The sequence below is a fragment of the Burkholderia sp. LS-044 genome (assembly GCF_004803625.1).
Lineage (GTDB): Bacteria > Pseudomonadota > Gammaproteobacteria > Burkholderiales > Burkholderiaceae > Burkholderia > Burkholderia cepacia.
In genome coordinates this window covers 113,373-344,058 of the sequence record NZ_SSWO01000005.1, presented here as the reverse complement: position 1 = coordinate 344,058, position 230,686 = coordinate 113,373, and the positions used below count along the sequence as shown (strand labels likewise).

General features: G+C 66.8%; 203 protein-coding genes and 5 pseudogenes (1 of these 208 running past the window's edge). 98 read left to right on the top strand and 110 right to left on the bottom strand.

The annotated features are described in order from the left end of the window. From E9536_RS15855 to E9536_RS15845, 3 genes are all read right to left on the bottom strand, one after another. Nucleotides 1-762, bottom strand: the 5' portion of a protein-coding gene (locus E9536_RS15855) for an ABC transporter permease subunit (RefSeq protein ID WP_027790317.1). The gene continues 177 nt to the left of window position 1, outside the view; the window shows 762 of its 939 coding nt (coding positions 1-762); its start codon is at nt 760-762; its stop codon lies beyond the left edge, outside the window. A gap of 11 nt (nt 763-773) precedes the next feature. Beyond that, nucleotides 774-2,384, bottom strand: coding sequence for a peptide ABC transporter substrate-binding protein (locus tag E9536_RS15850; RefSeq protein WP_060083840.1), 1,611 nt, complete (start codon nt 2,382-2,384; stop codon nt 774-776). 179 nt (nt 2,385-2,563) lie between these two features. Continuing rightward, a complete protein-coding gene (locus tag E9536_RS15845; RefSeq protein WP_021162455.1) occupies nt 2,564-3,145 on the bottom strand; it encodes a cupin domain-containing protein in 582 nt (193 codons plus the stop codon). Nucleotides 3,146-3,644: 499 nt separating this feature from the next. Between E9536_RS15845 and E9536_RS15835 the strand changes: the two genes are divergently transcribed. Beyond that, nucleotides 3,645-5,165: an oligopeptide:H+ symporter gene (locus tag E9536_RS15835; protein WP_027790315.1), complete on the top strand. Its 1,521-nt coding sequence runs from the start codon at nt 3,645-3,647 to the stop codon at nt 5,163-5,165. Between the two features lie 117 nt (nt 5,166-5,282). Beyond that, nucleotides 5,283-5,489 carry a hypothetical protein gene (locus E9536_RS15830; protein WP_027790314.1) on the top strand — a complete coding sequence of 69 codons (207 nt, stop codon included), beginning with the start codon at nt 5,283-5,285 and terminating at the stop codon, nt 5,487-5,489. A gap of 34 nt (nt 5,490-5,523) precedes the next feature. On the opposite strand, the gene E9536_RS15825 is transcribed toward E9536_RS15830, so the two are convergent. From E9536_RS15825 to E9536_RS15815, 3 genes are all read right to left on the bottom strand, one after another. Then, nucleotides 5,524-6,645, bottom strand: a complete 1,122-nt coding sequence (locus E9536_RS15825) for an OpgC domain-containing protein (protein WP_027790313.1) — start codon at nt 6,643-6,645, stop codon at nt 5,524-5,526. A 407-nt stretch (nt 6,646-7,052) separates the two neighbouring features. Beyond that, nucleotides 7,053-7,952 (bottom strand): EamA family transporter RarD, encoded by a 900-nt coding sequence (gene rarD, locus E9536_RS15820; protein WP_119338551.1) that lies wholly within the window; start codon nt 7,950-7,952, stop codon nt 7,053-7,055. Nucleotides 7,953-7,968: 16 nt separating this feature from the next. Further along, nucleotides 7,969-8,265 (bottom strand): acylphosphatase, encoded by a 297-nt coding sequence (locus E9536_RS15815; RefSeq protein ID WP_006480292.1) that lies wholly within the window; start codon nt 8,263-8,265, stop codon nt 7,969-7,971. Between the two features lie 164 nt (nt 8,266-8,429). Between E9536_RS15815 and hpnA the strand changes: the two genes are divergently transcribed. Beyond that, complete coding sequence (hpnA, locus tag E9536_RS15805) at nt 8,430-9,437, top strand: hopanoid-associated sugar epimerase (protein WP_011353724.1); 1,008 nt, start codon at nt 8,430-8,432, stop codon at nt 9,435-9,437. A gap of 108 nt (nt 9,438-9,545) precedes the next feature. After that, nucleotides 9,546-11,000, top strand: coding sequence for a phage tail protein (locus tag E9536_RS15800; protein WP_136470142.1), 1,455 nt, complete (start codon nt 9,546-9,548; stop codon nt 10,998-11,000). Nucleotides 11,001-11,102: 102 nt separating this feature from the next. On the opposite strand, the gene E9536_RS15795 is transcribed toward E9536_RS15800, so the two are convergent. Beyond that, complete coding sequence (locus E9536_RS15795) at nt 11,103-12,290, bottom strand: glycosyltransferase (RefSeq protein WP_059693094.1); 1,188 nt, start codon at nt 12,288-12,290, stop codon at nt 11,103-11,105. A gap of 402 nt (nt 12,291-12,692) precedes the next feature. Between E9536_RS15795 and ispH the strand changes: the two genes are divergently transcribed. Continuing rightward, complete coding sequence (gene ispH / locus E9536_RS15785) at nt 12,693-13,634, top strand: 4-hydroxy-3-methylbut-2-enyl diphosphate reductase (protein WP_027790309.1); 942 nt, start codon at nt 12,693-12,695, stop codon at nt 13,632-13,634. A 12-nt stretch (nt 13,635-13,646) separates the two neighbouring features. Continuing rightward, nucleotides 13,647-14,807 carry an adenosyl-hopene transferase HpnH gene (gene hpnH / locus E9536_RS15780; protein ID WP_021158681.1) on the top strand — a complete coding sequence of 387 codons (1,161 nt, stop codon included), beginning with the start codon at nt 13,647-13,649 and terminating at the stop codon, nt 14,805-14,807. Nucleotides 14,808-15,054: 247 nt separating this feature from the next. On the opposite strand, the gene E9536_RS15775 is transcribed toward hpnH, so the two are convergent. Together E9536_RS15775 and E9536_RS15765 are read right to left on the bottom strand one after the other, a co-directional pair. Further along, a complete protein-coding gene (locus E9536_RS15775; protein WP_136470140.1) occupies nt 15,055-15,543 on the bottom strand; it encodes a hypothetical protein in 489 nt (162 codons plus the stop codon). A gap of 223 nt (nt 15,544-15,766) precedes the next feature. Further along, on the bottom strand, nt 15,767-16,144 hold the full coding sequence (locus E9536_RS15765; RefSeq protein ID WP_027790307.1) for a hypothetical protein: 378 nt from the start codon (nt 16,142-16,144) through the stop codon (nt 15,767-15,769). 501 nt (nt 16,145-16,645) lie between these two features. Between E9536_RS15765 and E9536_RS15760 the strand changes: the two genes are divergently transcribed. The 3 genes from E9536_RS15760 to E9536_RS15750 all read left to right on the top strand — a co-directional run bounded on the left by E9536_RS15760 (nt 16,646) and on the right by E9536_RS15750 (nt 18,967). Beyond that, nucleotides 16,646-16,999 (top strand): DOPA 4,5-dioxygenase family protein, encoded by a 354-nt coding sequence (locus tag E9536_RS15760; RefSeq protein ID WP_027790306.1) that lies wholly within the window; start codon nt 16,646-16,648, stop codon nt 16,997-16,999. A 127-nt stretch (nt 17,000-17,126) separates the two neighbouring features. Beyond that, nucleotides 17,127-17,558, top strand: coding sequence for a nuclear transport factor 2 family protein (locus E9536_RS15755; RefSeq protein WP_136470138.1), 432 nt, complete (start codon nt 17,127-17,129; stop codon nt 17,556-17,558). Further along, nucleotides 17,555-18,967, top strand: a complete 1,413-nt coding sequence (locus E9536_RS15750) for an MFS transporter (protein ID WP_247873455.1) — start codon at nt 17,555-17,557, stop codon at nt 18,965-18,967. The genes E9536_RS15755 and E9536_RS15750 overlap by 4 nt, the downstream gene beginning before the upstream one ends. Nucleotides 18,968-19,159: 192 nt before the next feature. Here E9536_RS15750 and E9536_RS15745 read toward each other — a convergent pair whose 3' ends face one another. Beyond that, nucleotides 19,160-19,780 carry a hemolysin III family protein gene (locus E9536_RS15745; RefSeq protein ID WP_021158676.1) on the bottom strand — a complete coding sequence of 207 codons (621 nt, stop codon included), beginning with the start codon at nt 19,778-19,780 and terminating at the stop codon, nt 19,160-19,162. A gap of 203 nt (nt 19,781-19,983) precedes the next feature. Further along, complete coding sequence (locus tag E9536_RS15740) at nt 19,984-20,370, bottom strand: helix-turn-helix transcriptional regulator (protein WP_088611426.1); 387 nt, start codon at nt 20,368-20,370, stop codon at nt 19,984-19,986. Between the two features lie 78 nt (nt 20,371-20,448). Here E9536_RS15740 and E9536_RS15735 point away from each other — a divergent pair, with 78 nt between their 5' ends. Then, nucleotides 20,449-21,660: an MFS transporter gene (locus E9536_RS15735; RefSeq protein WP_348772155.1), complete on the top strand. Its 1,212-nt coding sequence runs from the start codon at nt 20,449-20,451 to the stop codon at nt 21,658-21,660. 117 nt (nt 21,661-21,777) lie between these two features. Here the strand turns inward: E9536_RS15735 and E9536_RS15730 are convergent, their stop codons facing one another. From E9536_RS15730 to E9536_RS15720, 3 genes are all read right to left on the bottom strand, one after another. Then, nucleotides 21,778-21,984 (bottom strand): YbdD/YjiX family protein, encoded by a 207-nt coding sequence (locus tag E9536_RS15730; RefSeq protein WP_006480280.1) that lies wholly within the window; start codon nt 21,982-21,984, stop codon nt 21,778-21,780. Nucleotides 21,985-21,996: 12 nt separating this feature from the next. Then, a complete protein-coding gene (locus E9536_RS15725) occupies nt 21,997-24,075 on the bottom strand; it encodes a carbon starvation CstA family protein (RefSeq protein WP_039349522.1) in 2,079 nt (692 codons plus the stop codon). Between the two features lie 386 nt (nt 24,076-24,461). Continuing rightward, nucleotides 24,462-26,708 carry a carbohydrate-binding protein gene (locus tag E9536_RS15720; RefSeq protein ID WP_247873454.1) on the bottom strand — a complete coding sequence of 749 codons (2,247 nt, stop codon included), beginning with the start codon at nt 26,706-26,708 and terminating at the stop codon, nt 24,462-24,464. Between the two features lie 292 nt (nt 26,709-27,000). Between E9536_RS15720 and E9536_RS15715 the strand changes: the two genes are divergently transcribed. Further along, the gene (locus E9536_RS15715) at nt 27,001-29,313 is read left to right on the top strand and encodes an ATP-binding protein (RefSeq protein WP_124918125.1); all 2,313 of its coding nucleotides are present in this window, start codon (nt 27,001-27,003) and stop codon (nt 29,311-29,313) included. Between the two features lie 139 nt (nt 29,314-29,452). Here the strand turns inward: E9536_RS15715 and E9536_RS15710 are convergent, their stop codons facing one another. Next, nucleotides 29,453-32,356 (bottom strand): glycosyl hydrolase family 18 protein, encoded by a 2,904-nt coding sequence (locus E9536_RS15710; RefSeq protein ID WP_282186914.1) that lies wholly within the window; start codon nt 32,354-32,356, stop codon nt 29,453-29,455. Nucleotides 32,357-32,660: 304 nt separating this feature from the next. On the opposite strand from E9536_RS15710, the gene gbpA reads away from it, so the two are divergent. The 16 genes from gbpA (at nt 32,661) to dapF (ending at nt 46,958) form a co-directional block, all read left to right on the top strand. Then, complete coding sequence (gene gbpA, locus E9536_RS15705; protein ID WP_136470135.1) at nt 32,661-34,121, top strand: N-acetylglucosamine-binding protein GbpA; 1,461 nt, start codon at nt 32,661-32,663, stop codon at nt 34,119-34,121. 270 nt (nt 34,122-34,391) lie between these two features. After that, on the top strand, nt 34,392-34,832 hold the full coding sequence (gene gspG, locus E9536_RS15700; protein WP_027790298.1) for a type II secretion system major pseudopilin GspG: 441 nt from the start codon (nt 34,392-34,394) through the stop codon (nt 34,830-34,832). Further along, nucleotides 34,807-35,316: a lytic transglycosylase domain-containing protein gene (locus E9536_RS15695; RefSeq protein ID WP_027790297.1), complete on the top strand. Its 510-nt coding sequence runs from the start codon at nt 34,807-34,809 to the stop codon at nt 35,314-35,316. The genes gspG and E9536_RS15695 overlap by 26 nt, the downstream gene beginning before the upstream one ends. Before the next feature lie 2 nt (nt 35,317-35,318). Continuing rightward, on the top strand, nt 35,319-36,500 hold the full coding sequence (locus tag E9536_RS15690) for a type II secretion system F family protein (RefSeq protein ID WP_136470134.1): 1,182 nt from the start codon (nt 35,319-35,321) through the stop codon (nt 36,498-36,500). 54 nt (nt 36,501-36,554) lie between these two features. After that, nucleotides 36,555-38,189, top strand: a complete 1,635-nt coding sequence (locus E9536_RS15685; protein ID WP_136470133.1) for a GspE/PulE family protein — start codon at nt 36,555-36,557, stop codon at nt 38,187-38,189. After that, on the top strand, nt 38,170-38,940 hold the full coding sequence (locus E9536_RS42075; protein ID WP_247873452.1) for a hypothetical protein: 771 nt from the start codon (nt 38,170-38,172) through the stop codon (nt 38,938-38,940). Before E9536_RS15685 ends, E9536_RS42075 begins: the two co-directional genes overlap by 20 nt. Then, a complete protein-coding gene (locus E9536_RS15675) occupies nt 38,937-39,467 on the top strand; it encodes a hypothetical protein (RefSeq protein ID WP_027790293.1) in 531 nt (176 codons plus the stop codon). Before E9536_RS42075 ends, E9536_RS15675 begins: the two co-directional genes overlap by 4 nt. Next, complete coding sequence (locus tag E9536_RS15670; RefSeq protein WP_136470132.1) at nt 39,464-40,018, top strand: hypothetical protein; 555 nt, start codon at nt 39,464-39,466, stop codon at nt 40,016-40,018. The genes E9536_RS15675 and E9536_RS15670 overlap by 4 nt, the downstream gene beginning before the upstream one ends. After that, on the top strand, nt 40,015-40,485 hold the full coding sequence (locus tag E9536_RS15665) for a hypothetical protein (RefSeq protein ID WP_060194122.1): 471 nt from the start codon (nt 40,015-40,017) through the stop codon (nt 40,483-40,485). The genes E9536_RS15670 and E9536_RS15665 overlap by 4 nt, the downstream gene beginning before the upstream one ends. Before the next feature lie 31 nt (nt 40,486-40,516). Beyond that, nucleotides 40,517-42,790, top strand: coding sequence for a secretin N-terminal domain-containing protein (locus tag E9536_RS15660; RefSeq protein WP_136470131.1), 2,274 nt, complete (start codon nt 40,517-40,519; stop codon nt 42,788-42,790). After that, nucleotides 42,787-43,275, top strand: a complete 489-nt coding sequence (locus tag E9536_RS15655; RefSeq protein WP_027790289.1) for a type II secretion system protein — start codon at nt 42,787-42,789, stop codon at nt 43,273-43,275. Before E9536_RS15660 ends, E9536_RS15655 begins: the two co-directional genes overlap by 4 nt. After that, nucleotides 43,250-43,645, top strand: a complete 396-nt coding sequence (locus E9536_RS15650; RefSeq protein ID WP_027790288.1) for a prepilin-type N-terminal cleavage/methylation domain-containing protein — start codon at nt 43,250-43,252, stop codon at nt 43,643-43,645. The genes E9536_RS15655 and E9536_RS15650 overlap by 26 nt, the downstream gene beginning before the upstream one ends. Continuing rightward, nucleotides 43,632-44,165 (top strand): type II secretion system protein, encoded by a 534-nt coding sequence (locus E9536_RS15645; RefSeq protein ID WP_027790287.1) that lies wholly within the window; start codon nt 43,632-43,634, stop codon nt 44,163-44,165. Before E9536_RS15650 ends, E9536_RS15645 begins: the two co-directional genes overlap by 14 nt. A gap of 13 nt (nt 44,166-44,178) precedes the next feature. Continuing rightward, entirely contained in the window at nt 44,179-44,862 is a 684-nt protein-coding gene (locus E9536_RS15640) for a response regulator transcription factor (protein ID WP_027790286.1), read from the top strand. Nucleotides 44,863-45,024: 162 nt separating this feature from the next. Continuing rightward, complete coding sequence (locus tag E9536_RS15635) at nt 45,025-45,576, top strand: cytochrome b/b6 domain-containing protein (RefSeq protein ID WP_053059963.1); 552 nt, start codon at nt 45,025-45,027, stop codon at nt 45,574-45,576. Between the two features lie 551 nt (nt 45,577-46,127). Continuing rightward, on the top strand, nt 46,128-46,958 hold the full coding sequence (gene dapF / locus E9536_RS15630; RefSeq protein ID WP_059693128.1) for a diaminopimelate epimerase: 831 nt from the start codon (nt 46,128-46,130) through the stop codon (nt 46,956-46,958). A gap of 219 nt (nt 46,959-47,177) precedes the next feature. Here the strand turns inward: dapF and E9536_RS15625 are convergent, their stop codons facing one another. Together E9536_RS15625 and cblR are read right to left on the bottom strand one after the other, a co-directional pair. Then, nucleotides 47,178-47,606 carry a PRC-barrel domain-containing protein gene (locus tag E9536_RS15625; RefSeq protein ID WP_059693130.1) on the bottom strand — a complete coding sequence of 143 codons (429 nt, stop codon included), beginning with the start codon at nt 47,604-47,606 and terminating at the stop codon, nt 47,178-47,180. A 291-nt stretch (nt 47,607-47,897) separates the two neighbouring features. Beyond that, entirely contained in the window at nt 47,898-48,611 is a 714-nt protein-coding gene (gene cblR / locus E9536_RS15620) for a cable pilus system response regulator transcription factor CblR (RefSeq protein ID WP_059693132.1), read from the bottom strand. A gap of 395 nt (nt 48,612-49,006) precedes the next feature. Between cblR and E9536_RS15615 the strand changes: the two genes are divergently transcribed. Continuing rightward, complete coding sequence (locus E9536_RS15615) at nt 49,007-51,541, top strand: ATP-binding protein (RefSeq protein WP_136470228.1); 2,535 nt, start codon at nt 49,007-49,009, stop codon at nt 51,539-51,541. A gap of 53 nt (nt 51,542-51,594) precedes the next feature. Here E9536_RS15615 and E9536_RS15610 read toward each other — a convergent pair whose 3' ends face one another. From E9536_RS15610 to E9536_RS15580, 7 genes are all read right to left on the bottom strand, one after another. Next, on the bottom strand, nt 51,595-53,748 hold the full coding sequence (locus E9536_RS15610) for an ATP-binding protein (RefSeq protein ID WP_136470130.1): 2,154 nt from the start codon (nt 53,746-53,748) through the stop codon (nt 51,595-51,597). Between the two features lie 55 nt (nt 53,749-53,803). Next, entirely contained in the window at nt 53,804-54,970 is a 1,167-nt protein-coding gene (locus E9536_RS15605) for a CfaE/CblD family pilus tip adhesin (RefSeq protein WP_136470129.1), read from the bottom strand. 66 nt (nt 54,971-55,036) lie between these two features. Then, entirely contained in the window at nt 55,037-57,739 is a 2,703-nt protein-coding gene (cblC, locus tag E9536_RS15600) for a cable pilus usher protein CblC (protein ID WP_119336848.1), read from the bottom strand. An 84-nt stretch (nt 57,740-57,823) separates the two neighbouring features. After that, the gene (gene cblA, locus E9536_RS15595) at nt 57,824-58,324 is read right to left on the bottom strand and encodes a cable pilus major pilin CblA (protein WP_059693141.1); all 501 of its coding nucleotides are present in this window, start codon (nt 58,322-58,324) and stop codon (nt 57,824-57,826) included. 3 nt (nt 58,325-58,327) lie between these two features. Continuing rightward, complete coding sequence (cblB, locus tag E9536_RS15590) at nt 58,328-59,149, bottom strand: cable pilus chaperone CblB (RefSeq protein ID WP_136470128.1); 822 nt, start codon at nt 59,147-59,149, stop codon at nt 58,328-58,330. 701 nt (nt 59,150-59,850) lie between these two features. Further along, complete coding sequence (locus E9536_RS15585; RefSeq protein ID WP_027790280.1) at nt 59,851-60,981, bottom strand: 3-deoxy-7-phosphoheptulonate synthase; 1,131 nt, start codon at nt 60,979-60,981, stop codon at nt 59,851-59,853. 209 nt (nt 60,982-61,190) lie between these two features. Continuing rightward, on the bottom strand, nt 61,191-62,507 hold the full coding sequence (locus tag E9536_RS15580; protein ID WP_136470127.1) for a lipase family protein: 1,317 nt from the start codon (nt 62,505-62,507) through the stop codon (nt 61,191-61,193). Between the two features lie 405 nt (nt 62,508-62,912). Here E9536_RS15580 and E9536_RS15570 point away from each other — a divergent pair, with 405 nt between their 5' ends. From E9536_RS15570 to E9536_RS15560, 3 genes are read left to right on the top strand one after another with little or no spacing between them, the layout of a single operon-like run. Further along, the gene (locus tag E9536_RS15570; protein WP_059693149.1) at nt 62,913-63,467 is read left to right on the top strand and encodes a hypothetical protein; all 555 of its coding nucleotides are present in this window, start codon (nt 62,913-62,915) and stop codon (nt 63,465-63,467) included. Further along, entirely contained in the window at nt 63,436-63,918 is a 483-nt protein-coding gene (locus E9536_RS15565) for a hypothetical protein (protein WP_247873451.1), read from the top strand. Before E9536_RS15570 ends, E9536_RS15565 begins: the two co-directional genes overlap by 32 nt. Beyond that, the gene (locus E9536_RS15560; RefSeq protein ID WP_136470226.1) at nt 63,918-65,183 is read left to right on the top strand and encodes a hypothetical protein; all 1,266 of its coding nucleotides are present in this window, start codon (nt 63,918-63,920) and stop codon (nt 65,181-65,183) included. Before E9536_RS15565 ends, E9536_RS15560 begins: the two co-directional genes overlap by 1 nt. 90 nt (nt 65,184-65,273) lie before the next feature. Here the strand turns inward: E9536_RS15560 and E9536_RS15555 are convergent, their stop codons facing one another. Continuing rightward, a complete protein-coding gene (locus E9536_RS15555; RefSeq protein ID WP_060067964.1) occupies nt 65,274-65,981 on the bottom strand; it encodes a YceH family protein in 708 nt (235 codons plus the stop codon). 413 nt (nt 65,982-66,394) lie between these two features. Here E9536_RS15555 and E9536_RS15550 point away from each other — a divergent pair, with 413 nt between their 5' ends. Continuing rightward, complete coding sequence (locus E9536_RS15550) at nt 66,395-67,159, top strand: SDR family oxidoreductase (RefSeq protein WP_060194196.1); 765 nt, start codon at nt 66,395-66,397, stop codon at nt 67,157-67,159. Nucleotides 67,160-67,172: 13 nt separating this feature from the next. Here the strand turns inward: E9536_RS15550 and E9536_RS15545 are convergent, their stop codons facing one another. Genes E9536_RS15545 through E9536_RS15535 form a run of 3 tightly spaced genes read right to left on the bottom strand, consistent with a single transcriptional unit; the run spans nt 67,173 to nt 69,606 of the window. Further along, the gene (locus E9536_RS15545) at nt 67,173-67,880 is read right to left on the bottom strand and encodes an MOSC domain-containing protein (RefSeq protein ID WP_136470125.1); all 708 of its coding nucleotides are present in this window, start codon (nt 67,878-67,880) and stop codon (nt 67,173-67,175) included. After that, on the bottom strand, nt 67,877-68,773 hold the full coding sequence (locus E9536_RS15540; protein WP_119336843.1) for a dihydrodipicolinate synthase family protein: 897 nt from the start codon (nt 68,771-68,773) through the stop codon (nt 67,877-67,879). The genes E9536_RS15545 and E9536_RS15540 overlap by 4 nt, the downstream gene beginning before the upstream one ends. 50 nt (nt 68,774-68,823) lie before the next feature. Further along, nucleotides 68,824-69,606 (bottom strand): aldolase, encoded by a 783-nt coding sequence (locus E9536_RS15535; protein WP_136470124.1) that lies wholly within the window; start codon nt 69,604-69,606, stop codon nt 68,824-68,826. Nucleotides 69,607-69,739: 133 nt separating this feature from the next. Between E9536_RS15535 and E9536_RS15530 the strand changes: the two genes are divergently transcribed. After that, nucleotides 69,740-70,282, top strand: coding sequence for an XRE family transcriptional regulator (locus E9536_RS15530; RefSeq protein WP_124544850.1), 543 nt, complete (start codon nt 69,740-69,742; stop codon nt 70,280-70,282). Between the two features lie 30 nt (nt 70,283-70,312). Continuing rightward, nucleotides 70,313-71,050 (top strand): histidine utilization repressor, encoded by a 738-nt coding sequence (gene hutC / locus E9536_RS15525; RefSeq protein ID WP_136470123.1) that lies wholly within the window; start codon nt 70,313-70,315, stop codon nt 71,048-71,050. A 104-nt stretch (nt 71,051-71,154) separates the two neighbouring features. Here the strand turns inward: hutC and E9536_RS15520 are convergent, their stop codons facing one another. The 3 genes from E9536_RS15520 to E9536_RS15510 all read right to left on the bottom strand — a co-directional run bounded on the left by E9536_RS15520 (nt 71,155) and on the right by E9536_RS15510 (nt 73,826). Further along, nucleotides 71,155-72,003, bottom strand: coding sequence for a phytanoyl-CoA dioxygenase family protein (locus E9536_RS15520; RefSeq protein ID WP_060083871.1), 849 nt, complete (start codon nt 72,001-72,003; stop codon nt 71,155-71,157). A 39-nt stretch (nt 72,004-72,042) separates the two neighbouring features. After that, entirely contained in the window at nt 72,043-72,846 is an 804-nt protein-coding gene (locus tag E9536_RS15515; RefSeq protein WP_027790268.1) for an ABC transporter substrate-binding protein, read from the bottom strand. A 320-nt stretch (nt 72,847-73,166) separates the two neighbouring features. Continuing rightward, complete coding sequence (locus tag E9536_RS15510) at nt 73,167-73,826, bottom strand: ankyrin repeat domain-containing protein (protein ID WP_136470122.1); 660 nt, start codon at nt 73,824-73,826, stop codon at nt 73,167-73,169. Nucleotides 73,827-74,011: 185 nt separating this feature from the next. Here E9536_RS15510 and E9536_RS15505 point away from each other — a divergent pair, with 185 nt between their 5' ends. Then, nucleotides 74,012-74,875, top strand: a complete 864-nt coding sequence (locus tag E9536_RS15505; RefSeq protein WP_059523154.1) for a LysR family transcriptional regulator — start codon at nt 74,012-74,014, stop codon at nt 74,873-74,875. A 111-nt stretch (nt 74,876-74,986) separates the two neighbouring features. Here the strand turns inward: E9536_RS15505 and E9536_RS15500 are convergent, their stop codons facing one another. From E9536_RS15500 to E9536_RS15490, 3 genes are all read right to left on the bottom strand, one after another. Continuing rightward, the gene (locus E9536_RS15500) at nt 74,987-75,460 is read right to left on the bottom strand and encodes a nuclear transport factor 2 family protein (RefSeq protein WP_027790265.1); all 474 of its coding nucleotides are present in this window, start codon (nt 75,458-75,460) and stop codon (nt 74,987-74,989) included. Nucleotides 75,461-75,527: 67 nt separating this feature from the next. Next, a complete protein-coding gene (locus E9536_RS15495) occupies nt 75,528-76,712 on the bottom strand; it encodes an amidohydrolase family protein (protein ID WP_091920745.1) in 1,185 nt (394 codons plus the stop codon). A gap of 84 nt (nt 76,713-76,796) precedes the next feature. Continuing rightward, nucleotides 76,797-77,996 carry an amidohydrolase family protein gene (locus tag E9536_RS15490; RefSeq protein WP_136470120.1) on the bottom strand — a complete coding sequence of 400 codons (1,200 nt, stop codon included), beginning with the start codon at nt 77,994-77,996 and terminating at the stop codon, nt 76,797-76,799. Between the two features lie 539 nt (nt 77,997-78,535). On the opposite strand from E9536_RS15490, the gene E9536_RS15485 reads away from it, so the two are divergent. The 3 genes from E9536_RS15485 to E9536_RS15475 all read left to right on the top strand — a co-directional run bounded on the left by E9536_RS15485 (nt 78,536) and on the right by E9536_RS15475 (nt 80,671). Next, nucleotides 78,536-79,183, top strand: a complete 648-nt coding sequence (locus E9536_RS15485; protein WP_027790262.1) for a glycine zipper 2TM domain-containing protein — start codon at nt 78,536-78,538, stop codon at nt 79,181-79,183. A 212-nt stretch (nt 79,184-79,395) separates the two neighbouring features. Then, nucleotides 79,396-80,004: an XRE family transcriptional regulator gene (locus E9536_RS15480; RefSeq protein WP_059688164.1), complete on the top strand. Its 609-nt coding sequence runs from the start codon at nt 79,396-79,398 to the stop codon at nt 80,002-80,004. A 157-nt stretch (nt 80,005-80,161) separates the two neighbouring features. Beyond that, a complete protein-coding gene (locus E9536_RS15475) occupies nt 80,162-80,671 on the top strand; it encodes a GNAT family N-acetyltransferase (protein WP_027790260.1) in 510 nt (169 codons plus the stop codon). Nucleotides 80,672-80,886: 215 nt separating this feature from the next. Here the strand turns inward: E9536_RS15475 and E9536_RS15470 are convergent, their stop codons facing one another. Continuing rightward, nucleotides 80,887-81,501, bottom strand: coding sequence for a hypothetical protein (locus tag E9536_RS15470; RefSeq protein WP_226181705.1), 615 nt, complete (start codon nt 81,499-81,501; stop codon nt 80,887-80,889). Nucleotides 81,502-81,913: 412 nt separating this feature from the next. On the opposite strand from E9536_RS15470, the gene E9536_RS15465 reads away from it, so the two are divergent. Continuing rightward, entirely contained in the window at nt 81,914-83,272 is a 1,359-nt protein-coding gene (locus E9536_RS15465) for an aspartate aminotransferase family protein (RefSeq protein WP_042974168.1), read from the top strand. A 132-nt stretch (nt 83,273-83,404) separates the two neighbouring features. Here E9536_RS15465 and E9536_RS15460 read toward each other — a convergent pair whose 3' ends face one another. From E9536_RS15460 to E9536_RS15440, 5 genes are read right to left on the bottom strand one after another with little or no spacing between them, the layout of a single operon-like run. Then, nucleotides 83,405-84,694, bottom strand: a complete 1,290-nt coding sequence (locus tag E9536_RS15460; RefSeq protein WP_247873450.1) for a serine hydrolase — start codon at nt 84,692-84,694, stop codon at nt 83,405-83,407. Between the two features lie 5 nt (nt 84,695-84,699). Further along, the gene (locus tag E9536_RS15455; RefSeq protein WP_136470118.1) at nt 84,700-85,896 is read right to left on the bottom strand and encodes a serine hydrolase; all 1,197 of its coding nucleotides are present in this window, start codon (nt 85,894-85,896) and stop codon (nt 84,700-84,702) included. A gap of 58 nt (nt 85,897-85,954) precedes the next feature. Next, a complete protein-coding gene (hydA, locus tag E9536_RS15450) occupies nt 85,955-87,367 on the bottom strand; it encodes a dihydropyrimidinase (RefSeq protein ID WP_136470117.1) in 1,413 nt (470 codons plus the stop codon). 10 nt (nt 87,368-87,377) lie between these two features. After that, entirely contained in the window at nt 87,378-88,106 is a 729-nt protein-coding gene (locus tag E9536_RS15445) for an aspartate/glutamate racemase family protein (RefSeq protein WP_021158640.1), read from the bottom strand. 51 nt (nt 88,107-88,157) lie between these two features. Then, entirely contained in the window at nt 88,158-89,456 is a 1,299-nt protein-coding gene (locus E9536_RS15440) for an MFS transporter (protein WP_060083876.1), read from the bottom strand. Between the two features lie 172 nt (nt 89,457-89,628). On the opposite strand from E9536_RS15440, the gene E9536_RS15435 reads away from it, so the two are divergent. Continuing rightward, the gene (locus E9536_RS15435; RefSeq protein ID WP_059693180.1) at nt 89,629-90,357 is read left to right on the top strand and encodes a GntR family transcriptional regulator; all 729 of its coding nucleotides are present in this window, start codon (nt 89,629-89,631) and stop codon (nt 90,355-90,357) included. 7 nt (nt 90,358-90,364) lie between these two features. On the opposite strand, the gene E9536_RS15430 is transcribed toward E9536_RS15435, so the two are convergent. Continuing rightward, a complete protein-coding gene (locus E9536_RS15430) occupies nt 90,365-91,549 on the bottom strand; it encodes a M20 aminoacylase family protein (protein ID WP_136470224.1) in 1,185 nt (394 codons plus the stop codon). Nucleotides 91,550-91,597: 48 nt separating this feature from the next. Further along, entirely contained in the window at nt 91,598-92,830 is a 1,233-nt protein-coding gene (locus E9536_RS15425) for a diaminopropionate ammonia-lyase (protein ID WP_119336854.1), read from the bottom strand. Between the two features lie 181 nt (nt 92,831-93,011). On the opposite strand from E9536_RS15425, the gene E9536_RS15420 reads away from it, so the two are divergent. Further along, nucleotides 93,012-93,488, top strand: coding sequence for an Lrp/AsnC family transcriptional regulator (locus E9536_RS15420; protein ID WP_027790255.1), 477 nt, complete (start codon nt 93,012-93,014; stop codon nt 93,486-93,488). 85 nt (nt 93,489-93,573) lie between these two features. Here the strand turns inward: E9536_RS15420 and E9536_RS15415 are convergent, their stop codons facing one another. The 9 genes from E9536_RS15415 to E9536_RS15380 form a co-directional block, all read right to left on the bottom strand. Next, entirely contained in the window at nt 93,574-95,298 is a 1,725-nt protein-coding gene (locus E9536_RS15415) for a tannase/feruloyl esterase family alpha/beta hydrolase (protein ID WP_136470116.1), read from the bottom strand. Between the two features lie 28 nt (nt 95,299-95,326). After that, entirely contained in the window at nt 95,327-96,466 is a 1,140-nt protein-coding gene (locus E9536_RS15410; protein ID WP_059693188.1) for a porin, read from the bottom strand. A 67-nt stretch (nt 96,467-96,533) separates the two neighbouring features. Beyond that, a complete protein-coding gene (gene mhpT, locus E9536_RS15405; RefSeq protein WP_059651509.1) occupies nt 96,534-97,739 on the bottom strand; it encodes a 3-(3-hydroxy-phenyl)propionate transporter MhpT in 1,206 nt (401 codons plus the stop codon). A gap of 273 nt (nt 97,740-98,012) precedes the next feature. After that, the gene (locus tag E9536_RS15400) at nt 98,013-98,507 is read right to left on the bottom strand and encodes a MarR family transcriptional regulator (RefSeq protein ID WP_060068076.1); all 495 of its coding nucleotides are present in this window, start codon (nt 98,505-98,507) and stop codon (nt 98,013-98,015) included. Nucleotides 98,508-98,663: 156 nt separating this feature from the next. Continuing rightward, complete coding sequence (locus E9536_RS42070; RefSeq protein ID WP_247873449.1) at nt 98,664-98,939, bottom strand: acyl-CoA dehydrogenase C-terminal domain-containing protein; 276 nt, start codon at nt 98,937-98,939, stop codon at nt 98,664-98,666. Beyond that, entirely contained in the window at nt 98,936-100,363 is a 1,428-nt protein-coding gene (locus E9536_RS15395) for an acyl-CoA dehydrogenase family protein (protein ID WP_247873448.1), read from the bottom strand. Before E9536_RS15395 ends, E9536_RS42070 begins: the two co-directional genes overlap by 4 nt. Nucleotides 100,364-100,373: 10 nt before the next feature. After that, nucleotides 100,374-102,278: a feruloyl-CoA synthase gene (locus tag E9536_RS15390; RefSeq protein WP_136470115.1), complete on the bottom strand. Its 1,905-nt coding sequence runs from the start codon at nt 102,276-102,278 to the stop codon at nt 100,374-100,376. Between the two features lie 101 nt (nt 102,279-102,379). Beyond that, the gene (locus E9536_RS15385; protein WP_136470114.1) at nt 102,380-103,831 is read right to left on the bottom strand and encodes an aldehyde dehydrogenase; all 1,452 of its coding nucleotides are present in this window, start codon (nt 103,829-103,831) and stop codon (nt 102,380-102,382) included. 43 nt (nt 103,832-103,874) lie between these two features. Next, entirely contained in the window at nt 103,875-104,702 is an 828-nt protein-coding gene (locus E9536_RS15380) for a p-hydroxycinnamoyl CoA hydratase/lyase (RefSeq protein ID WP_021163522.1), read from the bottom strand. 169 nt (nt 104,703-104,871) lie between these two features. Here E9536_RS15380 and E9536_RS15375 point away from each other — a divergent pair, with 169 nt between their 5' ends. Further along, a complete protein-coding gene (locus E9536_RS15375; RefSeq protein ID WP_059676673.1) occupies nt 104,872-105,762 on the top strand; it encodes an amidohydrolase family protein in 891 nt (296 codons plus the stop codon). Nucleotides 105,763-105,814: 52 nt separating this feature from the next. Here the strand turns inward: E9536_RS15375 and E9536_RS15370 are convergent, their stop codons facing one another. From E9536_RS15370 to E9536_RS15340, 7 genes are all read right to left on the bottom strand, one after another. Further along, a complete protein-coding gene (locus E9536_RS15370; protein ID WP_136470113.1) occupies nt 105,815-106,714 on the bottom strand; it encodes an SMP-30/gluconolactonase/LRE family protein in 900 nt (299 codons plus the stop codon). Nucleotides 106,715-106,765: 51 nt separating this feature from the next. Continuing rightward, entirely contained in the window at nt 106,766-107,791 is a 1,026-nt protein-coding gene (gene araH, locus E9536_RS15365; RefSeq protein WP_136470112.1) for an L-arabinose ABC transporter permease AraH, read from the bottom strand. 30 nt (nt 107,792-107,821) lie between these two features. Beyond that, on the bottom strand, nt 107,822-109,381 hold the full coding sequence (gene araG, locus E9536_RS15360) for an L-arabinose ABC transporter ATP-binding protein AraG (protein WP_136470111.1): 1,560 nt from the start codon (nt 109,379-109,381) through the stop codon (nt 107,822-107,824). Nucleotides 109,382-109,401: 20 nt separating this feature from the next. Further along, nucleotides 109,402-110,415 (bottom strand): arabinose ABC transporter substrate-binding protein, encoded by a 1,014-nt coding sequence (locus tag E9536_RS15355; RefSeq protein ID WP_136470110.1) that lies wholly within the window; start codon nt 110,413-110,415, stop codon nt 109,402-109,404. Between the two features lie 83 nt (nt 110,416-110,498). Then, nucleotides 110,499-111,428: a Gfo/Idh/MocA family oxidoreductase gene (locus tag E9536_RS15350; RefSeq protein WP_091920771.1), complete on the bottom strand. Its 930-nt coding sequence runs from the start codon at nt 111,426-111,428 to the stop codon at nt 110,499-110,501. Nucleotides 111,429-111,464: 36 nt separating this feature from the next. Next, a complete protein-coding gene (locus E9536_RS15345) occupies nt 111,465-112,394 on the bottom strand; it encodes a dihydrodipicolinate synthase family protein (protein WP_136470109.1) in 930 nt (309 codons plus the stop codon). A 127-nt stretch (nt 112,395-112,521) separates the two neighbouring features. Beyond that, nucleotides 112,522-114,273 carry an IlvD/Edd family dehydratase gene (locus E9536_RS15340; protein ID WP_027790240.1) on the bottom strand — a complete coding sequence of 584 codons (1,752 nt, stop codon included), beginning with the start codon at nt 114,271-114,273 and terminating at the stop codon, nt 112,522-112,524. 114 nt (nt 114,274-114,387) lie between these two features. Here E9536_RS15340 and E9536_RS15335 point away from each other — a divergent pair, with 114 nt between their 5' ends. Then, nucleotides 114,388-115,338, top strand: coding sequence for a LysR family transcriptional regulator (locus E9536_RS15335; RefSeq protein WP_027790239.1), 951 nt, complete (start codon nt 114,388-114,390; stop codon nt 115,336-115,338). A 70-nt stretch (nt 115,339-115,408) separates the two neighbouring features. Here E9536_RS15335 and E9536_RS15330 read toward each other — a convergent pair whose 3' ends face one another. After that, on the bottom strand, nt 115,409-116,053 hold the full coding sequence (locus E9536_RS15330; protein ID WP_059693205.1) for a glutathione S-transferase family protein: 645 nt from the start codon (nt 116,051-116,053) through the stop codon (nt 115,409-115,411). Nucleotides 116,054-116,081: 28 nt separating this feature from the next. Next, nucleotides 116,082-116,558, bottom strand: a complete 477-nt coding sequence (locus tag E9536_RS15325; RefSeq protein WP_136470108.1) for an OsmC family protein — start codon at nt 116,556-116,558, stop codon at nt 116,082-116,084. A 131-nt stretch (nt 116,559-116,689) separates the two neighbouring features. Between E9536_RS15325 and E9536_RS15320 the strand changes: the two genes are divergently transcribed. Further along, nucleotides 116,690-117,331, top strand: a complete 642-nt coding sequence (locus E9536_RS15320; protein WP_136470107.1) for a GntR family transcriptional regulator — start codon at nt 116,690-116,692, stop codon at nt 117,329-117,331. Between the two features lie 121 nt (nt 117,332-117,452). On the opposite strand, the gene E9536_RS15315 is transcribed toward E9536_RS15320, so the two are convergent. Continuing rightward, nucleotides 117,453-118,493 carry a LacI family DNA-binding transcriptional regulator gene (locus E9536_RS15315; RefSeq protein ID WP_060174077.1) on the bottom strand — a complete coding sequence of 347 codons (1,041 nt, stop codon included), beginning with the start codon at nt 118,491-118,493 and terminating at the stop codon, nt 117,453-117,455. A gap of 189 nt (nt 118,494-118,682) precedes the next feature. On the opposite strand from E9536_RS15315, the gene ugpC reads away from it, so the two are divergent. From ugpC to E9536_RS15290, 5 genes are all read left to right on the top strand, one after another. Then, nucleotides 118,683-119,831: a sn-glycerol-3-phosphate ABC transporter ATP-binding protein UgpC gene (ugpC, locus tag E9536_RS15310; protein ID WP_119337967.1), complete on the top strand. Its 1,149-nt coding sequence runs from the start codon at nt 118,683-118,685 to the stop codon at nt 119,829-119,831. A 9-nt stretch (nt 119,832-119,840) separates the two neighbouring features. Next, on the top strand, nt 119,841-121,832 hold the full coding sequence (locus tag E9536_RS15305) for a beta-galactosidase (RefSeq protein ID WP_136470106.1): 1,992 nt from the start codon (nt 119,841-119,843) through the stop codon (nt 121,830-121,832). 66 nt (nt 121,833-121,898) lie between these two features. Beyond that, nucleotides 121,899-123,158, top strand: a complete 1,260-nt coding sequence (locus E9536_RS15300; protein WP_136470105.1) for an extracellular solute-binding protein — start codon at nt 121,899-121,901, stop codon at nt 123,156-123,158. A 193-nt stretch (nt 123,159-123,351) separates the two neighbouring features. Beyond that, a complete protein-coding gene (locus tag E9536_RS15295) occupies nt 123,352-124,197 on the top strand; it encodes a sugar ABC transporter permease (protein WP_155637984.1) in 846 nt (281 codons plus the stop codon). A gap of 26 nt (nt 124,198-124,223) precedes the next feature. Continuing rightward, nucleotides 124,224-125,075 (top strand): carbohydrate ABC transporter permease, encoded by an 852-nt coding sequence (locus E9536_RS15290; RefSeq protein ID WP_027790229.1) that lies wholly within the window; start codon nt 124,224-124,226, stop codon nt 125,073-125,075. Nucleotides 125,076-125,286: 211 nt separating this feature from the next. On the opposite strand, the gene E9536_RS15285 is transcribed toward E9536_RS15290, so the two are convergent. From E9536_RS15285 to glcC, 4 genes and pseudogenes are all read right to left on the bottom strand, one after another. Then, the gene (locus tag E9536_RS15285; protein WP_124838732.1) at nt 125,287-126,561 is read right to left on the bottom strand and encodes a tetratricopeptide repeat protein; all 1,275 of its coding nucleotides are present in this window, start codon (nt 126,559-126,561) and stop codon (nt 125,287-125,289) included. 186 nt (nt 126,562-126,747) lie between these two features. After that, nucleotides 126,748-127,045: pseudogene (locus E9536_RS15280) on the bottom strand (DEAD/DEAH box helicase); the annotation flags it as partial. A gap of 35 nt (nt 127,046-127,080) precedes the next feature. Next, nucleotides 127,081-127,515: pseudogene (locus E9536_RS15275) on the bottom strand (DUF6306 domain-containing protein); the annotation flags it as partial. 250 nt (nt 127,516-127,765) lie between these two features. Then, nucleotides 127,766-128,536, bottom strand: a complete 771-nt coding sequence (gene glcC / locus E9536_RS15270; RefSeq protein ID WP_136470103.1) for a transcriptional regulator GlcC — start codon at nt 128,534-128,536, stop codon at nt 127,766-127,768. A gap of 230 nt (nt 128,537-128,766) precedes the next feature. Here glcC and glcD point away from each other — a divergent pair, with 230 nt between their 5' ends. From glcD to E9536_RS15245, 5 genes are read left to right on the top strand one after another with little or no spacing between them, the layout of a single operon-like run. Further along, nucleotides 128,767-130,266: a glycolate oxidase subunit GlcD gene (gene glcD, locus E9536_RS15265; RefSeq protein ID WP_136470102.1), complete on the top strand. Its 1,500-nt coding sequence runs from the start codon at nt 128,767-128,769 to the stop codon at nt 130,264-130,266. Next, nucleotides 130,266-131,342, top strand: coding sequence for a glycolate oxidase subunit GlcE (gene glcE, locus E9536_RS15260; RefSeq protein WP_136470101.1), 1,077 nt, complete (start codon nt 130,266-130,268; stop codon nt 131,340-131,342). Before glcD ends, glcE begins: the two co-directional genes overlap by 1 nt. Before the next feature lie 24 nt (nt 131,343-131,366). Next, a complete protein-coding gene (glcF, locus tag E9536_RS15255) occupies nt 131,367-132,587 on the top strand; it encodes a glycolate oxidase subunit GlcF (protein WP_136470100.1) in 1,221 nt (406 codons plus the stop codon). A gap of 20 nt (nt 132,588-132,607) precedes the next feature. Beyond that, nucleotides 132,608-133,012 (top strand): heme-binding protein, encoded by a 405-nt coding sequence (locus E9536_RS15250; RefSeq protein WP_027790222.1) that lies wholly within the window; start codon nt 132,608-132,610, stop codon nt 133,010-133,012. Between the two features lie 41 nt (nt 133,013-133,053). After that, nucleotides 133,054-135,228 (top strand): malate synthase G, encoded by a 2,175-nt coding sequence (locus E9536_RS15245; protein ID WP_124546474.1) that lies wholly within the window; start codon nt 133,054-133,056, stop codon nt 135,226-135,228. Nucleotides 135,229-135,309: 81 nt separating this feature from the next. On the opposite strand, the gene E9536_RS41425 is transcribed toward E9536_RS15245, so the two are convergent. Beyond that, the gene (locus tag E9536_RS41425; RefSeq protein ID WP_168799533.1) at nt 135,310-135,468 is read right to left on the bottom strand and encodes a hypothetical protein; all 159 of its coding nucleotides are present in this window, start codon (nt 135,466-135,468) and stop codon (nt 135,310-135,312) included. A gap of 352 nt (nt 135,469-135,820) precedes the next feature. On the opposite strand from E9536_RS41425, the gene E9536_RS15240 reads away from it, so the two are divergent. The 3 genes from E9536_RS15240 to E9536_RS15230 all read left to right on the top strand — a co-directional run bounded on the left by E9536_RS15240 (nt 135,821) and on the right by E9536_RS15230 (nt 139,591). Then, a complete protein-coding gene (locus tag E9536_RS15240) occupies nt 135,821-137,383 on the top strand; it encodes a sensor domain-containing diguanylate cyclase (protein ID WP_136470099.1) in 1,563 nt (520 codons plus the stop codon). 148 nt (nt 137,384-137,531) lie between these two features. Then, complete coding sequence (locus tag E9536_RS15235; RefSeq protein ID WP_027790219.1) at nt 137,532-138,917, top strand: cache domain-containing protein; 1,386 nt, start codon at nt 137,532-137,534, stop codon at nt 138,915-138,917. 29 nt (nt 138,918-138,946) lie between these two features. Then, a complete protein-coding gene (locus E9536_RS15230; RefSeq protein ID WP_027790218.1) occupies nt 138,947-139,591 on the top strand; it encodes a response regulator transcription factor in 645 nt (214 codons plus the stop codon). Between the two features lie 45 nt (nt 139,592-139,636). On the opposite strand, the gene E9536_RS15225 is transcribed toward E9536_RS15230, so the two are convergent. After that, a complete protein-coding gene (locus E9536_RS15225; protein ID WP_136470098.1) occupies nt 139,637-141,160 on the bottom strand; it encodes an MFS transporter in 1,524 nt (507 codons plus the stop codon). A gap of 144 nt (nt 141,161-141,304) precedes the next feature. Between E9536_RS15225 and E9536_RS15220 the strand changes: the two genes are divergently transcribed. The 5 genes from E9536_RS15220 (at nt 141,305) to E9536_RS15200 (ending at nt 147,501) form a co-directional block, all read left to right on the top strand. After that, entirely contained in the window at nt 141,305-141,946 is a 642-nt protein-coding gene (locus E9536_RS15220) for a TetR/AcrR family transcriptional regulator (protein ID WP_136470097.1), read from the top strand. A gap of 274 nt (nt 141,947-142,220) precedes the next feature. Next, entirely contained in the window at nt 142,221-142,769 is a 549-nt protein-coding gene (locus E9536_RS15215) for a fimbrial protein (protein ID WP_027790215.1), read from the top strand. Between the two features lie 89 nt (nt 142,770-142,858). Beyond that, on the top strand, nt 142,859-143,632 hold the full coding sequence (locus E9536_RS15210; protein WP_060174092.1) for a fimbria/pilus periplasmic chaperone: 774 nt from the start codon (nt 142,859-142,861) through the stop codon (nt 143,630-143,632). A 216-nt stretch (nt 143,633-143,848) separates the two neighbouring features. Then, a complete protein-coding gene (locus tag E9536_RS15205) occupies nt 143,849-146,332 on the top strand; it encodes a fimbria/pilus outer membrane usher protein (protein WP_247873458.1) in 2,484 nt (827 codons plus the stop codon). Then, complete coding sequence (locus E9536_RS15200; RefSeq protein ID WP_136470095.1) at nt 146,320-147,501, top strand: fimbrial protein; 1,182 nt, start codon at nt 146,320-146,322, stop codon at nt 147,499-147,501. Before E9536_RS15205 ends, E9536_RS15200 begins: the two co-directional genes overlap by 13 nt. Nucleotides 147,502-147,671: 170 nt before the next feature. Here E9536_RS15200 and E9536_RS15195 read toward each other — a convergent pair whose 3' ends face one another. After that, the gene (locus tag E9536_RS15195; RefSeq protein ID WP_027790211.1) at nt 147,672-148,268 is read right to left on the bottom strand and encodes an ABC transporter substrate-binding protein; all 597 of its coding nucleotides are present in this window, start codon (nt 148,266-148,268) and stop codon (nt 147,672-147,674) included. A 323-nt stretch (nt 148,269-148,591) separates the two neighbouring features. On the opposite strand from E9536_RS15195, the gene E9536_RS15190 reads away from it, so the two are divergent. Continuing rightward, entirely contained in the window at nt 148,592-151,225 is a 2,634-nt protein-coding gene (locus E9536_RS15190) for an MMPL family transporter (protein WP_027790210.1), read from the top strand. Then, nucleotides 151,218-152,177, top strand: coding sequence for a VacJ family lipoprotein (locus E9536_RS15185; protein WP_059693247.1), 960 nt, complete (start codon nt 151,218-151,220; stop codon nt 152,175-152,177). Before E9536_RS15190 ends, E9536_RS15185 begins: the two co-directional genes overlap by 8 nt. 137 nt (nt 152,178-152,314) lie before the next feature. Here E9536_RS15185 and E9536_RS15180 read toward each other — a convergent pair whose 3' ends face one another. The 5 genes from E9536_RS15180 to E9536_RS15160 all read right to left on the bottom strand — a co-directional run bounded on the left by E9536_RS15180 (nt 152,315) and on the right by E9536_RS15160 (nt 157,719). Further along, nucleotides 152,315-152,998, bottom strand: coding sequence for a phosphorylase (locus tag E9536_RS15180; RefSeq protein WP_136470223.1), 684 nt, complete (start codon nt 152,996-152,998; stop codon nt 152,315-152,317). 24 nt (nt 152,999-153,022) lie between these two features. Further along, nucleotides 153,023-154,996, bottom strand: coding sequence for a squalene--hopene cyclase (shc, locus tag E9536_RS15175; protein WP_021161397.1), 1,974 nt, complete (start codon nt 154,994-154,996; stop codon nt 153,023-153,025). Between the two features lie 15 nt (nt 154,997-155,011). Then, nucleotides 155,012-156,265, bottom strand: coding sequence for a hydroxysqualene dehydroxylase HpnE (gene hpnE / locus E9536_RS15170; RefSeq protein ID WP_124672785.1), 1,254 nt, complete (start codon nt 156,263-156,265; stop codon nt 155,012-155,014). Between the two features lie 13 nt (nt 156,266-156,278). Further along, nucleotides 156,279-157,127: a presqualene diphosphate synthase HpnD gene (gene hpnD, locus E9536_RS15165; protein WP_060315939.1), complete on the bottom strand. Its 849-nt coding sequence runs from the start codon at nt 157,125-157,127 to the stop codon at nt 156,279-156,281. A 259-nt stretch (nt 157,128-157,386) separates the two neighbouring features. Beyond that, on the bottom strand, nt 157,387-157,719 hold the full coding sequence (locus tag E9536_RS15160) for a hypothetical protein (RefSeq protein ID WP_027790205.1): 333 nt from the start codon (nt 157,717-157,719) through the stop codon (nt 157,387-157,389). A 175-nt stretch (nt 157,720-157,894) separates the two neighbouring features. Here E9536_RS15160 and E9536_RS15155 point away from each other — a divergent pair, with 175 nt between their 5' ends. Beyond that, nucleotides 157,895-158,779: an alpha/beta fold hydrolase gene (locus E9536_RS15155; RefSeq protein ID WP_124546469.1), complete on the top strand. Its 885-nt coding sequence runs from the start codon at nt 157,895-157,897 to the stop codon at nt 158,777-158,779. 54 nt (nt 158,780-158,833) lie between these two features. Here the strand turns inward: E9536_RS15155 and E9536_RS15150 are convergent, their stop codons facing one another. Genes E9536_RS15150 through E9536_RS15140 form a run of 3 tightly spaced genes read right to left on the bottom strand, consistent with a single transcriptional unit; the run spans nt 158,834 to nt 160,756 of the window. Continuing rightward, on the bottom strand, nt 158,834-159,772 hold the full coding sequence (locus tag E9536_RS15150) for a diguanylate cyclase (RefSeq protein ID WP_027790203.1): 939 nt from the start codon (nt 159,770-159,772) through the stop codon (nt 158,834-158,836). Continuing rightward, nucleotides 159,769-160,395, bottom strand: a complete 627-nt coding sequence (locus tag E9536_RS15145) for a chemotaxis protein CheC (protein WP_021161391.1) — start codon at nt 160,393-160,395, stop codon at nt 159,769-159,771. The genes E9536_RS15150 and E9536_RS15145 overlap by 4 nt, the downstream gene beginning before the upstream one ends. Continuing rightward, entirely contained in the window at nt 160,388-160,756 is a 369-nt protein-coding gene (locus tag E9536_RS15140) for a response regulator (RefSeq protein WP_021161390.1), read from the bottom strand. Before E9536_RS15140 ends, E9536_RS15145 begins: the two co-directional genes overlap by 8 nt. A gap of 481 nt (nt 160,757-161,237) precedes the next feature. Between E9536_RS15140 and E9536_RS15135 the strand changes: the two genes are divergently transcribed. Further along, nucleotides 161,238-163,496 carry a hybrid sensor histidine kinase/response regulator gene (locus E9536_RS15135; RefSeq protein WP_059693255.1) on the top strand — a complete coding sequence of 753 codons (2,259 nt, stop codon included), beginning with the start codon at nt 161,238-161,240 and terminating at the stop codon, nt 163,494-163,496. Nucleotides 163,497-163,541: 45 nt separating this feature from the next. Here E9536_RS15135 and E9536_RS15130 read toward each other — a convergent pair whose 3' ends face one another. Further along, a complete protein-coding gene (locus E9536_RS15130; RefSeq protein WP_136470094.1) occupies nt 163,542-164,096 on the bottom strand; it encodes an NAD(P)H-dependent oxidoreductase in 555 nt (184 codons plus the stop codon). A 365-nt stretch (nt 164,097-164,461) separates the two neighbouring features. On the opposite strand from E9536_RS15130, the gene E9536_RS15125 reads away from it, so the two are divergent. Together E9536_RS15125 and E9536_RS15120 are read left to right on the top strand one after the other, a co-directional pair. Further along, the gene (locus tag E9536_RS15125) at nt 164,462-165,061 is read left to right on the top strand and encodes an RNA polymerase factor sigma-70 (RefSeq protein ID WP_042976293.1); all 600 of its coding nucleotides are present in this window, start codon (nt 164,462-164,464) and stop codon (nt 165,059-165,061) included. Further along, on the top strand, nt 165,039-165,254 hold the full coding sequence (locus E9536_RS15120; protein WP_059495285.1) for a zf-HC2 domain-containing protein: 216 nt from the start codon (nt 165,039-165,041) through the stop codon (nt 165,252-165,254). Before E9536_RS15125 ends, E9536_RS15120 begins: the two co-directional genes overlap by 23 nt. A gap of 122 nt (nt 165,255-165,376) precedes the next feature. Here E9536_RS15120 and arsC read toward each other — a convergent pair whose 3' ends face one another. Further along, entirely contained in the window at nt 165,377-165,736 is a 360-nt protein-coding gene (arsC, locus tag E9536_RS15115; protein ID WP_059523093.1) for an arsenate reductase (glutaredoxin), read from the bottom strand. A 997-nt stretch (nt 165,737-166,733) separates the two neighbouring features. Here arsC and parA point away from each other — a divergent pair. Both parA and E9536_RS15105 read left to right on the top strand, forming a co-directional pair. Beyond that, nucleotides 166,734-167,396 (top strand): ParA family partition ATPase, encoded by a 663-nt coding sequence (gene parA / locus E9536_RS15110; protein WP_027790199.1) that lies wholly within the window; start codon nt 166,734-166,736, stop codon nt 167,394-167,396. Between the two features lie 23 nt (nt 167,397-167,419). Next, entirely contained in the window at nt 167,420-168,481 is a 1,062-nt protein-coding gene (locus E9536_RS15105) for a ParB/RepB/Spo0J family partition protein (protein ID WP_021163724.1), read from the top strand. A 90-nt stretch (nt 168,482-168,571) separates the two neighbouring features. Here E9536_RS15105 and E9536_RS15100 read toward each other — a convergent pair whose 3' ends face one another. After that, entirely contained in the window at nt 168,572-169,939 is a 1,368-nt protein-coding gene (locus tag E9536_RS15100) for a replication initiation protein (protein ID WP_021163723.1), read from the bottom strand. 1,822 nt (nt 169,940-171,761) lie between these two features. Here E9536_RS15100 and E9536_RS15090 point away from each other — a divergent pair. Continuing rightward, nucleotides 171,762-172,943, top strand: coding sequence for a DNA-binding protein (locus E9536_RS15090; protein ID WP_060083907.1), 1,182 nt, complete (start codon nt 171,762-171,764; stop codon nt 172,941-172,943). A 136-nt stretch (nt 172,944-173,079) separates the two neighbouring features. Here E9536_RS15090 and E9536_RS15085 read toward each other — a convergent pair whose 3' ends face one another. The 3 genes from E9536_RS15085 to E9536_RS15075 all read right to left on the bottom strand — a co-directional run bounded on the left by E9536_RS15085 (nt 173,080) and on the right by E9536_RS15075 (nt 175,344). Then, entirely contained in the window at nt 173,080-174,105 is a 1,026-nt protein-coding gene (locus tag E9536_RS15085) for a tyrosine-type recombinase/integrase (protein ID WP_060083908.1), read from the bottom strand. 109 nt (nt 174,106-174,214) lie between these two features. After that, nucleotides 174,215-174,592 carry a DUF2471 family protein gene (locus tag E9536_RS15080; RefSeq protein ID WP_021163720.1) on the bottom strand — a complete coding sequence of 126 codons (378 nt, stop codon included), beginning with the start codon at nt 174,590-174,592 and terminating at the stop codon, nt 174,215-174,217. Nucleotides 174,593-174,732: 140 nt separating this feature from the next. Continuing rightward, a complete protein-coding gene (locus E9536_RS15075; protein ID WP_021163719.1) occupies nt 174,733-175,344 on the bottom strand; it encodes an XRE family transcriptional regulator in 612 nt (203 codons plus the stop codon). Nucleotides 175,345-175,505: 161 nt separating this feature from the next. On the opposite strand from E9536_RS15075, the gene E9536_RS15070 reads away from it, so the two are divergent. Both E9536_RS15070 and tdh read left to right on the top strand, forming a co-directional pair. Further along, entirely contained in the window at nt 175,506-176,705 is a 1,200-nt protein-coding gene (locus tag E9536_RS15070; protein WP_021163718.1) for a glycine C-acetyltransferase, read from the top strand. A 13-nt stretch (nt 176,706-176,718) separates the two neighbouring features. Then, nucleotides 176,719-177,747, top strand: coding sequence for an L-threonine 3-dehydrogenase (gene tdh, locus E9536_RS15065; RefSeq protein WP_021163717.1), 1,029 nt, complete (start codon nt 176,719-176,721; stop codon nt 177,745-177,747). Nucleotides 177,748-178,143: 396 nt separating this feature from the next. Here the strand turns inward: tdh and E9536_RS15060 are convergent, their stop codons facing one another. After that, on the bottom strand, nt 178,144-178,560 hold the full coding sequence (locus tag E9536_RS15060; RefSeq protein ID WP_247873447.1) for a hypothetical protein: 417 nt from the start codon (nt 178,558-178,560) through the stop codon (nt 178,144-178,146). After that, nucleotides 178,557-179,195, bottom strand: a complete 639-nt coding sequence (locus E9536_RS15055; RefSeq protein WP_060083910.1) for a GNAT family N-acetyltransferase — start codon at nt 179,193-179,195, stop codon at nt 178,557-178,559. Before E9536_RS15055 ends, E9536_RS15060 begins: the two co-directional genes overlap by 4 nt. Before the next feature lie 183 nt (nt 179,196-179,378). Between E9536_RS15055 and E9536_RS15050 the strand changes: the two genes are divergently transcribed. Beyond that, entirely contained in the window at nt 179,379-179,984 is a 606-nt protein-coding gene (locus E9536_RS15050) for a TetR/AcrR family transcriptional regulator (protein ID WP_059708685.1), read from the top strand. A 63-nt stretch (nt 179,985-180,047) separates the two neighbouring features. Next, nucleotides 180,048-180,527 carry a nuclear transport factor 2 family protein gene (locus E9536_RS15045; protein ID WP_059693269.1) on the top strand — a complete coding sequence of 160 codons (480 nt, stop codon included), beginning with the start codon at nt 180,048-180,050 and terminating at the stop codon, nt 180,525-180,527. Nucleotides 180,528-181,024: 497 nt separating this feature from the next. Here the strand turns inward: E9536_RS15045 and E9536_RS15040 are convergent, their stop codons facing one another. Further along, nucleotides 181,025-182,110, bottom strand: a complete 1,086-nt coding sequence (locus E9536_RS15040) for a tartrate dehydrogenase (protein ID WP_060194179.1) — start codon at nt 182,108-182,110, stop codon at nt 181,025-181,027. A gap of 117 nt (nt 182,111-182,227) precedes the next feature. On the opposite strand from E9536_RS15040, the gene E9536_RS15035 reads away from it, so the two are divergent. Beyond that, nucleotides 182,228-183,151, top strand: coding sequence for a LysR substrate-binding domain-containing protein (locus E9536_RS15035; RefSeq protein WP_136470093.1), 924 nt, complete (start codon nt 182,228-182,230; stop codon nt 183,149-183,151). 158 nt (nt 183,152-183,309) lie between these two features. Here the strand turns inward: E9536_RS15035 and argC are convergent, their stop codons facing one another. Then, complete coding sequence (argC, locus tag E9536_RS15030; protein WP_136470092.1) at nt 183,310-184,257, bottom strand: N-acetyl-gamma-glutamyl-phosphate reductase; 948 nt, start codon at nt 184,255-184,257, stop codon at nt 183,310-183,312. 120 nt (nt 184,258-184,377) lie between these two features. Between argC and E9536_RS15025 the strand changes: the two genes are divergently transcribed. Further along, nucleotides 184,378-185,262, top strand: a complete 885-nt coding sequence (locus E9536_RS15025; RefSeq protein ID WP_136470091.1) for a LysR family transcriptional regulator — start codon at nt 184,378-184,380, stop codon at nt 185,260-185,262. 75 nt (nt 185,263-185,337) lie between these two features. On the opposite strand, the gene E9536_RS15020 is transcribed toward E9536_RS15025, so the two are convergent. From E9536_RS15020 to E9536_RS15005, 4 genes are read right to left on the bottom strand one after another with little or no spacing between them, the layout of a single operon-like run. Then, nucleotides 185,338-185,802, bottom strand: a complete 465-nt coding sequence (locus tag E9536_RS15020; protein WP_060315954.1) for a hypothetical protein — start codon at nt 185,800-185,802, stop codon at nt 185,338-185,340. Between the two features lie 60 nt (nt 185,803-185,862). Further along, nucleotides 185,863-187,080 carry a patatin-like phospholipase family protein gene (locus tag E9536_RS15015; protein ID WP_027790186.1) on the bottom strand — a complete coding sequence of 406 codons (1,218 nt, stop codon included), beginning with the start codon at nt 187,078-187,080 and terminating at the stop codon, nt 185,863-185,865. Next, complete coding sequence (locus tag E9536_RS15010) at nt 187,077-187,862, bottom strand: 3-hydroxybutyrate dehydrogenase (protein ID WP_048021178.1); 786 nt, start codon at nt 187,860-187,862, stop codon at nt 187,077-187,079. Before E9536_RS15010 ends, E9536_RS15015 begins: the two co-directional genes overlap by 4 nt. A 52-nt stretch (nt 187,863-187,914) precedes the next feature. Continuing rightward, entirely contained in the window at nt 187,915-188,655 is a 741-nt protein-coding gene (locus tag E9536_RS15005) for an acetoacetate decarboxylase (protein ID WP_021157498.1), read from the bottom strand. 443 nt (nt 188,656-189,098) lie between these two features. On the opposite strand from E9536_RS15005, the gene E9536_RS14995 reads away from it, so the two are divergent. Then, nucleotides 189,099-189,680 (top strand): undecaprenyl-diphosphatase, encoded by a 582-nt coding sequence (locus E9536_RS14995; RefSeq protein ID WP_136470090.1) that lies wholly within the window; start codon nt 189,099-189,101, stop codon nt 189,678-189,680. 26 nt (nt 189,681-189,706) lie between these two features. On the opposite strand, the gene E9536_RS14990 is transcribed toward E9536_RS14995, so the two are convergent. The 6 genes from E9536_RS14990 to E9536_RS14965 form a co-directional block, all read right to left on the bottom strand. Next, nucleotides 189,707-189,931, bottom strand: coding sequence for a hypothetical protein (locus tag E9536_RS14990; protein ID WP_027790184.1), 225 nt, complete (start codon nt 189,929-189,931; stop codon nt 189,707-189,709). A 167-nt stretch (nt 189,932-190,098) separates the two neighbouring features. Beyond that, nucleotides 190,099-190,920, bottom strand: a complete 822-nt coding sequence (locus E9536_RS14985; protein WP_168799531.1) for a siderophore-interacting protein — start codon at nt 190,918-190,920, stop codon at nt 190,099-190,101. Between the two features lie 37 nt (nt 190,921-190,957). After that, nucleotides 190,958-191,671 (bottom strand): PadR family transcriptional regulator, encoded by a 714-nt coding sequence (locus tag E9536_RS14980; protein ID WP_027790182.1) that lies wholly within the window; start codon nt 191,669-191,671, stop codon nt 190,958-190,960. Nucleotides 191,672-192,046: 375 nt separating this feature from the next. Beyond that, on the bottom strand, nt 192,047-193,255 hold the full coding sequence (locus E9536_RS14975; protein WP_247873446.1) for an alpha/beta fold hydrolase: 1,209 nt from the start codon (nt 193,253-193,255) through the stop codon (nt 192,047-192,049). Between the two features lie 70 nt (nt 193,256-193,325). Continuing rightward, entirely contained in the window at nt 193,326-193,928 is a 603-nt protein-coding gene (locus E9536_RS14970) for a permease (protein WP_136470088.1), read from the bottom strand. Nucleotides 193,929-193,997: 69 nt separating this feature from the next. Then, on the bottom strand, nt 193,998-195,092 hold the full coding sequence (locus tag E9536_RS14965; RefSeq protein WP_136470087.1) for an NmrA family NAD(P)-binding protein: 1,095 nt from the start codon (nt 195,090-195,092) through the stop codon (nt 193,998-194,000). 231 nt (nt 195,093-195,323) lie between these two features. Between E9536_RS14965 and E9536_RS14960 the strand changes: the two genes are divergently transcribed. From E9536_RS14960 to E9536_RS14945, 3 genes are all read left to right on the top strand, one after another. Next, nucleotides 195,324-195,857, top strand: coding sequence for a helix-turn-helix domain-containing protein (locus tag E9536_RS14960; RefSeq protein ID WP_134255904.1), 534 nt, complete (start codon nt 195,324-195,326; stop codon nt 195,855-195,857). A 341-nt stretch (nt 195,858-196,198) separates the two neighbouring features. Then, on the top strand, nt 196,199-197,494 hold the full coding sequence (locus E9536_RS14950; protein ID WP_027790157.1) for an MFS transporter: 1,296 nt from the start codon (nt 196,199-196,201) through the stop codon (nt 197,492-197,494). A 50-nt stretch (nt 197,495-197,544) separates the two neighbouring features. Beyond that, entirely contained in the window at nt 197,545-198,327 is a 783-nt protein-coding gene (locus E9536_RS14945; protein WP_059685015.1) for a substrate-binding domain-containing protein, read from the top strand. 24 nt (nt 198,328-198,351) lie between these two features. Here E9536_RS14945 and dctA read toward each other — a convergent pair whose 3' ends face one another. The 11 genes and pseudogenes from dctA to E9536_RS14890 form a co-directional block, all read right to left on the bottom strand. Then, nucleotides 198,352-199,680 carry a C4-dicarboxylate transporter DctA gene (gene dctA / locus E9536_RS14940; protein ID WP_060357176.1) on the bottom strand — a complete coding sequence of 443 codons (1,329 nt, stop codon included), beginning with the start codon at nt 199,678-199,680 and terminating at the stop codon, nt 198,352-198,354. A 33-nt stretch (nt 199,681-199,713) separates the two neighbouring features. Next, on the bottom strand, nt 199,714-200,637 hold the full coding sequence (locus tag E9536_RS14935) for a LysR family transcriptional regulator (RefSeq protein ID WP_060083134.1): 924 nt from the start codon (nt 200,635-200,637) through the stop codon (nt 199,714-199,716). A 17-nt stretch (nt 200,638-200,654) separates the two neighbouring features. Beyond that, a pseudogene (locus E9536_RS42065) lies at nt 200,655-200,941 on the bottom strand (helix-turn-helix domain-containing protein); the annotation flags it as partial. A gap of 52 nt (nt 200,942-200,993) precedes the next feature. Then, complete coding sequence (locus E9536_RS14925; RefSeq protein ID WP_027790153.1) at nt 200,994-202,196, bottom strand: MFS transporter; 1,203 nt, start codon at nt 202,194-202,196, stop codon at nt 200,994-200,996. 144 nt (nt 202,197-202,340) lie between these two features. Next, nucleotides 202,341-203,768: an MFS transporter gene (locus E9536_RS14920; RefSeq protein WP_060371782.1), complete on the bottom strand. Its 1,428-nt coding sequence runs from the start codon at nt 203,766-203,768 to the stop codon at nt 202,341-202,343. Between the two features lie 206 nt (nt 203,769-203,974). Beyond that, the gene (gene aroQ, locus E9536_RS14915) at nt 203,975-204,418 is read right to left on the bottom strand and encodes a type II 3-dehydroquinate dehydratase (RefSeq protein WP_027790151.1); all 444 of its coding nucleotides are present in this window, start codon (nt 204,416-204,418) and stop codon (nt 203,975-203,977) included. A 19-nt stretch (nt 204,419-204,437) separates the two neighbouring features. Further along, nucleotides 204,438-205,271 (bottom strand): shikimate dehydrogenase, encoded by an 834-nt coding sequence (aroE, locus tag E9536_RS14910; protein WP_059685017.1) that lies wholly within the window; start codon nt 205,269-205,271, stop codon nt 204,438-204,440. After that, the gene (locus tag E9536_RS14905; protein ID WP_048021202.1) at nt 205,271-206,491 is read right to left on the bottom strand and encodes a CoA transferase; all 1,221 of its coding nucleotides are present in this window, start codon (nt 206,489-206,491) and stop codon (nt 205,271-205,273) included. The genes aroE and E9536_RS14905 overlap by 1 nt, the downstream gene beginning before the upstream one ends. Further along, on the bottom strand, nt 206,491-206,949 hold the full coding sequence (locus E9536_RS14900; RefSeq protein WP_021157528.1) for a MaoC family dehydratase: 459 nt from the start codon (nt 206,947-206,949) through the stop codon (nt 206,491-206,493). Before E9536_RS14900 ends, E9536_RS14905 begins: the two co-directional genes overlap by 1 nt. A 2-nt stretch (nt 206,950-206,951) precedes the next feature. Further along, the gene (locus E9536_RS14895) at nt 206,952-207,344 is read right to left on the bottom strand and encodes a VOC family protein (protein ID WP_027790149.1); all 393 of its coding nucleotides are present in this window, start codon (nt 207,342-207,344) and stop codon (nt 206,952-206,954) included. Then, on the bottom strand, nt 207,341-208,291 hold the full coding sequence (locus E9536_RS14890) for a ketopantoate reductase family protein (protein ID WP_136470086.1): 951 nt from the start codon (nt 208,289-208,291) through the stop codon (nt 207,341-207,343). The genes E9536_RS14895 and E9536_RS14890 overlap by 4 nt, the downstream gene beginning before the upstream one ends. 132 nt (nt 208,292-208,423) lie before the next feature. Between E9536_RS14890 and E9536_RS14885 the strand changes: the two genes are divergently transcribed. The 12 genes from E9536_RS14885 (at nt 208,424) to E9536_RS14830 (ending at nt 219,264) form a co-directional block, all read left to right on the top strand. Beyond that, entirely contained in the window at nt 208,424-209,344 is a 921-nt protein-coding gene (locus E9536_RS14885; protein ID WP_027790147.1) for a LysR family transcriptional regulator, read from the top strand. 227 nt (nt 209,345-209,571) lie between these two features. Beyond that, nucleotides 209,572-210,252 carry a hypothetical protein gene (locus tag E9536_RS14880; protein ID WP_091923837.1) on the top strand — a complete coding sequence of 227 codons (681 nt, stop codon included), beginning with the start codon at nt 209,572-209,574 and terminating at the stop codon, nt 210,250-210,252. Between the two features lie 31 nt (nt 210,253-210,283). Continuing rightward, on the top strand, nt 210,284-210,775 hold the full coding sequence (locus tag E9536_RS14875) for an Lrp/AsnC family transcriptional regulator (RefSeq protein WP_027790145.1): 492 nt from the start codon (nt 210,284-210,286) through the stop codon (nt 210,773-210,775). A 106-nt stretch (nt 210,776-210,881) separates the two neighbouring features. After that, the gene (locus tag E9536_RS14870; RefSeq protein ID WP_247873445.1) at nt 210,882-212,006 is read left to right on the top strand and encodes a homoserine dehydrogenase; all 1,125 of its coding nucleotides are present in this window, start codon (nt 210,882-210,884) and stop codon (nt 212,004-212,006) included. Continuing rightward, nucleotides 212,003-213,433, top strand: a complete 1,431-nt coding sequence (locus tag E9536_RS14865) for an aldehyde dehydrogenase family protein (RefSeq protein WP_136470085.1) — start codon at nt 212,003-212,005, stop codon at nt 213,431-213,433. The genes E9536_RS14870 and E9536_RS14865 overlap by 4 nt, the downstream gene beginning before the upstream one ends. Nucleotides 213,434-213,515: 82 nt before the next feature. Continuing rightward, complete coding sequence (locus E9536_RS14860) at nt 213,516-214,313, top strand: ATP-binding cassette domain-containing protein (RefSeq protein ID WP_136470084.1); 798 nt, start codon at nt 213,516-213,518, stop codon at nt 214,311-214,313. A gap of 31 nt (nt 214,314-214,344) precedes the next feature. Further along, entirely contained in the window at nt 214,345-215,124 is a 780-nt protein-coding gene (locus E9536_RS14855) for a transporter substrate-binding domain-containing protein (RefSeq protein WP_059699163.1), read from the top strand. Between the two features lie 71 nt (nt 215,125-215,195). Further along, entirely contained in the window at nt 215,196-215,873 is a 678-nt protein-coding gene (locus E9536_RS14850) for an ABC transporter permease subunit (protein WP_059699164.1), read from the top strand. A 13-nt stretch (nt 215,874-215,886) separates the two neighbouring features. After that, nucleotides 215,887-216,582: an ABC transporter permease subunit gene (locus tag E9536_RS14845; protein ID WP_081066296.1), complete on the top strand. Its 696-nt coding sequence runs from the start codon at nt 215,887-215,889 to the stop codon at nt 216,580-216,582. 44 nt (nt 216,583-216,626) lie between these two features. Then, a complete protein-coding gene (locus tag E9536_RS14840; protein WP_059699166.1) occupies nt 216,627-217,796 on the top strand; it encodes an aminotransferase class I/II-fold pyridoxal phosphate-dependent enzyme in 1,170 nt (389 codons plus the stop codon). 104 nt (nt 217,797-217,900) lie between these two features. Continuing rightward, complete coding sequence (locus tag E9536_RS14835; RefSeq protein ID WP_124546350.1) at nt 217,901-218,830, top strand: homocysteine S-methyltransferase family protein; 930 nt, start codon at nt 217,901-217,903, stop codon at nt 218,828-218,830. Further along, the gene (locus E9536_RS14830) at nt 218,827-219,264 is read left to right on the top strand and encodes an Lrp/AsnC family transcriptional regulator (protein WP_027790136.1); all 438 of its coding nucleotides are present in this window, start codon (nt 218,827-218,829) and stop codon (nt 219,262-219,264) included. The genes E9536_RS14835 and E9536_RS14830 overlap by 4 nt, the downstream gene beginning before the upstream one ends. Nucleotides 219,265-219,396: 132 nt before the next feature. On the opposite strand, the gene E9536_RS14825 is transcribed toward E9536_RS14830, so the two are convergent. Then, nucleotides 219,397-220,338 (bottom strand): LysR substrate-binding domain-containing protein, encoded by a 942-nt coding sequence (locus E9536_RS14825; protein ID WP_060083140.1) that lies wholly within the window; start codon nt 220,336-220,338, stop codon nt 219,397-219,399. Between the two features lie 82 nt (nt 220,339-220,420). Between E9536_RS14825 and E9536_RS14820 the strand changes: the two genes are divergently transcribed. Next, nucleotides 220,421-220,819, top strand: coding sequence for a nuclear transport factor 2 family protein (locus E9536_RS14820; protein WP_027790134.1), 399 nt, complete (start codon nt 220,421-220,423; stop codon nt 220,817-220,819). Between the two features lie 381 nt (nt 220,820-221,200). On the opposite strand, the gene E9536_RS14815 is transcribed toward E9536_RS14820, so the two are convergent. Together E9536_RS14815 and E9536_RS14810 are read right to left on the bottom strand one after the other, a co-directional pair. After that, entirely contained in the window at nt 221,201-221,851 is a 651-nt protein-coding gene (locus E9536_RS14815; protein WP_168799530.1) for an alpha-ketoglutarate-dependent dioxygenase AlkB, read from the bottom strand. A 68-nt stretch (nt 221,852-221,919) separates the two neighbouring features. Continuing rightward, a complete protein-coding gene (locus E9536_RS14810; RefSeq protein ID WP_136470082.1) occupies nt 221,920-223,431 on the bottom strand; it encodes an AlkA N-terminal domain-containing protein in 1,512 nt (503 codons plus the stop codon). A 1,079-nt stretch (nt 223,432-224,510) separates the two neighbouring features. On the opposite strand from E9536_RS14810, the gene E9536_RS14805 reads away from it, so the two are divergent. The 4 genes and pseudogenes from E9536_RS14805 (at nt 224,511) to ansP (ending at nt 230,495) form a co-directional block, all read left to right on the top strand. Next, nucleotides 224,511-225,512: an FHA domain-containing protein gene (locus tag E9536_RS14805; RefSeq protein ID WP_027790120.1), complete on the top strand. Its 1,002-nt coding sequence runs from the start codon at nt 224,511-224,513 to the stop codon at nt 225,510-225,512. Beyond that, nucleotides 225,509-228,349, top strand: a pseudogene (locus E9536_RS14800) (TOMM system kinase/cyclase fusion protein); the annotation flags it as partial. The gene E9536_RS14805 and the pseudogene E9536_RS14800, both read left to right, overlap by 4 nt. 4 nt (nt 228,350-228,353) lie before the next feature. Next, nucleotides 228,354-228,658 (top strand): annotated as a pseudogene (locus E9536_RS14795) (YcaO-like family protein); the annotation flags it as partial. A gap of 346 nt (nt 228,659-229,004) precedes the next feature. After that, complete coding sequence (ansP, locus tag E9536_RS14790) at nt 229,005-230,495, top strand: L-asparagine permease (protein WP_027790119.1); 1,491 nt, start codon at nt 229,005-229,007, stop codon at nt 230,493-230,495. Nucleotides 230,496-230,686: the final 191 nt, after the last annotated feature.

Here is a 230,686-nt window from a genome sequence, read left to right as displayed (position 1 = left end):
GACGGCCGCGGTGATCGACGAGATGCAGACCGTGCCGACCAGCGACACGACCGGCATCAGCGCGGGCTTCAGCGCGTGGCGCAGCACGATCGTCGAGCCCGGCAGGCCCTTCGCGCGCGCGGTGCGGATGTAGTTGCTCGACAGCGTCTCGATCATCGAGCCGCGCATCACGCGCGCGAGCAGCGACATGTTGATGAAGGTCAGCAGCACGATCGGCAGCAGCCGGTACTGCCAGCCGCCGTCGCCCCAGCCGCCCGCCGGCAGCCAGCCGTTACCGGCCGACGTCTTCAGCAGGATCGCGAAGATCCACACGAGCACGGGGCCGAGCACGAACGGCGGCACGACGTTGCCGATGTTGCCGATCAGCATCACGATGCGGTCGATGAAGCTGTCGCGGCGCACGGCCGCGACGGTGCCGAGCAGCACGCCGAGCCCGATCGAGATCGGGATCGACAGGCCGCCCACGCCGAGGCTCACCGGCAGCGCCTTGCGCACCAGGTCGTTCACGGACCAGTCGACGTAACGGAACGACGGACCGAGATCGCCGTGCAGCAGCGCGTTCAGGTACATCAGGTACTGCTTCCACAGCGGCTGGTCGAGGTGATACTTCGCGTTCAGGTTCGCGAGCGTCGCCGCGGACAGCTGCTTTTCCGTATCGAACGGGCCACCGGGCGTCAGGTGCAGCAGCAGGTAGCAGACGGTGACGACCGCGAGGATCGTCGGCACCGCCCACAACGTACGCCTCAATGCGTAGGCCAGCATGATCGCTCCGCTCAGTGCTTGATCACGTACATGTCCTGCGACGCACGCATGTCGATCACGTTCTTCAGCGAGTAGCCACCGACGTACGGCTTCACGAGACGGTCGGCCGAGTACTGGAACAGCGGCACCATCGGCGTGTCGTTCAGTGCGAGATCGTGTGCCTGCGTGAGCAGCGCGGCACGCGCCTTGTCGTCGAGCTTCTGGTTGCCTTCGTCGACGAGTGCATCTACCTGCTTGTTGCAGTAGCCGACGGTGTTCTGCGCGCTGCCGCAACGCAGCAGGTCGAAGAACGTCATCGCGTCATTGTAGTCGGCGAACCAGCCGTCGCGCGCGATCTGCACCTTGCCGTCATGGCGCTGCTTCATCAGCACCTTGAACTCGACGTTCTCGAGCTTCGTGTTGATGCCGAGCTTGGTACGCCATTCGGACGCCGCGAACAGCGCGACCTTCTTGTGCAGGTCGTTGGTGTTGTAGGTCAGCGTGAACGACAGCGGCTTCGCGTCCGAATAGCCGGCCTGCTTCAGCAGGTCCTTCGCGGTCGAGACACGCTTGGCCATCGGCCACGACGCCCAGTCCGGCGTGAACGGCTGCACGCCCTTCGTGCCGTTCGGCATCAGGCCGTACATCGGCTTCTCGCCGGCCTGCGTGAGCTTCTGGGTCAGCACGTCGCGATCGAGCACCATCGATAGTGCCTGGCGCACGCGCTTGTCCTTCAGTGCCGGATCGCTGTTGTTCAGGTAGTAGTAGTACGTCGCGAGCTGCAGGCCCTGGCGCAGTTCGCCGCCGAACTGCTTGCTGACCTGCTGGAAGATCCCCGACGGGATCGAGTAGCTGTAGTCGATCTGGCCGGCCTGGTACATGCGCATCGCCGTCTCGTCGCTCTCGATCGGCAGGTACGTGACCTTGTTGATCACGACCTTCGGCGCATTCCAGTATTTCGCATCCTTCGAGATCACGATGCGGTTGTTCGGCTGCCAGTCGACGAGCTGGTAGGCGCCGTTGCTGACGATGTTGCCCGGGCGCGTCCATGCGTCGCCGAGCTTCGTCACCGTGTCCTTGTTCACCGGTGCGAGCGGCACCATCGCGGTCAGCTCGGGGAAGAACGCGACCGGCACGTCGGTCGTCACTTCCAGCGTGTACGGGTCGACGGCGCGCACGCCGAGCGTCGACGGCGCGGCCTTGCCCGCGATGATGTCCTTCGAGTTCTTCACGAACTCGACGAGGATCGTGTACTTCGAGCCCGTCTTCGGATCGACGAGGCGCTGCCATGCATAGACGAAATCGGCGGCCGTCACCGGCTGGCCGTTGCTCCACTTCGCGTCGCGGCGAAGCTTGAAGATCCACGTCGTCGGCGTCTTGCGTTCCCACGACAGCGCGACACCCGGCACGACCTGGCCGGCTGCGTCGATGCGCGCCAGCCCTTCGAACAGGTCGAGGCCGATCGTGTTGCCGGTCCACGATTCGATGTGCGCCGGGTCGAGCGACTCGACTTCGGCGGGCACCTGGCGCGTCAGGTCCTGTTGAGGAGCGAGCGCGACGTTCGACGGAACGGAAACGGCGTGGGCGACAGGCGTCAGGGCGAGCGCGGCCAGCACGGCCGACATGGCATGCAAGGATTTCATCGTGGCAGTCTTGAGAAGGGTTGTTCGGTGAGCGTCGCGCGGCGGATGCCGCGGCTTACGCGTGAGACGCTGACGGGCGCAGCGATTGAGGAGGCCCGTGATTCTCGTATTGCATTTTAGTATTCCTTACGTTTCTTTCGACAGGTATTCCGTCTTCGAAACGAAGGAATACCTGTGCGTTAGAACAGCCTCGGCGTACCGACCCAGACCACCACCGACTCGATCTTCGCGGTGTTGACCCAGCTGTGCGGGACCGTCGACTGATAGTGCGAACTGTCACCGGCCTGCAGGACGAACGTCTTGCCTTCCAGCGTCAGCGACACTTCCCCTTCAATCACATACAGGAACTCCTCTCCTGCATGTGTCGTCACCTCAGACCGCTTCTGCCCCGGCGGCATCCTCACGAGGATCGCCTCCAGCTGGCGCCCTTCGGACACGTTCGTCAGCCTCGCGAACAGGTTCGCCGAATCGGCAAACCCGAAGAAGCGCAGCTGCTCGCCTCGGCAGACCGAGCGTTCCTCGCTCGGCGTATCCACGAAGTACTGCACCGTCACACCGAGCGCGTGCGCGATACCGGCCAACGATGTCAGCGACGGCGACGCGAGCCCGCGTTCGACTTGAGACAGAAACGGCTTCGAAATCCCCGCGGCGGTAGCGGTGTCGTCGAGCGTGCGCTTGAGTCGTTGGCGCAACGCGCGAATCTTGCTGCCCAGAGCGGCGGCAGCGTCTGCGGACCGCGAGTTTTCAGTGGGGGGAACCATAGCAGGCCGAAAAGTGATCGTCAAAAAATGTTTGATGGAAAATAACTAAGTTAGAACGATATAGCTTAGTCTTCGGGTTCGCACCCGTCTTCGGTGTTGAGCCCGGTGCACTAAACGGGACACGAAGCGAGCGAAACGACGCGCTATCTTGCCAGACTCGCCGGCTTCACAGGCAAGCTGCAAGCGGCTCTCCGGGAATATTCGGAGAGCCGGCATGAAAGCTTACAAGTAAATGATGAGACGAATGTTCCTGAAAGCTACTGCCACATTAGGAGTTTCCCTAAGTGGCGGATACCAGACGCACCGGACCGGCTGCCGTTACCATGCGCGCGCCGGTCGGGGCCCCTCCCCGCCACACCAGGCGGAGTCAGGCCCCGGCCCGGGCTAACCGCCCGACTGTTCCATCGCCAGCGCAAAGCTTACCCGGCCCATTGTGCATCGGCGCCAGTTCGACCCCAAGACGACGCGCGATCCGTGCCGTCCGTTTCAAACGAGATTGATGATGCAACCACCTGTTTCACAAACCCGATCGTTCACGACGGTCTTCCTCATCGAAATGTGGGAGCGTTTCGGCTACTACGGCATGGCCGCGCTCCTGGTCCTCTTCATGGTCGACCGGCTCGGTTTCACCGACAGCCATGCGAACCTGACCTGGGGTGCGTTTACCGCACTCGTCTATGCCGCGCCGTCGATCGGCGGCTGGATCGGCGACAAGGTGCTCGGCGCCCGCCGCACGATGATCATCGGCGCGTCCGTGCTCTGCGCCGGCTACCTGATGCTGTCGGTACCGAACGACCAGCTGACGTACATGTACGCGTCGCTCGGCGTGATCGTCGTCGGCAACGGCCTGTTCAAGGCCAACGCGGCGAACCTCGTGCGCCGCATCTATGAAGGCGACGACGCGCGCATCGACAGCGCGTTCACGATCTACTACATGGCGGTCAACATCGGCTCGACGGTGTCGATGCTCGCGACGCCGTGGATCAAGGATCACTGGGGCTGGCACACCGCGTTCGCGGTCTGCTGCGGCGGCATGCTGCTCGCGATCCTCAACTTCATGCTGATGCATCGCACGCTCGCACACGTCGGCTCGCTGCCCGACGACCAGCCGATCCGCTGGAAGCGCCTCGGCGCGGTCGCCCTGGGCGGTGTCGGGCTCGCGCTGGTCACGCTGTACGTGCTGCAGCACAAGCAGCTCGCCGTCGCCAGCGTGTGGACGGCCGCGTTCGCGATCCTCGCGATCTTCGCGTACATGATCGCGAAATCGGAGCGCTCGGAGCGCGCCGGCCTGATCGCGGCGCTCGTGCTGATCGGCCAGGTGATCCTGTTCTTCATCTTCTACGTGCAGATGTCGACGTCGCTGACGCTGTTCGCGCTGCGCAACGTCGATCCGCGCTTCATGCTGTTCGGCACGACGCTGTTCACGTGGAGCGCCGCGCAGTTCCAGGCGCTGAACCCGATCTGGATCATGCTGCTCAGCCCGGTGCTCGTGTGGGTCTACAACGCCGTCGCGAAGGGCGGCCGTGACCTGCCGGTCGCCGCGAAGTACGCGCTCGGCTTCGGCGCAGTGGCCGCGGGCTACCTGGTGTTCACGATCAGCGGCCGCTTTGCGGTGGACGGCCGCGTGTCGTCGTGGTTCATGGTGTGGGGCTACGGCCTCTACTCGCTCGGCGAACTGCTGGTGAGCGGCCTCGGCCTCGCGATGATCGCCCGCTACGTGCCGGCGCGCATGAGCGGCTTCATGATGGGTGCGTACTTCGTCGCGACGGGCGTGTCGCAGTATCTGGGCAGCGTCGTCGCGAACTTCGCGCAGATGCCGTCGCACGAACTGCCGGCCACCGAATCGCTGCCGCTCTACCTGTCGCTGTTCGAGAAGCTCGGCTGGCTCGCCGCGATCGGCATGCTGCTCGCGCTGCTGCTGCTGCCGCTGATGAACCGCCTGTCGCGCCAGCACCAACGTTGTGCGGAAGAGCGCCGCGAGGAATCGCTGCAGGCGCAGGGTGCCGCCACGGCCCAGTAAGGACTATCCCTCGGCGTGCGGCCTGCACGCCACATTCTCCCGCCGGTTGCGCGATTGCGTCCTACACTGGTTGCAAAGCAGTGCATCCGCCGCGATGCGCGCTGGCGGGAGAAGACCATGAAAAGCAAGACCACGAGGCTCCTCCGGATCCTCTCGGACATCCGGTACGCGCAGCGATGCACTGCACTGCGCGCCGCCCGGGCAGCAGCCGAAGCCGACGCGGTACTCGCGGAACGCGACGATCCGGCGCCCGACGAGCGCGACGACGCCGAATCCGACGACCCCACCGCCGTTCCCCGCTCCCGTATCGGCTCACCTCACTGACGCCGCGCCGCACGTTCCGTGCCGCCCGCGCCGCTCACGCGGCCGCACCGCGCCACCGCGCGATCCACGTTCCCGAACCGGCCACGGCCATCATCAGCCCGAGCGCGCACGCGTCGGCCACGAGGCCCACGCCGACGTGCCGCAGGTCGGCACTGCCCACGACCGGATGCAGGAGCGAATCGATGACGAGCGAGATCGCCGCGCCCGCGACGAAGCAGATCAGCCCGCGCTGGCCCACGGCCACGACCGGCCGCACGCCCTGCGCGATCCGCGCGATCCAGCCGAAGCGCACGCAATCGGCCATCAGCCACGCGATGGCCGCGAAGCTCACGACGCGCGGCAGCGCGAGATCGCGCTTGAACACGCCTTCCGGCAGCGGCAGCCCCGAGAACAGCTTGTAGCTCGCGCAGCCGAGCACGACCGCGCAGGCCAGCCCGGTCGCCGCGGCCCCCCAGCGGCCGAGCGCGATGCGCCGGTAGAACGGCTGGCAGCGCGCGAGCACGCCGGCGACGAACATCAGTTGCCACGCGAACGGATTGAAACTCCAGCGGAATCCGTCGGTGTCCAGCAGCTCGGGGCCGAGCCAGCCCGCCGCGATCCACGACGCGACGCCGAGCGCGACGAGCAGCCACGGATGCCGGCGCGCGAACGGCACGAGCACCGGCGACGCGAGCGCGAACAGCACGTACATCGGCAGCACCGACGCGAGATAGGGCTGGCGCTGGAACGTCAGCAGTTCGGCCAGGCCCGTGAGCGGCGAGGCGAGCATCACGCTGACGTCGTCGAGCGCGAGGTTCGGCGCATCGATCCCGTAATGGTCGAGCACGGCCGACACGACGAGCATCAGCGTCGAGGTCGCGAGAAACGCGCGGTAGATCTGCATCGCGCGGCGCACGAACCGCCGTTGCGCGGCGCGCGCGCCGTGCCGTTCGGCGATCGCGCCATAGGCGCTCGCGGTCGCGAAACCGCCGAGAAAAACGAAGACCTCGGCCGCGTCGCACAGCGCGAACGCGTGCAGCGTGACGCGCGACAGCACGCTCGCGCCGATGTGATCGACGACGATCATCAACAGCACGATGCCGCGGAAGAAATCGACTTCGATCAGGCGGCCGCCGCGCGGCGGCCGAGCGGTGGCGGGCGGCACGCTCAACGACATGAGCGCACCCGCACGACGGCGGTGCGGCACGCACCGGGGAATGGATCGGGAAGAAGAAGGCGCGCGGGATCAGCCGCGATACGCGTATGCCCGCATCGCGCCAACCCGGCCGGCCAGGCACGGAGAGGACCGTTCATTGAAAGGCTGCATACGAAGGGAAGTCGGTGAGGCCAGTCTAGTAGCCGATCAGGAGAGACCCTAAGTAACAAAGTGCAACCGAATCTTCTGTTCGATTACACGCGCGAGCCTTGTAATGCGAAGCAGGCGGCGTCGCCAGATTCACGCCAGCGCGACGCCAGTTTGCGGTCAGCATCGACGGGTTTGACCGCCGGGCGATGGCGATGCCGATGCGATATGCGCCACGTTCCGCGCCGCCGCCGCGTCGCGATCGACGCCTATCCGCGTGCCTATCCGCGCGCGGGCAGGCGCCGCATCAGCATGGCGCTGTGCCACGCGGTCAGCGCAACGGCGACCCAGATCGGCCCGTACGTCGCGAGCTTCGCGACGCTCAGCGTTTCGCCGAGCAGCAACAGCGACACCGCGACGAGCAGCACGGGCTCGACGTAGCCGAGAATCCCGAACAGGGCCATCGGCAGCATCCGGCTGGCCTTCAGGTAGCTCGCGAGCGCGAGCGTGCTCAGCACGCCGAGCCCCGGCAGCAGCGCGGCCCACAGCACGGGATGGCCGGCCACGCGCGTCGCGCTCGTCGCGACCATCGCGAACGCGACCGGGCACAGCAGCACGATCTCGACCGCGAACGCGGCGAGCGAATCGGCGTTGATCCGCCGGCGCAGCACGAAATACGGCGGATAACCGAGCGCGACGACGAGCGTCGGCCACGCGAACGCGCGCGTCGCCCACACTTCGTGCGCGACGCCGAGCGCGGCGCACGCGACCGCCGTCCATTGCAGCGGATCGAGCCGTTCGTGATAGTAGAAGCGGCCGACGAGCACCATCGTCAGCGGCAACAGGAAATAGCCGAGCGACACTTCGAGCATGCGCCCGTGCAGCGGCGCCCACAGGAACAGCCACAACTGCAATCCGAGCAGCGCGGCGCTCACGGGCACCGCGATCAGCAGGCGCCAGTCGCGCACGCTGCGCCGAAGGAGGTCGACGAGCGCCGGCCAGCGGCCGCGCAGCGCGATCAGCGCGAGCGCGCCCGGTGCGGTCCACAACACGCGCCACGCGAAGATGTCGAGCCCCGTGAGCGGCGCGAGCAGTTTCGCGTAGGCGGACATCAGCGCGAACAGCGTCGATGCCGCCACCGACAGCATGAGGCCGCGCCCGGCCTCCGGATACCCCGTCATGATCGTTCCGTGCCGCTTACTGCTGCTGGAAGCGCTCGAAGCGCTTCTCGGTCCGGCGTTCCTCGAACGTCACCTCGGTCACGCGCGCGGCCGGCGGCCCGTGACGCAGCCACGCGAGCATCCGGTCGATCTGCGCGCCGGGGCCCTGGATCATCGCTTCGACGGTGCCGTCCTCGAGATTCGCGACCCAGCCGCGCAGCTTCAGCGCATGCGCCTCGCGCACCGTCGCATGCCGGAAGCCGACGCCCTGCACGACGCCGCGCACCCGTACGTAGTAGGTCTCGATCCGTTCGTCCAGTTCATTGCGGCTCATCGCGTCGTCCTCCCGTTGCGTTCAAGCCCGGCATTGTAGTCGCGTCGGCCGCTTCGTACATGCCCGCACCCGACGCGGCCTTGCGTCGCCGCGCGCGCCGACCACGTACAATCTCGCCGACGCTCAACCGCCGCGCCGCCCGCGCGCGGCCCTGAAGGAAACGCATGACTGATACCTCCCGCGATCTCGTTCTCGTCACCGGCGCGTCCGGTTTCGTCGGCTCGGCCGTCGCGCGCATCGCGCAGCAGAAAGGCTATGCGGTGCGCGTGCTCGTGCGCCCGACCAGCCCGCGCACGAACGTGGCGGATCTCGACGCCGAGATCGTCACCGGCGACATGCGCGACGAGGCGTCGATGCGCGCCGCGCTGCGCGGCGTGCGCTACCTGCTGCATGTCGCGGCCGACTACCGGCTGTGGGCACCCGATCCCGACGAAATCGAGCGCGCGAACCTCGAGGGGGCGGTCGCGACGATGCGCGCGGCACGCGCGGAAGGCGTCGAGCGGATCGTCTACACGAGCAGCGTCGCGACGCTGAAGGTGACGAGTGCCGGCGATCCGTCCGACGAAAACCGGCCGCTCACGGCGGAGCAGGCGATCGGCGTCTACAAGCGCAGCAAGGTGCTCGCGGAACGCGCGGTCGAACGGATGATCGCCGACGAAGGGCTGCCGGCCGTGATCGTCAATCCGTCGACGCCGATCGGCCCGCGCGACGTGAAGCCGACGCCGACCGGCCGCATCATCGTCGAGGCCGCGCTCGGCAAGATTCCGGCGTTCGTCGACACGGGGCTGAACCTCGTGCACGTCGACGACGTCGCGCACGGCCACTTCCTCGCGCTCGAGCGCGGCCGGATCGGCGAGCGCTACATCCTCGGCGGCGAGAACCTGCCGCTGCAGCAGATGCTCGCCGACATCGCGCAGATGACGGGCCGCAAGGCGCCGACGATCGCGCTGCCGCGCTGGCCGCTCTATCCGCTCGCAGTCGGCGCGGAAGCGGTCGCGAAGTTCACGAAGAAGGAGCCGTTCGTCACCGTGGACGGGCTGCGGATGTCGAAGAACAAGATGTATTTCACGTCCGCGAAGGCCGAGCGCGAGCTCGGCTACCGTGCGCGCCCGTACCGCGAAGGGCTGCGCGATGCGCTCGACTGGTTCGGCTCCGCAGGCTACCTGAAGTAACACAAAGCGGCGTACTTCACGCCGCTTTGCGCACTTTGTTACACGTCGCGCACGGCCCGGCACCGGCGCAGCGGTTAAAATCGCGGGTCTTACGCAGAGAAGACACGCATGAACCTGAACGATCAGATCGCTTCGCTCACCGTGGGCGTCGATCAGCTCCTCCACGATCACCACGCCGCGCAGCAGGCGGCCCGCAGCGCGGAAGCCTTCGCGCGCGCCGCAGCAGCGGAAGCCCGGGCCGCGGCAGAGCGTCACGCCGCCGCGGAAACCGAAGCGCAGGCCGCCGCGCAACGCCACACGGCCGCCGCCGCCGAAGCCGAGGCCGCGCAGCAGCGCCACGCCAGCGCGACCGCCGCCGCCGAAGCCGCCGCCCAGCGTCATACCGATGCCACCGCGCAAGCCGAAGCCGCCGTGCAACGCCATGCGGAAGCCACCGCGCTGACCGAAGCACTCGCGCAGCGTCACGCGGATGCCGAAGCGGCGTCGCAGCGCCACGCGGCCGCGATCGCCGAAGCCGAGGCCGCCGCGCAGCGTCATCACGCCGCAGCCACCGAAGCCGAAGCGGCCGCCCAGCGCCATGCGGCCGCGACCGTCGAAGCCGAGGCCGCCGCGAAGCGTCACGCGGAAGCGACCGCCGAAGCCGAAGCGGCCACGCAGCGCCACGCGGCCGCCATCGCGGAAGCCGAAGCCGCGGCCCAGCGCCACACGGCCGCGATCGCCGAAGCCGAAGCGCTCGCGCAGCAGCACGCGCAGGCGATCGCGGAAGCGCAGGCCGCCGCGCAGCGTCACGCCGACGCCACCGCCGAGGCCGAAGCCGTCACGCAACGCCATACCGAAGCGATCGCGCAGACCGAGGCGGCCGCGCAACGCCACGCCGATGCCGCCGCGCAGGCCGAGGCCGTCACGCAACGCCATACCGAAGCGATCGCACAAGCCGAAGCGGCTGCGCAGCACCACGCGAAGGCCATCGCCGACGCCGAGGCGCTGGTCGAGGCCGTCGTCAAGGAAGCCGCGACGAGCGCGGTGGCCGCCACGGCCGTTGCGGCGGAAGTCGTCGAACCCGCGCCGGCCGACACGCCGGCGGCGGAACCGGCCGTGAACGCGCCCGAGCCGGCCGTGGCCGAAGCGGCGGAGGCAACGGCCGACACCGGGACGGCAATCGTCGCGACGGCGCAAGCCGACACGCCGGTTGAAGGTGAAGTCGAAGCCGACGCCGCCAACACGCCGGCGCCGTCCGACAAATCGACGCTGCACGTGTCGCGTCCGACGCAGAACGAACTCACGCTGACCATCAACGGCGAATCGATCACGCTGCATCCGGAGCAACTGGGCCAGTTGATCGAGGAACTCGCGCATGCGCGCGCGTCGATGCAGCCGGAGCCGCCGCCCGGCATCCCGGCCGGCTGGCGCTTCGTGACGACGAAGAACCCGATGATGGCCGTGCAGAAGCAGTCGAACGGCGATCGCCTGCTGGTCGCCCGTCACACGGGCTACGGCTGGGTGCCGTTCACGTTCTCGCCGGACGTCGTGATCCAGATGTACATGATGCTGACCCAGCGCTAGGCACCGGCAGGCAGCCCCCGCCGAAAACGAAACAGCCCGACCGTTTCCACGATCGGGCTGTTTGCTTTCCGGCTGCCGGGAGGCACGCCTCCCGGCAGCCGCTCAGCGCTCCACCGGCGCCTGCACGCGCGCCTTCCACTGGCCGCCCTTGCCGCGCCAGTAGCGCCACGCGGACGCGAACGTCGCGCCGACGTAGAACAGCGCGACGAGCGGCAGCGCGGGCGCCCACAGCGGCGAGCGCCGGTAGTAGCGCAGCATCGGCGCATACGCGGCGCACATCGACGCCCACGCGAGCCACGCCGGCCACGCGCGCGCGCCGTACGCGAGCGCCGCGGCGGGCGGCACGAGATAGATGATCGTCATCCCGAGCAGCGTGCCGGCCAGCAGCAGCGGCGAGTAGTGCAGCTGCGTGAACGCCGTGCGCGCGATCATGTTCCAGATGTCGCGCCAGCTGTCGTACGGGCGCAGCGACACGCTGCGGTCGGCCAGGTCGAGCCGGATCGGGTGGCGGCCGCTGCCGCGGTGCTTGATCTGCGCGGCCAGGCTGCAGTCGTCGATCAGCGCGCCGCGGATCGACTCGATGCCGCCCGCTTCCTCGAGCGCCGTGCGCTTCACCAGCATGCAACCGCCCGCGGCACCGGCCGTCCGGTTGCGCGGGTTGTTGATCCACGAGAACGGGTAGAGCTTCGCGAAGAAGAACACGAACGCCGGGATCAGCGCCTTTTCCCAGAACGAATCGCAGCGCAGCCGCACCATCAGCGACACGAGATCGCGGTTCTCGGCCTGCGCGCGCGTGACGAGCTGTGCGACGGCGTCCGGCGGATGACCAATGTCGGCGTCCGTCAGCAGCAGGTAGTCGGCCGGCAGGCCGAGCGCCTGCACCGCGGCGATCCCCTGCGACTGCGCCCACACCTTGCCCGACCAGCCGGCCGGCAGCGGCTTCGCGGCCAGCACCGTCAGCCGGTCGGCGCGGTTGATGGCGAGCGCGGCCGCGCGGGCCGCGTCGGCGGTGCCGTCGTCGCTGTGGTCGTCGACAATGATCAGATGAAATTCGCCCGGATAATCCTGCTCGAGCAGCGAAGTCGCCGCCCGGGCGATCACGTCGGCCTCGTTGCGCGCCGGCACGACCGCGACGACGGCCGGCCAGCCGGCCTCGGCCGCGGCGCCGCGCGCTTCAGGCGGCAGCGGCCGCGCGGGCACCGCGCGCCAGAAACCGCCGCGCGCGACGAGCAGCACGATCCAGATGATCAGCGACAGCCCGGACACCAGGAAAGCGAGAACCAGCATCATCGGCGCGCCTCCTGCCGGGCGCCGGGTTCGGCAAAATCAATGGGGGTCAGGAACAAAACGCCCGAAACGGCACGGGCGGCCGGGTAATACGCGTAAGAATCGACGGTCATCGAATGGCCTTGGAATGAGCGCGGCGCCGGGCAGCCGGAGCGGCTGCCCGCGAAACCGCATAGTTTACTGGGTTCCGCACGCGCCAGCGCCGACGCGGCTCTCCCGCAAATGCAACACGGCAGACACAGCACCAAAGCAAGGACGGCCCGATAGAGTTAAAATGCGCGATTAATTCGGGGTTCCGGGGCCTGGCCGGCCGGTTCGTTCCTGCCTTCATAACATCAAGCCGGGGCGAGCGAGCGAGTGCCAGCTCCTCGAACCCCGGCGTCTGTCGTCGGAGTTCGCTCACTTATGCGAGTCATCCTTGCCCAGCCCCGCGGCTTTTGTGCGGGAGTTGTCCGTGCGATCGAGATCGTCGATCGCGCGCTGCAACAGCACGGTGCGCCGGTCTATGTGCGTCATGAGATCGTGCATAACCGGCATGTCGTCGAAAACCTGCGTAATAAAGGGGCGCGATTCGTTGAGGAGCTCGACGAGGTGCCCCACGGCGCTGTCGCGATCTTCAGCGCGCACGGTGTCGCCCAGACGGTCGAGCGCGATGCGGAAACGCGCGGGCTCGACGTGCTCGACGCCACCTGCCCGCTCGTCACGAAAGTGCACGTGCAAGGCCGCCAGTACGTCGCGGCGGGCCGCCGGCTGATCCTGATCGGCCATGCGGGCCACCCGGAAGTCGAGGGTACGATCGGCCAGATTCCGGCCGAGGTGATCCTCGTGCAAAGCGAAGCGGAAGTCGATACGCTGACGCTGCCCGTCGACACGCCGGTCGCGTACATCACGCAGACCACGCTGTCGGTCGACGATACGCGCGGCATCATCGAAGCGCTGCAGCGCCGGTTCACCGACATCGTCGGCCCGGACACGCGCGACATCTGCTATGCCACGCAGAATCGCCAGGCTGCCGTGCGCGAACTGAGCGAACAGGTCGACGTACTGCTCGTGGTCGGTGCGACGAACAGCTCGAACTCGAACCGCCTGCGCGAGATCGGCACCGAAAGCGGTGTGCCGAGCTATCTCGTCGCCGACGGTTCGGAAGTCAAGGCCGAATGGTTCGCGAATGCGACGACCGTCGGCCTGACCGCCGGGGCGTCCGCGCCCGAGGAAATGGTCGAAGATGTAATCGGCGCGTTGCGCGCGCTGGGCCCCGTCGACGTCACGACGATGGCGGGCCGTGAAGAAAAAGTCGAATTCAAGTTGCCGGCGAAGCTCACGCAAGCTGTCGCCCGCGAAGTTTAAGGAGGACATCTCTTGTCTATTCCGCTGCTCCAGCAAGTCCGCGTCGGCGCGTACATCACGCGCCAACACCTGTCCGGCAACAAACGCTATCCGCTCGCGCTGATGCTCGAGCCGCTGTTCCGCTGCAACCTCGCTTGCAACGGCTGCGGCAAGATCGATTACCCGGATCCCATCCTGAACCAGCGCCTGTCCGTCCAGGAATGCCTGGAAGCGGTCGACGAGTGCGGCGCACCCATCGTGTCGATCGCCGGCGGCGAGCCGCTGCTGCACAAGGAAATGCCGGAAATCGTCCGCGGCATCATGAAGCGCAAGAAGTTCGTCTACCTCTGCACGAACGCGCTGCTGATGGAAAAGAAGATGGACGACTACCAGCCGAGCCCGTACTTCGTCTGGTCGGTCCACCTCGACGGCGACGCGCAGATGCACGACCACTCGGTGTCGCAGGAAGGCGTGTACGACAAGGCGGTCGCGGCGATCAAGGAAGCGAAGCGCCGCGGCTTCCGCGTGAACATCAACTGCACGCTGTTCAACGATGCGATCCCCGAGCGCGTCGCGAAGTTCTTCGATACGCTCAAGCCGATCGGCGTCGACGGCATCACCGTGTCGCCGGGCTACGCGTATGAGCGCGCACCGGATCAGCAGCACTTCCTGAACCGCGACAAGACGAAGAACCTGTTCCGCGAGATCCTGAAGCGCGGCGAAGGCGGCAAGCGCTGGTCGTTCAGCCAGTCGTCGCTGTTCCTCGACTTCCTGGCCGGCAACCAGACGTACAAGTGCACGCCGTGGGGCAACCCGGCGCGTACGGTGTTCGGCTGGCAGAAGCCGTGCTACCTGGTCGGCGAAGGTTACGTGAAGACCTTCAAGGAACTGATGGAAGACACGAACTGGGACAACTACGGCGTCGGCAACTACGAGAAGTGCGCGGACTGCATGGTCCACTGCGGCTTCGAGGCGACCGCCGTGATGGACACGATGGCGCATCCGCTGAAGGCGTTCGCCGTGAGCCGCAAGGGCATCAAGACCGACGGCCCGTTCGCACCGGACATTCCGATCGACAAGCAGCGTCCGGCCGAGTACGTGTTCTCGCGCCACGTCGAGATCAAGCTCGAGGAAATCCAGCGCGCCGGCAAGGGCAAGCTGCAGAAGCCGGCGAAGCCGGCAGCCGCCGCCTAAGCGCGTTTCGCCACGCGGGGGGCTTGCCCTCCGCGCCGGCGGGAAAAAAAGAAGCGCCACGGAGCCTGCTCCGTGGCGCTTTTGTTTTGGGCCGAGGTGTCGAGTCGCGTTCCGCCGTCACCGTATGGCCACGACAGGCCACGACTGGCCGCGACAGCCGTGCAATCGCTGCTTCGGCGATTGACGGCGGCCGTGCCGGTGCGGCCGGCCCTGTCTCCTCCAGACTCCCGGCGAAACCGGTGAGACGCTACGCGGCCAGCGATTCGACCGCGTGCATGCGCATCTTCTCCGCCGCGCCCGCGACGATCGCCGGCCGGCCGCTCGACGCGAACGCGCAGACGTGCTCCCACAGCTCGGCCAGCCGACGCCGCGTGAGCGTCGTGACGCACGTGTCGTTCGCCGCGAGCACCTGCTCGAGCACCGCGCATTCGTCGTCGTGCAGCGTCCATGCGCCGCCTTGCGCCGCGCGTGCCACGCCCGCGTCGAGCGCACGCTCCGCGTCGACGCACAGGTCGATGTCGGCATCCGCGCACACCGCATCGTCGAGCGCCAGGAACACCAGGTAGACGCTCGTGCGCAACCGCATCAGCAGCGCCTCGTTGCCATGCCCGCCGCGCAGCGCGACGAGCGCCATGTGGCATTTCAGCGAGATGTCGCGTGCATGCACCGGCGGCAGCGGCAGCAACCACTCGCGGGTCAGCGGCACGTGGCGGCGGTGCTTCCGGGAGCCCTTCATGACGGGCTCCCGCTTGCGGGCGCATCGCTCGTCGCGACGGCCGGCCACGCGGTACGGCACGCAACGGCAGCACGGTGCGCAAGGCGGCGGTGTTTCGCGCGACCTCGCGCGCCGCGCGCATCGTCCCGCCGCTGCGACGCTCGCGCGGCCGCCAGCCGGCGCAGCGCCGACGCGCGCACGACGCAGGCAAATCGGATCGGGCAAGCCATGCTCGTCTCCTGTATCAGAACGTGTTCTCGCCCTTCAGGTAGTACGCGGTCTTCACGAAGAACGCCTTGACCGGATGGCCGCCCTGCGCGTCGCGTGCGGCGCGCGCCTCCATCTCGGCCCGCTCTTCGCGCGACCGGTCCGGCACCGGATTGCGGACACGTTCGAGCGCACGCTGCATCGCGAGCGGATAGTTCTGGTTGCCGGCCGACGTCGCGCGATAGCCTGCGCGCGTCATCTGCATCAGTTGCGCGTTGGTTTCGGCACGCGCCGCCGACCAGCTCGACAGCGAGGCATTCGATGCCCCATCGGAAACGGCCGACTGCGCAAAGCTGACGGCGGGCAGCGCAACGAGTGCGCAGGAAAGTACGGCAACGGGAACGAGGGATCGCATAGTGGCCTCCAGATGGTTGTCCCCGCATCGATCGTGTTCGACGATGCGTTGAAAGCATCGTATGTCGCGCTGCATGCCGCTTGAATAGCCGATTCCGCAATTGATATTTTCGGCTTCGGAATTCGGTGCGCGAACCACGTCATGCGCGAATCCCTCTCAATCGGAATTTCTTTATTTCATTCAATGCCCTGATCGCATTTGTTCAGACGATCCGAAGCCGTGCACACAGCGCTTTTTCAATTTCCGAAATGACGTGTTGCCGATGCGATCGCAGCGGGCGCACCTTCCGGCAAGGCTTCCGGCGTGATATCGCGCGTGCGGATACCCGCGGATATCTCGAACCGCGGCCTTGCCGGATCAAACGGTTCTCGTGATTCAGGACAAGCATCGCATCCGGATTGCCGGATAGCGACACGACGTGCGCAGCAAGGACGCGCGATAATCACGCATCGGCCGTTTCGCACGGCACCTCATGCATTCCCATTTTTATCGAGTCCTTCCATGGCTGCCCTCGACACCACCGCCATCCACAGTTGGCATGCGCACGTCTATTTCGATGCGGCCAGCCGCGACGCCGCGTGGGCGTTTCGCCAGGTCGTCGACGAACGGTTCGGCGCGGTCATCGAACTCGGCCGCTTTCACGAACGCCTTGTCGGCCCGCACCCGGCGTGGTCGTACCAGATCGCGTTCGACACCACGCGCTTCGACGAAATCGTGCCGTGGCTCGTGCTGAACCACGGCGCGCTGGACATCTTCCTGCATCCGAATACGGGCGACGAACTGCGCGACCATCGCGACTGCGCAGTGTGGATCGGGAAGTCGTACGTGCTGAATCTCGACGCGCTGGCCGGATAACGGCCGAAAATCGGCCGGAAAGCGCCGCCTTCGCCGCGGCGGCATCCACGTTTCGGGTCGACGTGAAACGTCCCGCGACGGCGCGCTCATACAGTGGGTTCCGTTATCGACACTTCCGGAACCCGCCATGACACACCCCGATGCCGATGCCTGGCACATTTACGAAGGCTGGCACGCGGCCGTCGTCGCACGCGACGTCGATGCGCTGATGGCGCTGTATACCGACGACGCGGTGCTCGAAACGCCGCTGATCGTCGTCACGCTGCCCGATCACGGCTCAGGCGTGCTGCACGGCAAGGCCGCGATCAGCGCGTTCTTCGCGGCCGGCCTGCGCAATCCGGGCAACCGGCTCGGGCGCTGGTACCGCACCGGGTCGTTCTTCTCGAACGGCCGCCAGCTCACGTGGGAATATCCGCGCGCGACGCCGGAAGGCGATCAGGTCGATCTCGTCGAAGTGATGGACCTGCGCGACGGGCTGATCGCGCATCATCGCGTGTACTGGGGATGGGTCGGCTTTCTCGCGCTGCGGGCCGCCGCGCCGGCACCCGACCACGCATGACGGCCGCCGCGCCGAACCGGGCCGCGGCCCGCCGCGTGCTCGCCGCGACCTGCGTGAGCTACACGCTCGTGCTGCTCGACGCATCCATCGTCAACGTCGCGCTCACCGATATCGCCCACACGTTCGGCAGCCGCATAGCCGGCCTGCAGTGGATCGTGAATGCGTACACGCTCGCGTTCGCGAGCCTGCTGATGACGGGCGGCACGCTCGGCGACCGGCTGGGCGATCGCACCGTCTATGTCGCGGGGCTCGCGATCTTCGTCGCCGCATCCGCGCTATGCGGCATCGCGCCGAGCCTCCCGGCGCTCGCGATCGCCCGGGCGCTGCAAGGCGTCGGCAGCGCGATGCTGGTGCCCTGCTCGCTCGCGCTGCTCAACCGCGCGTTCCCCGAGCCGGCCGCGCGCGCATCGGCAATCAGCCTGTGGATGGGCTGCGGCGGCATCGCGATGGCGTCGGGCCCGCTGATCGGCGGCCTGCTGATCCACCTGTCCGGGTGGCGCAGCCTCTTCTTCGTGAACCTGCCGCTCGGGCTTGCCGGCATCTGGCTCGCCCGCACGGTCACGCGCGCCGTCGGCGACGCGTCGCGACATTTCGACTGGGGCGGCCAGGCCGCGGCCATCGTCGCGATCGCCACGCTGATCGGCACGCTGATCGAAGGCCCGTCGCTCGGCTGGCGCTCGGCGCCGATCGTCGGCGGCGCGGCGACGAGCGCCGTCGCGTGGATCGCGTTCATCGCGATCGAAGCGCGGCGCCGCGAACCGATGCTGCCGCTCGCGTTCTTCCGCAACCGGCTGTTCGCCGGATCGACGTTCGTGTCGATGGCATCGGCGTTCGTGTTCTACGGCTTGCTGTTCGTCCTCAGCCTGTTCTATCGGCAGATCCGCGGCGCGAGCCCGCTCGACACCGGGCTCGCGTTCCTGCCGATGACGGCGATGGTCGCGCTCGGCGGACTGTGCTCGGGCAGGCTCGTGGCACGCTTCGGTGCGCGCGGCTCGATGTGCGCCGCGTTCGCGCTCTACGCGGCCGGCGCGCTCGGCATGACGGGCATCGGTGCGGCGACACCGGCATGGCTCGCCGTCGCGCCGATGCTCGCGATCGGCTTTGCATCGGGATTCGTCTCGCCGGCCGCGACGTCGCCGGCACTCGGGACGGTCGACCGCCGCCGCGCGGGCGTGGCGGCGGCCGCGCTGAACGCGGCGCGGCAGAGCGGGTCGGCGCTCGGTGTCGCGATCTTCGGCGCGTGCATCGCGACCGTGCAGCCGTTTCAGGTGGCGATGCGGGTGGCGTTGCTGGCTGCCGTGGCAATATCCGCGTCTGCGATGCCGATGTGGTGGATCGCGACAAGGACAGGCAAAGCGCCGAAAGTCGGCGCTCACACGGCCGGGATTCGTGTCGCGGAAGGCGAGTAGTTCACTCGCCCGACGCGACAGCGTGTCACGACGAACAGCGCCGCGCGCCGGCGGATCTTCCTGGGCGCGCCCCCGGATTCATCGCGATACGTCGACTTCCGCGTTGCGAACACGACGACCTCGAGTGCCGGTGCGATCGCCGATCAGCAAGCGGTCGATTCGGCGCCGGCGGCGGCTGGCGCCGCCTTCCGCTCACGCAACGTACATCGCGACACTGACGAACTGGCACAGGCTGCCGGCCAGCACGAACAGATGCCAGATGCCGTGCCCGTGGCGGATGCGTTCGTCGTTGATGAAGAAGTAGATGCCCGCGCTGTAGATGAGGCCGCCGGCCACGAGCCACGCGGTGCCGACCGGCGGCAGCGCGTGAATCAGCGGACGTACCGCGACGAGCGCGAGCCAGCCCATCGCCACGTACAGGATCATCGACAGCATGCGCGTGCGCCGCCCGAGCGTCAGTTCCTGGACGATGCCGAACACGGCCAGCCCCCAGCTCACGCCGAACAGCGACCAGCCCCACGGGCCGCGCAGCGTGACCAGCGTGAACGGCGTATAGCTGCCGGCAATCAGCAGGTAGATCGCCGAGTGGTCGCACTTCTGCAGGATGGCTTTCAGGCGCGGGCTACGCACGCTGTGATACAGCGTCGAGATCGCGTAGAGCACGCAGAGCATCGCGCCGTACACGCTGAAGCTCACCACCTTGTAGGCGTCGCCTTCGAGCGCGCCCATCGTCACCAGTGTTACCAGCCCTGCCACCGATAGCACCGCGCCGACGAGATGGGTAATGCTGTTGAAACGCTCACCGGCGTGCACGACGGGCTCCTCCTGTGCGGGTTCATCGGGGTGAATGGTTCACATGATACCGGCCGGGAAACGAAGCCGGGTTGCAGGCAGATCAAACCCGGCACTCGGACGGCTCCGCGGCGCAGCGCGCCCGGCGCGTCACGCTCGCCGCCGCTTGGCGAACCGGCGCGTCCCGCCGGGCGGCTCATCCACCATCCACCCTCCACCCGCCGTCAACCGTCGCTGTCTGCCGGCGGCGCCCACTCGGCCACGAGCTTCAGCAGGCCGGGAAAGCGCAGATCGAGATCTTCCGTGCGCACGCGGCTGCGCCGCTCGAGCCCGTATTGACGCTGGCGCAGCACGCCCGCGTCGCGCAACGCCTTGAAGTGATGGGTGAGCGACGATTTCGGGCGATCGAAGCCGAACCAGCCGCAAGGATGGTCGTAAGCCTCGGATTCCAGCATCAGTTTCCGCACGATCGTCAGTCGCAACGGATCGGCCAGCGCGCCAAGAATGGTTTCGAGCCGCAGCTCGGCGACGTCCGGCTCCGGCAGCGGATCGGGCAAATCCGCAGGCGCCGGCGCGAGGCCGGCCGCCCGTTCAGGGTGGGTGCGTTTCATGTCGGCAAGCATATCACTCTGTACGAGTTTTTTCGAACTAAGCTATAGTTCGAAAAAACTCGTACAAGGAGTGCGTTCATGTCCGACACCGCCGTCCCCCAATCGCGACCCGCGGGCTCGCGTTCCGTGCCCCGCATGGCACACGCCGCCTGGATGGTCACTGCCGTGTTCATGCTGTCCAACTCGCCGACGCCGCTGTACGTGTCCTGGCAGCGCGCACTCGGTTTCTCGTCCGGCACGCTGACCGTCATCTTCGCGCTCTACATCGCCGGCCTGCTGGGTACGCTGCTCGTCGCCGGCCAGCTTTCGGACCGTTACGGGCGCAAGCCGGTCCTGCTGCCCGGCCTCGCCGCGGCGCTGATCGCGTGCGCGTTGTTCGCGACCGCGTCGTCCGTCGCCCTGCTCGCGGTCGCCCGCTTGCTGACGGGCATCGCGGTCGGCGTGATCGTGTCGGCGGGCATGGCGTCGGTGATCGATCTCGCGGGCACCGAGCGGCGCAAGGCCGCGCTGCTCGCGTCGGTCGCCATGGTGCTCGGCGCGGGGCTCGGGCCGTTGCTCGCCGGGATTGCCGCGCAAACCGCCGCGCATCCGGTCGCCCTCGTGTTCGGCGTCGAGTTCGTGATCCTGCTAAGCGCGTTGGCCGTCGCCCTGCGGCTGCCGCGCAACCGGCCCGCGCAGGCGCCAGGCGACGCGCCGCCGCTACGTCTGCCGTCCGTGCCGGTTCACAACCGGCGCCATGTCGCCGGCGGTGTCGCCGTGTTCGGGCCGGGCATCACCGCGACCTCCTTCGTGCTTGCGTTGGGCCCGTCGTTGCTGGCACGCCTGCTTCACGTGCGCAGCCCGCTGCTCGCGGGCGGAATGGCCTGCGCGATGTTCATCGCCGCTACCGGTGTCCAGTTCGTCGCGCGGCGCGGATCGATCCGTACGACGTTCGTTGCCGGCACGGTCGCCACCACGCTGTCGATGGTGATGCTGTGCATCGCCGTGCATGCGTCGTCGGCCGCCGTCCTCGTCGCGGCGGCGCTCTTCGCGGGCGCGGGACAAGGACTCGGGCAGCTCGGTGGCCTGACGCTGATCGGCCTGCACGTATCGGACGCGCGGCGCGCCGAGGCGAACGCCGTCATGAACATCGGCGGCTACCTTCCGGCGGGACTGATGCCCGTGATGACCGGGTACGCGATCGATCGCGTCGGCTTCACGGCAGGCGCGACCGGTTTCGCCGTCGCCTTGACGCTGATCGCGCTCGCCGCGGGGGCCGCCGCGGTGCTTGCGCTCCGTCACGACGACTGACGGCCGCACGCGACGGCATGCGTTGCACGAGCCGGTCGCCTTGCGTCGGCATGAAAAAAGGCGTCATGGCTCTCACGCCATGACGCCTTTTTCGTTCTTCCCTGCCGTTTCAACCGCTCAGCAGCACTTTCCCGCCCCCGACCCGTACCGCGCATTCTGACGCTCGCGGAAGAATTCCTCGTACGTCATCGGCTCGCGGTCCGGATGGGTCTCGCGCATGTGCGCGACGTAGGTGTCGTAGTCGGGCAGGCCGACCATCAGCCGCAACGCCTGCCCGAGGTAACGCCCCGCGCTGCGCAGGTCGCTGCCAAGATCGCTGAACATCGCGGCCTCCCCTTAACGTCCGCTGCCGAGCGCCTGCGCGGCCGGCATCGCTTCGTACGGCGTCTCGCGCACGGTCGGCTTCGACTCGCGGCGCGCGCGCAGCACGGCGATCACGCCGTACACCGCGATCGCCACGACGACGAAGATGAACAGCCCGGCCAGCGCCGCATCGATGTAGTCGTTGAAGATGATCCGCTTCATCTGCGCGATCGACTTCGCCGGCGCGAGCACCTTGCCTTCGTCCACCGCGGCCTGCAGCTTCGCGGCGTGCGCGAGGAAGCTGACCTTCGGGTTCGCGTCGAAAATCTTCTGCCAGCCGGCGGTCAGCGTGCAGATCAGCAACCACGCAGTCGGCACGATCGTCACCCACGCATAGCGCTCGCGCTTCATCTTGAACAGCACGACGGTGCCGAGCACCAGCGCGATCGCGGCCAGCATCTGGTTCGAGATGCCGAACAGCGGCCAAAGCGTGTTGATGCCGCCGAGCGGATCGACCACGCCCTGGTACAGGAAGTAGCCCCACGCGGCCACGCACAGCGCGGTGGCGACCAGGTTCGCGGGCAGCGACTCGGTGCGCTTGAGCGCCGGGTGGAACGTGCCGAGCAGGTCCTGCAGCATGAAGCGGCCCGCGCGCGTGCCGGCGTCGACGGCCGTCAGGATGAACAGCGCCTCGAACAGGATCGCGAAGTGATACCAGAACGCCATCATCGCTTCGCCGCCGATCACCTGGTGCAGGATGTGCGCCATGCCGACGGCCAGCGTCGGCGCGCCGCCCGCGCGCGCGATGATCGTCGTTTCGCCGACGGCCTTCGCGGTCTGCGTCAGCATGTCCGGCGTCAGCACGAAGCCCCACTGCGTGACCGTGTTGGCCACCGCTTCCGGCGTCGAGCCGAGCACGGCCGCCGGTGCGTTCATCGCGAAGTAGATGCCCGGCTCGATCACGCACGCGGCAACCAGCGCCATGATCGCGACGAACGATTCCATCAGCATCGCGCCGTAACCGATGAAGCGCGCGTTGGTTTCGTTGTCGATCAGCTTCGGCGTCGTGCCCGACGAGATCAGCGCATGGAAGCCCGACACGGCGCCGCACGCGATCGTGATGAACAGGAACGGGAACAGGTTGCCCGACCACACCGGGCCCGTGCCGTCGACGAACTTCGTCAGCGCGGGCATCTTCAGTTCCGGCGCGACGACGAGGATGCCGATCGCGAGGCCGAGGATCGTGCCGATCTTCAGGAACGTCGACAGGTAGTCGCGCGGCGCGAGCAGCAGCCACACCGGCAGCACCGATGCGACGAAGCCGTAGCCGATCAGGATCCACGTGAGCTGCGTGCCGGTGAACGTGAACCACGCGGCGAGCGTCGGCGAATCGTGCACGTGCTGGCCGAACGCGATCGACGCCATCAGCAGCACGAAGCCGATGATCGACACTTCGCCGATGCGGCCCGGACGGATGTAGCGCGTGTAGACGCCCATGAACAGCGCGATCGGAATCGTCGCGGCGACGGTGAACGTGCCCCACGGCGAATTGGTCAGCGCCTTCACGACGATCAGCGCGAGCACCGCGAGGATGATCACCATGATCAGGAACGCGCCGAACAGCGCGATCACGCCGGGCACCGTGCCGAGCTCCATCTTGACGAGATCGCCGAGCGAACGGCCGTCGCGGCGCGTCGAGATGAACAGCACGATGAAGTCCTGCACCGCGCCGGCGAACACCACGCCGGCCAGGATCCACAGCATGCCGGGCGTGTAGCCCATCTGCGCGGCGAGCACGGGCCCGACGAGCGGGCCGGCGCCGGCGATCGCGGCGAAGTGATGGCCGAACAGCACGTACTTGTTGGTCGGCACGTAGTCGAGGCCGTCGTTGTACTTGACGGCCGGCGTCATCCGCAGCCCGTCGAGCTGCATGACCTTGCTGGCGATGAAACGGCTGTAGAAGCGATACGCGATCAGATACACGCAGACTGCGGCGATCACGATCCAGAGGGCACTGACGCGCTCGCCGTGTGCGAGTGCGATCGTGCCGAACGCGAACGCGCCGAGCAGCGCGACCGCAATCCAGAGCAGGGTACTGGAAGCCCGATTCATGGCGTCTCCTGGTCTCCAATGTGTTTTTGAGTGGATGCGGCGAGGCGCCGAACCCGCGTGACGTCGATGCGTCGTGCCGCGGTCTCGCAAAGGCCGCGGCGATGGGCCGTAGTATTCCGTGTGACCGGGGAGGCTTACAAGCGGTTAACTACGTACGCGGAGCTACGTAGAATTACGTAGAACTGCGTTCCGGCCGAACCGTGCGTGGGACTGCGGCAGGCATTGATCGCTGCGCCCGGTTTGCTGCCCAAGGGCGAGGAAACCGGCACCTCGCCGTGCGCAACGGTGCCGCGAGCAGGCGCGCCACCGTGCCGATGCCGGTATTCCGGCCATCGCGCGCGGCGACCAGACGGGTGCTTCGCCGCCCGTCCGGCGCGCGCCCTCGATCATTTGACCTTGCACTGCGCATGCATGTTGGCCACCCCGAATTCGCGCCACGGGCCCCATTCGCCGCCCTGGCCGGGCACGTCGCCCAGCACCCACCAGCCGTTCATCCAGCGCTTGCCGGCGTAAGCGACCTTCTGGCAAGGGGCGGCGTAGGTCCGCTTCGGATCCCATGACTCGACCGCCTCGCCGGCATCGGCCTGGACCGTCACACGGTGCGTGGCCACGGACTGGCGGTTCAGCGCATCGGTCACCGTCACGCGGAAGTCATATCCGCGCTCGCTCCCGGCCTTTGGCGCGACGAAGCTCGCCGTCGCCCCCTGCTGGCTGAGCTGCACGCCGGGCGGGCTCGTCCACGCGTACGACAGGCCCTTCCCGGTCGATTGCGCGCTCGACAACGTGACGCGTTCGCCGCCCACGGCCCGTGTCGGACCGGCGATCGACGCGCCCGGCGGCGCAATCGCCTCCTGCGCCTTCACCTTGAGCACGTGCGTCGTGCCGGCCGCATACCCGTTGCCGTTGATCACGGTCAGCCCGAACGCGTACTCGCGATCCCGGTCGGCCGGCGGGACGACCACGCTCGCACGGCTGCCGTTCTGCTCCAGCGCGACGCCGGCCGGCGCGCTCCACCGGTATCGCAGGCGATCGCCGACCGATGCGTCGCCGGACAACGTGACCGTTGTGTTCGCATCGGCTTGCGCGGGCCCCGTGATGGCGGCCTCCGGCAGCAGCACGCCGTCGTTCTTCACGGTGACCACGGCGCCGTCCGGCCCGACCGAGTTCACCGTGACGATCTTGCCGGACAGCGTGTCGTGCAGCGCGTGACCCGGCATCAGCGGGGCATCCTTCATGCCGCCGGCGCTGCCGGGCGTCGTATCCACCAGCGTATTCTTCAGCGAGCTGCCCTGATACCGGACGGTCCTCACGATCACGCCGTTGACGAACGGATCGTCCGCCTTCCAGTCGTCGAAACCGCGCAGCGGCTGCCGGAATTCGAGCCACAGCTGCGTGCCGTCGCTGCGCGCGATGCGATAGCCTTTCGCACCCGCCTGGTCGCCGAACAGCGGCATCAGCCTGTAGGTGCCGGACTCGCGAATTTCCGGCACCTGGGCTTGATCGAGCCAGCCGGAGAACAGCTGGTAGCTGCCGGGATAAAGGCGACGGCCGCCGCCGCCGACGGTGTCGGACGGATCGTCGACCTTGCCCGTGCGGCACGCGGCACCCACCTGCACCGTGCCGCCGACGGTCGGGCAGTCGATCAGCGAATCGGGGTGGGACGCGCCGAGCGAATGACCGAATTCGTGTGTCCACATCCAGTATCCGTGGCCATTGCCGTTCGACAGGATCCAGTTGCCCGGCTGTGCCGCCAGCCCCGCCCAGCCGCAGCTGCCGAGCTTCGAGAAATCGACGAGCAGGTAGTCGAATCGCGCCGGATCGGTACCCTGCGCCAGCGCGGCCTTGCGGGCCGAGTCGAGCAACGCACCCGAGCTGCAGGTCGCCGGGCGGGCGCCCAGGTCGACGTCGCCGAGCACGGTCCCGCCCAGCGTGGCCTTGCCGTGGGACGCCACTTCGATATAGCGGCGCAGCGACGAATAGTCGTCGCCGTCGCCGAACACGGCCTTGCGGATGATCCCGGGATCGTTCGCCGCGGCGTTGCCGAAGTGCGCGGTCAATGCCAGCGCCGTCTTGTTGCCCACCAGCGGGCGCTGCGGCGGCGCAAACGTCGCCGCCGACACCCACGCCGCCGATGCCTCGCCGCGGGCGAACTGCATCGCGACGCCCTGGCTCCCGGCCCGGATCGCGAGCACTTCGTCTCGCCCCGTCGAGATCCGGTGCGCGTTCAGCATGCCAAGACGGCCGGCCGGCCCCGTCTCGAAGCGCCACTGGGACATCTTCGCGTCGCCGCCGGCGCACGCGTCGATCGACACGCCGCCCATGCCGGTATTGCCGGCCCGGGTGCGCAGGCACATGTCCTGGCCGCGTGCCTGCGTGGCCCCGGCATTGCGGATCTGGTAATACCCCGCGCCCGGCACGAACGCCCAGTCCTGCGCGGCGGTGCCGTCGCAGGCCGCGACGACGGGATCGGCGCTGCCCGGCTGCCACGCGAGGCATTGCTCGACACCGTCCTGGTAGTGCTTGATCGGCGCGTACGCGGGAGCGGCGGATGCGCCGGACGGTACCAGGATGGCCGCGACGGCCGCGGACAGCGCGGTCAGTGCGAAGGCATGGCTGAGGTTCTTCACGATCATGGAATGGCAAGGCGCAAACGGCGCGAATGGAAAGGAATCCGCATTGTTGCGACGCCCCGCTCCCCGCTCAAACATCCTCAACCCATTCTCAACGCGCCGCCCGGCGCCGCCGGTTTCGTTCCGGAGCGATTTCGCCCCGCCGCCTGCTCCCGAACGGCGCAAACAACGCTAGACTCTCCCGACGGGAAAACCCGCATGGCGCGAACCGGCAAGCATCGTTTGCCCGGGGCGCCCGGCGCTGCAGCATCCCGGTCGACATCCAACAACATCTTGTTCGAGGAAACGCCGCCCTATGCTCGACAGGCTCCGCCAGGTTCCGGGAATCGCAGCGTCGGCACGCCCGTCCACATGGCTGCTGCTGACCGGCGTCGCCGCGCTTGCGGCACTGAGCTGCACTGCCGCCGTCGAGACGCTTCTCTCGCCCGTGGATCGACTCTACTGGCACGCCGTTTCATCCGGCATCGATCGCGGGCCGCGCGACAAGGTCGCGGTGATCATGGTCGACAAGAAGACGCTCGCCGAACTGGGCGGCAGCGGGAGCTACACGCGCACGGCCTATGCGGGGGTGCTGGATCGCGTCGCCGGCGCGTCGAGCGTCGTCCTCGACATGACGATGATCTCGCCGGCGCAGGACGACGGGGTGCTGGCGGCCGCGATCGCGAGGCACGGCCGCGTGGTCTTGCCCGCCCAGATGTCGCCGGTTCACGACCGGGCCGATACCGTGATCCTGCCGGCGCGGTCGCTGCGGGAGGCGGCCGCGGCGATCGGCCAGCGCAGCATCGTGCTGGGCAGCGACCATCTGGTGCAGGGCATCGTGCCCTATGTCAAAAGCAGCAGCGGCGACGAAATTCCCCATGTCGGCCTGCAGGCGATCCGCGTCGCCAACGTGCCGCTGCCGGACAGCGACGTGCGTCGCCACGTGCAGCCGCATGTCACCCGGATGGGAAGAGTCGAAGACGGCACGATCCTGCTGGGCCTTCCGTTGCGCTTCGACCTCGCGAGCTACTCGTTCGTCGACGTGCTGAAGGGCCGCGTGCCCGCGTCGGCATGGCGCGACCGCATCGTGTTCATCGGCGACGGGATGTCCGAGATGACGGGCGTGTTCTATCTGTCGACGAGAAGCGGCGGAAGGGTGAAGCGTGTCGAGGTCGATGCGCTCGCCACCGAAGCGTTGCTCGACGGGCACCTGATGCGGCGCGTGCCGGCCGGGATCCAGCTGGTCGTCAGCATGGCGGTCGCGATCGGCATGCTGCTGATCTGCTTGCTCGTGCCGGGCCGACGCATGTACGGATTCGCGCTGGCGTGGCTGGCTGCCTACGTCGCCGGCGAAACGGCGCTGCTCGTGTACGGTGCATACTGGACACCGGTCGGGCCGTCGCTTGCCGTGTGCGTGACGATCTTCGCCGTCTGCGGCTGGCGGCGCGCAGGCAGCCTGCGCGCCGCGCTGATGAAGGAATACCGCGGGTTGCGCGGGCTGGCGGGCCGGCACACGTTCGCGGGCCTTGCGCAAACGGGCGACGCCGACGATGCGGCGCCGACGGACGACGACGTCGCGCAGGCGATGTCGCGCATCCGCGAATGGCAGTCGACCTACGTCGACGTGATCCATACGCTGCCTTATCCCATCTTCGTCGAACAGGACGGCAGCCTGCTGATGTGCAACGAACGCGGCAACGCGATGCTGAAATCGATCGACGTCGACAGCGATGCGGCCGCCCGGCAGGTGATCGGCATCGCCTACGACAAAATCCTCGCCGCGAAGAAAACCGGGCGGATCCACTCGGCCGAACTCACGCTGAACGCGCGCACGCACATGATGATGGTGACGCCGTTCGGCGACGGCGATCGTCATCGCTCCACGGCCAGCATGATCTGCCTCGTCGACATCCACAACATCACGGCGGCGGTCGAAAGCGACCGCATGACACTGCGCCACATGGCGCACGATCTTCGCAATCCGCTCTCGACCGTGCTGTCGCTGCTCGAGCAGCACAGCGCCGCCGACGGTTCGACCGATCCCGATTTCCTCGCGGACCTGCACAAGCTCGTCGACTACAGCCTGCGCGTCGCGCAGGATTTCACCCAGCTCTCGCGCGCGGAGCATCTCGACCAGGGCGCCTACATACCGGTGTCCGCGAGCGACCTGGCGATGGAAGCGGTCGATCAGGTCTGGCACAGTGCGGGCGCGAAGCGGATTCGCGTCGACGGGCCGCATGAAGACGGCGACGAAGCGTTCGTGCTCGGCAATCGCGACATGCTGCTCCGCGCGCTGACCAACCTGCTCGACAACGCGATCAAGTATTCGGACGAAGGCACGGTCGTCGACGTATGGATCACCTCCGACGAGCGCCACGTCTCCATCGCAGTGGCGGACAACGGCATCGGCATCCCGGCCGAGGCGATGCCGCGGCTGTTCGAGCCGTTCTTCCAGGTGGACGGCACGTATCGCGATGCAAGCGGCGGCGTCGGGCTCGGGCTGCCGTTCGTCAAGACGGTCGTCGAGCGCCACGGCGGATCGATCGACGTGACGTCCGCGCCACGGCAAGGCAGCCGCTTCACCGTGCACTTGCCGATGACCCGCGCGGGCACGGACGACGCCGCATAGCGGCCCGGCGGCCGCCGGAAACAAAAAACCCCCGCACGAGGCGAGGGCCGGGCCGGCATCGGTCGATGCCGGTTCGAGGATACGGGTTCGACGCCGGCCCGGGCATGCAGCGCGGGCCGGCGTAACCGGGGAGCGGGCGTCAGTCCTTGTGTTCCTCCCAGGCCTGATCCCACGCGGTGCCCTTGCCGGGCTCGTAGGCCCAGGCAGCCATCGAGCACCAGTTGGTGTACGGGAACGGCTTGCAACGGTACAGCTTGCCGTTGTTCGACACGATGTCGCCGGCGCCGTACTTGGTGCCTTCCTTGTACTGCGGATGGTTGCCGCCGCTTTCGCCGCCGCCGTTGCCGCCGTTGCCGCCGTTGCCGCCATTGCCGCCATTGCCGCCGTTACCGCCGCCTTCACCGTTGCCGAAGATCGTCCACGCATCGCTCCACGCGAAGCCCTTGCCCGGTTCGTAGGCCGCCGGCGCACCCGAGCACCAGCCGCTGTACGGGAACGGCTTGCACTGGTACAGCTTGCCCAGGTTCGACACGACGTCGCCGGCCTTGTACTGCGTCCCGGCCTTGTAGGCCGGGTACTGGCCGCCTTCGCCACCGCCGCCGTTGCCGCCACCACCGTTGCCGCCGCCCCCATTGCCGCCGCCCGTCTCCGTCGCCTTCACGAGTACCGTGTGCTGAGCGGTGGACGACAGCTTGCCGTCGCCGACCTTGACCGAGAACGTGAACGACTGGTCCTTCGCAAGCTTCGGCGCGGTGAAGCGCAGCGTCGCGCCGGAAGGCTGCACGTCGATGCCGGACGGAGCCGTCCACTGGAACGTCAGTTTGTCGCCGTCCGGATCGGTCGATTTCTCGGCCGACAGGGCCACGGCCTGACCGCCTTCCGCCTGCGCCGGGCCGCTGAGTCGCGCGACCGGCGGACGGTTTTCGGCCGGCGGCGGCTCGACCGACGCTTCGGCCTGCGCGGTCACGACGACCTGCGCGGCACTCTTCAGCCCGGCCGGGTCGGTCACCGTCACGCGGAACGTGTAGCGGGTGTCCTGCTTGACCGCCGGCACGTCGACCGTCGCCTTCGCACTGTCCGGACTGCCGATCTTCAGCGGATCGCCGCCGATCTGTTCCCACTTGAAGGTCAGCTTGTCGCCGTCGGGATCGCGCGACTTCGACGCGTCGAGCGTCACCGTCTGCGGCCCGGTGACCGTCATGGCCGTCCCCGCGTTCGCGATCGGCGGACGATTCTCCACGCCGCTTCCGCCGTCGCCGTGGCCGAGACCTTCGTGCATCGCGTTCAGGATGTCGCCGTTGTCCGCGTCGATTTCCCACGAGAACATGCCGCCGAGCTGCTGCTTGCGCACGTAGTCGCCCTTGGCGTTCACCGAGCGCGGATCGTCGAACGTGAGGAGTTCGCCGGTGCTCTTGTTGAACACGTACGGCGCCTCGGCCGTCTGGTCGTAGTGGTACTCGTAGCCGTTGATGCCCGCGTTGTTCGGGCCGATCATCTCCGCCTTGAGCTTCTTGTAGTCGAGAATGCCGGCTTCCCACTGCCCCTTGTGCGGCCCCTTCGCGGTGCCGGTGAACGGATTGCCGTCGGTATAGCCCGATACGCCGTTCCAGCCGCGGGCGTATGCCGCCGCGCCGACGACGAGCTTCTTCGGATCGACGCCCTGCGCAAGCAGCGCCTTGATCGAGTTGTCGGTCGTGTACTTGGTGTCCGGTCGCCATGCGGGCGCGTGCAGTGCCGTCTGGTGACCCAGCTCCGTCAGGCTGAACGCACCGTAGTAGTCGTACGTCATGTCGAAGATGTAGTCCATGTACTTCGTGGCTTCCTTGTAGTTCACCACGTCGATCTTGTCCTTGCCCGCGCCGATCGCCGACGTCAGCTCGTAGGTCTTGCCGGTGTCCGCCGACACGCGGTCGAGCATCTGCCGCAGTTCCTTCATCAGCGTCACATACAGCGCGCCGTCCGTCTGCGGATTGCCGATCGCGCCGTTCGCGCCCTTGCCGCCCGGGAATTCCCAGTCGATGTCGACGCCGTCGAAGAACTTCCAGGTGCGCAGCAACTGCTCGGTCGAATCGACGAACACCTTGCGCTTGGCCGGGTCGTGCAGCTGGAAGAACGGATCGGACAGCGTCCAGCCGCCGATCGACGGCAGGATCTTGAGGTCGGGATTGCGTTTCTTCGCGGCCATCATCTGGCCAAGCACGCCCTTGAGCTTCGAGTTCGCGGTCTGTCCGGGCAGCGTCATGCCCATCTCGCCCCACGTATCGTGGATCGCCACGCTGAAGTCGGGCAGCCCCGCGCACGTCTGCTGCAGTGCGCGGAACGAATTCGGCACGTCGCGCGCGAGCGACGCGTTGATGTTCGCTCCGCCGCAGATCGGCACGAAGCCATACAGCATGTGCGTGAGGTTCTCGACCGGCACGTTGTCGACGTTGAACTTGCGGTCGTAGACCGACCACGTCGCGAAGTAGGTGCCGACCACCGAGCCGGACGTGTTCTTGAAACGCTTGTGCGCCTTGCTCGCGTTGTCGGGCAGCGTATCGGCCAGTTCCGGAATCGTGTCGAACACGACCACGTCGATCGGCGCGCTGTCCGTCGACGCGCCGTTCGCGTCGATCACCCGGACCTGCATCTTCTTCACGCCCGGCGTCTTGACGTTGGCGATGACGGTGCCGCTCTGGGTGCCGCCGGGCGTCAGCTTGAGTTCCGACGCGGCATCGACCGCGCCGTCGACCACCGCGACCGCCTTCACGGCCGTTCCGTTGCTCCAGATGTCGAACGGCAGCGGCACGTCGACCTTCTTGTTGAGCTTGACGAGGTCCTTGTAGGGCGCGCTGCCCGCTCTCTGCAGATCGATCTCGACGAAACCGTGCGGCTTCGACGTGATTTCGTATTGCTTGAGACTGGGCTTGCCGGGGGCGGCGAACGCGGCGTTCGCGAAACACAGCGCGCTGGCCGTGGCGATCGTCGCGAATGCAAGCGTCTGGGTGCGGCCGGATGCAACGCCGATACGCGACGGATTGAGGTTGAGTTTATTCAGGCGCAATTTGATCGTCATCCTTGAGAAATTGAAAGAGTGTCTGAATCGACCGTTGCATTGTTTTTTCCCCGCCGCCCCGCGCCAATCAATCTCAAGGATGTCTCAAGAAATGCCGGTTTTTCGGAAACCGGCAGCCGGATTCTTGATGAATCGTTCAGGAAGATTCCCGTCCCCGCCGCGCTCGCGGAAACTGCAACCCGTGTCGCATCCCACCCGATGCACGACGCGCAAACGCCGGGCACCGTGCCGGCTTCGATCAACCGCTCTTTCGAAAGCAGTACCGACAGATACGATCCATCTCCTACACACCATGAACAAACACACCGCGAGCCGAACGCTCTTCAAACTTTCGCCGCTGGTCGCATGCGCATCCATGTTCTTCGCGCAACATGCGTTCGCGCACGGCTACCTCTCCGATCCGCCGTCGCGCAACCTGATGTGCAGCTCGAAGCAGGGCCCGGCGCAAAACTTCAACTGCGGCTCGGTCACATGGGAGCCGCAAAGCGTCGAAGGCAAGCAGGGCTTCCCTCAGGCCGGTGCGCCCGACGGACAGATCGCAAGCGGCGGCGTCGTGCAGTTCAGCGAACTGAACGAGCAATCCGTCGACCGCTGGAAAACCAACGACATCAAGCCGGGCGCGCAGCAGTTCAAGTGGACGTTCACCGCGCCGCACGTGACGAAGAACTTCAAGTACTACCTGACGAAGCAGGGCTGGAACCCGAACCTGCCGCTGACGCGCGACCAGTTCGACCTGACGCCGTTCTGCACGGTCGACGGCGGCATGCAGAAGGCCGACGCGATCGGGCCGCACAACTGCACGATTCCGTCGGACCGCACCGGCCATCACGTGATGCTGAGCACGTGGCACGTCGGCGACACGGCCGGCATGTTCTACAACGTGGCCGACCTCAACATCAAGGCGGACGGCGGCCCGACCGACCCGGGCAAGCCGAGCTGGTCGTCCGTCGGCACCATCGCGCCGACCGTCGACCTGAAGGCCGGCGACAAGGTCATGAACCGCGTGTTCAAGTCGGGCGGCGAAGTACCGTCGATGAAGACGACCGTCACGATCGGCACGGCCGAACAGGGCGAACGCAACATGTGGCCGATGCTGCTCGCGAAGGAAATCAACCGCGTGCAGTCGGCCAGCCTGCTGGCAGGCATCGAGCGCGACGGGCGCATCGAGCCGGGGCTGGGCGCGAACAACGTGTTCGCCAAGAGCGGCAGCGGCATCGTGCGCACGGAGACGACGGTCGAGAAGAAGCCGGAATCGGGCATCGACGAAGGTTTCAGCGTCACGAGCAACCCGGAATTCAAGATCGAGAACGGCAAGGCCACCGCGAAGTTCTTCCTGAAGTTCAATCACGCGAAGGACACCAGCGTCACGATGAAGGTGTACGACGCGGCCAATTCGCTGGTCGGCTCGAAGTCGGCAACGATGCGGATGCAGGGCGACCTGGGCGTCGACATCGCGAATGCGAAGGCCGGCGCGCACACGGCCGTGGCGACGTCGCAGATCGAAGGCGGCACGCTGAAGCAGGAAACCGTCACGTTCAAGCTGACCGGCGGCACGGGCGGCGGCGAAGGCGCGCAGTGCCAGGCCGCGTGGAAGCAGGGCACGGCCTATACGGGCGGCGCGAAGGTGCAGCACAACGGCCGCACCTACGAGGCGCGCTGGTGGACCCAGAACGACGTGCCGGGCTCGCCCGCGACGACCGGCGCCGATCACACCGGCAAGGTCTGGAAGGATCTCGGCGCATGCAGCAAGTAAGGATTCCCGTATGAATCCCGCGAGCCGCGCGCCAAAGGCGTGCGGCTCGCCCGTCCTCGACGGGTGCATGCGCGGCGTGTTTCGAAGTTTGTTGAGACATCCTTCATGAAAATTGCGGCGCCTGCATCGCGTTTGCAAAATGACGTTATCAAACGGCGCCCGGGCCCGAACAAGCCCCCTTCCCCACAGCGCGCCATTCATCAGTCGTCCGCAATACGACGACACTCCGACCCGCGAATCGCGTCGGAACTTAAACCGAGGGCATACAACGTGAAATCGAACTATCCGAAATGGACGAAGAAGCGAGGCCAGCGTGGCTTCACCTTGCTCGAATTGCTGGTCGTGCTGCTGATCATCGCGCTGCTGGCAGGCTATGTCGGCCCGAAACTCTTTTCGCAGGTCGACAAGGCGAAGGTCCGCTCGACCGAATCGCAGATGAAGACGCTCGGCGACGCGGTCACGCAGTTCAGGCTCGACACGGGCCGCTATCCGAGCGCCGACGAAGGGCTCGATGCGCTGGTCAAGCAGCCGCAGAACACCGACGGGTGGAACGGCCCCTATCTCGCGAAGGCCGTGCCGAAGGACGGCTGGGGCCGGGCCTATCAGTGGAACGTGCCGGGCCGAGACGGCGAGGCGGAGATCGTGTCGCTCGGTCGGGACGGTCGTGTCGGAGGGAGCGGCAACGATGCGGACCTCGTCTACGGCATGTAAGGGCCTGCGTCGCTGGACCGTCGCGGCGGCGATCGCCGTCTGCGCGTCCGGCGCCGCAGCCAAGGATTGCTTTACCCAGGCAGGCGAGCGGCACGGTATCGATCCGCTCCTGCTCGTCGCGATCGCGAAAGTGGAATCGTCGCTGAATCCTCGCGCGATCAATTACAACCGCAACGGCACCTACGACATCGGGCTGATGCAGATCAACAGCTCGCACCTGCCGCGATTGATCAAGACAGGCGTCACGCACGGGCGCCTGATCAACGAGCCCTGTACGTCGATCGACACCGGCGCGTCGATTCTCGCCGGCTTCATCGAACGGCACGGCTACACATGGAATGCCGTCGGCGCCTACAACGCCGGATCGTCGGCGAAGCGCGAACCGGTGCGCAAATCGTATGCGACCAAGGTCTGGCGCGAGTACCAGACGCTGACCAGCAATCGCGTCGCCAGCTCGGCGTTGCTCGACGAATGGCGGAGGTAGCCATGCAATCGTTTCAGGTTCGGGTGCTTGCCGACGGCAAGGTCGCCCTGCAGACGATCGAAGCAGCGAGCGAAGCGGACGTGCGGGCCCGGATCGCGGCGCAAGGCGGTGTCGCGCTCGACATTCGCCGCGCACGCCTCGCCAGACGCAAGCGCGCACCGAAATTTGCGCTCGCGCTGTTCCTCCAGGAACTGTCGACGCTGCTCGATGCGGGCCTCGTGCTGATCGAAGCGCTCGAGGCGCTGCGCGACAAGAACGATGCCGGCAAGGCGTCGAAGCAGGTGATCGACCGGATCCTGTCGGTGATGTACCAAGGGCAGCCGTTATCCGCGGCGCTTGCGCGACAGCCCGACGTCTTTCCGGGGCTGCTCGTCGCGACGATCGCGTCGTCGGAAGACAGCGGCCAGTTGCCCGCCGTACTGAAGCGCTACCAGCAATACGAAGTGCGGATCGAGCAGATCCGCAAGCGGGTCACCGGCGCGCTGATTTATCCGGCGGTCGTGATCGGCGTCGGCATCGCGATCCTGCTGTTTATGGCCTTTTTCGTGATTCCGCGTTTCGCGGTGGTGTTCGAGTCGCTGACCACGCTGCCGCCGACCGCGCAGGTGATGCTCTGGTGGGCGACCCTGTTGCGCGAGAACGGCGCGGCGGTCGGCATGGCGGTCGCCGCGGCGGCCGTCGGCGCGGGGCTGGCGGTGCGCTCGGCCGCCGCGAAGCGCGCGGCGCAGCGGCTGATGTGGCGGGCGCCGAAGGTGCGCGACGTTTGTGCGCTGTTCGCCCTGACCCGGTTCTATCGAACCGTCGGACTCCTGATCGCGGGCGGCACGCCCGTGATCGACGCGCTGGAATTGTCCGGCAAGGTGCTGCCCGCGCATTTCGGGACGCGCCTCGCGGCCGCGCTGACCGAGTTGCGTGCCGGACGATCGGTATCGACCGTCTTCGCGGCCCATGCACTGACGACCTCCGTCGCCGAGCGGCTGCTTCGCGTCGGCGAACAGAGCGGCGACCTGGGCGGAATGTGCGAGCACATCGCGCAATTCCACGACGGCGCGCTCGACCGGTCGATCGAAATGATCAGCAAGGTTTTCGAACCGGTGCTGATGCTCGCGGTCGGCGCAACGGTCGGCGCGGTGGTTCTGCTGCTGTACATGCCGATCTTCGAATTGGCCGGCAGCGTCGGATAGCGGTCCCGGCCGGCCAGATGCCCGCCTTCCCGCTCCCCAACTGGAGAATTCAAGATGACTACGCAACACCTGATTCAACGCTGGCACGCGGAAAGCGAGGCGTCCGGCATCGGTTTCGCCGAGTATGTCAACGACCTGATGCGCGCCGACGCGACGCGTCTCGCCGAAGTGGCGGCCTGCCTCGGCATCGATCCGATCGACGCCGACACGCTGCGCGCCGCGCCGACGCATTTCGACCTGTTGCCGCTGCACGACGCGCTGGCGCTGCGCGCGCTGCCGATCAAGCGCAACGGTGCACCGTGCATCGTCGTCGCCGATCCGGTCGCGCGCAGCGTGCGCGACGAACTGCTCGCGCGCGTCGGCGCGCGGCCGGTCAGTCTCGCGATGAGCACCCCCGGCGAAGTCGAGCGCCTGCTCGGCGATCTCGAATCGAACGAACGCGCGATGGACGACGTGACGATCGACGCATCGGGCGACACGCTCGCGCGCGTGACCGAATCGATTTCGCTCGCCAGCATCGCCCGGGACGAAAGCCCGATCATCCGGCTGGTCAACTCGACGCTGTACGACGCGCTGCAGAGCCGCGCGAGCGACATTCACCTCGAATCGGCGGCGGACGGCCTGTCGATCCGCTACCGGATCGACGGCGTCCTGCAGTCGATCCGCCACATTCCCGGCATCGAAGTCGCCACGCAGACGATGTCGCGGCTCAAGGTGCTCGCGGCCCTCGACATCGCGGAAAAACGCGTGCCGCAGGACGGCCGCTTCAAGATCGTGATGCAGGGGCGCGAAATCGATTTCCGCGTCTCCATCATCCCCGGCACCTACGGCGAGAACGCGGTGATGCGCGTGCTCGACAAGTCGCAACGCGGCGACAGCGTGAGCCTCGACGTGCTCGGCTTCGACGCGTCGACCGCCCGCCGCGTGCGTGCGCTCGCCCATCGCCCCTACGGGCTCATGCTCGTGACGGGGCCGACCGGAAGCGGCAAGTCGACGACGCTTTATGCCGTGCTGTCGGAGGTGAACACGGGCGACGACAAGATCATCACGATCGAGGATCCGGTCGAATACGAGCTGAAGGGCGTGCTGCAGATTCCGGTCAACGAGCGCAAGGGCCTCACCTTCGCGCGCGGGCTGCGTTCGATCCTGCGGCACGATCCGGACACGGTGATGGTCGGCGAGATCCGCGACGAGGAAACCGCGTCGATCGCGGTGCAGTCGGCACTCACCGGCCACCGCGTGCTGTCGACCGTGCACGCGAACGACGGATTCAGCGTGATCGACCGCTTCATCTACATGGGCGTGGAACCGTCGACCTTTCTCGAGGCGCTCAACGGCGTCGTATCGCAGCGACTGGTGCGACGGATCTGCGCGACCTGCGGCGCTCCGGCGACGAGCGGCGCGGATCTGGCCGACGCGCCGCCCGACGTGCTTCGGCGCGAGGTGGCGCCCGGCGCCGGCTGCGACACGTGCCGCGGCACGGGCTATCACGGCCGGATCGGGCTTGCCGAAGTGCTTGCGCTGGATGCGCCGCTGAAGGCGGCCCTGCTCGAGCGCTCGATCGAGAAGCGCGCGCGCGCACTCGCGGAAAGCCCCGACTACCAGTCGATGCGCGATGCGGGGTTGGCGGCGGTGCGCGCACGAATGACGACATTCCAGGAGGTGCAGCGTGCAATCGCTCTGGAATGACGTCACCGTGCTGATCGACGCCGATACGCTGCACGTCCGGGCGCATGAAAGCCGGCGCGCACGGCGCACCGGTGCGCCGCTCGCCGTCGTCGCCCACGAGGGCCGGCCAGCCGACGCGCTCGTGCAGGTGCTCGCCGGCCTGCCGAAAGCGCGCCTGCCGATGCGCAACCGCCTCCACGTCGTCGTCGGGCATCCGTGGTCGCACGGTGTGGTGCTGCCCTGGCAGGAAGGCCTGGTGTCGGACGCCGCGTGGGATGCGTATGCCCGCATGCTGTTCGCCGCGCGCGCGCAGCGCGGCGCGTTGCGCATCCTCATCGAGGACGAACGGCGCGGCCGCGCGCGCCTTGCGGTCGCGGCCTGCGACGAACTCCTCGCGGCGCTCGTCGACGCGAGCCGCGCGGCCGGCTGGCGGCTCGCCAGCTTCCGCGACGCGCTGTCGGCGTCGCTCGCGTCGCACGCCGCGCGGCTGGTCGGCGACGATTTCCGCTTCGCGCTTCGCCAGCCGCACGTCGTGACGTGCATTTTCCGGCGTTCGGGCGAATGGGCCGACATCGTCACGTTGCCGCGCGCCGGCGACCGCCCCGACGACTGGTTCGCCGCGGCGGCGCTGATCGCCGGGCAGCCGGCCGGCGGCGACGCGCATGCCTGCCGGTTCGACGGTTCGATGTTCGCCGATGGCGACGCGGCGTGCGCGCCGGCGGATGGCCGCACGGCCGAACCGATGGATGTCGCGGCGGAGGATCCGGCATGAAGCGCCTGTCGGAACTGAACTTCGCCGCGCCGCGCACGCGCCTGACGCCGTGGGCCGGCATCGCGCTGTGCTGCGCGCTGGCTGCCGGGCTCTTCGCCGGCAGCGAATGGAACCGCGTCGAAGCACTGCGTGACGATGTCGAGCAGGTCGAGAAGCGCATCGAGCAACGTCAGCGCGTCATCGAGCGCGAACAGCGGCGGGAGAAGGCCAAGACGCCCGAGCAGCGGCGCATCGAGCGCGTGCTGGCCGAACAGACGATGACCGACAAGGGATCCGGCCTGTCGGTGATCGACTGGATCGAGCACGCCTGGACCCCACAGATCGCGCTGAAGTCGCTGACGGTGGACAAGGCGGGCCGCGAGGCGCGCATCGAAGGCGGTGCCGCGGAGCTGTCGCACGTCTACCTGTTCGTCGACCGCCTGCACGACCGCCATCCGGACCGCATGATCGGCCTGCTCCAGCATCGGATGAAGACCGAGGACGGCAAGGCCATTTTTCACTTCAGCCTGAGCATCGAACATCCATGACCCACCTGAATGCAATCGACAAAACGGCGCTTGCTGCGCGGTTGCGCTGGGGGCGCTATGTCGCGACCCGCAAGCTCGGCGTGCCCGGGCTGCTGGCGGCCGGCGCGGTCGTCGCCCTGCTCGGCCTGCACGCGCTTTATATCCAACCGGGCGGCGCGCGACTCGACGCGACGCGCGGCGCGCTCGCCAAGGATCTGGCCGCGCTGCCCAAGCCCGGCCCGAAGGCCGGCGGCGGCGGCATGACGCTGCACGACGTCCAGCAGCTGCGCAGCCGCGAGCAGGCGTATTCGCTGTTCGAGATCCTGTCGCAGAACGGCCTGGAACGGAAGCACGCGACCTACCGGCGCGAGGCCGAGGTGAAGGGCAAGCTGCGACGGCTCACGATCAGCATCGCGCTGAGCGGCAGCTACGCCGGATTGCGCGAAGCGATGCGGAAAATCGCCGACCAGCCGATGGTGCGTATCGAGAGCGTCACGATCGAGCGCGAAAAGATCGACAGCCCCGTCGTCAACGTCGATCTGCGGGTCAGCCTGCTGGGGCCCGACGCATGATGCGCCGCACCTTCATACGCGTCGCGGCGGCGCTGGCCGTTGCCGCCTCAGGCGGCAGCCTGGCGCACGAGTCCGTCGGCCAGCCGAGCATCGTCGACGTGTTCCCGGCCCAAAGCTGGGTGTCGCTCGGCGCGGAAGACGCGCCCCCCGCCACGCCCGACCCTGTCGAACCGCCCGCGGCGGAGCCGCCGGCGCTGAGCGATCCGATCGACGCCGCCGCCGCGCCGCCGATGCCGTTCGAGATTGCCGGCGAATGGCGCACGCAAGGGCAGCGCATCGTCGTGCTGGAAGGCGACGGCAAGACATTCCTGCTGTGCGGGCGCCGCTGCGGCGTCCGCGATGCCGTATTGCCGGGCGGCGAGATCGCCGACGGCTACCGGCTGAAAACGCTGGGCGAAACAGGTCCGGTCGTCATGACCCGAAACGGCTCGGACATCGAGCTGTCGCCGCCGTCGCCGACCCATTGAATTGCGAATCGAACTTCTATCGAACACCATGATGAAACGAACCATCAGTCTATTGCTCCTGACCTCGGCGCTGGTGCTGGCGGGATGCTCGAGCCTCCCGGCCGGCAGCCCGTCCGCCGCCGGGACATCCGCCGAACGCCTCGGCACGCTCCAGCAGCAGAAGGAAGCCGCACCGGAAGACATCCGGATCGCCACTTCCCTCGAACTCACGCGGCAGGAATACGTGCGCGCCGAGCTGAAAGCCGCCGACCGGCAAAACGCGCAGGGCAACCACAGCGCGGCGATCGATCACCTGAACAACGTGCTGGCCGAGGACGCCGGCAATCTGCGCGCCCGTCAGGAACTCGAGCAGGTCAAGCGCCGCCAGCAAATGGCGGTCGAGCTGTCGCGCGCACAGCGCATCCGCGGCGAGCAACCTCAGGAAGCCCTCGAGATCGCGCGGCGCATCCTTGCCGAACAGCCGAACCACGCGGAAGCCAAGCGGCTGCGCGATGCGCTGCTGCGCGCGTCGCAGGCGAGCCGTCCCGTGCGCCCGCAACTGTCCGACGCGCTGCGCAAGCCGGTTTCGCTCAATTTCAAGCAGCAGCCGATGTCGAACATCTTCGACGTGATCTCGCGCGTGTCCGGCGTGAACTTCGTGTTCGACCGCGACGTCGATACGAACCAGCCCGCCACGCTGTTCGCCGAGCGCACCACCGCCGAGGATGCGATCAACCTGCTGCTGCGCACGAACCAGCTCGAGAAGAAGGTGCTCGACAAGCACACGCTGCTCGTCTACCCGTCGCAGCCCGAGAAAAGCCGCACCTATACCGAGTTCGCGCTGCGCACCTTCTTCCTGTCGCACGCGGACGCGAAATCGGTGATGGCGGCGCTGCGCCAGATGATCAAGCCGAAGGACATCTACGTGGACGAGCGTGTCAACGCGGTCGTCCTGCGCGACACGCCCGAAACGATCCAGGTGGCCGAGCGCGTCGTGATGGGGCTGGACATCCCCCAGTCCGAAGTCACGCTCGACGTGCAGGTGCTGGAGGTCAACATGAACGACAGCCTCGATCTCGGCATCCAGTACCCGGGCCGCGTGCAGTTCGGCGCGCTCGGCGGCGCGGAGGGCGCGGCGCTGACGCTCGGCGACCTGCTGCGCCTGAACCGCGACCGGATCGGCGTATCCAGCGAATCCGGCGCGCTGTCGCTCGCGATCGACATGCTGCAGAAGCAGGGCAAGACCAAGACGCTCGCGAATCCGAAGATCCGCGTACGCAACATGGAGAAGGCCAACATCAAGATCGGCGAACGCGTGCCGATCGTCACGACCACGAACGCCAACGGCGTCGTCACGGAATCCGTCAGCTACCAGGACGTCGGCCTGATGCTGAAGGTGGAGCCGCGCATCAGCCTCGACGACGAGGTCAGCGTGAAGGTCAACATGGAAGTCAGCAGCATCCTGTCGAAGGAAACGACCAAGACCGGCCTCGTCGCCTATTCGCTCGGGACGCGCAATGCGGAAACCCTGATGACCGCGCGAAACGGCGAAACGCAGATCCTCGCCGGCCTCGTCAAGCGCAACGAGATCGAGAACGTCTCGGGTCTGCCCGGCGTGTCGGGCCTGCCCGTCGTCGGCCGCCTGTTCGGCTCGAACGGCCGCAGCAACGAGCGCTCGGAAATCGTGCTGCTGATTACCCCGCACATCGAGCGCAACCTCGACCTGCCGACGTCGGCCGTCACCACGTTCCTGTCGGGGACCGAGACGCGCGTGACGACCGAGGCGCTGACGCTCGAATCCGCATCGGCCGCGCCGGCCCCGAGGGCTTCGTCGGCTTCGTCGAACGGCCCGGATCTCGATGCGCCGATCGAACCGGCGGCACCCGTCGCGGACGCCGCGCCTGCCGCGCAACCGGGCCCGGACGAGGCCGTCGATACCGCGCAGGGCGCTGAAGCCTCCCCGGCCGAAGAATCGGGCGACGCCGGGGCCGTATCGGGCAGGCCCACGATGAAAGGCGGCAGCATGATGCGTGTGCGTGCGGAAGCGGCCGCCTTGCCGCTGCCTCGCGCGCATGCGATCGAGCCCGCCTCGGCCGCGCGCGCCGTGCCGCCGCCGAAGGCCGAGGCCGCCGTCGTCGCGGCCGCGGACCTGCCGGCCGACGCGGCGGCGTCCGCAACCGAAAAGCGCGGGCTGCTGGCCATGGTGCGCTCGCTGATCGGCTCGCTGGTGTCGTTCATGGCGTCCGTCAACGGCGGCGCCGTTCCCGGATCGACCCTGCACGCCGACGCGCCCGGACGGCTGCCCAGCCCCTGGAGCATCGCATGAGCGCCGCACGGCGCCGCCGCGCGCGCGGCTTCACGCTGATCGAGATGATGGTCGCGCTGACGCTGCTTGCGCTGCTCGCCACCGTCGCCTTGCCGCTGACCGATCTCGCCAGGCGCCGCGCCGACGAAACCGAGCTGCGCCGCGCGCTGGTCGTCATCCGGTCGGCGCTCGATGCCTACAAGGCGGCGGCCGGCGAAGGACGGATCGAGCACAGCGCCGACGCGAGCGGCTATCCGCCGGATCTGCGCACGCTGGTCGAGGGCGTCGAGGACAAGACGTCCCCGAACGGCGCGCGGCTGTATTTCCTGCGCAAGATTCCCGCCGATCCGATGTGCGAATGCGACGGCAAGGCGCCCGACGAGATGTGGGAAACGCGCAGTTACGCGAGCGATCCGGCATCCTTTTCGTCGGGCGATGACGTGTTCGACATCCGTTCCACCAACCGCAAGGAGGGCATCAATGGCGTCCCGTACAACCAATGGTAGACGTGCGCGTCGCACCGCCGGCTTCACGCTCGTCGAACTGCTCGTCGTCATGGCGATCATCGCGGCGCTGACCGCGTTCGTCGCGCCCGGCTATCTGAAGCAGGGCGACCGCGCGAAGGAAACCGTGCTGCGCCACAACCTGAATACGCTGCGCCAGTCGATCGACGATTATCGCGCCGACCACGGCCGCGACCCGGCCTCGCTCGAGGCGCTCGTCGAAAATCGCTACCTGCGCGAAGTGCCGCTCGACCCGGTGACGGGCAAGCGCAATTCGTGGCGCCCTCTGGCCGGCGACAGCGGCGGCGTGGCCGACATCAAGAGCGGCGCAAAGGGAAACGCGCTCGACGGAAGCAGCTATGAGACGTGGTAACCTGCGGCAACGCCCGCGCACCCAACGCGGCATCGCGTATCTCGGCGTGCTGATGCTCGTCGCGGCGCTCGGCCTCGGGATGACCGAGGCAACGCGCATCTGGAGCACCGTTCAGCAACGCGACCGCGAAGCCGAGCTGCTGTTCGTCGGCGACCAGTATCGCGCGGCGATCGAACGCTACTACGGCGCAGCGGGGCAAAACCGCTATCCCGAGTCGCTCGACGCGTTGCTGGAGGATCGCCGGACCTTGCCGACCCAGCGCCATTTGCGACGCCTGTATGCCGACCCGCTGACCGGGTCGACCCGATGGGGGCTCGTGAAGGCGCCGGACGGCGGCATCATGGGCGTGTTCAGCGAAGCGGCCGGCCGGCCGCTGAAACGCCAGGGGTTCCCGGTCCGCTACGAGTCGTTCGGCGACCGCGACACGTATGGCGAATGGATTTTCGTTTACCTGCCGCCGGCGCCCGGCGACGGTGCTGCAAACGCGGCCGGCACGTCGGCAACCGGAGCCGCACACTGAAAGCGGAAACAACATGATCGTTGCAATCCTGGAAGACATCGTGACGCAGGCGGGTGTCGTGGCCCGCTGGCTGGAGAAGGCCGGCTACGAAACCGAGGTCCGTCACGACGGCGAGAGCTTCGTCGAACTGGTACGCTCGACGCGCGTCGACGTGCTGCTGCTCGACTGGGACGTGCCCGGCATGTCGGGCATCGACGTGATGCGCTGGGCGCGCGATTCGTTCGCCGACGCGCTGCCGATCATCATGATGACGCAGCACGACGGCGAGGACGACATCGTGTTCGGCCTCAACAATGGCGCCGACGATTATCTCGTCAAGCCGCTGCGCGAACGCGAACTGATCGCGCGCGTGAGCGCCCAGGCGCGGAAGTACTATCCGGAAACGCAGCGGGCGAAGATCGTCGAGGTCGGTAAATTCGCGCTCGACACCGGTACGCACGTCGCCACCGTGGACGGCGCGCCCGTCGAACTGGCCCGGCGCGAGTTCGATCTCGCGCTGATGCTGTTCGAGAGTGTCGGCCGGATCGTGTCGAAGGACATGATGATCAAGCACGTATGGGGCGTCGTCGACCGGAAATACGACGCGACGCTGGCGACCTACGTGAGCAAGCTGCGCAGGAGTCTCGGGCTGCGGCCGAAGAACGGGCTCGTCATCACGACGATCTACAACTACGGGTATCGGCTCGAGCGGACCTGAGCCGTTCGCAGCCGAACGCGGCCCGCGCGGCCGCGACGGGCAGGCGCCGCGCGCGTTGAGAAATCCTTCATGAACTTTTACGTCGCGCGGCACGGTCAAGATAATTCTCATCTTTAAATCATGTCGATCCACCGATCGACACCCGATCAAGGATGTTGAATCATGTCTTCCGTTTCCCTGCCGCACGTGCGGCACCGATCACCCCAGGTCCGCCGATACGATCGGCTCTCCCGCGCGATGCACTGGATCTTCGCGGCCATCATTCTCTACACGATGGTTGCCGGCATCTCGCTTCACTTCATCACGCAACCGGCGATCTGGGGCTTCGTGTCGACGCTCAACATGTCGCTCGCGACCTGCCTGATCGCGCTGTTTCCGCTGCGGTATCTCTGGTCGTTCTTCCGCAAGGCGCCGCCGGATCTTCAGTCGATTCCGGAAAAGCAACGTGCGGTCGCGCATCTGGTGCATTCGCTGATCTATGCGCTCATCGCCGTGGTCCTCGTGAGCGGCTACCTGATGGTGCCCGAAGGGTACTGGCTGTTCTGGACGGTATTCGTGAAGACGCCGTTCTCGGCAGGGCCGGTGACGGAGCACTGGTTCGCCCTCCACAAGATCGCCTGCTACACGCTGGCGGCCCTGGTGGCGGCGCATGCCGGTGCCGCGCTCAAGCATCATTTCGTGTCGAAGAACGATGTGTTGAAGCGCATGCTGTGATCTCGCATTGTGTCGACATCCCTCCATCTCGCAGGGCGCGGCCCGCGAATCGAGCTGCCCTCACGGAAACGTGAACGTCAACTCGGCGGCGCCGCTACGGATGTATTGCGCACGCAGCGGAATCGTCGCCATGTTGCCCAAGCGTTTCATCGGTTACTGCCCGGCACTCACCGGATGTGACCGATCCGCCGCCGATGCCGAGATTGCCTGCTCCCGTATAGCTGATCGGCAGCTTGCACGGGATTCGGCGGCGTGGCGGTGGCCAGCACGTCGTCCGGATGAAATCACCGAATCCCCTGGAATAGAGGCGGTTTTAACGAAAAAGCCATCGTGTGAATGGACGCTCGAGGTCCTGACGTCGTCCCTCGATGCGGCGATCGCCGGCCCCCTCCATGCGGCCCGACAGGAACGCAAAGGCAGGAAACCCCGCAGCCGCCCTATCGACGCAGCCGCGACAAGAACAAATTCATGCAAACCGCCGGTCCGGCATGCGATTGATCGGGAACGGCGAGTCACGTACAGTGATCGCCTGTCTCCCTGCCGGAACCGCCATGCCGATCGGATTTCAGAAGATGAACGCAAACGGCGACGACTTCGTCATCGTCGACCTGCGCGGTCAGGATCAGGAACACGCGCCGCGTATCGACCGCGACCTCGTGCGGCGCATGGGCGACCGGCACAGAGGCATCGGCTTCAACCAGCTTGCCGTCGTGTCGGACTGCGACGACGCAGCGGCCCGCGTCGCGTTCTGGAACGCCGACGGCTCGCCGCTCGACACCTGCGGCAGCGCAACGCGCGGCGTCGCGCGGCAACTGATGCGGGAAACCGGCATGGCGTCGCTCGTGCTGCGGACCCGCCGCGGGTATCTCGTGTGTTCGCGGGAGACGAACGGCCTGATCACCGTCGAGATGGGCACGCCGCTCACCGGCTGGCGGGACGTGCCGGTCGCCGACGCACTCGACACCCTCGCGCTGCCGCTGCCCGGCGCGCCGGCCGCCTGCAACATGGGCAACCCGCATTGCACGTTCTTCGTCGACGATCTCCACACGATCGACGTCGCGGCGCTCGGCCCCGCCATCGAAACGCATCCGCTGTTTCCGCAGAAAACCAACGTGCATTTCGTTCAGGTCATCGATCGCACGCATATTCGCCTGCGCATCTGGGAGCGCGGCGGCGGCGTGCCGCTCGGTTCGGGATCGTGTTCGTGCGGTGCGGTCGTCAACGGCATCCGGCGCGGGCTGCTCGACGATACAGTGCGGGTGACCTGCGACGGCGGCGACGTCACCGTTCGATGGGACGGCGCCGGCAGCGTGCTCCTGAGCGGGCCGGTTTCGTTCGGGTTCGACGGGGTATGGGTGGACGAAGAGAAGCCGGCGATCTGATCGCCGGCATGCGCGGCATTCACGGCGTGTGGCGGCGCACCGCGCCGGTCCGCGCGCGATGCGCCGCCGCATCGTCATCGATCGTCGAGGCAATTCGCCCGGAGCCATGATGCGAGGCCGAGCCCCCGCCGACTTGCGCCGACTCGCATGGTCATCGACGAACGGCGGTCGCCGGACCCGGCGCGGTGCGCGCCGGGCTGCGATACATCGAATCGACGATCAGTGCTTTTCGTCGACCTTCTTCGGCTTCGGCGGCGACGGCACCTTCGCGTACTGGAACGCAGGCGTCGCCTTCAGCGCTTCCTTCGTCGCGCCCGGCAGGTAGATGTTGCCCTTGCGCACGTCGAGCGACGCGATCGGCACCGCGACGTCGTGCGCGGCCACGCCGAGGAAGCCGCCGGCCGACACGATCGCCGCGGACACCGAGCCGTCCGGCGCGACGATCAGGTCGCGCACGGTGCCGACCTTCTGGTTGTCGTCGTTGTAGACGGCCTTGCCGAGCACGCTCTTCTTCACGCTCCAGCCTTCGAGCAGCGCCTGCGATTGCTCGACGGTGACGCTGATCGGCTGCGCACCCGCGATCTGCGCGTGCGCGCTGACGCTCGAGGCGAGGACGGTTGCTGCGATGAGGGTCTTGTAGAACTTCATGTGTATTGCACTCCGGTTCGGTTGTTGTTGATTCCGGGGGCGAAGCGAGGCAGGCGCAACGGCCGATCGGTGAGCACCCCGCGCTTCGTCGGTGGCGTGGCGGCCGGCCGCACCGCCACTGCGTGCGTGCATGACGGACCGGCATGGCCGGGCCGCAGCGTGCAACACGACGTTCATGTTAGCCGCATTCGACGGATCATGCGTTCGGGGTGCAACGTGGCAGGTGGGGCGATCCGGACCGAGATCAACGAACGCGCGGATATTCGATGCCGCGCGGCGGCGGCCTGTCGATCAAACCGTCCGGCTTTCCTCGATCAGCTTGCGGGATGCGAAAAGTTCGGCATCACTACGAATGCCGAGCTTGCGAAACGCCGATTGCTTCTGCGCGCTGATCGTCTTGGGGCTGCGGGAGAACTTCGACGCGATGTCGGATACGGACATGCCGGCGAGAAAGCAGCGCAGCACCTCGTGCTCGCGCGGGCTGAGGCGCAGCTCGGCAGACGATGCCGATTCGGGCGGCAGCGTGCCGTCGCCCGCCGCCTTCGTGTCGGCCATGCGCGGGTCGGGCGTCGCGCTCGATTCCATCCGGGCGGCCAGTTCGGCGCTGATGTACGAACGGCCGCCCGCGACGACACGGATGGCATGCGCAAGCTCGCCGAGATCCTCGCTCTTGCCGAAGAAGCCGAGCGCCCCCGCGCGCATCGTCATGTTGACGGTCGCCGGCGTATCGCTGCTCGATGTCATCAGGATCCGGCATTTCGGGAAGCGCGTATTGACGAGCTTGACGAGATTGAGGCCGTCGATCTCGCCGGGGCCGAGCGTATAGTCGAGCAGCACGACATCCGCGTGATTCGCTTCGAGCCAGCGAATCAGGTCGCGCGACTTCGCGAAACTCGCCGCCACTTCGATGCCGGTTTTCTCCGTCAGGTAACTGGCGATCCCGTGCTGGACGACGGCGTGGTCGTCCAGGATCACGACCCGGATCGGCTGGTGCTTTGGCCTCATTGCTAACCCTTTCTTTATTTCGGTACGACCGTAGCCGGCTGTGCGTTACTGCTTGTCGTCGCAAGCGGCCATCGATGTCATCGGTTATTGGAGTTAGCTTACCGGCTTTCCGGCTAATTTTTAACCCTGTCGGCTAAACGGGGCCGAGGCTTTTCGGCCTGGTCCCCCGCCGCAGGGCGGCGTTGCGCTTCCCTGGCGCGCGACCTATGATGGCGAGCCCGTTTTTCGGCGGCTCCCGGGTTCGTCGGGGCGACCGATGTGGACCCGGCCGCCGCGCGCCGCGATGGACGGGAACCACGACGCCGGAGCGGGCCGGCGCCGCCGCGGCCACGCCGGTATCGCGGCCGGTTCGGTTGCAACCCGAACGATAACGCAAGCGAGGAAAGGACGTGAGCATGGTGAGTTTGAAGGGTTGCGCCGTCCTGATCGGCATGATGATCGGGTTGCTGCCGGTGCCCGGAGACGCGGCCGATGCGCCGCGGTTTACGGCGGAGGAAAAGGCCTGGATCGCCGCGCATCCGGTGGTGCGCACCCGCGTCGATTCGAGGTGGCGTCCGTTCGAATTTCGTGAAAACGGCAAAGTCGTCGGCGTGGTGCCGTCGTTTCTCGACGCCATCGCGCGGATCAGCGGGTTGCGCTTCGAGTATGTCGACGACGTCACTTGGCGCGACTCGATGGACGCATTGCGCTCCGGCCGGATCGACGTCGTTCCCGACGTGACCTGGCGCGGCGCGTCCGATGCACTTCAAATGCCTGGCCCCGGCACCGCCTCCGGTGCGACGGCGGGCGGCGGCGCCACATTGCTCCGCAGCGACCTCATCGTCAGCCGCCCCTATTTCGTCGGCACCGTTTTCGTCATTGCGTCCGAACGCCAGAACCTGTTCGTCGACTCCCGCAATCTCGCCGGCCGGCGTGTCGCGATCAAGGGCGGGGGCGCACTGGAAATCGCGATCCGCCATGGCGACATCCCCGTGACCCTGCTGACCTACGACGACGAACGCGACGCGCTCGAGGCCGTCTCCCACGGTGACGCGGACGTCGCCATCGGCCCCGACATGTCCATCCTGCCGCTGCTGCAGCGGCAATACCGCGACAAGCTGTTCGTAACGGGCGGCCTGCCCGACAGCCCGTATGCGCTCGCGATCGCCACGCGCCCCGACATGCCGGTGCTCGCCTCGATTCTCGACAAGTCGCTCGCGGCGATCCCGGCGCGCGACGCCGAGCACATCGCACGTCAATGGATCGAATCGGCCGACTATGGCAAGCCGTCGCTGCACTCGATCCTTTACTACCGGCGCTGGCAGGTCACCGCGGCCGGGGCCGGCCTGCTCGCGCTGGCCGCAATCGCATTCGTTTCCTGGCGCTCGCGCGTCGCGGCGGTGCGCAGCGAGCGCGACAAGGCAATGTTCTTCGCCTTCATCAGCCACGAGATCCGCACGCCGATGCATACGATCCTGTCGTCGCTGGAATTGCTGCAACGCTCGGCGCTGCCGCCGAAGCAGGCCGGTCGCGCGGACGCGGCGATGGCCGCATCGGAATCGCTGCTGACGCTGCTCGACGACATCCTCGAATACTCGCGCCTCGAATCGCACAACGTGACGCTCGCGCCCGAGCCCACGCACGTCGAGCCCTGGGTGCGGCGCAGCGCCGACATGGTGCGCTGGCGAATCGACGAGAAGAAGCTGAGCCTGGCACTCGAACTCGCGTGCCCGCCCGGGCTGTGCGTGCTGATCGACCCGGTGCGCACGCGGCAGATCGTGCTGAATCTGCTCGTCAATGCGATCAAGTTCACGTCGGCCGGTTCGGTTGCGCTGCGCGTCGACTATCTCGACGGCAAGCCGGACCATGCCGGCTCGCTCGTGATCGAGGTCCGCGATACCGGCATCGGCATTCCGCCCGAACGCCAGCGCCGCATCTTCGAGCCCTACCAGCGTGTCGAGCATTCGGGTAACCGTCGCGTCGGCGGCAGCGGATTGGGACTGTCGATCTGTCGCGAACTGGTCGACCTGATGAAAGGCGTGATTACCGTCAGCAGCAGCCCCGACAAGGGCACCATCTTCACGGTGATCGTGCCGGCACGGCGCATCACTCACATTCAGGCGTCCGACACGACCGGGGCACAGAAGACGACGTCCGACCCGTCGCCGCCGGCGCACGGACTGGCGCCTGTTGAAGCCGACACGCGGCAGCCGGCCGGGAGCGGCCCGATGATTCTCGTCGTCGACGATCACGAAGCGGTTCAACATGCGATCGCACATCAACTCGACGCGCTCGCGTGCCGCTCGGCGGTTGCCTGCACCGGCGAGCAGGCCCTCGCGCAGTTCGAGCGCACGGCATTCGACATGGTGCTGCTCGATTGCGACCTGCCCGACATCGACGGCTATACGGTCGTGCGACGCATGCGCGACAGCGAACGCCTGCTAGAACGGGCGCGCACGCCCATCATCGCGATCTCGGCGTCGACCGGCGACGCGCATCGCGAGCGGTGCTTCGACAGCGGCATGGACGGCGTGCTGGGCAAGCCGCTGCGGCTCGATGCGCTGCGCCAGATGATCGACCTGTGGTGTCCGGCCGGCACGGCGGACGAAATCGCGCCACCGGCGCAGGACACGCGGTCGGCACAAGCCGATTTCCGGGCGATCTATCGGCAAAGCGTCGACGCGGATCTGGCGGTGCTCGGCGATGCGCTGTCGAATGACGATGCCGATCGCGCGCGTCATGCGTCGCACCGCATCAAGGGTGCCGCTGCCGTTGCCGGCCATGCGGCGACGAGCGAACTGGCAGCCGAACTCGAGCGCCGGCTGCAGTTCGCATCCGGCCCCATGCCGCCAGGCATCCGGGCGCTCGGCGACGAACTGTTGCGCCTGCATCGCGCCGACATGGCCGGATCGGACGCCCGCGGGCACGATTCGGGCAACGCAGAAACATAGATGGCCCGCGTGGCCGGAAACCCGGGCCCCGGCTGCCGGCGCGCGTCGCGGCCCTATGGCGCGGTCGACGCAACCGGTGCGCCATCCGCATCGGCCGGACACCAGGTCGCGATCGCCTGCCGGAGCGTTTCGAGCCGCAGCGGCTTGCCCAGCACGCCGTCCATGCCGCTTTCCAGGCAACGCGCCTTGTGCGCATCGCCGGACTCTGCCGAAATCGCAATGATCGGAACATGCGTGGCCTTTCGCGCGGTTTCCTCCTGACGAATCATTCGCGCGAGTGCATAACCGTCGATGTCGGGCAGATTGCAATCGAGCAGCACCATGTCGATCCGGCCCTGCGCGAGATGCCGCAACGCATCGTCGCCCGCGCCGGCGACGATGCCGACACAGCCGAGCGCGTCGCATTGATCCTGCAGCGCGGCCCGCACGGCTTCGTGATCGTCGACGATCAGGACGCGCGGTGCGCCGCGATGCACCGGCGCTGCCGCTGCGTCGGCCAGTGTCGGCGGCGCCGCGACGGCCGGTGTCGACGGCACGCCGTCCACTGCGGTCGCCGGCAATTGCACCGTGAATACCGTTTCGACGTGCGGCGTGCTTTCGACCGCGATCGAGCCGTGCATCAACTCGACGAGTTCCCGGCAGATCGCGAGCCCGAGCCCGCTGCCGCCGATCCCCTGTTGCGGCGCACGATCGGCTTGCCAGTAGGTGTCGAAGACCCGCCCGAACCGTTCGGGCGCGATACCGATGCCGGTGTCGCGCACTTCGAGGTGCAACACGCCGTTGCGCCCGTGGCGGGCCGCCAGATAGCGGACGCGCAGCGTAACGGCGCCGGCCGCCGTGAAATTGATCGCGTTGACGAGCAGATTCAGCGCAATCTGGCGCACGCGAACCGGATCGATCAGGACGTGCAACGACGGCGCCCCCGAAATCTCGAGCCTCAGCGCCAGCGCCTTGCGCTCCGCACGCCAGCGCACCATGTCGACGGTTTGATGAGCCCACGCCTCGAGCTCGGTCGTTTGCGGAGCCAGCGTCACCTTGCGCGATTCGAGGCGCGAATATTCGAGGATGTCGTCGAGCAGCGTCAGCAGCGTTTCGGACGCCGATGCAGCCGCCTCCACGCGGCCGGCCTGCAGCACGGGAAGCCGCGAGCGCTGCAGGAATTCGAGCGACGACAGGACCGTCTGCATCGGCGTGCGGATTTCGTGACTGACGAAAGCCAGGAACATCGCCTTGTCGCGCTTGCTGCGGATGGCCGCCGCACGGGATTTCCACATCAGGTAGGCGAGCACCGCGAACGTCAGCAACGTCAAGGCGATGGCCAGCACCACCGGCGCACGATAATGCACGATCGAGCGGATCGTCGGCTTGCCGTAGTCGCCCAGCTCGATCGAGTCCCGCGTGATCTCGGCCGTCTCGCTGACCGGAATGGCCGCGAGCGACTTGTCGATGATCGACGCGAGCACCGGCAGGTCGGCGCGCGAGAGCATCGCGAGCGACACCGGGCGGTCGGCCAGCATGCCGGACATGTAAAGCTGCCCGGTGAATTGCCGCCGCACGATCGGCAGGATCGTGACGTCGATGCCGAGCGCGGCATCGGCTTCGCCGTTGGCGACCGCGCCAAGCGCCAGTTCCTCGGTGTCGAACGTGAGCACATGGAGCGGCACGCCACTGTGGCGGACGAAGTACTCGACCGCACCGTGCCCCTTGATCGCGATGCGCCGCCCCTTCAGCCGTTGCAGACCAAAGATCATCGCGGAATCGTTGCGCGTCACGACGGTAAGCCGCCCGACCAGGTAGGGCGCGCTGACCAGCGCACCGGCGCCGATGCGGTCCGGAACCAGCTCGCGCCAGACACCCGGCAGCAAATCGACCTTGCCTGACGCGAGCGCCTTGTACGCGTGTCCCCATTCGGTGCCCGGCACGGTCTGGAACGCGAGTCCGGTCATCTTCGAGATTGCGCTCAGATAGCCTGCGACAAGACCTGCGTGTCTGCCGTTGCGCATGTACTCGATCGGGTGCCAGTTCGCCTCGACCGCGATATGGACGACCGGGTGGTCGCCGATCCAGCGCAGCTCCTCTTCAGTAAAGATCGGCTTCCAGCAGGCGGTCGCGGCGCCCGTGCCGACCGAGAAGGTCAGCAGCATCGTCGTCAATACGTGGCGAAGCATGCGCCACACCGGGCGATGCGCGGAGAACCTTGCTTCCATGATCGATTCGTTTGGGGTAAAGGCGCTCGGCGCCGCTTCACGGGCGCCGAACGCGCTAGAGACTGGCTGACGACGGCGTAAACGTGATCGTCAGCTTGTTGGTGTACTTGCCCGGACGCTTCCAGGCCGACTGGAATTCCGGTGTCTCGAGTGTCAGTGGCGTCGGCGTGCAGACGACCGGCACCGAAATGCCCGGCAGCGATACCGAGCGACCGGCGCTGTTGTTCACGCCCTGGAGCCGCACCGTCTCGTTGTTCGGCAGCACGATGTTCTTGCCTGCGTACGTCAGGCTCACGTTGTAGTCGATACGCGATTCGTACGCACCGCTCTTGTCCGACGCGAGCAGCACGGAATACTGGCCCTTGTCGCGACGGTCGACCGTCAAACCGTCGCTCGCCGACACGTCGAACCACGTGCTCTGCGAGTTGTAGCCGTCGTACAGGCACATATCGACGTTCGACGTGCCCGACATTCGGCTGCCGTTCGGCAGCTTGCGCAGCTTGAGGTCGACCGTGGGCGTCGCGCTCGTGAACTCCGGCAGATAAACCTGGATGTTGTTCTTGTCGGTGACGTCCAGCTTGATTGACGCCACGAAAGTGGCGATCTTCGGGTTGACTCCGCCGACGTCCCATTGCCTCAGGTTCAGCTTCAGGTTCGCCTTCCAGGTTCCGCCCGACGGGAGCTTCTTCAGCTCCGCGACGGGGATCTTGACGAAAATATTTCGCCCATCCCAGCCTATGGCTGGGCAATTTGCCACGGTAGCGGATTGCGCCATCTCGATTGGCGTTCGCCCGGCCGACAAGCCTTCCGATATGGCGTTGCCGTTGCAATCGCGGTGGCGACTGTATGCACTTTCTCCTTGAAGATCCAGCACGGCCGTGGCGCCCGTCTTTTCCTCCTTGAACGTAAGCCGGATCGTGGTCGAACTGCCCGCCACGATCCAGACCGGTTCTTTCGGACACGCACCTGTCGCCGTGGCGGTGTCCGATTCGCACGTCCACGAATTCCGCCCCCATCGCTTGAAATCCGTCGTGTCATAGCCGCCCGACGCGTAGTTGAATACCACGACGTCCCCCGTCGGCGCGCCACGATCCAGCGTGGCTTCCACAGTATCGTTGCGGTTGGCCGGCTGCTGGGAGGCCGCCGATGCATCGAACGCGATCGCGCTCGACGCGGCCGCCAGGACGATTGCCCGACAGCGAATTCGACTGATCTGAATCATTTGAATGACTGCTTCCTTGTGTACTCGAAATCGCGGGTCGCGCCGCGCGGCATCCGTGCGTGCGCGTCATTGCGCCGCGTTGATTACGTCCAATGCCTGCGCCCGCATCGACATCACGTAGCGATGCTCCAGCAGCTTGCGCACGCGAGCCTGCTTGCGCAGCGACGCCGGCAGCGCATCGGGTCCGGCCACTTCGCAGCGCACCTTGCCCACCATCATCAGCACGTCCTGCTGCTGCTTCACGTGCAGCGGGCAACGCATCAGCGTCGGACCATCCACAACGAACAGCTCGTTTTCCTTATGATCAAGCTCGGCAATAAAGCCGCCTTCGTTGTCGATCAGCGGCATCGCGCCATTGAGGATCACACTGTCCGACAGCGGCATGCCGCCCTTCGAGAATGCCTGGCCGACATAGGTGTACGTCACCTTCGCTTCGACTTTGCGCAACGCGAGCTGCCCCGGCACCATGAACAGCGTGCGCTTGCCGAGCCCCTCGGTCACGCTCGTCGCGCCCGCGGACGCCTGCGCGCCCGCGTCGTTCACTTCGGTCGTCACGGGCGTGAAGGCAGACACCGGCAGCAGCGCGCGCTGCCCGAACCCCACCTTGATCCGCGCGCTCGAATCGCTGCGCACCTCGGCCGCCATGCCGCTCGCATCGTCGCGCTTGCCGACCCGCACGGCGAACCCCGCGAGCGGATCCGACTGCGACGCGGATGCGCCGAGGAACACGCCCTGCCGCGCCACCGCGAACGACGACGAATAGCTCGCCGTCACCGATGGATTGTTGCCGCCGCTGTCGCGGCTGTAGCTGTTCGCGACCGACGCGGCGACGTCGCCGTAGCGCCCCTTCCAGCGGCCCTGGACCGTACCGGTCAGGCTCTCGGTGCCATAGCCCGACACGCCGATCGCGACTTCCCGGTAGGTGTCGCCCTGCCAGTTCCAGTTGCGGTCGAGCGTGTAGTTCGTCGTCGTGCTGTTGCGATCCGTTCGAACGTCGACGCCCGCCGACGTGTAAGCGGACGCGCGCCCGAGCTGCCTCGCGGGTTCGGCCATCGACAGCGTCACGCCGACGTAACCGCCATACTCGCTGCGGGCACCTGTGCTGCGATTCGCGTACGCGCCGACGCGCAGGTTCGTGCTGACCTTGCGCCATGTGAAGGATCGCGATAGCGATGCCTGAAGCGCACGCGACACCTGGTCGCCCTGGCGAAAGACGGGTGTCGCCCACGGACGATCCGGCGTGTCCGGCTGCCAGTCCTGCGACCGCCCGACGCTCTTGTTGTACGTGTAGCCAAGCATCGCCGACCAGTTTCCCATCGGAAACGACACGGTCACGTTCAGCATGTCGTAGCAACCGATGTCGCGATACGACACGGCCGGGCCGTTGCACGCCGCGCCGCGCATCTGGTAGCGGTACACACTCCACGACACGCCGTCGGCGAACGAAATCTGCTGGGTGTTGCCGCGCGAACCGTCGTTCCCGAAGAAGAACGAACCGCCGGCGGAGAGCACGCCCAGCGGAAATGCATGGCGCCACTCCAGCGCCGTCTCGTTGTACACGTGCCGGCCGACGCTCGCGACGCCGCTTGTCAGCGCCATTTCGCGCGACAGCGGAATCCGCACGCCGGCTGCCGCTGCCATGCCGTCCGGCGCGTCCCGGTCGGACGGGCGGCCGGCCTGCGCGAACCATTGTCGTGTGCGCGAATCGACACCGCCGCCCGTCTTCGTGAACGGCGTTGTCTGCGTGCGCACCTGCACGCCGTTCTCGAACACGCGCAGCGTCAGCGGATACGTGCCTTCCGGAAAGCGAGACGTATCGAGCGCATTGACGCCGGCCTTCATGTAAGACGTGCCCAGCAGCTCCTTCCCGCGGTACGCGTCGATACGCGAATCACGCGGCAACAGCAGCGTGACCGGCGTGCCCTGCTGCGCAACTTCCGGGTTCACGTAGGCCAGCGTCGTGCCGACACGCATGCCGTCGAGCGTGCCGACCGGCAGCATCGTGAACCCGAAGTTGCCGCCGAGCGCACTCGCGAGGTTGCGGTTGTCCATCCGGCCGGCCTGCGCGTAATGCTCGGTGCCGAGATCGTGGCGGTAGTAGAGATCCTGAAGCTGGACGTGGCTGTCCGATCCTCTCGAATAGCCCGTATGGGTGAAGTTCCAGTTCCCGCCGATGAAACTCTTCGGCGTGATGCCGAGCGCCCCCGTGCCCGACACGGACAGGCTCTCGTAGCCGCGCCCGCCCGACAGGTTGATCGTCTGCTGATGGATCAGCGCGTTTTCCGTCATCGGAGACGGCTCGCGAAACCGCTGGTCGCGCTCTTCGACGCTCACCCAGTCGCGCGACAGGAACAGCTCGATGTTGCCTTCGCTTTCGTCGTAGATCACGGCCGCGCTGTCGGTGTCGACATACCCGCAGCCGTTCACGCCCGCCGGCCCCGCGCAGGCGAGGTTGCCGTTGCGCGCCATCGACTTCGACAGCGCGTCGCCGATCGTCGACACGTCCGTCGCCGGGTTCAGCTGCGAGCCGAGCGCCTGCAACAGGCGGGCGGAATCCTCGAAACGCACCGCATCCGGCGTCACGAACACGCGGAACAAGCCGAGCGGCTTGCCCAGAAAGTTGACGTTGATGCGCTCGTCCTGCCCCGTCACGATGTCCTCGAACCCAGGCGGCACAACCGAAGCGGCGTGTGCGACGGACACGATGTCCATCACACAGATAGCGCCCAGGCATGCGACAACGGTCTTCTTGAGGTCGAATGGAATCATGCGGGAATAAGGAAGATTTCCAAAGGAGTGCTACAAAAAACAGGGCGCGCCGTTCAGGCGCGCCCGTCGATACCGTGCAGGAGCTTAGCTACCCGATGCCGCGCTCTGCGTGACGATCACGCTGACGAGGCCTTGATAGCTGCCGGCAGCCGTGATGGCACCGGCCGTCTTCTGTCCGATCGACAGCGGCAGCACGTTCGAGCCCTGCGCCAGTTCGCCGGTAAAGATCTCCGACGCCTTCAGCGTCGTCGCCGTGGTGCTCAGCGCGGTGGTGCCCAGCTTGACCGCCAGCGGAATCTCCTTGGCGCCCGGGCTCGTCTGGTTCTTCAGCGCCGGCTCGGCCGCGAGGCGGATCTGCAGATCCTTCGCCTTGTCGTTCGTGAAGATCTTCGTGTTCATTTCAGCCGCCTGGAGACCCGAGCCCGGCAGATACTGCATCTGCATGGTCGTCGGCAGCGCCGACCCGTCCGCCGACAGCATCTCGAGCGTCGTGTCGACGTTGGCGGTGACGGTGATGTCCTTCTGCACGGCGTGAGCCGACATCGACATCAGGGCGGCGGCAGCGATCGGAACGTATTTCAGCATGGGTTAGTCCTTCTGGTTGGTTGAAACAATGGTATGACCCGACAGGGTCTCGTTATTCGCGCTCGGCGCGTTCATCGCGTCGACGGAATGCGTGCGCACAACCTTCTGCTGTACACCTGCCATTCCCCCCACTCGATATCGGATTCGCACATAAGGTGCGGAATGCAGCCCCTCCAGCCTGAAGTGCTGGCCCGGATAGACACTGCGGTCGAATTTCGTCCATTGGCACGAAGCATCGTCCTTCTCGGACCGGCACGCGCCGGCCTCGAGCAAACCGATCCGCACGTTGCCGGTATTGGCCAGCACGCCATGCGACACGTCGAAATCGGGCACCGGCGTTTTCGGCAGCACACGAATGAGCGGCGCCCAGACGAGGCTGAAGTCGACCTTGCCGGACACATCGCCGGTCGCCGCGGAATCGTCGTCGGACGGCGCCGCCACCGGCTGCAGGTAGACGCGATACAGCACCTCCTTCTTCGGCACGCCCAGCGGAATCACCCTCAGGAGCCGCGTGCCGCCGGCCGGCAACGCGAACCTGGCCGGCGAGATCACGATCGCGTCGTCACCGGAATTCATGCTGGCCTCCTCGCGCTCGTGATCCGTCGCCGGATCGATCACGCGCTTCGCGATCGCCTTCACGTACTGCGTCGCATCGGACTTCGAATAGATGCGCAGCTCCGCGGCCGACTCCTTGCCGCCCCCGATCGATGCCGCCATGGGATAGACCAGCATGTTTGCGCTGGCGACCGATGAGGCAAGCGACAGGGCAATTGCGACAAGCAACACCCGATACGGGTGGTATCTCTCGTTGAAAATAATTTGCATACCTTATCTATACGGAATCAATTTCGCGCTATTTCACGCATTAGCGAGCCATCACGCGTCGCTCGACGCAAATTCCAGGCGGCTTCCCAATGACTTGCGACATGCCTGACATGGCTCAGCCAGTCGTTTCCACCGCGGATACGGGCCGGCGTGACACCCGAGCCGCCGAGTCGTCGGCGACGAACGCGGCACGAGTCATGAAGCCCTTCGTCGACTTGGGATGGAAGCGGCAGCCCGATCTTTCCGGCGACCGCAAAATCTCCAGCGCGTTTGCGTATGAGGTGCCATGTCAAGCACCCCGGCTATCCCAACGCATTGCTTGATTAGGATTCTGACTAATCAGGGGGGCACGGAATATAGGATTCGTCCTAAATTTGATGCTTCTGCACCAATCGACAGGGCTAATTCGCCTATAAAGGCCTAACTACCCGCGATCCGCATAGTGAGATGGAACGTGATGGTCTGCAGGGCAAACTCGTTCGCGAGAAGTTTCCGAAGCGAGCCATTTCCGAGCCGCCGAGCGCGGCTATCGGACAATCGAGGCGGGAAGACGCGCGGGCAGGATGCTCGTCGCGCGACGTGACGTCGAAAACGCGGGCGAGCGCGTATCTGGCGGAATGAAGCGATTTGCCCGGCACCCATCTTCGTTGATGTACCACCTCGCCTATGACGACGGCGGGCGTCAACCCGCCGCCGTTATTTCACGCATTGCGCGAATACACTCGCCGATGTCGCACGGCCTCCGCCAGCACGTCGAGCACCGGCTCCGTCTGCGTCCAGCTCAGGCATGCGTCCGTGATCGATACGCCGTACTTCAGCGGCACGCCCGGCTTCAGGTCCTGCCGCCCTGCCTCGAGATGGCTCTCGACCATCACGCCGACGATCCGGTGCTCGCCCTGCGACAGTTGCCGCGCGAGATCCTGCGCGACGTCGATCTGGCGGTCGTGCGACTTGTTCGAGTTCGCGTGCGAGCAGTCGACCATCACCTGTTCGCGCAACCCGGCCTTGCGCAGCACCGCACAGCATGCGTCGACATGCGCGGCGTCGTAGTTCGGGCCGTTCTTGCCGCCGCGCAGGATCACGTGCGCGTCGTCGTTGCCGCGCGTCTCGAAGATCGCGGCCATCCCCATCTTCGTCATCCCCATGAACGCATGGCTCGCGGCCGCCGCGACGATCGCGTCGGACGCAACCTGCACGCCGCCGTCGGTGCCGTTCTTGAACCCGATCGGGCAGCTCAGGCCCGACGCGAGCTGGCGGTGACTCTGGCTCTCGGTCGTGCGCGCGCCGATCGCGCCCCATGCGATCAGGTCGGCGATGTACTGCGGGCTCAGCAGGTCGAGGAATTCGGTCGACGCCGGCAGGCCCAGTGCGTTGATGTCGAGCAGCAATTGCCGCGCGGCGCGCAGCCCTTCGTTGATGCGGAAGCTGCCGTCGAGGCGCGGGTCGTTGATGTAGCCCTTCCAGCCGACCGTCGTGCGCGGCTTCTCGAAGTAGACGCGCATCGTGATCAGCAGGTCGTCCTTCAGCGCATCGGCGGCGGCCTTCAGCCGGCGTGCGTAGTCGAGCGCCTGGTCGTGATCGTGGATCGAACACGGGCCGACGACGAGCAGCAGCCGGTCGTCGCGGCCGTGCAGGATGTCGCCGATCGCGCGGCGCGTATCCTCGACGAGCGTCTGCGTGGCGGCCGGCACCGGCAGCTCGTCCAGCAGCAGCGCGGGCGAAATCAGCGGGCGCACGGCGCCGATGCGGACGTCGTCGATGCGCGTGGTGTCCTGCGTCGCGTCGGCGCTGCCTACCTCGCGATCGTGGGAAGGATTGTCGAGGTTCTGCATGGTGATTCTCCGGGGGACGTCTGTAATGATGAGCAGGCTCGATTATGGCACCCGGGCGGGGCGGCGAAGGGTTCCGGCGGGAGGGCGAGCGCGGCAAAGGCCGCGTTGACGCGACCAGGGTCAATTCCGGAATGAAAAAAGGCGACCCGTGAAGGGTCGCCCGGCCATGCGCCGCGCCGCGTCGCGCGGTGCGGTACGGTGCGGTGCGGCTAATGCAGCGTTTCGGGCGCCAGCGAATTGCTCGGCAGCAGCGACGTCAGCCAGCAATTGCTCGGCGCGGCTTTCCCGTTGAAACGGTCGTAGAGCCACGGCAGCATGCCGGCCACCCACGGCACGATCGCCCCGGCATGCTCGAGCGGATATTCGGTGTACGTGACCGGCGTGCCGCTGGCGCAGAACTTCTGCGCGAGGGCGCGCACGTCGTACGCGAGCATCACGCCGTCGCCCACCTGGCTGCTGAAGGTGCCGTCCAGCGCGCCTGCCGTGCCCTGGCCGATGAACATCGGGATCGTCGGCGATGCGGCCAGCCCGGCATTCACCTTGTTGGCATACGTCACGTACGCGGGAATGCTGTTGATGTCGTTCGCGTATTGCGGCTTGAACAGCGTGCCCCAGTGCAGCCCCGTGTATTTCGGCAGGATGTACGCGAGCGACTGGCTCTGGATGTCGTTGAACACGGCGACGCCGGTATCGCTGAGATAGGGCGTCAGGTCGAAGCCGTAGCCGCGCGACAGCCCGGCCAGCGCGGCCGCGGCCACGCCGCCCCACACGATGCTGCCGTCGACATAGCGCAGGTTGTGCGCGGGGTCGACCAGCACACCGCCTTCCGCCGCGCCGACGAGCTGCCGGTTGATCTCGGGCGCATAGCTCGGCGCGAGCTGCGCGGCCCAGTTCGTCGCGATCGCGCCGCCGGAATAGCCGATCATCGCGACCTTGCTCGACGGACTCAGGCCAGTCGACGGCGTATTGAGCGCCGCGCGGATCGAATCGAGCGTCGTCATCCCGTATTCGGGACCGGCGGCGAAGTCGGCCGTCTGGCCTTCCGTATCGGGCACGATGACGTTGTAGCCGAGCAGCAGCAGCGTCGACAGCGGAATCGATTCCGCGCTGTAGAGCAGCGTGCCGACGTTGATGATCTTCGTGACGTCGCGATCGCCGGCGATCACCTGCGACGGCTCGTCGTACGGGTTCAGCGAATCGTAAGCCGACTGGTAGGAGATGGCCCGGCCGTTGCTGACCTGGCTCCGGATCACGGACGTCACGTTCACGACCGGCTGGTTCAGCGCGTTATTGGTGCGATACAGCAACTGCTGCGCGGTCAGCGCGGTCGGGATGCCGGCCACGTGATAGGTGACGTTGCGCGTCTTGAGCACCGTGCCCGGTGGAATCGATGCCAGCGGCGTGGTGCCGGCGTAGGTATAGAACGGATCGGACACGGCCGGTGCGCCGGCGCTGGCCGGCGATGCGGCGACCGCCAGCGCGGCGGATACGGCTGCCGCGGCCAGCATGAAACGTCTGGAGGACATGGTTGGGGCCCCTGGGATAACCTGCTTTCATCGAAGGAAGTTCGGCGGTGTTGCAGACCATCGTGTGCGCCGCGTCAAAACCGTTTCCGTGCCATCGACTGTCTCCTGTGAAAGAATGATCCGGCCTGTTCCGAGTTCGTAGTTTTAGTAGGAGTGCAAACCGGATTAATTGAAGCACATCGAGAACGCGCTCGACGGGCGTTTTCCATTGTTTGAAGGTAAACGCCTAAACCCGCCGCCGCACGATGCGGAGCGCGCCGGCCATTCGGCCGACTGTCCGCGTTTCGCGGAAGTACCGTACGATCACGGCTGTCGGGTACCGAAGCGGCCGCGTCGTGCGATGCCGGCCGCACGGCGCACCGCCTGCCTGTGACCGATCGTTTCCTGCCCAACCGACACGCCACGATGACCGTCTCCGAACTGCTCCGCGCCATTCGCCAACCGTATGCCGACCTGCTCGCGAAAGCGGCCGCACAGCCGGCCGTGATCGCCGAACCGGCCTACCGGCGTGCCGACGGCACGCTCGCCACCGAAGGGCCGCTCGCGCTGCCGTGCCGGGCCGACATCATCGCGACCGAAGGCGAATCGGCCGGCCAGCCGGCGATGGTCGATTCCGCCACGCAGCTGGATTTCGAGCCGTTCGCGTTCGATCTCGACACGGCGGCCGTGTCGATCCGCCCGTTCGTGTGGGACTGGGCCGCGATCGAGGCCGACGGTCTCGACGAAAGCGCGGCGGCCGACGCGTTCAAGGCATGGTTCTTCGCGTGGTTCGATGCCGACGACGAGAACACGCCGGCCGAAGACGGCCTGCACGGGATCGTTCACTACCTGTCGGAGCCGGTTCGCGCGGAACAGGGGTGGCGCGTCAATGCGGATCTCGGCTCCGCGCCCGAAACGGCCGTGGAGGATCTGCTGTTCCGGCTCGTCGATGCGGGCGCTTCGCGGATCAGCATCGGTTGACTGGCCGCTCCGTTTCCTTTACGCCACCATGAAAAAAATCTTCGCAACCGTGCTGCTTTGCGTGTCGCTTCCGGCACTCGCCAAGGTGTCCACCGACGTGTTCTGCTTCAGGTCGAACGGCGACAAACCCGTGCGCTTCGAGATGCGCACCTACTATGACGATGCAGTCAAATGGTCGGGCGGCATGGTCCGGTACGCGCAATCGAAAACGGCCCTGCCGCTGGTGATCGAACATGAGGAGGATGAAGTGCTCGACGAAAGCCGTCCGCACCAGTACACGACGACCTGGGTCGAAATGGTCGGCGGCAAGGTCAACGGGCGCTACGAAATGATGACCCAGGGCGCGATGGTCTATTCGATGACCTACACCAACGCGCGCACCGGCAAGCAGACCGCGTTCGGCCGCGCGCTGGATGTCGACGCGTCCGAACAGACCGGGTGCCGCTGGTGATGCGCCCGCTGATCCGGATTGTCCTGGTGCTGGTCGCGCTGCACGCAGGCTTCGCGCATGCCGCGCCGCGCACGGTCTACGAAGGCACGCTGCAAGGTGCCGGAGCCGTCGTGATGGAACTCGACGATCGCCCGGCCGCGGACGGCTCGATCTCGGGGCGCTACTTCTATGCGCAGCACGGCGTCGATATTCCGCTGCACGGCACGCCCGCGCAACTGGTCGAACCGCTCGTGCGAACGCAGTTGCCGGACGACGCGCGCAGTCCGTTGGGATACCGCGAGCAAGCCGATTTCGATCATTCCGCGGCCACCTGGCAAGGCACGCGGGACAAAGCCGGCTATCGCGGCCGCTGGACCGATGCGCGCTCCGGCAAGACGCGTAGCTTCACGCTGCGGCGCGTCGCTGAATACGATCCCGACGCGGTTGCGCCCGGGTCGGTCGAAGCGATCACCGCGGTATCCGCGGGGGGTGTCGGCAGCGGCATCGCGCGCAGCGCGGAGATCGACATGCAGCACGCCCCCTATGCCACGCTGAAGCTTGCCGGGCACGTACGGCCGGTGGGCGCCGAGATCGGCGACGGCCTGGTTGCCTACCGGATGTGGAGCGACCCGCGCACCGTGCTCGCGTATCCGCGGCTGAGCCGCCATCCCGATCCGGCCGTGATGGCACGGGTCAACCATCTGCTGGAACAACGGCACTGGCAGATGAGTCTCGCGGCGCTCGAATGCGCGGCGACGCGCTATACGGACGACGGGCCGGCAGCCGGTACGCTCGGCAGTTACGACGACGAGCACGTAACGGTCACGTGGCTGTCGCGCGCGGTGTTGGGTATCGTGGAATCGGGCAGTCTGTTCTGCGGCGGCGCGTACCCGGACAATCACTACGATCCGGTCACGTTCGACCTGCTGCGCGGTACGTACCTCGACTGGAATCGCGTGATCGACGCGGCTAAGGCAGGCAAGGACGGCGCCCCGGCAACGAGCCCCGCGCTGGTGAGTTTCATTACGCAGTTGCGCGACAAGGCAACACACGGTCTGCAAGTGACAGACGGCAAAGACGTCTCGCTGTCGTGCGCGGATGTGCTCCCCGAGTATCTGGCGTTCGAACTCGACGCACCCGGCAAGCTCTCGTTCGTCGTATCCGGAATCGGGCACGCGATGGGCGCCTGTCTCGGGCCGCAACTCGATGTGCCGTTCGCGGCGCTCGCGCCGATCCTGAGGCCGGGCGGCGCGCGTTATCTCGTACCGGGCGTCAAGCTGAAGTAACGCGGCGGCGCGGGCGCTATCCGCGTCGCACCCCGGCCCCACCGCGTGGCGACGGGGCCGGGCGACGCGCATGCATCGCCGTCATTTACGTCAGGACGCGTCGCCTTGCGCGTCGACGTCGATGCCAAGCTCGCCGGCCATTCGCAGAACCAGCGCATTCAGCCGCGCCACTTCATCCGCGAGGCGCTTCTGTTCGGCCTTCAGCGCTTCGAATTCCGAAGGCGGCACGGAATCCGCCCCGCCGGCATCCGCACCCGCGAAGTCGGCCACGTTCACTTCGCCGCACATCAGGTGCATCCAGCGGTTCTCGCGCGCGCCCGGCGCACGCGGCAACCGGACGACGAGCGGCTGCGCGCGCGCCGCGAGTTCGTCGAGGAACGCCTCGACCGACGAGATATCCGCGAAACCGTGCAGGCGCGCGCTGTTCAGGCGCAACTCGGCGGCCGTCTGCGGGCCGCGCAGCAGCAGGATCGTCAGCAGCGCGATCGCCTGGCTCGGGATGCCGAGCACGCGGTTCGCGTTGTGCTCGAAACGCGGCACGCGGCTGCTGCTGCCTTCCATCACGAGGCTCAGGTGCTTCAGCCCGTCGAGCGCGGTCGTGACTTCGTCCTCGCTGACGTTCATCACCGGCGAGCGCGCGGTTTTCTGGTTGCAGCCCGCGGTCAGCGCATTCAGCGACAGCGGATAGGTGTCCGGCACCGTGTGCTGTTTCTCGACGAGCACACCGAGAATGCGGGCCTCGAGGGGCGTGAGTTCGCGAAGGGCGCGTGGCGTGGGCGTATCCGGCGTGGTGGTCATGAGTGGCGTCGCAGCGTGCAGCAGGTGAAGGGAAACAGTCGCGGCCCGTCCGGCATCGCGCACGGGCGAGCCATATGATAGCTCGCGTCGCTCGGCCCGGCGCCACTCGCCAACCGCCGCGCGCACTTGCCGCAGCCGGCTTTCGTCCGGCCGGCCTGCCTGCCGGCCGGTGCCGCGCGGCAACGGATGCGCGCCGTGCCGGCGATTCCGCCGCCTCGCACGCGGCGGCGTTTGCGCGACACGCATGCCGGCGCTACGATATGCGTCACCCCGACGTCCGCGGCGCGGCGCGAGCGCTCTCGCACGCATCACCACGCATCGCCCGTCCCGCACGCCATGCCGCCATGCATGCGCGTCGCCCGTCGACGCCGCTCATCCGTTCATCCATTCACCCCTTCGACCCGCTCACCGCCATGACCGCATCCTCTTCCGCACCGCACGTGCGCGCCATCGTCACCGGACACACGCGCGGCCTCGGCGCGTCGCTCGCCGAACAGCTGCTGCTGGAAGGCATCGCCGTGCTGGGCGTATCGCGCAGCCGTCATCCGACGCTGGCGTCGCAAGCCGGCGACCGATTCTCCGAAATCGAACTCGACCTGTCGGACACGCCGGCCGTCGCGGCGTGGCTGGCCGGCGACACGCTGCGCCGCTTCGTCGACGGCGCGTCGATCGTGCTGCTGTTCAACAACGCGGGCATCGTCGATCCGATCGGCCCGCTCGCCGCGCAGGATCCGGCGATCGTCGCACGCGCGGTCGGCGTGAACGTCGCGGCGCCGCTGATGCTGTCGGCCGCGCTCGCGCAAGCGGCATCGGCCACGACCGAATGCCGGATCCTGCACGTGTCGAGCGGCGCGGCGCGCAACGCGTACGCGGGCTGGAGCGTCTACTGCGCGACCAAGGCCGCGCTCGATCACCATGCGCGCGCGGTCGCGCTCGACGCGAACCGCGCGTTGCGGGTCTGCAGCGTCGCGCCGGGCGTCGTCGACACGGGCATGCAGGCAACGATCCGCTCGACCAGCGAAGACAACTTCCCGATGCGCGAGAAATTCGACCAGTTGAAGTCGAGCGGCGCGCTCGCGACGCCCGAGGCAGCCGCGCGCCAGTTGATCGGCTATGCGCTGAGCGACGCGTTCGGCTCGGTACCGACCGCCGACGTGCGGGAACTGCCGAGCCACTGAGCCACGCCGGACGTCAACGTCCTTCGAGCCGCTTCGTCCAGTCTTCGACCTGCCGCTCCGCCCGGCGCTTGTCGAGCATCCTGCGCCAGCCGGCCGGCAGTATCGGGACCTCGCACAGCGCGTCGAGCGCGGCCATGTCGAGCGTGCGCCGGTACAGCACGTCGAGCACCGCCGACAGCGTCCATTGCGGATAGGCGCGCCGATACAGCGCCAGCACGTCGCCCGGCGCCACCCAGCCCGCCTGCAGCACGCGGTAATACCAGCCGGTCCGGCCGCTTTGCTGCACGAGCGCGGCCATCCGCGGATGATCGAAGCGCGCGTTGAGCTTCCAGCACGGCTGCCGCGACTGCGACACCTGAAGCACGGCGCCGCCCAGCGTGAACTCGTCGCCGAGACACACGTCGTGCTCGGTCACGCCATGCGTCGACAGGTTCTCGCCGAACGCACCCGGTCGCGCGAGCACGTCGCGTGCGCCGATCTGCGCGGCCCACCATGCGTAGTGATCGTGCGCATAGTGGTGCACCGCCTTGTCGGGGCCGCCATGATGCCGCGCATCGGCCTGCTCGTCGCCGGCAAAGCCGAGCGCACCCAGCCACAAGCGCGATCCGACCGGCTGCTTGTCGATCGCGCTGGCGTGCGGCGTGCCGGCCAGCGGCCGGCTCGTGCCGATCCGCACCGGGCCGATAGAGGCCGAGATCGCCGGCCGCGCCGCGTCGCTCATGTCGTCACACCGTCAGGCAATGCCGCGAGCAGGCGTTCGAGTTCGCGCGTGCGCGCGTCGCCCAGCGGCATCAGCGGCTTTCTCGGTTCGCCCGCATCGAAGCCGCACAGGCGCAGCCCAGCCTTCACGGTCACCGGCAACCCACCGTTGACGATGAATTGCAGCAGCGGCAGCTGCGCCTGAAAGACCGTCCGGGCGCGCGCCAGGTCGCCCGCGCGCATCGCGTCGAACAGCGCCAGCGGCAACGCCGCATTCAGGTTCGGCGCGGCCGTGCACCATCCGGCCGCGCCGGCCGCGAGGGCGGCGAGCGCCATCGGGTTGCTGCCGTTGTAGAACGGAATCGCGCCGTCGCTCAGTTGCGCGAGACGGTGCATCCGCCCGATGTCGCCCGTGCTCTCCTTCACCATCGTCACGTTGTCGACGGTCCGGCAGATCGTCGCGATCAGGTCGGGCGACATGTCGACGCCGCTCGTCGCGGGGTTGTTGTACAGCATGATCGGGATGCCGATGGCGGCGCCGATCGCGCGATAGTGCGCGACGATCTCGTCGTGACCGAGCTTCCAGTACGACACCGGCAGCACCATCACCGCATCGGCGCCGGCCTGCTCCGCGAAGCGCGCGCGGCGCACCGCGCCCGCCGTGGTGAGATCGGAAATGCCGACGACGGTCGGCACGCGCCGGCGCACCGCGCGGATCGACGCGGTGGCGACCGCCTCCCATTCCGCGTCGGACAGGTACGCGCTCTCGCCGGTACTGCCCAGCGGCGCGATCGCGTGGACGCCGTCGGCAATCAGGCGCTCGATCAGCGCGTCGAGCGCCGTGAGGTCGACGCCGCCGTCGGCGGAGAACGGTGTAACCGGGTAGGCAATGATGCCTTTCAGCAGGATGGACACGATAGGTAATCCTCAGTGATGGTCGGATACGGCAGCGGCGAATCGCCCGCTCACGCGACGCAGTCCCGATGCGTGCGCAATGCCCTGCGCGCGTAGTAGTCGAAAGTCACCGCATCGCGCTTCGGCTTCGAAATCCAGTCGTGCGCTTCGCGCGCCAGCGCCGGCGGCACCGGCCTGATCTCGCCGGCCGCCATCGCGAGCAGTTGCAGCTTCGCGGCCCGCTCGATCAGCAGCGCGAGGATGCACGCTTCCTCGATCGTCTTGCCGACCACGAGCTGGCCGTGATGCGACAGCAGGATCGCGCGCTTGCTGCCGAGCGCCTTCGAGATGATCTCGCCCTCCTCGTTGCCGACCGGCACGCCGGGCCAGTCCTTCAGGAACGCGCAATCGTCGTACAGCGGGCAGGTATCCATGTGCGACACGACGAGCGGCTGCTCGAGCATCGACAGCGCCGCGACATGCGCCGGATGCGTATGGATGATGCAGTTCACGTCCGGGCGCTCGCGATAGATCCACGTATGGAACCGGTTGGCCGGATTCGGGATGCCTTCGCCGTCGACGACGTCGAGATCCTCGTTCACGCGCAGCAGGTTCGCGGCCGAGATCTCGTCGAAGCCGAGCCCGAGCCGCTGCGTGTAGTACGTGCCGACGTCGCCCGCGCGGCAGGTGATCTGCCCGGCCAGGCCGGAATCGTGGCCGGCGTCGAACAGGATCCGGCACGTGAGCGCGAGCTTCTGCCGCGCGGACCAGCCGCTGTCGCCCACCTCGTTGTCGAGACGCCGCTCCGCCAGCGCGACCAGCGCCTCCTTCGTCAAATTCAGCGTTTCCGCCATGTTCACCTCCTGAATGGGCCGGGTCGGTCACGCCGTTCGCGCCGCTTTCCCGGGAACACGTGACACACGATACACCACAGGACACTTTGTGTCATGCGTTACAATCCGTTTTTCGAAGGACACCTGGCGCCCCATGACGATTCGCCTGAAGCTGCTCAGAAAACAGAAGGGCTGGACGCTCGACGTGCTGGCCGACGAGACGGGCCTCACCAAGAGCTACCTGTCGAAAGTCGAGCGCGGCCTGAGCGTGCCGTCGATCGCGGTCGCGCTGAAGCTGTCGAAGGCACTGAATGTCGATGTCGAACAGTTGTTCTCGGAAAGCCGCAACCGCGAGCTGATCACGGTCACGCGCGCCGGCGAGCGCACGGCGATGGGCGCGGCGGCCGACCGCCACGCACACCGCTTCGAGAGCATCGCGGCCGGCGTCGCGCCGAAGAAGATGCTGCCGTTCGTCGTGCATCCGCCGCACGAATTCGTCGCATCGACGTTCCGCGAGCACGAAGGCGAGGAATTCCTGTTCGTGCACAAGGGGCGCGTCGAAATCGAATTCCCGAACGAGACGGTGCAACTCAAGACCGGCGATTCAGTCTATTTCAACGCACTCATCCCGCACCGCACGCGCAGCCTCGGCGCCGCGCAGGCGGAGATCCTGGTCATCGTCAGTCACGACGACTAGCCTCGCCACCTCTTCGCGCAAGGATCCCCGATGGTCACGAAGGCCACCGCACCGTTCCAGCAGATCAAGACGCTCGTTCGCCAGAACGTCGACTCGGGCGACTGGCGCCACGGCGACCGCATTCCGTCCGAGCTCGATCTCGCCGCGCAGTTCGGCGTCGCGCGCATGACGGTCAACCGCGCGCTGCGCGAGCTGACCGAGGAAGGCGTGCTGAAGCGCATCGCGGGCGTCGGCACGTTCGTCGCCGAGGTGAAGCCGCAGTCGAACCTGCTGATGATCGCGCACATCCGCGACGAAATCCGCGCGCGCGGGCACGAATACCGCTGCCGCGTGCTGAGCCAGTCGAGCGAGCCCGCGTCGTTCGACGTCGCGGCCGCGTTCGGCCTGCCGGTCAATACGCCGGTTTTTCACGTGGTGTGCGTGCACGAGGAAAACGGCCGCCCGATCCAGCTCGAGGATCGCTACGTGAACCCGGCCGCCGCGCCCGGTTTCATCGACCAGGATTTCCAGGTCGAGCCGCCGTCCGAGTATCTGTACAACAACGTGTCGCACTACGAACTGGAAATCGAGCACGTGGTCGATGCGTCGCTGCCGACCGGCGAACAGGCGCGGCTGCTCGACATGCGCGCCGACGAGCCGTGCCTCACGCTCACGCGCCGCACCTGGACGAACGGGCTGCCCGTCACGTTCGTGCACTTCCTGCATCCGGGCAACCGCTACCGGCTCGGCTCGCGCTTCAAGCCGGGCGCCGGGCGCCACCCGACCTGATCCTTCGTCACATACCTTTCGTCACATCCCGGCCCGCACAAAAGCGCGCGGCGGCCGTTTCGTCAGAAAACGGCCGCCGCGTCCTTCACGCGCGCCCGCCGGCGTCAGAGCGTGCCGGCCTGCCCCGCACCACGCGACCACACGACCGGAAACAGCGGATGGTCGAGCGGCGCGCCGTCGGGCAGTTGCTCCGCGAGCCCGGGAAAATCGGGCGACGTCTTCCAGCGGCGCGGCGCGTGACGGATATCGTCGCCGACGAAGCGGATCGAGAACGCGCGCCGACGGTTCTGCGTACCGCCCGACGCGTGCAGCGTGAGCATCCGGAAGCACACCATGTCGCCGGGCTCGAGCGCCCAATGGCGGATCGGGAAGGCCGCGCGGTCGCCTTCGATGTCGGGCAGGTCCGCGAGGCTGCCTTCCGGAAACCACTTCGCTTCCTTGTCCATGAACGTGCGCGGCATCAGCCACGGCCCGCGATGCGAGCCCGCGACGAATTCCAGCGTCGATTCGAGCGGCACCGGATCGACCGGAATCCACATGCTGACGTTGTCGTCGCCCTCGATGTTGTAGTACGGCTGGTCCTGGTGCCACGGCGTGCGCTGCCGCGTGCCGGGCTCCTTCACGAGCAGGTGGTCGTGATGGAGCCGCACGTTCTCCGTGCCCATCAGCGCGGCGGCCACCGACGGCGCGGGCGAGCGCACGATGAAGTCGCGATACGCGTCGTTGTGCTGCCAGTTGCAGAAATCCTCGAAGAACCAGCCCGGATCGTCGGGCCGGCTCGCGACTTTCGCGCGCGGGCTCGGCTGCGCGAGATTCGCGTCGATGCCGGCGCGCAGCGCGGCGACTTCGTCGGGCGAGAAGATCCCCTTGATGCAGACCGCACCTTCCTCGCGGAACGCGGCGATCAGTTCGGGCGTCACGGCTTGCGCGACGCGATCCTCGATACTCGTCATGGTGTGCCTGTCGATTGAGTGAATCACGGAATCACCGAATCACGGTGCCGAAGTCAGCTGCTGCTTCGCACCGTAGATGTCGAAGTCGAAATATTTCGCGGCGATCTTCTGGTACGTACCGTTCGCGCGGATCGCGACGATCGCGTCGTTCAGCCGCTTCTTCATCGCGTCGTCGCCCTTGCGCACGCCCATCGCGACGCCGTAGCCGGTGATCCGCACGTCGGTCACGTCGGGGCCCGCGAACGCATAGCCCTTGCCGCGCGGCGTCTTCAGGAACGAGTAGCCGGCCTGCGTCTTGTCCTGGAAGGTCGCGTCGAGGCGGCCGTTGACGAGATCCTGGTACACCTGGTCCTGGTTCTGGTACGAGACGATCGTCACGCCCCTGGTCGCCCATTCGGCCTTCGCGTACGCCTCCTGCGTCGTGCCCTGGTCGATCCCGACGCGCTTGCCCGCGAGCGACGCGGCGGTCGGCAGCAGCTTCGAGCCGACCGGCGCGACGAGCGCGCCCGGCGACGCATACAGCTTGTTCGAGAAGTCGATCTGCTTGAGCCGCTCGTCGGTGGCCGTCATCGCGGACATGATCACGTCGAACTTGCGTGCGCGCAGCGCCGGAATCATCCCGTCGAAGCCCTGCTCGACCCAGACGCACTTCGCACGCAGCTGCTCGCAGATCGCATTGCGCAGGTCGATGTCGAAGCCGGCGAGCGAGCCGTCGGGCTGCTTCGCCTCGAACGGCGGATACGTGGGGTCGATGCCCCAGCGGATCGTCGACGTGTCCTGCGCGAACGACACGAGCGGCGCGAACGCCAGCGCGGTAACGAGAAGCCTTGCAGTGCGGTTCATGGCGTGTCCTTGATGGTCTCGACGCGGCGCGCAAGCGCCGGCGTCCGGTGGGTGGCGTTGCGCCGGAACGCCCGGCGCGGTGCGCGAAAGACTGGGACTTCGATGGAACTGCGATGCAGTCTAGACCGCTCAAATTTCGAGCGCAAGCGGGGGGGAAGGCAGAATGCGCGGATTAAGGTCGGGAGACGGTGAGAGGCCGGAAATGACGCCCTGAACACACGCGCATAGCGTGGATTTACGAGATTTTCGGGTGTTTACCCTACGAGACGCGCGCCCGCCACAGGGGCGCGTTTTTCCGGATTTCCGTGAAATAACGATGTCTATACAGGCACCCGCTCGATCGCCGCATACCCGCGCCGCCGCGCATGCCGCAGCGGCGTCTCGCCGTTCGAATCCGCGAGATCGACGTTCGCGTGCCCGTCGACGAGCAGTTGCACGATCCGCACATAACGCTCGCTGCCGTCGCCGAGCATGATCGCCTCCAGCAGTGCGGTCCAGCCGAGCCGGTTCACGTGGTCGACGTTCACGCCCGCGTCGATCAGCGTGCGCACCGTCTCCACATGGCCGCGCTCCGCTGCCGGAATCAGCGCGGTGCCGCGATACCGGTTCGTGCTGCTCCGGTCGGCGCCGTGCGCGAGCGTCATCCGCAGGATGTCGAGATGGCCGCGCGCACCGGCGTACAAATACGGGCTGTCCTGGATCGCATCCTTCGCGTTGACGTCCGCACCCGCGTCGATCAGCACGCGCGCCGCCTCAACATGATTGCCGTGCGTCGCGAGCAGCAGCGCCGTGCGGCCCTGCCCGTCGCGCGAATCGATCGGCGCGCCGCGTTCGAGCAGCGTGCGCACTTCGCCCGCGTCGCCACGGTCGGCCGCGCTGCGCAACCGGCCCTCGAGCGCGCCGCCGTCGGCGGCGGCCGCGGCCGACGTGAGCGCGGTCAACGCAAACGAGCCGATGATCGCGATCCGTTTGAAAAACATCCGGTGTCCTCCGTGCGTGCGGCGCACGCCGATACTCGGTCGATTCGATCCGTCAGGCGCCCCCGCGACGCCACCCGACGCCGCGCCGGGTCCGGCGAAACCGCGATTGCCCACGGCATCCGGCCATGTTAAAAGTCGTCGCATGCATTTGAAAACGAAATGTTCGAATCCACAGAAGTGCAGAAATGAATAGACCCCTGTTCGACATCGACCTGCTGCGCGCGCTCGTGATGGTCGCCGACTGCGGCAGCTTCACGACGGCGTCCGCGCGCCTGCACTCGACGCAGTCGACGGTCAGCCAGAAGGTGCGCCGGCTCGAGGAAATCGCCGGGCACCGCCTGCTCGACCGCGGCACGCGCGACGTGCGGCCGACCGACGCGGGCGTGACGGTGCTCAGTTATGCGCGGCGCATGCTCGCGTTGAACGACGAGATGCTGGAAGCGCTGTCGGGTGCGACGGTCGCTCTGACGATCCGGCTCGGCGTGCCCGACGATTTCGCGGCGGGCCGCACGACGCATGCGCTCGCCGCGTTCAAGCGCGAGCATCCGCAGGTGAAGCTCGAGGTGATGTGCGGGCTGAGCCGCGACATCAGCGCCGCATACGACCGCGGCGAACTCGACCTCGTACTGATCAAGCAGCGCCGCGACAGCCGCGAGGCCGTCGTGCGCTGGCCCGAGAAGCTGCGCTGGATCGACAGCGCCGCGCATCCGTCGATCGATCTCGACCCGGTGCCGATCGTCGTGTTTCCGCCGCGCGGGCTCTATCGCGACGACATGATCAAGGCGATCGAGGAGCGCGGCCGCCGCTGGCGGATCAGCTTCACGACGTCGAGCCTGAGCGGCATCCAGGCCGCCGTCGCCGACGGGCTCGGCATCAGCGTGCTGCCCGCGCGCGTGGTGACGGACGAGCACGTCGTGCTGACCGCCAAGCAGGGTTTCGCGCCGATCGAACACATGGACATCGCGATCCTGCATCGGCCGACGGCCGACCCGATGGTCAGCGAACTGACGAAGGCGCTCGCGGCCATGCTGGAGCACGAGGAGCAGTAGGAAAGAAAACGCCTGATGCTGCAAGCAAGCGAACGAACGCTGCGACGCCGCCGGCACGACCGATGCGACGCGATCGCGGGTGCATCGGCACGTCCGCGCGCCCGATCCCCGTCAGAACATCGTGTTCCCGTTCGCGGCCTGCTCGGGCACGGGTTGATTGACGTCCCAGTGCTCGACGATCTTGCCGTTCTCGAGCCGGAAGATGTCCATGATCGCGCTGCCGCGCGTGCCGGGTTCGCGCACCGCGTGCACGTGCAGGATCACGTAGTCGCCGTCGACGAACGAGCGCTTGATCTCGCTGTGCGACCGCGGATACTTGTCGCGCAGGAACGCGACGAATTGGCGGAAGCCGTCGCGGCCGTCGGCCGCGTTCGGGTTGTGCTGCACGTAACGATCGCCGACATACGCGAGTGCGGCGTCGGCATCCTTCTCGTTCAGGCCTTTTTCATAGAACGCGAGCACCGTGCGCCGGTTCGCTTCCTGCTGCGCGTCCGTCGGCCCGGCCGCCACCGCATGCGCTGCGCTCACGGCGAACAGGGCCGCCGCCATCCATCGTGCGGCCCGTGCCGCGGTCGTGCGTCGCATCATCTTCTCCCGGGAAATCCGGCTGAAAACCGGATCATACCGGGGCGATGCTTCACCCGGGTTTCGCTCAGACCAGCGCGCCGTTACGCGCCACGATCTTCCCCGACGACACGACGAGCCGCCGCACCGGCCGTGCGACGACGGCCTCGGCGAACGTCAGCGCGTCGACCAGCACGACGTCCGCGCGGCTGCCCGGCTGCAGCCCGTAACCGTCGAAGCCGCAACCGCGCGCCGCGCCGTGCGTCACGCAGTCGAGCGCGACCTCGAGCGCATCGTCGCGGCGGAAATCGTTGCGCATGCCGATCAGCATCGCGCGTTCGAGCATGTCGGGCGACCCGTACGGCGTCCACGTATCGCGCACGCCGTCGTTGCCGCCGATGACCGTCACGCCCGCCGCACGGCACGCGGCCACCGGCGGCACGGGCACCGCCGCCGGCGCGGTCGTGACCAGCCCGACGCCGAGTTCCGCCATCCGGGCAAGCAGCGCATCGCGCTCGCGTTCGGCGATATCGCCCAGACAGAACCCGTGGCTGATCGTCACCTTGCCCTGCATGCCGCGCGCCGCCGTGCGCTGCAGGATCAGGTCGAGCGAATACGCGCCCATCGAGCCGCGCTCGTGCAGGTGGAGATCGAGCCCGCGGCCGTGGCGTTCGGCGATCGCGAACAGCACGTCCACCGCCTCGACCGGATCGCCTTCGATCGCGCACGGGTCGAGCCCGCCGAGCAGATCGGCGCCGGCGGCGAGCGCGTCGGACAGCAGTGCGTCGGTGCCGGGCCGCTTGAGCACGCCCGATTGAGGAAACGCGACGATCTGGATTTCAACCTGCCCGCGCAGCGTCTCGCGCGTCGCGAGCACGCCGTGCAGATGCCGCAGCCCGGCTTCGGTATCGATGTCGACGTGGGTACGGATACGCGTCGTGCCGGCCGCGAGGAATGCGCGCGCCAGCGCGAGCGACGCGACGCCGGCGTCGTGGCCGCTCGTCGCGCGATAGTGGCGCTCGTTCTCGATCCGGTCGACGAGGCGCGGGCCGACCTGGTTGCGATACCACGGCATCCCCCAGTGCGTCTTGTCGAGGTGCGTGTGGCCTTCGACGAGGCCGGGCAGCGCGAGCGCCCCCGCGCCGTCCTCGATCGCGCAGCCGGCAGGTGCGTCGAGCGACGGGCCGATGCGCGCGATGCGATCGCCTTCGATCAGGATGTCGAGCGCGGCGTCAGCGCTGGGGCGGACGTTGCGGATCAGCAGGTTCGTCATGTCGGTTCCGGTGTGGTCAGTCAGTGCGGTCGGTACAGTCGGTGCATCGGAGCACGGCGCGTGCCGTGCCGCCGGCCGGGTCGGTCAGCGCGTGAAGCGCAGCGCAGGGGCGAACGGCGCGCCCGTGTCGCTTTCACCGCGGCGGAATACCCAGCGCTCGGCCGGCACGCCCGCGACGGCCGCCGCCGCATTCGGCGCGCGCACCGCGACGAACGTCGCGTCGCAGCCGACTGCGATTCCATAGTTCTCCTTGCCGATCACGCGCGCGCCGGCATGCGTCGCCATGTCCAGCGCGATGCCGAGCGCTTCGTCGCTGTAGAAGCCCGACCGATAGCCGACCATCATCGCGCGCTGCAGCATGTCGCCATTGCCGTACGGCCACCATGCGTCGCGGATGTTGTCGTTGCCCGCGAACACGTGCACGCCCGCGTCGCGCAGCGGCTGTACCGGCGGAAACGCGCAGTCGCCCGGCGCATTCGTCAGGATCGACACGCCGGCTTCGGCCAGTGCCGCCGCGGTGCGCCGCACGTCGTCGTCGCTCACCTGGCCGAGCGCGTATGCATGGCTCACGTTCACGCGCCCGCCGAGCCCCGCCGCGCGCGTGCGCGCCGCGATCCGCAGCAGTTGCGCGATGCCCGTCTCGCCCGGCTCGTGCAGGTGGATGTCGATCTTCGCGCCGCGCTTCTCGGCGATGCCGAACACGATGTCGAGCTGGCCGTCCGCGTCGCCGTCGAGTGTCGTCGGGTCGATCCCGCCGACCACGTCCGCGCCTTCGCGCACCGCTGCGTCGAGGATCTCCGCGGTGCCGGGGCACGTGACGACGCCGGCCTGCGGGAACGCGACGAGTTCGATATCGACGATGCCGCGCCATTGCTCGCGCGCGGCCATCACGGCCTGCAGGTTCGACAGGCCCGTCGTCGCATCGACGTCGACGTGGCTGCGCATCGCGACCGTGCCGAACGCGGCGGCCTGCGCGATCAGCGCATTCGCGCGCTCGACGATCGGCGGCGCGGCTGCGAGCTGACGCTTCTCGACCACGAGCCGCTCGCGCAGCGTGCCGACCGTTTCGTGCGGCACCCAGCGATCGCCGACGAAGCTCTTGTCGAGGTGGATGTGGCCATCGACGAAACCGGGCAGCACGACGCGGCCGTCGAGGTCGATCGTTTCCGCGCCGGGCGCGGCCGCACGATCGGCGCCGATCGCGGTAAAGCGGCCGTCACGGACGACGAGGTTGACGGGCTGGCCGCCGGCATCGACGGCGTTGATGAAGATACGATCAGTCATGGCTCGGAATGTGGGGCGGTCGCGGCACGTCACCGGCGCGGACAGGGAAAGGAACCGCAGCCGGCACGGCGCAACCGTTGGCAGGGAGTCCGGCCACGATATCGGACGGCGCCGGCCGAGGCCAATTAAATGTCGCGATGCCGCGCATTCGATTTCGCGATGCGCGGTGCAAACGCCGTGCCAGCCACGTGCGGCTGCGGGGTCCGATCTCGTCGGCGACGGCCCGCATGCCGATGGCGCGTCGGGTGACGTCGCCGAAGCCGAAGTTTCGCGCGCCGGCATCGAGGGGCCGACTGCCTCGCAGGATAAGCCGCCGGATCGCTGTCGATCCGCGTCATCGCAGTTGCCGAACGGGCGCCGCCGCCCTCGCCGGGCATTGCGCGATCGCCCTGCCCGGGCGGCGATTTACGCGGCAACAGACTTTACACGTTGTTACCCGGCCGCACCGGACGCGCCACCTGCCATTCCTTATACTCACGCCGAGTTCGCCACCCGTCCTGGAATTCGTCGGCGAACCCGTTGCCGATGCAGGAATCATCATGATGCGCATGCCTTCCACGAAGACCGTTCTGTTCGCCTCGCTCGTCGCCGTCGCGGCGCTTCCGCTGACCGCCTGCGTCGCGCCGGGTTACTACGGCGCGCAGCCGGGGTATCCGCAGCAACAGCAATACGCGACGCCCGGCTACGCGCAGCCCGCGTATTCGCAACCGGGCTACGTGCAGCAGCAACAGCCGTATCCGAACCAGGCGCCGCAACCGTACGATCAGTACGGCAACCAGCAGCAATACGGGTCGCAGCCGTATGACCAGTACGGCAATCAGCAGCAATACGGCAACGGCTACGGCACGCAGTACGGCACGGTGTCGAACATCCAGCCGGTCAACGGTTCGGTCGGCCCGTCGGGCGTCGCCGGCACCGTCGTCGGTGCGCTGGTCGGCGGCCTGGTGGGCAACCAGTTCGGCCGCGGCCACGGCCGCGATGCGGCGACCGTGATCGGTGCGCTCGGCGGCGCGGTGGCCGGCAACCAGATCGGCCAGCAGATGGGCGCCGCGCAAGGCCCGAGCAGCTACCGGATCGACGTGCAGGTCAGCGACGGCACGATGCGCTCGTTCGACGTGCAGTCGCCGGGCAACCTCCGGCCGGGCGATCGCGTGCAGATAAACGGCAATCAGCTGGCGCGGTATTGATTCGGACGCGGTGCGCCTGACCTGATCGGGCGCGTCTTCGCGCGCTTGACGTCGGGGCCGGTTCGGCACGACGGCGCACCTGCTTCACCCCATCCTCATCCTTCGTGCCGGTGCGGCGCACATGATGCGCCGCCGACATTGCCGCGACACCGTCGCCCTCAACGCCCCCGTCGCGCGATCGCTCACCCGCATCAACGCCCGCGCTCCCGCGCCTGGCCGTCACACCCGCTCGATGCCGAGCCCGACGCGCGTCGACCGCGCGGCTGCGCGACGCGCGCAAGTCACGCGGCCTGACGCTCGCGCAACTGTCCGAGCGTTCCGGTATCGCGGTGTCGACGATTTCAAAGGCCGAGCGCGGCGACATTGCACTCACCTACGACAAGTTCGCGGCGCTCACCCATGCGCTCGCGCTCGACTTCGACACGATGTTCGGCCGGCCCGCGCCCGCCGGCGCGATGACGCCGTCGTTCACGCCGGCCGGCCAGCAGATGGTCTACGACACGCCGAACTATGCGTACGGGATGCTCGCGAACGACCTGACCGGCAAGCGGATGGTGCCCGTGCGCGGGCGGATCCATGCGCGCAAGCTGTCGGACTTCGCCGACTACATCCGGCACAGCGGCGAGGAGTTCGTGTTCGTGCTAAGCGGCGAGCTGGAGCTGCGCTTCGAGAACGGTCACGCGTACCGGCTCGGCGCCGGCGACAGCCTGTACTTCGACAGCGCTGTCGGGCACGTGTACCTGAGCCTCGGCGACACCGATGCCGAGGTGCTCGCGTGCTGCGTCGACGGCGACGCGCGGCGGCCGCGCGACGCGATCTGAACGCAACGGCGCGGCCACGGCGAGCGGTGCGCCGAACGCCGACACGCGCGATCCGGATTCCCGTTAGGATCAGTACGATGCATCCCGCGGCTGTATCGGTCATAGCGGCCATATCGGCCCGCGCCGGCATGCACGACCCTCAACCGGAATCCCCTCGATGACGATCACGACTCGCCTGCTCGACGCGGCCGACGCCGCCCGTTTCCAGACCGTTCGCCTGCGTGCGGTCGACACCGCGCCCACTTCTTTCCTGCCGACGCCCGACGAAGAATCGCAGGTGCCGGTCGACGAATTCGCGATACGCATCACGCCGACCCACGAACGTGCCGTGTTCGGCGCATTCGACGGCGATACGCTCGTCGGCATCACCGGCGTGCGCCGCGATGCGCGCGCGAAGATCGCGCACAAGGCGACGATCTGGGGCGTGTTCGTCGATCCCGCCTATCGCGGGCAGGGCATCGCGCAGACGCTGCTCGAAAACGCGACCGCGCATGCGGCGCAGGCGTGGGGCTGCAAGCAACTGATGCTGTGCGTGAACGAGGTCAACGCCAACGCGGAGCGGCTGTATGCGTCGCAGGGGTTCGTCCGGTTCGGCACGGAACCGCGCTCGCTGTTCGTCGACGGGCGGTTCTACGACGAACACCACATGATCAAGACGCTGGCTTGACGCGTCCGGTCTGGCGATCGCGTTTGCCGGCCGCGCCCGGACGCAAACGCTCGCCCCCTCTCGCCCGTGCGCATGCCGGCATGCCTGCCCGGCAATCGTCTCGTTCGTCGGCGCCGACTACTGGCGGCGCCTCCCCGACGAGATGTTGTGAATATTTATGCGCAAAAACTTTTATTGAAAAACGCGCGCCAAGCGATGCCCACCGGGTCGATTGCTCACTCACCCGTCGCCGCGATCGTTCCCGTCGCCGGCTCGCGCCCTGCGGAGGCGGCCGGCTCGAAGATCAGCACCATGTCGCCACGGTAACGTCCATTGGCTGGCGCCGCGTCGCCGGCAGCCCGCGCTTGCGCGCTGACCTTCACCTGACGGGTTTCGTCATAACCGTCGAAGCCGTCGTGCCCACGCTTTCCCAGCGTGAGCACGCGAGCGGCGTCGACAGTAATTTCGGCGTCGGCCGCGCTGCCCGCCAGCACGACCTTCGCGTTGGTCAGGTCGTCGCGGCCATTCGACAGCCTTAGCGGCTGCAGCAATGTGACGTTGATGTCTGGATTCGTCGTCCGTACGCGGATCGGCAGCGTTGCGCCGAGGGCCCGCTGGTCGCGATCCGTCGCGGTCAGTTCGACCACGTCGTATGCGGCGTTGTCCGGCCTCGAAACGAACAGGCTGTCACCAATGTGCGCGGTCAACGTGATCCGCTTGACGACGGCTTGCGGCGACGTCGGGCCGGCGTGGGCAATGCCGGCCAATGCGCCGCATGCGACGAGTGCGGTGAGATGTGTTCCGATCTTCATTGGAGTGCTCCGTTTTCCGGATGGTTGTCGTTCGGGCACCTGATTCCGTCATCGCAGGAAAATCCGGGATTCATTTATCCCAAAATTAGCCGGCAATATCCCCGTGGAATTCGATATACCCAGCCGCATACGCGAACGCGCCGAGTCGGCGGATGCCATCTCGTACGCCGCCAGGATACGATCGCCAGCCTTTACCGGCAGGCTCCGACGCGCTCCTCTCGTCACGGCATGCAATAACGATAGGTCACGGAACGTCCACTAAAAATCCATGGAAACCTGCACGGTTCTTTCAGGATTCCATTCACCGATGCCATCTCGGAATCAAATAGGACACGGGAGTCGATCGCACCAATTTCCGCCCGCCCCCAACCCGCCTCGGTAATTCCGCCTCTGTTCAGCCCCCTGCCGGCCGCGCTATCGTTTCTCCTTCTTCACAGCCCAGGAGCTGCCTTTGCCTTCCCGCCACGGAGTCGACCTCATCCGCGCCCGCGCGCTGTTCGATCGCGAGCGCCAAGCGTTCACCGAAGCCATGCCGGTCTCCCGCGCCCTGTCCGCGGAAGCGTCCGAGCACTTGCTGTTCGGCGTGCCGTTGCACTGGATGCAGGACTGGTCGACGCCGTTCTCGCTGTATGTGAAGGAGGCGCGCGGCGCGACGTTCACCGACGTCGACGGCCATCGCTATGTCGATTTCTGCCTCGGCGATACGGGCGCGATGTTCGGTCACGCGCCCGAACCGGTCGCGCGTGCGCTCGTCGAACAGGCGACGCGCGGCTACACGACGATGCTGCCGAGCGAAGACGCCGCATGGGTGTCGCGCGAACTCGCGCGCCGCTTCAAGCTGCCGGTCTGGCAATTTGCGCTGAGCGCCAGCGACGCGAACCGCTTCGTGCTGCGCTGGGCGCGCGCGGCCACCGGCCGCAACACGATCGTCGTGTTCAACGGCTGCTATCACGGCACGGTCGACGACGTATTCGTCGATCTCGTCGACGGCCGCCCGGTGCAGCGCGACAGCCTGCTCGGCCAATCCTACGACCTGCTCGCGAACACGCGCGTCGTCGAATTCAACGACCTGGCCGCGCTCGAAGCCGCGCTGAAGGATGGCGACGTGGCATGCGTGCTGGCCGAGCCCGCGATGACGAACATCGGGATGGTGCTGCCCGACCCGGGCTTCTGGGCGGCCGCGCGCGAGCTGACGCGCCGCTACGGCACGCTGCTCGTGATCGACGAGACGCACACGATCAGCAGCGGCCCGGGCGGCTACGCGGTCGCGCACGATCTCGACGCGGACATGCTGGTGGTCGGCAAGCCGATCGCGGGCGGCGTGCCGTGCGCGGTGTACGGTTTCAGCGCCGAATTCGCGGAACGCGCGAAGCAGGCGAAGCTGAACGCGCCGCCCGGCCATTCGGGCATCGGCACGACGCTCACCGCGAACATGCTCGCGATGCATGCGATGCGTGCGACGCTCGCCGAAGTCGCGACCGACGCCGCGTATGCACACATGTTCGAACTCGCCGCGCGGCTGGCGACGGGGCTCGAACAGGCGATCGCGAAACACGGGCTGCCGTGGTGCGTGACGCGTATCGGCGCGCGCACCGAGTTCCAGTTCGCACCCGTGCCGCCGCGCAACGGCACGATCGCGGGCGCGCAACTCGACAGCGAACTCGAGCACATCGTGCACCTGTACCTGCTGAATCGCGGCGTGCTGATCACGCCGTTCCACAACATGATGCTCGTGTGTCCGCAAACGACGGCCGACGATGTCGACCGGCTCGTCACGCAATTCGACGCGTGCCTGGGCGAACTGGCGTGATGTGATGCATCGCGCGTCCGGCCCACCCGCAGCGGCGCGGCCGGACGCACGCCCGGCGCGACTTCCGCAGATCAGTCGGCGCGCGCACTCGCTTCCGGTTCCACACGCTGCGCCTCACGCGTATCGCCATGGCTACTTCGGCAGATCCGTCGGATCGACCTGCGCGCCGGGCACGCCTGCGGAGCGCGCACTCACTTCAAGCTCGTCGCGCAGCGCCGCACGCGTATCGGCGCCGCCCGAGCCCGGCCCCGACGCCCGCCCGCCATCGAGCGCCGGCAGGATGTAGCCGTTCACCATCCGGCGGAACAGCTTCACGTTCTCCGCATCGCGCAGGCCACCGTCAACCGGCAGCACGCCCGTCATCACGATCACCGTGTTGCGCTTCGGCAGCACCGTGATGAATTGCCCCTTGAAGCCCATCGCGTCGAATTCGGGCTCGCTCTCGACGATGTTGTTGATCCACCAGTAGTAGCCGAAATGCGCCGACACACGCGGCGACGTCATCTGCGCGATCCACGCCTGCGGCACCACCTGCCGCCCCTGCCAGCGTCCACCGTCGAGCACGAGCATGCCGATCTTCGCCATGTCGACCGCGCGCAGCCGCAGCCCCCAGCCGGCCGACACGAGCCCCGTGCGATCCGCGCGCTCCCATGTCGCGCGCTTCATGTCGAGCGGGGCGAACAGACGCGCCTGCGCATAGCGCCCGACGGGTTCGCCGGCCGCCGCGCTCAACATCGCCGACGCGAGGATCGGGTTCACGTCGGTGTAGTCGAACGCGGTGCCGGGCGCGACCTTCGGCGCGGCCGAGACAGCAAGCTTCAGCCGGTCGGGCGCGGTGTAGTAGATCGGATCGTCCTTCGGGCTGAAGTCGTAATGCAGTCCGCTCGACATCGACAGCACGTGCTGCAGCTCGATGCCTCGCTTGTCCGCGAGCGCGCCGCCGAGGTCGGGGCGCCACGCGGCGAGCCGCGCGGCCACCGGCTCGTCAAGATGCACGGCGCCCTGATCGACCAGGATGCCCGCGACGAGCGACGTCACGGCCTTCGTCACCGAGTACAGCTCGTAGGTCGAATCGCGCGACGCGTTCGCACCGTAGCGCTCGAAGATCAGCTTGCCGTCCTTCACGACGAGCAGGCTGTAGACGTCGAGCTTCTGCTCGCGGATCCAGCGCGACAGCTCGACGAGCTTGCGCGAATCGACGCCGGCGTCCTCCGGCGCAGCGGCTTCGATACCGGTTTCATGCAGCGGCGGCAGTGCATCGGCCGCATGCGCTGCCGCCAGCGTCGGCACCGGCGCGAGCGCACCGCTGCCGATCAGCAGCGTCGCAAGCCGCGCGAGCAGCCGGCGCATGAAAGGCGCGGCACGCGATGCGGGCCGCCGCGAATCGGGCCATGCATCCGGATTGGCGATCATGTTCGTCATCTTTATCAAATCTCCGGCGCATCGTTGAATGCGGCGGCCGTGCCGGGCACGCCCTTCGTCTCGCGGCTGCGCGCCAGCTCGTCGCGCAGCGCCTGCGTCGTTTCCGCGCGCTCGACCGGCGGCTGCGCCGGCGTCAGCGCGGGCAGGATGTAGTCGTTCACCATCCGTCGATACAGGTTCAGGTAGGTTGCGTCGCGCAAGCCGCCGTCGGTCGGCAGCAAGCTCGTCATGACGACGACCGCGCGCTGCGCGGGCAGCACCGTGATGAACTGCCCCTTGAAGCCCATCGCGCCGAATTCCGGCGTGCCGTGTTCGACGACGTGACTGATCCAGCAGTAGTAGCCGTAATCGGCCGCGGCCGGCGACGGCGTCGTCATCTGCCGGATCCAGCCGCCCGGCACGATCTGCTTGCCGTTCCAGCGGCCGTTGTCGAGCAGCAGCATGCCGATCTTGGCCATGTCGACCGCACGCAGCCGCAGTCCCCAGCCGCCCGCCACCGCGCCGGTACCGTCGGCGCCACTCCAGCGGTAGTGCGCGAAGCCGAGCGGCTCGAACAGCCGCGAACGCGCGAACGCGTCCTCGCGCTCGCGCGCGGCGATCGACACGGCCGTGCCGACCAGCACCGGGTTCACGTCGATGTAGTCGAACTGCGTGCCGGGCGGCCGCGCCGCGCGGCTCGTCACCGCGACTTTCAGCCGGTCGGGCGCTTCGTAGTACAGCGGATCGGTGCCTTCGCGCGTCGTGTAGCGCAGCCCGCTCGACATCGACATCAGGTGGCGCAGCTCGATGTCCCGCTTGTCCGCGAGTTCGCTCGCAAGATCGGGCCGCGCGGCCGCGATCAGCGGCGTGACCTTCGTCGACGGGGCGAGCTTGCCCTCGCCGTCGAGGATGCCGGCGAGCAGCGCGGTGATCGTCTTCGTCACCGAATACAGCTCGTAGTTGTGATCGCGCGTGAGGCCATCGCCGTAGCGCTCGAACACGATCTTGCCGTCCTTCACGACGACGAGGCTGCGCACGTCCATCCGGTCGCGGCGCAGCCATTCGGACAGCCGCACGAGCGGCGCCGAATCGACGCCGGCCGATTCGGGTACGACGCTCGGCATGTCCTGCGGCGCGCCGCCGGCGGCCAGCGCCGGCCCGCCGCATGAACCGGCGACGATCGCTGCGGCCGCGATGCCGCGCATTGCGTTGGAAATACTCATCCTTGCTCCTGCTGAAACCGCGCCTGCCGCGTGGAACGGGCGCTCACATCGATGGACGTCAATCGAGGCACGGCTTGCCGGCCGGCACGAACTGCCCGCGCCCCGGCTCGGCCGCGAGCAGGCGGCCATCCTCGACGAGCAGCTCGCCGCGCGACAGGCAATGACGCGGCCAGCCCGTCACCTCGATCCCTTCGTAGGGCGTGTAGTCGACCGCATGATGCAGCGACGCATTCGCGATCCGCACGCGCTTGTCCGGATCCCACACGACGATGTCCGCATCGGCGCCGACCGCGATCGTCCCCTTGCGCGGATACAGCCCGTACAGCTTCGCGGGGCGCAGCGACGTGAGCTCGACGAACTGGTGCAGCGACAGCCGCCCGCGACGCACGCCGTCGAACAGCAGCGGCAGCCGCGTCTCGAGCCCCGGAATCCCGTTCGGGATATGGTCGAACGAAACGGCCTGCCCGCCCGGATGTTTGCCGCACGGATCGTCGTAGCTGAACGGCGCATGGTCGGACGAGAACACCGAGAATACGCCCTGCTTCAGCGCCTTCCACACGGCCTGCTGGTTCGCCGGATCGCGCGGCGGCGGGCTGCATACGCACTTTGCGCCTTCATAACCGTGATCGTCATGGCCGAGATCGGCGGCCGTCAGATACAGGTATTGCGGGCACGTTTCGGCGAGAATCGGCAGCCCGCGCGACTGCCCCCAGCGGATCTGCTCGATCGCCTCCGCGCCCGACACGTGCACGATCAGGATCGGCACGTCCACGAGTTCCGCGAACGCGATCGCACGATGCGTCGCTTCGCGCTCGACCACGGCCGGCCGCGCATGCGCATGGAAACGCGGTGCGACGTGGCCGTCGCCGAGCAGCCGCTCGGTGAGCCAGCCGATGCAGTCCGAATTCTCCGCATGCACCATCACGAGCGCGCCGTGCTCGCGCGCGACCGACAGCACGTCGAGCATCTGGCGGTCGTTCAGCTTCAGGTCGTCGTAGGTCATGTACACCTTGAACGACGTGTAGCCGTTCGCGATCAGCCGCGGCAATTCTTCCGCCAGCACGTGCGGCGTCGGATCGGCGACGATCAGGTGAAAGCCGTAGTCGACCAGCGCACGCCCGTCGGCGCGCCGGTGATAGTCGTCGACGGCCGCCTGCAGCGACTGCCCCTTCGCCTGCGCGGCGAACGGGATCACGGTCGTCGTGCCGCCGCACAGCGCCGAGCGCGTGCCGGACAGGAAATCGTCGGCCATCCGCAGCCCGTCGGGCATCGGCTGGTCGAGATGGCAGTGCGCATCGACGCCGCCCGGCATCACGAGCATGCCGCTCGCATCGAGCTCGCGCGGCGCGCGCGGCAGCCCGTGACCGAGCACGGCCACGCGCCCCGCGCGGATGCCGATGTCGCACGAGAACCGGTCCGCCGCCGTGACGACGTCGGCGTGCCGGATCACGAAATCGAGATCGTTCGACATGGCGCCCGCCTCAGATCACTTCGCTGAAGAGACGGCCCCAGCCCTTCACCTGCCGCGTGTCGTAGTCGGCAAGCTGCAGCGACTTCCACACGACGGTCGAGATCGTGTCGTAGATCGGGATGCCCGTTTCCTCCTCGAGCGCCGGCACCAGGTGCGCGGCGTTCAGGTTCGTGCAGAAGATCGAGATCGCGCGCGGGCCGGCCGCCGCGACTTCGCGCACCATGTTGCCGATCTCGTCGCCCGTCACTTCGGAGAACGAGAAATTGACCTTCAGGTTCAGGTGACGCTCGGCGATGCAGTTCAGCCCCGAACGGCGATAGTTGTCGACGATCTTCGTCTGCACGTCGTCGAGATACGGCGTGACGAGGCCGAACTCGTGCGCGTTCGTCTTCTTCAGGATCTCGTTGAGCGCGAGCACCGACGTGGTGGCCGGAATGCCGGTCGCCGCGGTGATGCGCTCGCACAGCCGCTCGTCGGCTTCGAAGCCGAGCCAGCCCGACGACGTGCCGTTCCACGCGATCACGTCGACCTTCGCGTCGGCGAGCAGCAGCGCGGCCTGGATGATCTTGTCATCGTCGAACTGGCCGAGCGCCTGGCCCGTCAGCGAGATCTCGGTGACCGGAAAGCGCGCGAAGTGCGCGGACACGCCCGGCAGGCCGGCGACCATCGCGCTCGTCAGCGGTTCGAGCGACGTGTTGGAGGACGGGGTGAGCATGCCGAGCAGGGTACGTTTTTTCATGACGGGTTTCTCTCTACCAGTGAATGCAGTCGATGCAGTGAAAGGGGTCGGTCAGACGGGGAGCTTGTTTTCGTAGTCGATCGCGCTGGAGCACACGAGCAGGCCGACGCCGGCCGCCGCGAACACCATCAGCGCAAGGAAATAGGAACCGGTGAACTGCACGATCGCGCCGACGACGATCGGCACGGTGACACCGCCGATGTTGCCGCCGAGGTTCATCAGGCCGCCGAGGAAGCCGATCTTGTTGCGCGTGCCGAGCGACGACGGGATGCACCAGTACAGCCCGCACCAGCGCAGAAAGAACAGCGTCGACGACAGCAGCGCGACGCACACGACGGCGTCCTTCACATACGCGACCGAGAAGATCGACACGGTGGCGATCACCGCCGCGATGCCGAACAGCGTGCGCATCACGACGTTCGGGCGGCCGCCCGCGGCCTTCCACTTGTCGGCGATCCAGCCGCCGAGCAGTTCGCCGACGAAGCCGCTGAAAAAGATGATGAAGGTCGAGCCGCCCATCTGCTTGATGTCGAAGCCGTGCACCTTGTGCAGGTAGTTCGGCATCCACGTGAGCAGCCCGTAGAACACGCTGTTGAAGCACATCCAGCCGAAGAACATGCACCACACCGAGCGGTACTTGAAGAAGTCGCGCGAACGGCCCGACGCGCCGGCCGGCTCGGCCGCGAGATCGCTCGCATGCGACGCCTCGATGTATTCGGCTTCGAGGTCGTTGACGCCCGCATGCTCGCGCGGCGAATTGCGGATGTAGTGCCACGCGAGCAGCCCGGCCAGCACGGTGCCGATGCCGGCCACCGCGAACGCGAGCCGCCACGAGCCGAGCACCGCGATCAGCCCGGCGATCAGCACCGCGCCCAGGGCCGCACCGAGCGGCGCGCCGCCGTCGAGCAGCGTGGCGCCGCGGCCGCGCTCGGTCTGCGTCATCCAGATCGCGTTGAGCTTGCCGCCGGCCGGGTAGATCGGCGCTTCGGCCGCGCCGAGGCCGAGGCGCGTGAGCAGCAGCGACGGTGCATTCGTGCACAACGCGGCGATCGCCTGGAAGAAGCCCCAGAACACGGTCGCCGTCGCGATCACGATACGCGGCTTGAACCGGTCGGCCAGCATCCCGCCCGGGATCTGCATCACGGCATAGGTCCAGAAGAACGAGCTGAGGATCAGACCCTCCATCGCGGGCCCGATATTGAACTCCTGCGAGATGTAAGGCATGGCGACGGACAGCGATGCGCGATCGACGTAGTTGATCGCGATGAGGCTCAGCATCACGACGAATATCTTCCAGCGAACAGCGGATTTGCCGACCGTCAGGGCGGCGACACCGGAGGTTGAAGACATGGACGGACTCCAGGAGTGGACGAGGATGATCAAGACGTCGCGCAACGTGGAGCCGAGTATAGGATTAGAAATTTATAATTACCGTTAGCGTAAACACTTGGTTTGATTGAGATTCTTTTATCACGATGTTGGTGCAGGGTAAGCCCCGATATCGTGATAAGCTCGCACCATCATGAGCCAGACACCCCGCAATCCTCTGCTTCTGCGCACGCGCGGCATGGCCGCCGAGATCGCCGCGCGCCTGCGCGTGATGATCGACGAGGGCGAATTGCCGCCCGGCGCGCGGATCGACGAAAAGGAACTCAGCCTCGCGTTCGACGTGTCGAAAACGCCGCTGCGCGAAGCGCTGAAGGTGCTCGTCGCGGAAGGCGCCGTCACGCATCGCCAGTACATCGGCTATCGCGTCGCGTCGATCGACCTCGACGACCTGGTCTCGACGTTCGAGCTGCTGCACGGGCTCGAGGCGATGGCGGGCGAGTTGCTGCGCAAGCGGATCGGCACGGCGACGCTCGCCGCGCTGCAGGCGAAGCACCGGAAGATGGTGGAGTGTCATGAAGCCGGCAAGCGCATCGAGTATTTCCGGCTGAACCAGCAGATTCATCAGATGATCGTCGACGCGGCCGGCAACCCCGTGCTGTCGGGCATCTATGCGTCGCTGATGTCGAAGGTGCACCGCGCACGCGGCGCCGCGAACACGGACACGCTGCGCTGGGCCGAGTCGCTGCACGAGCACGAGGACATCATGGCCGCGCTCGCCGACCCCGACCATGCGGTGCTGCCGCAGGTATTGCGCAGCCATTCGGAAAACACCGCGCGCGAGGTGCTCGCGATCCTCGATCGCACGGGCACGGCCGACGCGCCGGAACAGCGCTCGGCCGGGCGCGTGAAGGCTGCCGGCTGACGATCCGCTAGGCTGCCTGCAACGCCCGCCGCGCCACTTCCGCGAAATACCGCGCGCCCACCGGCAGGATCGCGTCGTTGAAGTCGTACGTCGCGTTATGCAGCGGCACGCCGCCGAGGCCACCCGCTTCACCGTTGCCGATGAACACGAAATTGCCGGGCACCGCCTGCAGGAACGCGCCGAAATCCTCCGAGATCATCATCGGCTGCACGTCGGCATTCACCGCCTCCGCGCCCGCGACCTGCGCCGCGGCCCGCACCGCCGTATCGACCCACTCCGGCGAATTCACCGTCGGCGCGAACTCGTGCGTGTACTCGAACGTGCACGCCGCGCCGTGCGTGCGGCAGATCCCTTCGCTGATCTCGCGCATCCGCGTTTCCAGCAGCGCCTGCACGTCGCGCGAATAGCTGCGCGTGTCGCCCTTGATCGTCACCGTCGACGGCAGCACGTTGCGCAGCCCGTCGGTGATGAATTCGGTGCACGACACCACGGCCTGCTGACCCGGGTCGAGATTGCGCGACACGATCGTCTGCAGCGCGAGCACGACCTGCGCGCCGATCACGATCGGATCGATGCCCATATGCGGGCGCGCCGCATGCGTGCCGCGCCCGTCGATCCGGATCACGAAGTTGTCCTCGCTCGCCATGATGCCGCCCGCGCGCGTCGAGAAGGTGCCCGCGCGCATGCCCGGCATGTTGTGCGCGCCGAAGATCGCGTCGACCGGGAAGCGCTCGAACAGCCCGTCGGCCATCATCGCCTTCGCGCCGCGGCCATGCTCCTCGGCCGGCTGGAAAATGAAACGCACAGTGCCGTCGAAATCCTTGCGCTCGGCCAGCAGTCGTGCAGCACCGAGCACCATCGACATGTGGCCGTCGTGCCCGCACGCGTGCATCTTGCCCGGCGTGCGCGACGCATGTTCGCGGCCCGGCGCGTGCTCGGCGATGTTCAGCGCGTCCATGTCCGCGCGGATGCCGATCGCGCGCTTGCCGGTGCCGGCCGTCAGGTTCGCGACGAGCCCCGTGCCGCCGATCCCTCGATGCACGTCGAGCCCGAGTGTCGTCAGGATGCGCGCGACGTAGTCCGACGTGTTCACTTCCTCGAAACCCGTCTCCGGATGCTGGTGCAGGTGGCGGCGCCAGGTCTTCAGTTGCCCCTGCAGCGTGCTTTCGTCGATTGCGTCGATTGCGTCCATTGCGTCCATTGCGTTTGCCTCGTCGGTCGTCGTCGGTCGTGATGTCGTTCAGGCCGCCACCGTCGCGCGGTCCAGCCAGTCGCGCTGCCGCGCGAGCACGGCGTCGGCCGCCTCGCCGACGCAGCTCCGGTACACGGACGGCGCCGTCGCGCCTTCCGTATTGATCGCCAGCACGCGCGAATGCGCGTCGAGCCCCACCTGCCGCGCGCGTGCCGGGTCGCGCATCAGCACGTCCAGCCCCGCGACGCCGGCCGCGCCCGATTCGCCGGCCACGACCGGCACGTCGCGTTCGCTGCCGGCCGCGAGGCCGCGCATCGCCTGCACCGCGTCTTCGTCGTCGATCAGCATGAAATGGTCGATGCACATCTCGAGGAAATCCCACGCCAGCGGCGACGCCTCGCCGCACGCGAGCCCGGCCATCACCGAATCGACGCTGCCGGTCGCCTTGGTGGCGCGCCCGGCCAGTGCACTCTGGTACAGGCAGTCGGCCTGGCGCGGCTCGACGACGATGAAATGCGGCCGCTCCACGCCGTCGCGCTCCCACAGATAACTCGCGACGCCTGCGGCGAGGCCGCCCACGCCGCCCTGCAGCAGCACATGCGTGAACGGCCGCCCGCCGTCCGGCGCCGCCTGCGCGGCGGCCTCGGCGGCGATCACGCCGTAGCCCTGCATCACGTCGCGCGGAATCGCTTCGTAGCCGTCGTACGACGTATCCGACACGACATACCAGCCGTTCGCCTGCGCGAGCTGCGCCGCGCAGACCACCGATTCGTCGTAGTTCCCCGCGATGCGCACGATCCGCGCGCCGTACGCGGAGATCGCGCGCTCACGCTCCGCCTCGACGTTCGCGTGCAGCACGATCACGCACCCGCAGCCGATCGCGCGCGCGGCGGCGGCGAGCGCGCGGCCGTGATTGCCGTCGGTCGCGCTAATCACCGTCAGGTCGGCCAGTTCGGACGCATAGCGGCCGGTGACGAGCCCTTGCGGATCGAGATCCTGCTGGCGGCGCAGCCGCTTCACGAGCCTCACCAGCGCGATCGGCGCGCCAAGCGCCTTGAAGCTGCCGAGCGGCGAGCGGCACGACTCGTCCTTCACGCTGACGCTCGCGACGCCGAGCCGCGCGGCGAGATCCGGCAGCACGCGCAGCGGCGTGCGCGCGTGGCCGACGAGCGGCCAGTGCGACAGCCACGCGCCGCTTTCGTCGGCCGACGCGATGTTCATCACGCGGCGCAGCGCGTGGGGATAGGTGGCGCGCGACGCGCGGGGGTTGGCGATCAGCATGGCGAAAGGCTCGGGAACAGGGCCGCGCCGGCGGCCCGTCGGGTGGGTCGGATCGGGCAAAGCGCGGGTTGCGTTCGCCGTCGGTCCGAAAAATAATATTGCGCATCCCGGTCAATAAAATCGCCGAATCGACCGCCTAGACGCAAAAATTTCTCATTCTTTCGAGGTTTCACGCCCCATCATGACCACCCCACTCGATGCGTTCGATCGCAAGCTGCTGATGGAAATCCAGCGCGACGCGCAGACGCCGCAGAGCGAACTCGGCGCGCGCGTCAACCTGTCGACCGCGGCCGTGAACCGGCGCCTGAAACGTCTCGCGGACGACGGCGTGATCGAGCGCTACACCGCCGTCGTCGCACCGGACAAGGTCGATCATCCGCTGACGATCGTCGTCAACGTCGAGGTCGAAAGCGAGCAGATCGACCAGCTCGACGCGATGAAACGTGCGTTCGAGCGCTGCCCGCAGATCCAGCAGTGCTACTACGTGACGGGGGAATGGGATTTCGTGCTGATCGTCGCGGTGCGCAACATGGATCAGTACAACGCGCTCACGCGCGAGCTGTTCTTCGCGAACAACAACGTGAAGCGGTTCAAGACGCTGGTGAGCATGAGCCGCGTGAAGGTCGGGCTCGAGGTGCCGGTCGATCCGGGCGAATGAGTGAGTGAACGAGTGAGCGATTGCACACATGAAGCGGCCGGCACGCGATCGCGCGCGCACCGGCCGTTTCCCATCGACGGCTACGTCAGCGGCAACTGAAGCTCGCCGCCGAATTCACGTCGCCTGAACCGTTGTAGCGCGCCACCTGCGGATACGGGCACAGCGGGCGCGTACGACCCGCGCCCCATGACGCCGGCACATCCGCACTCGGCACCGCGTTCGTCGCGTCGCGCGCGGCGGCCACCACCGTAGCGGGCGCCTGCCCCTGCTCGACCCACGCGACGAGCGGCGTCAGCAGGTCGAACTGGTCGGCCGCCGGCCCGCCCGAACAGTGGTTCATTCCCGGAACCGGATAAAGGCGCGCGAAATCCGACGCATCGCCGCCGTTTGCCTGTGCGAGCCGCACATACCAGTCACGCGTGTCGTCGAACGAGAACACCGGGTCGCCCGTGCCGTGATAGACGAGCAGCTTCGCGCCGCGCGCCTTCAGCGCGGACAGGTTCGTCTCGTCGGGCGGCGTCATGAACGTCCACGCGGATTGCGTGTACGCACCGTTCGTCGCGAAGATCGCCGGTGCGTCGTTGTCCATGTCGAAGCCGAGCGCGAAACCGGGCAGGTTCGCGAGCGTCGCGGCGCTTTTCGGCGGCGTCGTGAACGTGAACGCCATCGCAGCCGGATCGAGCGTGATCGAATTCGACTGCTTCCACGCGGCCCAGCCGCCACCGGCAATGCCCGGGTCGTACGGAAAACCCGCGTAGAGCGCCGTGCCCGCGCTGTTGCGTGCGCCCGTGAACACGTTCTCGAGCGCGGTCTTCTGTGCGGGCGTCAGGCAGGCGCCCGTGCGCGTACCGTTCGCGCAAGTCGGGACGTCCGACTCGACGCTGAAGTGCGCCTGGCACGCGGCGACGTCCTGCACCATCCCGTCGGCCGTGCCGTCGAGCGCATCGCATTTCTCGAGGATCTTCGCGCCGACGAACTGCCGCTCCGCGTCGGTGAAGCCGCTGCGGATGTCCGGCAGCCCGTTCGTCCCGGTCGCCGAGGCGATCTTCGCGAACTGCTGCGCGCCGTACATCTCGCCGATCGCCGCCTTCGGCAGATGAAAACCCGGATCGCCCGCGATGATGCCGTCGTAGTCGGCCGGGTTGCGCACGGCGGTGACCATCGCGTGACGGCCGCCGTTCGAGCAGCCGCCGAAATAGCTGCGGTCGGGCGCCTTGCCGTACGCGAGCCGGATCACCTGCTTCGCCATCGGCGTGAGCGCGTCGACCGCACCGTAGCCGTAGTCGATGCGCGCCTGCGGATCGAGGCCGAACAGCGGATTCTGCGCGGCACTGTGCCCGGAATCCGAACTGATCACGGCGAACCCCATGTTCAGCGCATCGTTCAACGGCCCGCCGCCGCCGATCTCGCCGGTCGCGGTTACGACATTGCCGTCGAGACCGCCGTTCGCCTGGTAGAAGAAACGGCCGTTCCACGCCTTCGGCAAGCGCATCTCGAAGCCGATTGCGTAGGTCTTGCCGTCCACCGCGCTCACGCGCTCGTTCATCTTTCCTTCGATCACGCAGTGCTCGGCGACCGGCTTGCCGGCCACCTTCAGCGCGCCCGCGGCCGCGGTCGTCACCGACGTGAACGACGTGTTCGCATACGCGAGCTTCGCGGCGAGCGCGTCGCAGGTCTGCGCCATCGCGGCCGGCGTCGCGGCGCTCATATGTGTCGGCGTGGCGTTGACCGAATCGTCGCCGCCGCACCCGGCGAGCATCGCCGCCGCGGACAGCGGCGCAATGCACAGGAATGCAGATTTTCTGTTCAAGATATCCCTCGTTCGTCAGGCTGCCGAATCAGAACATGTGCCGTACGCCGACCATCGCGCCGAGCTGCCCCATCCCTTCGCCGGGCGTCGTGCCGGGCCCGCCGCCGCTGACCGCGTAGCGTGCATGCGCGCTGTTCCACAGATACGACGACTGCGCGTAGACGGCCGTGCGCTTGCTCAGCAGATAGGTCGCGCGCAGCGTGGCCATCGTCGCGCGCGTGTCGTGCGCGCTGTTGACGATCCGGTAGCCCTCGCCGTCGACGACGAAATCCGGCTTGACCGCATACGACGCGCCGACGAAGAACAGGTCGGAATGCGCGCCCGGCGCGGCCGGCGAACCGGTCGACACGCGCCGCCCGATCCAGCCCGCGCCGATCCGCGCGCCGGCCGCCTGCGCATACGCGCTCACGTGCGTGCGTGCGTCCTTGCCGCCGCTGCTCGTGAAAGGAACGGGCGCCACGCCGTCGAAGAAGTTGGCGGCCGCGCCGGTGCCGCCGCGCTGCTCCTCGTACGACGCCGCCGCGCCGAAATACGCGCTGTCGTACTTGAGCATCACCGACCAGTTGCGGCACTGCGTGGCGTCGCCCGGCACCTGCCCCGCGCACGTGCCCTGCCCCGGCGAGTTGCCGGTGCCCGCGCCGTCGCGGCCGAACGAGTACGCGGCGCCGAGCGTCACGCCGCGATACGTGCCGACGTAGGTCACCGCATTGTCGGAGCGGCCGTTCGGCACGTACGCGTCGAACGAGCCGAGCCCGTAGATGTCGGGGCCGATGATGTCCGCGCCCTGCAGCGCGAGATAGGTCATCGTGTACTGGCGGCCGAACGCGAGCGTGCCGAAACCGCCCTTCAGCCCGACGAACGCCTGCCGCCCGAACAGCCGGCCGCCCTGCCCGAGATCGCCGCCGCGCACGTTGAAGCCGCTTTCGAGCGTGAACACCGCCTGGTAGCCGCCGCCGAGATCCTCGGTGCCGCGCAGGCCCCAGCGCGACGGCAGCTCGCCCGTCACGCCCGGCATGCGCACGACGTGGTCGCCGGCCGCGTTCGCGTGCGACACGAACTCGACGCCCGTGTCGATGATCCCGTACAGCGTCACGCTCGACTGCGCGTGCGCGCCGGTCGCGGCCAGCGCGCATGCGCCGGCCGCCAGCAAGGCTTTGGTGTGCTTCATGGTGTTCGTCTCCAGACCTGTGTCGTAATCGCGCTCTACCGGCGCTCGTGGTTGAAATGGGAAGAAATCAGTCGTGCGCCTGCGGGCGCCGGATCAGCATCAGCGCAGCGACGGCGGCGACGAGCGTGACGGGAATGCTCGCGCCGATCACGACCGACGCGCTGCGGCCCATGGCGAGCAGTTCGGCGGCGGCGAGCGGCCCGACCACCGAGCCGAGGCGGCCGACGGCAACGGCGGAGCCGACGCCGGTGCCGCGCATCGCGGTCGGGTAATAGATCGCGGCCAGCGCATACAGCACCGACTGGCCGCCGACGACGAACATCCCGGCCGCGAACGCGGCGGCGGACAGCCACAGGAGTCCGGGCGCGATCGCCAGCGCGGCGAGCGAGAGCACGATCCCCGCGTACATGCCGCCGACCACGCGCGACGGACGCAAGCGGTCCATCGACATGCCGATGCCGAGCACGCCGAGGCCGCTGCCGATGTTGAAGAAGATCTGCACGATCCCGGCCTGGCTGCGCGCGAGCCCCTTCGCGGCCATCAGCGACGGCAGCCAGTTCAGCAGGAAATACAGCACGATCAGCGTGCAGAAGTAGCTGAGCCACAACGCCAGTGTCGTGCCGGTGCGCGAGCCGCCGAACAGCGTCTGTCCGACGCTGGGGCGCGCCGCGCCCGATGCGCTGACGTCGAGGAACGCACGCGATTCGGGCAGCAGTGCGAGCAGCAGCGGCGCGAGCAGCAGCGGGCCGACGCCCCCGACATAGAAAATGTGCCGCCATTCGGTGTCGCCTGCGAGCAGCACGCCGATCAGCGACGCGATCACGCCGCCGAACGGAATCCCGCAGTACATCACGGCCACCGCGCTGCTGCGCGAGCGTGCGTCGACCGCTTCCGACGACAAGGCAATGAGGTTCGGCATCGCGCCGCCGAGGCCGAGGCCGGTCAGCGCGCGAACGGCGACCAGCATCGCGAAGCTCGACACCTGCGCGGTCGCGATCGACAGCAGCCCGAACAGGCAGACCGACGCGATCAGCACGTGCTTGCGGCCGACCCGGTCGGCCAGCCAGCCGCCGAGCATCGCGCCCGGCAGCAGGCCGAACGTGCCCGCGCTGAACGCGAGCCCCATCTGTGAAACCGAGAGCCCGAATTCGTGGGCCATGCGCGGTGCCGCGACGCCGACCGACTGCAGGTCGAGCCCCTCGAGCAATGCGATCGCGAAACACAGGCCGAGCGTCGTCGCGACGGCCGGCCTTGCGGCAACGGAAGTGTCCATGTCGTCTCCTAACCGTGACTCGCGCGGCATACGCTGAACGCATGCGCGGTGTCCTTGCTTTATCGTGATCGGGTCTCGTCTATTTATCAGGTAACCTGATTAAGAACCCGAAAGAAAATCCCGTCGAGGGACGGGATGATTTAATAACAGGTAACCTGATATTTCAAGTGTCGCGAGCGCGGTGTTAACCCGCAACCCGTTCGCGACCCGCGCCATGCCGCGGCATGGCCCGGCGCGGCCGGAGAAACCGGAACGAAAGACGCGGCGGCGTGCTCAGTCGCGCAGGTTGCGCACGAACAGCTCGAGCGTGCGGTGAACCTGTGCGACGTCGTCGGCGCTCACGTCGTCGCCGAGCATCCGGCGTTCGAGCGGCCGCAGCACCTGCTCGCATTCGCGCAGGATTGCCGAACCCTCGTCGGTCAGGCGCAGCAGGATCACGCGGCCATGGCTGGGATCGGCCTCGCGCGTCACGAAGCCGCGGGCGGCCATCGCAACCATCACTTCGTTCGCGGATTGCGGCGTGATGAACGAACGCACCGCGAGTTGCGCATTGGACAGCGCGCCGCGCGCCTCGAGCACCGACAGCGCCGTGTACTGCGCAAGCGTCACACCGAGCGGCACGAGCGCATCGCTCATCTGGCGGCGCAGCAGCCGGTCGAGATTGCCGATCAGGTAGGTAAGCCGCTGCTGCGAACGCATGCGCGGCCTGGCTTCGCTGGCGCGGGCCGTGCGTTTCGTGCCGGCCGGTTTGACGGGTGTCGAACTCATGAACGTGTCGGAAGGAGGATCGCGGGCCATCTTACCTCACGCGGTCCGTATATCAGGCCGTAATCAGCCCGTATATCGGCCCGTAATCTGCCCGCACGGCGGCTCGTGCCGGCCGGCGAGCCGCCCCGGGCCGTCCACGCCCGGCTCGGACGAACCTTATGCCGCGACGACCGGCAACGCCGCGCGGCAGCCCGCGTCCACCAGCGCGAGCCGGTGTGCGAATGCCGCGAGCGGATAGTCGAAGAAGTAGGTGCCGACCGCGCGCTTGCCCGCGCGGAACGAATCGTCTCCCGGCGCATCGCCGACGATGCGCAGCGTGCGCGCCCACGCGAACGCGAGCAGCAGCCAGCCGACCAGCGCGAGATAGTCGTCCGCGACCCGGTAGGGCAGATCCGGATCGTGCTCGCTCGCGCGGATCACGCCGGCCGTCACGCGCTCGAGCTCCGCGCACAGCGTGGCGACGCGCGCCCCGGCGTCCCTCGCTCGAGCAGCGCATGCAGCGCCTCGCCGCGATCCCCCAGCACCTTGCGCACCAGCAGATCGATCGCCTGGATCTCGTTGGTCCCTTCGTACAGCATCGACACGCGGCAATCGCGCACCGTCTGTTCGATCCCGTATTCGTGAACGTAGCCGTAGCCGCCGAATACCTGCAGCGCGTTCGACGCGGCCGCGAAGCCGTTCGCGGTGAAGAACGCCTTGGCAACCGGCGTGAGCAACGATGCCAGCCGCGACGCCGCAAGCCGTGCCGGCGGCTGCGGATCGTGCGCGGCGACGTCGAGCCAGTGCGCGATCCAGTAGCCGATCGCGCGCTCGCCTTCGACGATCGCCTGCGCATCGAGCAGGATGCGGCGGATCGCGGCGTGTTGTGCGATCGGCGCCGCCCTGCCCTGCACGCGCTCGCGCGCATAGGCCGACGCGGCCTGCCATGCGCTCTGCGCATGCCCGACACCCTGCATGGCGACCTGCAGGCGCGCCGCGTTCATCATCACGAACATCGATGCGAGCCCGCGATGCGGCTCGCCGACGAGCCAGCCCGCGGCCGCGTCGAAACGCATCGTGCAGGTCGGGCTTGCCTTCAGCCCCATCTTCTTCTCGATGCCGTCGCACCAGACGCCGTTGCGCACGCGGCCGCCCGGCGCGTCGAGCCACTTCGGCACGACGAACAGCGACAGCCCCTTCGTTCCCGCCGGCGCATCGGGCAGCCGCGCGAGCACGAGGTGCACGATGTTGTCGGTCAGGTCGTGCTCGCCGCCGGTGATGAACAGCTTGCTGCCGCTGATCCGGTAGCCGTCGGCGGCCGGGTCCGGCACTGCCTGCGTGCGCAGCAGGCCGAGATCGCTGCCCGCCTGCGGCTCGGTGATGCACATCGTCGTCAGCCACTCGCCGCTCGCGATCTTCGGCAGCACGTCGCGCTTCAGGCGCTCGCCGCCGTGCGCGCGCAGGCACGCCACCGCGCCGTGCGTGAGCCCCGGCGACATCAGCCACGCATGGTTCGCCCCCGCGAGCATCTCCTGCAGCGCGACGTCGAGCAGATGCGGCAGCCCCTGGCCGCCGCAATCGGCGTCGAGCGCCAGCGTCGGCCAGCCGGCGTCGACGTAGTCGCGGTACGCATCGCGAAAGCCCGCCGGCATCGTCACGCCGGCACCGTCGAACCGGCAGCCCTCGAGATCGCCGGTCGAATCGAGCGGCGCGATGCGTTCGACCACGAAGCGGGCGGCTTCGTCGAGCACCTGCCCGGCGGTCGACAGGTCGAGCTCCGCCCAGTCGGGCACGCGGCGCCACAGCGCCGGCGCATCGAGCCATTCGCCGATCACGAACAGCATGTCGCGCAACGGCGCGCAATACGCGTTGCTCATCGCGCGCGCCTCATGCGCGGCGCGCCGTGCCGGCGACGATCACGCCCGCGTCGGCCGCGCCCGGTTCGTACATCGCGTCGACCACCGCCGCACGGTGCATGAGCACCGCACGCTGGTTGATCGAACCCTTGTCGGTGACTTCGCCGAGATCGAGCGAAGGCGGCGTATCGAGCACGCACAGCCGCGTGACGAACGTCGCGCTGCCGGTCGCATCGCGGTTCAGGCGCTCGAGCAGGTCCGCGAAGAACGCCCGCACCGCGGGCGCCCGCAGGACGGTGCGCACGTCGGCATCCGGTGCCGCGCCGGCCAGGCGACGGCAATCGTCGACGCGCGGGAAGATCATCACGCCGACGTCGTCGCGGTTCATCCCCGTGACGACCGCGTCCTGCACGTACGGCGCGCCGTTCGATACGATCCGCGCGCGCATGGGCCCGACGCTCACGAAGGTGCCCGACGACAGCTTGAAATCCTCCGCGATGCGCCCGTCGAACATCAGGCCGATCTCCGGCCGCGCGGGATCGACGAAACGCACCGCATCGCCGCTGCGGTAGTAACCCTCCTCGTCGAATACCTCGCGCGCGTCGTCGCCGCTCGCACGCCAATAACCGGCCATCACGTTCGGCCCGCGAAAGCGCGCCTCGAGCTTGCCGTCGACCGGCACCAGCTTCGCGTCGCAGCCGGGCGCGGGCAGGCCGATGTAGCCGGCTCCCGACATCGGCCCGGTGGTGAACATGCACGATGGCGCGGCCTCGGTCATCCCGAGGCCCGCCATGATCCGGATGCGCTCGCCGCAGTGCGCGAGCGTCACGCGCTCGAGCCGGTCCCACGCGGCCTGCGACAGTCCGGCGCCCGCGAAGAAATACATCTTCACGCGCGAGAAGAAGGTTTCGCGCAGCGCGGCATCCGTTTCGAGCGCCGCGGTCAGCTCTTCCCAGCCCTTCGGCACGTTGAAATACACGGTGGGCGCGATCTCGCGCAGGTTGCGCAGCGTCTCGCCGAACTTGCCGACGACCGGCTTGCCGTCGTCGATGTACAGCGTGCCGCCGTTGTACAGCGCGATGCCGACGTTATGGCTGCCGCCGAACGTGTGATTCCACGGCAGCCAGTCGACCAGCACCGGCGGCTCCAGACCGAACTGCGGAAACGTCTCGAGCAGCATCTGCTGGTTGCTGCACAGCATCCGGTGCGTGGTCGGCACCGCCTTGGGCAGCCGTGTCGACCCAGACGTGAACAGGAATTTCGCGATCGTGTCGCCGGTGATCGCACCGTGCGCGGCATCGACGCTGCCCGGTGTCGTGTCGAGCAGCGACGAGAAACGCGTGACGCCATCCATCCCGTCGGGTGCCGACACGACCACGCGCTCGACATCAGGCGGCACCGACGCGTCGAGCGCGGCACGAAACGCCGCGCCGTCCGACGCAAAGACCAGCCCCGGCGTGAGCACGGCGAGCGCGTGGCGCAGCTTGCCGTAATCGCTCGACACGAGCGAATACGCAGGCGACAGCGGCGCATGCGGAATGCCGGCCCACATCGCGCCGAACGCGAGTTGCAGATGGTCGAGGTCGTTGCCCGACAGGATCGCGACAGGCCGCTCGGCCGACAGCCCGCGATCGAGCAGCGCCTGGCCGATCGCGCGGGCGCGCTCGAGCATCTGCGCATACGTGATGCCGATCCACGTACCGTCGGGCCCGCGCCGCGCGACCAGCCAGCGGTCCGGATGCGCGCGCGCGCCGCTCGCGAGCCGGTCGGTCAGCCGGTGTGGGTACGCGCCGAGCGGGGTCGTCGCGCGCAAGGTCCAGCAGCCGTCGCGTTGCACGATCTCCGGCGGTGCCGTGCCGATCGCCACGGGGCGATAGCCGGCGGAAACGCGCTGTGCGGCAGCCGCGTCGCGCAGTTGGGTCGGATCCGCATCCAAGTTCTGTCTCCGGTCGGTTCCGCCCCGCGCGCGTGCGCGCGCCGGGCGGGGACTTCATTGTGTCGTTGTCTTAACTGGGGCGCCGCGGCGCCCGGGACTGCTCAGATCGGGTAGTGACGCGGCGTGGTCTGGACCGTGATCCAGCGCAGGTCGGTAAACTCGGCGATCGACGCCTTGCTGCCGAACCGGCCGTAGCCGCTTGCCTTCACGCCGCCGAACGGCATCTGCGCCTCGTCGTGCACCGTCGGCCCGTTGATGTGGCAGATGCCCGATTCGATCTGCTTCGCGACCTGCATCGCGCGCGCGATATCGCGGCTGAACACCGCCGCCGACAGCCCGTACTCGCTGTCGTTCGCGGCCGCGAGCGCGGCGGCGTCGCCGTCGACGCGCTGCACGGTCACCACCGGCCCGAACGATTCGTCCGCATACAGCTGCATGTCGCGCGTGACACCGTCGACGATCGTCGGCTGCATCACCGCGCCGTCGACTTCACAGCCGAGCGGCAGCGCGGCGCCGTGCGCGCGCGCGTCGTCCACCATCGCCGCGATCCGCTGCGCGGCGGCCGCGCTTTCGAGCGTGCCCAGCACGACGCCCGGCGCGGCCGGGTTGCCGGCCTTCAGCGTGCGTGCCTTCGCGACGAGCCGTTCGACGAACGCATCGGCGACCTTGCGATCGACGATCACGCGCTCGGTCGACATGCAGATCTGCCCCTGGTTGAGGAACGCGCCGAATGCGACCGCCTCGACCGCCGCGTCGAGATCGGCGTCGTCGAGCACGAGCACCGGCGCCTTGCCGCCGAGTTCAAGCAGCGCCGGCTTCAGGTGCTGCGCGGCGAGCGTCGCGACGATGCGGCCGACGCGGGTCGAACCGGTGAAGTTCACGCGGCGCACCGCCGGGTTCGCGATCAGCCGCTCGACGATCGCCGGCGCGTCCTGCGGCGCATGCGTGATCACGTTGACCACGCCGTCGCCGAGCCCTGCGTCGTGCAGCACGCTGCCGATCAGCCGGTGCACGCCCGGACAACCCTCGGACGCCTTCAGCACCACCGTGTTGCCGCATGCGAGCGGCATCGCGAGCGCACGGGTCGCGAGAATCACCGGCGCATTCCACGGCGCGATCCCGAGCACGACACCGCACGGCTGGCGCACGGCCATCGCGAGGCTGCCGGGCACGTCCGACGGGATCACCGCGCCGTCGATCTGCGTGGTCATCGCGGCCGCCTCGCGCAGCATGTTCGCCGCGAGCATCACGTTGAAGCCGTACCAGTTCGCCATCGCACCGGTTTCCGCGCGGCCGGTTTCGATGAATTCGCCCGCGCGCGCGTCCATCCGGTCGGCCGCCGCGAGCAGCCGCCGACGGCGCTCGGTCGGCGCGAGCGCGGCCCACGCGGGGAATGCGCGCGCCGCTGCCGCGACCGCGGCGTCCGCGTCGGCAAGCGTCGCCGCGGCGGCGCGCGACGCCACCCGTCCCGTCGCCGGATCGATCCGGTCGAAGGTCCCGCCGTCCGACGCGCCGCGCGACACGCCGTCGATCAACAAACTCACTTCGTGCATTTCCGTGTCTCCACTCGGATCCGGTTGCGTGCGGCGGCGCGCGTCAGCGCTTGTACGCCTGCAGGCCCGGCTTGATGCTCTTGTCGTCGAGGAACTGCTTGAGGCCCTGCTCGCGCCCGCCTTCCGGATCGCGGTAGTTCGCCTGGTCGAGCTTCGCGTACAGGTAGTCCTCGTTCTGCTCCCAGGTCAGCTCGCGGCAACGCTTGAAGCCGTGCTTCGCGTTACGGATCACGACCGGGTTCTTGTCGAGCAGCTTCGCGGCCAGCGCGCGCACCTCGTCGCGCAGCTGCGCGCGCGGCACGCTCTTGTTGACGAGCCCCATCTGCGCGGCCTGCGGGCCGGTGAAGGTGTCGCCGGTCATGATGTAGTAGAGCGCCTGGCGATGGCCCACGGTGTCGGCCATCGCCTTGCTGACGAGGTTGCCCGGCGGGATGCCCCAGTTGATTTCCGACAGGCCGAACACCGCTTCGTCGGCCGCGATCGCGAGGTCGCACGCGACGAGCGGCGAGAAGCCGCCGCCGAAGCACCAGCCGTTGACCATCGCGATCGTCGGCTTCGCATACATGCGCAGCAATTGCCACTGCCAGCGGCTCGCGTCGCGGCGAATCTTTTCCTGCAGGATTTCCGGGCCCGCGTCGACTTCGCGGAAATATTCCTTCAGGTCCATCCCGGCCGTCCAGGCGTCGCCCTCGCCGGTCAGCACGAGCACCTGCGCCTCGGCATCGAGTTCGATCGCCTCCAGCACGTCGATCATCTCCGCGTTCAACGTCGGGCTCATCGCGTTGCGCTTGTCCGGACGGTTCAGCGTCACCCATGCGATCCCGCCCTCGACCTCGACCTTCACCGTTTTCCAGCGCCCTTCGTAACCCATTTTCGTTCTCCAATGACGATGCCGCCCTGTGCGACTCGCGACCAATTTACTATCAGGTAACCTGATATGTAAAGTAGAATGGTAGCGGCTCCGGACAAACCCCTAAACGGGCCCGGACAGCCGATTTCGCGCCGTGCCGGCCGACGCATCACGACATGAGGAGACACGCTTGGACATCGACAACCTGATCGCCATCGACACGCACGTGCACGCCGAAGTGTCGTGCTGCCAGCCGCCGGACCTGTTCGCGAAGGCATTCGACGACGCGGCCGACAAGTACTTCGGCACCGTGCTGAAGCAGGGCCGTCGGCCGACCATTCCGGAGACGATCGCGCATTACCGCGAGCGCCGGATCGGCTTCGTGATGTTCACCGTCGACTGCGAGACGAACATCGGCCGGCGGCGCATTCCGAACGAGGAAATCGCGCAATTCGCGCAGGACAATGCCGACGTGATGATCGCGTTCGCGAGCATCGACCCGCACAAGGGCCGCTTCGGCGCGCGCGAGGCGCGCCGCCTGATCGACGAGCACGGCGTGAAGGGCTTCAAGTTCCATCCGACGATGCAGGGATGCTTCCCGAACGACAGGCTCGCCTATCCGATCTACGAGGTGATCGCGGAATACGGGTTGCCGGCCGTCTTCCACAGCGGGCATTCGGGGATGGGGTCGGGGATGCGCGGCGGCGGCGGGCTGCGTCTGAAGTATTCCGAACCGATTCACCTCGACGACGTCGCGGCCGACTTCCCGGACATGAAGATCGTGATCGCGCACCCTTCATGGCCGTGGCAGGAGCAGGCGCTGTCGATCGCGCTGCACAAGCCGAACGTCTACATCGACCTGTCGGGATGGTCGCCGAAGTACTTCTCGCCCGAGCTCGTGAAATACGCGAACACGCTGCTCAGGCACAAGGTGCTGTTCGCGTCCGATTTTCCGCTGATCCGGCCGGACCGCTGGCTCGAGGATTTTCAGGGCGCCGGGTTCCGGCCCGACGTGCATTCGCTGATTCTGAAAGACAACGCGGTCGCGTTGCTGGGGTTGCAGGCCGCGCAGCAGTCGTGACCCGTCCGGCCATGACGGCGCCGGCAGCGCGCCGCCGCACGCACCGGCGCGCTCAGTTCGCGGGCTTGCCCGCGAACCGCGCGGTCGGCAGCCCGGCGTAACGCGTGCGGGCGACGAACACGCCGCCGGCGTCGGCATCGCTCGCCAGCGCGTCGTCGCTCAGCCCGACGCGCGCGCTCGTCACGTACAGCCGGCCTTCGCCGTCGAGCGCCACGCAGCTCGGCTGCGCGGTCGGCACTTCGACGCGCTCCGTTTCAACGCCGTCCGGCCCGTAGCGCACCACCCGCCGGCCGCCCCACTGCGCATTCCACAGGCCGCCGTCGCGATCGACCGTCGAGCCGTCCGGATCGCCGTCCGCATCGGTCAGCCGCGCGAACGGCCGCACATTCGCGACATCGCCGCCCGCGTGGTAATCGCACACGAAAATCTCGCGCACCAGCGAATCGCAGAAATACATCTTCGACCCATCCGGCGAGAACGCGATGCTGTTCGCGATCGCGGCCGGCGGCAGCGCGAGCCGCTGCAGCGTGAGATCCGGATTGAGCCGATAGAACCCGCCGACCGCTTGCGGCGGCTCGCTGCCTTCGTCCTTCATCCCGAACACGAATGCGCCGGCCCCATCGCAGCGCCCGTCGTTCAGCCGCGTCGGCAGATCGGGTTCGACGTCGACGATCCGCGTGAACGCACCGCTGCGCAGGTCGAAGAACGCGAGATGCGTCGCGAGCCCGACGAGCAGCACGTCCGGATCGTGCGTCAGCGCGAAGCACGCGAGCCGTTCCGGCATCGGCCACTGCGCGAGGCCCGAGCCGTCCGCGCGGCAGCGCCACAGCCGCGCCCCTTCGATGTCCGTCCAGTACAGCGCGTGCGTCGCGTCGCACCACGTCGCGCCTTCGCCGAGCGTGTTGCGGCTGTCCACGAGCAGCGCCGCCGCGCCCGGATGAATCTGTTGCATGCCGTCTCCCGATGTCTGTCGCCTTCGCAGGCGGCCGCGCGTTCGTCAGGGTCAGATCTTCATCGCGCGCCGCTGGTTGCGACGATACTGGTCGAACAGCACCGCGAGCAACAGAATTCCGCCGCGTATCAGATATTGGTAAAACGTCGGCACGTTCAAGAGGCTCATCGCGTCCTGCACGGAGCCCATGATCAGCACGCCGACCAGCACGCCGGAGATCGTCGCGACGCCGCCCGTCAGCGACACGCCGCCGAGCACGCACGCGGAGATCACGCCGAGCTCGAGGCCGACCGAGGTCTTCGGATCGCCGAGGCTCATCCGCGACGCGAGCATCACGCCGGCGAAGCCGGTCACGAGCCCCTGCAGCACGAACACGGTGATCTTGATGCGCATCACCGGCAGCCCCGCGAGCAGCGCCGCCTCGCCGTTGCCGCCGACGGCCAGCACGTTCTTGCCGAACACCGTCCGGCGCAAGAGGAAGCCGAACACGACGAAGCCGACGATGTTGCTCCAGATCGGATACGAGATGCCGAGGAACGACCCGCCGCCGAGATCGAAGAAGCGCTCCTCGGAGATCATCACCGCGTCGCCGTTCGACGTGATGAACGCGAGCCCGCGCACGACTTCCATCATCGCGAGCGTGACGATCAGCGAGTTGATCCGCCAGCGCGCGATCAGCACGCCGTTGACGAGCCCGACCGCGCCGCCCGCGAGCACGCCGCCGGCGATGCCGAGCACGACGCTGTGCGTCGCGGTGATCAGCGTCGACGCGACGACGCCCGAGAACGCGACGATCGACGCGACCGACAGGTCGACCTCGCCGAGCGCGAGCACGAACATCATCGTCACCGCGATCGAGCCGATCAGCGTGACCGACAGCAGCAGGCCCTGGATGTTGCGCGGCGTGAGGAAGTCCGGCACGGTCAGCGACAGCGTCGCGAACAGCACGAGGAACACCATCACGATGCCGGAGCGGTTGATCAGTTGCCACACGCCGCCGCGCGCGCGCGCGGGCGCGGTCGAGGCCGCGGCATCGGGGGACGGGGAAGTGCGTTGGGGTTGCATTGCCTGGCTCATATCAGTTGCTTTCCGGTTGACTGCAGGCCGCTAGCGCGGCAGCGCGAGCTTGATCAGCACGTCGGGCGTCGCCTGCGCCTTCGCGACCTCGCCCGCGATCCGTCCTTCCTTCATCACGATGATCCGGTCCGACACGCCGATCACCTCGGCGAGGTCGCTCGACACGAGGATCACCGTGCGGCCCGCTTCCGCGAGTTCGTAGAACAGGTTGTAGATTTCCGCGCGCGCGCCGACGTCGATGCCGCGCGTCGGCTCGTCCATCAGGAACACGTCGATGCGCTCGGCCAGCCAGCGCGCGAGCACGACCTTCTGCTGGTTGCCGCCCGACAGCGCGCCGATCGGCGTGTCGCCGTCGCGGGTCTTGATCGCGAGCCGCTCGATATAGCGCTGCGCGAGTTCACGCTCGCGCCGCCCGTCGAGCAGCACGCGCGCCGGGCTGAAATGCCGGCGCGCGCTGATGTTCAGGTTGTCGGCCACCGACGCGATCGCGACGATGCCTTCCTGCTTGCGGTCTTCCGGGCACAGCGCGAGGCCGGCGCGCACCGCGTCGCGCGGGCTCCCGAACGCGACCCGCCGCCCGTTCAGCTCGACGTGCCCCGCGCTCGGGCGCGCGGCGCCGTACAGCAGCTTCATCAGCTCCGAGCGGCCCGCGCCGACCAGCCCGAAGAAGCCGACGATCTCGCCGCGCCGCGCGGTGAACGACACGGGCTCGGCGAGCCCGGGCCCCGCCAGCCCCTTCGCCTCGATCAGCACGTCGCCGGGCGTGCGCGGCCGGTAGCCGTACACGTCCTCGATCGAGCGGCCGACCATGCAGCCGATCAGCCGGTCGCGATCGAGATCGGCCACGGATTCGAACGTCTCGATGCGACGGCCGTCGCGGAACACGGTCACGCGGTCGCACAGTTCATACACTTCCTCCATCCGGTGCGTGACGTAGATGATCGCGCGGCCTTCCGCGCGCAGTGCGCGGATGATCCGGAACAGTTGCGCGGTCTCGCGCGCGGACAGCGAACTCGTCGGTTCGTCGAACGCGATCACGCGCGCATCGCGCATCAGCGCCTTGCCGATCTCGATCATCTGGCGCTGGCCGATCGACAGATACTTCACCGGAATGCCCGGATCGATGTGCTCGCCGAGCCGCTCCAGCGCATCGAGCGCGCGCACGGCAAGCGCGCGTTCGTCGACCACGCCGAGCCGGCTCGGCAGTTGCCCGAGCATCAGGTTTTCCGCGACCGTCAGCTCGGGCACGAGATGCAGTTCCTGGTAGATGATCGCGATGCCGGCCTCCAGCGCCGCGCGCGTCGACGCGAAGTGCTGCACCGCGCCGTTCAGCGTCAGCGTGCCGGCCTGCGGCTGGTTCACGCCGGACAGCACCTTCAGCAGCGTCGACTTCCCCGCGCCGTTCTCGCCCATCAGCCCGTGCACTTCGCCCGCGCGCACCGACAGCGACACGGCGTCGAGCGCGCGCACGCCCGGGAACGTCACCGTGATGCCGTCGAGCGCGAGCAGCGCCGCGTCCGGCCTCGCCACGCCGGCTGCGCCGGCGGCCGTGCTGCCGGCGGATACGGTCGTCATCGTCTGCGTCGTCATCGCTTGCTCGCCCCGCACGCTCAGATGCCGAGTTCGGCGCGCACGGCCTGCCAGTTCGCGCGCGTCATCAGCTTGCCGCTCGTCTGCGTGTCGGCCGGCGGCGTCTTGCCGTTGCGAATCCAGTCGACGAGGTTCTGCGTGCTGTCCTTGCCGTGGTTCGTCGAGCTGACGGCGATCGTCCCGTAGAAGCCGGTCGGCTCCTTCTTCTGGAATTCGGCGAACGCCTCGCCGGCACCGTTGATGCCGACGCCGATCACGTCGGCGGCCGGAATATGCAGCTGTTCGGTCGCGCGCACCGCGCCGAGCACGGTTTCCTCGTTCAGCGCGTAGATTACCCACTTCTTGATGTTCGGATGCCGCGCGAGCACCGGCGCGGCCGCGCTGAAGCCGCCTTCGTCGTCGGTCGTCTTCTGCGGTGCATCGAAGATGTTCTCCTGGCGGAAGCCGTTCGCGAGCAGCGCCTGCGTCGCGCCGTCGGTGCGCAGCTTCGCGGTCGGCAGCTCGTAGTTCGTGATCCGCAGCGCGCCGACTTCCTCGGGTTTCCAGCCGCGTCGCTTCATCTCGTCGGAAATCGCCTGGCCGACCTGGTTGCCGATCTTGGTCGCCGACATCCCGAGGTGCGGCACGTTCGACAGCGGCTTGCCGGTCGAATCGACGAGCTGGTCGTCGACGGTCACGAACTTCATGTTGTAGCGCTTCGCACGCGCGGCGATCGCCGGCCCGAGGCGCACGTCGGGCGCGCAGATCACGAAGCCCTGCGCGCCTTGTGAACCGAGGTTGTCGATCGCGGCCAGCACCTTCTCGCCGTCGGGCGTGCCGATCTTCACGACCGAGAAATTCTCTTTCTGGCCGAGCGCGGACGCCGCGTTCTGCTCGTTGATGAACCAAGCCTGCTCGGGCATCTTCACTAGGAAGCCGATCTTCAGCGGCGCGTCGGCGCGCGCGGCGCCCTGCATGCCGAGCGGCGCGATGCACAGCGCGGCGAGCAGCGCGCGCAGGGTGTGTCGGCGAATCGTTTGGGTCGTGCGGTTCATGCGGTGTCTCCTTGATGTCGGCTTGTGCCGTAATGATTCGTCGTGCGCGATCGCGCCGCAGCGCGCCCGCATAGTCAGCGCAGTCAGCGTCCGAACGCGTCGGTCTGCACGCGCCGGCCGAACAGGAACGCATCGGCGACGAGCCGCAGCGGCCGCACGTCGACGTCGCTTTCACCCCGCGCGATCAGCGCATGGAAGTGCGCATACAGCGCCGGATACTCGCGTTCGGGCCCGATCTCGACCGGCTCGCCCGCAATCGACAGTTGCGCGCCGCCGCGGCTGATCGCGAGCACGCCGTCGGCCGTGTCGACCGCGATTTCCCATTGCTCGACCGGGCCGTGCCGCCAGTCGAATTCCGCGCGCACGGGCACGCCATCGGTATCCGTGCAATCGAGTTCGGCGGCGATCGGCGTCTGCACGTCGCTCGGCACGATGAGCGTCGCCTCGCGCAGCACGAGCTCGCGCGGCAGGATCCGCGTGACGATCGACAGCGCGTTGATGCCCGGATCGAACACGCCGAGGCCGCCCGGTTCCCAGATCCATTGCTGCCCCGGGTGCCAGCGCCGCACGTCCTCCTTCCAGCGCACCTGCACCGCGCGGATCGTGCGGGTCGCGAGCCACGCGCGCGCGGGCTCCACCGCGCTCGCGCAGCGCGAATGCCACGTGGCGAACAACGTGAGCCCGCGCTCGCGCGCGAGCGCGTCCAGCACGGCCACTTCGCCGAGCGTCGCGCCCGGCGGCTTCTCGAGCATCACGTGCTTGCCGGCCTCGAGCGCGGCGCGCGCCTGCGCGTAGCGCACCTGCGGCGGCGCGCACAGCGACACGGCGTCGAGCTCGCGCTCGGTGGCCAGCAGCGCGCGCAGGTCGCGATAGTTGCGCACGCCGGCGACTTCCGCATGGCGGCTCGCGCATGCGGTCAGCTTGAAGCCCGGTTCGGCGTCGATCGCCGGCAGATGCTGGTCGCGCGCGATCTTGCCGACGCCGACGATACCCAGCGAAACCTGATCACTCATCGTGCATGCCTCCTTCGCGAATCGTTCGGTGGTCGTTCAGTGCGCCCAGCGCAGCACGAGCGGATCGAGCTGGCGCGCGATCGCGAGCAGTTCCGCGCGCGTGTCCGGATGCAGTTCCGGCATCGGATGCCGTGGCCGCTCGCACGCGATCACGCCGCCTTCGCGCATCAGCGCCTTCGCGGTGAGGATCCCGGACTGGCGGTTCTCGTGATTGATCAGCGGCAGCCACGCCTGATAGCGCTCGAAAGCGTCGTCGTGGCGCCCTTCGCGCCAGGCTTCGAGAATCGGCCGGATGCCGTCCGGAAACCCGCCGCCCGTCATCGCGCCGGTCGCGCCGGCATGGAGGTCGGCGAGCAGCGTGATCGCCTCCTCGCCGTCCCACGGCCCCTCGATCGCGTCGCCGCCGAGCCGGATCAGTTCGCGCAGCTTGTTCGCCGCCCCGGGCGTCTCGATCTTGAAGTACGCGACCTGCTCGATCTCGCGCGCCATCCGTGCGAGGAACGGGGCGGACAGCACCGTGCCGCTCGCGGGCGCATCCTGGATCATGATCGGGATGTCGATCGCGTCCGAAACGCGTGCATAGAAATCGAAGATCTGCGCTTCCGGCACGCGGAACGTCGCGCCGTGATAAGGCGGCATCGCCATCACCATCGCCGCGCCGAGCTGCTGCGCGCACAGGCTGCGCGCCGCGCACACCTGCGTGCCGTAGTGCGACGTCGTGACGATCACCGGCACGCGGCCCGCGACGTGTTCGAGGATCGTGCGCGTGAGCACGTCGCGTTCGTCGTCGGTGATCGCGAACTGCTCGGAGAAATTCGCGAGGATGCACAGCCCGTCGGAACCCGCGTCGATCATGAAATCGACCGCGCGTTTCTGGCTCGCGAGGTCGAGCTCGCCGGTGTCGGTGAAGGTCGTCGGGACGACGGGGAAGATGCCGCGATAGCGCGGCGTGCTGCTCGATGTCATGGTTCGCGTCCTGCTTCGGCGTCGGTGGCGACCGCCGTCATGCGTTCACGGTTTCACGAAGCGGGCCCGGGCGGGCCCGCAACCGGCTGCGGCGCGCGTTTGTGGCACCTCTCGCGCCGCCTGCCGCTCAATGCGAATGGCTCGGCACGTCCGCGCCGCGCGTGCCGACCAGGAAGTCGAGGTCGCACCCCTCGTCGGCCTGCAGCACGTGATCGATGTACAGCCGTGCGTAGCCGCCCTTGCCGAGCTGCCCGGCCACGCCCGGCGCCGCGGTCGGATCGACGTCCGACAGGCGGCGCTGCAGTTCGTCATCCGGAATGTCGAGATGCAGCGTGCCGGCCTCGCAGTCGAGCTCGATCCAGTCGCCGTTGCGCACGGCCGCGAGCGGCCCGCCGGCGGCGGCCTCCGGCGCCACATGCAGCACGACCGTGCCGTACGCGGTGCCGCTCATCCGCGCGTCGGAAATCCGCACCATGTCCTTCACGCCCTGGCGCAGCAGCTTCGGCGGCAGCCCCATGTTGCCGACCTCGGCCATCCCCGGATAACCGCGCGGCCCGCAGTTCTTCAGCACGAGCACCGAGCTGGCGTCGACGTCGAGCGCCTCGTCGTTGATCGTCGCCTTGTAGTGGTCGAGGTTCTCGAACACGACCGCGCGGCCGCGATGCTTCAGCAGCTCGGGGCTCGCCGCCGACGGCTTCAGCACCGCGCCGCGCGGCGCGAGGTTGCCGCGCAGGATGCAGATGCCGCCGTCCGCGATCAGCGGCCGGTCGAGCGGGCGAATCACTTCGTCGTCGTAGTTCGGCGCTTCGCGCACGTTGTCCCACAGCGACTTGCCGTTCACCGTCAGCGCGTCCGGGTGCGGCAGCAGCCCGCCTTCGCCGAGCCGGCGCAGCACGGCCGGCAGCCCGCCCGCGTAATAGAACTCTTCCATCAGGAAGCGCCCCGACGGCATCAGGTCGACGATCGTCGGCGTGTCGCGGCCGATGCGCATCCAGTCCTCCAGTTCGAGCGGCACGCCGATGCGTCCGGCGATCGCCTTCAGGTGGATCACCGCATTCGTCGAGCCGCCGATCGCCGCATTCGCGCGGATCGCGTTCTCGAACGCCGCGCGCGTGAGGACCTTCGACAGCACCAGCCCTTCGAGCGCCATCTCGACGATGCGGATGCCGGACATGTGCGCGAGCACGTAGCGGCGCGAATCGACGGCCGGGATCGCCGCGTTGTGCGGCAGCGCGACGCCGAGCGCCTCGGCCATGCACGCCATTGTCGACGCGGTGCCCATCGTGTTGCAGGTGCCGGCCGAGCGCGACATCCCGGCTTCGGCCGACAGGAAGTGATGCAGGTCGATCTCGCCGGCCTTCAGTGATTCATGCAGCTGCCACACGGCCGTGCCGGAGCCGATGTTCCTGCCTTCGAGCTTGCCGTTCAGCATCGGCCCGCCCGACACGACGATCGCCGGCACGTCGCAGCTCGCCGCGCCCATCAGCAGCGCAGGTGTCGTCTTGTCGCAGCCGGCGAGCAGCACGACCGCGTCGATCGGATTGCCGCGGATCGCTTCCTCGACGTCCATCGATGCAAGGTTGCGCGTGAGCATCGCCGACGGGCGCAGGTTCGATTCGCCGTTCGAGAACACCGGGAACTCGACCGGGAAGCCGCCCGCTTCGAAGATCCCGCGCTTCACGTGCTCGGCGAGCTTGCGGAAGTGCGCGTTGCACGGCGTCAGTTCGGACCACGTGTTGCAGATGCCGATGATCGGACGGCCATCGAACTCGTGATCGGGAATGCCCTGATTCTTCATCCAGCTCCGGTACATGAAGCCGTTCTTGTCGTTCGTGCCGAACCATTGGGCGGAGCGCAGCCTGGGTTTTGTTGCCGACATCGTCAGTCCTGTGGTGACGGGATACCGGCGCAGTCTAGGCAGAATTTTGATAACTGGCTAATGACGTTTTTGGCGATTACGATATCGATTCCGATATCGATATAAACCCGTACGATGCCCGAAGCCAGCCCGTGGGGAAACCGCGGCCGCCTGAAGACGCGCCAGCTTCTGCTGGTCGTCGCGCTTGCCGACGAAGGCAGCATTCACCGCGCGGCGGCCGCGCTGAACATGACGCAGCCGGCCGCGTCGAAGCTGCTGCGCGAACTCGAGGAATCGATCGGTGCGGTGCTGTTCGAACGCCTGCCGCGCGGGATGCGGCCGACGCTGTACGGCGACGCGCTGATCCGTCACGCGCGCGCGGCGCTCGGCAGCCTCGACCAGGCGCACGAGGAACTGGCCGCGCTGAAGGCCGGCCATCTCGGCCACGTGGCGGTGGGGGCGATCACGTCGCCGGGCTTGCGGCTCGTGCCGCCGGCCGTGGCCGCGGTGAAGGGCACGCATGCGGGCCTGCACGTATCGGTCGAGATCGACACCAGCAACGTGCTGCTCGAACATCTCGCGCAGGACAAGATCGACATCGTGGTCGGCCGGCTTTCCGCCGAACACGACAAGCTGCGGCTGCGCTACGAGCCGCTGACCGGCGAGTCGGTGGCGGCCGTCGTGCGGACCGGCCATCCGCTGCTCGCGCAGGCGCCGCTGGCGCTCGCGGACGTGCAGCGCGCCGCGTGGGTCGTGCCGCCGGCCGGCAGCGTGCTGCGCCATCGCTTCGAGCTCGTGTTCCAGCGCGCGAGCCTCGCGCCGCCGGCGAACCTCGTCGAGACGTCCGCGCTGCTGTTCATCACGCAACTGCTCGAACAGAGCGACATGATCGCGGTGCTGGCCGAGGACGTAGCGCGCTACTACGCGCGGCACGGGATCGTCACGGTGCTGCCGCTGGAGATGGATTGCCGGATGGACGATTTCGGGATCATCACGCGCACCGACCGGCTGCATTCGCCGGCCGTCGCGGTGATGGTGGATGCGATTCGGGTGGCGGCGCGGGGGGTTTATGGCGTCGTGCCGTAACGGCGCAGCTTCATCGGCGCTCCCGGAGCACGTGCGCGCCGGCTGACGCGCGCGTGGCCCGGGTCGAGCGTCACACCCAGGGCGGCGCGATCCCTTCGGTCTGCAGCGCCCGCTGGATCGCCGGGCGCGCGAGCACCCGCTGCAGATAACCGCCGAGTACCGGGCGCTGTCGCGCCGGTTCGGCAAAGCCGCGGGTCCAGCGGCACAGCATCAGCGCATATGGATCGAGCACCGAGTAATGCGCGCCGAGCAGCCAGGGGCCGCCGCTCGTTTCCAGTTGACGGTCGAGCTGATCGAGCAGCGCCGCGATTTTCGCCTCCGCGTGCGCCTTCACCTGCGCGGCACCAGCCGAGTTGCCCACGTCGACCCAGCGCTCCGGATAGAAATACGCGATCAACGTCGCCTGGAGCGTGTTGGTGAGCCACATCAGCCATTTGTAGCACTGTGCACGTTCCGGGGTGCCGAGTTCGGGCGCCAGCCGCTTCTCGGGATGCGTATCGGCGAGATGCAGGCAAATGGCGGCGGCCTCGTACAGCACCAGGTCGCCGTCGATCAGTACCGGAATGAGCCCGTTCGGATTGAGCGCGAGGTAGTCCGGCGACTTGTGTCGATCGTGCGTGCGGTCGACGTATTCAAGCTCGAACGGCTGGCCGATTTCCTCGAGCACGAAGTGCGGCGCCATGCTGGCGTTGCCGGGGTAGTAGAAAAGCTTCATCGTCGATTTCGTCCGGCGGGTGTCGGCGTCATGCCGCGGCGAATTCGATCGTGGGTTCGCAGCGGATCGGAAAATTGACCGAGTTCGCGATATAGCACTTCGCGTGCGCATCATGATGCAGATGTTCAGCCCGCTCGCGATCGTCGCCGGCCTGGATCGTCACGTGCGGGCGCAGCACGATTTCCGTGAAGCGGCCCGGCTCGTCACGGTCGACCATCGTGCCTTCCGCGTCGTCGACATAAGCGAGCACGCGAATGCCCGCTTCGGAGCACAGGTGCAGGTACCAGAGCTTGTGACACGCCGATGCCGACGCCAGCAACAGGTCCTCGGGGTTCCAGCGCGACGCGTCGCCCCGAAACGCCGGGTCCGACGAACCGGGAATATCCGGCTTGGAACCGGCCCGGATCACGTGATCGCGGCCGTACTCGCGATACCCCGACGTGCCGGTGCCGAGATTGCCCGTCCACGCGACTGCGACGCGATACTTGTGTTCACCAGATGCCATCTCGCTCTCCATTGATGTGGGTTGCTTCGACCGGGCAGGATTTCGTCGTACGGGGCCCGCCTGCGTTCGCCATTTTGGCACCGGATTTTCGTTTGGTATACCATTATTCCAAATTGACGGAACACACAGGCATGGAAGCCAAACTCGATTCCACGGCGGACGCGGTCGCCACCTCGTTGCGCGACATGATCATCAACGGCGAGTTCGAAGCGGGCGAACGGCTCGTCGAGCGCGACCTCGCCGACCGGTTCGGCATCAGCCGGATTCCGATGCGCGAGGCCATCCAGCGCCTGGAGCGCGAAGGGTTGCTGGACATCTTCAGGAATCGCGGCGCCGTCGTGCGCATGCTGGGCGCATCGGACGTGCAGGAAATCTACGACCTGCGCGTGCTGCTCGAAGGCGACGCGATCTACCGAAGCGTGAAGCGGCTCGACGACGAGACGCTCGCGCGTGCCGAACTCGTCCATCGCCTGCTCGGCGATACGGCCGTGCCGCGCCGGCAGGGCGAACTGAACCGCGAATTCCATGCGTTGCTGTATTCGTGCTGCGGCAACGCACGGCAATTGAAGACGATCGCGGAGCTGCGCAGCCAGGTCGAACGGTACGAGCGCCTGCAGGCCACGCTGCTCGCCGATACGCCGTCGTTCCAGGTCGAGCACGAGGAGATCCTGCAGGCGTGCCGCGAACGCAATGCGCGTGCCGCTCGGTCGATGACGGTCGCGCATCTCGAATCGGCCAGGCGCATCGTGATGGGGCTCGTCGAAGGCGACTGAAGCCGGCGCTGCGCGTGCCGCCTGCTGCACCGTGCGCGGGCCGGGCCGGTCTTGTCCTGCCTTGTCGAGTCGCGCCGATCGCGGCGGCACCCTCCGTCGCGACGTTCAACACATCGATACGTCAAATCGACCGCGTCGCGCTCCCGCCGGGCGCGCGGCCGGTCGTCCCGCGCACCACCAGTTTCGGCAGCGACGCGATCCGCACGCGCGACGCAGCGCTGCTGCGCTCGCCCGCGTCGCGTAGCGCATTGAGCAATTCGACCGCGAGCCCGGCGGCCTCGGCGGTCGGGATCGCAACGGTCGTCAGCGTGGGGCGCGTGTCGCTGGCCAGGTGAATGTCGGTGATCCCGACGATCGACAGATCGTCCGGCACACGCCGGCCGCGATCGGCCGCCGCATGCATCGCCCCGATCGCCGGCAGGTCGTTGGTCGCGACCAGCGCGGTCAGCCGCGGATGCGCGTCGAGCAGTCGACCCGCCGCGCGCACGCCGCCTTCGATCGAATCGGGTTCCGCCGCGACGATCGACGCATCGAGCCCGGCTTCACGCATCACGTCGACGAAGCCGTCGTAGCGCGCCGCCTGCACGCCGCTCGCCGACCCGCCGACGATCACGCCGATCCGCTCGTGGCCCAGCTCGAGCAAGTGCCGCGTCGCGATCCGCCCCGCCTCCCTAAAATCGATCGCCACGCACGGCAATCCGTCGGGCGGCGCCTCCGGCCGCTCCCACAGGCACAGCACGACCGGCACACCGCGCGCCGCCACGTCGAGCAGATCGGGCAGATGCAGGTTCGCGTTGGTCACGAGAATCCCTTCGGAGATCGTGCCGGCAATCTGGTCGAGATACGCGCGCCCTTGCAGCGGGTCTTCATTCGTATTGCAGACGATCAGGAACTGTCCGTTGCGGCGCACCGCGCGCTCGACCGCCAGCGCGAACTCCGGGTAGAACGGGTTCGCGATGCTCGACACCATCAGCGCGACCGTCGGCGCGCGCCCTTCCGCCAGCGCACGCGCCGCGAGATGCGGCCGATACCCGAGCGCCTCCACGGCTTCCAGCACCCGAGCACGCGTCGCCTCGCCGACCCGGCCGCGCTCGCGCAGCACGTTCGACACGGTCGCGGCCGTCACGCCGGCGCGGCGCGCCACTTCATCCAGGGTTGCCATCGTTTGCTCACTATATGAGACGTCTATCCAGTATTTGCTTCGCTCACCGAAGCGGCGCACTATCGCCGCACACCCTGCCGCCCGACCGACGGGCGCGACTCGGCCGCGATCGCATCGCCTCTTTTTTTGATCGCGATGATTAAGCGCTTAATCAACGACGATGGCGCATTAAAACATGGAGCGGAGACAATGGCGAGCATCTCGATGCGGCGCGTGCAGAAAGCCTACGGCGATCACGCACCGGTCATTCGCGACGTCGATCTGGAGATCGGCGCGCACGAGTTCTGCGTGTTCCTCGGGCCGTCCGGATGCGGCAAGTCGACGTTGCTGCGGATGATCGCCGGGCTCGAGGACCTGAGCGCGGGCGAGCTGTCGATCGACGGCCGCCGCGTCGACGACGTGCCGGCCGCCGAACGCGGCGTCGCGATGGTGTTCCAGAGCTACGCGCTGTTTCCGCACATGACGGTCTACGAGAACATGGCGTTCGGGCTGAAGCTCGCGCGCGTGCCGAAAGCCGAGATCGACCGGAAAGTGCGCGATGCCGCGCGCATCCTGCAGCTCGACACGCTGCTCGAGCGCAAGCCGAAGGCGCTGTCGGGCGGCCAGCGGCAGCGCGTCGCGATCGGCCGCGCGATCGTGCGCGAGCCCGGCGTGTTCCTGTTCGACGAGCCGCTGTCGAATCTCGACGCCGCGCTGCGCGGCCAGACCCGCATCGAGATCGCGCGGCTGCACCGCCAGTTCGAACGCGCGAGCGTCGTCTACGTGACGCACGACCAGACCGAAGCGATGACGCTCGCCGACAAGATCGTGCTGCTGCACGCCGGTGCCGACACCGCGCAGCACGGCAGCATCGCGCAGGTCGGGGCGCCGCTCGACCTCTACCACCACCCGGCCAGCCGCTTCGTCGCGGGCTTCATCGGCTCGCCGCGGATGAACTTCCTGCCGGCCGTCGTCACGGCGTGCGATGCCCGTCGCACGGCCGTCACGCTCACGCCGTCCGGCGAAACCTTCACGCTGCCGCGCGACGGCTCGGCGCTCGGCGCCGGCGCCGCCGTGACGCTCGGCATTCGCCCCGAACACCTGACGCTCGGCGCCGCGCACGACGCCACGACACTCGCACGCGACGTCGCGCTCGTCGAACGCCTGGGCGAACAGACCTACGTGCACCTCGACCAGCCCGGCGGCCACTCGCTGATCGCGAAGGTGCCCGGCGACGCGCAGGTGCGCAGCGGCGAACGCGTGCTCGTGCATGCACCGGCCGCGGCCTGCCATCTCTTCACCGAAGACGGCCGCGCGGTGCCCGCGTGCGCCGACGTCCACGTTCACCACTACGCATAAGGATCGGGCATGCGCCTCGGAGTCTGTTACTACCCGGAACACTGGCCGGAATCGATGTGGGCCGACGATGCCCGCAGGATGAAAGCGCTCGGCATCGAGCAGGTGCGGATCGCCGAATTCGCGTGGAGCCGTATCGAGCCGTCGCCGGGCGAATACGACTGGGGCTGGCTCGATCGGGCGGTCGACGTGCTCGGCGCGGCCGGCCTCGAGATCGTGATGTGCACGCCGACCGCGACGCCGCCGAAATGGCTGGTCGACCGCCATCCGGACATCCTCGCGATCGGCGCCGACGGCCGGCCGCGCGCGTTCGGCTCGCGCCGCCACTACGACTTCTCGTCGCCGACCTATCTCGAGGCGTCGCGCCAGATCTGCACGGCGGTCGCCGAGCGCTACGGCCGGCACCCGGCCGTGCGCTACTGGCAGACCGACAACGAGCTGGGCTGCCACCAGACCGTCGTCAGCTATTCGCCGGCCGCGCTCGTGCGATTCCGTGCGTGGCTGAAGGCGCGCTACGGCACGATCGACGCGCTGAACCGCGCGTGGGGAACCGTGTTCTGGAGCATGGAGTATCGCCATTTCGACGAGGTCGATGCGCCCGTCGGCACCGTGACCGAAGCGCACCCGTCGCATCGCCTCGACTACCGGCGCTTCGCGTCGGACGAAGTCGCGCGCTATCACCGGATGCAGGTCGACGTGATCCGCGCGCACTCGCCGGGCCGGCCCGTCGCACACAACTTCATGCAGCTGTTCACCGAGTTCGACCATTACGAAGTGGCGCGCGACCTCGACGTCGCGACGTGGGACAGCTATCCGCTCGGCGCGCTCGAGGAGCAATGGTTCGCGCCCGACGTGAAGGCGCGCTGGCTGCGCACCGGCCATCCCGATTTCGCGTCGTTCAATCACGACCTCTATCGCGGCATGTCGAAGCTGCCGTTCTGGGTGATGGAGCAGCAGCCGGGCCCCGTGAACTGGGCGCAGTGGAACCCCGCGCCGCTGCCCGGCATGGTGCGCCTGTGGAGCTGGGAGGCGTTCGCGCACGGCGCCGGTTGCGTGTCGTACTTCCGCTGGCGTCAGGCGCCGTTCGCGCAGGAGCAGATGCATGCGGGTCTCAATACGCCGGACAACCGGCTCGACGAAGGCGGCCGCGAGGCGCAGCGTGTCGCGCGCGAGATCGCGGCCATACGCGACGCAGGTGCCGATGCCGACCCGAACGGCGCGGTGCGTGCCCCCGTCGCGCTCGTGTTCGACTACGAAGCGAAGTGGCTGTTCGAAGTGCAGCCGCAAGGCGCCGATTTCCACTACCCGCGCTTCGCGTTCGAGTACTACGCGGCGCTGCGTTCGCTCGGCCTCGACGTCGACATCGTTTCCGCGCACGCGCCGCTCGACGGCTACCGGCTCGTCGTCGTGCCGCCGCTGCCGGTCGTCCCGGACGATTTCGCCGCGCGGCTCGCGGCCTCGGGCGCGCACGCCGTGTTCGGGCCGCGCACCGGCTCGAAGACCGTCGACCTGCAGATTCCGCCGACGCTGCCGCCCGGCCCGCTCGCATCGAGCCTGCCGGTGCGCGTATGGCGCGTCGAATCGCTGCGGCCGAACGTGACTGAGCGGATCGACGGCACGCTGTGCGACGGTACGCCGCTCGCGGGCCATGCGCGCCACTGGCGCGACTTCGTCGAGCTTCACGACGACACGCGCGGCGTCGTGCGCGCGCGCTTCGCCGACGGTCACCCGGCCTGCGTGTCGCACGGCACGCTGCACTACTGGGCCGCGCTGTTCGACGACGCGACCACCGCCCGGCTGTTCGCCGATGTCGCGGCCGAAGCCGGCCTCACGCCGACGCCGCTCGGCGACGGCGTGCGCGTGAGCCGGCGCGGCGGCCTGACTTACGTTTTCAACTATGGCGACACGCCGCACACGATCGACGCGGTACCGCCGTCGGCGTTCGTGCTCGGCACCGCGCAAGTCGGGCCGCAAGACGTGGCCGTGTATCGAAGCCGTTCGTAGCACCCCGACACCGGCGCCGCGATGCGCCGGTCACGCACAAGACGACACACAGGAATGGAGACACGCATGACACATCGCCCCCTTCGCCTCGCCGCCCGGCTCGCCACGGCCGCCGCCGTCGCACTGGCATCGCTCGGCACGACGGCGCCCGCCGATGCCGGCACGCTGACGATCAACATCGCGTTCAAGGGCGCCAGCCAGCGCGCGGTCTGGCAGTCGACGCTCGACGCGTTCCACAAGGCGCATCCCGACATCGACGTGAAGGCGACCTTCGTCGACGAGGAAGCGTACAAGGTGCAGCTCCCCGCCTGGCTCACGACCGTCGCGCCGGACGTCGTGAACTGGCACGCCGGCGAGCGGATGGCGTACTACGCGAAGCGCGGGCTGTTCGAGGACCTGAGCGGCGACTGGGCGAAGAACGGCTGGGGCGCGATGTATGCATCGACGCGCGACGCATCGTCGTACAACGGCAAGCAGTACGCGGCACCGACCGTCTACTACTCGTGGGGGCTGTTCTACCGCAAGGACCTGTTCCGCAAGGTCGGCATCGCCGACGAGCCGAAGACGTGGGACCAGTTTCTCGACGCGTGCAAGAAGCTGAAGGCGGCCGGCATCACGCCGGTCGCGCTCGGCGGCCGCGACGCGTGGACGCTCGCCGGCTGGTTCGACTATCTCGACCTGCGCCTGAACGGCAACGCGTTCCACCAGCAGCTGATGGCGGGCGACGTGCCGTACACCGACCCGCGCGTGAAGAAGGTCTACACGACGTGGAAGTCGCTGATCGACGCGGGCTACTTCATCGACAACGCGCTGTCCTACGATCTCGACGGCGCCCAGCCGTTCCTGTTCCAGGGCAAGGCCGCGATGATGCTGATGGGCACCTTCATCGCGGCGGGTTTTCCGCCTTACGTGAAGCAGGAAATGGGCTACTACCGTTTCCCGATCATCGACCCGAAGGTGCCGACCGCCGAGGATGGCCCGGTCGAATCGCTGCATATCCCGACGAAGGCGAAGAACAAGGCCGACGCGCACACGTTCCTCGCGTTCGTCGAAACTCCCGAGATGGGCGCGAAGCTCGCGGAAGGCCTCGGTTCGCTGTCGGCCAACAGCAAGTCGCCCGAGCCGGCCGACCCGGTCTCGCGCATCGGCTTCCGGATCCTTGCCGACACGAAGGGCGGCGTCGCGCAGTTCTACGACCGCGACATGACGAAGGAAATGGCCGACGAGGGGATGAAGGGCATGCAGCAGTTCCTCGCAAATCCGGCGCAGCTCGATACGGTGCTCGCGCAGCTCGAACAGACCCGCAAGCGGATCTACAAGAAGTAACGCCGTGACCCGCGCGGCGGTACTCCGCCGCTGCGGCTGCCCCATCGTTCGCTCGTTCAGGAGCCCTGCCGTGTCCAGTCCGATTTCGTCCCGACACCTCGAGCCGCCCGCCGCGCCGCCGGAACCGTCGAACCCTCGCGCGCCCGCCGCGGTTGCCGCGGTTGCATCACCCGCGCGCCGCCCGTCGCCCGCCGTGCGGCGGCAACGGCGCGCCGCGTGGCTGTTTCTCGCGCCGGCCTGCGCGATGGTTGCCGTCTATGTGATCTGGCCGATCCTGTCGACGCTGTGGCTGAGCCTATACAACTGGGACGGGATGACCGAGCGCACGTTCGTCGGTCTCGCGAACTATGCGGAGCTGCTGCAAGCGCCGACGTTCTACACGGCGCTGCGCAACAACGTGATCTGGCTCGCGCTCTTCATGCTCGCGCCGCCGCTCGGCCTCGCGCTCGCGCTGTACCTGAACCAGGCGGTCGCCGGCATCCGGCTCGTGAAGTCGCTGTTCTTCGCGCCGTTCGTGCTGTCGGGTGTGGTCGTCGGCCTGATCTTCTCGTGGTTCTACGATCCGACGTTCGGGCTGCTCGCGCTGATCGCCGGACACGGCATCCCGGTGCTCGGCGACGCGCGCTACGCGACGTTCGGCATCGTGTTCGCCGCGCTGTGGCCGCAAACCGCGTACTGCATGATCCTGTACCTCACCGGCCTCACGTCGCTCAATCCGGAACAGATCGAAGCCGCTCGCATGGAAGGCGCGCGCGGCTTCGCGCTGCTGTGGCACGTGGTGCTGCCGCAACTGCGGCCGACCACCTTCATGGCGATCGTCGTCACGGTGATCGGTGCGCTGCGCAGCTTCGACCTGATCTCGGTGATGACGAGCGGCGGCCCGTTCGAGAGCTCGACCGTGCTTGCGTATTACATGTACGACCAGGCGATCAAGTACTACCGGCTCGGCTATTCCGCGTCGATCGCGGTCGTGCTGTTCGCGATCATGCTCGTCTACATCGTGTTCCAGTTGCGCCGCCTGCTGCGCAACGAGCAGTGACCTGACCTTCCGGGGATGCCTTCATCATGTTTCCGACACCCGTTGCCCAATGGAAGCCGGTATCGCGCCGGCTGTACAAGCTGTCGCTGCCCGTCGCGCTCGTGATCTGGCTGCTGCCGATGATCGCGGTGTTCGTCACGTCGGTGCGCTCGACCGAGGAACTCGTCGAAGGCCACTACTGGGGCTGGCCGCGGCACTTCTCGATGATCGAGAACTATCGCGATGCACTGACCACGTCGCCGATGCTGCATTACTTCTGGAACAGCGTGCAGATCACGGTGCCGTCCGTGCTTGGCTCGATCGCGCTCGCGGCGATGGCGGGCTTTGCGCTTGCGACCTACAAGTTTCGCGGGAGCACGGCGCTGTTCGGCACGTTCGTCGCGGGTAATTTCGTGCCGGTGCAGGTGCTGATGATTCCGGTGCGGGACTTGTCGCTCAGGCTCGGCGTGTTCAATACGGTCGAGGCGCTGATCCTGTTTCATGTCGCGTTCCAGACCGGGTTCTGCACGCTGTTCCTGCGCAACTTCATCAAGCAACTGCCGTTCGAGCTGATCGAGGCGGCGCGGATCGAAGGGGCGGGGGAATGGACGGTGTTCTGGCGGATCGTGTTGCCGTTGATCCGGCCCGCGCTGGCTGCGCTGGCGATTCTTGTGTTTACGTTCGTGTGGAATGACTACTTCTGGGCGCTGTGTCTCACGCAAGGGGATGAGGCTGCGCCGATCACGGCAGGGGTTGCCGCGTTGAAGGGGCAATGGACGACGTCGTGGAACCTCGTGTCGGCCGGGTCGATCCTGGCGGCGTTACCGTCCGTCGCGATGTTCTTCGCGATGCAGAAGCATTTTGTGGCGGGGCTGACGTTCGGGGCGACCAAAGGCTGAACGCGCGCAGCCCTGCGTATTCGTATCTCCCCCCTCCGCATCGAGAGGTTGCCCGCTTCGGCGGGCTTTTTTATCTTCGCGGATCGGGATGGATGTCGCCAAACGATCTGCAAGCGACCGCCAGGTTTCACGACGACGGTCACCTGGTGACTGCGCAAGCGCCCAACAGCAAATGCGGCCTTCGGTGACTCACACCCCATCCCGGCTTTAATTACGGTGACGCGACGAAATTCTTTATCGATTGTATTTCGAATTTCGCCAAATCATATTCAGCCCACGAAACCGGACATAGCGAAACAGCCGTTTCGAAATTTCTCGTTGCATCCTCCATTTTGCCGGCCATCATATTCGCTTCCCCGATATAAGTCTCGGCTTCACATTGACGCGTCCCAGGAGGCCCGTCATCACCCTTGGCCGCTGCCACCCTGAGTTGGTCGGCATCTATTTTCGACAGGAAGTAATCGATGATCGGGCGAGGCCAGGATTCCTGATTCCGCAAGCTCGAAGATTCGCCGTCCAGGCTCACCCGATCATCCACGCCGTGCCGTTGCGATGCCAGATGCTTCCAGATCAGCATGTATGCAACATCTTCGGAACTGCTGTTTTCCCTGTTGTTGTCCAGCCATGCATTGGCTCCACGCAATGCGGCCGCATAATTCTTTGTATAGAAATTCAGCTTTACGTCTTTCAAGACAGCATCCCAATCTCGCGGATCGAGTTGCAGCGCCTTGTTCAAATTTCGGCGGGAGTCGTCATACCTTCCCATCGACATATACACCTGGCCGAGATTCACGTAGGTCGTCGACGCATTTTTATCCGCGGCCAGCGACTCGTTCAATTTGTCGATGGCGACCTGATACAACCCCATATCCGCGAAAGCCATTGCATAACTGTCTTTTGCGTCGATGCTCCCAGGGTCGAGCTCCAACGCCTTTTTCAGGTCCAGGAGAGCATGATCGAAATCCAGCATTAATTTATAAGAACCCGCCCTGTGTACATAGGCGCCCGGATCCGATGGATCAATATTAATTGCCCCCGTAAAGGCGACTACGGATTTTTCATACTTGTTCGACAAGGAGTATCCAAGACCCGCGAACCTGTAAAGATAGGATGCAAGCTTATAATTTTTTCCCTCGTCGTTTATTATTTTTGCCGCAACCAAGGCGTCATCCGCGGAATTTTCCCGCTCGTGGATCTTGTCGTATGCAAGACTTCTCCCTACCAGCGCGTCAAGAAGAAGCGGGTGCAAGTTCAGTGCTGCGGTGTAATAGCTGATGGCTAGCGGGTAATTTCGGGCCTTTTCTGCTGCCTGCCCACGTTGAGCGAGCGTGACAGCTGTCTGTTGCGCGCTTGTTGAATCGACCGTCGCCGATACGAGCGAGGGGTCGGTGGTTGCCGTTTTGCCAGGCTCGCTAGCCAATACCTCGGTCATCGGGACCGAAATCAACAACATTGCCGAGACAACGGATAGAAGCGATCGATTCATGGGTCGGTTGTAATTATTCAGCGCGTGGGTCAAGCAGCGTACGTGGCATCCGGCGGCGGCGATGATCGACAGAGAATGCCGCCGCCCGCCGGATAGTATCGATTATTACGCGATGGCCGCGAATGGGGGCCCAGCCCGTCTCGGCACAAGCACCGTTGCCGCGCAATCACAGTCGGAGCCCGCTTCTTCGAGGCCCTTGCCGGACTCGACGAAGCTTTGCAGTTCTTGTTCGGCCGGTTCACGCGCAGGCGCCGGCAAGAGCGCGGTTGCTCGACACCGCCGGGCCGTGTCGGACGAGGCGTTGCAGCAGCGGCAGCGCAAAACCCGCCGTTTTGCCCGTGCCGTTTTCGGCCGCGGCCATGACGTACTCGCCACTCGGCACCGCAGGAATCGCCTCGACCCGCACCGTCTCAGGTGTCTGGTAATCGAGGTCCTGCAGATGACGCAGCAGAGGCTCGATCAGGCCAAGCGAGGCAAATGACATGGACGTATTCCGGGCTGAAACCGCAATCCTGGCGATTACGGCGCAGGTTGCGCCCCGTCCGCTCCGCCGCGCAGCCGCACATCGACCGCCCCGATATTCTTCTCGTGCGCCACCAGCATCAACGACAGTGCGTGATGCATGTCCCGATCGGCGAGCGTCGGAAGCAGCGTCTGCAGCTTGCGGACCACCCAGCGCTGGCCACGATTCAGGAACGCCATCCGCTCCGCCAGATCGTCGATCGCCATCGCCTTCTCGTAGAACACGCCGGTCGCGCGCGTCGGTTCCGCATCGAGCGACCGAATCGCATCGACGAGCACGCTGCACCAGTGCGCGTCATCCTGGCGAATATGGGCGATCAGCCGATGCAGTTCAGGATCGTCGCTCACCTCGACGACCATTTCGGAAGCGACACGCGCGACCGCGCGCTCGGCCTCCAGCAACTCGTCGAGCGTCGCCAGCAGCGCAGCGCGGTCTTCATGCGGAGTCAGGTCGGCGCGGGCGTCAGGCCCGCCGTCATGCGTCGGCATCGACATGCAGCATCCCCCTGTCAGGATCGATGGCGTAATACGTGCGACGGTACACGGCGCGTGTTGCACGAACGTGCAAATCAGGGCGTGCCTCGTGCCAGATACATCGCATCATGATGCAATAACCATTCAAACCGCATCGTCGACGCACGTCGCTTGATGGATGTCATGGCACGAACACACCGGCGCCTGCTCACGTCCACCCTTCAAGCCGCAACGTCGACCGCACGAGCCGCTGCTCCTCCTGCTCGATCTCCCTCAGATATTCGACGCACTGGCGGATATGCTCGCTCGCCGCCTTGCGCGCCTGCTCGGGCAGCCGCCCGGTCACCGCGTTATAGAGCCGCGCATGCTGGCGATCGATCTGCTTCTTCAACGGCTCGCGGTGATAGAGGTTGTTCACCGACGCAAACACCGAACTCAGCAGCAGATCCGTCAGCGACTGCAACGTATTCACGAGCACCGGGTTATGCGACGCCTCGCAAATCGCGAGATGAAACGCGTGATCGAGCTTCGCGCGCGCGGCCGGGTCGAGATCCTGCGCATCGGCCGCGGTCATCTCGTCGTAGCGACGCTTGATCAGGATGAAATCGGCAGACGTTCCGCGCAGCGCCGCCAGTCGCGCGGCCTCCGTCTCGAGCATCCCGCGCACTTCGAACAGGTCGTACAGCGTGCGCGGCTGCGAGCCGAGCAGGTGCATCATCGGCGAGACTTCGCGCTGCGGGGTCAGGCTCGCGACGAACGAGCCCTTGCCGTGCGTCGTCTCGATGATCCCGCGCGCACGCAGCAACTTCATCCCTTCGCGCACGGCCGTGCGCGACACGCCGAGCTTCTCGGTCAGCCGCCGTTCGGACGGCAACGCCTGCCCGGCCTTCAGCACGCCGTCGACGATCAATTGCTCGATCCGCTCGGCGACGACATCGGCGACATTGCGCGCCGGCGCTTGTCGATCGTGCATTTCCATACTGGTATGACCACTTTGGACGGATGTAGCCGATTTTCTCATAAACCCTTGTCGTGACTGGCTTTTACGTCAATACCCATCCTAGTTTCAGGGCACGCCTCGAAAAACTGGTATGACCACGCCCGCGACGTATGGACACGCACCGGCCGGCCGCCAAGAATGCCGTCCATCCGGCGCGTCGCGCATCCCGCGGCCGCCCGCATGGTGAAGAGTGGAGACGGAGACACACGATGAGTTTCACCTACGACGAACGGATCGACGGCCCGCTGGCGACCGTCGGCCGCGACACACTCGTCGCCGCACTGCACGCGGCGGCGCCCGGCCTCGACGTGCTGCATGAGCGCGAAGCGCTCAAGCCGTTCGAATGCGACGGCCTCGCCGCCTATCGCACGGTACCGCTCGCGGTCGTGCTGCCCGACACGGTCGAGCAGGTGCGCGCGGTGCTGCGCGTCGCCGCCGCGCTCGGCGTGCCGGTGGTCGCGCGCGGCGCGGGAACCGGGCTGTCGGGCGGCGCGATGCCGCTCGAAAAGGGCCTCCTGCTCGTGATGGCGAAGTTCAACCGGATTCTCGACATCGACCCCGATGCCGGCGTCGCGCGCGTGCAGCCCGGCGTGCGCAACCTCGCGATCTCGCAGGCAGCCGCGCCGCACGGCCTCTACTACGCACCCGATCCGTCGTCGCAGATCGCGTGCTCGATCGGCGGCAACGTCGCCGAAAACGCGGGCGGCGTGCACTGCCTGAAATACGGGCTCACGGTGCACAACATCCTGAAGGTCGAGATCCTGACGATCGACGGCGATACGCTGACGCTCGGCACCGACGCGCTCGACGCCCCCGGCTTCGACCTGCTCGCATTGTTCACCGGCTCGGAAGGAATGCTCGGCATCGTCACCGAAGTGACCGTGAAGCTGCTGCCGAAGCCGCCGAGCGTGAAGGTGCTGATGGCGAGCTTCGACGACGTCGCCGAAGCCGGTGCCGCCGTCGCGCGGATCATCGGCGCGGGCGTGATCCCCGGCGGCCTCGAGATGATGGACAACCTCGCGATCCGCGCGGCCGAGGATTTCATCCACGCGGGCTATCCGGTCGACGCGCAGGCGATCCTGCTGTGCGAACTCGACGGCTCGCCCGCCGACGTCGACGAAGATGCCGAACGGGTCGCCACGCTGCTGCGCGATGCCGGTGCATCGGAGATCCGTGTCGCGCGCGACGAGGCGGAGCGCCAACGCTTCTGGGCCGGTCGCAAGAACGCGTTCCCCGCGGTCGGCCGCATGTCGCCCGACTACTACTGCATGGACGGCACGATCCCGCGCCGCGAGCTGCCGCGCGTTCTCGAAGGAATCGCCGCGCTGTCCGCCGAATACGGGCTGCCGGTCGCGAACGTGTTCCACGCGGGCGACGGCAACATGCACCCGCTGATCCTGTTCGACGCGAACCGCCCCGGCGAACTCGACCGCGCGGAAGCGCTGGGTGGAAAGATCCTCGAGCTGTGCGTCGCGGCGGGCGGCAGCATCACCGGCGAGCACGGCATCGGGCGCGAGAAGATCAACCAGATGTGCGTGCAGTTCAACGCCGACGAAATCACGTTCTTCCACGCGGTGAAGGCCGCGTTCGATCCGCAGGGCCTGCTCAATCCCGGCAAGAACATCCCGACGCTGCACCGCTGCGCCGAATTCGGCGCGATGCACATCCATCACGGCAAGCTGCCGTTTCCCGAACTGGAGCGTTTCTGATGCGACGCGAAATCGAATCGATCGACGACAGCGCGGCACTCGTCGCCCAGGTCGACGCGGCGATCCACGACCGCCAGCCGCTGCACATTCGCGGCGCCGGCACCAAGGCGTTCCTCGGGCGCCCAGTCGAAGGCCGCACGCTCGACGTGCGCACGCATCGCGGCGTCGTGTCCTATGACCCGACCGAACTCGTCGTCACCGCGCGCGCGGGCACGCCGCTCGCCGACCTCGAGGCGATGCTCGATTCGGCCGGCCAGATGCTGCCGTGCGAGCCGCCGTCGTTCGGCGGCGCGGCCACGGTCGGCGGCATGGTCGCGGCGGCGCTGTCGGGCCCGCGCCGCCCGTGGGCTGGCGCGGTACGCGACTTCGTGCTCGGCTGCCGCGTGATCACTGGCCACGCGAAACACCTGCGCTTCGGCGGCGAGGTGATGAAGAACGTCGCGGGCTACGACGTGTCGCGGTTGCTCGCGGGCAGCTTCGGCTGTCTCGGCGTCGTGACCGAGGTGTCGCTGAAGGTGCTGCCGAAGCCCCGTGCGACGTGCGATCTCGCGTTGCCGCTCGCGGTGGACGAAGCCGTGCAGCGCGTCGCCGCATGGCGGCGCGCGGGGCTGCCGCTCGCGGGCGCCTGCCACGCGGACGGCGTGCTGCGCGTGCGGATCGAAGGCGGCGAGGGCTCGGTGAAGGCCGCGCGCGACACGATCGGCGGCGACTGCATGGACGACCATGACGATGCGTTCTGGGCACGGCTGCGCGACCTTGCGCTGCCGTTCTTCGACGACCCGCGCCCGCTGTGGCGCGTGTCGGTGCCGGCCGCCGCGCCGCTCGACGCCCTGCCCGGCGCGCTGCTGGCCGACTGGGGCGGCGCACAGCGCTGGCTGAAGAGCGATGCCGCACCGGCCGACGTGCAGCGGCTCGCCGCGCAATGGGGCGGGCACGCGACCTGCTTCACGCCGGGCACGACGCTCGAGCCGTTCCAGCCGCTGCCGCCCGCGCTGCTGCGCGTGCACCGCCAGCTCAAGGCACAGCTCGACCCGCATGCGATTTTCAATCCCGGCCGCCTGTACGCCGATTTCTGACGCGAACCCGATCCCGACCCGCCGATGCAAACCAATCTCAGCGAAGCAAGCAAGGCCCTCGCCCGGGCCGACGAAGCGGAAGCGATCCTGCGCGCGTGCGTGCACTGCGGCTTCTGCAATGCGACCTGCCCGACCTACCAGGTGCTCGGTAACGAGCTCGACGGGCCGCGCGGGCGCATCTACCTGATCAAGCAGTTGCTCGAAGGCGAGCCGTGTGGCGAACGCACGCAGCGGCATCTCGACCGCTGCCTGACGTGCCGCAACTGCGAGACGACCTGCCCGTCCGGCGTGCGCTATCACACGCTGCTCGACATCGGCCGCGCGGAAGCCGAAAAGCGTGCGCAGCGGCCCGCGCGCGAGCGCCTGCTGCGCGCGGGGCTGCGGCACGTCGTGCCGCGCCCGGCGACGTTCGCCGCGTTGCTGAAGGCCGGCCGCGCGCTGCGCCCGCTGCTGCCGGGCACGCTGCGGGACAAGATCCCGGCCGCCGTGCCCGCGGCCGCGCCGCGCCCGCCCGTGCGCCACGCGCGGCGCGTGCTGATGCTCGAGGGCTGCGTGCAGCCGTCGCTGTCGCCGAACACCAATGCGGCCGCCGCGCGCGTGCTCGACCGGCTCGGCATCAGCGTGAGCCCGGCGCGCGAGGCCGGCTGCTGCGGCGCGACCGAATATCACCTGAACGCGCAGGATGCCGGCCTCGCCCGCGCACGCCGCAACATCGACGCATGGTGGCCCGCGATCGAAGCGGGCGCGGAAGCGATCGTGCTGACGGCAAGCGGCTGCGGCGCGTTCGTGAAGGAATACGGCGACCTGCTGCGCTCCGACCCCGTCTACGCGGAGAAAGCGCAGCGCGTCAGCGCGCTCGCGCGCGACCTCGCGGAAGTGATCGCGGCCGAGCCGCTCGACGCGCTGGCCGAGTCGACGCCGCGCCGCGTCGCGGTTCATTGCCCGTGCACGCTGCAGCACGCGCAACGGCTCGGCGGCGCGGTGGAAAACATCCTGACGCGGCTCGGCTTCGATCTGACGAATGTCGCTGACGGCCATCTGTGCTGCGGTTCGGCCGGCACGTATTCGCTGACGCAGCCCGAACTCGCGACGACGCTGCGCGACAACAAGCTCGATGCGCTCGAAGCCGCGCGGCCGGACCTGATTGTCACGGCCAACGTCGGCTGCCAGACTCACCTGAACGGCGCGGGCCGCACGCCGGTGCGCCACTGGATCGAGCTCGTCGACAACCGACTCGTCAACTGACCTGATTCCGGAGGATCTCCATGCAGACGAAACCCGAACTCGAATTGGCGGATGCCGACCGCATGCTCGCCGCCGCCCGCGCGGAAGCGGAACGCCACGGCTGGGCCGTGTCGATCGCCGTCGTCGACGACGGCGGCCACCTGCTCGCGTTTGCACGCCTGGACGGCGCATCGCCGGCCAGCGCCTGTATCGCGCAGGACAAGGCGCGCGCGGCGGCGCTCGGCCGGCGCGAGACGAAGGCGTATGAGGATATGATCAACGGCGGCCGCACCGCGTTTCTCAGCGCGCCGCTGACGGGGTTGCTCGAAGGCGGCGTGCCGGTCACGGTCGGCGGCCGGATCGCGGGCGCGATCGGCGTGTCTGGCGTAAAGTCCGAACAGGACGCGCAGATTGCCCGCGCCGGCACACAAAGCGTCGCGGTATGACCAGCCAAGCCGCGCGCGATTTTTCCCCGGGAGGATTAACGATGATCGACCAAGCAGGACTGCAAGTCGCGCCAGCGCTGAGCCAGTTCATTGAAAACGAAGCGTTGCCGGGCACCGGCATCGACAAGGCCGCGTTCTGGAGCGGTTTCTCGGCCCTGGTGCACGACCTGGCGCCGCGCAACCGCGAGCTGCTCGCGGAACGCGACCGCCTGCAGCAGGAACTCGACACCTGGCACCGCGCGCACCCCGGCCCGGTGCGCGACCACGCCGCGTATCGCGCATTCCTCGAACAAATCGGCTACCTCGTGCCGGTTCCGTCGAACGTCGCGGCAGCCACCGCGAACGTCGACAGCGAGATCGCGACGCAGGCCGGCCCGCAGCTCGTCGTGCCGCTGTCGAACGCGCGTTATGCGCTGAACGCCGCGAACGCCCGCTGGGGCAGCCTGTACGACGCGCTGTACGGCACCGACGCACTGCCTGAAGACGGCGGCGCCGAACGCACCACGGCCTACAACCCGACGCGCGGCCAGCGCGTGATCGACTACGCGCGCAACGTGCTCGACAACGCGGCGCCGCTCGCGAGCGGCTCGCACCGCGACGCGCTGCGCTACCGCGTGCAGGACGGCCAGCTCGCCGTCGAAACCGCCAAGGGAATCGTGGGCCTCGCGCAGCCGGCGCAGTTCGTCGGCTACCAGGGCGCGGCCGACGCGCCGTCCGCGATCCTGCTGAAGCACAACGGCCTGCACCTCGAGATCCAGATCGACGCATCGACGCCGATCGGCCGCGCCGATCTCGCGAACGTGAAGGACGTCGTGCTCGAAGCCGCGGTCAGCACGATCATCGACTGCGAGGATTCGGTCGCGGCGGTGGACGCCGACGACAAGGTCCAGCTCTACCGCAACTGGCTCGGCCTGATGCAGGGCACGCTGGTCGAGGAAGTCGCGAAGGGCGGCAAGACCTTCACGCGCCGCCTGAACGCCGACCGCGAGTACACGACGCCCGACGGCGGCACGCTGTCGCTGCACGGCCGCTCGCTGCTGTTCGTGCGCAACGTCGGCCACCTGATGACCAACGGCGCGGTGCTCGACCGCGACGGCAACGAGATTCCGGAAGGGATCCTCGACGGCGTCGTCACGGTGCTGTGCTCGCTGCACGACCTGAAGGCGAAGCGCAACTCGCGCACCGGCTCGATCTACATCGTGAAGCCGAAGATGCACGGCCCGGTCGAAGTCGCATTCGCCGATACGCTGTTCGCGCGCATCGAGGATCTGTACAACCTGCCGCGCAACACGCTGAAGATGGGCATCATGGACGAGGAGCGCCGCACCAGCGTAAACCTCGCCGCGTGTATCGCCGCCGCCGCCGCGCGTGTCGCGTTCATCAACACCGGCTTCCTCGACCGCACCGGCGACGAGATGCACACCGCGATGGAAGCGGGCCCGATGATCCGCAAGGGCGACATGAAGTCGTCGGCGTGGATCCAGGCTTACGAGCGCAACAACGTGCTCGCGGGCCTGTCGGCCGGCCTGCGCGGCCGCGCGCAGATCGGCAAGGGCATGTGGGCGATGCCCGACCTGATGCACGCGATGCTCGAGCAGAAGATCGCGCATCCGCGCGCCGGCGCGAACACCGCGTGGGTGCCGTCGCCGACCGCCGCGACGCTGCACGCGCTGCACTATCACCTCGTCGACGTGCAGGCCGTCCAGCAGGAGCTCGAGAAGACGCCGTATGCGAGCGAACGCGACACGCTGCTCGAAGGGCTGCTGACCGTGCCGGTCGTCGAGCGCGCCGCGTGGAGCGAAGCCGAGATCCTGAGCGAAGTCGAGAACAACGCGCAGGGCATCCTCGGCTACGTCGTGCGCTGGGTCGAACAGGGCGTCGGCTGCTCGAAGGTGCCCGACATCCACGACGTCGGCCTGATGGAAGACCGCGCGACGCTGCGCATTTCAAGCCAGCACATCGCGAACTGGCTGCGCCACGGCGTGATCACCGAGGCGTTCGTGCTCGACGTGTTCAAGCGGATGGCGCGCGTCGTCGACCAGCAGAACGCCGGCGACCCGAACTATCGCCCGATGGCGCCCGGCTACGACCAGTCGACCGCGTTCAAGGCCGCGTGCGCGCTCGCGCTGCAGGGCACGTCGCAGCCGAGCGGTTATACCGAGCCGCTGCTGCACCGGTTCCGGCTCGCGTTCAAGGCGCAACAGCACGGCGGATAAGCACGGCCGTGCCGCGGGTTTCCGGCGTGCCGGAAGCCCGTACGCCGGGAGCCCATATGCCGGCAGCCCGTACGCCGGGCTTCACGAAACGGGCGGCCGCAACGGCCGCCCGTTTTCATTTTCGCGTTCGCCCGGCTGCTGAAACGAATAATCGGCGCATATCGACGCCTTCATTTTTTTTGCTCGCCTGCCGTTAACCCGATGGAATCGGCGGCCGCGCGCCGCGGTTTCGCCGCTCATGCCGTACAGCCTTGCGCTGGAACGCTTTGCCGGATATTCGCAAGCCCGGGAATTCACTGAAATTTGATCCGGATCAACGGCCCGCAACATTTTCCGCGCGCGCGAACGCGCGCGTTATACTCCGTTGAATTCGCACTGCCCGATTCCTCGGATCGTTGAATCGGCGTAGATGTCACCAGTAAATGCTCGATTTACCGGTATATCTGGCCGCGATTCCCGGTAATCAGTGTCCATTTTCTCGCCGGCCGGCAGGAAGGCGTCGAATGGACGCGTGGCGGATCGCCGCCGCCACGTCATACGAACAATTGCATCGGCCCGCCGCCCGGCGGCAATGCCCATCGATCCACGGACCATGGCAGAAACCGATTACGCAGTGCCCAGCGAATCCGGCCTGACGAGCCGTGTCGCCGCACATCTGCGCCGGTTCCTGCTGCCGCACCTGATCTTCTATACCGGGCTGCTGATCGCGCTGCTCCTGCTGTCCCTGTGCGGGATCGTGCTGTACGAAGGCCGCATCGACGCGCGCGACCGCTCGATCTCGATGCAGCAGAATCTCGCGCTGATGGCGTCGTGGGACATCGAGCGCAACATCGAGATCTATTCGCTGTCGCTGCAGGCCGTCGTCGAAGGCGAGAACGACCCGGATGTCGTCAAGCTGCCGATGCCGCTGCGCCGCCAGGTGCTGTTCGACCGTGCGACGACGGCCAAGTACCTCGGCGGCATCTATGTGCTCGACGCGAAGGGCGACATCGCGGTCGACGGCAAGAGCGACGTGCCGCGCAAGGCCAACTTCGGCAACGAGCCGTACTTCACGATGCACCGCGACCATCCCGACGTCGGCCTGTACGTCAGCCCCCCGTATCATTCGCGCTTGCGCGGCGGCTCGCCGAGCATCGCGCTCAGCCGGCGGATCACGGGGCCCGACGGCGCGTTCGGCGGCGTCGCCGTGATGTCGATCCGGCTCGAATATTTCCAGAACCTGTTCTCGCGGCTGTCGCTCGGCGATCGCGGCTCGATCGCGCTGATCAACACCGACGGCAAGATGGTCGCGCGCGAGCCGTACGACCCGAAGATCGTCGGCCGGGACATCAGCCACGCCAGCACGTTCCGGCGGTTCATGACCGCCAACGAAGGCAGCTTCGCCGATACCGCGTCGATCGACGGCGTGCGCCGCCTGTACGTGTTCCGGCATCTCGAGCACCTGCCGCTCATCATCATGGTCGCGCGCTCGGAAGCGGATACCTACGCCGCGTGGTACGACCGTGCGATTCCGATCGGCTCGGCGATGGTCGCGCTCGCGATCGGCTTCGTCGGCCTGTCGCTGCTGCTCGACGTGCAGCTGCGCAAGCGCCACCGCGCGGAAACCGAACTGCAGGCGCTCGCGCGCACCGACGGCCTCACGGGCCTCGACAACCGCCGCATGCTCGACGTCACGCTCGCACGCGAGTGGCGCCGGGCCGCGCGCTCGCAGCACGCGCTGTCGCTGCTGTTCATCGACGTCGACTACTTCAAGCGCTACAACGACACCCAAGGGCACCAGGCCGGCGACGACGCGCTCGCCGCGGTCGGCCACTGCATCGCCGGCTGCCTGCGCCGCCCGGCCGATTACGCGGCGCGCTACGGCGGCGAGGAGTTCGTCGTCGTGCTGCCCGACGTCGATACGGACGGCGCGGCGTCGATCGCCGAGACGATCCGCACCGGCATCCTCGATCTCGGCATCCGGCACGACGCCGGGGCGACCGGCCGCCTGACGGTGAGCATCGGCGTGACGACGAGCTATCCGGAACACGACGACGACATGCAGGCCGCGCTGAAGCTGGCCGACGACGCGCTGTATCGCGCGAAGGAAGGCGGGCGCAACCGCATCGTCGTGCACGCGGCCCCCTCCGGCGGCCTCGCGGCGCGGCGGGCCTGAACGGGCCGCCGCCGGGCGACGGCAGGGCGGCCGGCCGGCCACTGTCGCCGCCCGCGCGCAAAATCGCCGACAATGTCGCCTCGACACGCCGCCGCGCGGCTGCCTGGCCCGGCCGGCCCGCGCGGGTGCGCGGCCGCTTCGCACCACCATGAGACTCAAGGCAAAGATCTTCCTTCTGGCCATCGTGCCGTTCCTGCTCGCGATCGCCGGCATCGGTTTCGGCGTGCGCCAGCAGGCGACGTCCCTCGCGCGCACGCAGCACGCGACGATCCAGGCCGCGTACATGTCGAGCAAGGAGGTCGAACTCAAGCACTACGTCGAGCTCGCGACGAGCGCGATCATGCCGCTCTACGACGCGAGCGGCCGCAATGCGCGCGACGACGCGCTGCTGCGCACGCAGGCGCTCGCGATGCTGCAGAAGATGGATTTCGGCCCGGACGGTTACTTCTTCGTGTACGACCTGCACGGCAATTCCCTGATGCATCCGCGCGAGCCCGAGCGTGTCGGCCACAACTACTGGTCGATGCGCGACCCGCAGGGCGCGCTGACGATCCAGAAGCTGATCGGCGCGGCGTCGAGCGGCGGCGGCTATGTGCGCTACGCGTGGCAGCGGCCGTCGACGGGCCGCGTCGCGCCGAAGCTGGGCTACGTCATCGCGCTCGAACGCTGGGGCTGGATGGTCGGCACCGGCATCTATCTCGACGATGTCGACACCGCGCTGCAGCGCATCGACGCGCGCGCGTCCGCGAACATCGAGCGCACGATGAGCTGGCTCACCGCGATCGCGCTCACGGGTGCCGCCGCGATCGCCGTGTGCGCGCTGGTGCTGAACGTCAGCGAGTCGCGCAGCGCCGACGCGAAGCTCAAGCTGCTCGCGCAGCGCGTCGTCGAATCGCAGGAACAGGAGCGGGCGCGGCTGTCACGCGAGCTGCATGACGGGATCAGCCAGATGATGGTATCGGCGAAGCTGATGCTCGAATCCGCGCTCGCGCGCTTCGAACGCGGCACCGCGCGCATGCCCGAGGCCGAGCAGGCGCTGACATCGGGCGTCGTGCGGCTCGGCGACACGCTGCGTGAAGTGCGGCGCATCTCGCATGCGCTGCGCCCCGCGATGCTCGACGATCTCGGCCTCGCGGCGGCGCTCGAGCAGCTGGTGCGCGAGCTCGGCGCCGAAAGCGGCATCGACATCGGTTACACGCAGGTCGCGCACAGCGGCGCGCGGCCGCTGCCCGCGGCGGTCAACACCGCGCTGTTCCGGATCGCGCAGGAAGCGTTGAGCAACATCGTGCATCATGCGCGGGCGTCGCGCGCGGCCGTCACGCTCGACGTCGGCGCGCAATCCGTCACGCTGACCATCGCCGACAACGGCTGCGGCTTCGACGCCGAACGCTCGCAGGCCGACGTGCGCCACGGCATCGGCCTGCGCAACATGCGCGAGCGCCTCGACGCGCTCGGCGGCACGCTGACGATCACGTCGCAGGTCGGCCACACGATCGTCGCCGCGCGCGTGCCGCTGCCCGGCGCTGCGTCATGACGCACCCCATCACAGGAGACCTTTCACGCATGAGCGCCCCCGACACCGCCCGGCCCGTCGCCCGACTGCTGCTCGTCGACGATCACCCGCTCGTGCGCGACGGCTTGCGGATGCGGCTCGAAGCGGCCGACCTGTCCGTGGTCGGCGAAGCCGGCAACGCCGACGAGGCGCTCGCGCTCGCCGCGTCGCTCGAACCCGATCTCGCGCTGATGGACATCGGCATGAACGGCATGAACGGCATCACGCTCGCGGGCGTGTTTCACGAACGCTTTCCGGGCATCCGCGTGCTGATGCTGTCGATGCACGACAACGTCGAATACGTGACGCAGGCCGTGCGTGCCGGCGCGAGCGGCTACCTGCTGAAGGATTCGCCCGCGAGCGAGATCGTGCGCGCGATCGGCACGGTGCTGGCGGGCCAGACGTTCTTCAGCGAAGGGCTCGCCGCGCGGATGATCCACGCGAGCACGACCGCGTCGCCGCTCGACCGGCTCACGCCGCGCGAACGCGACATCCTCGACGCGCTGGCTGAAGGGCTGTCGAGCAAGCAGATCGCGCAGCAGACAGGGCTGTCGGTGCGCACGGTCGAGACGCACCGGCTCAACCTGAAGCGCAAGCTGGAGATCGAGGGGCAGGCCGAGCTGATCAAGTTCGCGGTCGAGCATCGGCGAAGGTAGGTCGGCACCGCGATCTGCTGCAAAAGGCTCGGCCGGCAAGCCGCATCATTCCGGCTGTGAAGACGTCACACACGCCGCCGCCGCGCGCCCCGATTGATTCTTCGTTTCACGCCGCATCATCAGCATCACAGCAACACCCACACTGAGGATTCCGGAACACAGGACCGCGATCGAAAACCCGTGCGCCATCGCATCCCGATACGCGCCAAGCAGCGCCGGCTGTCCCGCCGCAAACACATGCTCCATCACCGCCTGCCGCGCCAGCGTATCCGCTTGCGCGCTGCCGGCCGCTTGCATCGCGGCCGTCATCCGGTGCAGCGCACCGACGCTCATCATGCTGCCGAGCACCGCGATGCCCATGCTCATCCCCGTCTGGCGCAACGCGTTCATCGTCGCCGACGCCATGCCCGCACGCTCGGCCGGCGCGAGTTCCATCACGGTCATGCCGGTCGCGGGCACCGCGAGCCCCATGCCGACCCCGAGCACCGCCAGCGCGATGCCGACCGGCACATACGGCGTTCCCGCACCGAAGCCCGCCATGACCGCGAGCATCGCGCCGACCAGACCGTACCCGGCCACCATCAGCCCGTGCAACGGAATACGCGCCGCGATGCGCCCGAACAGCATCGACGTGACCGCCGTCATCACGAACTGCGGCATCAGTTGCCAGCCGGCGGCGGCGGGCGTGCGCCCCTGCGCCTGCTGCAGGAACAGCGACAGGAAGAACAGGCTGCTGTACCCCGAGAACCCGAGCACGAACGATGCGAGATTGGCGCGCACCAGCCGCCGGTCGCGAAACAGCCAGACCGGCAGCAGCGGCCGCTCGACGCGCGTTTCGACACGCACGAACACGACGAACGCCACCGCGGCGCCCGCGAGCAGGACGAGCACCTTCACGTGCGACGCGCCGGCTTCGCCGATGCCGATCAGCCCGTAGGTGAGCAACCCGAGCCAGACCACGCTCAGCGCCTGGCCGAGCGGATCGAACGCCGCGTGCTGCGGATGCCGGCGCTCCGGAATGCCCCACGCGCCGAGCAGCACGGTCACGATGCCGATCGGCACGTTGACGAGGAAGATGTCCTGCCATCCGCCATGCTCGACGAGCAGCCCCCCCACCAGCGGCCCGAGGATCAGCGCGAGCGCGCTGAACGCGGACCATCCGCCGATCGCGCGGGCACGCTCGCGCGCATCGGGAAACGCATGCGTGAGGATCGGCATCGCGCCCGGTATCAGCAACGCGCCGGCGAGCCCCTGGATCGCGCGCCCGATCAGCAGCGGCTCGAGCCGGCTCGCGCATGCGCAGACCACCGACCCGGCCGTGAACAGGACCACGCTGCCGAGCCACACGCGCTTGTGTCCGTAGCGATCGCCGAGCGGGCCGGCCGACAGCATGAACGCCGACAGCGCGAGCGCGTACGCGTTGACGACCCACTGAAGGCCGCCGATGTCGGTATCGAGCGCCGTCTGCAGCGTCGGCAACGCGACGTTGACGATGCTGATGTCGAGCGTGGCGAGAAAGGTGCCGAGACAGGCGGCCAGGACGAGTGCGGCGCGACGGTAGCGAGGCATGGCGGTCGGCCCTTCACGGGCACGAAGATGAGAATGATTCGCATCATATATATCGACTGACCGTCGGTCAATGGATTGCGTTGGCCGTGAACGGGGCGCTGGCCTAAACTGCGGGCTTTGCACGAACGGGCGTCGAGCCGCGCGATGACGGACAGGACAAAGGCAGGAACCACGACAGGAAAGGACGACGCGCCGGCGGGCAAGCTGCCGCGCACGAAGCCGGCGGAAGTGCGCCTCGAGGAGCTGATGGCCGCGGCCGAGAGGCTGTTCCTCGCGCAGGGCGTGGAAGCGACGACCATCAGCGAGATCGTCGAGCACGCGCAGGTGGCGAAGGGCACGTTCTACCACTACTTCGAATCGAAATCCGACATGCTCGCCGCGCTCGCGCAGCGCTACACGGCGTCGTTCCTCGACCGTTTGCACCACGCCGTGGACGCGTGCGACGCCGACGACTGGCTCGCGCGCCTGCGCGCGTGGATCCGCACCAACATCGAAACCTACGCGGCGACCTACCGCACGCACGACATCGTCTACGCGAATCACCATCACCACGATCGCGCGAATGCCGACAAGAACGCGATCCTCGAACAGCTCGGCGAGATTCTCGACGGCGGCGCACGGGCCGGCACGTGGCGGCTCGCGCACCCGCAGGTCACCGCGCTGCTGATCTATGCGGGCGTGCACGGCGCGACCGACCACATCATCGCGGCGCCGGAAACGGATCGCACCGCGTTCGTCGACGCGGTGGTCGACGATTGCCTGCGGATGCTCGGCGCCGGCACCTGACGCACGGCAACGAACCAGGCACCCGAAGGCGAATGCCGTTCAGTCACGCTGAACGGCATTTTTCATTGGTGCCATCGCAAAGTGACAATTGTTCATCTTACGAATTGTTGACGCCAGTAGGATTCGTTCTGTCCAAGTGTAACCAAGCCGAAAACATAATATTCGGCCGTGTGATGCCTTTTCGGGTCGCCGTTGGATGTCGCGTCGCGCTGTCAACGGATATCGCGTCGGCGTCGTATCACCATCCAGATCGATTCTTTCTGAAACCAAAAACATGCAAACCAAACTCATTACCGCCGTGTTGTTCGTGGCTGCAGCCACTGCGTCGCAAATCGCATCCGCAGCCGACGGCACGATCACGTTCAACGGCAGCGTTACCGCGCAAACCTGCACGATCAACGGCAACGGCAGCGGCTCGAACAACTTCAATGTGCCGCTGCAATCGGTGGCGACCAGCGCGCTGGCCGCCGCAGGCCAGTGGGCCAACCGCACGCCCTTCAACATCGCGCTGACGGCCTGCACGCCGGCGTCGGGCAACGTCCACACCTACTTCGAACCGGGCCCGACGGTCGACACCGCCACCGGCAACCTGATCCTGGCCGCCGGCGGCGCGACCAACGTCGAGATCCAGCTGCTGAACGGCGACGGCACCTATTCGCCTATCAAGATCGGCGCAGCTGACGCCTCGCAAAACTCGAAGTCAGTCGCAATCAGCTCGACCGGCACCGCCACGCTGAACTACTACGCGCAGTACTTCGCAACCGGCGCTGCAACGGCAGGCGCGGCGACGTCAAGCGTGATGTACTCGCTCGTTTATCAGTAACCAATCACTTAGTTATACATAGCAAGATCGGGCGGAGCGGCACGACGTCGCACCGCCCCTCGTGCTCGCTACCTGCATCGATCTCCATCATGAAGCTTCGAAACACCCTCCGGCGCGCGATCGCCACCGCATGCGCCGCATGGCTCGGCTACCTGGCAACGCCCGCCGATGCATCGGTGGTGATCGGTGGCACGCGCGTAATCTATGCCGCGAGCGAATCCGAGGTCACGCTCAAGCTGTCGAACGCCGGCCAGTCGCCCGCGCTCGTGCAGTCGTGGGTCGATACAGGTGACGTGCGCGGCGCGCCGTCCACGACCAAGGTGCCCTTCACCGTCACGCCGCCGATCTCGCGGATCGATCCGTCCAAATCGCAGACGCTGCGCATCGTCTACACCGGCGAGCCCATGCCGCAGGATCACGAGTCGGTGTTCTGGCTCAACGTGCTCGAGGTGCCGCCCAAGCCGAGCGCGGCGGACGCGGACATGAACCGTATCCAGCTCGCATTCCGTTCGCGCATCAAGCTGTTCTATCGTCCGGAAAAACTCGCGGGTTCATCGGCCGACGCGCCGGCGCAGCTCACCTGGCGGCTCACACAGGCCGACGGCAAACCGGCCATCGAGGCGCACAACCCGACGCCGTTCCATGTGTCGCTGACCACGATCAGCGTGCAGTCGGGCGGACGCAGCGCAATCTTCGACGATGGCGGCATGGTCGGGCCGGGCGAGACGCGCGCCTTCCCGCTGAAAGGCGATGTGCCCGGCTCGGCCGGCGCCAGCGTGCGTTACACGACGCTGAACGACTACGGCGGCTCGGTCATCGGCGAGACGCCATTGCGGTCAGACACCGCCGCACCGTCGCGATGATGCGCGACTGACTCTCTTCCATTGCGCGAGGCGCGGGTAGCGCGCCACGTCCTTTCCACAGCAAGACCAAGCATGCCCGCCCGGGCAGGGCGGAGGCTTGCTCACGCTCGGGTGCCTATCGTGATCCAACGTCTTTCGAGTTTGCCGCCATTCGTGCGCTGGCGCCCGCGCCCGTGCTTCCTGCTCGCGCTGTCGGTGTTCGCGTCGACTGGCACGATGGCGCAGACCACAAGCGCCACACAGGTGGCGGAAGTCCAGTTCGACGACCTGTTCCTGCAGCGCCCGGGCGGCACGCGGGTGGACGTCAGTCGCTTCGAAAAAGGCAATGCCGCGGCGCCGGGTTCGTATCGCGCCGACCTGTACGTCAACACGAACTGGATCGGTCGTACCGCGATCACGCTGCGCCAGGTGGGCGACAGCCGAAACAACGTCCAGCCCTGCTTCGATCGCGAGCTGCTGCAGCAGGTCGGGGTGGATCTCGCGAAGCTGTCGCCCGAAGCGACGCTCATGTTGACGGACTCGAACCATGCCTGCGCGACGATCGGCATGCTGGTGCCGGACGCCGTCGCCACTTTCGACAATGGCGAGCAGCGGCTCGACGTCAGCATCCCGCAGGCCTCGTTGAGCCGCGCGGCGCGCGGCTACGTGGATCCGCGCTACTGGGACGAGGGCGTGCCGGCTGCGCTGCTGTCGTACAACGGCAACATCTACCGCGCCGACAACCAGGGCGCCTCGTCGACCCAGGCCTACCTGGGCCTGACCGCCGGCCTGAACGTCGGGCCCTGGCGCTTCCGCCACAACGGCAACACCACCTACGACACGCACGGCGGCACGCACTACCAGAGCGTGCAGACCAGCCTGCAGCGCTCGATCGCGCGCCTGAAGGCGCAGCTCGTGATCGGCGACGCGTTCACCGACGGCACGATGTTCGACAGCGTGGGCTTTCGCGGCGTGCGGATCGCCAGCGACGAGCGCATGTATCCGGAATCGCAACGCGGCTATGCGCCGACCATCCACGGCATCGCCAACAGCAATGCGCTGGTGCAGGTGCGCCAGAACGGCAACATCATCTACAGCGCCACCGTCGCGACCGGCCCGTTCGAGATCGACGATCTCTATGCGACCGGTTATGGCGGCGACCTCGACGTTATCGTGACCGAAGCCGACGGCAGCATCCACACCTTCAAGGTGCCGTATGCGTCGGCCGTCAGTTCGCTGCGGCCCGGCATCACGCGTTTCAGCGTGACGGCCGGCCAGTACCGCAGTCCGCTGCTGTCGAGCAAGCCCGCGCTGTTCCAGGCGACCGTACAGCACGGTTTCACCAACCTGATCACCGGCTACGGCGGCATGACGGCCGCGCCCGGCTACCTGGCAGGCCTGGCCGGCGTCGCGCTCAACACCGGGCTGGGCTCGTTCGCGCTGGACATCACGCAGGCCAACACCGACCTGCCCGGCCTGGGCACACGCCACGGCCAGAGCGTGAAGCTCTCGTACAGCAAGCTGATCAGTCCGACCAATACCAATATCGCGGTGGCCGCCTATCGTTATTCGAGCAGCGGTTACCTGGGCCTGCAGGACGCCATGCAGTTGCGCAGCCAGCAGACCGGCGGCATGAACGGCCTGCTGTCGGGCGGCGTGCGCCGCGGTCAGTTCCAGGTCATGCTGAACCAGGGCCTGCCGGAAGGCTGGGGCTCGTTCTACCTGTCCGGCTCGACCGTCAATTACTGGAATCGCAGCGGCAACGACACGCAGTTCCAGGCCGGCTACAGCAACAATTTCCGGCGCATCAACTACGGCGTGTCGGTCGCGCGCCAATTCGACGCGACGCAAAACCGCTGGGACAACCGCTTCATGCTGAACGTGTCGATCCCGCTGAACTTCGGCTCGCGCACGTTGTACTCGTCGACCAGCCTGCAACACGACAGCCATGGCGCAACCCTGGTCCAGCAGTCGCTGACCGGCTCGCTCGGCATCGACAACGCGCTCAGCTATGGCGTGAACGTCGGCCATACCCGCGGCAGCGGCACCGGGGCGACCGCCAACGTCGGCGGCAACGTGTCCTACATGTCGCCGTATGCGACCTTGTCGGGCAACGCTTCGAAGGGCACCGGCTTTACGCAGTACGGCGGCGGCATCTCGGGCGGTATGGTGGCCTATGCCGGCGGCGTGGCCTTTGCGCCGACCATGGGCGAGACGATGGCGATCGTCGAGGCCAAGGACGCAAACGGCGCACGCGTGACGGCCGGCAGCGGCCTGCGCATCGATCGGTTCGGTCATGCACTGGTGTCGACCCTGACGCCGTTCTCGACCAACGAGGTGGAAATCGATCCGAAGGGCGTGCCGATGAGCGTCGAGCTCAAATCCAGTGCGCAGCACGTCGCGCCGACCGCGGGTGCGGTGGTGCGGCTGAAGTACGAGACCGAGGGCGGCGGACGCGCGGTAATCATGCGCGCGCGCATGGCCGATGGTGAGCCGGTTCCGTTCGGCGCGGAGGTGAGCGATACGGCGGGGCAGAACGTCGGCACAGTCGCGCAGGATGGCCGCGTCGTGCTGCGCGGCGTGAAGACGGATACCGGCACGCTGAAGGTGAAGTGGGGCGACACGGATGGCGATCACTGTTCGCTCTCCTACACGCTGCCAACGGAAAACAAGACGAGCAAGCAACGCTGGATCGACTCGGAGGCGGTATGCACGAAATGAGCGCAGCGGATGCGATGAACCTGGGAAAGAAGATGAACAAGAACGAAAAACCGGCCGCGACGCGCCGGCAGGCGAAATCGGCGCGCGGCTGGGGCCGCGTGGTGTTCTGGCTGCTCGCGCTGGTAGCGTTGATGCCTGGCCTGGGTTCGCGTGCCGCGTTTGCGCAGAGCGCCAGTTGCACGGGCACGGCGCAGACGGTGACGATCTCGATGCCGGCTTCGGTAACGATCCCGCGCGACGCCGCGATCGGTACGGTGCTGACTACCTGGGCCAGTACTCCGGCCACCACCAACTTCTATAGTTGCACCGTGTCGGGTTCTGCATTCTCGGGTATGGCCTTCGAAGCGTTGTCGATGACCAAGGCCGGCATGACGGTGGCCGGGCCGAATGGTGTGGCCTATACGGTCTGGAATACCAATGTGCCAGGCGTCGGTGTCGCGATCGGCGTGCGTTCCTATGCGAACGGTTGCGGATGGCAGCCATGGGACGATCTCGGCACGCCGAGGCCGCCGCTACCCAGCCCTTGGGCTGGGTGGGCCTGTAACCTGAACGGTACGAGCAGTTTGGTCAACAACGGCGGCCAGGTTCAGGTGGCGCTGGTCAAGACCGGCGCCATCACGGCGGGCACGGTGACGGGCGGCGTGCTGTTCGAGGGAGCGCCCTCGACGGGGGGAGCAAACATCAACGGCCCGTTTGCGGTCTCCGCTTCGAGCCACGTGTCGTATTCGCTGACCTCGACCATCGTCAACGTCGCGGCGTGCACCACGCCGAACGTGACGGTCAACATGGGCTCGCCCATGCAGTCGGAATTCACGGGCATCGGCTCGACCAACAAGCAGGCCGTCTCGTTCAACGTGGCGGTCAACGCCTGCCCGACAGGCCTGAACTCGATCCAGTACCAGTTCATCCCGGTCAATGCCGTCCTCGACAGCACCAACGGCGTGCTGGCGCTGTCGAGCGGTTCGACGGCCACCGGTATCGGCCTGCAACTGAAGGACGGCAACGGCAACGCGCTGAAATACAACACGCAGTACACGCTGACGAGCTACAGCAAATCGACCGGCGGCTCCTACACGATCCCCCTCACGGCCAGGTACTACCAGACGGCCGCGAAGGTCACAGCCGGCAGCGCAAACGCCGTGCTGACCTTCACCATGACGTATCAGTAAGTCGCGCACAGCGAACCTCGATGTGCGCGGAGGCGGCCTGGATTTGCGCGGGCACGCCCGGACGTGCGGACGCGTCGGTCGTTCGACTGCCCACCACGCCCCAGGGTAAATAAACAAGGGCGCCCGAGGGCGCCCTTCATGCATCCGGATTCCGAACCGCGCAGCAGCCGTCAGTTCGTCCGCGAATTGTGTTTCTGCAGATACGCGATCAGGCCGTCGATCCCGCCCGATGCGAGCTGGCTCTTGAACTGGCCCTGGTAGACCTGGATCAGCCACGCGCCCGACATGTCGATGTCGTAGATCTTCCAGTCGTTGCCGACCTTGCCGAGACGATAGCCGACCGACTGGCTGTCGCCCGGCGTCGTGACCGTCGACTGCACGAGCGCGTCGGCGCCCGACGCGCCGCCGGCCTTGAACGAGAACTTCGCGTCCTGGCTGCCGAGCTGCGCGAGCGACGCGGCGTAGGTGCGCGTCATCAGCAGCTTGAACTGCTTGTAAAGCTCCTGCTGCTGTTGCGGCGTGGCCTGCTTCCACGCGTCGCCGACCGCGATGCGGGTCGTGCGCTCGAAGTTGGTCGCGGGCAGGAAGCGCTGCTCGACGACCGCCGAGACCTTCGCCATATCCCCGCCGCGCGCGGCCGGATCGGCCTTCATCGCGTTGACGGTACCTTCGACCGCATTGCGGACGATATCGACCGGCGCGCTCTGCGCAAAAGCGGAAACCGACACGGCGGCCGCCGCGACGAAAGCAAACAGATGACGTTTCATACGAATATCGCTCGATGAGAAAAAACGACCGGTTCATTGCACCGGCCGACGAAGCAAAGTATACCGGGCCCGACGCCTCGGTGCGCCGCCGTGACCGACTGTTACCTTTCAGGTTCCTTTGTCACAGGCGCGCGGCGGCGCGACGACGCAGCGCGGCGCCGATTATGTAAATATCCCCTTACAAACCGGCGAGCCATCGGTATCGATTCCGCCGTCGCGAACAAATCTCCTTCCCGCCCCGAAACCCCCAACGTCACGACCGCCGCCACGTCGCGCCGGTATACTTGGCTACTTTGCCCTTGCCAGCCGCTCCCCACCGCCACATGGTGACATCTCTCATCGTCCGACTCGTTGCATGGTCGGTGCGCCGCCCCGTCTGGGTCGTCGTCCTGTCGCTCGTCATCGCCGCGCTCAGCGGCGTCTATGTCGCGCAGCATTTCAAGATCAACACCGACATCAGCAAGCTCGTCGATGCCGAGCCGCAATGGGCCGCCCTCGGCCAGGCCGTCGACAAGGCGTTCCCGCAACGCAACGGCACGATCCTCGCGGTCGTCGAGGCGCCGGCGCCCGAATTCGCGAACGCCGCCGCGCATGCGCTGACCGAAGCGCTGCGCAAGGATGCCGACGCCGGCCGCATCGGCCAGGTGGCCGAGCCCGGCGGCGGGCCGTTCTTCGAGCACAACGGGCTGCTGTTCCTGTCGCCGCAGGAGGTCACGGATACCACCTCGCAGCTCGCGAGCGCACGCCCGCTCGTCAACGAACTCGCGAAGAACCCGAGCCTGACCGGCCTCGCGACCACACTCTCCACCACGCTCGGCCAGCCGCTCCTGACCGGCCAGGTGAAACTGCCCGCGATGGCGAAGCTGCTCGCACGCAGCGCCGCGACGGTCGACGACGTGCTGGCCGGCAAGCCCGCCGCGTTCTCGTGGCGCGCGCTGGTCGACAACGATGCCGCGCGACAGCCCGCGCGCGCGTTCGTCACCGTGCAGCCGGTGGTCAACTACGGCGCGCTGAAGGCCGGCGCGGAAACCAGCCAGGTGATCCGCGACGCGGCCCGTTCGCTCGACCTCGAGAAGCGCTACGGCGCCGCCGTGCGCCTGACCGGCGAGCAGCCGCTCGCCGACGACGAATTCGCGTCCGTCGAAGATGGCGCGGCGCTCAACGGCGCGCTCACGCTGCTCGCCGTGCTCGTCATCCTGTGGCTGGCGCTGCGCTCGAAGCGGATGATCGGCTCGGTGCTCGTCACGCTGTTCGTCGGCCTCGTCGTGACCGCCGCGCTCGGCCTCGCGATGGTCGGCTCGCTGAACATGATCTCGGTCGCGTTCATGGTGCTGTTCGTCGGCCTCGGCGTCGATTTCTCGATCCAGTACGGCGTGAAATACCGCGAGGAGCGCTTCCGCGATCCGCGCATCGATCACGCGCTGATCGGCGCCGCGCACTCGATGGGCATGCCGCTCGCGCTGGCCACCGCGGCCGTCGCGGCGAGCTTCTTCTCGTTCATTCCCACCGCCTATCGCGGCGTGTCCGAACTCGGCCTGATCGCGGGCGTCGGGATGTTCGTCGCGCTGCTGACCACGATCACGCTGCTGCCGGCGCTGCTGCGCCTGTTCGCGCCGCCGGGCGAATCGAAGACGCCGGGCTTCCCGTGGCTCGCGCCGGTCGACGACTACCTCGATCGCCATCGCAAGCCGATCCTGATCGGCACGCTCGTGGTCGTGATCGGCGCGCTGCCGCTGCTCGCGTTCCTCCACTTCGACTTCAACCCGCTGCACCTGAAGGACCCGCACAGCGAATCGATGGCGACACTGCTCGCGCTGAAGGATTCGCCGGAAGCCGCCGTCAACGACGTCACGCTGCTCGCGCCGTCGCTCGCCGATGCCGACGCGGCCGCGAAGCGCCTCGACGCGCTGCCTGAAGTCGGCCGCACGACCACGCTGTCGACCTTCATCCCCGCCGACCAGCCGGCCAAGCGCGCGGCGATCGCCGCGGCCGCGAGCGACCTGCTGCCCGCGCTGACGCAGCCGGCCGCGCCGCCCGCGACCGACGCGCAGCGCGTCGCCGCGCTCAAGCGCGTGTCGGACCTGCTGAGCTACGCTGCCGAAGATCACCCGGGCCCGGGCGCGGCCGCCGCGCAGCACCTGTCGGCCTCGCTCGCGAAACTCGCCGCTGCGGACGCCGCGACGCGCGACCGCGCCGAGCGTGCGTTCTCCGACACGCTGCGCATCGCGCTCAACCAGCTCGCCTCGCTGCTGCAGCCGCAGGACATCACGCGCGAATCGCTGCCGCCGCAGCTCGTGCGCGACTGGGTCGCACCGGACGGCCACGCACTCGTGCAGATTTCGCCGAAGGTGCCGAAGGGCGTCGACCCGAACGACGACACGATGCTGCGCCGCTTCGCGAAGACCGTGAAGGCCGCGGAGCCGGGCGCGACCGGCGGGCCGATCTCGATCCTGCATTCGGCCGACACGATCATCAACGCGTTCCTGCATGCGGCACTGTGGTCGATCATCTCGATCACGATCCTGCTGTGGGTCACGCTGCGCCGCTTCGGCGACGTGCTGCGCACGCTGGTGCCGCTGCTCGTGTCGGGCATCGTGACGCTCGAACTGTGCGTCGTGCTCGGCATGTCGCTCAACTTCGCGAACATCATCGCGCTGCCGCTGATGCTCGGCGTCGGCGTCGCGTTCAAGGTGTATTTCGTGATGGCGTGGCGCGGGGGGCAAACCGGGCTGCTGCACTCGAGCCTCACGCACGCCGTCCTGTTCAGCGCCGCGACGACGGCGACCGCATTCGGCAGCCTGTGGCTGTCGCACCACCCGGGCACGTCGAGCATGGGCAAGCTGCTCGCGCTGGCCCTGACCTGCACGCTGATCGGCGCCGTGGTGTTCCAGCCCGTCCTGATGGGCAAACCGCGCGTCAAACGCGCCAAGAACCAATCGCAAGGAATCAATGAATAAGGTGCGAATCATTGCGGCGACCGTTGCCGCCAGCGCAGTGCTGACCGGCTGCGCGACGGGACCGAACCGCAACCCCAACGACCCGCTCGAGCCGATGAACCGGGCGATGTACAAGTTCAACGACACCGTCGACACGAACATCGCCCAGCCGATCGCGAAGGGTTACCAGAAGGTCACGCCGACGCCCGTGCGCACCGCGATCAGCAACTTCTTCTCGAACCTCGGCGACCTCGGCAACATCGCGAACAACCTGCTGCAGTTGCGCATCACCGACGCGACGCAGGACTTGATGCGCGTCGCGATGAACTCGCTGTTCGGCGTCGCCGGCCTGATCGACATCGCGACGCCGGCCGGGCTGCCGAAGCATCACCAGGATTTCGGCCTGACGATGGCGCGCTGGGGCGTGCCGTCGGGCCCGTACCTCGTGCTGCCCGTGTTCGGGCCGAGCACGTTCCGCGACGGCGTCGGCCGCGCGGTGGACGTGCGCTTCAACCTGCTCAACTACATCGAGCCGGCCGCGCGCAACCCGATGTACATCGCGCAGTTCATCAGCGCGCGCTCGGACCTGCTCGGCGCGACCGACCTGCTGAAGCAGGCCGCGCTCGATCCGTATTCGTTCGTGCGCGACGCGTACCTGCAGCAGCGCAAGTCGCTGACGTATCGCAGCCAGTCGTCGTCCGCGACGCTGCCGACCTACAACGAACCGGGTGAATCGGGCGCCGTGCCGGCCGCGACGCCTGCCGTGCCGGGGTTGCCGAACTACGAGGATCCGGGCGAGTCGGGCGGTACACCGGGCGCTGCGCCGAACAATGCACCGGCCGCGCCGGGGCTGCCGCAGTACGACGATCCGGGTGCGGACGGTGCGATGCCGGCGAGCACGCCGGCTGCTGCGCCTGCCGCGGCATCGGCAACCGCGCCGGCAACGCCTGCGAGCAGTCCGGCCGCGCAGTAACGCTGCAACGGCTACCGCCGCAAGGAAAAAGAGCGCTGCAGTTCAAATCTGCAGCGCTCTTTTTTTGTCCGCGATTTGTCCGCGAGAACCGGAAGGAAAGCCGGGAAGGGAGGGGTAAGAAAAGCGGCGAACGCCGCTCAGACGATCCGCATCGCGCCCGCACGCTCGAATGCGTGCCGCGCCTGGATCAGCGTCGTGCGCGCCGCGCGCGCGTCGCTGGCCACCTGCAGCAGCGGGCCGAGCTGCGACGGCTGCTTCAGCAGCTCACGCAGGATCGGCAGGATCGCCGTGCTGCCGTCGTCGCGCAGGCCGGCCGTCGCCGCGCTGGGCAACGTGCGCCACGCCGGATCGACGATCGCGCGGCACACCGCGAACGGCACACCGCGCGCCGCCGCGAAGGCCGCCGCGATATGCGACTCCATGTCGACGGCGAGCGCGCCCTTCGCGCGATGCAGCGACATCTTTTCCTGTTCGCTGACGACCGGTGCGCCCACGGCCGCGATCGTGCCGCGCGTGACGCGCGCCCACACCGGCGTGTCGTGCAGCGCGGCGACGAGCCGCGTGCTCCAGCGCGTATCGGTCTCGACGCGGCCGAACGGCCCGTCGATCGCGTTCGCGATCACGAGCGCGCCGGGCGCCAGGTCGGGCGCGAGCCCGCCCGCGGTGCCGAAGCTCACGATGCCCGCGCAACCGCGCGCGGTCGCCTCGGTCAGCGCGCGTTCGAGCCGGTCGGCGCGCGCGGCGAAGACCGCTTCGACGCCGTCGCCGCGCGCAATGCGCGCCTCGAACGCCATCCCCGTCACGGCGATGACGGGCAGCATGCCGGTGGATTGCGTCGCCACGCGTTACAGCCCGAACGTGACGCGCGTCGTGTTGTCGCGCTTCAGGTTGCGATAGCGCGCGAGCGCCCACAGCGGGAAGAACTTGCGATAGCCATGGTAGCGCAGGTAGAACACGCGCGGGAAGCCCGTCGCCGTGAAGCGCGCTTCGTCCCACAGGCCTTCTTCGTTCTGGTTGGCGATCAGGTAGTCGACACCGCGCGCCACCGCCGGGTTGTTCACCTCGCCGGCCGCCATCAGGCCGAGCAGCGCCCAGGCCGTCTGCGACGCCGTGCTCGGCGCCTGTTCGAAGCCGCGATAGTTCAGCTTGTAGCTGTCGCCGTCCTCGCCCCATCCGCCGTCCTTGTTCTGGATCGACAGCAGCCACTGCGCGCCGCGCTTCATGCGCGGATCGTCCGGCGTCAGGCCGGCCGCGTTCAGCGAGCACAGTGCCGTCCACGTGCCGTACACGTAGTTCATCCCCCAGCGGCCGTACCAGCTGCCGTCCGGTTCCTGCTCCTTGAGCATGTAGTCGAGCGCGCGGCGCGCCGGCTCGCTGTTCAGCGGCGTCTCGCCGAGCTGCGCCAGCATCGACAGGCAGCGGCCCGACACGTCGGCCGTCGGCGGATCGAGCAGCGCGCCGTGATCCGAGAACGGGATGTTGTTCAGGTAGTACTGCGTGTTTTCCGGTTCGAACGCGCCCCAGCCGCCATCGCTGCTCTGCATCCCGACGACCCACTCGCGCGCGCGCGCGATCGAATCCCGATACGCGTCGTTCTGCCGGAGTTTCTGCGCGCGATCCATCGCCACCGCGACCACCGCCGTATCGTCGACGTCCGGGTAGTGCGCGTTCGCGTACTGGAAAGCCCAGCCGCCGGGCCGCACGTGCGGGCGGCGCGAGATCCAGTCGCCGCGCACGTCGAGGATCTGCAGCGGGCGCAGCCATTCGAGGCCGCGCAGCACGGCTTCCTCGGCCCGCGCGTCGCCCGTCTCGAGCAGCGCATGTGCGGCGAGCGACGTGTCCCACACCGGCGACAGGCACGGCTGGCAATACGCTTCGTCGTCGTGCACGACGAGCAGCTTCTCGATCGACTTGCGTGCGATCGCGCGGTTCGGATGATCTTCCGCGTAGCCGAGCACGTCGTACATCATCACCGCGTTGGCCATCGCCGGATAGATCGCGCCGAGGCCGTCCTCGCCGTTCAGGCGCTCGTCGACGAACGAGACGGCCTGGCGGATCGCGCGTTCGCGCGTGTAGTTCGGGAACAGGCCGTCAGCCGCGCGCAGCGCATGGTCGACCACGCGGAAGAACGCGAACCAGCCGGGGCTCTGGTGACCCTGGCGCGGCAGCAGGCCGGCGTTGACGGGCGGATCGATGAACAGCTCGTCGATGCGCACGCCGCGCGGGTTCTTCGCGAGCGGGCGCTTCGCGTTCAGCACCAGCAGCGGCACGATCACGGTGCGCGCCCAGTACGACACCTTCGACAGGTGGAACGGGAACCACTGCGGCAGCAGCATGATCTCGACCGGCATCATCGGCACCGCGCGCCACGGAATCGCGCCGTACAGCGCGAGCTGGATGCGCGTGAACACGTTCGACATCTCGGCGCCGCCCATCGCGTGGATCGCGCGGCGCGCACGCTGCATGTGCTCGGCGTTCTCGTCGTCGCCGATCACCTTCAGCGCGAAATACGCCTTCACGCTCGCGCTGATGTTCGGCGCGCCGTCGGTGAACAGCGGCCAGCCGCCGTCGGCCTGCTGGATGCGGCGCAGATACTTGCCGATCTTCTGTTCGAGCTCGACGTTCGGCGTCTCGCCGAGATAGTGGACGAGCAGCACGTATTCGGCGGGAATCGTCGAATCGGCTTCGAGTTCGTAGACCCAGTGGCCGTCCGCGTTCTGCGCGGCCAGCAGCGCGTCGGTCGCACGCGCGACGGCCGCATCGACGCCGGCCGGCACGGTGCCGGCGGACAAGGTAGCCATTTCGGTGAGATCGTTCATCGGTCCCTCTGTTGCTTACTGTGTCTGGAGCACGTCCGCGGCCAGCTGGCCGGAGCGAATCGCGCCCTCGATCGTGGCGGGCAAGCCGGTGGCAATCCAGTCGCCCGCCAGCACGAGATTGGTCCAGCGCGTACGCACGGCCGGACGCTTCATTTCCTGCGACGGCACCGCCGCAAAGCCCGCGCGCGGCTCGACGACGAGCTGCCACGCGGGGATGGTTTCCGGGTTCGCGCCCGTCACGCGCGCGACGTCTTCCCAGATGCGCCGCGCAAGCGTGTCGCGCGGCGTGTCGAGCCAGTGGCCGGCGTCGCGGATCGTCGCCGCGAGCTGGCCACCGCCGGTGCGCACCGCATCGACGACACCGTTCACGACCGCCGTCTGCAACGGCGTGCCGGCCGGCGCCTCGATCGCGAAGTACGCGGTCACGACCGCGCTGAACGTGTCGGGCGCGGTGAGCTCGGGCACGAGCGGCTGCGCGACCTCGGGCGGCACGGCCAGCACGACGGCGTCGCCCGGTGCGAGATCGATCCGCTCGCCGCCGACCGAGATCGCATCGACCGCATTGCCGTGCGCGCCGAATTCGAGCGCGTCGAGCCGCGAGTTCAGCCGGATCTGCGCGCCGCCGTGCTGCAGCATCCGCAGCGCCGGTTCGACGAATGCGCTGCCGAGACCATCGCGCGCGACGAGCGGACGGCAGCCGGGGCCGCCCGCGGCAAACGTGCCGCACAGCGCCGCACGCGCGAGTTCGGCGCTCGCGTGGCGCGGCTCGACGTTCAGCACACCGAGGAAATACGGCCGCAGCCAACGTTCCCACAGCATGCCGTCGCATCGCATCGTCTGTGCGAGTGAGCGGCCCATGCGCGCGAACGCGAGCGGGGCGAGCGCGAGGTAGTCGAGCGGCGTCGTGCCCGGCGCACGCGATGCGGCATCGAACAGCCACGACGGCCAGCGCCCGTCGCCGAAGCGCAGCGTCCAGCGCTGCTGCGACGCGACGTCGACGACCGGGAATTCAGGCAGCGCGGGCCCCGCGAGCCGGTCGGCCGCGCCGATCGCACGCAGGTAGCGCTGCGTCGCGGGCTGTCCCGCGAACACCGTGTGCAGCCCGCTGTCGAGCGTCGTGTTCAGCGTCCCGTCGAACCATGAGCGGCAGCGGCCGCCCGCATGCGCGTGCGCGTCGTGCAGCACGATGCGCCGCCCGCGGCGTTGCAGCTCGACCGCGGCCGACAGGCCGGCAAGGCCGGCGCCGATCACGTGGACGGTCCTGGGCATCGACTCGGTCGACTCAGAACAGCGCGTAGCGCGCGGCGATCATCAGCATGCGCGCCTTCGGCTTGCGCAGCGGCGCGCGCGGGTAGGCGAAGCCGCGTGCTATCGCGGCTTCGAGAATGCAGCGATACGCCCCCGACATGATGCGCGGCGCCTTCACCTGCGCACGCGGGCACGTATCCATCACTGCGTCGGCCTGGCGGAAATGCTCGAGCGCGCGCTCGACGAGCGTCGCGCACACGCGCGGCAGCGCCGGATCGCGCACGATCGTCGCCGGGTCGGTAATCGCGATGCCTTCGCGCGCGAGCAGCTCGCGCGGCAGGTAGCAGCGGTTGATCGCCGCATCGTCGTCGATGTCGCGCAGGATGTTGGTCAGTTGCAGCGCGCGGCCGAGGTGATGCGACAGCTTGATCCCTTCGGCTTCAGGCATCCCGAAAATCCTCACCGACAGACGGCCGGCCGCGCTCGCCACGCGATCGCAGAAGAGGTCGAGCGTCGGCTCGTCGGGCGCGCAGATGTCTTCGACCGCGTCCATCGCCATCCCGTCGATCATCGCGTGGAAATCGTCGCGCTGCAGGTTGAATGCACGGATCTCGCGGTCGAGCGCGGCCAGATGGCGCGGCGGGCGGCCGGCGTAGCATGCGTCGATGTCGGCGCGCCAGCGATCGAGGCCCGCATTGCGCTCGGCGCGCGGCAGGTCGCTGTCGGCGATGTCGTCGACCGCGCGGCAAAACGCATAGACCTGGAACATCGCATCGCGCTGCACGGCCGGCAGGATGCGCATCGCAAGATAGAAAGAACTGCCCGATGTGACGGCAGCGGCGTCGGTTTCTTGTTCGTCCACGACGGAATTGGAAACGGCCAAGACAAGCTCCACGGAGACACCCACGCGGGGCGATTGAAGAAGCCATGCCCGGCTGGGATGGTCAGGGCGTCAAATGCGTGCGAGATATGCGAACGATCGACGCAGACAGGCACAAATTACCGGCCGGAAGCCGGAATTGGGCGAAAGTATAGCAATCTTTGAAGTTCGATGGCGGACACTCGCCGCATGCGGCGGCATGCCGGAGGCCGTTGGCCGGCAAGGGCGCCCGGCCCGGGCAGGAACCTGCACCGGCGGTGCGTCAGCCGTAGACGATGTCGCGCTGCAGGTCGAGCGCAATGAGCCCCATTTCGCGCGTGAGCTGCAACATCGAGCGACGCTCGAGGCGCGAGCCCATGAAACTCGTCACGTGGCCGTCGGGCTCCGCGGTGAACTGGAACACCGCGCCGCCCGTGCCGAACCACGCACCCGGCACGTCGGGCGATTCCTGCCAGTCGATCTGCGCGAAAACACGCGCGATGCCCGCGCGTATCAGGTCGCCCGGACCGATCGGCGGCGCGATGTCGCCCAGGTCGTCGAGCGAATAGGGGCCGGGTTTGTTCGGCTTCCGATAGAAGAGATAGTCGACGTTCATGGGGCGCAATCGCGGGCAAAACAACAAATTAGCGCGCTTCGGGATAAATTCATATCGGATACGGACGAAATGTGGCCTGTACGAGACAAAAGGGACAGATCGAAAGCGGCCCGTCTGGGTGCGCGCGGGTTCGTCTAAGATGACACCTTTCTCAAAATCTGAAGACCCGGACACCATGGAGACGAACGCAAGCGCCACCCCGCAGTCCGATCATCCCGTTTTCGTGCTCGTGCACGGCGCCTGGCACGGCGCGTGGTGCTATGCGCACGTTGCGGCCGCGCTGGCCGAACGCGGCCACCTGTCGATCGCGCGCGACCTGCCGGCGCACGGCATCAACGCCCGCTTTCCGGCTTCCTACTTCTCCCGCCCGCTCGACAAGGATGCGTTCGGCGCCGAGCCGTCGCCGGTCGCGAACACGACGCTCGACGATTACGCGACGCAGGTCATGCAGGCGGTCGACGACGCGTACGCGCTCGGCCACGGCAAGGTCGTGCTCGTCGGGCACAGCATGGGCGGCCTCGCGATCACGGCGGCTGCCGAACGCGCGCCCGGGAAAATCGCGAAGATCGTCTATCTCTCGGCCTTCATGCCCGCGTCGGGCGTGCCGGGCCTCGACTACGTGCGCGCGCCCGAGAACAAGGGTGAGATGCTCGGCCCGCTGATGCTGGCGAGCCCGCGCGTCGCCGGTGCGCTGCGCATCGATCCGCGCAGCGGTGATACCGCATATCGCGAGCTCGCGAAGCGCGCGCTGTACGACGACGTGCCGCAAGCCGACTTCGAAGCCGTCGCGAACCTGATGACCTGCGACGTGCCGGCCGCGCCGTTCGCGACCGCGATCCCGACGACGGCCGCGCGCTGGGGCGCGATCGACCGCCACTACATCAAGTGCCTGCAGGATCGCGTGATCCTGCCCGCGCTGCAGCAGCGCTTCATCGACGAAGCCGACGCGTTCGCGCCCGGCAACCCGACCCACGTGCACCAGCTCGACAGCAGCCATTCGCCGTTCATGTCGCAGCCGGCCGTCCTGGCCGGCGTGCTGGCCGACATCGCGAAAAGCTGAGCACGGCACGCGCGGGGCGCATCCGCTCCGCGCAGCAGGGCCGTGCGGGTGCGCCTACGCGTAGGCCACCGAGCGGTCGCGCCCGAGCCGCTTCGCGCGATAGAGCGCGGCGTCGGCCTCGTTGACGAGCACGTCGCAAGTGGGCGCACCCGCCTTTGCACACGCGCCGCCGACACTCGCCGTCACCGGCACGCTGACGCCCTCGGCATCGACCGGCACGCTGCCGATCGCATCGCGCACCTTGTCGGCCACGAGCATCGCCTCGTCGAGATTCGTGCACGGCAGCAGCAGCGCGAATTCCTCGCCACCGAAGCGGCCGAACGTATCCTGCGCACGCACGATCGACGCGACGCGGCGCGCCGTCTCGCGCAGCACGGCGTCGCCGGCCGCATGCCCGAAACGGTCGTTGATCGTCTTGAAGTGGTCGAGGTCGAACAGCAGCACCGACATGTCGCCGCCGTAGCGCTGCCAGCGCGCGAATTCGTCGCCGAGCCGCGCCTCGAAGAAGCGCCGGTTCGCGATGCCGGTCAGGCCGTCTCGATTCGCGTGTTCGCGCAGCTTCGCGACCGCTTCCTCGCGCTCACGCTGCATCACGCTCACGTGCGTGACGTCCGAGATCGTCACGCACACGGCCTCGACGTCGCGGCCGCGCGTGAGCGGCATGAACGTGCAGTCCTGCTGCATGTAGTCGACGCCGCCCGTGATCGGCCGGTCGTGCTCGAAGCGGAACAGGTAGGGCCGCTGCTCCCACGAGCTGAACGCGAAGCTGCCGAGCTGGAACACGCTCTCGAGCTTGCGCGACAGCCACGCGCGCGGCAGGTCGGGAAAACAGTCGAACAGGTTGCGGCCGATCACGTCGGCGGCCGGGATACCGCTGTGGTCCTGCATGAAGCGATTCCACATCAGCACGGTCATCGCGCGGTCGAGCACGAACAGGCCGAAGCCCACCCGCTCGATCACGAGATCGCTCAGCGACGGGGTAGCGGCCGTCATAGCGCGGACAGCAACGCGTCGAGCGCGTCGCCCATCAGCCGGATCGAATCCTCGGCCATCAGCATCACGAAGTGAGCCCGGAACGCGTGGTCCTCGAGCCCGAAGTTCACCTCGAGCAGCAATGCCACGCTCCATGCCAGCTCGGTCGGCTGGAAGACGTCGTCGAACGACACGTTCGCGCCGAGCAGCCCCGGCGGAAAGAACACGGGCTTGCGCCCGAGCTCGTCGAGGATCGATGCGACGCAGGCGCCCATCAGCACGTTCGCGACGTCGAACACGACTTCGTCGGGTGTCGCCATCCCGCCGTACACGCCTTCGCCGAACGTGCGGTCGACGACCGACATGAGCCGCGCGATGCTCGCGGTGCGGCACAGCACGATCGCCTCGCCCTTGATGTCGGAACGGAAGCCCTGGCGCACGGCGGTCACGTTGTCGTAGATGCCCGTCATCTCGCGCAGCGCATCGCCCGCGTCGGTCGCTTTCACGACCCGCACGCGCGGCACCGACAGTTCGATGAAGCGCCCGAGCAACAACGCGAGCCGTGCGGCGGCACGGCCCATTGCGAGGTTGGCGATCTCCTGCAACGCGTCGCGTTGCTCCGCCGTGAACACCGAGTCAGGCATACAACCCATACTCCTTGAGAATGGGCAGCAATGCCTCCGACGTCACGGGCTTGGCAACGAATGCGATCGCGCCCAATTCGCGCACGCGTGCTTGCGCCTGCGGCTGGATATCGGCGGATACCACGATCACGAACGTGTTCAGATCTTCGTGGCGCAGTGTCTCCAGCACCTGATATCCGCTCATGTCGGGCATCGTCAGGTCCAGAAACATTACGGAAGCTTTGCCGTCACGATACAGCGCCAAGGCCTCTCGACCATTCGCGGCATACGCGACATCGACGTCCCAGCCTCCCGGCAGCGCCTTTGTCAGAAGTTTGCGAGCGAGCAGCGAATCGTCGGCAATTACAATCGGCAAAGGCATGGGGCGATGCGGTATACGGAATGGTCTCTCTCGCGTTAACGACCGCGCGGCGCACTTCTTGAGGCGCCGATGCGTTCGGGCGCGGGCAGCCGCCTTGCAACCGCGCGCGGGCGCCGCAACGCGGGCGCGCGCGACGCGCCGCGCGGCGAATGCCGGCGGGCGCAGATATCTGTCATAGGGAAAGCAAGGCGCGATTCTCGGAGTAAACCGGAGGCGATGCAACTCGCCATATTCACCATTTCGGACAGAATCGGTCCGAACATGCGCCATTCCGAAAACAGCCGCGACCATTTTCGAGATAAGCACGCAAAATTTTTCCTTGTGTACGTTTGCGCTGCCGGATTCGTCGCGTTTTCAATCTGACGAATTCCCCTTGTCGAAATCGACAGGATTACTTGCGTCCGGGTGCGTCCGGGGCCGTTCGGCGGGCCGTCGCAACTCGTTTATGATGGCAGGCACCTTCGCCTCACCCGCTTCCTCGATGACGTCCGACCGGCCCGCCGATTCCCACGCTCCCGCCTCCACGCCCGCCGACGACTGGCAGGACGACGGCAACTATGCGTCCGGTGCGCCCGAGCACGATTTCGCGGTGCGGCGCGTGACGCTGATCGTGCTGCTCGTCGCGGCGATCGTGCTGCCCTGCATCTACGTCGTGGTGATGGCGTACAACGACCTGAAGACGCGCGAGGCCGCCGCGAGCGACGTGACGATGCGCACCGTGCGGGTTGCCGAGGAGCACGCGCTCAAGGTGTTCGACCTGAGCGAGACGCTCGATGCGCGCATCGTCGATCTCGTGCAGGACATGGACGATGCGACCGTGCGCAACAGGGAGTCCGACATCCACGAAGCGCTGAACACGATCGGCGGCGGCTATCCGCAGGTGGCGGCCGTGTCGATCTTCGGCGCGAGCGGGATGCTGCTCGCGAACAGCCTCTACTATCCGGCGCCCTATGCGTCGATCGCGAACCGCGACGATTTCGCCGGCATTCGCGACGGCAAGGTGATCGAACACATCTCGCGGCTGATGATGGGGCCGCTCAAGCTCGAGAACATTCCCGTGTTCAACACGGGCGTCGCGCGTCGCCATAGCGACGGTTCGTTCGCCGGAATGGTGTCGATCGCGCTGAAGTCGTCGTATTTCAACGCGTTCTACCGCGACCTGCTCGGCGGCGCCAGCACGCCGATGACGATGGCGCTCGCGCGCTCGGACGGCGCGGTGATCGCGTCGTATCCGCCGCCGCCGGCACTCGCGCACACCGACCGCGCCGTCACGTTCGGCGACGCACGCAACGATCCGCGCGCCGGTGTCGTGCGGGTGCGCCACGACGGCGCGAGCAGCGAGATCGTCGCGTATCGCCAGGTCGGCAGCTATCCCGTCTACGTGACGTGCTCGTATCGCACGTCGGCGATCTGGCGTGAATGGTACGAACACCTGAGCGTGCTGTTCCTCTCGATGTTCGCGCCGTCGGTCGCGCTGTGGTCGGTGATCTGGCTGTCGCTCAAGCGGCTGAAGGCGGAAGAGGAGGCGTGGGACCGCTGGCAGGCCGAAGCGTCGATGCGCCGTTCGATCGAATCGGCGTACCGGCAGTCGCGCAAGATGCAGGCGCTCGGCAATCTCGTCGGTAGCGTCGCGCACGATTTCAACAACCTGCTGATGATCATCTCGAGCAACGTGCAGATCGTGCGGCGGCGCGGGGTCCAGCATCTCGACAAGGAGCTCGGCGCGATCGAACGCGCGCTGAAGAACGGGCAGTCGCTCACGCGCCAGCTCCTCGGCGTCGCACGCAAGCAGCCGCTGCACAACGAGACGATCGACGTCGGGCAATGGGTCGGCACATGCCGCGAACTGCTGAAGACGTCGCTCGGTTCGAAATCGTCGCTGGTCGTCGCGATCGAGCCCGGTGTGTGGCCGATCCGCGTCGACGTCGCCGAGCTCGAACTCGCGGTAATCAACCTCGCGGTCAACGCGCGCGACGCAATGGCGGCCGGCGGCCGCTTCACGGTCGGCGCGCGCAACGTGACGCTGCGTCGCGAGGACGGCTTTCCGCTGACCGGCGATTTCGTGCAGATCTCGCTCGACGATACGGGTTCGGGCATGGCGCCCGACGTGCTCGCCCGCGCGTTCGAGCCGCTGTTCACGACGAAGGCTCAGGGGATGGGGACGGGGCTCGGCCTGCCGCAGGTATTCGCGTTCTGCGAACGCTCGGGTGGCCTCGCGACGATCGACAGCGCGGTCGGTGCCGGCACGTCGGTGCGCCTCTACCTGCCGCGCGCGCGCGCCGAGGATGTCGTCGCACGGCCGCCGGCGGTCGCGCACGACGCGGGCACGGGCGCGCTCGCCGGCCTGCACGTGCTGCTCGTCGAGGACAACAGCGAAGTCGCGGCCGGCACCGAAGCGCTGCTGTCGCTGCTCGGGCACCGCGTGACCTACGCGCCCACCGCCGACGACGCGTTGCGCCTGATCGAAGGCGCGGCTGCGAACGACGCGTTCGACCTCGTGATTTCGGATATCCACATGCCGGGCAGCCTGAACGGCATCGACCTCGCCGAAGCGGTCGAGAAGCGGCCGGAGAAACTGCCCGTGATTCTCGTCACGGGTTACGCGGAGGAACTCGACCGCACGCGCACCGTCAACGTCCGCGTGCTGTCGAAGCCGTTCGACATCGCGCTGCTCGACGAGATCCTGCTGGGCATCCGCGAAGCGCGCGACGCACGGCACGCGCGACACGCCGGCACGTGACCCGCTACGCGCGGGCCGGCGCCGGTGGCATGAACGGGGCGACGCTCAGGCCGACTTCAGCAAGCGCACCCAGCCCGTGTAGCGATCGACGAAACCCTGCAGGAACTTGCGGGTGTCTTCGCTGACGATCTGGCCCTGATCGTCGATGCGTGCCGGATCGTGCTTGATGAACATCTCGGGCTGCCCGAGCGTCTTCACGTCGAGGTACGCGAGCACGTTGCGCAGGTGCTGCTGCGCGAGCGCGGTACCCGTCGCACCCGGCGACGTGCCGAGCACCGCACCCGGCTTGCCCGACCACGAATTGGAACCCCACGGGCGCGAGCCCCAGTCGAGCGCATTCTTCAGCACGCCCGGAATCGAGCGGTTGTACTCGGGCGTGAAGAACAGCAGCGCATCGGCGGCTTCGATCGACTGCTTGAAGCGCTTCGCGACTTCCGGGAAATCCGCGTCGTAGTCCTGGCTGTACAGCGGCAGTTCGCCGATCTCGACGAACTCGAACGAGAAATCGGCGGGGGCGAGCGAGATCACGGCGTGCGCGAGCGCGCGGTTCCACGAAGCGCGACGCAGGCTGCCGACGACCACAGCGATGCGATAGGGCATGACATTCTCCTTCCGGTGAGTGAGGAATCGGATCGATTGCTTCCGAACGAGCGACAAAGGTCTGTTTATAGGCAAGCCAGCCCGCGAACCGCCCCACGGGGCCGGCCGGCCGACTTTCCACAAGGTTTTCCACAGAAATTGTGGATAACTTGACCGTTATGATCTGACGTTACAAACTGCCCGCCGCGTGTCGAGGTCGACACGCGACACAGGGTTCGGCAAGCATAGCGCAGCGCGTCGACCGGTTTCGTGAATTCGTGACGGAACATGCATTGCAGGCGGGCACCGCGCCCAGTAAGCTGCTCGCACCGCGACGCGCCCGCTTGGTGGCGCACACGATTGCCTCGAGACACCGCAACCCAGACATGCCGTCCGAATACGACGATCCCGCCTATCTCGCGCAACTGCGGCGCGACCTGCTGCGCTTCGCGCGACTCCAGCTCCGCGATGCCGACGCTGCCGAAGACGCCGTGCAGGAAGCGCTCGCCGCCGCGTGGTCGCACGCAGGCGATTTCGCCGGGCTGTCGGCCCACAAGACCTGGGTGTTCGGCATCCTGCGCAACAAGCTGATCGACGTGCTGCGCGCGCGGCAGCGCACGGTGAGCTTGTCGGCGCTCGATGCCGAGCTCGACGGCGAATCGGTGCTCGATCGCGAGCTGTTCAAGGAAAACGGGCACTGGGCCGCGCATGCGAAGCCGCGACCGTGGCCGCGCCCGGAAACGCTGTTGCAGCAGCAGCAGTTCTGGACGCTGTTCCAGACCTGCCTCGACCACCTGCCGGAGCAGATCGGGCGCGTGTTCATGATGCGCGAATTCCTCGACGTCGAGATTACGGACATCTGCAGCGAATTGACGCTGACGACGAATCATTGCAGCGTGCTGCTGTATCGGGCGCGCACGCGCCTGCGAACCTGCCTCAGTGAAAAAGGACTGACGACCGAAGATGCTGCCGGGGAAATGTACTGACGTGACGCGACTGCTGTCGGATGCGCTGGACCGGCATCTGACCCTGCACGAGCGCCTGCAGGTGCGTGTACACCTGCCGACCTGCAGTGGCTGCAGGGCCTATCGCGGTCAGATCGCACTGCTGCGGACAGCCGCGAAAGCGGCGGCGGGGCGGGGGCCGGACGACGACGACGGGTCGTCCGGGGAAGGCTAGGGGCGGCTTGCTTGGTTGCGATCGCCCGGGTGGTGGTCGCATGGTGTCCGGCGATCGGATCGGCTTCGAATGCCGATGTTTGTACCCGGCCGATGCAATCAGAAAAATACGGCGGGCAAGAATTATTCGAACAGCGCCTGCACCGATTCGGGCGGCCGGCCGATGGCGGCCTTGCCGCGATAAACGACGATGGGCCGCTGCAGAAGAATCGGATGAGCGGCAATCGCCGCGTAGGCTTGTGCGTCGGTCAGATCGGCGCGGGCCAGATTCAGCGTCTTGTACGGTTCCTCTCCGTCGCGCAGCATGTCTCGAACCGGGCGGCCAAGCTGCCGATGCAGCGCTTCCAATTCCTCTACCGTCGGTGGCGTCTTCAGGTACTCGACGACATTCAGAGGCGCACCGGTGGTATTCAGCGACTCGATCAAAGCGAGCGTCTCGCGCGACTTCGAGCATCGGGGGTTGTGGTAGATCGTGATCATCATTCAAGCCTGGAGGGTAGAGCCCCGTATTGTAGCCAGTCTGCATCGGGTGTCTGGGCGGGGAGGTTGGCGCGGGATCGCGGGATTTCGAGTGGATTCGCTGCTTCGCGGAAGCAGATGGACGAGGTCGTGCGACGGACCATGAGAGGGGAGTGCTGTTCGGGATGCGCTTCACGGCGTTGCGTTGATGTGTTTATGCGCATAAAGGTGAGCGGTGTTCTGCCGCGGGATGACGGATCGAGGTGCCGCACGCCAGATCAATACGATGGGAGGTTCCGACCGGAAAGGAGGCGGGCGGGTGCGTTGTACGTCGGTTGGTTTATGCGCATAAAGCGGGCGGTTGCCGGGCGAGGCAGCTCTCGATTCGCGGCGTGGTGACAGTGGAAACGTCCTCACGTGGATGCGATTGCTACGTCGACATGCCCGCTGGTCAATCGCCGCGCACTGGATTCCGGAGCAGTCGGGGTGTGATCTTTCGCCGCTCGCCGCTCGCCGCTCGCCGCTCGCCATCGCCATCGGCCGCAGTTTATGCGCATAAACGAGACGCCCAAAGGCAGCGAGGTGTGCCGACGTACACGGGTTCAGCGGCACGCCTCAACGCGGTGTACCGGGCCAGGACATACCGCTAACACTCCACTCTCAGAGGTGCAGTTCCCCCCGGTCACGCGGCCGACAGCCGCGGTTTCAGCGGAGTTTATGCGCACAAACTCTCCAGCTCTCAGCCCCAACCGCCTCATCGAACGAAAGGGCAGCACACCACGATCCCGCGGCAACTCGCTACTCACACCAGCGACGCCACACTGGATGACTCAAACCCCGCCCCGTTCATCGACGTTGCAGGCATCCGCCACACGATCCAGTCGGGTCACTCGCCATCTCCGGTTCGTTTATGCGCATAAACCGATAGCCCGAATGGCCAATGCGTAGTTGTCGAACGACAATTTCATTGAAATTCAAATATCGTCCTGTAGAATTCCAACGACCAAAATAGGAGTGAAAATTGGCCGCGGAAATCATTGCAGTCACTCAACAAAAAGGTGGCGTCGGCAAAAGCACGATTGCCATGCACCTCGGTGCCGCGTTCCATGAAAAAGGGAAGCGCGTCCTCGTCATCGACGCAGACCGTCAAAACACGCTGGTTCACTGGTCGAGCGCATCCGGCGACAGCGAAAACGGCATCCCGTTTCCGGTCGTCAACCTTGCCGAAGCCGATGGCCAAATCCATCGCGAGATCAAGAAGTTCATCAACGACTACGACATCATCGTCGTGGACTGCCCGCCGTCGATCACCGAGAAAGTGTCGGGTGTCGTCCTGCTGGCCGCATCGATTGCCGTGATTCCGACGTCGTCGTCGCCGGCTGATTACTGGTCGAGCGTTGGGCTGGTCAAACTGATCCAGCAGGCGCAGGTCATGAACGAAGACCTCCGCGCGGTCTTCCTGCTGAACAAGACCGAAGAGAAGCGCATGCTGACCCGCGAGCTCAAGCGCGCGCTCGAGGAACTCGGCTTCCCGTTGCTGAAAACGCAGATCCCGACCCGGGAGGCGTACAAGCAGGCGATGGCGCTCGGTCAGACCGTGCTGCAGATGAACGATCGTGGCGGCAAGCTGGCCGCCACGGAAATTCGCGCATGCGCCGACGAAATCGTCGCCATGCTGCCCTGACTTTATGCGCACAAAGGAGTCACATGAAACCCTCCCAATTTGCCAAAGGATTCCAAGCGCGCCCGGATATCACGACGAGCGAGAAGCGCACGGCGCTCGATCGACTCAATGCGATCGACGGCATCGTCAAGTCCGAGACCCCCACCCCGGCGCCGACCAAATCCGCGAAGAAAGACACAGCGCCGCAGCCCGCTCCCGAGCTCACGCTCGATCCGTCGATCGATGAATCGGCGCAATATCGTGCGTGGCGTCTAGAGAACCGCTATGCGCCCGGGCAGGTGATCGAGCTGTCGCTGAAGGCGATCAAGCATAGCCCGTTCAATCCGCGGCACTTCTATCTGAAATCGTCGATTGCCGAACTCGCGGTCAACCTCGCGAAGCAAGGGCAACAGCAGGCGATCCACGTGATTCCGGATTACGACAATCCGGGCACGTATTTCGTCAGCGATGGCGGCCGCCGCGTGCGGGCGCTGAAGGAAGCCAACAAGGAGTCGGTCAAGGCGATCGTGATCGACGTGCCGATCGGCATCCAGAGCTACAAGCTCGGCTACGATCTCAACGTCCAGCGCGATTCGCAGACGGTGTTCGACAACGCCGTCGTGTGGCGCCGCTTCCTCGACGACAAGCATTTCCAGAGCCAGAAGGAACTCTCCGAGCACCTCGGCCTCGACGAATCGACGGTGGCCGTCGCCCTGTCGATCGGCAAACTGCCGGAAGCGATCATGCAGGAAATGGTCGCGCGCCCCGATCGCTTCGGTTCAAACATGGCGTATCAGGTCGGCCGCTATCACAATGCGCGCGGCACCGAGGCCACGCTGCGGCTGATCAACAAGATCGTGTCGGACGATCTCAGCACGCGCCAGGTGTCGGACATCGTCAAGGGCCGCGTCGCGGCGCAGGAAACGCCGAAGGCTGCCGGCCGTCAGCGCTATGCGCAGCGTCTCGAGATCAAGCTTGGCGGCAAGTCGGTCGGCGACCTGAAGTCGTATGGCGAAGATCGCATCGAACTGCGCCTGCGCGGCCTCCCGAAGGACAAGCGCGACGCGATCCTCGAGCAGCTCGAGCGGATGCTGTTGTCGGAGTGACGGAAACGGCCGGCTGGGCCTGGTGAAGATGCCGGGCCCGCCAACCGAGGGCGGGGCCGGCGGCGGCCCGTCAGCGGGCCTGAGCGGGCCTCAGGCGGCCCGCGACTGGTTCAGCGTGAACGACAGCAGGTCGCCGTCCGTCGGCTCGCCCCAGGTCTTCTGGGCCAGCCAGTCGAAAAAGGCCGTCTCGGCCAGCTTGGAATCGAGGCCGCGCTTGCGCCAGTCGTCGCGCAGATGGGTGCCCATCGTCGGCAGCGCCTCCGACTCGAACGACTCGCGCGCCACTTCGCGCTCGGCGTCGCCCTGCTCTTCGTACAGCACCTTCGCTTCCTTGCGGCGGAACGCAGCGAACTCGCTCAACAGGCGTGCCTTCAGGTCGTCCGGCTGGGCCGCCGCAATCTTCGCAGGCGGCGTGCCGGCAGGCAGTGCGTCGACCGATTCGACCGGCGGCGCATAACCCTTCTTCAGCGCATCCTTGAACAACGCCGGCGCGCTGCGCACCGGCGGCAGCGTCGTGCTGCGCATCCGCTGCTCGGTCATCTGCAGCGCGGCACGAATGCGGTTTTCCTCGCTGTCCGCATAGAGCGTCTGCGCTTCCTTCAGCGGGATCCCGATCTTCACCATCCGGTCGACCAGCGTGCTGTCGAACACGTTCGGATGTTCGTCGAGCGCGAGCATCGGCTGCTTGCGCTCGGTCACACGGAACTGGATCTCCGCGACCCGACGCCCTTCACGGTGTTCGATCAGCTCGACGAAGATGTTGGTGACCGCGTTGACTTCCGCGATCGCGGGACGCAGATAGTCGCGCTTGAAGTACTTGTACTCGCGTTTCGCTTCGTCGCCGGCTTCCGTGTCGGGCGTGCCCGACAGGATCGGCCGCCACCATTCCCACGGCTCACGCATCGTCAGGTGGCTCGGGTTCGTCAGGTAGCGCACGCAGATTTCGTACAGCGCGAGGCCGGCGCTGCTGCGCAGCTGGCTCTGGAACTGCAGGCTCAGGCGCGCGTACTGGACCGGGTCGAGCAGCTTTTTCTTGATCTTCGGCGCGAACGAGAATTCGACCCACACGCGGCGGGTCGCCGGATCCTCGAGAATTTCGGCGTCGGCGATCAGCGTCGAGATCCCCCACTTGCGTCCCGGCTTCTGGCTCGACGTCCCCGTGCTCCATTCGACCTGCACCGACACCATGCGGCGCAGGTGTTCCTTCACCAGCGCGGTGTCGTTCGAATCGAAGGCGGAGTTGGCGACGATGTCCGAGAGCAGCGCGCGATACGTATCGCCCGAGTCGTCGGCCTGCTGCGCCACGGCCAGCAGGACATTGAACAGCTTGCGAGTGAGGAGCGTGATCTTGCCGCTCTTCGGCTGAATTGCGATCGCCTCGACGGCCTTACGCAATTCGGCTGAACTGGCACTCACCACATCCACATCGGTTTTCTTGGCGCGCTTCGTCGTGGCCATACGTCGGGTCGGAGGAGAAGTTTTCCGGAAGGATAGCGTCTGCGGTGAAGTGCGTCCAGAACGACATGCTCACCATAGCGGGTGAAGTGCGCGTGTAAAACGGCACTCACCCCAGGCGCTCCCGAAAATCCTCACCGGTCCGGATTTGCAGCGTTCCGGACTCGTCCAGACGTGCTGCGGGATGCGCCGATTCACAGAATTTCACCTGTGCCCGGAACGTGCGAAATGCACTCCCGTATCGGCTCACCTTTCGATTTGTCGTAATTTTACGACTGCGCTGCCGTGAGTTCGGCACAGGGTTGTGATCCCACCTCATCGCACTTCCCGATACGACCCGTTCAGGCCTGTATGCATGTACAGGCGCGACTCTCCGGGCGATCGTGATCGGGTTCGCCGCCCCGGAAGACGCCCGCCAAACCGGCCCGCGGGACCCGAACGAACCTGCTGTGTCGGCCCGGGCGCGCATTGTACAGCGCACAAACCGTATCGGGTCCCGAAAAAACTCACCTTGAGCACAGCATGTTCATTCATCTGACTGCCGACGAATGCCCGGCACGCGCGGGATCCGCCATCAGAGCCTCCCGAAAACGCTCACCTTACCGAAAAATCGCTGTGCCACTTCTGGCACGGAAATGGCTCCCGAAAAACCTCACCGTAACTGACGCGGTATCAAAAACCTCAATGCCTTCCGATACTTATGCACAGAAGGCATTTGGCTGTGCACCGCCGACACCCCCCGAAAATCCTCACCTTTCGACGGAAATCCTTCATACGACAACGGTATGTCGCCCCCCGAAAAATCTCACCTGTACCAAAAAGAGGCACAGCAAAAACGAGATTTCTTCCAGTCCTGGCGGGCTTTTCGGCCAATTCGGCCGTCCACGGATCCCGAAAACGCTCACCTTTGACCATTTTTCGGGCAAATTCCATTCCCGGAAAGGCTCACCTGTGGCCCGAATCACAGTCTGTGATCCATGCCCCGAAAAAGCTCACCTCAGCGGGATCCGGGCAGGAAAACCCGGATTTCCCTCCCGAAAAACCTCACCTTTAGTGCATCACAGGCCCATGAGAGCACTTTTGCTGTGCAAAATGGCGTCCCTTTCCCGGAAATCCTCACACCAAACGCCCGCGGAGTCCCGTGAAACCTCACCTTTCACAGAAACTGCCTAAAAGATGGGCAGAATCGGGGCGCAAAGAAGGTCCCGCAAATTCTCACCTATGTCTGCACAGGCAGAAAACTGTGCAGTCAGGCACAGCGTGGGTTCTGTGGCTGTGAGGCCCCGAAAAGCCTCACCTTTGGGAAATCTCATGTTTCACTGTGATCCCGAATCCGCTCACGACCTTTCCCGCAACGGCTCACGCAGCTCCCTGAACCCCATCACTTCAGCTCCCGCAGAAGATCACCTTGGCTCCCGTAAAACTTCACCTTGTCGGCCGGAAAGCCTTGCAGCATAAGGCTGTGCCGTGGCGTTAACGTTTTTAACTAAGGGTTCAAGGGTGTTTACTTCTAATACTCTCAAGACATCGGCTGCAGAGTTTTCCACAGACACCCCAACCCCTGAACACCGACAGACAACGGGAGCCGTTGTCATGTGAAACAAATGCCGAAATTCGGGATCGACAGAAAAACGCTTGCACGACAAGGACTTGGCTAACTTTCTTCGCTTTGTTTCACGGAATCCTGGACCACAGTCGACCAGATCGGCTCACAGATCCGATTTCTGTGCGAAGCGACGTAAATTCACAACGCCGAGCCGAAACAAGTATCGATAAGTACGTATTTCGTTATGATTGACACACTTCAATGTCTGTGAGCACAGCGATGACCCTGGACGAAATACGCCAAACCATTCGGGACGAACTGGAATCGCTGCGTGCAAGAGGTGCGCGACGGCAGGAATTGTCGCTGCATGCATGCAAGCGGTTGTTCTTCGATCTTGGCATCCGGCCGTCGGCTGCCAACGTCCGCGATCTCACCCAGACCGGCAGCGCCAGCGATATCCCGAAAGACATCGACCATTTCTGGGAGCGCATCCGTTCCGCCTCCAAGGTCAGGCTCGACGGTGCCGCAATTCCGAAAGCCGTCGAGGAAAAAGCCGGCGCGTTGCTCGGGGCACTCTATGAAGAAGCGTTGAAAGCCGCGCGAGACAGCCTCGATGGCGATCGCGAACAGGTCCGCGCCGGCGTGGCCGACGCCGAACAGCGGTTGCGCGACGCAATCGTCCGCCAGGAGACGCTTGAAGGCGCGCTCGCACGTGGCGAAGCGAAAAACGAGCAATTGCAGGCGCGCGTGACCGAGCTCGAAGTTCAGCTCGCATCGCAAACGACGCACGGTTCGGCAAGCGAAGCAACGTTACTCACCACAGTCGCTCGACTGGAGAAGGAGCTGGCTGCGGCGGCCGGCCGTATCGAAGCCGAGCAGGCGCAGAACGCCACGCTGCGCGACCGCATCGATGCGCTTCAAGCCGAACTTCAGCAGCGCACCGAGCACTACGCGCAGCAAATCAAGGACGCGGTGGCCGAAGCCGAACGCCGCGTCAAGCCGATGCTGGTCGAGCTGGATTCGTTGCGCAGCACGGCGTCGACCTACCAGAACGGCTTACGCGACGTTCAGCGCAAGGAATTCGATTTCCTGCAGCAATTGAGTGCGGCCAAGGCGCGTGCAGACCGGCTCGAAGAACAATTGCGCAGCCAGGGAGATGAACTGGAACGCGCGACGCGCGATGTGAGTTTGCTGCGCGCGAGCCGCGGAATGAATCCGGAAATCGCCGCGCTGATCCGCCGCCTGGCTGATGCCGGGCAACTGGATGCGGAGGCGTTTGCCGCGATCGGCACCTCACTGGATCAAGAGACTCCGGTACCGGCCCACTGTCCGCATTGCGACGGTGAGCCCGAGCTGTCACACGGAAAAGAGGGTTTTGAAGTGGCCTGCCCCGAGTGCGAACACGCTTCGGGCGCATGGCCATCCCGATTGGAAGCCGTCGCCCGCTTTGTGCGCACGTGACGCAATGGGCGGCGGCACTGCACAGGTGAGACGATCCGGGGAGCTTGAGGTGAGGTTTTTCGGGAGCGATTGAACGGTGAGGCTGTGCCGCACAAGGCTGCTCACGGATCGCTTGGCGTGAGCAGCTGTTTGAGGATCAGTGAGTTTCGTCGATGCCCGACGCGTCACCGTCGGCATTGTTGTCGGCCAGACCGTCGCGCCAGTTCTTCCATGCGCGATGCAGTCGGTTCGACGAGATCGGTCGCATGAAGCCCAGCCATTTGCCGACTCGTTCGGGCGGCACGTCGTGTTCGAACAGTTCGGCCGCGTAGGTATTACGCAGGGTTTGCGGGCTGGCGCGTGCGGTGCGTGACGACGTGAGCCCGGCGGATTCGACGATCGCGTCGATGGCGCGCAGCATCGTCGCCTTGTGCATCGGCCGCCCGGCATGGGATGCGGGGAACACGAGCTCACCGGGAATCTCCTGGCGCTTGCGTTCGGTGAGCCAGGCTTCGAGCAGGGCGATCGCGAACGACGCTAGATGGGTTTCGCGCGCGAAATCAGGGTGCGTCGACTCGATCTGCAGCGAGGTTCCAGCCGTGTTGATGCAACTAATCGTAAGTGCACGAGCTTCGCCGGTTTTAATGCCGGCGCCGAGAAACGCGGCAACGAGCGCGCGGTCGCGCCGCTCTTTCCAGTACGCGGAACCGGATACGCCGATCGGCGAAAACAGGTACGTGAGCAACGTCGCGCGCTCGGCCGGCGTGAGGAAACCGGTAGGTTCGTTGTCGCGAGCCTTGCGCCAGTTCGCTTCGCCATCCTGAGCAATGAACCGGGCCGGGTTGGTCGACGCGTATTCGGTGCGCCGGATATGGTCGAGCACGCGCTCGATCAGCCGAAGATAGCGCATTCGCTGGGTTTTCCGGATCGGGAGTTCGCCGACGAAATTCGCGATGGTTGCCGTATCGACCGTCGCCAGATTCTTCTGGTGCGTACGCAGCCACGTGAGAAACGCGCCCCATTGCGCGCGATAGACGTCGGCCGATGAGCGACGATAGTCCTGCATGGCGAGCCATGCATCGAATGCAGCTTCGGGAGAGAGGATCCAGTCGGACGCGCCGCGGTCGAACAGATCCATTTCTTCCGGGCGTGCCGGTATGTCGGGAGAGGCGGGAAGAGACATGTGATTTATTCCGTTAGTTGCGTGTATGGTAGCCCTTTCCGCAACGTCTCGGGCATCAAGAGGCAAGGGGCAGGACAAGGCCGCCACGCGTGGCGGCCTGGGCGGGCAGTCAGTCGCCCCACGCCTTGGACGGGCGGTGAGCCCGCTCGCGAGGCGCGGTGTCGTTCGAGGTTGACGCGGCTTCGTATGCGAGAACCGCGAACGAAAATACGGCGGGTAGCGCGTTCGAGCGCCCGAAGTCGATCGGATCGTCCGTTTCGGGAAACGTCATGTCCGACGGCCGTTCGAACAATTGACGCATGCCGGCCTCGTGCCGGCTGGCAAAGCCGAGATCGGCAAGCGCCTCGGCTTCGATCGCATGCAGCAGGCGCCACGTCAGCGGGACGCGCTGGCGGATATAACGCCCGGCGATATGGCGAACGATCAGCTCGAGGTCGTGCGCGGCAGCCTTGAAGCTGAGCGCGGCCAAATCTTGTTCTTCTGTCATTGCAGGCTCCTGTCGACCGGGCAGGCGCCTCGGTGCGCCGGCTCCAGCCCATGCATGGCGGAATGTCCGTATACTGTACAAACATACAGTGTTTTCCGCAACTGGCCTGCAATCGGCCTTTCGGCCGGCTATCCGCGCCGTCAGCGGTGTATCACGATCAGCAGTGCCCGCGCCTCGGCCTTGCCGGGATTGCGGATCGCGTGCGGCTCGTCGGCCGGGTAGCGCGCGGTGTCGCCTACCTTCAGGCGACGGCTTGCCGCCGCGGCTTCGATTTCCATCGCGCCCTGCAGCACGGTGAGGTGCTCGCGCGTGCCGGGCTCGTGGGCGTTCGATATCAGTGCGCCGCCGCCCGGCAGCGTCAGCTCGTACCACTCGAACTTGCCGGCGAGGTCGATCGGGCCCCACACGCGCAACTGGTATCGGCCGTCATGGCCGGCGAGCGTCGGAATGTCGTGCGGGCCGTCGACGCGGATAGTCTCGGGCGCCTTCGGTTGCGAGAACAGCTCGTCGAGCGTGATGCCGAGTGCGTTCGTCAGCCGCCACGCCACGGCGATCGTCGGGTTGGCCTTGTCGCGTTCGATCTCGGAGAGCATCGATTTCGATACGCCGGCTGCGCGCGACAGGTCGTCGAGTGTCAGCTTGCGTTCGTTGCGCAGCCGCTGGATCTGCTCGCCGACACGCGGCGGCGTGGCGGCCGGCGGTTGCGGTGCGGCGCTGGCAGGCGTGCGCCGCGAACCGGAGGAACTTGCCATTTGGATTCCGTTCGCTTAGAGTTGTTCGGTATTTCGAATTCTAGTTCGGAATATCGGATAAATGCGGTCAACCGAACGACCGACTATAACAGTAGCAGGCCGTTGCGCCGCCGCCACGAGTGGCGCGTTGCGGAATGCGAAACCCTGTCAGGAGCTTTGCGATGCGTGATGCCTTTCTCGCCCAGGTGCGCGGGACGCTGGACCAGATCCGCGCGGACGGTTTTTACAAGACCGAGCGCGAGATCGCGAGTCCCCAGGCGGCAGCCGTGCGGCTCGCCGGCGGTGCCGGCGTGCTCAATTTCTGCGCGAACAACTACCTGGGCCTGGCGAACGATCCGCGCCTGATCGACGCGGCGAAGGCCGGCCTCGACCAGGACGGCTTCGGCATGGCATCGGTGCGCTTCATCTGCGGCACGCAAACCGTGCACAAGCAACTGGAAAGCGCGCTGGCCGCCTTTCTCGGCACCGAGGACAGCATCCTCTATTCGAGCTGCTTCGATGCGAACGGCGGGCTGTTCGAGACGCTGCTCGACGAGAACGACGCGGTGATCAGCGACGAGCTGAACCATGCGAGCATCATCGACGGCATCCGCCTCTGCAAGGCGAAGCGTTTCCGCTACAAGAACAACGACCTGTCCGACCTCGAGGCGAAGCTGAAGGAAGCCGATGCAGCGGGCGCGCGCCACAAGCTGATCGCGACCGACGGCGTGTTCTCGATGGACGGCATCATCGCCGACCTGAAAGGCATCTGCGATCTCGCCGATCGCTACGGCGCGCTCGTGATGGTCGACGATTCGCATGCGGTCGGCTTCATCGGCACGCACGGCCGCGGCACGCCCGAGCACTGCGGCGTCGAAGGCCGCGTCGACATCATCACGGGTACGCTCGGCAAGGCGCTCGGCGGCGCATCGGGCGGCTATGTCGCCGCGCGTCGCGAAGTCGTCGAGCTGCTGCGCCAGCGCTCGCGCCCGTATCTCTTCTCGAACACGCTTACGCCGAGCATCGCCGCGGCATCGCTGAAGGTGCTGGAACTGCTCGGCAGCGACGAAGGCGCGAAGCTGCGCGAGCGCGTGCGCGAGAACGGCGCGCGGTTTCGCAAGCAGATGACCGAAGCCGGTTTCACGCTCGTGCCGGGTGCGCATCCGATCATCCCGGTGATGCTCGGCGATGCGCAGCTCGCGACGAACATGGCCGACAAGCTGCTCGGTGAAGGCGTCTACGTGATCGGTTTCTCGTTCCCCGTCGTGCCGCGCGGCCGCGCCCGCATCCGCACGCAGATGAGCGCCGCGCATACGCCTGAACAGATCGACCAGACGGTCGCCGCGTTCGTGCGCGTCGGCAAGTCGCTCGGCGTGATCTGACGGAGGCGCGACCATGAAAGCACTGGCAAAGCTCGAACGCGGCCCCGGCCTCACGCTCACGCGCGTGAAGCGTCCCGAAGTCGGCCACAACGACGTGCTGATCAAGATCCGCCGCACGGCGATCTGCGGCACCGACATCCATATCTGGAAGTGGGACGACTGGGCGCAGAAGACGATTCCCGTACCGATGCACGTCGGTCACGAATATGTCGGCGAGATCGTCGAGATGGGGCAGGAAGTGCGCGGCTTCGCGATCGGCGATCGCGTGTCCGGCGAAGGCCACATCACGTGCGGCTTCTGCCGCAACTGTCGCGCGGGGCGCCGGCATCTGTGCCGCAACACGGTCGGCGTCGGCGTGAACCGCGAAGGCGCGTTCGCCGAGTATCTGGCGATTCCGGCATTCAACGCGTTCAAGATCCCGCCCGAGATCTCCGACGATCTCGCGTCGATCTTCGATCCGTTCGGCAACGCGACGCATACGGCGCTGTCGTTCAACCTCGTCGGCGAAGACGTGCTGATCACCGGTGCGGGCCCGATCGGCATCATGGCTGTTGCGATCGCGAAGCACGTCGGCGCGCGCAACGTCGTCATCACCGACATCAACGACTACCGGCTGGAACTCGCGCGCAAAATGGGCGCGACGCGTGCGGTCAACGTCGCGCGCGAGTCGTTGCGCGACGTGATGACCGACCTGCACATGACCGAAGGCTTCGACGTCGGCCTCGAAATGTCGGGTGTGCCGAGCGCGTTCACGAGCATGCTCGAGGCGATGAACCACGGCGGCAAGGTCGCGCTGCTCGGCATTCCGCCCGCGCAGACGGCGATCGACTGGAACCAGGTGATCTTCAAGGGGCTCGAGATCAAGGGCATCTACGGCCGCGAGATGTTCGAGACCTGGTACAAGATGGTCGCGATGCTGCAAAGCGGCCTCGACCTGTCGCCGATCATCACGCATCGCTTCGCGGCCGACGATTACGAGAAAGGCTTTGCCGCGATGCTGTCCGGCGAGAGCGGCAAGGTGATTCTCGACTGGACGGCCTGAGTGCCGCGGGGCAGTGCTGCGTGTTCGCCGCCTGCCCCGCTTTCGTTTACGTCTGCGTTTCCGAGGTCGAAACGCACGAATCCGGGCTCAAGGTGAGATTATTCGGGAGCTGTGTTGGCGCGCCGAATCGCGACACGATTGCGCATCGGTGAACTGCAATCGCACGTTCACTTCACCTGACGGAAGCTGCCTCGCTTTCCGCCGTCGTGCCTTCCGGCACCTGCTCTCCCCTTCCAGACACTTCCCTGCTTGCCTTGCCGCGCGATCGCTCGTCATGCAACCGCATGCGATGTCGTACCGAACCGTGGCGTCAACCGTGAGCCCGCGCGCGTCGTTGCGACTCACTCATGCGTGAAACCATTCGATATCGATCGACATCGATCGGTGCGCCGACGGCTACTTGATCCGTTCACCGTTCAACCCGCGTGGATCGAGCTGAAGACTCAACACGACGAGCCAGCGTTTCGGACACTGCGGTGCAACGTCGACCGGGCCGCCGTGCACTCCGGGCGCGGTGACGAACCCGTGTTGTGCCGCGTATTGATATGCGCGCAACGCATCCGCTTGCAGCCAGAAGCTGACCAGCGCGCACGTCACGAAACGGAACAGCAGCACCGCTGCGGCATCCGGCGCGAAGCCGGCCACGACCAGCAGGCTGTCGAACACGAATGCCAGCACGTGCGCGACCGCGATCGTGATGATCGTCAGCTTCAACACGCCACGCAGCCGCAGTGCAGCGCGCACGCGTGCCTGCCGGACGGCGAGCCGGGTGCGATCGTCGCCGCCTTCGCGCTTCGGCATGTCGTGTTTCACGACGCGGCACCGACAGGTCGTGCAACGTCGATCCGCGTCGTATCACCGGCACCGATGCGACCGTTCGTGACGCAGACCGATTTGCACAGGATCGTGCTGTCGTAGTTGTGCCCCGGAAAACGCATCACGTCGACCGGTTGAAATCCTTCGCGACGATAGAAATCGATGAGCCGGACCGCCGCGTACGGTGCGTCGAGCGCCAGGTGCGTCGCGCCGCGCGCGGCGGCCCGCCGTTGCGCGAATGCGAGCAGCGATCGGCCGATGCCGCGGTCCTGCCAGACGGGATCGACGGCCAGCTGGCCGAGCGTCGCGACGTGCCGGCTGCGGTACGGATCGCAGCGGGAATCGGGATCGTGCGAACGCATCGTCATCGTCGCGACCAGGTGCGCGTTGCCGAGCGCAACGAAGCACTCGCCGGTGAGTACGCGTTCGCGTGTCGCCGAGGCCGGCTGATCGACGCACGGGCAGTTGAAGCCCAGTGCGCCGAGCGGTGCGAAGGCGCGATGCAGCAGCGCGGTCAACGTGTCGTACGAATCGTTGCGCGGGTCGAAGCGCCGCACGACGACGCGGCCGTCGAGCCGCTTGGCATAAGCCGCATAGGCGCGCGCGGGGCGCGCGGATTCCGGTCGCTGCATGATGTCCTTTCGCCCAGACAGGGTGACCGAAGTGTAGTGAGCGTCGCGCGTCCGCTTCAAGAAAAAATGTCGTAAACGCGGCGGACTTGCATCGCGCGGCCAGGTTGCAATTCAGCCCTTCCGCCAGCAGGGCTTTTTCATCCGGGTGTTGACGGTGGAGAACGATCGTTCTACCGTAAACCCATGAACACACATCACGACCCTTCCGGCGAACCGGGCGTTCGCGACCGGCTGCTCGATGCAGCCGAAGCGCTGATCTACTCGGGCGGCATCCATGCAACCGGTGTCGATGCGATCGTCAAGCGATCCGGCGCGGCGCGAAAGAGCTTTTATTCGCATTTCGAATCGAAAGAGGCGCTGGTGCTGGCCGCGCTCGAACGTCGCGACGAGCGCTGGATGCGCTGGTTCGTCGACGCGACGCTGGCGCGCGGCAAGGCACCGCGCGTGCAGCTGCTCGGCATGTTCGACGTGCTGCGCGACTGGTTCGGGCAACCCGACTTTCACGGCTGCGCGTTCCTCAACGCATCGGGCGAGATTCCCGATGCCGACGATCCGGTGCGCGTCGTCGCACGCGCGCACAAGGCACGCTTGCTGGCGTTCGTGCGTGAGCGGTTCGATGCGTATGCCGATGAAACCGGCATCGAGCGTCGTGGGCTCGCGCGTATCGCGCGTCAGTGGCTCGTGCTGATCGACGGCGCAATCGGCGTGGCGCTCGTCAGTGGTGATGCAAACGCCGCGCGCGATGCGCGCGCGACGGCCGAACTGCTGCTCGACGCGGTATCACGATAGTCGAAGCAGCGAATCCGAACCGGCCGCGGTCGTCCGTGGCCAGAACCTGAACAGGAGCAACCCATGTCCGTTTCCCTCGAAGTTCGTCCGCCCGTTCCGCCCTTCACGCTCGAAACGGCGCGCCAGAAAGTGCGCGCCGCCGAGGACGCGTGGAACACGCGCGACCCGCAGCGCGTGTCGCTCGCCTATACGCCGCAAAGCCGATGGCGCAATCGCGCGGAATTCGTGACCGGACGCGACGAGATCGTCGGCCTGCTGCAGCGCAAGTGGGCGCGCGAGCTCGACTACCGGCTGATCAAGGAGCTGTGGGCATTCGACGGCAATCGCATCGCGGTGCGCTTTGCGTACGAATGGCATGACGATGCCGGCAACTGGTTCCGTTCGTACGGCAACGAAAACTGGGAGTTCGACGAAAACGGGCTGATGGCGCATCGTCACGCGAGTATCAACGACCTGCCGATTCGCGAGCAGGATCGTCTCTATCACTGGCCGCTCGGTCGTCGTCCGGACGATCATCCCGGGCTGTCCGATCTCGGCCTGTGACGCGCGTGTCGACTCGACGAACCGGCGAACGCATCACCGGGCTTCAACGGTGAGGAAATTCGGGAGTCGATGCGCTGAAGGTGAGGTTTTTCGGGACGAGAGGAAATGTCGCGTCGGACTGTGTGCTTCGAGCCGTTCGACGCGGCATCGTCCCGGGCAAAACGGACATGTCATGCCCGTCGGGATCTCGTGATGCGCGTATCGGTTTGCAACGGTGTGCTTCACCACGTGATGCATCTCACCGATCGATCGAGGCCGGTAGCGGTTTGACGATCGGTGTGCACGCGTGTGGCGTGCAACTCACCGATCGTATCGACGTCGACGCCTGATGGCGCGTGCAGTGCGCGTTGCGGTGCGACGTTGCTCACCGCTCGACTTCACCAGGCAGGCGCAGGAATTCGCACGCGCGCGCAAACGCATGGCGTGCAACTCACCGCACACCGATTCGTGCAGCCTTTGCCCGGCGCGTGTGATTGCGATTGCGCCGGGCCTGATCGTCAGCCCGCGATGCGCGCGGCGATCGCCTCGCCCACTTCCTGTGTCCTCGCGTTGCCGCCGAGATCGCGCGTATGCGGCCCCGTGCGCAGCACGTCCTCGATCGCGGCGACGATCGCATCGTGCGCTTCGCGTTCGCGGCCTGCGCCGTTGCCGAGGAAGTCGAGCATCAGGGCCGCCGACCAGATCATCGCGACCGGGTTCGCGATGTATTGCCCCGTGATGTCGGGCGCGGAGCCGTGCACGGGTTCGAACAGCGACGGAAACGTGCGGTCGGGGTTCAGGTTCGCCGACGGCGCGATGCCGATCGTGCCCGTACACGCGGGCCCGAGATCCGACAGGATGTCGCCGAACAGGTTCGACGCGACGACGACGTCGAAGCGGTCCGGCTGCAGCACGAAGCGCGCGCACAGGATGTCGATGTGCTGCTTGTCGACGGCGATGTCGGGATAGCGTTCGGCCATCTCGGCCGTGCGCGCGTCCCACCACGGCATGCTGATCGCGATGCCGTTGCTCTTCGTCGCGACGGTGAGGCGCTTCGCGCGCCGCTGCGCGAGTTCGAACGCGAATTTCAGCACGCGCTCGGTGCCGTGACGCGTGAAGATCGCCTGCTGCATCACGATCTCGCGATCGGTGCCTTCGAACATCGTGCCGCCGACCGACGAATACTCGCCCTCGGTGTTCTCGCGCACGATCATGAAGTCGATGTCGCCCGCGCGGCGGCCGGCGAGCGGCGACGGCACGCCGTCGAACAGGCGCGCGGGCCGCAGGTTGATGTACTGGTCGAATTCGCGGCGGAATTTCAGCAGCGAGCCCCACAGCGAAACGTGATCGGGTACCGTCGCGGGCCAGCCGACCGCGCCGAACAGGATGGCGTCCATGTCCGAGAGCTGCGCCTTCCAGTCGTCCGGCATCATCTTGCCGTGCTGTGCGTAGTAGTCGCAGCTCGCCCAGTCGATCTGGACGAAGTCGAAGCGGATGCCGAAGCGCGCGGTCACGGCGTCGAGTGCGCGCAGGCCCTCGGGCATCACTTCACGGCCGATGCCGTCGCCGGGGATCACGGCAATTCTGTAGGTCCTGTCGGTCATGCAAAGCTCCTTGGCTGGTGGGCTGGCCGCGGGGAGAGGCAGCGGCGCGTCACGTCATTCTATTTATTTCCATCTGGATTAAAATCGCGCGAAAGGTTAATCGACTTTCCACGAATCGTGAACAAATCGCCGAATCTCGACGACCTGCGCGTGTTCAGCCTGGTCGTCCGCCTGACCAGCTTCAGCGCGGCCGCCGAGCAGCTCGCGGTGTCGCCGGCCTATGTCAGCAAGCGCATCGCGTTGCTCGAGGCGCAGCTCGGCACGCGCCTGCTGCATCGCTCGACGCGCCGCGTGACGGTCACGGAAGCAGGCGAGCGCGTGTTCGCGCGCGCCGAGAAGATTCTCGACGACGTCGATCATCTCGTCGAGGACGTGTCGACCACGCGCACGGTGCCGCGCGGCACGTTGCGCATTTCGAGCAGCTTCGGCTTCGGCCGGCACATCGTCGCGCCGGCGCTGCTCGACTTCTCGGCACGCTATCCGCAACTGAACGTGCGGCTCGATTTGTTCGACCGGCTCGTCGACGTCGCGGGCGAAGGCTATGACCTCGACGTGCGCATCGGCGACGAGATCGCCGATCACCTGATCGCGCGCCGCCTTGCCGCGAACTACCGCGTGTTGTGTGCGTCGCCCGACTATCTCGCCCGGCGCGGTACACCGCGCTCGCTCGCGGATCTCGCATCGCACGACTGTCTTGCCATCAAGGAGCGCGATCACCCGTTCGGCGTGTGGCGGCTGAACGTGCGCGGTGAAACGGCCACGGTGAAGGTTGGCGGCGCGCTGTCGACGAACCATGGCGAGGTCGCCGTGCAATGGGCGCTGGCCGGGCGCGGCATCGTGCTGCGTTCGATCTGGGAAGCCGCGCCGCTGATCGAACGCGGTGCACTGTGTCGCGTGCTGCCGGACGCAATCCAGCCCGCGAACATCTGGGCCGTGTATCCGGAGCGCGTCGCGGCGTCGGCGAAAGTGCGCGTGTGCGTGGATTTTCTGATGGAGACGCTGGCCGGTTTGAATGCCGCGGCAGGTGACGATATGGCCTGAAACCGGCTAAAGGTGAGCTTTTACGGGGGCATGTGCGCAGCATCGGCAGGCCCCGTTTCCGGCTCGCAACCGCGTCGCGAGCCGGTCGCGTCGAACGGGTATCAACACTTCGCGGTCGCGAGGTGCCGGGCCTGCCGACGCTGGTGCCCGCACACGGCTTACGCCGCTTTTGCCGCGCCTGCCGCCCCGAGCATCAGGTCGAGATTCTGCACGGCTGCGCCGGATGCGCCTTTGCCGAGATTGTCGAACACGGCGGACAGCAGCACCTGGCCGTGCTCGGCATTGACGAACACGCCGAGCCGCATGTCATTGGTGCCGTTCAGCGCTTGCGGATCGAGATGCGTGATCGCTTGCGTGTCCGCGAGCGGCGTGACGTCGACGTGACGCGATTCGGCGTAATGGTGCGCGAGACACGCATGCAGTTGCTCACCGGTCACCCCGGCAGGGAGCAGCCGCAACTCGATCGGCACGGTGAGCACGATGCCTTGCCGATAGGCACCGTAAGCCGGCACGAACAACGGACGGTTCGCCAGACCGGCATGCAGCTGGATCTCGGGCGGATGCTTGTGCGCGAGGGCGAGGCCGTAGACCTGGAGCGGTTTCGCGCGTGAAGCGTCGTCCGACTCGAATGCGTCGACGGCAGCCCGCCCGCCGCCCGAGTATCCGGACACGGCATGGATGCTCACCGGGTAGTCGCGCGGCAGCAGCCCGGCCTGTAGCAGCGGCCGCAGCAGCCCGATCGCGCCGGTCGGGTAGCAGCCCGGATTGGTGACACGCCGTGCGTGTGCAATCGCCCGTGCCTGCCCGTCGGCCATCTCGGGAAAGCCGTAGACCCATTCCGGCTGCGTGCGATGGGCCGAACTCGCGTCGATCACGCGTACCGCCGGATTCCGGATGAAGCCGACCGCTTCGCGTGCGGCCGCGTCGGGCAGGCACAGAATTGCGATGTCGGCTGCGTTGATCGCTTCGGCGCGCCGCACGGGATCCTTGCGCTCGGCCTCCGGCAGCGCGACGAGCCGCAGGTCGGTGCGCCCGCGCAGGCGCTCGTGGATCTGCAATCCGGTCGTCCCTTGATCGCCGTCGATGTAGACAGTGGGCTGGCTCATGGTGGTCGCGTTCCTTCGGTTCAGTCGTCGGGAAAGCCGTATCGTCCACCGAACGCCTAGAATAGGAAAAGTTGAATTTACTGACCATCAGATTCAGTTTTCTTGAACGAGAGGTGGAGAATGCGGGAGATCAGCCTGGACCGCCTGCGCACGCTGGTCGCCATCGCGGACCAAGGGTCCTTTGTCGCCGCGGCGCAACTGCTCCACCTCGCGCCGCCGACCGTCAGCCTTCACATTGCCGAACTGGAGAACCGCATCGGCGCGCCGTTGCTGTCCCGCACGCGTGGAAACGTGCGGCCGTCGCCCATCGGTGAAGTGCTGGTGGAGCGCGCGCGCCGCCTGCTGGCCGAGGTCGAATCCACGCTGGACGATGTGCAGCGACAGGTGCAGGGGTTGACCGGACGCGTACGCCTCGGCGCGTCGACCGGGGCGATCGCGCACCTGTTGCCGCAGGCGGTGGCCCGCTTGCGCGAGCAGCATCCGGATATCGATGTCCAGATCGCGGTGCTCACGTCGCACGACACGCTGGCGCGCATCGCACAGGGCACGCTCGATGTCGGGCTGGTGGCGCTGCCGCAGACGGCGGTCGCGGGGCTGTCGATCCGCGCGTGGCGGCGCGATCCGGTGATGGCGTTTCTGCCGGCGGACTGGCCGCTTCCGGCGCGCGTGACGCCCGGCTATCTGGCCGCCCGCCCGCTGATTCTCAACGATGCGACCACCCGCCTGTCACGGCTGACGACGGAATGGTTCGCGCTCGGCGGCCACCGGCCGGAGCCGCGGATCGAACTCAACTACAACGATGCGATCAAGAGCCTGGTCGCCGCGGGCTACGGCGCGACGCTGCTGCCGCACGAGGCGGGCGCCCCGCTACCCGATGCGCGCATCGTCATGCGGCCGTTGCGCCCGGCGTTGTGGCGTGAATTGGGTATCGCCCATCGGGCGGGGCCGGTCGAGCGGGCGACACAGCATGTACTCGATGCGTTGTGGGCGCTCGGCGCGCGATAGCGCACCGGCATGCGGGCTAGGCGGCGCAGCCGTTCATGCGTGCATGCCGTGCCCGTGCATTCACGGCATGCCGTCTCAAAGCCGGTTGTCCTTCGCGAGCGTCAGCACGCGCGCCCAGCGTTGCGCGTCGCGCTTGTCCATCATCGGCAGCTTCCATTCGCTGCGCGCGCCATCGCGCACGTGCACGACGAGATGCCAGCGGCCGCCGATCGGCGCGGCCTGGCAGCCGTCGAGCTGCGACAGCGTATAGCGGCCGTCCGCGCCGTCGTGCGACAGCCACAGCAGCCCCTGCGTCGCGGACACGCGCAGCTCGCCCCACGCGCGGTGCACGACGTGGGTCCAGCCTTCTTCCTTCGTATTCGGTGCGATGTCGCGGTGGCGCTTGATCCACCAGGCGACCAGCGCGATCAGGATCGCGGCGGCGAGCACGGCGGCCGCGATCGCGACCGGCTGGCCGAACTGCGCGGCGATGACGTGAAACAGGTGAACCGCGCCCCATCCGGCAGCGATGAGCGCGAACAGTGCAATGAAAATCGGCATGTCTGATCGGAGAAGAGGACGGATCGGCGCATGCAACGCGCCGATCCATCGCGCACGGCATTACCGTTTGCGGTGAATGTCGTGCGTCACGAAGCCCGCGTCGTTGTTGGGCAGCGCGAGGCCGTCCTTGACTGCGAGCGTCTTGCGGATGTCGTCGAGACCCGCGGACCAGTGGTCACGCATCGTCGACAGACCGAACTGATAGTCCTTGTAGTGATGCTCGTACGCCTTCTGCTGGTAGATCAGGTGCTGGATGTTGTACTTCTTGCTGGACGACATCGCATCGGCCTCGACGCACCAGGGATCCGCCTTGCGCTGCTCTTCCGGCACCTGCTCGAGCACGTGGCGCAGCACGTTGCGATAGCGCTGTTCGCGCTGCAGCGTGTCGGTCACGAAGCGCGTGCGGCTCGAATACTGCACGTCCTTCGTGCGTTCGGCGACGTCGGCCATCGTGCGCGGCAGCGGCCCGCGCGCGCTCCACAGGTCGACCTGGAACGCGAGCGTGTCGCGGCGCGGCCGTGCGCGGAGCACTTCCATCAGCGGCGTGTTCGACACGACACCGCCGTCCCAGTAGTACTCGCCGTCGATCTCGACCGGCGGGAACGCGGGCGGCAGCGCGCCGGACGCCATGAAATGCTCGGGTGCCAGACGGATGCGCGAGTTGTCGAAGTACACGAAGTTGCCGGTGCCGACGTTGACCGCGCCGACCGACACGCGCGTTTCGCCCGAATTGATCCGGTCGAAATCGCACAGCTTCAGCAGCGTCGCGCGCAATTGCGACGTGTCGTACCAGCTGATCTTCTCCGGATGATCCGACACGCCCGGCAGCGGCGGCGGAAAGCGCGGCACGAAGAAGCCCTGCTGGCCCTGCATCATCGCGCTCGCGGCCTGCGACGCGGTGAAGAACGTACGAACCTGGTCGATGCTGTTGAACAGCGCGAACTCGAATGCGGCCGGAACCGTCGGGAAGAACGCCGGCTTGCAGATCGTTTCCCAGAACTCGCGCAGCCGCTCGACGCGATGCTCGGGCGCATTGCCCGCGATCAGCGCGGTGTTGAGCGCGCCGATCGAGATGCCCGCGATCCAGTCGAGCGGAATGCCCGCCTCGTGCAGCCCTTCGAACACGCCGGCCTGGTACGCGCCGAGCGCGCCGCCGCCTTGCAGCACGAGCGCGATCGTTTCGTACGGCAGCGTGCGCGCGGCGGCCGGTGCGCCGGCCTCGTGATGCAGGTCCGCCGCATCGACGGCCTGCTTTTCGGTGCGGGCGTGCGGCTTCATTGCATGAACCAGCCGTGGCTGACGATGAACGACTGGCCCGTGAGCGCGGCGCTCGGGAACGCCGACAGGAACAGCACCGTCTGCGCGACGTCCTGCACCGTCGTGAACACGCCGTCGACCGTATTGCCGAGCATCACCTTCTTCACCACTTCCTCTTCGCTGATCCCGAGCTCCTTCGCCTGCTCCGGAATCTGCTTGTCGACCAGCGGCGTGCGTACGAAGCCCGGACACACGACGTGCGAGCGCACGTTGTGCTTCGCGCCTTCCTTCGCCAGCACGCGGGCCAGGCCGAGCAGCCCGTGCTTGGCCGTCACGTACGCCGATTTCAGCGGCGACGCTTCGTGCGAGTGCACCGAACCCATGTAGATCACGACACCGCCGCGATCGTCCTTGTACATGTGCTTGAGCGCGGCCTTGGTCGTCAGGAATGCGCCGTCGACGTGGATCGCCTGCATCTTCTTCCAGTCGGAGAACGAATAGTTCTCGATCGGGTTGACGATCTGGATGCCCGCGTTCGACACGAGGATGTCGACCGAGCCGAACGTTTCGGCCACCTTGTCGATACCGCTGTTCACGGCTTCCTCGTTCGTCACGTCCATCGCGACGCCGATCGCTTTGCCGCCCGCCTTGACGATCTCGTCGGCAACGGCGTTCGCGCCGTCCTGGTTCAGGTCGGCGATCGCGACGGCCGCGCCCGCTTTCGCGAGCTCGAGTGCGATTTCCTTGCCGATGCCGCTCGCGGCGCCCGTGACGACTGCGGTCTTGCCATTCAGGTTGCTCATGTTCGAATTCCCGTGGTGAAAGGTTTGACAGGGAGAAAGGACTGCGGACGTGTTACTGAGCCAGGTAATCGTAGACGACTTCGCCGAGGCCCAGTGTCAAATCCGCGACGATGTGCCGGGCTTCGACGATTTCGAGCACGGGCAGATCGGCGACCGGCGCGAGCGCGTGCGGCGCCAGCTCGAGCGATGCGGGGCCCGTCCACGCGCCCTTCATCTTGATGTCCTGCATGTAGTAGCGGACCAGTTCGCAGACGCGCGCGGTGCCGTCGACGTGCGGGATGATCTTCAGCAGGAAATTGGGGCCGGCAAGACGCTTCGTCTGCTCGTCGATGTCGAGTTCCTTGTGCTTGTAGCCCATCGTGCCGGTCGCGACGCGCACCTTGCCGTAGTCGAGCGTGCCGAGGAGGTGGTCGGTGTTCACGTGCAGCGTGGGCGATGCGAGTTTCTTCGGGAAGCCCCACAGTTCGCGGCCGCCGGCGATCGGCGGGTGATCGTCGAGATACATCGCGAGCGTATAGCCGCCCGGCTGGCCGTTGTACTCGACGGGAATGACCTGGCCGCTTTCGGTGTAATCGCCGAAGCCGGTCGAATCGGCCATGCGGATGAATTCGTAATGCACGAGCGGCTCGGTGACCTGCAGCGGCTCGGGGACGATTTCGCGGAGACGGTCCGGATCGGTGCGATACGTGATGATCAGGAACTCACGATCGACGAAACGGTAAGGGCCCATCGGGAAGGCAGGGCTGGTCAACGGCATCGCAAACGCTTTCGATCGGACATCGCTGGGTTTCATGCGGACTCCTTGTTGTTGATCGCTTCGTGGATGAGTGCTCGTAAGCTCGTAATCCTATGCCTGTGCGTTGCCGTTGTGCGATGCCGCATATGGAATTAATTGTTGCCGATTTCGTAGAATTCGACGCGTAAATATTGAGATGAATGATGCAAACGGCCTGGACGGCACCCGGCGTCCCGATATTCGCATGCATCGATGACGTCACGATGTGAAAAAGGTGAGTCTTTACGGGACGTCAGGTGAGCCTTTCCGGGAGGCGGTCGCGCGGGAATGTGACAATTGTGTGAACTTGTGCTGCAGTGCAGGCTCTAAGTGCGTTCGCCGCGGCGGGCTTCGTCGCGTGCGTGCGCCGCATTAAGCATCGCTTAAGCGGGAGCGCCCTAGCATCGTTCGTATCAGGCCGGGCAACCGGCCGAGTTTTTACGCCTCACGCAACCGGATTCATGCAGACCCTCAATCTCACCCTTTTTTCCGCCATCAACGCCGGGGTTGCGCCGCAGCCGGGCGTTGCCCGCCTCGCCATCTTCGCCGCCGACTGGCTCGTCTATGCGCTGCCCGCGATGCTGCTGCTGACCTGGGTCTTCGGCGCGCGCACGACGCGGCGCCAGGCGATCGAAGCCGGCGTCGGCGTATGCGTGGCGATCGCGCTCGCGCAGGTCATCGGACATTTCTGGTTCTCGCCGCGTCCGTTCATGGCCGGCGTCGGCACGCAACTGATTCCGCATGCGCCGGACAGCTCGTTTCCGAGCGACCACATGACGTTCGCGTGGAGCATGGCAGTCGGGTTGATGCTCGGCGGCACGACCCGGCTCACCGGGTTCGTGATGGCCGCGTTGGCCGCGGCGATTGCATGGGGGCGTATCTATGCGGGCGTGCACTGGCCGTTCGACATGGCGGGCGGCGTGCTGGTCGGCACGGCCGGCGCGCTGGCCGCGCACCTGTACGGACAACGCGCGACCGCGCTGCTCGAACGGCTCGGCGATTCGGTGCATGCAGTCGTGATGGGGCGCCGACACGCGCCGTAAGCGGGAGGAGATCGGGCCGGACGCCGTCAGCCGGGTGTCCTGGCCGATTCAGCCGATGCGGATGGCCCGCCGCCCGCATCGTGCAGTTCGGGCGTATCGGCCGGATGTTGCGCGGCGTCGCGGTCGAGCGCGCTTTCCTTCAGGATCGCGCACATCGCGACGAACAGCGCGAGTACCACCGCGGCAAGGCCGCAATAACCGGCGATCTTCAGGTTGCGAAGGAAAGGCGAAGCGGGGCTTTCTTTTGTCATGACCGGACGCTCCTGGGCGGGCTGCGACGGCTGTCGCCCGACAGCGGCGTCGCACACACAGATATATACCAGTCGCGATAGCGGTGCCAAGCCCGCTGGTGCGCCGACGCGACGATTGTGTCATCCGCCGGTCAGCCGGGTACGCCTTTGACGGCTACCCGCATCCGTCAGTCTTCCAGGGTTTCGTGCACGGCCGCCGCGCCGCGCTTCCAGTAGGCCGCCGCGCGGATGCGCGATTTGTCGACGCCGCGCTCGCTGGTCAGGTGCTGGCGTACCGCGCGTATCGACAGCGCTTCGCCTGCCGCCCACACGTAGCCGTCGCCGGACGGCGGCAGCGGCAGGTCGCGCACGGCATTCAGCAGCACGTCGCCGTTCGCGGCGTCGGCTTCGGCGCGGAAGCGCCAGATTTCATGCACGTCGGCGCGCGTGTCGAACGCGATCTGCGCGGTGCGATCCGCGACTTCCATCACGACGGCCGCGCGCGCACCGGCCGGCAATTCCTCGAGGCGCCGCGCGACTGCCGGTAGCGCCGTATCGTCGCCGATCAGCAGGTGCCAGTCGAAACCGGTCGGGACGACGAACGAACCGCGCGGGCCGCCGATGCCGAGCCATTGGCCGACGCGTGCCTGTGCGGCCCACTGCGACGCGGGGCCCGGGTGGTTCAGCACGAATTCCAGATCGAGTTCGCGGGCGGCGCGGTCGAAGCGGCGCGGCGTGAAGTCGCGCGCGACCGGCCTCGGTTCGCCTTCCGGAAACTCCGGACCGTTCGCGCCGAGCGTCGGCATCGCAGGCCGTTCGGCGCCGGGCGGCGGGAAAAATACCTTCACGTGATCGTCGAACGACGCGGATTCGAAATCCGCGAGATCGGGGCCGCCGAGCGTGACGCGCAGCAGGTGCGGCGTCACGGCGTGCACGCGCAGGACCTGCAGCAAGCGGAACTTGAGGGTGTGGCGCACGCGGGTCACGGTGCGCTCGGATGTGTTCTGCATCAATCCGTTCTCCTGAGGTTTGACGGGGCGGCGCGGATCACGCGCCGGTGCCGCCTTCGATTTCGGCCGTCGCACGGCGCAAGATGGCCGCGACGCGGCGCTGTTCATCCGGGCCGGCTGCGCTCTTGTGCAGCAACGCGCGCTTGAGTGCGAGGCGCGCCTCGACGAACTCCGGCAGCCAGCCTGCTTGCGTTTCGTCCTGCGTTTCGTTGCCCGCCGATTCCCCGGCGAACGCACGGCGCATGAATTCCATCTTGCGCGCGAGGTGCGTGAGGCGTGCGAACAGCGTATCGACCCGTTCGCGCTGGGCGTCGAGATGGGTGCGGCCGGCGTCGGTCAGTGCATAACGCTTGCGGTTGCCTTCCGCCTGCGACGCGACGAAGCCGACTTCTTCGAGATACGTGAGCGCCGGATACACCATGCCGGGGCTCGGGCTGTAGAAACCGTTCGAACGCGTGTCGAGCGCCTTGATCAGCTCGTAGCCGTGGCTCGGTTGCTCGGCGACGAGCGCAAGCAACAGCAACTGGAGATCGTCGGAGCTGAACTGGCGGCCGCGTGGCATGCCGTCGTCGCCGAAATCGCCAAAGCCGCCGCGCCCGCCACGGCCGCCGAACGGGCCGCCACCACCGAACGGATCGTGGCCGCGGCGGTGGCGGCCGATCGCGTACCAGAGACCGGTGAACCAGTCAGGGCGGGCATGCGCACCATGACCGTCGCTTCGGGCATGGCCGCGGGAAGGGTTGTGTCGCATGATCGTGTCCTATATGTCGGAAAACATATCTAAAGATATATATCGAAAGATAGGCCGTCAAGGGGATTTATTGGGGGATGGATGGCGGTGACATCTGCTCAATTCATGCAAGCGGTGTAGCGGGAGTGATCTGTCCTCGGCGATGAAGTCATCAAGACATTCGGGACGCAACGTTACTTGCTTGCGGTCCTCACCTTCGACAAAACGCCCCATCGTCGCCTCTCATCGGAACGGATTGATCCAGCCCAGGTGATCGAACGCGTTTCTACACAGTCTCGGCCAGTGGCTGCCACTGGCCGAGACTTCAATAGACCGCTCAATTGCGTCATCGAGATTCAGAAGCGGTCGCCGCGGACCCATCCCTCGTAGAACACATCATGAGCCGGCTGAAACCGGAATCGGCCAGATATCGCCGAGACTCGCTTGCGAGGGTGCATCGCCCAGCCATTGCATGAATTCGCCCACATGCCGCGCCCAAAGATCGGGACGAGTCATCGTGAAATGGCCCGGCGATGACGGTGTGCCCTGCTGCACCAGATACCGGCCATGCTGAAGCGTCGGCACAAGTCGCTCGAGAACGCGCAGGGTGTCAGGGTTGAATTCGTCGTCGGAGAAATTCAGGGCAAACAGCTTGGCCCGAATCCTGGAAAGCCCAGGCTCGGGATCGTAGTCAAACGATGACTTGAGCGAATAAAGAATGTCGTTCGCGTCGACACGCTCCGCCTGGAAGCGCACGGTCGCAAGAAACTTGCTTGCCGCCGCGCCGTCCGGAATTTCCTGCTGTAGCGCGGGCGCACTGTCGATCATCATTCGCAACACCCCGAAGCCTTGGACCCAGCCGCGGGGCGTTTGCGTGTACTCCCCGCTCTTCCAGTCGGGATCGGAGCGGATCGCGTCGATCACCATGCGCCGCCACAGCAGATTGCGGCCCGAGACCGTAATCGGTAGCGAGACCACGGGCATGACGCCGTCCATCATGTCGGGATATGTTTCCGCCCATTGCCAGGCGTTCATGCCGCCCATCGACATGCCGAGAATCGCATGAAGATGCTCGATGCCCAAGGTTTCGGTCACCAGCTTGTGCTGGAGATCGACGATGTCGCCGTAATCGTAGTTTGGAAATTTCGCCCTTAACCCGTCACTCGGTTTGCTCGACTGGCCGTGGCCCACGTTGTCGGGAAAAATCAGGTAGTAGCGATTCGCGTCGAGCGGACGTCCGCGGTCGAACAGGGCTTTTGTGTAAGTCGGACTCAGCAGCGTTCGACTGTCCGCGCCGGTCCAGTGCAGGACCAGGACGGCGTTGTCAACGGCGCCATGGGCATTGCGATGCGGCGTGCCGAGCGTTGCGTAGTGGATCCTCAGCCGGGGCAGCGTCTCGCCATCCCGGAACAGGTAGTTGTCGAACCAGGCATCGGCCTCGACGGCCGTCGGATTCGCGCGCTGGTCCCACGGCGCCGTCGCTTCGCCGGCGGAGGCGGCCGACGGGATACCGGGCTGCGCCGAGGCGGTGTCCTGAAACGTGGGGCCGCACAGCAGCAAGCCGAACAGCACGCTGGCTGCGGCACGGGTACGACGAAAGTTCACGATGATTTCCTTGTCCGATTGAAGAAGCGGTTTCGTACAGGGGGCACTAGCGCCGTTGCTTCGGCAAGATTCACCGCACGTTCGAAAGGCTCGGGCGGCGGCGCAGCAGGTCGAACGCCATGATGTGGCTCGCTCCTGAAATTCCGACGCCGTAGAACGGGATCAATGCCATCGGCAGCGTCTGGATGCCGGACATGCGGGGATCGTTGAGCAGGAAGTAGGTCAATCCCGTACCGACCGCCACGACGAAATCTGCGAACCCGAACAGATGAAAGATCAGGTACCGGTTGCGCGTTTTCGGCAGCATGGTGACGCCGAACGCCATCAACCCCGCGATGAGGTCGCCCCATCCGGCGTTCCTGACGAATGCTTCCGGCAGGAGATCGTGCGCCCCGTACCAGAAGAAGACCAGCGCGGCCGCAATCCGCCAGATATGAAACGCCGTCAGCGTTCTTAGCCCGATGGTCGCGATGTATGTGCGAAAGCTCCGGGACATCGAATAAACGGCGACTGGCGCCACGATACCGAGGGCAATGAGGCAGGCGAGCCCCAGCGGGTAGACCGCTCGATAAACCCCCGCTTCGGCCGCCGCGGCAACGGCTAACCCCCAGACGATCAGCACACCCAGCAAGCCCGTCCCGCCGTTCTTCCGGATCTCGACGATCTGATTCATTTCCGACGTCCATTAGGTTGACTAAACATTGATCGAATTACCGGTGTCTACTGGACGTGATGCCGTAGATTAAAGCGCGCCTTTTCTGCCGTCTTCGGACAGCTTCAGAAGCGGCACCGACTTGAACAGGGTTTCCGGCTGCACCCGCTCCCAGAGACTTCCTTTGCCTTGCTGCCGGCCACGCTCGTCTTCTCGTCGAAGCCATTGCTCGACGGTCCGGATGCGGTTCGGATGGATTTCGTCGAGTAGCGCGTAGTCGCGGCGGATGACGTCGTGCTTCCAGATGTTCCAGAATCCAGTGAAGTTGTCGCGGAAACTCATCGTGCTCTTGTCATTCGGGTCCGCGTTGTATCCGGCGGGCGAGCTCGCCGCCATCTTGAGCGGGCCGTTCCAGTAAGTGTCCAGATCCGTGTCGATGTAGCGCGCAGGATGCCCCGTTACCCGTTCGAATGCCTCGGCCAGCTTCCCGTACTCGACGTGCTCAATGGCGACCTGGAGATCCATGCCGTTCGCGCGCTCCGGGTGATCGAACAGCCAGCGCGCGTAGTAGCCGCAATCCTCCAGTGCGACATGCGGCACCGCACCGTTGCCGAGCGGCACGCGCCAGGTGACGACTCCGTCCTCGACGAAGGGCATCATCGGCGTCATCGCCGAAATGGCCATCTCCATGTATGGCCCGGTGGTGAACACGGCCGCGCCCATGCGGTCCCGGTTCGTCTGGTTCTGGAACAGGATCCATTCGCCTACGCGGCCTTTGCCGTCGTAGTGGCCAGCACGAAAGCGCGAATCGTAGCCGGCCTGTTTGAGCGCGTAGTCGAGGTTGCCATACACGAAGAACTTGATGCCTTCTTCCAGCGCGATTTCGTAGCAACGCATCGCCCAGTAGATCTCCGTTTTCTCGCCGGTGTTGAACCCGTCCAGATTGACGTACGCACCGTCGCAGCCGCGAAAGCCTGCCCGCAGAACGGCTTCGTCGGCAAACGTGCCTTTCAGGATCGACACGTTGCCGAGTGCGAGCAGCGCCTTGGCGCGCCGGGAATCGGGATCTCGGCTCAACGCGCGAACGGAATACTTGCCGTCCGCGACGAGCGCGCTGATGACAGGCAGGCCCTGCGCGCCTGTACCACCGATGACGAAGATTCTGGAAGTGGCATGGGAAGGCATGATGGTTTCCTTGAGTTCGATGCTACGGACGCCCACCGACGATGCCGGTCAACAAGCGGGACACTAACTCTTATAATAAGAGTGAGTGTCCCGCAAGACAAGAACTTTTCGGCACTTGAACCGGGAAGGCGACGGGCTCTTGGGTGGAAACGTCCTGTCGACGCTTGCGCGACTCTTATAATGAGACTCACTCTCGGCGACGATCGCCGGGGCTAATCAGGGAAATGGCTCATGCGCTCGAAGGGTTTTGACGGAATGGTGTGCCCGATTGCCGGCGTCATGGCGGCGATCGGTGACCGATGGGGCTTGCTGATACTTCGCGACCTTGTCTGCGGGCTCAGCCGGTACGACGAGTTTCGCCAGTCGTCCGGCATAACCAACGCGACGCTCAGCGACCGGCTCAAGCATCTGGAGGCCAACGGCCTCGTTGAGCGTAGGCGCTATCAGGTGAATCCGGAGCGATTTGAATATCTCCTGACTCACAAGGGCTGGCAGATCGCCCCGGTGATGCCGGTACTTGCTCAGATTGGGGACAGTCTGGAAGTTTCCGGAGCTTCGGCGCCTCCGATGAAGTTCGTGAATCGAAAGACGGGAGCCGAGGTGCGGTGGAGCTTTATCGATCAGGAGACGGGGGAGCAGACCAACGCGGCGGATTTGGAGATCCAGGAAGGTCCCGGCGCGGACGAGCTGGTCCGCTGGCGCCTGTCGCACGGTAACCGGCGACGCCGAAAAGCAGATCCGCCAGGCGGACGATCGCCTGCTTGATGGTCGCCCGGGTTTCTCCGTCGAACTCCATCGGGTCCTTCTCGGACACCTCGTCAGGCAGCATGCTGCGCTGGCGACCGTGGGCGATCCTCGCGAGCAGCGCATCCTCGGCCCTCGCCGAGTGTTTCGCCTGATCAGCTCGACATCTCGTGATGCCCGTCGACCTCGCCAGTTAGGCGTGCAGGCGCTGATCGAAACAGGCGAGGCCGTGACGATTGATAACCTCGTTGCATCAATTCTTCCAAAAATCGCACTTATCGTTTGATCGACGTCGAGCGAACATTCCGGAAAACCACAATCGACCCGCCCCGCATATTTCCGGATTTTCAGGAGACACCTCGATGCACCCCTCGTCCAGCCTTCCGGCCGAACGTTCGAAGGCCGCCGCGATCTTTCGCGTCACGGCCGGCAATTTTCTCGAGCAGTTCGACTTCTTCCTGTTCGGCTTCTACGCCACGCAGATCGCCAATGTCTTCTTCCCTGCGCAAAGCGAGTTCGCTTCGTTGATGATGACCTTCGCCGTGTTCGGCGCCGGCTTCCTGATGCGGCCGCTGGGCGCAATCGTGCTGGGCGCGTACATCGACGAGGTAGGCCGCCGCAAGGGCCTGATCGTCACGCTGTCCATCATGGCGAGCGGCACCATCCTGATTGCGTTCGTGCCGGGCTACGCGTCGATCGGGCTGCTGGCGCCCGTGCTCGTACTGATCGGGCGGCTGCTGCAGGGCTTCTCCGCAGGCGCCGAGCTGGGCGGTGTATCGGTCTATCTCGCCGAGCTGGCAACGCCCGGCCGCAAGGGCTTCTTCACCAGCTGGCAATCGGCCAGCCAGCAGGTTGCGATCGTCATCGCGGCGGGCCTCGGCTTTGCGCTCAATCAGTGGCTGAGCGCATCGCAGATCGCCACCTGGGGATGGCGCGTGCCGTTCTTCGTCGGCTGCATGATCGTGCCGTTCATCTTCATGCTGCGCCGCAACCTGGAGGAAACCCAGGAATTCAAGGCGCGCAAGCATCGCCCGGGCATGAAGGAAGTGTTCGGCACGCTGGTTCAGAACTGGGGCGTCGTGGTCGCCGGCATGATGCTGGTCGCGATGACCACCACGAGCTTCTATCTGATCACCGTCTACGCGCCGACCTTCGGCAAGACGGTGCTGCATCTGAGCACCGCCGACAGCCTGCTCGTGACGCTCTGCGTCGGCGTGTCGAACTTCGTGTGGCTGCCGATCGGCGGCGCGCTGTCCGATCGGTTCGGCCGTCGGCCGCTGCTGGTCGGCATGACGATGCTCACCGTCCTGACCGCCTATCCGGCGCTGTCGTTCCTCGCTCACGCGCCGTCGTTCGCCAACATGCTGCTCGTCCTGCTCTGGCTCTCGTTCATGTACGGGATCTATAACGGTGCGATGGTCGTCGCGCTCACCGAAGTGATGCCGGTGCAGGTGCGTGTCGCGGGCTTCTCGCTCGCCTACAGCCTCGCCACGGCCGTGTTCGGCGGCTTCACGCCGGCCATCTCGACCGGGCTCATTCACATGACGGGCGACAAGGCCGCACCCGGCTATTGGATGAGCTTCGCCGCGGTGTGCGCGCTGCTCGCGACGTTCGCGCTCTACCGTCACCGCACGGCGACGCTCACGCCGGCGCATTGATAGCCCATCCGAAACTTCACCCACACACACGAATTCGCATGACCACGACCATGAGAAATCAGCTCCTGAAATTTTGCGCGACCGCGCTCGTCGCCACCGCGGCGTTTGCGGCCAACGTGCAGGCGGCCGAGCTCCACGTGATGAGCTCGGGTGGCTTCACCGCCGCCTATAAACTGCTCGGCCCGCGGTTCGCGTCGACGACCGGCAATACGCTCGACACCGCGCTCGGCCCGTCGATGGGCCAGTCGCCAGAAGCGATTCCGAACCGGCTCGCGCGCGGCGAGCCCGCCGACGCCGTCATCATGGTCGGTTACGCGCTGGACGAACTGATCAAGCAAGGCAAGGTCATCCCGGGATCCCGCGTCGAGCTGGCCGATTCGCGCATCGGCATGGTCGTGCGCGACGGCGCGGCAAAGCCCGACATCAGCACCACCGAAGGTCTCAAGCAGGTGCTGCTGCACGCGAAGTCGATCGCCTACTCGGACAGCGCGAGCGGCGTGTATATCGAACGCGAGTTGTTCAAGAAACTCGGCATCGAGGAGCAGGTGAAGTCCAAGGCGAAGATGATTCCGCGGATTCCGGTGGCTTCCGTCGTCGCGAACGGCGACTACGAAATCGGCTTCCAGCAGGTCAGCGAGCTGCTGCCCGTCCACGGTGCGACCTTCGTCGGCAAGATTCCCGAGTCGCTGCAGTCCGTCACGCGCTTCGCTGCCGGCATCCCCGTCGGCGCGCAGCATCCGAAGGAAGCGAAGGCGCTGCTCGATTATCTGGCGTCGCCCGACGTGCAGGCTGACGTGAAAACAACCGGACTGGATGCCGTCCCCGCGCATTGAGTCCGACCCGCGGGAAGGCTTGTGTCACAAAGTCTTCCCGTTGCCGCCGGCATCCCCTGCGGTACTGCCTTCATCGGCCCCGTTCGGGGATGCCGGGCCGGCCATGGCGAGCCTCTGCGCAAGCCGTATGCGATCGCACGCACCTTCCCACAGCGAAACGAAGATCACCGCGCAGGCATTGCTGATCACGCTTGTCAGGGCGCGCGCCTCGGACATGAAGCGATCGATGCCGACCAGCAGTGCGACGCCGGCGACGGGCAGGTCGGGCATGACGGCGAGTGTGGCGACCAGCGCCACCAGCCCGCTACCGGAAACACCGGCCGCCCCCTTTGACGTGAGCAGCATGATGGCGAGCATCACCGCGATCTGCGACGCGGAGAGCGGCACGTCGCACGCCTGGGCGATGAACAATGCCGCGAGCGTCAGATAGATCGCGGTACCGTCCAGATTGAAGGAATAGCCCGCCGGCAGCACGAGCCCCACGATGCCCTTGTCGCAGCCGAGTGCCTCCAGCTTGACGATCAGACGCGGCAGAACGGGCTCCGTGGACGACGTCGCGAGGACGATGAGCAATTCTTCGCGTATGTAGCGCAAGAGCCGCCACAGCGCGAAACCGTGCAGTCGCGCGAGCGGTGCGAGCACCAGCGCGACGAACAGCACGCAGGCCACGTAGAAGGACGCCATCAGCTTCGCGAGCGAGCCGACCGAACCGATGCCGAAACGGCCCACCGTGAACGCCATCGCGCCGAATGCGCCGAGCGGCGCGAGCCGCATGATCATCGCGAGCACGCGAAAGACGACCTGGGCGACACCGTCGATCAGCGCAAGAACGGGCCGGCCGGCCCGCGGGTGCGCATTCAGCGAGAAGCCGAACAACAGCGACAGCAGCAGCACCGGCAACACTTCGCCTTTGGCGAACGCGCCGAGCATCGTGTCCGGAATCACGCTCAGCCCGAACTCCACAAGGCCCCGCGGCTCCGCATGCTTCGCATACGGAGCGAGGATGCCTGCATCCAGGTGGCTGACGTCGACGTGCATGCCGGCGCCGGGCTGCAGCACGTATGCGGTGACGAGTCCGAGCGCGAGCGCAGCGGCGGTCAATAGATAGAAGAGCGCCAGTGCCCGCACGATCGTGCGGCCGATCGCCTTCCCGTTCGCCAGCGACGTGATGCCCGAGACGATCGTGCAAAAGACGATCGGGGCGATGGTCATCTTGACCAGGCCGACGAACGCATCGCTGAGGGGCTTGAGCATCGCGCCCGCCGCGGGCCATGCGTGACCGATGCCCATGCCGAGCATCATCGCGAGCAGAACCTGCACGTAAAGCGATCCAAGCGGCCTGGCCAACCTCACTGTCCGGTCTTCCTTCGTGTCTCTCTGTCGTCGTTACGCCGATGCGCCACTGCTTGCGGTCCCGCCACGCTTCGCCTCGATGACCATCCGATGAAACGCCTCGGCGGCCGGTGTGAGCGGTCGTCCGCGCCGCTTCACGATTCCCACGCGTCGTTTGACGACCGGTTCGACGAGCGGCACGCTCGTGAGAATCGGGTGGTCATGCCCAGGCATCGCCATCGAGGGGACCGCGGCGACGCCGAGCCCCGCTTCGATCAATCCGAGCAGGGTCGTCACGTGGCGTGTCTCGCAGACGCTCGGCGCGCGCGGCGCGACGGCGGTCAGCGCCTGGTCGAGCAGCAGACGGTTGCCGGAAGTCTTGTCGACCGACACATAGTCGTGCTCGTAAAGCTCGTTCCAGGTCACGCGCTTCTTGCGTGCGAGCGGGTGGTCGCGGCGACAGGCGGCAACGAACCGTTCCTGGAGCAACACCTTGAACTCGATCTCAGCCTCCTGGCTGCCGATGAAGCTCACGCCGAAATCCGCCTCGCCGCTGATGACGGCCCCGAGCACCTCGTTGGCGCTTGCATCGAGCAGCTTCACCCTGATGCGCGGAAAGCGCTGATGATAGCGCGCGACGATGGCGGGAAGAAAGTAGTAGGCGACCGACGGCACGCATGCGATCGTCACATGGCCGAGGCGGCTCGATGAAACGTCGCGAATGCCGAGCAGGGCGGCATCGAGATCGTCGAGCAGTTGTTCGGCACTCTGCGCGAACACGCGACCGACCGTGGTGAGCGAGACGCTGCGCGTGGTGCGCTCGAACAGTCGTACGCCGAGCGCTTCCTCGAGCTTGTCGATACGACGGCTCAAGGCCGGCTGGGAGAGGTTGACTGCGTCGGCGGCCTTTCGGAAGCTCCCCGTTTCCACTACGGCGCGAAATGCCTGCAAGTCGGTTAAATCGAAGTTGATCCCCACAGGCAAATCTCCGCCACTCAGATGCGGTGCATTGTGCATGATTCTGCCGGCGCCATGCGTGTTGCGTTGCCTGAAACCGATGTCTTCGGGTTTGCCCGCCGTTGTTGCCCGAACCAGGCACGATAGTCCCGCGGCGATGCGCCGACGCATTTGCAAACGCACGCTGTAACGCGTCCACGCTTGCGGATCACGATCGTTCGGCTATCCGTTCGAGCGGCCAGTCGGCCCGCTCCAGCCGTGCCTTCGCACGCCCGACACGCGCAGCCGGCACGTAACGGGCCGGTGAGAGCCCGGTCTCTTTGACGCGTGTGATCCTTGCGCTGCGACAGATCGCCGGATCGTGGAAATCGAGGAGATTACCTGGCGACCAAGGTCGCGTGGATGACTTTTGGCAGCCACGCATACGCAATCGTTACCAGCGTCACGCCGACGACGAGCATCGGCACAACCATCGGCCACGCGCCCGACTGGTAACGCGGATCGGCGAATCCCGCTGCCGTCTGTCCTACGCTGAACGCGAAGAACATCATGATGAAGCCGGACCAGGATACGGCGCGGCCTGCAAGGTGAGGCAGGCCGCTGACCGCCCCTGCCTGCCCGCACGGCTGATGGATTCCGTGGCCGAGGCAATACACGCCATGCCCGACGAGCAGCGGCCAGATGCTGCCGGGAAGCAGCGCGCACCCCAATGCCTGGATCACCGCGCCGCAGAGGCTCAGCGTTGCGCCTTGCCGCACCGTTCGCAGCATGCTTTGACGGCGCAGCAGCACGCGGCAACCAAACGTGCTCAGGACATAGACGAGCGTACCGCCCGCCGGTATCCAGCCATAACGCTGGGGCGAAATGCCGAGTTGCCCGATGTAGATAGCCGGAGACAGCAGCAGAAAGCAGAACATGCCGGTGTACGTCGACGCGGCCAGCAGCGTCCATACCCTGAACGGGGCATTGCCGAGTATCTCGCGCACCTCCCGGTTCGAGTCCCGGCTCGGCGCGCTTCGCGCGAAGCTCTCCTCGAAGCCGTACCAGCACATGACGAGCAACCCGAGCGCATACACGCTCATCCCGGCGAGCACCCATCGCCATCCGGCCTGCTGTGCGACATACGCACCGAGGATCGGGGCGAGGAACGCCATCATCCCCATCCCCATGAAACCGCGCGCCATCACGTACGGGCCGTCGCCCGCCGAATACCGGTCGCGCACTGTCGCGCGGGCGCATACCAGTATCGCGGCCATGGCCAGCCCCTGCATCGCGCGAGCGGCCACCAGCATCGCCGCGGTCGAGGCCAGCGCAGCGGCCAGTGCGGACAGCGCATAGAGCGCAAGGCCGGTCAGCAGGACGGGGCGGCGGCCGAACCGGTCGGAAAGGCTGCCCATCGGCAATTGCCCGACACCGAATATCAGTGCGAAAACCGTGAGGCTGACACTGGCGGAGCCCAGCGTGGCGGCGATTTCGGGCAGCGCCGGCAGGTAACTGTCGGTCGCCACCGGCTGGGCCGCCAGCAGAAGCGGCAACATGAGCGCGAAGTTCAGGCGAGCGGGTCGCGTGGAGTCCGGCATGGCGGTTTTCGACACGGTATCGGGCATCGAGCTTCGAGTAAGGGCTGCGGTTACGCAAGGTTGCTCGTCCGGCGAGGGCGGCCGCGGCGAGCTGAAATGGCCGGGCGGAAGGGGCGCCGAACCCGACGCCCCGCCGAACGCCGGCTAGCTGCCGACGGATCCGGGCACGGGTTCGCGCACGACGCGATCGTGCGACAGCGCCTCGGCGCGCAGCAGGTCGTATTCTGCCTTGGCGACCGGTTGCGCGTTCGCTCGCCCCAGGTCGTTCAAATGGACACGACTGGTCTCGCGTGCGCTCCAGGCCGCGAGCGACGCGATCACGGTGATGCCGAACGCGATCGCACCGACGATCAGCCAGACGTGATGGGCGCCGGGCGGCGCGACCGCGGTGAACAGCGCGGGCAGCATCGCCGTGGCCGCGGTGCCGAGGTTCTGCGCGATGGCCATCGCCGAGACGCGCGTGCGGGTCGGGAAGAGCTCCGGGTAGAAGGCGGGGAATACCGCGTTGTAGCCCTGGTACACCACGCCCCACATCAGCATCGACATCACGAATGCGAGCGGCACGTTCCGGATGCTGATCGCATACAGGTACGCGAACGCGAGCAGCCCGGCGGCCAGCGAGCCGACGATGATCGGCGGCCGGCGGCCGACGCGGTCGGACAGGTTGCCGACGAACGGAATCACGATCATCGCAACGATATTGCCCATCACCGTGATCCAGAGATAGACATCCTTCTGGAATCCGATTCCATATGCAGGCTGAACCGCATAGGCCGCGCCGAAGATCGTGGCGACGACCGGAATCACGTTCATCATCGACATGCAGGCCACGCGCAGCATGTCGGGAAAGTGGTGCCTGAAAGCGTCGGCCACCGGCGAGCCGGCTTGCGACCGGTTGCGTACCGCTTCGTCGAAGGCCGGCGACTCGTCGACCTCGCGGCGAATGATCAGGCCCGCGACGATGACCAGCGCACTCAGCAGGAACGGGATGCGCCAGCCCCAGCTATCGAATTGCGCGGACGGCATGTAGTAGGCGAGCGGCAGGAACACGGCGGCGGCCAGCACTTGCCCGGCTTGCACGCCCTGCAGCGTGAAGCTGACGAAGTAGCCGCGCCGGCCGAACGGCGCGTGCTCCAGGATCATCGAGCTCGCGCCGGTGATCTCGCCGGCCACGGCGAAACCCTGCAGCAGGCGCAGCGTCACCAGCAAGGCGGGCGCGATCAGCCCGGCTTGCTGATAGGTCGGCAGGAGGCCGACGCCGACGGTCGAGATGCCCATCAGGAACATGCAGAACAGCAGGACGGTTTTCCGTCCGCGCGTGTCGCCGAGGTGGCCCAGCACGAACGCGCCGATCGGGCGGGACACGTAGCCGACGCCGTAAGTGGCCAGCGACGCGATGATGGCCGTCGTGGGGCTCCCGTGCGGAAAGAATATCTGCGGGAAGATCAGCGCCGATGCCGTGGCGTAGATGAAGAAATCGTAGTATTCGAGCACCGATCCGATCCAGCCGCTGATGGCGGCTTTTCTCGATTGGTGCCTGCCCCTGGGCTCGTCTCGCAAGGTCGTGGTCATCGTCGTCTCCGGATATTGATATGCGTGCCGGGCAAGGCGGGTGATGCGGGGAGTCGTCACTGCCCGATGTGTCGACTCCGTCGTGCGACCTGACCGCGGCCCGTCGATACGGCGCGCGGCGAGCACGCGCGGTGCGCAACGCCGCGCCGTGGCGACGGCTGCGCATGCGCGTCGGTCCCGCATCGTCAGCCGATGCGGGAATCGGCTTATTCGTCGCCGAGTGCCGAAACCGCGGCCCTCAGCGCCAGCAGATAACTTTGGACACCGAAACCGCAAATCTGCCCGCTGACGATCTCGGCCAGGACGGAGTGATGCCGGAACGGCTCGCGTGCATGAATGTTGGACATGTGCAGTTCGACGATCGGGCACGTGAGGATCGCAAGGGCATCGCGAATGCCGTAGCTGTAATGCGTCCATGCGCCCGCGTTGATCAGCACCGCGTCCTGGCGTTCCTCGAAAGCGCGATGAATGCGCTCGCACATCGCGCCTTCGTGGTTCGTCTGGAACGATTCCACCTGCACACCCAGTTCCGTCGCCAGCCCTTGCAGCCGCGCATCGATCTGCGCGAGCGTGATCGTCCCGTACTGCGCCGGATCGCGCTTGCCGAACATGTTGTGATTGATGCCGTGCAGCATCAGGATCTTCTTCATGCGAATCTCCGTTGCGTGTTCAATCAAAGGGCACGGCCAGGCGATCGATCACCGCGCTGGTTTGGGGGCGTACGCCGCGCCACCACGCGAACGCTTCGGCCGCCTGCTCGACCAGCATGCCGACGCCATCCGCGATTCCGTGTACGCCTGCGTTTTTCGCGAGCCGGAGAAACGGCGTCAGACGCTTGCCGTATGCCAGTTCGTAGGCCGTGCCGGCCGGACTGAACACGCTCGGCGGAACCGGCGGCAGGTCGCCGGTCAGGCTCGCCGACGTGGCATTGACGACGAGGTCGAATCGCCCCATGCGCGCGAGGTCCGCGTAGCCGCTGGCAACGAGCGGGCCGCGTCCGGCAACCTGCGCGGCCAGTGCGCGCGCCTTGTCGACGTCGCGATTCGCGATGACGAGTTCCGCCGGGCCGGCTTCGAGGAACGGCAGCAGCGCGCCGCGTGCCGCGCCGCCGGCACCGAGCACCAGGACACGCTTGCCGGCCATCGGCAGATTGAGGTTCGTTTCGATATCGCGCACCAGCCCGATGCCGTCGAAGTTGTCCGCCAGGATGCGGCCGCCGTCGAACTTGAGCGCGTTGGCCGCGCCCGCGAGCTGCGCGCGCTCGCTGCGTTCGTCCGACATCGCGAACGCGTCGAGCTTGAACGGCGCGGTGACGTTGATGCCCTTGCCGCCGCCGTCGAAAAACGCGCGAACCGCGTCAGCGAAGGCGCCTGCCGGTTCGATCGGCCCCTCGATCGCCGTATAGCTGAGGTCCTGCCGCGTCTCCTGCGCGAAGAGGCCGTGAATCAACGGGGATTTCGTGTGTCCGATCGGATTGCCGATCACCGCGTATTGGTCGGTCATCATTGGCTCGCTTTTGAGTAGAGGACGCCGTCGGCCTGCATCGCGTCGATTTCGGCCGGATCGAACCCGAGGGAACGCGCGATCTCCGCGTTGTGCTGCCCGAGATCGGGCGCGACGTCGCGAATCGTCGTGTCGCAATCGGAAAACCGGAACGGCAGGTTGGGCAGGCGCAGCGTCCCGTAGCGCGGATGCTGTTGCTCGACGACCATGCCTCTGGCCTGGATCTGCGGATCGTTCAACACCTCGTCGATGCGCTGCACCTTCGCGCACGGAACGTCGATGCCGTCCAGCAGATCCAGTACCGACGCGACGGAACGCGCGGCCACCCACGGCTCGACCACCGACAGAATCTCCGCGCGGTGCGCGTTGCGCCCGGTGCTGTCGTGAAACCGCGTGTCGGCGCCGAAGCCCGCCGGGCCGCCGTGCGTCGCGATCAGCTCGGCGAAGCGCTTCCACGCGTCGTCGACTTGCGCGGCGATCACGAGATCGCCGTCCGCGGCGCGAAACACGCCGTAGAGCGTCGAGGTCGGCATGTCGTGCCCGGTCTGCTCGGGCAGCACGCCCTGCAGCGTGTAGCACTGCACCGCATATTCGTGCATCGATACCAGCGTGTCGTACAGCGCCATGTCGACATGTTGCCCGCGGCCGCTCTTCACGCGCCCCAGCAGCGCGGCATTGATGGCCGCGACCGCATGGATGCCGGTGTACATGTCGCCGAGCGAGATGCGCAGCAGCGGCGGCCGCTCGCCCGGCGTGCCGACCATCTGCATGATCCCGCTCTTGGCTTCCGCGATCAGCCCGAAGCCCGCGCGATGCGCGTCGGGGCCGGTATGCCCGTAGGCCGAAATCGAGCAGTAGACGAGGCCCGGATTGCGCGCGGACAGTTCGGCATAACCGAGCCCGAGCTTGTCCAGCGCGCCCGGCCGATAGTTCTCGATGAACACGTCGGCGGAGTCGCACAGCCGCTGCATGAACGCCTTGCCGCGCGCGTCCTTCATGTTGACGCTCACGCCGCGCTTGCCCATGTTGAGCTGCAGGAAGTAGCCGCTTTGCTGGTCGTCGAGCACGGTCGCGTGCTGCCGTCCGGCGTCACCCGACCCGGGCCGTTCGACCTTGATGACCTCGGCGCCGAGCGCCGCGAGACAGCGCCCGACATACGGCCCGGCAAGAAAGTGGCTGTAGTCGACGACGCGAATGCCTTCGAGTGGGCGAGCCTGCATTACAGTGCCTCCGGGCGGCGCGGCACCATCAGGCGATGCTCGCCGCGTTGAACGACCTGACCGTCCTGATTGATCAGCTCCGACGGCAGCACGACGATGCCCCAGTCCGGGCGGCTCTTGCTGGCCCGCATCGAGCCGACGCGGAACTTCACGTGCAGCACGTCGCCGACCTTGATCGGCAGCAGGAAATCCCAGGTCCAGCCGAGCGACATGCCCGGCAGAAAGCGATAGTCGCTCTGCGTCTTCAGGCCGTCGGCGATGGACAGGCCGAACAGCCCGTGCGCGACGAGGCAGCCGAAATGGCTCGCGTTCGCGTATTCCTCGTCCACGTGGACGGGCGTATGGTCGCCGGTGAGGTCGGCGTACGCGAGAATGCGCTCCTTGGTCACGATGTAGTTCGGGCTCGTGCACGTGTCACCCTCGCGGGCGTCGTCCCAGTATTTTTCGACGATCGTCATGGTCACGCCTCCGCGCGCGGGTTGATTGCCAGCGCCTGTGCGACGCAGGAAGCCGGTCTGGCCTGGATCAGTTCGACGGCGAGCCCGTCGGGCAGGCGAAGCCAGTTGCGCCCCTGCGGCATCTCCGTCACGCCGAATCGTTGGGCCGCGGCCAGCGCGGCCTCCAGGTCTTCGCACATCACGCCGAGATGGGCGAGGCGGCCCTCCGGGCCTTCGTATTCCGGCGCGTGGATGAACTGCAGGCCGCCGAGCGTCCAGTACTGCCGCGGCGCGTCGAGCGTGCCGTCCACTTCGCGCAGGGTCATGCCGAGCACGTCCTCGAAGAAACGGATGTGCCAGCGGATGTCCTTCACCCAGATCGCAACGTGTTCGAGATAGGCTTTCGTGGCATTCATGCGGCCGCCTCCTGCCGTTGGCGGTCGGCCATCGCGCGTTCCAGCCCCTTGATGCAGGCGACGAGCGTTGCATTTACCGGGGTCGGCACGCCGTAGCGCTGGCCCCAGCGCACGACCGAGCCGTTGATGAAGTCGATCTCCGTGATCGAACCCTTCTCCAGGCTTTGCAGCATCGACGTCTTGAAGGTCGCGGGCAGCCCCTCGGCGGCCAGCGTCCATGCCTGTTCGGGGTCGGTCATCGACAGCTTCACGCCCGCAGCCTGCGCCGCCGCGATCGCCTCGGCCACGGCCGCGAGCGACGTCGCCTTCAGCAGCGGCTCGTCGTAAAGCTGCCCGTAGGTGAGGCCGGTCAGGCCCGTCAGCGCACCCGTCGCGACGTTCACCAGCAGCTTGTCCCACATCGTGCCGACGATGTTGTCGCTGATCGTCGTGGCGAGGCCGGCGGCATTGAACGCCGCGGCGATCGCCTCGACTCGCGGTGTGATGCGGCCGTCGAGTTCGCCGATGTAGGTGTATTTGCCGATCACGCCGGACTCGATATGACCCGCGCCGCGCAGCACGCCGCCGACGTAGGTCTTGCCCGCGAGGACGCGCTCGCGGCCGACGACGTCGATCAGGATGTCCTCGTGTCCGAGGCCGTTCTGCAGCGACAGCACGGCGGTATCCGGCCCCACCAGCGATTGGGCGCCGCGGATGGCCGCATCGGTGTGGAACGACTTGACCAGCACCACCACCAGGTCAGCCACGCCGACATCGGCAGCCCGGGTCGTCGCGTGGACGCGTACGTGGCGGGTGCCGCCGGCATCGTCGACGCGCAGGCCGTCGCGGCTCATCGCATCGACGTGTGCGGGCGAGCGGTCGATCAGCCAGGTCACATGGCCGCCTTGGGTGAGGGTGGCGCCGATCGCGCAGCCCAGTGCGCCGGCGCCCAGAATTGCTATTTTCAATGGTTTCTCCTTTGTCGACGAGAGTTGGCGCTTTGGCGCCTTACTCTGGTCCCATGCAAAGCTGACGTATGGCATCACGATAGGCGTCGCCGCTCATGCCGCCAATGCAATGGATACAATGGCGTCATTGCCATGGACAATAACGCCGCGATGCCCGCCGACCTGCCCGACCTGAAGCTGCTTCAGCTTTTCGATCTTCTTTACGACGTGCGCAGCGTCACGCGCGTAGCCGAGCAACTGGGCCAGAGTCAGCCGACGGTCAGCATCTGGCTCGGGCACTTGCGGGAACACCTTCACGATCCGCTTTTCATCCGGACGCCCGGCGGCATGGCGCCGACACCGCAAGCCGACGCGCTGATCGGGCCATGCCGGGAAATTCTCGAATCCCTGCGGCGCTTCACTGCGTGGGAGATCGCGTTCGATCCCGCGACGGCCCAGCGACGGTTTCGCATCTGCATGACCGACGCGAGCCACGTCACGCTGCTTCCGCGGCTGCTGGCCCATGTCCGGGCGCAGGCGCCCGGCGTCCGGCTGGAAGCCGCACGGATCGACGGCAATACGGAGCGCGCGCTCGAATCCGGCGAAGCCGACCTCGCGATCGGCTATGTGCCGTGGCTGGGCGGCGGCATTTATCAGCAGAAGCTGTACGACCAGGACTGGGTATGCCTGGCCAACCGGCATCACCCGAGAATTCGCGGTCGCCTCGGGGCGAAGCAGTATCGTTCCGAAGGACATGTCGCCATTACGGCGGGAACCGGGGCGCAACTCCTCGAGCAGGCGCTGCGGCAGGCGCGCATCGAGCGCGACGTCGTGCTGGAGCTGCCGGGTTTTCTGGGCCTGGGGGCGATCGTCCAGACGACCGACCTGATTACGACGCTACCCCGTCATATCGGCCAGACACTGGCTCAGGCGAGCGATCTGGCGGTTCATGCATGCCCGATCCCGGTCGACGGGTTTGCGGTACGGCAGCATTGGCATGCGCGATATCACCATGAGGCGGGCAATCGATGGCTGCGTGGTGTCGTGATTCGATTGTTCGGTGCATCGGATTGACCTGCGGGTTTGGCGTTCGCGACGGATGCCAGGCTGGCCGGTGTTTGGTGGGATGTAAAACGTCCAGAAAGCCGTGCTTTTCGACGTTTTGCGTCGGTGTTCGACGCGGTTGAGATTTTTTTGGTCGCACCGAGGCGATATGATTTCTCCAGCCCCAACACCGTCGGCCAATCCATGACGCGCGCCAGCATTGCTGCGACGCGGCCCCGCAAGCACGAGAGAGTTGTATGCCGGACACGCCAATCGTCATCGTCGAACACGCCCGCAGGCGAACCGCCCAAGTCCGGGCCGGCGACGTTCCCGCCGCCTTGCAGGATGGTCCCAAGTGGGTGTGCCGTATCGTCGCGGATCACGCACAGAGATCCTGCGAAGGGCACCGATCCGCTGCAAGCGCGGCTGAAATGCTCGGCCGACTGAAGCCTGCGAACGTCGCGTTGACGGATCCTGTCCCGAGCGCCGGCGGCTGGCTGGCACGCGCTTCGACCGACGGGGCGGGCCGGTGTCGAGCCTATGCGCATCTCGGTGCGAACCGGATCCTCGAGATGGTCGGCATGCCGGGCGTCGGCCCGTGGCTTGACGAGCACGATACCTGGTGGCCCGGCGCGTACGAGCTGCCGCTGCTCGAGCAGTTGTCCGCGGACGAGTCGCCTCTGCGCAACCTGCTTGGCGCCACTGCGCCCGCCCATCTGCTGATGAGCCTGACAGAAGTCGACGGCACCGCACTCGTGACCGAATCGGACGATGGCATCGAGCGCCCGTTCCGTATTCCTGCAGGTGTGGACACGATCCATTTCGAACCCGTATGCATCCGCGGGCCAGCCGCGCAGTGGCGCGAATCGCTCGTTACCGCGTTCGACCGTGTCCGGCATCTGGTCGGGCTCAGATCGGCCCGTCCTTTTTATCTTTGACGCAAGTACCCGTTCTCCGGCAGGCCACGCCATGACCGACGCACTCGACTCCTTCGACCGCAAGATCCTGAATATCGTCCAGCGCGATTGCACCGCGACGGCGGACGCCATTGCCGAACGGATCGGTCTGTCCACCTCGGCCGTGCAGAAGCGGCTGAAACGCATGCGCACCGAAAAGATCATTTCAGCGGAAATCGCGGTGGTCGATCGCGCGGCGGTCGGCAGGCCGATGACGTTCATTGCGGCAATCGAGATCGAACGCGAAAACTACGAGACGGTCGCCAGGTTCCGCGAGTGGTCGAAGGCGCACGACGAAATCCAGCAGATCTACTACGTGACCGGCTCCGTCGACCTGATCGCGATCATCACCGCACGCGACGTCGAGGCGTACGACCGGCTGTCCGCGCGGATCATGCAGAGCAACCCGATGATCCGCCGGATCAACACGAATGTCGTGCTGAGCGCGGTCAAGGTCGGGCTGTTCGTGCCGGTCGACAAGGACGACGAACCGCCGGCCACCTGACGCAATTGCTTCGCGCGGCAACGGGCGATCCGCCCGTTCCGCATGACAAACCGCAACGGATGACTACCTGATTCGGGCGAAACGACTAATTTGAAAATCGATTCGCATGACTAACCTGTATCACGTGGTCAATGAACAGGAGATGATCGAGATGGAACTCAAACTGGCACTGGTCGGTTTCGGCGGAGTCAATCAGGGACTGGTCGAACTGCTCAGAAAGAAGCGTGCAATGCTGGGGGCGGCGGGACTCGACGTATCGGTGACGATGGTCGCCGACCTGCGGCTCGGGATCGCGACGAATCCTCGCGGTATCGCGCTGGACGTCCTCGACGAAACCGCGCGGCGGGGCGTCGATGCGGAAGCGCTGCGCCGCGATCCGGGCACGCTGGTGTCGCCGGACGTCGGCCTCGGTGCGGTGCTGAAGGCCATCGCATCGGACCACGTGGATGTCGTCGTCGAGGCGACCTTCACTGATCCGAACACCGGCGAGCCTGCGCTGTCGCATTGCCGTACCGCGCTCGAATGCGGCAAGCACGTGATCACGACCAACAAGGGGCCGATCGCGCTCGCGCAGCCGGCACTGGCGCGGATCGCCGCGCAATCGGGTGCCTGTGTGATGTACGAAGGCACGGTGATGAGCGGCACGCCGGTGCTGCGGCAGCTCGCGACCTCGCTGCGCGGCTGCGACATCAACGGCTTTGCCGGCATCCTGAACGGCACGTCGAATTACGTCCTCGGTGAGGTCGAGGCCGGCGCGAGCTTCGATGCGGCGATCCGGGATGCGCAGCAGCGCGGCTATGCGGAGGCGAATCCGGCGGCCGACGTCAACGGTTCGGACGTACAGCTGAAAGTCGTCATTCTGGCGAACGCGCTGTGGAATGCCGGCCTCAAGCGTGGCGACGTGACGTGCCGCGGCATCGTGGAATTGACCGAGCACGACGTGCGCGCGGCGGCGGCGGAGCGTATGTCGTGGCGGTTGATCGGTTCTGCCGTCCGTCATCCGGACGGCACCGTGACCGCGAGCGTCGAACCGCGCAAGCTCCCGGCCGGCCATCCGCTGCTTGCCGCGAGCGGCGTCACGAACGCGATCACGTTCGACACCGACGTACTCGGCGGCGTGACGATCAGCGGGCCGGGTGCCGGCCGTGAGGAAACGGCGTTCGCGATTCTCTCCGACCTGATCGAACTCGCGGACAGAATCGGCGCAACCTCGCACGAGGTGGCGGCATGAGCGCGCGCGATGCGGTGATGACCGACTGCACGGGAGCCGGCATGGCCGATGTTCGGTCGCCCTATGACGGCTCGATCGTCGGCCAGGTTCGCCTGTCGCCTGCAGATGCGGCGCCGGTCCTCGTCGAGCGCGCGCTCGACGGCGCGCGCGCGGCCGCAACCCTGCCACGCAGCCGGCGGGCCGACATCCTGTTTCGCGCGGCCGCGAGCGTGGAAGCACAAGCGGAGACATTCGCACGCACGATCGCGCTCGAAGCGGGCAAGCCGCTGCGGCAGGCCCGCAAGGAAGTCGCGCGCTGCGTGAACACGCTGCGCCTGTCGGGCGAGGAAGCGAAGCGACTGGCCGGCGAGACGATCCCGTTCGACGGGTATCCCGGCTCCGAGGATCGCAGCGGCTACTACACGCTGGAGCCGCTGGGCGTGATTCTCGCGATCACGCCCTTCAACGACCCGCTGAACCTCGTTGCACACAAGCTCGGGCCGGCGCTCGCGACCGGCAATGCGGTCATCCTGAAGCCCTCGTTGCTCGCGCCGCTGTCGGCGCAGGCCCTCGTCGAGGTTCTGTGGGAAGCCGGGGCGCCGCGCGACACGCTGCAGATCGTGCACGGCGGCACGGATATCGCGTCGGCCCTGGTGCGCGACCGGCGGATCCGGATGGTGACCTTTACCGGCGGCCCGCAGACCGGCGAAGCCATCACGCGCGATGCGGGACTCAAGAAGATCGCGATGGACCTGGGCGGAAATGCGCCGGTGATCGTCATGGCCGACTGCGACCTGAAGGATGCCGCCGAATCCTGCGTGTCGGGCGCGTTCTGGGCGGCGGGACAGAACTGCATCGGCACACAGCGGATCTTCGTCGCCGAGGCCGCATACGAGCCGTTCGTCCGGTATTTCGTCGAGCTGACCGGCAGGATGGTCGTCGGCGACCCACTGGACGATGCGACCGACATGGGGCCGATGATCGGCGAGGAACAGGCGATCCGCGTCGAACGCTGGGTCGACGAAGCGGTCTCGTGCGGTGCGACGGTGCTGAGCGGTCATCGCCGACGCGGGGCGCTGTATGAACCGACGGTGCTCGCGGATGTGCCACACGACGCGCGCGTATGGACCGACGAGGTGTTCGCGCCGGTCGTGACGATCGAGAAATTCACCGACCTGCAGCAGGCGCTCGATGCGGCCAACGCGTCGGAGAGCTGCCTGCATGCAGGCGTGTTCACCAGCCGGCTGGAGGTGGCGCTCGGCGCGGCCGAGCAACTGCAGGCGGGCGGCGTGATGATCAACGATTCTTCCGACTACCGCTTCGACGGCATGCCGTTCGGCGGATTCAAGCATGGGTCGCTGGGCCGCGAAGGCGTTCGGTTTGCGATGACGGAAATGACGCAGCCGAAGGTGGTCTGCTTCAGGCGCAACCGGCGGCTGTCGAGCTGATGCGCCGCGCCGGCGCCTGGCGGGCCGGCGCGGCGCGAACCGGAGCGGTGTGGTGAGCAACGTATCGAAGAAGGAGTCGAGGATGCCAGCAGCAATTCCTGCATGCAAACCGGCGGCGGACGCGCTGGTGGTCGAGGATATTCACAAGTCGTTCGGCGGTGTCGAGGTGCTGAAGGGCATCTCGCTGACCGCGAGGAATCACGAGGTCGTGTCGATCCTCGGCAGCAGCGGGTCAGGCAAGAGTACGTTCCTCAGATGCATCAACCTGCTGGAAATGCCCGACCGCGGCCGGATCTGCGTGAACGGCGAAACGCTCGCGCTGAAGCCGGCGGGACGCGACGGCGCGCTCGTCGCGGCCGATCCGCAGCAGGTGATGCGCGTGCGCCGCAAGCTCGCGATGGTGTTCCAGCAGTTCAATCTCTGGGCGCACATGACCGTGCTGCAGAACGTGATGTTTGTGCCGGTGCGCGTGCTCGGCGTGCCGAAGCGCGACGCCCGCGACAAGGCGATCGCGATGCTCGAACGGGTCGGGCTCGCCGGCAAGTGCGAACACTATCCGAACCAGCTGTCGGGCGGCCAGCAGCAGCGCGTCGCGATTGCACGTGCACTCGCGACCGACCCCGACGTGATGCTGTTCGACGAGCCGACGTCGGCGCTCGATCCCGAGCTCGTCGGTGAAGTGTTGAAAGTGATGCGCTCGCTGGCCGACGAGGGGCGCACGATGCTCGTCGTCACGCACGAGATGGGGTTTGCACGTGAAGTCGCGAACCGGGTCGTGTTCGTCCATCAGGGAAGAATCGAGGAAGACGGCAGTCCCGATGAGGTGTTCGCGAGCCAGAAGTCGCCGCGTTTCCAGAAGTTTCTGTCCAGCATCATCTGATGCGGATTCATTGTCAACCGGAGAGGAAACCATGAAGAAGCTGCTTCAGTCGCTGTGCGTGGGCGCGGCATTGCTCGGCTCGGTCGCGCACGCCGAGCAGGTCGTGCGGATCGGCACGCTCGCCGATTACGCGCCGTTCGAATACAAGGATGCATCCGGCAAGCTGCAGGGCATGGAGATCGACGTCGGCAAGAAGATGTGCGACACGATGAAGGTCAAGTGCCAGTGGGTGACGATGGATTTCGACGCGCTGATTCCGGCGCTCAAGGCGAAGCAGATCGATGCGGTGCTCGCGCAGATGTCGAAGACGCCGGAGCGCGAGCAGTCGGTGGACTTCTCGCGCATTTTCACGACGGCGCCCGTGCAGCTCGTCGCGAAGCAGGGCTCGGGCATCACGGACAACGCCGCCACGCTGCGTGGCAAGACGATCGGCGTTCAGACGGCCTCGACGCACGAATCCTATCTGCGCCGCCGCCTGCCGGCGAGCAAGTCGGGGATCAACGTGAAGGTCTATCAGACACTCGACGAGGCCTGGCTCGATCTCGAGGCCGGGCGCGTCGATGCGGTGTTCGCCGACAACACGGTCGCGTACGACTGGCTGACGAAGGCCGGCAGGAAGGAAGGCTTCGACTTCGTCGGCAAGCCGATCGCCGATGCGGAGATCTTCGGCGACGGTACGGCGATCGCGGTACGCAAGGGCGACGCGCCGCTGAAGGCGCTGTTCGACAAGGGCATCGCGCAGGTGCAGGCGGATGGCACGTTCGCCGCAGCCAACAAGCGCTATTTCCCGTTCAGCATCGCGCCGCAATAACCGCGTATCGGGACCGCGCGGTCGCCGTATGGCGGCCTGCGCGAATCGGGCTCACAAGGAGCGATATTACGATGGACATCTTGGTGAACTACGGCGCGCAGATCGCGGCTGGCGCGCTCGTCACGCTGGAGCTCGCGGTCGCCGCGCTGTGCGTCGGCATGTTGCTCGGCATCGCCGGCGCATCGGCAAAGCTGTCGAGCCTGGGGTGGCTCAGACATGCGACCTATGCGCTGACCAATTTCCTGCGCGGCATTCCCGAGTTCCTGATCCTGTTGATCTGCTACTTCGGGCTGTCGCATCTGCTCAACGCGCAATTCGATGGCGCCATCGTCATCAGCCCGTTCTCGGCCGGCGTGATCGCGCTCGCCGTGGTGTTCGGCGCCTACTCGTCGGAGATGTTCCGCGGCGCGTTCATCGCGGTGCCGGCCGGACAGATCGAGGCCGCGCGCGCGTACGGGATGACACGCCTGCAGACACTGTGGCATGTGCGCCTGCCGCAGGCGTGGCGCATCTGCCTGCCGAGCCTGAACAACATGTGGCAGAACTTGCTGAAGGACACGTCGCTGGTGTCGATCGTCGGGCTCGAGGACATGCTGCGCAAGGCCAACATCGCCGCGCAGTTCACCAAGCAGCCATTCGTCTTCTACGTGACGGTCGGCATCGTCTATTTCGGCTTTCTCGCCGTATCCAACCCCGTGTTCGCGTGGCTCGAGCGCATCGCGGGCCGCGGTTACGCAAAACGCACCTGACGGGGGCCACGTGATGAACGACTTTCTTTCCCTCATCGTGCAGTCCGGCCCGGACGTCGCGCGCGGCATATGGATCACGCTCGAGCTGCTGGTGCTGTCATGCACGCTTGCGTTCGCGCTCGCGGTGCCGCTGGCGGTCGCGCGCACGTCGGCGTGCCGGTGGCTGTCGACACCGAGCCGCCTGTTCATGTCGGTGTTTCGCGGCACGCCGCTGCTGGTGCAGATTTTCGTGCTGTATTACGGGCTCGCGCAGTTCTCCATCGTGCGTGCGTCGCCTCTGTGGCTGCTGGTCGGCGGATCGTTCTCGTGTGCGTTGTGCGCGCTGACGCTCAATCTCGCGGCGTACATGGCGGAAGACATCCGGGGCGGGATCGCCGGCGTCCCCGCCGGCGAGAAGGAAGCCGCGCTCGCGTTCGGGATGAGCCGCTTCATGCTCACCTGGTTCGTGATCGTGCCGCGCGCGATCGGCATCGTCGCGCCGACGCTCGGCAACGAGATCGTGCTGCAACTGAAGTCGACCGCGCTTGCCAGCACGATCACCGTGCTCGACCTGACCGGTGTCGCACGCCGCATCGCGATCGAAACCTATACGACCGATGCGCTGATGCTGGCCGGCATCGTGTACGTCGGCATCACGGCGGTGCTTTCGACCGTGCTCAAACGCATCGAAGGCCTGCTGAATCGCCATCTGGGCAGCGCGCGTGCTTGACAGGCGCCGAATGAACGCGACACAACCAACGATCCGAGGACGACATGGGATACAAGCTTGAAACGCTGGCGCTGGCTGCGGACCGCGACGTGACCGACGAGAAGTCGGTCGCGCCGGCGATCCACTATTCGGCGGTGTTCAAGGCAGCCGGCAGCGAGGAATTCGCGGAGATGTCGAGCGTGCCGCAGCATCCGCGCAACTACACCCGCTACGGCAATCCCGTTCACGAGCGCGTGAAGGCGGTCATGGCGGAGCTCGAGGGCACCGAGACCGCGCTCGTCACCGCATCCGGAATGGGCGCGATCGCGACCGCGATCCTCAGTGTCGTGAAGGCCGGCGATCACGTCGTCGGACAGACGCGTCATTACATGAGCACCACGAAAATGCTCGACGACATGCTGCGCCGGTTCGGTGTCGAGGTGACGTTCGTCGACCAGACCGACGTGGTCGCGTTCGATCGTGCGATCCGGCCGAATACGCGGCTGATCGTGCTCGAGTCGCCGGTCAATCCGCTGCTGCTCGTGACCGACATCGCCGCGGTGACTGAAATCGCAAGGGCGCGCGGCATCCTGACGCTCGCGGACAACACGTTCGCGTCGCCGGTCAATCAGCAGCCGCACCGGCTCGGTGTCGACATCGTCGTGCACAGCGCGACCAAGTATCTGGGCGGTCATCACGACCTGACCGGCGGCGTGATCTGTACGAGCCGCGTGCTCGCAGAGCAGATCTGGCATACGCACATCACGCTCGGCTCGGTGCTGTCCCCGATGGACGCGTGGCTGCTGCTGCGCGGGCTGCGCACGCTGCCGATGCGCGTCGAGCGGATCAACGCGAACGCTCAGGCGCTCGCCGAATTCCTCGAAGCGCACGCGAAGATCGAACGCGTGTTTTATCCGGGCCTGCGCAGCCATCCGCAGCACGGACTCGCATGCCGGCAGATGCGCGGCTTCGGCGGTGTGGTGGCGTTCGGCGTGCGGGGAGGCTACGGCGAAGCGCAGCGCTTTGTCGAGGCGCTGCGCTTGCCGCTGAATGCAGGCAATCTCGGCGGCGTCGATTCGCTCGCGATCCATACGGCATCCATGTGGGCGGGCACGATGTCGGCGGAGCAAATGCGCGCTGCCGACATTCCGCTCAATTTCATCCGCTATTCGGTCGGCATCGAGCACATCGACGACCTGAAAAGCGATATCGCGCAAGCATTGGAGCAGATCTGACACGGACCGGTGCGCACGCTCGATCGACGTCTCGTGTGCGTCGCGCCGACCTTTGAATCGATTCGGGCACGAGATGCGCGGATTGCAACGACGGAGCACGGACTATGCATGACATCACAGTACTCGACGGCGGCATGGGGCGCGAACTGGCGCGGATGGGGGCGCCGTTCAGGCAGCCGGAGTGGTCGGCACTCGCGCTGATGGAAGCGCCGCATTACGTCGGCCTTGCGCACGACGCATTCGTCGCGGCGGGTGCCGACGTGATCACCGCAAACAGCTATGCGGTCGTGCCGTTCCATATCGGCGAGGAACGGTTCCGTCGCGACGGAGTCGCGCTCGCGGCCCTTGCCGGGCAACTCGCGCGGCAAGCGGCGGACCGCGCAGGGCGGCCCGTGCGCGTCGCAGGATCGCTTCCGCCGACTGGCGGTTCCTACCGCCCCGACCTGTTCGACGCGGCGCGCGCCGATGCCATCTTGGCGACGCTCGTCGATGGGCTCGATCCCTACGTCGACCTGTGGCTGGCCGAGACGCAGAGCCTGACCGACGAGATCGGCGCGGTCCGGCGAGCGCTGGGTGAGAATCCGAAGCCGCTCTGGGTCTCGTTCACGCTGCGCGATGACGTCGAAGCAGACGCCACGCCGGTATTGCGATCGGGGCAGACGCTCGGCGAAGCGATCGACGCCGCCGTGTCCGCGCGCGCGACCGCGCTGCTGTTCAATTGCAGCCAGCCGGAGGCGATGGGTGCGGCGATCGAGACGGTGCAGCGCGGGCTTGCGCGAACGGGAACGTCGCTCGTGATCGGCGTCTATGCGAACGCGTTTCCGCCTCAGCGCGCCGATGCGCGTGCGAACGAGGAACTCCACGGTTTGCGCGGCGACATCGATCCGCCCGGCTATGCAAGATGGGCGGAGCAGTGGCTTGCGCTGGGCGCGCGGATCGTCGGCGGATGCTGCGGAATCGGCCCCGGCCACATCGCGGCATTGCGCGACGCGGTCGATGCACGCGGTGCCCGGCACACCGGGCTCGGCGAATGAAGATCGACGGCCTGGACCAGAAGATAATCGACGCGTTGTGTGCCGATGCGCGGATTCCGCTCGCGGTGCTGGCCGACAGGATCGGTTTGTCCAGGCAAGCGGTCCGGAACCGGATCGACCGGCTCGAAGCACTGAACATCATTGCAGGCTATACGGTGCGGCTCGCATTGCCCGATGAGGTCGTGCCGGTGCGCGCCGTGATGCTGGTTTACCGCAAGGACCGGATGCGCGGTGCGGACGTGCTTGCCGCACTCGAGCGGATCGCCGAGGTGCGTGATTGCGCGGTGCTCAGCGGCGAGGTCGATTTGCTCGTACAGATAGAGGCCGCCACACACGAGCGCGTCAGCGACATCTGGGCGACGATCAGTGCGATGGACGGTGTGCAGAACATGACGACCAGCTTCGTGCTCGATTCGGTTGTCCACAAGCGTTGACCAAACTGGCGCGACGGGAAAGGAGCAGGTGGGGTAGCTTGCCGATCATGACCCGATCCTGTCATTCGCCTGTACTTCGGCTGCAACATCCGACTGTCGGCCCTGCCCGGGTATCGGACTCTCGCCTATCGATCAGTCTTCTCGCGCAAGCCGCAGCAAGATGTCGGCGAGGGCTCGAATTTTCGGTTGTGCCGCACGTTGGGACGGATATACGAGGAAGTAGGAAAGGCCGTCCTGAACCACGTCCTCAAACGGCGTCACCAGCGATCCGGCACGGAGCCGGTCTCGTGCCATTCGTGGGTCGCCGATTGCAATTCCGTGTCCATCCATCGATGCCGCGAGCGTCAATTCGAGGGTATCGAATACAAGTCCACGTTCCGCATCGATCTGGAGCGCCCCAACATGATCGAGCCAGCATCTCCACTCCGCGTGGCTGGGCCCGGGATGGAGCAAATCGACATGCGCAAGGTCGGCAACGGATCGCAGTGATGTTGCCAATGCGGGCGCGCACATCGGCGTGAGCGTCTCGGAAAACAGCGGTACCGCTTCCATACCGGTCCACTGTCCCGTGCCTCGCACAATGATGGCATCGACGTCGGACGTAGTGAAATCCGGCGTATCGTCCGCGGATGTCGAGATACGAAGCTCCGTCCCGCTCATGGCGCGATGAATGTCCGGCAGCCGCGGGAGCAACCAGCGAATGGCGAACGTGGACGGCAACTTCAAGGTGAGAACCGAGGTCGTCCGCGCATGGAAGTCTGCGTGCTGAACCAATTGCGTAAGCACGTTGACCGCGACCGTCAGCAGTCCATTTCCTTCTGCTGTCAACGTCAGACCCGATACGTGGCGCACAAAGAGCGCGCATCGATAATGCGTTTCCAACTGCTGTATCTGGCGGCTCACCGCGCCTTGCGTACGGCATAGATGAGCCGCCGCCTTGCTGACGCTGCCAAGCTGCGCCGCGGCGACGAATGACTGAATCGCTGCCAACGGTGGGAGGGGCCGCGTCAGGTCAGCCAGCGGATATGCATGCGCTGCATACCCGGATTGCACATTTTTCGATTGTTCGGTCATCGGTGCGTCGCTATCGTGCGTCTACCGGATGCCCTGTTCTTGCGAATGAACGGGGTTGTCAACGAATGATCGGAGGATAATTTTGGACTCAACGTCGGGATCACTATATACGGAACAGGTTCGCGCGTACCTTCGGGAACTGGAGCGAGGCGATGTCGGTGCCATCTGCGCGCTATTTACGCCGGACGCGCAGATTTTCTCGCCATTTCTCGGCTGGATGCATCCTGAGGCCTTTTTTTCGAAGGTCGCTGCCGCGTCGGGAGAAAGCAAGATTACACCGATCGATATCTGCGTCAGCGCGAGTGGGGCTCGACGTGCGACAGGTTACTTCATCTACGACTGGGGCCTGAAAGACGGATCGGCGGTGCGCTTCGAGTGCGTCGACGTGTTCGAGTTCGACATCGCGGGGCTCATCGAACGGATGATCATCGTCTACGACACCCATCCGATTCGGAGTACGGTCGGCGACAAGTACGCGTAGCGGAATCGATGTCGCTCAATACCGAGGGGTGGTGTTTGCGGAGGGCTGCTCCGCATGACGTCAAACTTCCGTGTACGCGGTCTCTCAGGCCGCCACATACGGTCTGCGAATACTGGAATCAAAGCGATGGCGAATCACTACAAGCGGCCGATACCGCTGATCCCAGCGTTGGTTATTCAATACCCGTTGCCCCGTCTTTTGTCGCCGGACATAGGCCGACTACAGCATGAGGGTCGCCACAATTTGGGAGACTCGCAACGGGTGTGCTTTGCCTTAACCAATGGTGCCTGTCTTGAGCGATGTGATGTAGCGGTACGTTCTCTGCATGTCCCTTCGATACGAGCTGTTCACAGCGTCGCCAGACCTCGGCGGCTTCGCGTGCTAATCCCTCACGCCCTGCGCCGAGCTCATGAAGTTGACGCTGATCCGCGTGCCCTCGATTTCCGGTTCCTTGGGCACGCAGTGCACCCAGTCTTGCTGCGCGCGCCCTCCCATCACCACCAAGTCTCCGGAAGACGGTTTGAAGGTCACGGAGCGGCCGCCCTTGATCGGCTTGATCAGGAACCGGCGTATCGTGCCGAGCGTCAGGACGGGCACGATGCAGTTGAGCTTCCGGCACGAGCCGTGGTCGCGATGCCAGCCTGTACTGTCTTGCCCGTTGCGATAGAGGTTCATCCACAGGCCGTCGTATTCCACGCCGTAGTGACGCGACAGCGCGCGGACGGCCTGCAGCAGGCGCGCGTCGGGCACATCGGCGACATGCTTGTAGACCGCCGTCATGCGCGGCTCGCGAAACACCTGGTTGAACATGCGCCGATCGTGCTCCAGCCACGGAACGCTGTTGCGCAACTGCTCATAGAGCTGCGAAGCCCCCGAAATCCATCCGGGCACGATGTCGATCCAGGAATGAGCGTCGAGATCGAAACGCCTTGCCGATCGAAAGGACTCGTCTATCGAGAATTCGGCGTCGCTGCTTCCGAACAAATCGCTCTGTGCAGGTACCGTGCTCGGGATCCGTGTGATTGAATTCATCGTGCAAGTTGATCGCTTCCGGGGGTGACGAGTCACGCGGCCGGGAAAGGTGTCGATATGAGTCGTAGTCAGGCCGAAGCACCGTGATTCATCGCATGCCACGCACGCAGCACCGAATAGCCGCGCCAGGGCCGCCATTTCTCTGCGGCTTGTGCCGCGGCACGGGCGCTACCTACACCCAGGGCTTTTTGCAATGCGACGTCGCCGGCGGGAAAGGCGTCGGGCCAACGCAGCGCGCGCATGGCGATGTACTGCGCCGTCCAGTCGCCGATGCCGGGCAGCGCGCACAATTCGGCGCAAGTCGCAGCGACGTCTACGCCGGGGTGCAAAGCGATGCGCCCGTCCTGCACGGCGTGCGCCAGCGCATGCAGCGCGGTCTGGCGTTGCCGCGTGATGCCCAGGCGGCCGAGCTCATCGCCGGTGGCGGCCGCCAGGGCAGCAGGCGTGGGAAAGAGACGATCCAGACCCGCGACAGGCGTTTCGATCGGATCGCCGAAGGCCGCAACCAGTCGCGCGCCCAGTGTGCGTGCAGCGGCCACGGTGACCTGCTGGCCCAGCACGGCGCGCACCGCCAGCTCGAAGCCGTCCAGTGTGCCCGGCACGCGCAAGCCTTCGCCCGACGGGAATGCGGCGTGCAGAGCCGCGTGGATGGCGATCGGGTCGGCGTCCAGATCGAACGCGGCGCGCACACGGTTGATCAGCGCCGGCAGGGCGGCGGCCAATGAATCGCTGATCGTCAGCACGGCCTGCGCGCGATCTTCGTCGAAGCGAGCGCGCAACCAGCCGCTACGCGCCTGCGTCCCTTGCACAAGCCGCAGCGTTCGCGTGTATTCCAGGCCCGCGACCTGCTCGACGCCGGGCAACGCGCGCAGGCGCAAAAAGCCCACCATTGCCTGTACGTCATAGGGAGGCCGCCAGCCGAGTCGCACGGTCACGCCTTGTCCATCGGACGCGGATCTGGCCCGGCGCAAGGCGCTGGGATTCAGGCCGTAGTGGCGCGAGAAGGCATCGTTGAAGCGTCGGACGCTGGAAAAGCCGCTGGACGCCGCGACCTGGCTCATCGGCAATCGGGTGTCGGCAATCAGTTGCTTGGCCGCCAACAGCCGGCGTGTTTGAAGGTATTGAAGCGGCGACACGCCAAAGTGTGCGTCGAAAATGCGGCGCAGATGGCGGTCGGTCACACCCAGCCGTTGCGCAATGCGCGGCATCAAGCCGCCGCTCGACTGCCCGAAGGTCGGGCGCGCGGAGGTCATGTGCCGCCATGCGTCGGGTTCGTCCATCAACCTTGCGGCCTGCAGGGCCAGGATGCGCGAAGCGTCCTCCGTGCTCCAGGATGCCGCGCGCGGAGCCAATTCGGGGCGGCAACGCAAGCAGGGCCTGAAACCGGCCGCTTCTGCCTCTGCCGCGTGACGGTAGAAGCGGAGGTTCTCGCGACGCGGTGTCTTCACGCGACACACCGGACGACAGTAGATGCCGGTGCTGGTGACGGCCGCGAAAAAGGAGCCGTCGAAGCGCGCGTCGTGCGCCTTCAGCGCCAGGTAGCAGGCGTCGCTGTCGGGGGTGTCGATGGGGGTAGGCATGGGTGACATCGTATATCCCGCGCGCCCACGACGTGCGCCATTTTCGGACATGTGGTCTGTCGGCTTTGCGCCGCCAAACACCGGGCATCTCGAGCATCCGGGACGGCAGAAAATGATTGCGCGGTTCGGCCCCGCCAACCTCACGGAACGCGGTATGCGCTTGACTTCAGGGTGATCGGGAACCTGGATCGTGCGTGAGGCAGTGCCGTGCGCTCATAAAACGGACCGGCCCTCACGACGGCGCATTCTCGTTCCCTCGCAAGAATCGGAGTTGCCGCGCGACCTCTCCCCGGCAAGGTGTCGCTACGCGCAGGCCAGATGATCAAGCCGTGAGTGGCATGGGCCATAGCGGCCCCATTTCTTTGCGAGCCTGCCGCTTGCGGCGGTGGTTGTTGCCGATGCGTTCCAGCGACCTCCTGGCGGGGCGATCACGGCGATCGGATCGTCGACCCTTGCCTGCGTCCAGCCGTTGCCGGCAATCGATCGTGACGCGGCGGCGTGCCGGTACCCGCTTGCCCGCCGACACCCCCCGAAACATCGGATGCGACACCTTAATCCCGCAGTAACTCTTTTAATGCAATTCGCTAAAAAATCGAGGGTAATTATTTAAATAGCCGAAACTATTTAATTTATTTCATTTTAATCAAACAAAACATCCGTGCCGGCAAAGGTATTTAAGTTCGCCTCGTCATTCAATGTGGCTGCGTCCGTTTCAGGCAAGCCAGTCGGTGCTATAGAGGCGATTCGAATTTACGACCCCTTATATGCGATCTAAAAATCGGTCGAAAATGTAAAGCATTGCAATATCAAGGAGAGAGTTGAGTATTCCGATTGCGATGCATGATTTTATTTGGCAGGATTTTCATCAGGTTGCTCGATTTCAAGACAACAATGCAGCCGGCCATTCAATCAGTCGAAACAACACGTGCCGGATGAGCAACGATCCGAAAGGCAGCTGACGAAGAAACGGATAACGAGGCGGCGGACGGGCGACATCGTTCGCGTTCATTGAAGCAATCGTTTGCCTGGGCGTCGATGCGTCACTCGAGCGACCCGGGCGGATTCGATACGGGGCAGCCATGGCGATACTCATGAACGATTCTTCCGGGGAAGCGTGCCTGCTCCGCGCGTATCACGTGTTCGGCCGGGATGCCGCGCGTTGCGATACGGTCATCCGGGATGCGTCGGTGTCCCGTGTTCACGCCCATATCCGCTGGGTGGGCGGGCTGTGGGAACTCCACGATCACAGCAGCAACGGCACGTCGCTGTCCGGCGTGCCGTTACGCCACGGCGATCACGCGGTACTGCAGCCGGGTGACATGATCCGGTTCGGCAGGGCCGGCATCGCGCCGTGGCGCGTCGATGCGCTCGACGATCCGGCCGATACGCTGTGGCCGATACGAGGCGCTGCGCATCCGATCGTGCTCGCGCCGCGCCAGATCCTGGCCGCACGCGCCGCGCAGCCGGTCACGATCGTCCGGTCGCCGGCCGGCGAATGGCTGTGCGACGACACGTTGCCGCCGCGCGCGCTCCATGACGGCGACGAAGTATCGACCGGCGACGCCACGTGGCGCCTGGCACTCGCGCGCAATGGTTCGACGATGAGGCTCGCCGCCCCCGCCGATCCGGCCGTGCCGGCACAACTGCTCGAATTCCTTGTCAGCCGGGACGAAGAGCATGTGCGCATGCTGCTGCATGTTCGCGGCGGCGTGGTCGACCTCGGCGAGCGCGCGCATCACTACAGTCTCGTCACGCTTGCCCGCGCGCGCTCGGCCGACATGCAGGCCGGCTACGACGCCGCCACGCAAGGCTGGATCGAACTCGACCGGCTGGCGCGCATGCTCGGCATCGATACGTCCCATGTCAACGTGCAGATTCACCGCGCCCGGAGCCAGTTCGCGGCCCTGCCGGGGCTGGGCGCGAGCCAGCTCGTCGAGCGCCGGCGCGGCAGCGTCAGGTTCGGCGATTTCCCGTTCCGCGTCATGCGCGGCGCGCATCTCGAATGCCAGTCGGTGCCGCCCGCTCAGCCGCGTATCGGCGTGCATCGTCCGGCGCCGGCCCCGGTAGTCCATTGCTCATGAACTCGAGAGAACCGGTCTCGGCGCCGGCCGTGCCCCTCGCGCCATTTGCGGAACTGGCCGGCAAGCGGCGTTACCGGCTCGGTTCGTTGCTCGGCGAAGGCGGCAATGGTGTGGTGTTTCGCGCGACCTGCTGCGAAACGGGACAAGCCGTCGCGATCAAGCTGATGCGGGATCACGCCGTGCGGACCGCGACGGAGCGCGCGCGCCAGCGTGCGCGCTTCCAGCGCGAGACGAGCCTGTGCGAGGCGCTGCGGCACCCGAACATCGTGGCCTTGCTGGACAAGGGGGAAGCGCCCGACGGCCGGCTGTTCGCCGTATTCGAGCTGGTGCAGGGCCGGACCTTGCGCGACCGGCTCGCGGCACAGGGGCCGCTGTCGGCCGTCGACACGGGCCGGCTGATGGCGGAGGTGCTCGACGCGCTCGCGGCCGCGCATCGCCGGGGCATCGTGCATCGGGACCTGAAGCCGCAAAACATCGTGATCGCGATGGCCGACGACGGGCCGCACGCGAAGCTCCTCGATTTCGGCATCGGTGCGTTGCTGCCCGGCGCGGAGGACATCGGGCGCCAGACCCTGACGCTGGCGACCGAGGTGCTTGGCTCGGCGTCCTATTGCGCGCCCGAGCAATTGCGCAACGAGCCGCCGACGCCAGGAAGCGACCTGTATGCGTGGGGCCTGGTCGTGATCGAATGCCTGACGGGCGAGGTCGTCATGCGCGGCGCGAGCGTGGCCGACATTCTCTATCAGCAGCTCAGCCCGGCGAATGTCGCGTTCCCTCCGCCGATCGCATCGCATCCGCTCGGCGCGGTATTGCGGCGCGCGCTGAGCAAGAATCCGGAGCAGCGCGCCGCGTCGGCCGACGAACTCGCGGAAGCGTTCCGCACGCTCAACTTCGCGGCGCTCGTCGGCCGTTTCGATGCCGGCCGCGCAAGCGGGCCGACGCATCCGCGCCCGTTCGCGCCGTACGGCGAGCCGATCGCAACGGCGGGCGGGTACCGTCAGATCACCACGTTGTGCTGTTGTGTGACGATCACCGGAGAAGGCCGGCGACGCCACGCCGGGGTCGATCACGACGCCCTGCTCGACGGCTACGAGGAGCAATGGCAGACGAAGTGCGCGGATATCGCCGTCGGATACGGCGCGCAGGTCGACGCACGGCTCGGCGACACGCTGCTGTTCCATTTCGGCCTGCAAGGCGACATCGATTGGCCGGCGCGCCGCGCGGCGCGCGCGGCACTCGACATGGTACGGGTGGCCGGGCGCGCACGGCTGCCGGTGCCTGCGGCGGCCGGCGGCGAAGCCGGTGGTGCAAGCTGGCGCGTCGAAGTGGCCGCCGCGATTCACGTCGGGCAGGTTCTCGCCCATGCGTCGCATATGTCGGGCGTATCGACGCCTGCCGCGGCTGCGCGGCTGCTGCGGCTTGCCCGGCCCGGACAGATTCTGATCAGTGACGATGCGCGGCTGGCGCTCGAACGGCATGCGGACTGTCGGCCGACTCCGTTGCGGCTCGCGCAGGCGGGCCTCGTGCCGCAGCCGGTTCACGAATTGCTCGGCGAGCGGCGCGCCGATACGCCGTTCGATTCGCTCGACGCCGGCATGCGGGCACCGATGGTCGGCCGCGCGCGCGAACTCGACGTGCTCCTGCGCGCGTGGCAGGAGACGCTCGCACGACATCGTCGCGTGATGCGCGGCGAGCCTGCGCCGCACGGTGTGCCGCGGCTGGTCGTCGGCGACGCGGGGCTCGGTAAATCGCGCCTCGTACACGAGTTGTGCGAGGCCGTCCGGGGCGAGGGTTCTGCCTGCGCGTATTGCGGGTGCCTGCCCGAGCGGGAGAATCACGCACTGTTTCCGATCCTGCGATTCATCGCCGCGCATTGGCATATCGACGCCGACGACCCGGCGGATCTCGCGCTCGCGGCGATCGACACCATGATCGCGCCGCTCGAATGCGATCACGCGGCGGCCCGTGTCGCACTCGCGACCTGGCTGGGGGTGCCCTGCGAAGGGACGAGGGTCCCATGGTCGAGTGCGCGCGAACGACACGCATTGTTCGACGTCCTCGAGCAACTGATCGTGTCGCTCGGCAATGGCGCGCCGGTGTTGTTCGTCGTCGAGGATGTCCAGTGGATCGACCGCTCGACCGAGGATTTTCTTGCGTACCTGCGGCGTTCGCCGCGCGCGGCGGCGCTCGGCATCGTGCTCACGTCGCGCCCCGACCAGCTCGCGCGCTGGCGCGGCGCGACCGAACGCCTGGTGTTGCGCCGCCTGCCGCGCGACGACGCGCAGCGCCTGATGTCGGCATGCCTGGGCCCGGGCGAGCTCGATCCGCTCTGGCTCGACCCGCTCGCCCGGCGCACGGCGGGCATTCCGCTGTTCATCGAGGCCGTCGCGCGCGAGCTGACGATGGGCGGCGCGGACGGCACGCTCGCCGGGCTGCTGACGACGGATCCCCGTCCGCTTCCGCTCAGTCTCGGCGGGATGCTCGGTCGAGCGTTCGACCGGATCGACGACGCGCGCGACACCGCGCAGCTCGCCGCGACGATCGGGCTCGAGGTGGATGCGCAACTGCTCGTCGCGGCTTCGCCGCATGATCGCGCGACGCTCGACGCGCACCTGCAGTTGCTGCTCGAGGAACGGATCCTGTACGCGCAACATCGGCGCGATCGTGTGGTCTATTCGTTCCGCCATGCGTTGATTCGCGATGCGGCGTATGCGTCGATGCCGCCCGACCTGCGGCGCGGCAACCAGGCACGCGTCGGCCGCGCGCGGGTGGCGTAAGCCGGGCGCGGCGCCGGTGCGCATGCGTCCGGCGTCGCGGAGCACTTCGCGCGCGCGGGTGTGCGGGTGGCGTTTGCGGGCGCTCGACATCACCACCGATCTCGAGGTGCCGACGGTGGCCGCGCCGGCGGAAAATCCGCAGGACGGGCGCTTTTCGATCGGCTTCGGCTCCCGTCCGGATGGCCGAATCGCGGTGCAGCGCGCGCTGACCGAAATCAATCAGTTGTTCGATGTCGAGGCGGAGGGGCGCTGTGTCATCTCTGGCCGCGTTTTGGTGCACGACGGCTTTACCCGGTGCCGGTGGATCTTGGGTGGTGCGCCCGGCCACGCAGCGAAGCCGAGTTGAATCCGGCACTGCTGTTTCCGTGACTTGACCGGTCGTCCGCCAGCGGAGCCGGGTTCCGGGCGCGACGTCGGTCGAGGTGTAGTTTCATCTCGTGCTCCCGCTTTCGTCTTTCGAAATCCTGACGTATTTCAAAATGCTTTCCATCCATGTCGCATGCGCGATTCGATGCCGGGACAGTCGAAATTTGCATAGCGTTTGTGAACGGAATTACGGCTGCATACGTTCGCGGTTGACGGTGCCGCGCGCCATGTCCGGCGCGCAGCGGCCTCGATGCGCGGCGTGATGGCGCGTCGCACGGCCGCAGGCGCCGACGGGCCCGGATCGCGGTACGGTCCGAACGAGATCACGCAAGCACACGAGGATGCAGTCATGGCATCGATTCCCGAACCCGCGCCGACCGGCGACACCAGCAAACGGAACTGGCTCGAATCCCACGAGGCCGGCTATCACAAGACCCTCGGCAATCGACAGGTGCAGATGATCGCGATCGGCGGCGCCATCGGTACCGGCCTGTTCCTCGGCGCGGGCGCGCGCCTGCAGGCTGCCGGGCCGTCGCTCGCGATCGTTTATCTGGTATGCGGCGTGTTTTCCTTCCTGATCCTGCGCGCGCTCGGCGAGCTCGTGATGCATCGCCCGAGCAGCGGCAGCTTCGTGTCGTATGCGCGCGAATTCCTGGGCGAGAAAGCGTCGTTCGTCGCCGGATGGATGTATTTCCTGAACTGGGCGATGACCGGCATCGTCGACATCACCGCGGTCGCGCTCTACATGCATTACTGGGCACCGTTTTCGGGCGTGCCGCAGTGGATCTTCGCGCTCGCCGCACTGTGCATCGTCGCGACGATGAACCTGATCGGCGTGAAGTGGTTCGCCGAGATGGAATTCTGGTTTGCGTTGATCAAGGTCGCCGCGATCGTGCTGTTTCTCGTGATCGGCAGCGTGATCCTCGGCACCGGCGGGCACGTCGCTGGCCATGACACGGGCATGCACCTGATCACCGACAACGGCGGGTTCTTCCCGCACGGGCTGATGCCGGCGCTGGTGCTGGTGCAGGGCGTGGTGTTCGCGTTCGCGGGCGTCGAACTGGTCGGCACCGCCGCCGGCGAATGCAAGGACGCGCGCAAGGTGCTGCCGCGCGCGATCAACAACGTGATCTGGCGCATCGCGATCTTCTACGTCGCGTCGGTCGTCCTGCTGGTCTGCCTGCTGCCGTGGAGCGCGTACAAGGCGGGCCAGAGCCCGTTCGTCACGTTTTTCGGCGCGCTCGGCGTGCCCGGCATCGGCTCGGTGATGAACCTGGTGGTCTTGACCGCGGCACTGTCGAGTCTCAACTCGGGACTGTATTCGACCGGGCGCGTGCTGCGTTCGCTCGCAATGGGCGGCTCGGCCCCGGCGTTCCTCGGCAGGATGAGCGGGCAATCCGTGCCGTACGCGGGCATTCTCGTGACGGTCGCGATCTACGTGGTCGGCGTGCTGCTCAACTACCTGGTGCCGTCGAGCGTGTTCGAGATCGTGCTGAACATCGCGTCGCTCGGCATCATCAGCACGTGGGCATTCATCGTCGTGTGCCAGATGAAGTTCCGCGCGGCGGTCGCGCGCGGCGAGGTGGACGACGTGTCGTTCAGGATGCCCGGCGCGCCCGTGACGTCATGGCTGACGCTGCTGTTCCTGCTCGGCGTGCTGGTCCTGATGGCATTCGACTATCCGAACGGCACGTGGACGATCGCGTCGATCCCGCTCGTCGCGCTGCTGCTCGTGGCCGGCTGGAAGTGGCTGAGCGGCCGCGCGCACCGCGCGTCGCTCAAGCCGACGATTCCGTCGGTCGCGCTCACGCAGAACGTGCTCGAGAAGGACGGCGACTGACGGGATGCGCGACGAGGCGCGGCCGCCGGCCCGGTTGCGGCGCGCCCGCTCACATTTGCTTGCAGCCGGTATGCCCGGATCCGGTTCTGCGGCGCATGGTCGGTTGCGGCGCGTGCGCCTCGATACGTTCGATGCGCTTGCCGGCCGGTCGGGCGACAGGCCGGGGGCGCGGCCGTGATGCGCGCGACGGT

Bases quoted from the DNA above. Each gene is read 5' to 3' on its own strand.
- E9536_RS15850 (WP_060083840.1), bottom strand. From the start codon at position 2,384: ATGAAATCCTTGCATGCCATGTCGGCCGTGCTGGCCGCGCTCGCCCTG.
- E9536_RS15845 (WP_021162455.1), bottom strand. From the start codon at position 3,145: ATGGTTCCCCCCACTGAAAACTCGCGGTCCGCAGACGCTGCCGCCGCT.
- E9536_RS15835 (WP_027790315.1), top strand. From the start codon at position 3,645: ATGATGCAACCACCTGTTTCACAAACCCGATCGTTCACGACGGTCTTC.
- E9536_RS15830 (WP_027790314.1), top strand. From the start codon at position 5,283: ATGAAAAGCAAGACCACGAGGCTCCTCCGGATCCTCTCGGACATCCGG.
- E9536_RS15825 (WP_027790313.1), bottom strand. From the start codon at position 6,645: ATGTCGTTGAGCGTGCCGCCCGCCACCGCTCGGCCGCCGCGCGGCGGC.
- rarD (WP_119338551.1), bottom strand. From the start codon at position 7,952: ATGACGGGGTATCCGGAGGCCGGGCGCGGCCTCATGCTGTCGGTGGCG.
- E9536_RS15815 (WP_006480292.1), bottom strand. From the start codon at position 8,265: ATGAGCCGCAATGAACTGGACGAACGGATCGAGACCTACTACGTACGG.
- hpnA (WP_011353724.1), top strand. From the start codon at position 8,430: ATGACTGATACCTCCCGCGATCTCGTTCTCGTCACCGGCGCGTCCGGT.
- E9536_RS15800 (WP_136470142.1), top strand. From the start codon at position 9,546: ATGAACCTGAACGATCAGATCGCTTCGCTCACCGTGGGCGTCGATCAG.
- E9536_RS15795 (WP_059693094.1), bottom strand. From the start codon at position 12,290: ATGATGCTGGTTCTCGCTTTCCTGGTGTCCGGGCTGTCGCTGATCATC.
- ispH (WP_027790309.1), top strand. From the start codon at position 12,693: ATGCGAGTCATCCTTGCCCAGCCCCGCGGCTTTTGTGCGGGAGTTGTC.
- E9536_RS15775 (WP_136470140.1), bottom strand. From the start codon at position 15,543: ATGAAGGGCTCCCGGAAGCACCGCCGCCACGTGCCGCTGACCCGCGAG.
- E9536_RS15765 (WP_027790307.1), bottom strand. From the start codon at position 16,144: ATGCGATCCCTCGTTCCCGTTGCCGTACTTTCCTGCGCACTCGTTGCG.
- E9536_RS15760 (WP_027790306.1), top strand. From the start codon at position 16,646: ATGGCTGCCCTCGACACCACCGCCATCCACAGTTGGCATGCGCACGTC.
- E9536_RS15755 (WP_136470138.1), top strand. From the start codon at position 17,127: ATGACACACCCCGATGCCGATGCCTGGCACATTTACGAAGGCTGGCAC.
- E9536_RS15750 (WP_247873455.1), top strand. From the start codon at position 17,555: ATGACGGCCGCCGCGCCGAACCGGGCCGCGGCCCGCCGCGTGCTCGCC.
- E9536_RS15740 (WP_088611426.1), bottom strand. From the start codon at position 20,370: ATGAAACGCACCCACCCTGAACGGGCGGCCGGCCTCGCGCCGGCGCCT.
- E9536_RS15735 (WP_348772155.1), top strand. From the start codon at position 20,449: ATGTCCGACACCGCCGTCCCCCAATCGCGACCCGCGGGCTCGCGTTCC.
- E9536_RS15730 (WP_006480280.1), bottom strand. From the start codon at position 21,984: ATGTTCAGCGATCTTGGCAGCGACCTGCGCAGCGCGGGGCGTTACCTC.
- E9536_RS15725 (WP_039349522.1), bottom strand. From the start codon at position 24,075: ATGAATCGGGCTTCCAGTACCCTGCTCTGGATTGCGGTCGCGCTGCTC.
- E9536_RS15720 (WP_247873454.1), bottom strand. From the start codon at position 26,708: ATGATCGTGAAGAACCTCAGCCATGCCTTCGCACTGACCGCGCTGTCC.
- E9536_RS15715 (WP_124918125.1), top strand. From the start codon at position 27,001: ATGCTCGACAGGCTCCGCCAGGTTCCGGGAATCGCAGCGTCGGCACGC.
- gbpA (WP_136470135.1), top strand. From the start codon at position 32,661: ATGAACAAACACACCGCGAGCCGAACGCTCTTCAAACTTTCGCCGCTG.
- E9536_RS15695 (WP_027790297.1), top strand. From the start codon at position 34,807: ATGCGGACCTCGTCTACGGCATGTAAGGGCCTGCGTCGCTGGACCGTC.
- E9536_RS15690 (WP_136470134.1), top strand. From the start codon at position 35,319: ATGCAATCGTTTCAGGTTCGGGTGCTTGCCGACGGCAAGGTCGCCCTG.
- E9536_RS15685 (WP_136470133.1), top strand. From the start codon at position 36,555: ATGACTACGCAACACCTGATTCAACGCTGGCACGCGGAAAGCGAGGCG.
- E9536_RS15675 (WP_027790293.1), top strand. From the start codon at position 38,937: ATGAAGCGCCTGTCGGAACTGAACTTCGCCGCGCCGCGCACGCGCCTG.
- E9536_RS15670 (WP_136470132.1), top strand. From the start codon at position 39,464: ATGACCCACCTGAATGCAATCGACAAAACGGCGCTTGCTGCGCGGTTG.
- E9536_RS15665 (WP_060194122.1), top strand. From the start codon at position 40,015: ATGATGCGCCGCACCTTCATACGCGTCGCGGCGGCGCTGGCCGTTGCC.
- E9536_RS15660 (WP_136470131.1), top strand. From the start codon at position 40,517: ATGAAACGAACCATCAGTCTATTGCTCCTGACCTCGGCGCTGGTGCTG.
- E9536_RS15655 (WP_027790289.1), top strand. From the start codon at position 42,787: ATGAGCGCCGCACGGCGCCGCCGCGCGCGCGGCTTCACGCTGATCGAG.
- E9536_RS15650 (WP_027790288.1), top strand. From the start codon at position 43,250: ATGGCGTCCCGTACAACCAATGGTAGACGTGCGCGTCGCACCGCCGGC.
- E9536_RS15645 (WP_027790287.1), top strand. From the start codon at position 43,632: ATGAGACGTGGTAACCTGCGGCAACGCCCGCGCACCCAACGCGGCATC.
- E9536_RS15640 (WP_027790286.1), top strand. From the start codon at position 44,179: ATGATCGTTGCAATCCTGGAAGACATCGTGACGCAGGCGGGTGTCGTG.
- E9536_RS15635 (WP_053059963.1), top strand. From the start codon at position 45,025: ATGTCTTCCGTTTCCCTGCCGCACGTGCGGCACCGATCACCCCAGGTC.
- dapF (WP_059693128.1), top strand. From the start codon at position 46,128: ATGCCGATCGGATTTCAGAAGATGAACGCAAACGGCGACGACTTCGTC.
- E9536_RS15625 (WP_059693130.1), bottom strand. From the start codon at position 47,606: ATGAAGTTCTACAAGACCCTCATCGCAGCAACCGTCCTCGCCTCGAGC.
- cblR (WP_059693132.1), bottom strand. From the start codon at position 48,611: ATGAGGCCAAAGCACCAGCCGATCCGGGTCGTGATCCTGGACGACCAC.
- E9536_RS15615 (WP_136470228.1), top strand. From the start codon at position 49,007: ATGGTGAGTTTGAAGGGTTGCGCCGTCCTGATCGGCATGATGATCGGG.
- E9536_RS15610 (WP_136470130.1), bottom strand. From the start codon at position 53,748: ATGGAAGCAAGGTTCTCCGCGCATCGCCCGGTGTGGCGCATGCTTCGC.
- E9536_RS15605 (WP_136470129.1), bottom strand. From the start codon at position 54,970: ATGATTCAGATCAGTCGAATTCGCTGTCGGGCAATCGTCCTGGCGGCC.
- cblC (WP_119336848.1), bottom strand. From the start codon at position 57,739: ATGATTCCATTCGACCTCAAGAAGACCGTTGTCGCATGCCTGGGCGCT.
- cblA (WP_059693141.1), bottom strand. From the start codon at position 58,324: ATGCTGAAATACGTTCCGATCGCTGCCGCCGCCCTGATGTCGATGTCG.
- cblB (WP_136470128.1), bottom strand. From the start codon at position 59,149: ATGCAAATTATTTTCAACGAGAGATACCACCCGTATCGGGTGTTGCTT.
- E9536_RS15585 (WP_027790280.1), bottom strand. From the start codon at position 60,981: ATGCAGAACCTCGACAATCCTTCCCACGATCGCGAGGTAGGCAGCGCC.
- E9536_RS15580 (WP_136470127.1), bottom strand. From the start codon at position 62,507: ATGTCCTCCAGACGTTTCATGCTGGCCGCGGCAGCCGTATCCGCCGCG.
- E9536_RS15570 (WP_059693149.1), top strand. From the start codon at position 62,913: ATGACCGTCTCCGAACTGCTCCGCGCCATTCGCCAACCGTATGCCGAC.
- E9536_RS15565 (WP_247873451.1), top strand. From the start codon at position 63,436: ATGCGGGCGCTTCGCGGATCAGCATCGGTTGACTGGCCGCTCCGTTTC.
- E9536_RS15560 (WP_136470226.1), top strand. From the start codon at position 63,918: ATGCGCCCGCTGATCCGGATTGTCCTGGTGCTGGTCGCGCTGCACGCA.
- E9536_RS15555 (WP_060067964.1), bottom strand. From the start codon at position 65,981: ATGACCACCACGCCGGATACGCCCACGCCACGCGCCCTTCGCGAACTC.
- E9536_RS15550 (WP_060194196.1), top strand. From the start codon at position 66,395: ATGACCGCATCCTCTTCCGCACCGCACGTGCGCGCCATCGTCACCGGA.
- E9536_RS15545 (WP_136470125.1), bottom strand. From the start codon at position 67,880: ATGAGCGACGCGGCGCGGCCGGCGATCTCGGCCTCTATCGGCCCGGTG.
- E9536_RS15535 (WP_136470124.1), bottom strand. From the start codon at position 69,606: ATGGCGGAAACGCTGAATTTGACGAAGGAGGCGCTGGTCGCGCTGGCG.
- E9536_RS15530 (WP_124544850.1), top strand. From the start codon at position 69,740: ATGACGATTCGCCTGAAGCTGCTCAGAAAACAGAAGGGCTGGACGCTC.
- hutC (WP_136470123.1), top strand. From the start codon at position 70,313: ATGGTCACGAAGGCCACCGCACCGTTCCAGCAGATCAAGACGCTCGTT.
- E9536_RS15520 (WP_060083871.1), bottom strand. From the start codon at position 72,003: ATGACGAGTATCGAGGATCGCGTCGCGCAAGCCGTGACGCCCGAACTG.
- E9536_RS15515 (WP_027790268.1), bottom strand. From the start codon at position 72,846: ATGAACCGCACTGCAAGGCTTCTCGTTACCGCGCTGGCGTTCGCGCCG.
- E9536_RS15510 (WP_136470122.1), bottom strand. From the start codon at position 73,826: ATGTTTTTCAAACGGATCGCGATCATCGGCTCGTTTGCGTTGACCGCG.
- E9536_RS15505 (WP_059523154.1), top strand. From the start codon at position 74,012: ATGAATAGACCCCTGTTCGACATCGACCTGCTGCGCGCGCTCGTGATG.
- E9536_RS15500 (WP_027790265.1), bottom strand. From the start codon at position 75,460: ATGCGACGCACGACCGCGGCACGGGCCGCACGATGGATGGCGGCGGCC.
- E9536_RS15495 (WP_091920745.1), bottom strand. From the start codon at position 76,712: ATGACGAACCTGCTGATCCGCAACGTCCGCCCCAGCGCTGACGCCGCG.
- E9536_RS15490 (WP_136470120.1), bottom strand. From the start codon at position 77,996: ATGACTGATCGTATCTTCATCAACGCCGTCGATGCCGGCGGCCAGCCC.
- E9536_RS15485 (WP_027790262.1), top strand. From the start codon at position 78,536: ATGATGCGCATGCCTTCCACGAAGACCGTTCTGTTCGCCTCGCTCGTC.
- E9536_RS15475 (WP_027790260.1), top strand. From the start codon at position 80,162: ATGACGATCACGACTCGCCTGCTCGACGCGGCCGACGCCGCCCGTTTC.
- E9536_RS15460 (WP_247873450.1), bottom strand. From the start codon at position 84,694: ATGACGAACATGATCGCCAATCCGGATGCATGGCCCGATTCGCGGCGG.
- E9536_RS15455 (WP_136470118.1), bottom strand. From the start codon at position 85,896: ATGAGTATTTCCAACGCAATGCGCGGCATCGCGGCCGCAGCGATCGTC.
- hydA (WP_136470117.1), bottom strand. From the start codon at position 87,367: ATGTCGAACGATCTCGATTTCGTGATCCGGCACGCCGACGTCGTCACG.
- E9536_RS15445 (WP_021158640.1), bottom strand. From the start codon at position 88,106: ATGAAAAAACGTACCCTGCTCGGCATGCTCACCCCGTCCTCCAACACG.
- E9536_RS15440 (WP_060083876.1), bottom strand. From the start codon at position 89,456: ATGTCTTCAACCTCCGGTGTCGCCGCCCTGACGGTCGGCAAATCCGCT.
- E9536_RS15435 (WP_059693180.1), top strand. From the start codon at position 89,629: ATGAGCCAGACACCCCGCAATCCTCTGCTTCTGCGCACGCGCGGCATG.
- E9536_RS15430 (WP_136470224.1), bottom strand. From the start codon at position 91,549: ATGGACGCAATCGACGCAATCGACGAAAGCACGCTGCAGGGGCAACTG.
- E9536_RS15425 (WP_119336854.1), bottom strand. From the start codon at position 92,830: ATGCTGATCGCCAACCCCCGCGCGTCGCGCGCCACCTATCCCCACGCG.
- E9536_RS15420 (WP_027790255.1), top strand. From the start codon at position 93,012: ATGACCACCCCACTCGATGCGTTCGATCGCAAGCTGCTGATGGAAATC.
- E9536_RS15410 (WP_059693188.1), bottom strand. From the start codon at position 96,466: ATGAAGCACACCAAAGCCTTGCTGGCGGCCGGCGCATGCGCGCTGGCC.
- mhpT (WP_059651509.1), bottom strand. From the start codon at position 97,739: ATGGACACTTCCGTTGCCGCAAGGCCGGCCGTCGCGACGACGCTCGGC.
- E9536_RS15400 (WP_060068076.1), bottom strand. From the start codon at position 98,507: ATGAGTTCGACACCCGTCAAACCGGCCGGCACGAAACGCACGGCCCGC.
- E9536_RS15395 (WP_247873448.1), bottom strand. From the start codon at position 100,363: ATGAGCAACGCGTATTGCGCGCCGTTGCGCGACATGCTGTTCGTGATC.
- E9536_RS15385 (WP_136470114.1), bottom strand. From the start codon at position 103,831: ATGCACGAAGTGAGTTTGTTGATCGACGGCGTGTCGCGCGGCGCGTCG.
- E9536_RS15380 (WP_021163522.1), bottom strand. From the start codon at position 104,702: ATGGGTTACGAAGGGCGCTGGAAAACGGTGAAGGTCGAGGTCGAGGGC.
- E9536_RS15370 (WP_136470113.1), bottom strand. From the start codon at position 106,714: ATGCAACAGATTCATCCGGGCGCGGCGGCGCTGCTCGTGGACAGCCGC.
- araH (WP_136470112.1), bottom strand. From the start codon at position 107,791: ATGAGCCAGGCAATGCAACCCCAACGCACTTCCCCGTCCCCCGATGCC.
- araG (WP_136470111.1), bottom strand. From the start codon at position 109,381: ATGACGACGCAGACGATGACGACCGTATCCGCCGGCAGCACGGCCGCC.
- E9536_RS15355 (WP_136470110.1), bottom strand. From the start codon at position 110,415: ATGAACCGCACGACCCAAACGATTCGCCGACACACCCTGCGCGCGCTG.
- E9536_RS15350 (WP_091920771.1), bottom strand. From the start codon at position 111,428: ATGAGTGATCAGGTTTCGCTGGGTATCGTCGGCGTCGGCAAGATCGCG.
- E9536_RS15345 (WP_136470109.1), bottom strand. From the start codon at position 112,394: ATGACATCGAGCAGCACGCCGCGCTATCGCGGCATCTTCCCCGTCGTC.
- E9536_RS15340 (WP_027790240.1), bottom strand. From the start codon at position 114,273: ATGTCGGCAACAAAACCCAGGCTGCGCTCCGCCCAATGGTTCGGCACG.
- E9536_RS15335 (WP_027790239.1), top strand. From the start codon at position 114,388: ATGCCCGAAGCCAGCCCGTGGGGAAACCGCGGCCGCCTGAAGACGCGC.
- E9536_RS15330 (WP_059693205.1), bottom strand. From the start codon at position 116,053: ATGAAGCTTTTCTACTACCCCGGCAACGCCAGCATGGCGCCGCACTTC.
- E9536_RS15325 (WP_136470108.1), bottom strand. From the start codon at position 116,558: ATGGCATCTGGTGAACACAAGTATCGCGTCGCAGTCGCGTGGACGGGC.
- E9536_RS15320 (WP_136470107.1), top strand. From the start codon at position 116,690: ATGGAAGCCAAACTCGATTCCACGGCGGACGCGGTCGCCACCTCGTTG.
- E9536_RS15315 (WP_060174077.1), bottom strand. From the start codon at position 118,493: ATGGCAACCCTGGATGAAGTGGCGCGCCGCGCCGGCGTGACGGCCGCG.
- ugpC (WP_119337967.1), top strand. From the start codon at position 118,683: ATGGCGAGCATCTCGATGCGGCGCGTGCAGAAAGCCTACGGCGATCAC.
- E9536_RS15305 (WP_136470106.1), top strand. From the start codon at position 119,841: ATGCGCCTCGGAGTCTGTTACTACCCGGAACACTGGCCGGAATCGATG.
- E9536_RS15300 (WP_136470105.1), top strand. From the start codon at position 121,899: ATGACACATCGCCCCCTTCGCCTCGCCGCCCGGCTCGCCACGGCCGCC.
- E9536_RS15290 (WP_027790229.1), top strand. From the start codon at position 124,224: ATGTTTCCGACACCCGTTGCCCAATGGAAGCCGGTATCGCGCCGGCTG.
- E9536_RS15285 (WP_124838732.1), bottom strand. From the start codon at position 126,561: ATGAATCGATCGCTTCTATCCGTTGTCTCGGCAATGTTGTTGATTTCG.
- glcC (WP_136470103.1), bottom strand. From the start codon at position 128,536: ATGGAAATGCACGATCGACAAGCGCCGGCGCGCAATGTCGCCGATGTC.
- glcD (WP_136470102.1), top strand. From the start codon at position 128,767: ATGAGTTTCACCTACGACGAACGGATCGACGGCCCGCTGGCGACCGTC.
- glcE (WP_136470101.1), top strand. From the start codon at position 130,266: ATGCGACGCGAAATCGAATCGATCGACGACAGCGCGGCACTCGTCGCC.
- glcF (WP_136470100.1), top strand. From the start codon at position 131,367: ATGCAAACCAATCTCAGCGAAGCAAGCAAGGCCCTCGCCCGGGCCGAC.
- E9536_RS15250 (WP_027790222.1), top strand. From the start codon at position 132,608: ATGCAGACGAAACCCGAACTCGAATTGGCGGATGCCGACCGCATGCTC.
- E9536_RS15245 (WP_124546474.1), top strand. From the start codon at position 133,054: ATGATCGACCAAGCAGGACTGCAAGTCGCGCCAGCGCTGAGCCAGTTC.
- E9536_RS41425 (WP_168799533.1), bottom strand. From the start codon at position 135,468: ATGAGCGGCGAAACCGCGGCGCGCGGCCGCCGATTCCATCGGGTTAAC.
- E9536_RS15240 (WP_136470099.1), top strand. From the start codon at position 135,821: ATGGCAGAAACCGATTACGCAGTGCCCAGCGAATCCGGCCTGACGAGC.
- E9536_RS15235 (WP_027790219.1), top strand. From the start codon at position 137,532: ATGAGACTCAAGGCAAAGATCTTCCTTCTGGCCATCGTGCCGTTCCTG.
- E9536_RS15230 (WP_027790218.1), top strand. From the start codon at position 138,947: ATGAGCGCCCCCGACACCGCCCGGCCCGTCGCCCGACTGCTGCTCGTC.
- E9536_RS15225 (WP_136470098.1), bottom strand. From the start codon at position 141,160: ATGCCTCGCTACCGTCGCGCCGCACTCGTCCTGGCCGCCTGTCTCGGC.
- E9536_RS15220 (WP_136470097.1), top strand. From the start codon at position 141,305: ATGACGGACAGGACAAAGGCAGGAACCACGACAGGAAAGGACGACGCG.
- E9536_RS15215 (WP_027790215.1), top strand. From the start codon at position 142,221: ATGCAAACCAAACTCATTACCGCCGTGTTGTTCGTGGCTGCAGCCACT.
- E9536_RS15210 (WP_060174092.1), top strand. From the start codon at position 142,859: ATGAAGCTTCGAAACACCCTCCGGCGCGCGATCGCCACCGCATGCGCC.
- E9536_RS15205 (WP_247873458.1), top strand. From the start codon at position 143,849: ATGGCGCAGACCACAAGCGCCACACAGGTGGCGGAAGTCCAGTTCGAC.
- E9536_RS15200 (WP_136470095.1), top strand. From the start codon at position 146,320: ATGCACGAAATGAGCGCAGCGGATGCGATGAACCTGGGAAAGAAGATG.
- E9536_RS15195 (WP_027790211.1), bottom strand. From the start codon at position 148,268: ATGAAACGTCATCTGTTTGCTTTCGTCGCGGCGGCCGCCGTGTCGGTT.
- E9536_RS15190 (WP_027790210.1), top strand. From the start codon at position 148,592: ATGGTGACATCTCTCATCGTCCGACTCGTTGCATGGTCGGTGCGCCGC.
- E9536_RS15185 (WP_059693247.1), top strand. From the start codon at position 151,218: ATGAATAAGGTGCGAATCATTGCGGCGACCGTTGCCGCCAGCGCAGTG.
- E9536_RS15180 (WP_136470223.1), bottom strand. From the start codon at position 152,998: ATGCTGCCCGTCATCGCCGTGACGGGGATGGCGTTCGAGGCGCGCATT.
- shc (WP_021161397.1), bottom strand. From the start codon at position 154,996: ATGAACGATCTCACCGAAATGGCTACCTTGTCCGCCGGCACCGTGCCG.
- hpnE (WP_124672785.1), bottom strand. From the start codon at position 156,265: ATGCCCAGGACCGTCCACGTGATCGGCGCCGGCCTTGCCGGCCTGTCG.
- E9536_RS15160 (WP_027790205.1), bottom strand. From the start codon at position 157,719: ATGAACGTCGACTATCTCTTCTATCGGAAGCCGAACAAACCCGGCCCC.
- E9536_RS15155 (WP_124546469.1), top strand. From the start codon at position 157,895: ATGGAGACGAACGCAAGCGCCACCCCGCAGTCCGATCATCCCGTTTTC.
- E9536_RS15150 (WP_027790203.1), bottom strand. From the start codon at position 159,772: ATGACGGCCGCTACCCCGTCGCTGAGCGATCTCGTGATCGAGCGGGTG.
- E9536_RS15145 (WP_021161391.1), bottom strand. From the start codon at position 160,395: ATGCCTGACTCGGTGTTCACGGCGGAGCAACGCGACGCGTTGCAGGAG.
- E9536_RS15140 (WP_021161390.1), bottom strand. From the start codon at position 160,756: ATGCCTTTGCCGATTGTAATTGCCGACGATTCGCTGCTCGCTCGCAAA.
- E9536_RS15135 (WP_059693255.1), top strand. From the start codon at position 161,238: ATGACGTCCGACCGGCCCGCCGATTCCCACGCTCCCGCCTCCACGCCC.
- E9536_RS15130 (WP_136470094.1), bottom strand. From the start codon at position 164,096: ATGCCCTATCGCATCGCTGTGGTCGTCGGCAGCCTGCGTCGCGCTTCG.
- E9536_RS15125 (WP_042976293.1), top strand. From the start codon at position 164,462: ATGCCGTCCGAATACGACGATCCCGCCTATCTCGCGCAACTGCGGCGC.
- E9536_RS15120 (WP_059495285.1), top strand. From the start codon at position 165,039: ATGCTGCCGGGGAAATGTACTGACGTGACGCGACTGCTGTCGGATGCG.
- arsC (WP_059523093.1), bottom strand. From the start codon at position 165,736: ATGATGATCACGATCTACCACAACCCCCGATGCTCGAAGTCGCGCGAG.
- E9536_RS15105 (WP_021163724.1), top strand. From the start codon at position 167,420: ATGAAACCCTCCCAATTTGCCAAAGGATTCCAAGCGCGCCCGGATATC.
- E9536_RS15100 (WP_021163723.1), bottom strand. From the start codon at position 169,939: ATGGCCACGACGAAGCGCGCCAAGAAAACCGATGTGGATGTGGTGAGT.
- E9536_RS15090 (WP_060083907.1), top strand. From the start codon at position 171,762: ATGACCCTGGACGAAATACGCCAAACCATTCGGGACGAACTGGAATCG.
- E9536_RS15085 (WP_060083908.1), bottom strand. From the start codon at position 174,105: ATGTCTCTTCCCGCCTCTCCCGACATACCGGCACGCCCGGAAGAAATG.
- E9536_RS15080 (WP_021163720.1), bottom strand. From the start codon at position 174,592: ATGACAGAAGAACAAGATTTGGCCGCGCTCAGCTTCAAGGCTGCCGCG.
- E9536_RS15075 (WP_021163719.1), bottom strand. From the start codon at position 175,344: ATGGCAAGTTCCTCCGGTTCGCGGCGCACGCCTGCCAGCGCCGCACCG.
- E9536_RS15070 (WP_021163718.1), top strand. From the start codon at position 175,506: ATGCGTGATGCCTTTCTCGCCCAGGTGCGCGGGACGCTGGACCAGATC.
- tdh (WP_021163717.1), top strand. From the start codon at position 176,719: ATGAAAGCACTGGCAAAGCTCGAACGCGGCCCCGGCCTCACGCTCACG.
- E9536_RS15055 (WP_060083910.1), bottom strand. From the start codon at position 179,195: ATGCAGCGACCGGAATCCGCGCGCCCCGCGCGCGCCTATGCGGCTTAT.
- E9536_RS15050 (WP_059708685.1), top strand. From the start codon at position 179,379: ATGAACACACATCACGACCCTTCCGGCGAACCGGGCGTTCGCGACCGG.
- E9536_RS15045 (WP_059693269.1), top strand. From the start codon at position 180,048: ATGTCCGTTTCCCTCGAAGTTCGTCCGCCCGTTCCGCCCTTCACGCTC.
- E9536_RS15040 (WP_060194179.1), bottom strand. From the start codon at position 182,110: ATGACCGACAGGACCTACAGAATTGCCGTGATCCCCGGCGACGGCATC.
- argC (WP_136470092.1), bottom strand. From the start codon at position 184,257: ATGAGCCAGCCCACTGTCTACATCGACGGCGATCAAGGGACGACCGGA.
- E9536_RS15025 (WP_136470091.1), top strand. From the start codon at position 184,378: ATGCGGGAGATCAGCCTGGACCGCCTGCGCACGCTGGTCGCCATCGCG.
- E9536_RS15020 (WP_060315954.1), bottom strand. From the start codon at position 185,802: ATGCCGATTTTCATTGCACTGTTCGCGCTCATCGCTGCCGGATGGGGC.
- E9536_RS15015 (WP_027790186.1), bottom strand. From the start codon at position 187,080: ATGAAGCCGCACGCCCGCACCGAAAAGCAGGCCGTCGATGCGGCGGAC.
- E9536_RS15010 (WP_048021178.1), bottom strand. From the start codon at position 187,862: ATGAGCAACCTGAATGGCAAGACCGCAGTCGTCACGGGCGCCGCGAGC.
- E9536_RS15005 (WP_021157498.1), bottom strand. From the start codon at position 188,655: ATGAAACCCAGCGATGTCCGATCGAAAGCGTTTGCGATGCCGTTGACC.
- E9536_RS14995 (WP_136470090.1), top strand. From the start codon at position 189,099: ATGCAGACCCTCAATCTCACCCTTTTTTCCGCCATCAACGCCGGGGTT.
- E9536_RS14990 (WP_027790184.1), bottom strand. From the start codon at position 189,931: ATGACAAAAGAAAGCCCCGCTTCGCCTTTCCTTCGCAACCTGAAGATC.
- E9536_RS14985 (WP_168799531.1), bottom strand. From the start codon at position 190,920: ATGCAGAACACATCCGAGCGCACCGTGACCCGCGTGCGCCACACCCTC.
- E9536_RS14980 (WP_027790182.1), bottom strand. From the start codon at position 191,671: ATGCGACACAACCCTTCCCGCGGCCATGCCCGAAGCGACGGTCATGGT.
- E9536_RS14970 (WP_136470088.1), bottom strand. From the start codon at position 193,928: ATGAATCAGATCGTCGAGATCCGGAAGAACGGCGGGACGGGCTTGCTG.
- E9536_RS14965 (WP_136470087.1), bottom strand. From the start codon at position 195,092: ATGCCTTCCCATGCCACTTCCAGAATCTTCGTCATCGGTGGTACAGGC.
- E9536_RS14960 (WP_134255904.1), top strand. From the start codon at position 195,324: ATGCGCTCGAAGGGTTTTGACGGAATGGTGTGCCCGATTGCCGGCGTC.
- E9536_RS14950 (WP_027790157.1), top strand. From the start codon at position 196,199: ATGCACCCCTCGTCCAGCCTTCCGGCCGAACGTTCGAAGGCCGCCGCG.
- E9536_RS14945 (WP_059685015.1), top strand. From the start codon at position 197,545: ATGAGAAATCAGCTCCTGAAATTTTGCGCGACCGCGCTCGTCGCCACC.
- E9536_RS14925 (WP_027790153.1), bottom strand. From the start codon at position 202,196: ATGCCGGACTCCACGCGACCCGCTCGCCTGAACTTCGCGCTCATGTTG.
- E9536_RS14920 (WP_060371782.1), bottom strand. From the start codon at position 203,768: ATGACCACGACCTTGCGAGACGAGCCCAGGGGCAGGCACCAATCGAGA.
- aroQ (WP_027790151.1), bottom strand. From the start codon at position 204,418: ATGAAGAAGATCCTGATGCTGCACGGCATCAATCACAACATGTTCGGC.
- aroE (WP_059685017.1), bottom strand. From the start codon at position 205,271: ATGACCGACCAATACGCGGTGATCGGCAATCCGATCGGACACACGAAA.
- E9536_RS14905 (WP_048021202.1), bottom strand. From the start codon at position 206,491: ATGCAGGCTCGCCCACTCGAAGGCATTCGCGTCGTCGACTACAGCCAC.
- E9536_RS14900 (WP_021157528.1), bottom strand. From the start codon at position 206,949: ATGACGATCGTCGAAAAATACTGGGACGACGCCCGCGAGGGTGACACG.
- E9536_RS14895 (WP_027790149.1), bottom strand. From the start codon at position 207,344: ATGAATGCCACGAAAGCCTATCTCGAACACGTTGCGATCTGGGTGAAG.
- E9536_RS14885 (WP_027790147.1), top strand. From the start codon at position 208,424: ATGGACAATAACGCCGCGATGCCCGCCGACCTGCCCGACCTGAAGCTG.
- E9536_RS14880 (WP_091923837.1), top strand. From the start codon at position 209,572: ATGCCGGACACGCCAATCGTCATCGTCGAACACGCCCGCAGGCGAACC.
- E9536_RS14875 (WP_027790145.1), top strand. From the start codon at position 210,284: ATGACCGACGCACTCGACTCCTTCGACCGCAAGATCCTGAATATCGTC.
- E9536_RS14870 (WP_247873445.1), top strand. From the start codon at position 210,882: ATGACTAACCTGTATCACGTGGTCAATGAACAGGAGATGATCGAGATG.
- E9536_RS14865 (WP_136470085.1), top strand. From the start codon at position 212,003: ATGAGCGCGCGCGATGCGGTGATGACCGACTGCACGGGAGCCGGCATG.
- E9536_RS14860 (WP_136470084.1), top strand. From the start codon at position 213,516: ATGCCAGCAGCAATTCCTGCATGCAAACCGGCGGCGGACGCGCTGGTG.
- E9536_RS14855 (WP_059699163.1), top strand. From the start codon at position 214,345: ATGAAGAAGCTGCTTCAGTCGCTGTGCGTGGGCGCGGCATTGCTCGGC.
- E9536_RS14850 (WP_059699164.1), top strand. From the start codon at position 215,196: ATGGACATCTTGGTGAACTACGGCGCGCAGATCGCGGCTGGCGCGCTC.
- E9536_RS14845 (WP_081066296.1), top strand. From the start codon at position 215,887: ATGAACGACTTTCTTTCCCTCATCGTGCAGTCCGGCCCGGACGTCGCG.
- E9536_RS14840 (WP_059699166.1), top strand. From the start codon at position 216,627: ATGGGATACAAGCTTGAAACGCTGGCGCTGGCTGCGGACCGCGACGTG.
- E9536_RS14835 (WP_124546350.1), top strand. From the start codon at position 217,901: ATGCATGACATCACAGTACTCGACGGCGGCATGGGGCGCGAACTGGCG.
- E9536_RS14830 (WP_027790136.1), top strand. From the start codon at position 218,827: ATGAAGATCGACGGCCTGGACCAGAAGATAATCGACGCGTTGTGTGCC.
- E9536_RS14825 (WP_060083140.1), bottom strand. From the start codon at position 220,338: ATGACCGAACAATCGAAAAATGTGCAATCCGGGTATGCAGCGCATGCA.
- E9536_RS14815 (WP_168799530.1), bottom strand. From the start codon at position 221,851: ATGAATTCAATCACACGGATCCCGAGCACGGTACCTGCACAGAGCGAT.
- E9536_RS14810 (WP_136470082.1), bottom strand. From the start codon at position 223,431: ATGCCTACCCCCATCGACACCCCCGACAGCGACGCCTGCTACCTGGCG.
- E9536_RS14805 (WP_027790120.1), top strand. From the start codon at position 224,511: ATGGCGATACTCATGAACGATTCTTCCGGGGAAGCGTGCCTGCTCCGC.
- ansP (WP_027790119.1), top strand. From the start codon at position 229,005: ATGGCATCGATTCCCGAACCCGCGCCGACCGGCGACACCAGCAAACGG.